Annotated in this window: 177 protein-coding genes and 2 pseudogenes (2 of these 179 cut by a window edge); 110 read left to right on the top strand and 69 right to left on the bottom strand. The window is 49.0% G+C overall.

Features of this window, described 5'->3' with window-relative positions:
- The 8 genes from prsT to KJY73_RS13105 form a co-directional block, all read left to right on the top strand.
- Nucleotides 1–1,039 carry the final stretch of an XrtA/PEP-CTERM system TPR-repeat protein PrsT gene (gene prsT, locus KJY73_RS13070; RefSeq protein WP_214344163.1) on the top strand. 1,700 nt of this gene lie to the left of the window's left edge, so the window shows 1,039 of its 2,739 coding nt (coding positions 1,701–2,739); its start codon lies off the left edge, out of view; the stop codon is at nucleotides 1,037–1,039.
- 98 nt (nucleotides 1,040–1,137) lie between these two features.
- Complete coding sequence (locus KJY73_RS13075) at nucleotides 1,138–2,220, top strand: collagen-binding domain-containing protein (RefSeq protein ID WP_214344164.1); 1,083 nt, start codon at nucleotides 1,138–1,140, stop codon at nucleotides 2,218–2,220.
- 174 nt (nucleotides 2,221–2,394) lie between these two features.
- The gene (locus tag KJY73_RS13080) at nucleotides 2,395–2,682 is read left to right on the top strand and encodes a hypothetical protein (protein WP_214344165.1); all 288 of its coding nucleotides are present in this window, start codon (nucleotides 2,395–2,397) and stop codon (nucleotides 2,680–2,682) included.
- Nucleotides 2,679–4,262 carry a PepSY-associated TM helix domain-containing protein gene (locus KJY73_RS13085; protein ID WP_214344166.1) on the top strand — a complete coding sequence of 528 codons (1,584 nt, stop codon included), beginning with the start codon at nucleotides 2,679–2,681 and terminating at the stop codon, nucleotides 4,260–4,262. Before KJY73_RS13080 ends, KJY73_RS13085 begins: the two co-directional genes overlap by 4 nt.
- Complete coding sequence (locus tag KJY73_RS13090; RefSeq protein ID WP_214344167.1) at nucleotides 4,262–4,594, top strand: DUF3325 domain-containing protein; 333 nt, start codon at nucleotides 4,262–4,264, stop codon at nucleotides 4,592–4,594. The genes KJY73_RS13085 and KJY73_RS13090 overlap by 1 nt, the downstream gene beginning before the upstream one ends.
- Nucleotides 4,595–4,657: 63 nt before the next feature.
- On the top strand, nucleotides 4,658–5,695 hold the full coding sequence (selD, locus tag KJY73_RS13095; RefSeq protein WP_214344168.1) for a selenide, water dikinase SelD: 1,038 nt from the start codon (nucleotides 4,658–4,660) through the stop codon (nucleotides 5,693–5,695).
- Nucleotide 5,696: 1 nt separating this feature from the next.
- Nucleotides 5,697–6,788, top strand: coding sequence for a tRNA 2-selenouridine(34) synthase MnmH (mnmH, locus tag KJY73_RS13100; protein ID WP_214344169.1), 1,092 nt, complete (start codon nucleotides 5,697–5,699; stop codon nucleotides 6,786–6,788).
- Nucleotides 6,789–6,916: 128 nt separating this feature from the next.
- On the top strand, nucleotides 6,917–9,625 hold the full coding sequence (locus KJY73_RS13105; RefSeq protein WP_214344170.1) for an insulinase family protein: 2,709 nt from the start codon (nucleotides 6,917–6,919) through the stop codon (nucleotides 9,623–9,625).
- Between the two features lie 7 nt (nucleotides 9,626–9,632).
- Here KJY73_RS13105 and KJY73_RS13110 read toward each other — a convergent pair whose 3' ends face one another.
- Nucleotides 9,633–11,756 (bottom strand): winged helix-turn-helix domain-containing protein, encoded by a 2,124-nt coding sequence (locus KJY73_RS13110; RefSeq protein ID WP_214344171.1) that lies wholly within the window; start codon nucleotides 11,754–11,756, stop codon nucleotides 9,633–9,635.
- A gap of 310 nt (nucleotides 11,757–12,066) precedes the next feature.
- Between KJY73_RS13110 and KJY73_RS13115 the strand changes: the two genes are divergently transcribed.
- Nucleotides 12,067–15,078, top strand: a complete 3,012-nt coding sequence (locus KJY73_RS13115) for a TonB-dependent receptor domain-containing protein (RefSeq protein ID WP_214344172.1) — start codon at nucleotides 12,067–12,069, stop codon at nucleotides 15,076–15,078.
- A 122-nt stretch (nucleotides 15,079–15,200) separates the two neighbouring features.
- The gene (locus tag KJY73_RS13120; RefSeq protein WP_214344173.1) at nucleotides 15,201–16,247 is read left to right on the top strand and encodes a metallophosphoesterase; all 1,047 of its coding nucleotides are present in this window, start codon (nucleotides 15,201–15,203) and stop codon (nucleotides 16,245–16,247) included.
- A gap of 26 nt (nucleotides 16,248–16,273) precedes the next feature.
- Here KJY73_RS13120 and KJY73_RS13125 read toward each other — a convergent pair whose 3' ends face one another.
- Entirely contained in the window at nucleotides 16,274–17,476 is a 1,203-nt protein-coding gene (locus KJY73_RS13125; protein ID WP_214344174.1) for an anhydro-N-acetylmuramic acid kinase, read from the bottom strand.
- Between the two features lie 229 nt (nucleotides 17,477–17,705).
- Between KJY73_RS13125 and KJY73_RS13130 the strand changes: the two genes are divergently transcribed.
- The 4 genes from KJY73_RS13130 (at nucleotide 17,706) to KJY73_RS13145 (ending at nucleotide 22,483) form a co-directional block, all read left to right on the top strand.
- Nucleotides 17,706–20,429, top strand: coding sequence for a TonB-dependent receptor domain-containing protein (locus KJY73_RS13130; RefSeq protein WP_214344175.1), 2,724 nt, complete (start codon nucleotides 17,706–17,708; stop codon nucleotides 20,427–20,429).
- 170 nt (nucleotides 20,430–20,599) lie between these two features.
- Nucleotides 20,600–21,343: a GntR family transcriptional regulator gene (locus tag KJY73_RS13135; RefSeq protein ID WP_214344176.1), complete on the top strand. Its 744-nt coding sequence runs from the start codon at nucleotides 20,600–20,602 to the stop codon at nucleotides 21,341–21,343.
- A 161-nt stretch (nucleotides 21,344–21,504) separates the two neighbouring features.
- Nucleotides 21,505–22,062, top strand: coding sequence for a DUF7010 family protein (locus KJY73_RS13140; protein WP_214344177.1), 558 nt, complete (start codon nucleotides 21,505–21,507; stop codon nucleotides 22,060–22,062).
- Nucleotides 22,063–22,135: 73 nt separating this feature from the next.
- Nucleotides 22,136–22,483, top strand: coding sequence for a DUF1801 domain-containing protein (locus tag KJY73_RS13145; protein ID WP_408611390.1), 348 nt, complete (start codon nucleotides 22,136–22,138; stop codon nucleotides 22,481–22,483).
- A 392-nt stretch (nucleotides 22,484–22,875) separates the two neighbouring features.
- Here KJY73_RS13145 and KJY73_RS13150 read toward each other — a convergent pair whose 3' ends face one another.
- From KJY73_RS13150 to KJY73_RS13170, 5 genes are all read right to left on the bottom strand, one after another.
- Nucleotides 22,876–23,283 (bottom strand): hypothetical protein, encoded by a 408-nt coding sequence (locus tag KJY73_RS13150; protein WP_214344179.1) that lies wholly within the window; start codon nucleotides 23,281–23,283, stop codon nucleotides 22,876–22,878.
- 420 nt (nucleotides 23,284–23,703) lie between these two features.
- Nucleotides 23,704–24,144, bottom strand: coding sequence for an outer membrane protein assembly factor BamE (locus KJY73_RS13155; RefSeq protein ID WP_214344180.1), 441 nt, complete (start codon nucleotides 24,142–24,144; stop codon nucleotides 23,704–23,706).
- An 84-nt stretch (nucleotides 24,145–24,228) separates the two neighbouring features.
- Nucleotides 24,229–25,077, bottom strand: a complete 849-nt coding sequence (locus KJY73_RS13160; RefSeq protein ID WP_214344181.1) for a hypothetical protein — start codon at nucleotides 25,075–25,077, stop codon at nucleotides 24,229–24,231.
- 118 nt (nucleotides 25,078–25,195) lie between these two features.
- Nucleotides 25,196–25,807, bottom strand: a complete 612-nt coding sequence (locus KJY73_RS13165) for a hypothetical protein (RefSeq protein ID WP_214344182.1) — start codon at nucleotides 25,805–25,807, stop codon at nucleotides 25,196–25,198.
- Between the two features lie 228 nt (nucleotides 25,808–26,035).
- A protein-coding gene (locus KJY73_RS13170) for an IS3 family transposase (RefSeq protein WP_214344183.1) occupies nucleotides 26,036–27,198 on the bottom strand; the annotation gives its coding sequence in 2 pieces (ribosomal slippage) (nucleotides 26,036–26,943 and nucleotides 26,943–27,198; 1,164 coding nt in all).
- A gap of 799 nt (nucleotides 27,199–27,997) precedes the next feature.
- Here KJY73_RS13170 and KJY73_RS13175 point away from each other — a divergent pair.
- Nucleotides 27,998–29,278: a carbohydrate-binding protein gene (locus tag KJY73_RS13175; RefSeq protein ID WP_214344184.1), complete on the top strand. Its 1,281-nt coding sequence runs from the start codon at nucleotides 27,998–28,000 to the stop codon at nucleotides 29,276–29,278.
- Nucleotides 29,279–29,322: 44 nt separating this feature from the next.
- Here KJY73_RS13175 and KJY73_RS13180 read toward each other — a convergent pair whose 3' ends face one another.
- From KJY73_RS13180 to KJY73_RS13210, 7 genes are all read right to left on the bottom strand, one after another.
- A complete protein-coding gene (locus tag KJY73_RS13180) occupies nucleotides 29,323–30,141 on the bottom strand; it encodes an endonuclease/exonuclease/phosphatase family protein (protein ID WP_214344185.1) in 819 nt (272 codons plus the stop codon).
- Between the two features lie 100 nt (nucleotides 30,142–30,241).
- Entirely contained in the window at nucleotides 30,242–32,464 is a 2,223-nt protein-coding gene (locus tag KJY73_RS13185; protein ID WP_214344186.1) for a GH92 family glycosyl hydrolase, read from the bottom strand.
- On the bottom strand, nucleotides 32,461–34,674 hold the full coding sequence (locus KJY73_RS13190; RefSeq protein WP_214344187.1) for a GH92 family glycosyl hydrolase: 2,214 nt from the start codon (nucleotides 34,672–34,674) through the stop codon (nucleotides 32,461–32,463). Before KJY73_RS13190 ends, KJY73_RS13185 begins: the two co-directional genes overlap by 4 nt.
- 62 nt (nucleotides 34,675–34,736) lie before the next feature.
- Nucleotides 34,737–35,924, bottom strand: coding sequence for an AGE family epimerase/isomerase (locus tag KJY73_RS13195; protein WP_214344188.1), 1,188 nt, complete (start codon nucleotides 35,922–35,924; stop codon nucleotides 34,737–34,739).
- A complete protein-coding gene (locus KJY73_RS13200; RefSeq protein WP_214344189.1) occupies nucleotides 35,921–36,934 on the bottom strand; it encodes a carbohydrate kinase family protein in 1,014 nt (337 codons plus the stop codon). The genes KJY73_RS13195 and KJY73_RS13200 overlap by 4 nt, the downstream gene beginning before the upstream one ends.
- The gene (locus tag KJY73_RS13205; RefSeq protein WP_232848598.1) at nucleotides 36,931–38,181 is read right to left on the bottom strand and encodes a sugar MFS transporter; all 1,251 of its coding nucleotides are present in this window, start codon (nucleotides 38,179–38,181) and stop codon (nucleotides 36,931–36,933) included. Before KJY73_RS13205 ends, KJY73_RS13200 begins: the two co-directional genes overlap by 4 nt.
- A 42-nt stretch (nucleotides 38,182–38,223) precedes the next feature.
- On the bottom strand, nucleotides 38,224–40,551 hold the full coding sequence (locus tag KJY73_RS13210) for a GH92 family glycosyl hydrolase (RefSeq protein ID WP_214344190.1): 2,328 nt from the start codon (nucleotides 40,549–40,551) through the stop codon (nucleotides 38,224–38,226).
- 309 nt (nucleotides 40,552–40,860) lie between these two features.
- Here KJY73_RS13210 and KJY73_RS13215 point away from each other — a divergent pair, with 309 nt between their 5' ends.
- From KJY73_RS13215 to KJY73_RS13260, 10 genes are all read left to right on the top strand, one after another.
- The gene (locus KJY73_RS13215; protein WP_214344191.1) at nucleotides 40,861–41,868 is read left to right on the top strand and encodes a LacI family DNA-binding transcriptional regulator; all 1,008 of its coding nucleotides are present in this window, start codon (nucleotides 40,861–40,863) and stop codon (nucleotides 41,866–41,868) included.
- Nucleotides 41,869–42,393: 525 nt separating this feature from the next.
- Nucleotides 42,394–45,294 carry a TonB-dependent receptor gene (locus tag KJY73_RS13220; RefSeq protein ID WP_214344192.1) on the top strand — a complete coding sequence of 967 codons (2,901 nt, stop codon included), beginning with the start codon at nucleotides 42,394–42,396 and terminating at the stop codon, nucleotides 45,292–45,294.
- A 50-nt stretch (nucleotides 45,295–45,344) separates the two neighbouring features.
- Nucleotides 45,345–48,233, top strand: coding sequence for a discoidin domain-containing protein (locus tag KJY73_RS13225; protein WP_214344193.1), 2,889 nt, complete (start codon nucleotides 45,345–45,347; stop codon nucleotides 48,231–48,233).
- Nucleotides 48,234–48,428: 195 nt separating this feature from the next.
- Nucleotides 48,429–49,340, top strand: coding sequence for a BadF/BadG/BcrA/BcrD ATPase family protein (locus tag KJY73_RS13230; protein WP_332874203.1), 912 nt, complete (start codon nucleotides 48,429–48,431; stop codon nucleotides 49,338–49,340).
- The gene (locus KJY73_RS13235) at nucleotides 49,337–50,305 is read left to right on the top strand and encodes a N(4)-(beta-N-acetylglucosaminyl)-L-asparaginase (protein WP_214344194.1); all 969 of its coding nucleotides are present in this window, start codon (nucleotides 49,337–49,339) and stop codon (nucleotides 50,303–50,305) included. The genes KJY73_RS13230 and KJY73_RS13235 overlap by 4 nt, the downstream gene beginning before the upstream one ends.
- Nucleotides 50,305–52,023, top strand: coding sequence for an endo-beta-N-acetylglucosaminidase (locus KJY73_RS13240; RefSeq protein WP_232848665.1), 1,719 nt, complete (start codon nucleotides 50,305–50,307; stop codon nucleotides 52,021–52,023). Before KJY73_RS13235 ends, KJY73_RS13240 begins: the two co-directional genes overlap by 1 nt.
- Nucleotides 52,020–52,757 carry a copper homeostasis protein CutC gene (locus KJY73_RS13245; RefSeq protein ID WP_214344195.1) on the top strand — a complete coding sequence of 246 codons (738 nt, stop codon included), beginning with the start codon at nucleotides 52,020–52,022 and terminating at the stop codon, nucleotides 52,755–52,757. The genes KJY73_RS13240 and KJY73_RS13245 overlap by 4 nt, the downstream gene beginning before the upstream one ends.
- Nucleotides 52,758–52,794: 37 nt before the next feature.
- A complete protein-coding gene (locus KJY73_RS13250; RefSeq protein ID WP_214344196.1) occupies nucleotides 52,795–55,320 on the top strand; it encodes a beta-mannosidase in 2,526 nt (841 codons plus the stop codon).
- Nucleotides 55,317–57,107, top strand: coding sequence for a sodium:solute symporter family protein (locus tag KJY73_RS13255; protein ID WP_214344197.1), 1,791 nt, complete (start codon nucleotides 55,317–55,319; stop codon nucleotides 57,105–57,107). The genes KJY73_RS13250 and KJY73_RS13255 overlap by 4 nt, the downstream gene beginning before the upstream one ends.
- Nucleotides 57,107–59,320: a GH92 family glycosyl hydrolase gene (locus KJY73_RS13260; RefSeq protein WP_214344198.1), complete on the top strand. Its 2,214-nt coding sequence runs from the start codon at nucleotides 57,107–57,109 to the stop codon at nucleotides 59,318–59,320. The genes KJY73_RS13255 and KJY73_RS13260 overlap by 1 nt, the downstream gene beginning before the upstream one ends.
- Nucleotide 59,321: 1 nt before the next feature.
- Here the strand turns inward: KJY73_RS13260 and KJY73_RS13265 are convergent, their stop codons facing one another.
- Nucleotides 59,322–59,768 (bottom strand): DUF6491 family protein, encoded by a 447-nt coding sequence (locus tag KJY73_RS13265; protein WP_214344199.1) that lies wholly within the window; start codon nucleotides 59,766–59,768, stop codon nucleotides 59,322–59,324.
- Between the two features lie 155 nt (nucleotides 59,769–59,923).
- Between KJY73_RS13265 and KJY73_RS13270 the strand changes: the two genes are divergently transcribed.
- Nucleotides 59,924–62,275 carry a DNA polymerase II gene (locus tag KJY73_RS13270; protein ID WP_214344200.1) on the top strand — a complete coding sequence of 784 codons (2,352 nt, stop codon included), beginning with the start codon at nucleotides 59,924–59,926 and terminating at the stop codon, nucleotides 62,273–62,275.
- A gap of 146 nt (nucleotides 62,276–62,421) precedes the next feature.
- Here KJY73_RS13270 and KJY73_RS13275 read toward each other — a convergent pair whose 3' ends face one another.
- The 3 genes from KJY73_RS13275 to KJY73_RS13285 are packed head-to-tail and all read right to left on the bottom strand — an operon-like array spanning nucleotide 62,422 to nucleotide 65,076.
- The gene (locus tag KJY73_RS13275) at nucleotides 62,422–62,727 is read right to left on the bottom strand and encodes a DUF6482 family protein (RefSeq protein WP_214344201.1); all 306 of its coding nucleotides are present in this window, start codon (nucleotides 62,725–62,727) and stop codon (nucleotides 62,422–62,424) included.
- A 57-nt stretch (nucleotides 62,728–62,784) separates the two neighbouring features.
- A complete protein-coding gene (locus KJY73_RS13280; protein WP_214344202.1) occupies nucleotides 62,785–63,528 on the bottom strand; it encodes a ParA family protein in 744 nt (247 codons plus the stop codon).
- 27 nt (nucleotides 63,529–63,555) lie between these two features.
- A complete protein-coding gene (locus KJY73_RS13285) occupies nucleotides 63,556–65,076 on the bottom strand; it encodes a CHAD domain-containing protein (protein WP_214344203.1) in 1,521 nt (506 codons plus the stop codon).
- A 262-nt stretch (nucleotides 65,077–65,338) separates the two neighbouring features.
- Between KJY73_RS13285 and KJY73_RS13290 the strand changes: the two genes are divergently transcribed.
- Genes KJY73_RS13290 through KJY73_RS13310 form a run of 5 tightly spaced genes read left to right on the top strand, consistent with a single transcriptional unit; the run spans nucleotide 65,339 to nucleotide 70,506 of the window.
- A complete protein-coding gene (locus tag KJY73_RS13290) occupies nucleotides 65,339–66,592 on the top strand; it encodes a hypothetical protein (RefSeq protein WP_214344204.1) in 1,254 nt (417 codons plus the stop codon).
- A complete protein-coding gene (locus tag KJY73_RS13295) occupies nucleotides 66,586–67,488 on the top strand; it encodes a glycosyltransferase family 2 protein (protein ID WP_214344205.1) in 903 nt (300 codons plus the stop codon). The genes KJY73_RS13290 and KJY73_RS13295 overlap by 7 nt, the downstream gene beginning before the upstream one ends.
- On the top strand, nucleotides 67,485–68,579 hold the full coding sequence (locus tag KJY73_RS13300) for a glycosyltransferase family 4 protein (RefSeq protein ID WP_214344206.1): 1,095 nt from the start codon (nucleotides 67,485–67,487) through the stop codon (nucleotides 68,577–68,579). The genes KJY73_RS13295 and KJY73_RS13300 overlap by 4 nt, the downstream gene beginning before the upstream one ends.
- Complete coding sequence (locus KJY73_RS13305) at nucleotides 68,576–69,733, top strand: glycosyltransferase family 4 protein (protein WP_214344207.1); 1,158 nt, start codon at nucleotides 68,576–68,578, stop codon at nucleotides 69,731–69,733. Before KJY73_RS13300 ends, KJY73_RS13305 begins: the two co-directional genes overlap by 4 nt.
- Nucleotides 69,730–70,506, top strand: coding sequence for a WecB/TagA/CpsF family glycosyltransferase (locus tag KJY73_RS13310; protein WP_214344208.1), 777 nt, complete (start codon nucleotides 69,730–69,732; stop codon nucleotides 70,504–70,506). The genes KJY73_RS13305 and KJY73_RS13310 overlap by 4 nt, the downstream gene beginning before the upstream one ends.
- 109 nt (nucleotides 70,507–70,615) lie before the next feature.
- Here the strand turns inward: KJY73_RS13310 and KJY73_RS21780 are convergent, their stop codons facing one another.
- Nucleotides 70,616–71,491, bottom strand: coding sequence for a PEP-CTERM sorting domain-containing protein (locus KJY73_RS21780; protein ID WP_232848599.1), 876 nt, complete (start codon nucleotides 71,489–71,491; stop codon nucleotides 70,616–70,618).
- A gap of 247 nt (nucleotides 71,492–71,738) precedes the next feature.
- Between KJY73_RS21780 and KJY73_RS13320 the strand changes: the two genes are divergently transcribed.
- From KJY73_RS13320 to KJY73_RS13350, 7 genes are all read left to right on the top strand, one after another.
- Nucleotides 71,739–72,152 carry a VanZ family protein gene (locus KJY73_RS13320; protein ID WP_214344209.1) on the top strand — a complete coding sequence of 138 codons (414 nt, stop codon included), beginning with the start codon at nucleotides 71,739–71,741 and terminating at the stop codon, nucleotides 72,150–72,152.
- 148 nt (nucleotides 72,153–72,300) lie between these two features.
- A complete protein-coding gene (locus KJY73_RS13325) occupies nucleotides 72,301–73,698 on the top strand; it encodes an undecaprenyl-phosphate glucose phosphotransferase (RefSeq protein ID WP_214344210.1) in 1,398 nt (465 codons plus the stop codon).
- A 13-nt stretch (nucleotides 73,699–73,711) separates the two neighbouring features.
- Nucleotides 73,712–74,905 (top strand): outer membrane beta-barrel protein, encoded by a 1,194-nt coding sequence (locus KJY73_RS13330; RefSeq protein WP_214344211.1) that lies wholly within the window; start codon nucleotides 73,712–73,714, stop codon nucleotides 74,903–74,905.
- Between the two features lie 8 nt (nucleotides 74,906–74,913).
- The gene (locus KJY73_RS13335; protein ID WP_214344212.1) at nucleotides 74,914–75,432 is read left to right on the top strand and encodes a polysaccharide biosynthesis/export family protein; all 519 of its coding nucleotides are present in this window, start codon (nucleotides 74,914–74,916) and stop codon (nucleotides 75,430–75,432) included.
- Nucleotides 75,433–75,434: 2 nt separating this feature from the next.
- On the top strand, nucleotides 75,435–77,642 hold the full coding sequence (locus tag KJY73_RS13340) for a GumC family protein (protein WP_214344213.1): 2,208 nt from the start codon (nucleotides 75,435–75,437) through the stop codon (nucleotides 77,640–77,642).
- The gene (locus KJY73_RS13345; RefSeq protein ID WP_214344214.1) at nucleotides 77,639–78,364 is read left to right on the top strand and encodes a tyrosine-protein phosphatase; all 726 of its coding nucleotides are present in this window, start codon (nucleotides 77,639–77,641) and stop codon (nucleotides 78,362–78,364) included. The genes KJY73_RS13340 and KJY73_RS13345 overlap by 4 nt, the downstream gene beginning before the upstream one ends.
- On the top strand, nucleotides 78,343–79,065 hold the full coding sequence (locus KJY73_RS13350) for a hypothetical protein (protein WP_214344215.1): 723 nt from the start codon (nucleotides 78,343–78,345) through the stop codon (nucleotides 79,063–79,065). Before KJY73_RS13345 ends, KJY73_RS13350 begins: the two co-directional genes overlap by 22 nt.
- On the opposite strand, the gene KJY73_RS13355 is transcribed toward KJY73_RS13350, so the two are convergent.
- The 5 genes and pseudogenes from KJY73_RS13355 to KJY73_RS13375 form a co-directional block, all read right to left on the bottom strand.
- Nucleotides 79,022–80,368: an O-antigen ligase family protein gene (locus tag KJY73_RS13355; RefSeq protein ID WP_214344216.1), complete on the bottom strand. Its 1,347-nt coding sequence runs from the start codon at nucleotides 80,366–80,368 to the stop codon at nucleotides 79,022–79,024. The two genes, KJY73_RS13350 and KJY73_RS13355, sit on opposite strands and share 44 nt — an antisense overlap.
- A 67-nt stretch (nucleotides 80,369–80,435) precedes the next feature.
- Entirely contained in the window at nucleotides 80,436–80,903 is a 468-nt protein-coding gene (locus tag KJY73_RS13360) for a hypothetical protein (RefSeq protein ID WP_214344217.1), read from the bottom strand.
- A 16-nt stretch (nucleotides 80,904–80,919) separates the two neighbouring features.
- The gene (locus KJY73_RS13365) at nucleotides 80,920–82,479 is read right to left on the bottom strand and encodes an EAL domain-containing protein (RefSeq protein ID WP_332874214.1); all 1,560 of its coding nucleotides are present in this window, start codon (nucleotides 82,477–82,479) and stop codon (nucleotides 80,920–80,922) included.
- 63 nt (nucleotides 82,480–82,542) lie between these two features.
- Nucleotides 82,543–83,004: pseudogene (locus KJY73_RS13370) on the bottom strand (LapD/MoxY N-terminal periplasmic domain-containing protein); the annotation flags it as partial.
- A 45-nt stretch (nucleotides 83,005–83,049) separates the two neighbouring features.
- Entirely contained in the window at nucleotides 83,050–83,676 is a 627-nt protein-coding gene (locus KJY73_RS13375) for a transglutaminase-like cysteine peptidase (protein ID WP_232848600.1), read from the bottom strand.
- A gap of 580 nt (nucleotides 83,677–84,256) precedes the next feature.
- Between KJY73_RS13375 and galU the strand changes: the two genes are divergently transcribed.
- The 12 genes from galU to KJY73_RS13435 all read left to right on the top strand — a co-directional run bounded on the left by galU (nucleotide 84,257) and on the right by KJY73_RS13435 (nucleotide 97,046).
- A complete protein-coding gene (gene galU, locus KJY73_RS13380) occupies nucleotides 84,257–85,222 on the top strand; it encodes a UTP--glucose-1-phosphate uridylyltransferase GalU (protein ID WP_214344221.1) in 966 nt (321 codons plus the stop codon).
- Between the two features lie 39 nt (nucleotides 85,223–85,261).
- Nucleotides 85,262–86,602: a UDP-glucose dehydrogenase family protein gene (locus KJY73_RS13385; protein ID WP_214344222.1), complete on the top strand. Its 1,341-nt coding sequence runs from the start codon at nucleotides 85,262–85,264 to the stop codon at nucleotides 86,600–86,602.
- 72 nt (nucleotides 86,603–86,674) lie between these two features.
- Nucleotides 86,675–87,667, top strand: coding sequence for an NAD-dependent epimerase (locus tag KJY73_RS13390; RefSeq protein WP_214344223.1), 993 nt, complete (start codon nucleotides 86,675–86,677; stop codon nucleotides 87,665–87,667).
- 50 nt (nucleotides 87,668–87,717) lie between these two features.
- Entirely contained in the window at nucleotides 87,718–88,842 is a 1,125-nt protein-coding gene (gene wecB / locus KJY73_RS13395) for a non-hydrolyzing UDP-N-acetylglucosamine 2-epimerase (protein WP_214344224.1), read from the top strand.
- Nucleotides 88,843–88,869: 27 nt separating this feature from the next.
- Nucleotides 88,870–90,111 (top strand): UDP-N-acetyl-D-mannosamine dehydrogenase, encoded by a 1,242-nt coding sequence (gene wecC, locus KJY73_RS13400; RefSeq protein WP_214344225.1) that lies wholly within the window; start codon nucleotides 88,870–88,872, stop codon nucleotides 90,109–90,111.
- A complete protein-coding gene (locus KJY73_RS13405; protein ID WP_214344226.1) occupies nucleotides 90,112–91,257 on the top strand; it encodes a glycosyltransferase family 4 protein in 1,146 nt (381 codons plus the stop codon).
- Nucleotides 91,254–92,408: a hypothetical protein gene (locus tag KJY73_RS13410; RefSeq protein ID WP_214344227.1), complete on the top strand. Its 1,155-nt coding sequence runs from the start codon at nucleotides 91,254–91,256 to the stop codon at nucleotides 92,406–92,408. The genes KJY73_RS13405 and KJY73_RS13410 overlap by 4 nt, the downstream gene beginning before the upstream one ends.
- Nucleotides 92,374–93,687, top strand: a complete 1,314-nt coding sequence (locus tag KJY73_RS13415; RefSeq protein WP_214344228.1) for an O-antigen ligase family protein — start codon at nucleotides 92,374–92,376, stop codon at nucleotides 93,685–93,687. Before KJY73_RS13410 ends, KJY73_RS13415 begins: the two co-directional genes overlap by 35 nt.
- A 1-nt stretch (nucleotide 93,688) precedes the next feature.
- The gene (locus KJY73_RS13420) at nucleotides 93,689–94,228 is read left to right on the top strand and encodes an acyltransferase (protein WP_232848601.1); all 540 of its coding nucleotides are present in this window, start codon (nucleotides 93,689–93,691) and stop codon (nucleotides 94,226–94,228) included.
- A 3-nt stretch (nucleotides 94,229–94,231) separates the two neighbouring features.
- A complete protein-coding gene (locus KJY73_RS13425) occupies nucleotides 94,232–94,999 on the top strand; it encodes a WecB/TagA/CpsF family glycosyltransferase (protein WP_232848602.1) in 768 nt (255 codons plus the stop codon).
- A gap of 3 nt (nucleotides 95,000–95,002) precedes the next feature.
- Nucleotides 95,003–96,262: a Vi polysaccharide biosynthesis UDP-N-acetylglucosamine C-6 dehydrogenase TviB gene (tviB, locus tag KJY73_RS13430; RefSeq protein ID WP_214344229.1), complete on the top strand. Its 1,260-nt coding sequence runs from the start codon at nucleotides 95,003–95,005 to the stop codon at nucleotides 96,260–96,262.
- A gap of 13 nt (nucleotides 96,263–96,275) precedes the next feature.
- Nucleotides 96,276–97,046: a heparin lyase I family protein gene (locus KJY73_RS13435; RefSeq protein WP_214344230.1), complete on the top strand. Its 771-nt coding sequence runs from the start codon at nucleotides 96,276–96,278 to the stop codon at nucleotides 97,044–97,046.
- A 462-nt stretch (nucleotides 97,047–97,508) separates the two neighbouring features.
- On the opposite strand, the gene KJY73_RS13440 is transcribed toward KJY73_RS13435, so the two are convergent.
- From KJY73_RS13440 to KJY73_RS13450, 3 genes are all read right to left on the bottom strand, one after another.
- The gene (locus tag KJY73_RS13440; RefSeq protein WP_214344652.1) at nucleotides 97,509–97,697 is read right to left on the bottom strand and encodes a delta-class carbonic anhydrase; all 189 of its coding nucleotides are present in this window, start codon (nucleotides 97,695–97,697) and stop codon (nucleotides 97,509–97,511) included.
- 231 nt (nucleotides 97,698–97,928) lie between these two features.
- Complete coding sequence (locus KJY73_RS13445; protein ID WP_214344231.1) at nucleotides 97,929–98,597, bottom strand: type 2 periplasmic-binding domain-containing protein; 669 nt, start codon at nucleotides 98,595–98,597, stop codon at nucleotides 97,929–97,931.
- A gap of 128 nt (nucleotides 98,598–98,725) precedes the next feature.
- Nucleotides 98,726–99,772, bottom strand: coding sequence for an acyltransferase (locus tag KJY73_RS13450; RefSeq protein WP_214344232.1), 1,047 nt, complete (start codon nucleotides 99,770–99,772; stop codon nucleotides 98,726–98,728).
- A 245-nt stretch (nucleotides 99,773–100,017) separates the two neighbouring features.
- Between KJY73_RS13450 and KJY73_RS13455 the strand changes: the two genes are divergently transcribed.
- The 5 genes from KJY73_RS13455 to KJY73_RS13475 all read left to right on the top strand — a co-directional run bounded on the left by KJY73_RS13455 (nucleotide 100,018) and on the right by KJY73_RS13475 (nucleotide 109,421).
- Nucleotides 100,018–102,543, top strand: a complete 2,526-nt coding sequence (locus KJY73_RS13455) for a TonB-dependent receptor (RefSeq protein WP_214344233.1) — start codon at nucleotides 100,018–100,020, stop codon at nucleotides 102,541–102,543.
- Nucleotides 102,544–102,594: 51 nt separating this feature from the next.
- Complete coding sequence (locus KJY73_RS13460) at nucleotides 102,595–104,877, top strand: beta-N-acetylhexosaminidase (RefSeq protein WP_332874205.1); 2,283 nt, start codon at nucleotides 102,595–102,597, stop codon at nucleotides 104,875–104,877.
- A 199-nt stretch (nucleotides 104,878–105,076) separates the two neighbouring features.
- Nucleotides 105,077–105,616: an RNA polymerase sigma factor gene (locus KJY73_RS13465; protein ID WP_214344234.1), complete on the top strand. Its 540-nt coding sequence runs from the start codon at nucleotides 105,077–105,079 to the stop codon at nucleotides 105,614–105,616.
- 19 nt (nucleotides 105,617–105,635) lie between these two features.
- The gene (locus tag KJY73_RS13470) at nucleotides 105,636–106,646 is read left to right on the top strand and encodes a FecR family protein (RefSeq protein WP_214344235.1); all 1,011 of its coding nucleotides are present in this window, start codon (nucleotides 105,636–105,638) and stop codon (nucleotides 106,644–106,646) included.
- A gap of 129 nt (nucleotides 106,647–106,775) precedes the next feature.
- A complete protein-coding gene (locus KJY73_RS13475) occupies nucleotides 106,776–109,421 on the top strand; it encodes a TonB-dependent receptor domain-containing protein (protein ID WP_214344236.1) in 2,646 nt (881 codons plus the stop codon).
- A gap of 51 nt (nucleotides 109,422–109,472) precedes the next feature.
- Here KJY73_RS13475 and KJY73_RS13480 read toward each other — a convergent pair whose 3' ends face one another.
- The 7 genes from KJY73_RS13480 to KJY73_RS13510 form a co-directional block, all read right to left on the bottom strand.
- Nucleotides 109,473–110,378 carry a LysR family transcriptional regulator gene (locus KJY73_RS13480; RefSeq protein ID WP_214344237.1) on the bottom strand — a complete coding sequence of 302 codons (906 nt, stop codon included), beginning with the start codon at nucleotides 110,376–110,378 and terminating at the stop codon, nucleotides 109,473–109,475.
- 161 nt (nucleotides 110,379–110,539) lie between these two features.
- On the bottom strand, nucleotides 110,540–111,385 hold the full coding sequence (locus KJY73_RS13485) for a DUF4392 domain-containing protein (protein ID WP_214344238.1): 846 nt from the start codon (nucleotides 111,383–111,385) through the stop codon (nucleotides 110,540–110,542).
- Entirely contained in the window at nucleotides 111,378–112,322 is a 945-nt protein-coding gene (locus KJY73_RS13490; RefSeq protein WP_214344239.1) for a 5-oxoprolinase subunit C family protein, read from the bottom strand. Before KJY73_RS13490 ends, KJY73_RS13485 begins: the two co-directional genes overlap by 8 nt.
- Nucleotides 112,322–113,035 carry a 5-oxoprolinase subunit PxpB gene (pxpB, locus tag KJY73_RS13495; protein ID WP_214344240.1) on the bottom strand — a complete coding sequence of 238 codons (714 nt, stop codon included), beginning with the start codon at nucleotides 113,033–113,035 and terminating at the stop codon, nucleotides 112,322–112,324. Before pxpB ends, KJY73_RS13490 begins: the two co-directional genes overlap by 1 nt.
- Nucleotides 113,032–113,754, bottom strand: coding sequence for a 5-oxoprolinase subunit PxpA (locus KJY73_RS13500; RefSeq protein WP_214344241.1), 723 nt, complete (start codon nucleotides 113,752–113,754; stop codon nucleotides 113,032–113,034). Before KJY73_RS13500 ends, pxpB begins: the two co-directional genes overlap by 4 nt.
- Nucleotides 113,755–113,761: 7 nt before the next feature.
- A complete protein-coding gene (locus tag KJY73_RS13505; RefSeq protein ID WP_214344242.1) occupies nucleotides 113,762–114,562 on the bottom strand; it encodes a putative hydro-lyase in 801 nt (266 codons plus the stop codon).
- 435 nt (nucleotides 114,563–114,997) lie between these two features.
- Nucleotides 114,998–115,930 (bottom strand): helix-turn-helix domain-containing protein, encoded by a 933-nt coding sequence (locus KJY73_RS13510; protein ID WP_214344243.1) that lies wholly within the window; start codon nucleotides 115,928–115,930, stop codon nucleotides 114,998–115,000.
- 162 nt (nucleotides 115,931–116,092) lie between these two features.
- Here KJY73_RS13510 and exaC point away from each other — a divergent pair, with 162 nt between their 5' ends.
- Nucleotides 116,093–117,613 carry an acetaldehyde dehydrogenase ExaC gene (gene exaC, locus KJY73_RS13515; protein WP_214344244.1) on the top strand — a complete coding sequence of 507 codons (1,521 nt, stop codon included), beginning with the start codon at nucleotides 116,093–116,095 and terminating at the stop codon, nucleotides 117,611–117,613.
- A gap of 63 nt (nucleotides 117,614–117,676) precedes the next feature.
- Here the strand turns inward: exaC and KJY73_RS13520 are convergent, their stop codons facing one another.
- The 3 genes from KJY73_RS13520 to KJY73_RS13530 all read right to left on the bottom strand — a co-directional run bounded on the left by KJY73_RS13520 (nucleotide 117,677) and on the right by KJY73_RS13530 (nucleotide 121,300).
- Complete coding sequence (locus KJY73_RS13520) at nucleotides 117,677–118,063, bottom strand: hypothetical protein (RefSeq protein WP_214344245.1); 387 nt, start codon at nucleotides 118,061–118,063, stop codon at nucleotides 117,677–117,679.
- Nucleotides 118,064–118,078: 15 nt separating this feature from the next.
- Nucleotides 118,079–119,272, bottom strand: coding sequence for an acyltransferase family protein (locus tag KJY73_RS13525; RefSeq protein WP_214344246.1), 1,194 nt, complete (start codon nucleotides 119,270–119,272; stop codon nucleotides 118,079–118,081).
- 141 nt (nucleotides 119,273–119,413) lie between these two features.
- Nucleotides 119,414–121,300, bottom strand: a complete 1,887-nt coding sequence (locus KJY73_RS13530; RefSeq protein ID WP_232848603.1) for a glycoside hydrolase family 3 protein — start codon at nucleotides 121,298–121,300, stop codon at nucleotides 119,414–119,416.
- 195 nt (nucleotides 121,301–121,495) lie between these two features.
- Here KJY73_RS13530 and KJY73_RS13535 point away from each other — a divergent pair, with 195 nt between their 5' ends.
- The 4 genes from KJY73_RS13535 to KJY73_RS13550 are packed head-to-tail and all read left to right on the top strand — an operon-like array spanning nucleotide 121,496 to nucleotide 126,100.
- Nucleotides 121,496–123,067, top strand: coding sequence for a sodium:solute symporter (locus KJY73_RS13535; protein WP_214344247.1), 1,572 nt, complete (start codon nucleotides 121,496–121,498; stop codon nucleotides 123,065–123,067).
- 1 nt (nucleotide 123,068) lies between these two features.
- On the top strand, nucleotides 123,069–123,968 hold the full coding sequence (locus KJY73_RS13540; protein ID WP_214344248.1) for a BadF/BadG/BcrA/BcrD ATPase family protein: 900 nt from the start codon (nucleotides 123,069–123,071) through the stop codon (nucleotides 123,966–123,968).
- The gene (gene murQ / locus KJY73_RS13545) at nucleotides 123,969–124,922 is read left to right on the top strand and encodes an N-acetylmuramic acid 6-phosphate etherase (protein WP_214344249.1); all 954 of its coding nucleotides are present in this window, start codon (nucleotides 123,969–123,971) and stop codon (nucleotides 124,920–124,922) included.
- A complete protein-coding gene (locus KJY73_RS13550; protein WP_214344250.1) occupies nucleotides 124,922–126,100 on the top strand; it encodes an exo-beta-N-acetylmuramidase NamZ family protein in 1,179 nt (392 codons plus the stop codon). The genes murQ and KJY73_RS13550 overlap by 1 nt, the downstream gene beginning before the upstream one ends.
- Before the next feature lie 51 nt (nucleotides 126,101–126,151).
- On the opposite strand, the gene KJY73_RS13555 is transcribed toward KJY73_RS13550, so the two are convergent.
- On the bottom strand, nucleotides 126,152–127,009 hold the full coding sequence (locus tag KJY73_RS13555; protein WP_214344251.1) for a MurR/RpiR family transcriptional regulator: 858 nt from the start codon (nucleotides 127,007–127,009) through the stop codon (nucleotides 126,152–126,154).
- Nucleotides 127,010–127,057: 48 nt separating this feature from the next.
- On the opposite strand from KJY73_RS13555, the gene KJY73_RS13560 reads away from it, so the two are divergent.
- The 7 genes from KJY73_RS13560 to KJY73_RS13590 all read left to right on the top strand — a co-directional run bounded on the left by KJY73_RS13560 (nucleotide 127,058) and on the right by KJY73_RS13590 (nucleotide 137,086).
- A complete protein-coding gene (locus tag KJY73_RS13560) occupies nucleotides 127,058–129,940 on the top strand; it encodes an FAD-binding and (Fe-S)-binding domain-containing protein (protein ID WP_232848604.1) in 2,883 nt (960 codons plus the stop codon).
- A 141-nt stretch (nucleotides 129,941–130,081) separates the two neighbouring features.
- The gene (msrB, locus tag KJY73_RS13565; protein WP_206594042.1) at nucleotides 130,082–130,522 is read left to right on the top strand and encodes a peptide-methionine (R)-S-oxide reductase MsrB; all 441 of its coding nucleotides are present in this window, start codon (nucleotides 130,082–130,084) and stop codon (nucleotides 130,520–130,522) included.
- A 146-nt stretch (nucleotides 130,523–130,668) separates the two neighbouring features.
- Complete coding sequence (locus KJY73_RS13570) at nucleotides 130,669–131,391, top strand: ABC transporter ATP-binding protein (protein WP_214344252.1); 723 nt, start codon at nucleotides 130,669–130,671, stop codon at nucleotides 131,389–131,391.
- A gap of 8 nt (nucleotides 131,392–131,399) precedes the next feature.
- Nucleotides 131,400–133,391, top strand: coding sequence for a TonB-dependent receptor (locus tag KJY73_RS13575; RefSeq protein WP_214344253.1), 1,992 nt, complete (start codon nucleotides 131,400–131,402; stop codon nucleotides 133,389–133,391).
- A 9-nt stretch (nucleotides 133,392–133,400) separates the two neighbouring features.
- Complete coding sequence (locus KJY73_RS13580; RefSeq protein ID WP_214344254.1) at nucleotides 133,401–134,837, top strand: DUF3526 domain-containing protein; 1,437 nt, start codon at nucleotides 133,401–133,403, stop codon at nucleotides 134,835–134,837.
- On the top strand, nucleotides 134,824–136,176 hold the full coding sequence (locus KJY73_RS13585) for a DUF3526 domain-containing protein (protein WP_214344255.1): 1,353 nt from the start codon (nucleotides 134,824–134,826) through the stop codon (nucleotides 136,174–136,176). The genes KJY73_RS13580 and KJY73_RS13585 overlap by 14 nt, the downstream gene beginning before the upstream one ends.
- Before the next feature lie 133 nt (nucleotides 136,177–136,309).
- Nucleotides 136,310–137,086, top strand: coding sequence for a peptidylprolyl isomerase (locus KJY73_RS13590; protein ID WP_214344256.1), 777 nt, complete (start codon nucleotides 136,310–136,312; stop codon nucleotides 137,084–137,086).
- Here KJY73_RS13590 and KJY73_RS13595 read toward each other — a convergent pair.
- The gene (locus KJY73_RS13595; RefSeq protein ID WP_214344257.1) at nucleotides 137,070–137,954 is read right to left on the bottom strand and encodes a hypothetical protein; all 885 of its coding nucleotides are present in this window, start codon (nucleotides 137,952–137,954) and stop codon (nucleotides 137,070–137,072) included. The two genes, KJY73_RS13590 and KJY73_RS13595, sit on opposite strands and share 17 nt — an antisense overlap.
- Nucleotides 137,955–138,185: 231 nt before the next feature.
- Between KJY73_RS13595 and KJY73_RS13600 the strand changes: the two genes are divergently transcribed.
- The 9 genes from KJY73_RS13600 (at nucleotide 138,186) to KJY73_RS13640 (ending at nucleotide 150,336) form a co-directional block, all read left to right on the top strand.
- Nucleotides 138,186–140,636: a M1 family metallopeptidase gene (locus tag KJY73_RS13600; RefSeq protein WP_206594037.1), complete on the top strand. Its 2,451-nt coding sequence runs from the start codon at nucleotides 138,186–138,188 to the stop codon at nucleotides 140,634–140,636.
- A complete protein-coding gene (locus KJY73_RS13605) occupies nucleotides 140,636–141,148 on the top strand; it encodes a DUF6702 family protein (protein WP_214344258.1) in 513 nt (170 codons plus the stop codon). Before KJY73_RS13600 ends, KJY73_RS13605 begins: the two co-directional genes overlap by 1 nt.
- A gap of 119 nt (nucleotides 141,149–141,267) precedes the next feature.
- The gene (locus KJY73_RS13610; protein ID WP_214344259.1) at nucleotides 141,268–141,750 is read left to right on the top strand and encodes a GNAT family N-acetyltransferase; all 483 of its coding nucleotides are present in this window, start codon (nucleotides 141,268–141,270) and stop codon (nucleotides 141,748–141,750) included.
- Nucleotides 141,751–141,859: 109 nt separating this feature from the next.
- Nucleotides 141,860–142,585, top strand: a complete 726-nt coding sequence (locus tag KJY73_RS13615; protein ID WP_214344260.1) for a hypothetical protein — start codon at nucleotides 141,860–141,862, stop codon at nucleotides 142,583–142,585.
- Nucleotides 142,586–142,933: 348 nt separating this feature from the next.
- A complete protein-coding gene (gene lysC / locus KJY73_RS13620; RefSeq protein WP_214344656.1) occupies nucleotides 142,934–144,280 on the top strand; it encodes a lysine-sensitive aspartokinase 3 in 1,347 nt (448 codons plus the stop codon).
- Nucleotides 144,281–144,548: 268 nt separating this feature from the next.
- On the top strand, nucleotides 144,549–147,515 hold the full coding sequence (locus tag KJY73_RS13625) for an outer membrane beta-barrel protein (RefSeq protein ID WP_214344261.1): 2,967 nt from the start codon (nucleotides 144,549–144,551) through the stop codon (nucleotides 147,513–147,515).
- Nucleotides 147,516–147,747: 232 nt separating this feature from the next.
- Nucleotides 147,748–148,461 (top strand): LytR/AlgR family response regulator transcription factor, encoded by a 714-nt coding sequence (locus KJY73_RS13630; protein ID WP_214344262.1) that lies wholly within the window; start codon nucleotides 147,748–147,750, stop codon nucleotides 148,459–148,461.
- 13 nt (nucleotides 148,462–148,474) lie between these two features.
- The gene (locus tag KJY73_RS13635; RefSeq protein WP_214344263.1) at nucleotides 148,475–149,569 is read left to right on the top strand and encodes a sensor histidine kinase; all 1,095 of its coding nucleotides are present in this window, start codon (nucleotides 148,475–148,477) and stop codon (nucleotides 149,567–149,569) included.
- Entirely contained in the window at nucleotides 149,569–150,336 is a 768-nt protein-coding gene (locus tag KJY73_RS13640; protein WP_214344264.1) for a LytR/AlgR family response regulator transcription factor, read from the top strand. The genes KJY73_RS13635 and KJY73_RS13640 overlap by 1 nt, the downstream gene beginning before the upstream one ends.
- A gap of 23 nt (nucleotides 150,337–150,359) precedes the next feature.
- Here KJY73_RS13640 and KJY73_RS13645 read toward each other — a convergent pair whose 3' ends face one another.
- Nucleotides 150,360–150,974 carry a carbonic anhydrase gene (locus KJY73_RS13645; protein WP_214344265.1) on the bottom strand — a complete coding sequence of 205 codons (615 nt, stop codon included), beginning with the start codon at nucleotides 150,972–150,974 and terminating at the stop codon, nucleotides 150,360–150,362.
- A gap of 179 nt (nucleotides 150,975–151,153) precedes the next feature.
- On the opposite strand from KJY73_RS13645, the gene KJY73_RS13650 reads away from it, so the two are divergent.
- The 13 genes from KJY73_RS13650 to KJY73_RS13710 all read left to right on the top strand — a co-directional run bounded on the left by KJY73_RS13650 (nucleotide 151,154) and on the right by KJY73_RS13710 (nucleotide 169,341).
- Nucleotides 151,154–151,786 (top strand): OmpA family protein, encoded by a 633-nt coding sequence (locus KJY73_RS13650; RefSeq protein ID WP_214344266.1) that lies wholly within the window; start codon nucleotides 151,154–151,156, stop codon nucleotides 151,784–151,786.
- Nucleotides 151,787–152,140: 354 nt separating this feature from the next.
- Nucleotides 152,141–155,065: a TonB-dependent receptor gene (locus KJY73_RS13655; protein WP_214344267.1), complete on the top strand. Its 2,925-nt coding sequence runs from the start codon at nucleotides 152,141–152,143 to the stop codon at nucleotides 155,063–155,065.
- 133 nt (nucleotides 155,066–155,198) lie between these two features.
- Nucleotides 155,199–156,092 (top strand): MBL fold metallo-hydrolase, encoded by an 894-nt coding sequence (locus tag KJY73_RS13660; RefSeq protein ID WP_214344268.1) that lies wholly within the window; start codon nucleotides 155,199–155,201, stop codon nucleotides 156,090–156,092.
- Nucleotides 156,093–156,197: 105 nt separating this feature from the next.
- Entirely contained in the window at nucleotides 156,198–156,911 is a 714-nt protein-coding gene (locus tag KJY73_RS13665; RefSeq protein ID WP_214344269.1) for a LytR/AlgR family response regulator transcription factor, read from the top strand.
- A gap of 22 nt (nucleotides 156,912–156,933) precedes the next feature.
- The gene (locus KJY73_RS13670; protein WP_214344270.1) at nucleotides 156,934–158,019 is read left to right on the top strand and encodes a sensor histidine kinase; all 1,086 of its coding nucleotides are present in this window, start codon (nucleotides 156,934–156,936) and stop codon (nucleotides 158,017–158,019) included.
- Nucleotides 157,995–158,819, top strand: coding sequence for a LytR/AlgR family response regulator transcription factor (locus KJY73_RS13675; RefSeq protein ID WP_214344271.1), 825 nt, complete (start codon nucleotides 157,995–157,997; stop codon nucleotides 158,817–158,819). The genes KJY73_RS13670 and KJY73_RS13675 overlap by 25 nt, the downstream gene beginning before the upstream one ends.
- A gap of 323 nt (nucleotides 158,820–159,142) precedes the next feature.
- Nucleotides 159,143–160,219 carry a WD40/YVTN/BNR-like repeat-containing protein gene (locus KJY73_RS13680; protein WP_214344272.1) on the top strand — a complete coding sequence of 359 codons (1,077 nt, stop codon included), beginning with the start codon at nucleotides 159,143–159,145 and terminating at the stop codon, nucleotides 160,217–160,219.
- Nucleotides 160,220–160,322: 103 nt separating this feature from the next.
- Entirely contained in the window at nucleotides 160,323–162,383 is a 2,061-nt protein-coding gene (locus tag KJY73_RS13685; RefSeq protein ID WP_214344273.1) for a TonB-dependent receptor, read from the top strand.
- A gap of 64 nt (nucleotides 162,384–162,447) precedes the next feature.
- The gene (locus KJY73_RS13690; protein WP_214344274.1) at nucleotides 162,448–163,500 is read left to right on the top strand and encodes a PepSY-associated TM helix domain-containing protein; all 1,053 of its coding nucleotides are present in this window, start codon (nucleotides 162,448–162,450) and stop codon (nucleotides 163,498–163,500) included.
- Between the two features lie 472 nt (nucleotides 163,501–163,972).
- Complete coding sequence (locus tag KJY73_RS13695) at nucleotides 163,973–166,411, top strand: S9 family peptidase (RefSeq protein ID WP_214344275.1); 2,439 nt, start codon at nucleotides 163,973–163,975, stop codon at nucleotides 166,409–166,411.
- 644 nt (nucleotides 166,412–167,055) lie between these two features.
- Nucleotides 167,056–168,153: a putative phage abortive infection protein gene (locus KJY73_RS13700; RefSeq protein ID WP_214344276.1), complete on the top strand. Its 1,098-nt coding sequence runs from the start codon at nucleotides 167,056–167,058 to the stop codon at nucleotides 168,151–168,153.
- Between the two features lie 15 nt (nucleotides 168,154–168,168).
- Nucleotides 168,169–168,777 carry a hypothetical protein gene (locus tag KJY73_RS13705; protein WP_214344277.1) on the top strand — a complete coding sequence of 203 codons (609 nt, stop codon included), beginning with the start codon at nucleotides 168,169–168,171 and terminating at the stop codon, nucleotides 168,775–168,777.
- Nucleotides 168,778–168,792: 15 nt separating this feature from the next.
- Nucleotides 168,793–169,341: a hypothetical protein gene (locus tag KJY73_RS13710; protein WP_214344278.1), complete on the top strand. Its 549-nt coding sequence runs from the start codon at nucleotides 168,793–168,795 to the stop codon at nucleotides 169,339–169,341.
- Here KJY73_RS13710 and KJY73_RS21785 read toward each other — a convergent pair.
- Nucleotides 169,325–169,516: pseudogene (locus KJY73_RS21785) on the bottom strand (hypothetical protein); the annotation flags it as partial. The gene KJY73_RS13710 and the pseudogene KJY73_RS21785 overlap by 17 nt on opposite strands.
- Before the next feature lie 414 nt (nucleotides 169,517–169,930).
- The gene (locus tag KJY73_RS13715; RefSeq protein ID WP_214344279.1) at nucleotides 169,931–170,512 is read right to left on the bottom strand and encodes a TetR/AcrR family transcriptional regulator; all 582 of its coding nucleotides are present in this window, start codon (nucleotides 170,510–170,512) and stop codon (nucleotides 169,931–169,933) included.
- A 118-nt stretch (nucleotides 170,513–170,630) separates the two neighbouring features.
- On the opposite strand from KJY73_RS13715, the gene KJY73_RS13720 reads away from it, so the two are divergent.
- Both KJY73_RS13720 and KJY73_RS13725 read left to right on the top strand, forming a co-directional pair.
- Entirely contained in the window at nucleotides 170,631–171,674 is a 1,044-nt protein-coding gene (locus KJY73_RS13720) for an alkene reductase (protein ID WP_214344280.1), read from the top strand.
- 118 nt (nucleotides 171,675–171,792) lie between these two features.
- Nucleotides 171,793–172,284, top strand: a complete 492-nt coding sequence (locus tag KJY73_RS13725; protein WP_214344281.1) for a TlpA family protein disulfide reductase — start codon at nucleotides 171,793–171,795, stop codon at nucleotides 172,282–172,284.
- An 80-nt stretch (nucleotides 172,285–172,364) separates the two neighbouring features.
- Here KJY73_RS13725 and KJY73_RS13730 read toward each other — a convergent pair whose 3' ends face one another.
- Both KJY73_RS13730 and KJY73_RS13735 read right to left on the bottom strand, forming a co-directional pair.
- Nucleotides 172,365–173,120 carry a DUF4097 family beta strand repeat-containing protein gene (locus tag KJY73_RS13730; protein WP_214344282.1) on the bottom strand — a complete coding sequence of 252 codons (756 nt, stop codon included), beginning with the start codon at nucleotides 173,118–173,120 and terminating at the stop codon, nucleotides 172,365–172,367.
- 108 nt (nucleotides 173,121–173,228) lie between these two features.
- Complete coding sequence (locus KJY73_RS13735) at nucleotides 173,229–173,726, bottom strand: DUF1203 domain-containing protein (protein WP_214344283.1); 498 nt, start codon at nucleotides 173,724–173,726, stop codon at nucleotides 173,229–173,231.
- 200 nt (nucleotides 173,727–173,926) lie between these two features.
- Between KJY73_RS13735 and KJY73_RS13740 the strand changes: the two genes are divergently transcribed.
- Both KJY73_RS13740 and KJY73_RS13745 read left to right on the top strand, forming a co-directional pair.
- Nucleotides 173,927–174,778, top strand: a complete 852-nt coding sequence (locus KJY73_RS13740) for a bifunctional transcriptional activator/DNA repair enzyme AdaA (protein WP_214344284.1) — start codon at nucleotides 173,927–173,929, stop codon at nucleotides 174,776–174,778.
- A complete protein-coding gene (locus KJY73_RS13745) occupies nucleotides 174,768–175,484 on the top strand; it encodes a 2OG-Fe(II) oxygenase (RefSeq protein WP_214344285.1) in 717 nt (238 codons plus the stop codon). The genes KJY73_RS13740 and KJY73_RS13745 overlap by 11 nt, the downstream gene beginning before the upstream one ends.
- Before the next feature lie 74 nt (nucleotides 175,485–175,558).
- Here the strand turns inward: KJY73_RS13745 and nspC are convergent, their stop codons facing one another.
- The 3 genes from nspC to KJY73_RS13760 all read right to left on the bottom strand — a co-directional run bounded on the left by nspC (nucleotide 175,559) and on the right by KJY73_RS13760 (nucleotide 178,790).
- Nucleotides 175,559–176,695, bottom strand: coding sequence for a carboxynorspermidine decarboxylase (gene nspC / locus KJY73_RS13750; protein WP_214344286.1), 1,137 nt, complete (start codon nucleotides 176,693–176,695; stop codon nucleotides 175,559–175,561).
- A 101-nt stretch (nucleotides 176,696–176,796) separates the two neighbouring features.
- Entirely contained in the window at nucleotides 176,797–177,996 is a 1,200-nt protein-coding gene (locus tag KJY73_RS13755; RefSeq protein ID WP_102797935.1) for a saccharopine dehydrogenase family protein, read from the bottom strand.
- A gap of 410 nt (nucleotides 177,997–178,406) precedes the next feature.
- Nucleotides 178,407–178,790 (bottom strand): YciI family protein, encoded by a 384-nt coding sequence (locus tag KJY73_RS13760; protein ID WP_214344287.1) that lies wholly within the window; start codon nucleotides 178,788–178,790, stop codon nucleotides 178,407–178,409.
- Nucleotides 178,791–179,023: 233 nt separating this feature from the next.
- On the opposite strand from KJY73_RS13760, the gene KJY73_RS13765 reads away from it, so the two are divergent.
- Nucleotides 179,024–179,677 (top strand): LiaF domain-containing protein, encoded by a 654-nt coding sequence (locus KJY73_RS13765; RefSeq protein WP_214344288.1) that lies wholly within the window; start codon nucleotides 179,024–179,026, stop codon nucleotides 179,675–179,677.
- A gap of 173 nt (nucleotides 179,678–179,850) precedes the next feature.
- Here KJY73_RS13765 and KJY73_RS13770 read toward each other — a convergent pair whose 3' ends face one another.
- The 3 genes from KJY73_RS13770 to KJY73_RS13780 all read right to left on the bottom strand — a co-directional run bounded on the left by KJY73_RS13770 (nucleotide 179,851) and on the right by KJY73_RS13780 (nucleotide 182,056).
- Complete coding sequence (locus tag KJY73_RS13770; RefSeq protein ID WP_214344289.1) at nucleotides 179,851–180,084, bottom strand: helix-turn-helix transcriptional regulator; 234 nt, start codon at nucleotides 180,082–180,084, stop codon at nucleotides 179,851–179,853.
- Nucleotides 180,084–180,557, bottom strand: coding sequence for a hypothetical protein (locus KJY73_RS13775; protein ID WP_214344290.1), 474 nt, complete (start codon nucleotides 180,555–180,557; stop codon nucleotides 180,084–180,086). The genes KJY73_RS13770 and KJY73_RS13775 overlap by 1 nt, the downstream gene beginning before the upstream one ends.
- Nucleotides 180,558–180,703: 146 nt before the next feature.
- The gene (locus tag KJY73_RS13780) at nucleotides 180,704–182,056 is read right to left on the bottom strand and encodes an MATE family efflux transporter (protein ID WP_214344291.1); all 1,353 of its coding nucleotides are present in this window, start codon (nucleotides 182,054–182,056) and stop codon (nucleotides 180,704–180,706) included.
- Nucleotides 182,057–182,134: 78 nt separating this feature from the next.
- Here KJY73_RS13780 and KJY73_RS13785 point away from each other — a divergent pair, with 78 nt between their 5' ends.
- The 5 genes from KJY73_RS13785 (at nucleotide 182,135) to KJY73_RS13805 (ending at nucleotide 187,564) form a co-directional block, all read left to right on the top strand.
- Nucleotides 182,135–183,289 (top strand): AGE family epimerase/isomerase, encoded by a 1,155-nt coding sequence (locus tag KJY73_RS13785; protein ID WP_214344292.1) that lies wholly within the window; start codon nucleotides 182,135–182,137, stop codon nucleotides 183,287–183,289.
- Between the two features lie 248 nt (nucleotides 183,290–183,537).
- Nucleotides 183,538–185,139, top strand: coding sequence for an AbgT family transporter (locus KJY73_RS13790; protein WP_408611383.1), 1,602 nt, complete (start codon nucleotides 183,538–183,540; stop codon nucleotides 185,137–185,139).
- Between the two features lie 21 nt (nucleotides 185,140–185,160).
- Nucleotides 185,161–186,234, top strand: coding sequence for a ferrochelatase (gene hemH / locus KJY73_RS13795; RefSeq protein WP_214344294.1), 1,074 nt, complete (start codon nucleotides 185,161–185,163; stop codon nucleotides 186,232–186,234).
- A 74-nt stretch (nucleotides 186,235–186,308) separates the two neighbouring features.
- Nucleotides 186,309–187,049 (top strand): substrate-binding periplasmic protein, encoded by a 741-nt coding sequence (locus KJY73_RS13800; protein WP_214344295.1) that lies wholly within the window; start codon nucleotides 186,309–186,311, stop codon nucleotides 187,047–187,049.
- A gap of 41 nt (nucleotides 187,050–187,090) precedes the next feature.
- Nucleotides 187,091–187,564, top strand: a complete 474-nt coding sequence (locus KJY73_RS13805; RefSeq protein ID WP_214344296.1) for a flagellar biosynthesis anti-sigma factor FlgM — start codon at nucleotides 187,091–187,093, stop codon at nucleotides 187,562–187,564.
- A gap of 26 nt (nucleotides 187,565–187,590) precedes the next feature.
- Here the strand turns inward: KJY73_RS13805 and KJY73_RS22020 are convergent, their stop codons facing one another.
- From KJY73_RS22020 to KJY73_RS13845, 8 genes are all read right to left on the bottom strand, one after another.
- Complete coding sequence (locus tag KJY73_RS22020; protein ID WP_214344297.1) at nucleotides 187,591–189,456, bottom strand: diguanylate cyclase; 1,866 nt, start codon at nucleotides 189,454–189,456, stop codon at nucleotides 187,591–187,593.
- A 61-nt stretch (nucleotides 189,457–189,517) separates the two neighbouring features.
- Complete coding sequence (locus KJY73_RS13815) at nucleotides 189,518–189,898, bottom strand: response regulator (RefSeq protein ID WP_214344298.1); 381 nt, start codon at nucleotides 189,896–189,898, stop codon at nucleotides 189,518–189,520.
- A gap of 15 nt (nucleotides 189,899–189,913) precedes the next feature.
- On the bottom strand, nucleotides 189,914–191,734 hold the full coding sequence (locus KJY73_RS13820) for a response regulator (RefSeq protein WP_214344299.1): 1,821 nt from the start codon (nucleotides 191,732–191,734) through the stop codon (nucleotides 189,914–189,916).
- On the bottom strand, nucleotides 191,700–192,656 hold the full coding sequence (locus tag KJY73_RS13825) for a GGDEF domain-containing response regulator (RefSeq protein ID WP_214344300.1): 957 nt from the start codon (nucleotides 192,654–192,656) through the stop codon (nucleotides 191,700–191,702). The genes KJY73_RS13820 and KJY73_RS13825 overlap by 35 nt, the downstream gene beginning before the upstream one ends.
- Nucleotides 192,657–192,672: 16 nt before the next feature.
- A complete protein-coding gene (locus tag KJY73_RS13830; protein WP_214344301.1) occupies nucleotides 192,673–195,786 on the bottom strand; it encodes a tetratricopeptide repeat-containing hybrid sensor histidine kinase/response regulator in 3,114 nt (1,037 codons plus the stop codon).
- 19 nt (nucleotides 195,787–195,805) lie between these two features.
- Nucleotides 195,806–196,096, bottom strand: coding sequence for a hypothetical protein (locus tag KJY73_RS13835; protein ID WP_214344302.1), 291 nt, complete (start codon nucleotides 196,094–196,096; stop codon nucleotides 195,806–195,808).
- A gap of 25 nt (nucleotides 196,097–196,121) precedes the next feature.
- The gene (locus KJY73_RS13840; RefSeq protein ID WP_214344303.1) at nucleotides 196,122–196,943 is read right to left on the bottom strand and encodes an SAM-dependent methyltransferase; all 822 of its coding nucleotides are present in this window, start codon (nucleotides 196,941–196,943) and stop codon (nucleotides 196,122–196,124) included.
- Between the two features lie 142 nt (nucleotides 196,944–197,085).
- The gene (locus KJY73_RS13845; RefSeq protein ID WP_214344304.1) at nucleotides 197,086–203,676 is read right to left on the bottom strand and encodes an ATP-binding hybrid sensor histidine kinase/response regulator; all 6,591 of its coding nucleotides are present in this window, start codon (nucleotides 203,674–203,676) and stop codon (nucleotides 197,086–197,088) included.
- Nucleotides 203,677–203,965: 289 nt separating this feature from the next.
- Between KJY73_RS13845 and KJY73_RS13850 the strand changes: the two genes are divergently transcribed.
- On the top strand, nucleotides 203,966–206,188 hold the full coding sequence (locus KJY73_RS13850; RefSeq protein WP_214344305.1) for a TonB-dependent receptor: 2,223 nt from the start codon (nucleotides 203,966–203,968) through the stop codon (nucleotides 206,186–206,188).
- A 14-nt stretch (nucleotides 206,189–206,202) separates the two neighbouring features.
- Here KJY73_RS13850 and KJY73_RS13855 read toward each other — a convergent pair whose 3' ends face one another.
- Nucleotides 206,203–207,096: an HAD family hydrolase gene (locus KJY73_RS13855; RefSeq protein WP_214344306.1), complete on the bottom strand. Its 894-nt coding sequence runs from the start codon at nucleotides 207,094–207,096 to the stop codon at nucleotides 206,203–206,205.
- Nucleotides 207,097–207,187: 91 nt separating this feature from the next.
- On the opposite strand from KJY73_RS13855, the gene KJY73_RS13860 reads away from it, so the two are divergent.
- Both KJY73_RS13860 and KJY73_RS13865 read left to right on the top strand, forming a co-directional pair.
- Nucleotides 207,188–208,360: a hypothetical protein gene (locus tag KJY73_RS13860; protein ID WP_214344307.1), complete on the top strand. Its 1,173-nt coding sequence runs from the start codon at nucleotides 207,188–207,190 to the stop codon at nucleotides 208,358–208,360.
- A 65-nt stretch (nucleotides 208,361–208,425) separates the two neighbouring features.
- On the top strand, nucleotides 208,426–209,427 hold the full coding sequence (locus KJY73_RS13865) for a GGDEF domain-containing protein (protein WP_214344308.1): 1,002 nt from the start codon (nucleotides 208,426–208,428) through the stop codon (nucleotides 209,425–209,427).
- Here the strand turns inward: KJY73_RS13865 and KJY73_RS13870 are convergent.
- On the bottom strand, nucleotides 209,394–211,439 hold the full coding sequence (locus KJY73_RS13870; protein WP_332874206.1) for a TonB-dependent receptor: 2,046 nt from the start codon (nucleotides 211,437–211,439) through the stop codon (nucleotides 209,394–209,396). The two genes, KJY73_RS13865 and KJY73_RS13870, sit on opposite strands and share 34 nt — an antisense overlap.
- A gap of 74 nt (nucleotides 211,440–211,513) precedes the next feature.
- Here KJY73_RS13870 and KJY73_RS13875 point away from each other — a divergent pair, with 74 nt between their 5' ends.
- Nucleotides 211,514–212,353 (top strand): peptidylprolyl isomerase, encoded by an 840-nt coding sequence (locus KJY73_RS13875; RefSeq protein ID WP_214344309.1) that lies wholly within the window; start codon nucleotides 211,514–211,516, stop codon nucleotides 212,351–212,353.
- On the opposite strand, the gene KJY73_RS13880 is transcribed toward KJY73_RS13875, so the two are convergent.
- The 6 genes from KJY73_RS13880 to KJY73_RS13905 form a co-directional block, all read right to left on the bottom strand.
- The gene (locus KJY73_RS13880) at nucleotides 212,354–213,649 is read right to left on the bottom strand and encodes a sensor histidine kinase (protein WP_214344310.1); all 1,296 of its coding nucleotides are present in this window, start codon (nucleotides 213,647–213,649) and stop codon (nucleotides 212,354–212,356) included.
- A gap of 109 nt (nucleotides 213,650–213,758) precedes the next feature.
- Nucleotides 213,759–214,472 (bottom strand): response regulator transcription factor, encoded by a 714-nt coding sequence (locus KJY73_RS13885; RefSeq protein WP_214344311.1) that lies wholly within the window; start codon nucleotides 214,470–214,472, stop codon nucleotides 213,759–213,761.
- Nucleotides 214,473–214,483: 11 nt separating this feature from the next.
- A complete protein-coding gene (locus KJY73_RS13890; protein WP_214344312.1) occupies nucleotides 214,484–214,783 on the bottom strand; it encodes a DUF3019 domain-containing protein in 300 nt (99 codons plus the stop codon).
- 70 nt (nucleotides 214,784–214,853) lie between these two features.
- Entirely contained in the window at nucleotides 214,854–215,684 is an 831-nt protein-coding gene (locus KJY73_RS13895; protein WP_214344313.1) for a MipA/OmpV family protein, read from the bottom strand.
- 529 nt (nucleotides 215,685–216,213) lie between these two features.
- Nucleotides 216,214–217,230, bottom strand: coding sequence for a branched-chain amino acid aminotransferase (locus KJY73_RS13900; RefSeq protein WP_214344314.1), 1,017 nt, complete (start codon nucleotides 217,228–217,230; stop codon nucleotides 216,214–216,216).
- 445 nt (nucleotides 217,231–217,675) lie between these two features.
- On the bottom strand, nucleotides 217,676–218,041 hold the full coding sequence (locus tag KJY73_RS13905; RefSeq protein ID WP_214344315.1) for a DUF3718 domain-containing protein: 366 nt from the start codon (nucleotides 218,039–218,041) through the stop codon (nucleotides 217,676–217,678).
- A 358-nt stretch (nucleotides 218,042–218,399) separates the two neighbouring features.
- Here KJY73_RS13905 and KJY73_RS13910 point away from each other — a divergent pair, with 358 nt between their 5' ends.
- The 6 genes from KJY73_RS13910 to KJY73_RS13935 all read left to right on the top strand — a co-directional run bounded on the left by KJY73_RS13910 (nucleotide 218,400) and on the right by KJY73_RS13935 (nucleotide 225,640).
- A complete protein-coding gene (locus KJY73_RS13910; protein ID WP_214344316.1) occupies nucleotides 218,400–219,653 on the top strand; it encodes an efflux RND transporter periplasmic adaptor subunit in 1,254 nt (417 codons plus the stop codon).
- A 43-nt stretch (nucleotides 219,654–219,696) separates the two neighbouring features.
- A complete protein-coding gene (locus tag KJY73_RS13915; protein ID WP_214344317.1) occupies nucleotides 219,697–220,410 on the top strand; it encodes an ABC transporter ATP-binding protein in 714 nt (237 codons plus the stop codon).
- Nucleotide 220,411: 1 nt separating this feature from the next.
- Entirely contained in the window at nucleotides 220,412–221,725 is a 1,314-nt protein-coding gene (locus KJY73_RS13920) for an ABC transporter permease (protein WP_214344318.1), read from the top strand.
- A gap of 10 nt (nucleotides 221,726–221,735) precedes the next feature.
- On the top strand, nucleotides 221,736–222,941 hold the full coding sequence (locus KJY73_RS13925) for an ABC transporter permease (protein WP_214344319.1): 1,206 nt from the start codon (nucleotides 221,736–221,738) through the stop codon (nucleotides 222,939–222,941).
- Nucleotides 222,942–223,019: 78 nt separating this feature from the next.
- Nucleotides 223,020–224,342, top strand: coding sequence for a sigma-54-dependent transcriptional regulator (locus KJY73_RS13930; protein WP_214344320.1), 1,323 nt, complete (start codon nucleotides 223,020–223,022; stop codon nucleotides 224,340–224,342).
- The gene (locus KJY73_RS13935) at nucleotides 224,339–225,640 is read left to right on the top strand and encodes a sensor histidine kinase (protein WP_214344321.1); all 1,302 of its coding nucleotides are present in this window, start codon (nucleotides 224,339–224,341) and stop codon (nucleotides 225,638–225,640) included. Before KJY73_RS13930 ends, KJY73_RS13935 begins: the two co-directional genes overlap by 4 nt.
- A gap of 88 nt (nucleotides 225,641–225,728) precedes the next feature.
- Here KJY73_RS13935 and KJY73_RS13940 read toward each other — a convergent pair whose 3' ends face one another.
- Nucleotides 225,729–226,904: a DUF5009 domain-containing protein gene (locus tag KJY73_RS13940; protein ID WP_214344322.1), complete on the bottom strand. Its 1,176-nt coding sequence runs from the start codon at nucleotides 226,902–226,904 to the stop codon at nucleotides 225,729–225,731.
- A 209-nt stretch (nucleotides 226,905–227,113) separates the two neighbouring features.
- Here KJY73_RS13940 and KJY73_RS13945 point away from each other — a divergent pair, with 209 nt between their 5' ends.
- Nucleotides 227,114–228,979 (top strand): FTR1 family protein, encoded by a 1,866-nt coding sequence (locus KJY73_RS13945; protein WP_214344323.1) that lies wholly within the window; start codon nucleotides 227,114–227,116, stop codon nucleotides 228,977–228,979.
- A 91-nt stretch (nucleotides 228,980–229,070) separates the two neighbouring features.
- Here KJY73_RS13945 and KJY73_RS13950 read toward each other — a convergent pair whose 3' ends face one another.
- Together KJY73_RS13950 and KJY73_RS13955 are read right to left on the bottom strand one after the other, a co-directional pair.
- Nucleotides 229,071–229,958 carry a hypothetical protein gene (locus KJY73_RS13950; RefSeq protein WP_214344324.1) on the bottom strand — a complete coding sequence of 296 codons (888 nt, stop codon included), beginning with the start codon at nucleotides 229,956–229,958 and terminating at the stop codon, nucleotides 229,071–229,073.
- Nucleotides 229,959–230,074: 116 nt separating this feature from the next.
- Nucleotides 230,075–230,686, bottom strand: the 3' portion of a protein-coding gene (locus KJY73_RS13955; RefSeq protein ID WP_214344658.1) for a sulfite exporter TauE/SafE family protein. The gene runs 153 nt beyond the window's last position; 612 of the gene's 765 nt are visible here — the last part of the coding sequence; its start codon lies off the right edge, out of view; it ends in the stop codon at nucleotides 230,075–230,077.

Here is a 230,686-nt window from a genome sequence, read left to right on the forward strand (position 1 = left end):
GGCTAACCGGGCGCTGTTGGAACTCTACTTGCAGACAGAGCGCTGGGCAGATGCTCAAGGGGTACTTGAGCAGATCCTAAAGCGTCGTAACTTGGATGAGGCTTTATTGTTCACCCGCGCCAAGCTGGAAGAGGCGCAAGGCTTTAAAGACAAAGCGGTTAGTACCTTGAAGGCCTTGTATGGTCTGGCGTATGACGACCTAGTTAAACTGCATTCGGTAGCGCACAAGCAGCTGGATCTAGGGGATCTGCCTGGGGCAGAAAAATCGCTGGCCAGATTGCGTAGCTTAGATGCTGCCCGGATAGACATATATTTATTGGCCCGCGTGGCTCTGGCCCAGGGCAATAGCCAATCTGCGCTGGCAATCCTGGATAATGGCTTAAAAAGCATGCCTGACAACCCCCGCTGGCAAGAACTCAGGGTTCATGCCCTGATTGCAGATGGTCAGGTGGAAGTGGCACTCAATCAAGCTGAACGTCTTTATCTAGCAGAACCACAACGTGCCAATATGCAGATGCTGGCGTCGCTCTATAGCCAGTATGAGCAGGTTGATAACGCCTTAGAGTTACTACAGACATGGTTAAAGAGTAACCCTCTGGACAGTTGGGCTGTGGCACAACTGTCTAACTTGGCAGCTCAGCAAAATGCATCGGAATTGGCGATCGCCACCTTAAAGGGCTATCCCAAGCTTTCAGAAAACCCGATATTTCTCAATAACCTGGCCTACTACCTGATGGATAGTGACTTAGTGGCCGCGCAGCAGTATGCCGAGCAAGCCAATCAATTGGCACCACAAGTTGCGCAATTTAACGATACCTTAGGGTGGATATATGCCAGACAGGGGCAGACTGGCAAAGCGCTGACCTTGCTGAGGGAAGCGCAGATGCGCGACAGCAGCAATCCGATGATTCTGTATCATTTAGCTTACACCTTGCATTTGCTGGGTGAAAATGAGCAGGCCAGTAGAATGCTGCAACGGGCCGTGATTCATGGCCTACAACAAAATTTAGCCGATGAGTTACGCGGCAAGATAAAGTGAGTCATATCAGATTCTGTGTGGCAACTGGTCTCAACTGACAGCGTTGTCAACTTGCCAAGTTGCTGTATAATTGAGCGAATTTTAACAGGGGATGGCTTATGAAGTTCCTAACAGCCGCGGTTACTTTGTTATGCAGTATGTCTGTTTTTGCAGGTCCTGTAGACTTTGGCCAGGCCGCTGATTACAACCTGTTTCTCAAGCAAAACTTTAACGTTTCCGGTTCTGACACTCAGGGACGCATTGCTGTAGGTGGCAATGTGGTGGTTAATGGTGGCCACGACGTAGGTTTTAAGATCGATGCATTTGGCATGGGCAGCGGTCCTAGCCTGGTTGTCGGCGGTAGTGTGCTTAAATCGGGCTCAGGTCATCTTAACGTCTATGAAGACGGCGCCCATTTGGCACCGCATTCTGGTGACCTTGTGTATGCCGGCACGGTCTCTGGCAGCAATATTGAAGCTAATCTGATTAAGGTCAACGCTAACCAGCTTCCTGTTGATTTCGATAGTGCTTTTGCTCATCTCAATCAGCTTTCACAGGACTTGGCGGGACGTACTGTGTCGGCTGTAACCGAGCATCAATGGAGCCAACTGAACTTTAATCCGACCAGCACTCCTGAAGACAACGTTTATGTATTTAATGTGACCCAAGAGCAAATCAATGCCAGTACTGATTGGTTTGTGAATGGCGTAGCAGACAACGCCACTATTATTTTTAATGTCACTAACCCTAACGGTATCGCAGCCGGTCAGGGAAACTGGACAGGCTATGACTGTGATGCTGGTCAAACTGGCTGCGTGCATTTAAAGCAGCACAGCGTGATTATTAACGGTAAACGGACCGGCGAGCATTACGAAGAGCATAATTTGGAGGGGCGCCTAGCCAGCCAGGTACTGTACAACTTTGCTGGCGCGACTCAGGTGAATCTGGCCTCTGATGTATTTGGCTCAGTATTGGCGCCCAATGCAGCTATTTACGCTAACCCATCGGTGATATGGGGGCAAGTTATGGCGAATTCCTGGGAAGGGAATATGCAGATCAACTACGATCCCTTCACGCCTGTCGGCTCCAATCCGCCAAGTCAGGTGAGCGAACCTTCTTTATTTGGATTTTTCGCGTTGTTGGCCGGGCTGTTAATGTGGCAGCGAGGCAGACCGATGACCAGACGAGTCGCGTTGGCGTAAATTTGTGAATAGATAAAAAGCCGCTCTCTCCGAGCGGTTTTTTTTGCTTAGTGCTGATGCACAGTGGCAGGGATCGCTATATCCACGGCTGGTTTAGCTCAATGAGGGGCTTAGCTCTTGAGTTTTCAGTTCTTTTTGATAATAATTCTCGTTTTTAAAATTCAGGGAATGAAATTGTCTGCTGTATCCCTCTATTCTTTTGGGGTGTTATTGCGTGTTATCAGTGCGGCTGTGGTTGGCTATCTGGCAACCTCGGAGTTGGCGGTACTGTGTGGCCGAATTCTGCCATTAGCGCCACTGGAATCTGTGCTCAGTGTCATGCTGTTTTCATTTCTGCTCTACGCTGGCCTGGTTATGTGGGCATTTTATGTTCGACATCATTGGCGGGCACTTACTGATCTCGGTGGTTTATGGCTGTTGGCCTGGGTCTTTAACTACGGATTAGCTGGGGTGGTAGCATGAGGGGCTCGTTTTTCCGCTCTATGACCTGGCTACACACCTGGGCAGGACTGTTGACCTGTTGGTTGCTTTTCCTGGTGTTTTTCGCCGGAACCCTGAGTTATTTTCGTCACGAAATTACCTGGTGGATGCAGCCACAAAGCCATGGGCTGAAGCCGGTTGACTATACCCAGCATGCAGCGGGGCTTAGCCGTGCACTCAACTTGCTAAATGAGCGTGCGCCGGATGCAACAAGTTGGGTAATTGACTTACCTACCGAACGTCAGCCCTTGCTGCATTGGCGCTACAGAGAGGCAGCGCCGCCAGGTGAACGACGAGCTAGTGTCGTGAAAGGTTATCTTAGTGTGGACGGCGATACACAATGGGCGGCTCTGCTGGATACTAAAGGGGGAGAGTTCTTTTACCGATTGCACTTCGATTTGCACTACATATCGCCCATGACGGCTCGTTGGGTAGTGGGTGCCGCCGCGATGGTGATGTTGGTTGGATTAATTACAGGCCTGGTGATTCATCGGCGTATCTTTGCGGATTTTTTTACTTTTAGAGCCGGAAAAGGGGCCAAAACCTGGCTGGATCTGCATAACCTCAGTGCAGTGTTTGCCTTGCCTTTTCATTTAATGATCACCTATACCGGTTTGCTCACTTTAATGTTTATGTATATGCCCGCGCCAGTGGAAAAGGTCTATCCCGGCGGTATGGCCGGCTTTTTTAGCGACCAGAATCCAACCTTCAAACCTGTCGCCAGGGCAGGGCAGCCACTTTCCCAGCCAGTTGACTGGCAACAACTTATTGGACATTTCAAAGATAACAAAGAGTTAGCAGCGATAAGCCGTATCAGCATAGATAACCCGGCAGATATCAATGCCCGCATTACCTTGTACGGTAAAGCCGATGGTGTGATTGCGCATTACGCCAGAGCCAGCTTGTATGACGCCTCCGGAGAGGTATTGGGCACAACCCGAGAAGCGCAGTTTTATGCGGCAGAAAGGACAGCCAATACCATGATTGCCCTGCATACGGCGCAATTCTCGCCCTGGTCTTTGCGCTGGTTGTTTGTGGTTGGTGGCATATTGGGCTGTGTGATGGTCGCCTCAGGCGGGATATTATGGGCCAGACGTTTGGTTGAGAAAAACCTCCGGCTAGGACGCCCTCCAGGTTGGAATCTGCGCTTGGTACAAGGCATGAATCTGGCGACTGTCGTTGGTCTGCCGTTGTCCGCTATGGTGTTTCTGTATCTTAACCGCCTATTGCCTGCGGGGCTCGACGCCCGTGCTGAATGGGAAATAAATGGGTTCTTTATCAGTTTCGCCCTGACCTTGGTATTGGCACTGATTCGCGCCGACCATAAAAGCTGGGCTTTGGGCTGGTTGCTGGTGGCGGCCATGGCGCTGGCGTTGCCTATGGTGAATGCCATGACCACGAATTATCACCTTATTGCTTATCTGCAATCCAGACAGTGGCCCCTAGCTGCACTGGAGTTGTGCGTGATGCTGGGCGGTATAGTCGCACTGTGGGGAGCCGCATGCTGTGCCAAGTCGGCTTCGTCAGCACCAGGCCAGTCGCGTAGTGAGGCGTACTGCTGATGAGCTATTTATTGGTGATGGCGCTAAATGTACTGGCCATGAGTTTTTTTGCCACTAGCCGGCATGTTCAGTTTCGACGTCTTTATGGCAAAGACCCCGGAGTGGGCCAGAGGCGCTGGATGCTTATCGGCGCTTGGTGCCTGCTGGCAGTGGCGCTATTAAGTGCCTGGGTCTGGCAAGGGGCAGCATACGCGGTGTTAATCTGGTTAGGTACGATGACAGCGGCCGCATTGATTGTACTTGTCACTTTGCAGGCAAGTTCAGGGAAGTTTCGGTATCTGCAATTTGGTGCTTTAGTGGTTTGTATTGTCAGTGGTCTGTATCTGAACTGACACTTCACAGTGTGGAATAAAAGCCTTATGTTGGGGAATTGAAAATCCCTTAATCGACAGGCTATGCAGAACAAGATCAAACTAACCCAATTCAGTCATGGCGCAGGATGTGGCTGTAAGATTGCGCCTGGGGTGCTCGATGAGATCCTGAGCAGCCAGCTCGTTATTCCCGACAATCCTTTGCTGTTGGTTGGTAACAGCAGTAAAGACGATGCCGCTGCCTATGATTTGGGTAACGGTATGGCTGTGCTGTCCACCACCGACTTCTTTATGCCCATAGTTGATGATCCCTTTGACTTTGGCCGTATCGCTGCCACCAATGCCATCAGTGATATCTATGCCATGGGCGGAACCCCCCTGATGGCCATCGCTATTCTCGGCTGGCCGGTCAATCTGCTGGGAGCCGATGTCGCCCGGCAGGTGGTAGACGGTGGTCGTCAGGCTTGCCTTGATGCCGGCATTTTATTGGCCGGCGGACACAGCATTGATGCGCCTGAACCTATTTTTGGTCTGGCGGTGACAGGCCAGGTACCAATTTCTCAGCTAAAGCAAAACAATACCGCTAAAGCCGGGCATGAACTCTATCTGACCAAGCCACTTGGCGTGGGCGTGCTCAGCACCGCACAAAAGCAGGGAAAACTGCTGGCTGAACACCAGTTTTTGGCCCGGGATCAGATGTGTAAATTGAACAAAGTGGGGGCAAAACTGGCCACGTTACCAGACGTCAGTGCCATTACCGATGTTACCGGATTTGGATTGCTCGGCCATTTGTTGGAAGTTTGCGAAGGCAGTAACCTAGCGGCTAGGCTCTGGTTTGATGCCATCCCCAGGCTTGACCCAATTGAGTATTATCTGCAACAAGGTTGTATTCCCGGCGGCACCCGGCGCAATTTTGACAGCTACGGGCACAAGGTAGTGCTACAAAACCTCCTGCAGCAGCACTTATTGTGCGACCCTCAAACCAGCGGTGGCCTGCTGATTGCCGCAGCGAAGGCTAGCCGCGAGATCGTGCAGAGTCTGTTGGCCGAGGAGGGCTTATATGCACAGCCCATAGGCGAGCTGATTGAGCCGCACTCGCCGATGTGGATTGAGGTGTGCTGAAATGGCTATTGAGTTTGATGATTACCGGCAGGTGTTTATCAGCGATGCTGCGCTGATGGATCTCAGGGCGCCGGCTGAATTTGCTAAAGGGGCTTTTCCCACCGCCATAAGTTTACCGCTGATGACAGATGCTGAGCGGGCCAAAGTTGGAACTTGTTACAAACAACAAGGTCAGCAAGCTGCTATCAACCTGGGGCATAAGCTAGTTAGTGGTGAGATAAAAGCAGAGCGACTCGGGCGTTGGTGTGAGTTCGCGCAAAAACACCCTCAAGGTTACCTGTATTGTTGGCGGGGAGGGCTGCGCTCGCAAATTACCCAGAGCTGGATGCAGGAAGCCGGAGTAAGTTATCCGCGCATCAAGGGCGGTTACAAGGCGCTGCGTCAGTTTTTGCTAAATGAATTGGAACTGCAAGTGGCCAAGCAGCATATCATTTTGCTGGCAGGGCGCACCGGTTCGGGTAAAACGTTGTTATTACAGGAACTTGGCAATGCCGTTGATCTGGAATCCCTGGCTAGGCACCGGGGCTCAAGCTTTGGCGCAGGCTTAATACCGCAGCCGACCCAGATCAGCTTTGAAAACCAGTTGGCGATCAGTCTGTTGAAGCTCGGTGAAAAGGCGACGCAGACCACTATTATGGAGGATGAGTGTGGCCACATAGGATCGCTTATGCTGCCGCTATCCCTGCGCGAGAAAATGGCTCTGGCACCCGTCATCATTCTTGACTCTTCATTGGATGAGCGGGTGGAGTGCATCTTTGATGAATATATACAACAGCGCTTCGCCGCCAGTTTAGCGCATTATGCGGATGATGCATTTGCGCAATTTTCTGCCTATTTGCAGGGAAGCTTGTTCCGTATCCGCCGTCGTCTTGGCGGTGAAGCCTACCAGCAACTGAATACTCTGATGCAGCAGGCCTTGGTTCAACAAGCAAATACCGGCGATGCCGATTTGCATCGCGTTTGGATTACCCGCTTGCTGCGCGACTATTATGATCCTATGTATGATTACCAGCTGAGTAAGCGACCTAGGCAGATATTGTTCCGCGGCAATGCATTACAACTTAAGGCCTGGTTAGCCGCGCAAACGCACTAAATTGGCGGTAATACAGGCGGATAGAGAAAGAATAGAGGTAAAAAGGAGATCCCCCGCATTGAGCCTGTTTGGGGCTGGCGTTTAGGGTTTGCACTGTTACACCAATATGCAGACCGGGAGAAAATGCCATGCCAAAGTGGCTTGTGTCGCTTACCTTATTGATACCCCTCAGCGCTTGTCAGTTATCCCCTCAGGGAGCCAGAAATACTGAGATAGTTAAAGGCCAACAGGATCCAGCCAGTTACCACTATCTGCAATTGGATAACGGTTTGAAAGTGCTGCTTCTAAGCGATACCGCACTGGCAAAAGCTTATGCCTCCCTGACCGTTAAAGCTGGCTATTATCAGGATCCTGAGCAAATGCCGGGTCTTGCGCACTTATACGAGCATATGCTGTCAAAGGGCTCACAGAAATACCCGGATGCCGCTGAATACAAACAGTTTCTCGCTGATCAGGGCGGCCGCTCCAACGCCTCCACCTCCGCGCAGGCAACCAATTACTATTTTGAAACTGCGGGTGATGGCTTTGAGCCTGCGCTGGACAGGTTCGCCTGGCAATTTATCGGACCTTTGTTGCCCGCCGAGTTGGTCTACAAAGAGCGTCATGCGGTCAATGCAGAGTTCAGCATGAAATTTCAGGATGCCTTCAGGCGTAAGCGCGAAGTGATGCGCACGCTGTTTAACCCTGAACACGGCTATAGGAAGTTTTCCACCGGTAATCTGGATACCCTGCAAGACAGTGAAAACCTGACCCTGCACAAGGCAATGACCGACTTCGGCCAGGATTATTATTGCAGTTCCCGCATGAGTTTGGTGTTGGCTGGGCCTCAGTCCTTGGCTGCACTTGAACAACAGGCCAAAGACAAGTTCAGCGCCATAGCCGATAACTGCAGAAAAGCGCTGGTATCCCAACCCGCTCCTTTGCTCGCCGATGAGCCTCGTCAGGTGGATATCAAAACCCTGCGTAAGCGTCAGCGGCTAACCTTGTCCTTCCCAATGCCTTCCAGCCAGGTTGGTCGGGACTCGATGGTGGATGAGTACACCGAATGGTTGCTGGAAAGTTTTAACCCCAATGGTCTGGAAAATTACTTGCGCGAGCAAGGCTGGGTCCAAAGTCTCTCGGCTTCTATTTCTTATCTGGACGATAAGCACGAACTGCTAAGCATAGAGTTTGTGTTAACTAATTCAGGTAAAGACCAACAGAGCACTATCACCGCAGCGACCCACGCCTATTTTCAAATGCTACGTGAACAGGCATTAAACCCTTCGGTTTTTAAGCTGTTTGCCAGGCTATCGGCCACTCGTTTTGATAATTCACCTGAGCATGTGGGGGCCGATGAGGTTCGTCAGCTATCCAGACGCTTACTGGAATACCCGGCCAGTCAGGTGCTGAGCCAGGGATATCTGTCGTCAGGCTTTAATCCAAGTGCTTTAGCTGCTTATTGGGCTGCCATTAAGCCCGAAAATATGTTGGTGGTCAGGGAAGGGCGTAATCTCAATACCCAAAGCCGGGAACCGATTTATCAGACCGAATATCAGCGCGCCTTGATACCTGATTGGACCTTAGCTGAGTTGGTTTTTACGCCGCCTTCGGTCTCCCCATATTTTGCTGAAGCAGAAACTCACACTGTTGCCAACGCCTTGCAGCATCAGTCGCTGGCGGGTCTGGATATCTGGTATCTACCACCGCGCCGGTCCGCTGACAGCTATACCGCCATCACCTTGTATATTGACAGCCATTCTAAAGGCGCTGACTTTGATGCCCTCAATGCCCTGCGGGAAAAGCGCCTTGAACAGCAATTGGAACCCATCCTGGAACAGGCGTCGGCGGCTGACATACAAGCTGGAATTACTGCAACAAGTACTGGGATGCGCCTGCAGATAAAAGGCCAAAGCGGTAATTGGTCTGCGCTGTTTTCGGATTTGCTTGGTGGCCTGGAAAAGCAAACGCTGTCAGATGAGGCAAAAAAGCAGACCCTGGTACGCCGAATAAATGCACTTGAGGGATTTGAGCGTGAACGACTGACGGTGCAAAGCAGCCGACTGCTTGACCACCAGTTAGGTTTGGCAAGTCTGCCAAGCGAGGATTTGTTGACGCTGCGCGATTTACAGGAAAGTGACTACAACCAGTTTGTTGAGAATTACCTGAACAATGCCAGGATGACCTTAGTGGTTTACGGGCCTGTGCCATCCGCCACGGTCGATGCGCTTGGCCAACGTGTGTTGGCACTGCAAAGGAATATTCAGGAGCAAGCAAATGCCACGACCATGTGGGATGGAGAGTGGCCCACTCCGCTGCAGACTCGCATGATCGAGGGATCGGACAGCGCGGTGCGATTGGTTTTGCAACCAAAGGCTCAAACGCTGGATGACATCGCCTTGGTCGAGCTGTTGGGGAGCATGCTAAAAGCGCCGTTTTTCCATCAACTACGCACTCAGGAACAGCTAGGCTATACCGTCAGAGCCGGAGCCGAACAGCGCAGGGGCATTCATTATCTGGGTTATTTCGTCCAATCTCCGGTAGCCAGTGCCGCACAATTGCATGGGCGGATTGCCCGCTTTAATCTGGACTTTTTACCTAGCCTGCAGGCACTTACCCAGATGGAGTTCGATGCATTGAAAGCAAACCTGTTGGATGCCCTGCGTCAGGGGCGTTTAAACAGTGCCGATATGGAAACTGAGCTGCGCACCCATATTCGCTATGGGCGGACGCTGGACTGGCAGGAGCAACTTGAGTTGGCCATTCAAGACTTGCCTCTAGAGACTTTCCAGCGCGGCGCAACGTCTTTATTGACTTTACCTTTGAATGGATTGCTATTGGAAGCGGCGAAGGGTTGAGCTAAAGCTAGTTCAGCTCAAGATGCTTAAGACGTTTTATATCTGACTGATACTTGATGGTATTGCTGAACAGCAGGCGTTGCCGCTTGCTGTCCAGGCTAAATGAACTCTCTGTGACTACCTCGGGCACCGGTAGGCGCAGAATCGGCTTAATTTCGCCGCTTCGGGCGTCATAGTGTTTTATGTCCTTGTAACGAGTACCAGGGTCGGTGAAATAGATAATACCGTCGTCGGCTAAGGTCCAGGAGTAGCGCGTTCCAAATTGTTCTGCGCTGATCAGCAACTCACTTTGTTCTGAGCCCGGTGACAGTCTGTACAGGCCCGGCTCGGAGCGAGTGTATAGCAAGCTGCCGTCTTCAAGCAGTACACCATGTCTTCCGCCGTCATACGTTAACTGGGTAACAGGGCTGCCATCCAAGGGCAGCAGAAAGAGTTCGCGCTCACGCTCTTCGGTGTCTTCATTCATGTAAATAGACCCGACTAAAGCGCTGTCATCGGCTGTCCAGGTTACCCGGTAATGGCCATTGTAAGGGCTGGGCACTCGGGATATGCGCTTGGTTGCTACCTCTACCACCATCAAAGAGTCACCACTGCCATCGGCGTTTGCTGCCAGAAAGGCAATACGTTTGCCGTCATGGGACCATTTAGGAAAAAGCACAGGGCGCTTTAACTCAGTCAACTGCTGGCGCTGATTGCCATCGGCGTCGGCTATCCATATCTCATAGTTGCCTGACTCGTTGGACAGATAGGCAATGCTGTCACTGGCATTTGAGTAGTCTGGATACTTATGGTTGTAGTCTGACTGCAAAAACGGAAATGGGCTGGATGGCAGGTCGTTTGCCAGCGGCAGGTAAGCAATCTGATAAAACTCGCTGCGCGTTTGGAAATACAACCAGGGCGTCTGCTTGGCAAACGACGGGTAGCTGAATCCTTCAATATTCAAAGGCGTTAAGCGCCCGGTAACGACATTCAACAAATAACCAGAACGTGAATCTGCTCTTTGCACACCGTAAACCAGATGCTTGCCATCCGGGTGCCAGGTAATGCCAACAATATCGGACTCGCCTTCAATCATCAGTCTTTCCTGACCAGTAGCCAGGTCATGCAGATAGATGTTTTCCGAGAAACGACTAAGACGGCGACTAATGGCCAGATACTGCCCATTGGGTGAAAAAGCCATATCCCGGTCGCGCATGTCGCATTCGGTCAGACATACCGGTGTTTCGTTCGATTCACTGTTTATTCGGCGGCGATAAACCGCAGGTTTGTCGGCAACCCCTTCCAGGCCCCAGTAAGCCAGCGTACTGTTATCCGGGGTGATATCCAGATAATGCAAGTCGCCCCCCAGCGGACATTTTCCAATAATTTGTTCCTGCAGGCTTTGTACATCTAGTTTGATCATGTTACAGGTTTCAAGATCATCATTTTTACGCCTGAAATACAGCACCTTACCCGTCATATCCCAGACAGCACGCCCTTCGTTTTCCTCGTCAAAGGTTAACTGCTTGGGAGACAGATTGGGCTGCTGGGTGTCCTGCATATATAAGTCCATGCTGCCGTCCGGCCGACGCCATTTATACACCACATGCCTGCCGTCAGGAGTTGGCGCAGGGAAGAGTTCCATCCCCGGTTGGGTGGTGATAACTTCGATACCGCTAATAGGGCTCAGCTCCTCTGTCTGCAGCCACCAAAACACTAAGAGCAGTAATGGCATAGGGAGTACCCATAACCACAAAGGAGGGTATCGTCGGCGCTGGTTTGTCGAAGAAGTTTCTGACGCCGCTGGTGCAAGCGTCTTGGGGGGGGACAGATACTCAGGTTCGCGCAGCAACTGGTAACCACTTTTACGAATGGTCTGGATGCTTTCACTTCCATCCGGGTGTTTAAGCGCCTGCCGCAGATGCCAGATGGCATTGGTTAAGGCCTTCTCGCCTACGTAGCCGTTGCCTTGCCATATATGTTCAATCAGTTCCTGACGTGGAACTACCCGAGGGTAATGAGAAGCCAGGTAACACAACACCTCGATAAACTTGGGTTGCAAGCTCTGCTTTTCTGAATCCGACAGATAGATGGCGCATTCAAGCGGCTCAACTCTGAACTGACCTAATCTGAAGGGGGTTTGCTGAAGCATGGCGTTGTTTTTATGCTGTTTTTAACAGTGGTCGAACAGTGTAAAGGCAGAGTATCGGATTGCCGATATGGTCGCAATCATAATAGCGTGAGCAAATGTTACCCTTGATTACAGTGGAATTCAACTCATTGTTATAAAAAGAAAAAAGAGAGAATAGAGATTAAATAGAGATATAACTGGGGAAGAATAGAGTCCAACTGTATTGTGCTTGTTAACCAGGTTAAATAAAAGGAATCATCCGCCAGTAGGTAGTCGCTGGCGCTGAGCAATAAACCCGTAAAAGTAAAATTATTTTAGGGATACACAACCAATGAAAAAGAAACTCTTAACCCTTGCTATTCAGGCAGCGGTATTTAGCAGCGCCTCAGCAATGGCGCAGCAAGTTGAGGTGTCAGCCACTCAAAGCAGCAATGCCGCGCAGGTTGAGCAGCAGCAAGTTAAGGAAGTCGAAAAGATCAGTGTTACCGGCTCTCGTATCAAGCGCGACAGCTTCTCCATGTCTACCCCCATGATGTTAATGGGCAAAGAAGACTTGGTTGACAGTGGTCTGGGTGAACTGGCCGACATTCTGGTTGATGAGATTCCTTCTATCAGCGCCGGTTCAAGCAATACCAACTCTCAAAGCAGCGTGCAAAACACCGGCTTGTCGACCATCGACCTGCGTGATTTAGGTACAGACCGTACCCTGACGTTAATTGACGGACGTCGTGCGGTATCCAACAGCTACAGTGGTAACTACATTAGTTTGGCCACTATTCCAGCTGCCATGGTTGACCGTGTAGAAGTTATTACTGGTGGTGCTTCAGCGGTATACGGTTCTGACGCTATTGCCGGTGTTGTGAACATCATCACTGAAAATAATAAAACCGGTTTTGAAATCGACGTGCGTGGCGGTGAGAGTACTGAAGGCGGTGCTCGCGAATTCACTATCGACACAGGCTATGGTGCCAGTTTTGATGATGACCGCGGTTATATGCTTGCTGCAGTGACCTGGGATCGTCAGTTTGGTTTGTTGGCCTGGGATCGTGACCGTTCTCAGTACGAGTCGAGCTTTGACTACGATGCAGAGAAAATGTGTAACGCCAACAACACCATTGATGGCGACCAGTGTATGCGTGACATCACTATGGACGACTGGCGTGAGCGCAGCAACGATATCTCTGGTGGCCGTTTTGAAGGCAATAAATGGTGGTATGACGCGGACAATAATTTAAAAGAAGGCTTTAAAGAAGAACGCGACGGTTATGATACCTTTGAGTGGGATATCCTGAAGATACCCGTCGATAAACTAGCCAGCGCCTTTAAAGTGAACTACGACCTGACTGACGATCTGCGCGGTACTTTCCAAATTCACTACGCGAAGAACAAATCTGGCCGTACTAATCCGCCAGAAGGTCAGGATTATAATGATGACGAGTTGTATATTGATCCTATAACCGGTCTCTCTGACTTGAAAATACCAGGAACGATTTCCATAAATAATCCGTTTGCACCCGCAATCATTGCGGATACCGCAGGAAAAGATATCACCTGGGATCGTCGCTTCGACGAAGTGGGCAATGTTATTACCGAGAACACCCGTACTACTATCCGTTCCGCTGCTGGCCTGCAAGGTACCTTGTTTGATGGACAGTGGGATTGGGAAGCGTCTGTGGGCTACGGCAAGTTCAAACAAGAACAGCGCCGTTTTAATGAAATCAGTATCACTAAGCTGGCCTTAGGTCTGGATGCTGAATACGCAGCTGACGGTACGACTATTCAGTGTGCCGACGAGCAAGCTCGCGCTGAAGGCTGTGTGCCGGTCAATATTTTTGGTATTAATAGCATCAGCCCAGAAGCGGCAGACTATATTCGCGCCAATCCCTATATCAACACCGATATTACCCAGTTAAACCTGCAAGCCTTTATGACAGGCGACCTGTTTGAAATGCCTGCGGGTATGGTCGCTTCGGCCTTTGGTATTGAATACCGTCGCGATAAGCAGGAAGTAGACACCGATGTTGCCCTGCGTGGTCAGGCTATTACCTTTAACGACGTGCCACCGTTCTCTGGTGAAGTGAAGGTATGGGAAGCCTTTGGTGAGGCAACCTTGCCGTTGTTGAAAGATGCACCGGCCGCTAAACGTCTGGACCTGGACTTGTCATTGCGTTTGGCTGATTACAGCCAGAAGAATATCGACCTGATGGCCTCTTATCGTGCGGGTTTGATGTGGGAACCAGCAGAAGGTTATGCTATCCGTGCTAACTACTCTCGTGCACAGCGGGCTCCCAGTATCACTGAGTTAGTATCACCTCCTCGTGGTGACTATGACAGCTTCTCTGATATCTGTGACGGTGTAACTGCTACCTCTACCGGCCCAGGTCATGATGCCTGCCGTCAGGAGCCGGGGATCGCCAACGCCATCGCATTGAATGGTGTGTTTGAGGATGAAAATACCGGTTATTCTCCGAATGCCGGTAATTTGGATCTGAAAGAAGAAACGGCAGACACCTATACCTTAGGTATTACCGCAGCGCCCAGCTTCCTGGAAAACTTCAATATCGCATTGGACTACTATGACATCACTATTGAAGATGCCATTACTTCCATCGGTAATGAGCAGATCCTGAGAGAGTGTTATGACTCATCGGTTCCATTTGGTGAAGGCAATGCGTTCTGTGGTGATATTACCCGTGACTCTGAAGGTAATATTACCCAGCTGATTCAGCGTGAATTTAACCTGGCTGAAGAAAAGGCTCGTGGTTACGATGTGTCTATGAAGTACAAGTACGAGACAGCTGAATACGGCGACTTGTCATTCAATTTGAACTTCACACACGTTATCGAGCGTTCAGTGACGTATGAAGGAAACGATGGTCTGGAGACCCTGGATTACAACGGCGAATTAAGCTCTGGTATCTTTACTGACCGAGCGACAGCCTCTGTTACCTGGCGCTACGATGATCTGCGTATTCGTTGGAAAACCAAGTACAAGAGTTCTGTGGTCGATGACCACGAGCGAGTTGCTGATTGGGAAGAGCTGAAGGCTGAAAATCAGGCGAAGCTGGATGCCGGTACTGGTGGTGTAGCTAACCCTGAAACACCTTTGTACTTGTTCTACGGCTCGTACGTTACTCACGACGTATCTGCCTCCTACAACCTGGATTTAGATGGTGGTATGGAGCTGAAGCTATACGGCGGCTTACGTAACGTCTTCGATAAAGAGAGCCCATTCGTGCCAAACACCGGAGATAGTGTTGTAACCGGTAATGGTAACTATGAAGGTGAGTTTGACGGTGGTGTAGGCCGCTTCGCTTATCTGGGTGCAGAACTGAAGTTCTAATTCCACTCTTGTTATAACGGGCGCTGCGGCGCCCGTTTTATTTTTTACCAGGTTGTTTGTCCGCGCAGAGGAAGCCAAGTCTTTAACTAAGCAGGGATGGGGATAAGTTGTTGGGTATAAATATGCGTCATTTGTTGATTTCAGCCGTTCTGGTATGTGCGTCAGGTATTACAAGTGCTGACACCTTGGATGATGGCCCTTATGTGTTTACCAGTCAGCCAAACTGGCAGGCATTATGGGTCTGTGCCGGTGAAGCGAAAGCCGCAACACTTCCTGAAGTGAAAAGTACCGTCACCATTGAAGAATGTGGCTTACAGGCACAGTTGCAACCGCAAGCGGCGAAACGGCCGGTATTGGAATACCCCAAGCCTTCGAAACTGGCAGCCATCAGTGATATTCATGGCCAGTTTGAGCTACTTAAAACCTTGCTGACCGTGCATGGCATTATGGATAAACAAGGTAACTGGCAGTTTGGCCAGGGCCATTTAGTGATTACCGGTGATATTTTTGATCGTGGGCCTCGTCAAACGGAAGCCCTGTGGTTGATATACCAGTTACAGCATCAGGCGCAGGAAGCGGGCGGCAAGCTGCATTTTCTGCTGGGTAACCATGAAGTGATGGTACTCAATGGCGACCTTCGTTATCTGAATGAAAAGTATGAGAAGGTTGCCTCGTTGCTGAATCGGCCTTTCCCTGCCTTATATGGTGAAGACACGGTGCTGGGGCAATGGCTACGCGGTCGCAATGTACTGGTCAAAGTGGGTGAGTTACTGTTTTTGCACGGTGGTTTACACCCGGATCTTGCCAAAGAAGGCAGGTCTCTTGCAGAGATTAATCAGGTGTTCTCCGGCCAGTTGATCGAAGATAAAGACCATCCCAGGGAAGGTTTTAGCCGTTACCTGCATAAGACCAATGGTCCTATCTGGTATCGTGGCTATTTTCGTTTTCCACAGGCCAGCAACGAAGACATTGATGCGTTGCGCAGTCACTTTGGGGTTAACAGCATAGTTGTCGGGCATACCACTCAGGAACATGTTTCAAGCTTCTATGACGGCAAAATCATTGCCATCGACAGCGGCATAAAAAATGGCGAAAACGGTGAAGTGCTGTTGATTGAAAATGGCAAGCGCTACCGCGGCTTGCTGGATGGCAGCCGCGTTAGCCTGTAGTGATTCACATCAGCGTGTCAGGCTGATTAGTCTGGAAAACTGATTTTACCCATAGTGACGCTGGGGATCCCTTCTCTGGCGTTACCAAACTGGGCTTTACCTCCGGCTACGCATTCGTTGGCCAGCAGAGCAAACAGCACGGCTTCTTTGGCATCGGGGTTGATACCCAGCTCACTGGTTGAATGTACTTTAGCCTGAGGGATCTGACTGCGGATATTGTCCATCAGCAGCGGGTTATGCACACCACCGCCGCTGCCATACAAATGGTATTCACCCAGCGCTCCGGCACAGCGATTCAGGGCGTCCACAATCATATCGGCAGAAAAACGATTCAGGGTGGCCATGACATCTTCATGACTGAGCTGTTGGGTATGGCTGGCGACTTGTGCGCGGGCCAGATAGTCCAGATTAAACAGCTCCGGCCCTGTGGTTTTGGGGAAGCCCTGGGTAAAAAAGTCATGGGCTTTTAATGCACCGAGGAGTGCGGGGTTAATCTTGCCCGCACGCGCAATAGCAGCATCGGCATCGTAGGTTTTTGGGGCAAAATGCTTTTGTACATACGCATCCATTAAGGTGTTACCCGTACCCACATCGGTGCTAAATACGGCCTGTGCATCCAAACTGGCAGGCAGGAAAGTAAAGTTGGCGATACCGCCCATATTCAGCATCACACGATTTTCCTGGTTGTCGGCAAAGATCAGAAAATCGCCGTACACCGCCAGTGGCGCGCCTTCGCCCCCGGCAGCAATGTGCTTCTGGCGGAAATCACTGATAGTAATAATACCTGTCTTCACCGCCACATGGTCGCCGTCACCTATCTGTAAGGTGGCATTTGGCATTGCTGTCACGCCATGCAGGGATTTAGGCGCATGGAAGATAGTTTGGCCGTGACTGGCGATGAGATCGATTTCCTGAGGCTGACGTTGCCAGGTCTTCAGGCAGTCGAGGATCATTTCTCCATGCAGAGTGCCTATCCAGGGGTTGAGCAGGCAAACCTGTTGTAAGTCCACATCACGCCTGGAAAAGATATCGCGAATCAACCGACGGTAAGTATCGTCATACTCAACTGTGGTGAATTCCAGCAATTCCACTTTGCTTTGCAAGCCGTCACCATGGATTTTGCACAGCGCAACATCCAAACCATCCAGGGATGTGCCGCTCATCAAACCGATAATTAAGCGTTCTGGCTTGCTGGAAAGTTGCTGAAGTGTCTCGATATGGCGATGCATTGCGGTCTCCTGCCTGGAAATTGGTATTAACTTTGTACTCTACACTTTCCTGCTTGCTTGTACACAGCGGCAATCCGCGTTGTAAACCCGGTTTGTTCAGGTTTGCAAGAGATTTACTTACAAAGCAAGAGAAAGTAAAAAGCGCCTTCGGTTTGACTAATGGTATCTGATGTATCAAAATTTTTTAATACCAATTTAATACCATTGTCATAATCGCAGAGGACGTTAAATGAAGAAGAACAAAATTACCAGGCTGTTGGCCTGTACCGCTACAACTGCTTTTGTCTCACAGTTTGGCTTGCTGGCCAGTGCCCAGGCTCAGGAAAGTGCAGAAACAAGTGCAGAAATTATTCAGGTAACCGGCTCGCGTATTGCCCGCAGTGAGCTGACGGCAACCAGTCCGGTTGCTTCCATTGAGAAAACCCAGCTACAGCTGGACCGTGCGGTAACGGTTGAAGATATCACCGTGAAGCTGCCCCAGGCGGCAGGTGGTGCCAACAGCACTGGTGCTACGGTAGGTGACTCTTTGGGTTCTTCTACCTTGGATTTACGTGGTCTTGGACAAAACCGTACGCTGGTCTTAATCAACGGTACCCGTGCCACACCTTTTAGCTTCCGTAACTCGGTTGACTTGAACAGCATTCCCGCCGGTCTGATCAAACGTGTTGACGTACTAACCGGTGGTGCGGCCGCTATTTACGGTGCTGATGCGGTAGCCGGTGTGGTTAACTTTATTCTGGATGACCAGTATGAAGGACTGGAGCTATCCAGCAGCTACGAGATGCCAAGCGGTGGTGGTGAGCAATTTAATATGGATGCGATTTTTGGTGGTGACATCAATGACGGTCGTGGCCATGTTACGGGTTATCTGGGCTACTCCGAGCGCCAGGAGCTGTTGGCCGGTGAGCGTGATTTCACTTCTGCCACTAAAACATTGGTAGCCAGCCAGGGTGGCAACTTTACCGATGTAGCCAGTGGTAATTTCTTTGCCTTTGATGATGCAGGCAATTTTTCTACCACACGCCAAACTACGGATGTGACTGATGAACGTTTCCTGATCCAACCATTGAAGCGTTTAAGTGCCGGTGTTTTCTTCAGTTATGACCTGGCGGACAGCGTTGAGGCTTATGGTCGAGCTATGTTCACTCAGGTGCGTGTAACAGGTGCAGGCTCTACCGGCCAGACACCCGTATCTGTGAATGAGAAAGTCACTATCAGTGCCGATAATGCCTTTATCACTGACCAGTTCCGCGACCTGCTGACCTTTGATGCCAATGGCGAAGCCCTGGTTAATGTTGAGCGAAACCTGGGTTTTGGTATGCAGCACACCAAAACCACCCGCAATACCTTGCAATTCCAACTGGGCTTGCGCGGTGATATTACAGATAACATCGCCTGGGATCTGTATGGTCAATATGGCCGTACCGACGGTAAAGCAACAGTGTATAACAATGGTGTGCGCTTTGACGCAGCCGGTAACAGCCGCTTCGGCGCTATTGCCAATTCCGTTGACATCTTCGGTCCGGACGCTGATTTGAGCAGCTTGAGCAACCCAGTACTGCATTCTGATCGCCAGCGTGAGCAAAGCATTGTGGCATTGACCTTCTCCGGCGATACCTTAGGCCTGTTGGAATTGCCCGCCGGTCCGCTGAGCTACGCCGTAGGTTATGAATATCGTAAAGAGCATGGCATCCAAACCGCCGGCAGTGCGCTACGCAGCGGCACGGCCTATGGTCTGGGCGGTATCTTTGATATGGACGCTGAGTTTGACTCCAAAGAGTTCTACGCCGAAGTGCTAGTGCCTTTGCTGGTTGACCTGCCTTTCGTTCAGGAGCTGAACCTGGAAGGTGCGTACCGTATGTCTGATTACTCCAACACAGATTCCGCTAATACCAACAAGTTGGGGCTGAGCTGGACTATCAATGACGACGTGCGTTTCCGTGCCACCCGTCAAACCGCGATTCGCGCACCAAACCTGGGTGAGTTTGCCGGTCCGGAGACTGCTTTGTCTCTGGCATTGTTCGACCCTAACAGTTCGCAGTTCGTACCACGTTTAGGCGGCCGTTTTGACGGTGATCCTTGTTTAGATGGACGAGGTAATGCCGAGCAATGTGCCCGATTCGGTGCAGCTGCCCCTGGTACTGTGTTCGATACCTCCAAGGCTGTTTATACTTTCGGTGGTAACCCGAATATTCGTCCGGAAGAAGCGGAAACCTACACTGTGGGTCTGGTATACACCCCGGACTACATTGACGGCTTTGACCTGACTTTGGATTACTACGATATCGAAATTTCTGATGCAGTAAGCCAGATCCAGCCAATCGCTGCGTTGACCAACTGTTATATCGACAACCCGGTTGCAGATAACCCTCTGTGTGGTGCGGTACTGCGTGATCCCACTACCGGTCTTATCAGCCAGACGCTGGTTAATGACCTGAACCTGGCGACCCTGAAGCAATCCGGTATTGATATTGGTGCCCGTTACCGTTTTGATTCACTGCTTGGTTTCGGTGAAACCCTGCAAATCAGCTATCAGGGTAACGTAGTAACCGAACAGAAACGTCAGGACAACGCCACGGTTGCAGCCCGTGACTGTAAAGGTACCTTCGGTACTGCCTGTACTGGCGACTTTGCCAGTATTTTGCAAGCCGATTATCGCCATCGTGCAGCCATTGACCTGTTCATTGATGAGGTTAATGTACAGTTGAGCTGGCGTCGCATCGGCGATGTCGTGAATGCACTTGATGCTACTGATACGATCTCAGCCCAGAACTACATTGATCTGGCAGCATCATGGGAAGTGTCAGACGAACTGCAATTGACCTTCGGTATCGACAACCTGTTCGACAAAGAGCCGCCTATGCCTAAAGCGGCCGGCAACTTGTTTGGCACAGTGAGTGACTACGATGTGATTGGTCGTTCATTTGGTTTGTCGGTTCGTTACCGTCCATAACCTCTGCTGAAAGGCGGCGGCGTTAGTCGCCGCCTTTTTTGTTTGTACAGTAGACTGCATTTTGAAAATAGATATTCTGTTACATAACGTTGCCAAGTTGTAAGTGGCATTAACCCTACTCAGAGCATTGTTGACGGAGCTCAACAGTCTTAAAAACAAGGTCCGCAGTGATGCACACTTTCCCAAAACAATTGACTCCAAACCTGCATGATGCAACGCCGCTTTATCGCCAACTGGCTACCCATATTCGCCAGTTGATTGATGACGGCGTGGTTAAAAGCGGCCAGGCCTTGCCCTCCGAACGTGAGTTGATGGAGATTACCGGCACCTCAAGGGTGACCATACGTAAGGCACTGGAGCAACTGATTGAGGAAGGCCTGTTGGTGCGTCGCCAGGGAGCCGGAACCTTTATCGCCCCAGGGCGGGAACAATCTGGTCAGCGCCTGACCGGGTTTAGTGCAGATGCCAAAAGTCGTGGTGAATCACCAAGTTCGGTATGGCTGGTAAAAAGTCTGGCCAAGGCGACTGAGGACGAAGCTAAGCATTTAGGCTTGAATGAAGGCGAACCCGTGATGCGATTCAGCCGTTTGCGCTTGTCTGACGGTGAACCATTAGCCATTGAACACGCGGTGATCCCTGCCGCCACATTGCCTTCTCCCGATGTAGTACAGGACTCCCTTTACCAGGCTCTGCGAGAATATGGCAAGCATCCAAAACAAGGCACCCAGAAGCTACGCGCCTCATTGGCATCACCTATAGAAGCAGGATTGCTAACAGTAAAAGACGGCAGCGAGGTGCTGCGTATTGAGCGTCAAACCTACTTAAACGACGGCTCGCCGGTGGAATATACCCGTTCGGTCTATCGTGGTGACAAGTATGTGTTTGTGTCAGAGCTGCAGGACGTTTCCGTTTAAGCGTAATACCTGCTTAATTTTCGACCTGAGCTTGGCACGGGAGCGATAAATGTTGTCAATCTTCAAAAACGACCAGAAGTCTCTAGTACTTTGATTTTTTTAGCTTTGTTTGGTTAGATAGGCGGGTAAATTTATTCTCTGAAGAAGCCGAGGCTAACTCCATGACGTTGGAACAATACCGCCAACAATTTGAGCAAAGTGTAAATCGTTCAGTGTCTATGCCTATAGCCGGTGCTCTTGTGTGGTTGATGGTCGCACTGGTGTCCACTCAGCTATCAGAATACATGGGAATTCTGGTCTTGCTATTCGCCTCGGGGGGCATTTTTCCGCTGGCACTGTTGATCGCAAAAGTGCGGGGCGAAGACCTGCTATCAGCTACTAACCCGTTGTCCAAGTTGATGGGATCCGCGGTACTGATGGTTAACTTATTGTGGGCCGTGCATATTCCTCTTTTTATCTATCATCCTCAATTTGTGCCTCTTAGTTTGGGCGTTGCATTGGGTATTCATTGGATTATCTACTCTTGGATAGTGCAGCATCCATTAGGGATAGTGCATGCAATATTGCGTACCCTGTTAGTCGTTGCTGCTTGGTTTATCTTCCCCTCTCAGAGTGTGTTGGCAATTGGTTTGGCCATTGTGCTGGTGTATTGCATCAGCATCACACAAATGCTGACGCGTTCAATTACTGTTAAAGCTATGCCTAAGACGGTCAACTAATAGCAGCATGCATATGGACGTGGCAGTAAAGGAAAAATTCTCTGTTTATTCTACGCAAGTAGCAAATGCCTTAATGCAAATCCGACAGTGGATTTTTACGCTTGTCGAGGAGCAAAACTTAGGCTGTATGGAGGAAAGTTTGAAATGGGGAGAACCCAGTTATTCGGTGCAAGGCGGCAGCCCGGTGAGAATGGACTGGAAAGCTGGTCGTCCAGAGATGATTCAATTGTATTTCCACTGCCAAACCCAACTGGTGGAAACATTTCGTGAATTGTACCCGCAAACCTTTGAATTTGAGGGAAACCGGGCATTACTGCTACCTGTAAGTGGTTCCCTTCCTGAGGCCGCTATCAAGCATTGTTTGCACCTTGCTCTGACTTATCACAAACGCAAGCATTTGCCTTTGCTTGGGGCTTGTTAAGCTTAGTTGGCCTGTGGGTTGTCATTTTTAGTGATACCGCTCTCCCAGACTCTCACTTTGATTGATATCGCTCTCTCGACATTCAGCAAACGGTTGACCTAAGGGAGGATTATCACTCTTCGTGTTCTTCTGATCTTCGTGGTGAGAAAATAAAATTCAAATTAACACGAAGGACACGAAATACACGAAGGGACAAATAGCTACCACCGCGCATCTAAGATGTTGATTGTATTAGTGTTGTTGGCGACTTGGTGGTGAGGAAGGCATTTTAGATAGGCTTTTGACCACAAAGATCAAAAGCCGCACTAAGCAGGCATGCTTTATCACAGAGAACATTGGCTAGCGCAATTTCAGCGAACCTAACCTCTTGAACACTTTAGTTAAAGCGTTAGCTATGCAGCAGCCTTAATGTGGGATGGTTGTTCTTTTAGGAACTTGTAAACAACTACTCCACCTGTCAATAATGCTGCGATTTCGCAAAGGTAGTTAGAGTTATATAGCAGCCCCTCAACAATAGTACCCGGTTCCCAAAAGCCATAACTAGATGTAAACACGTATATTAGTGAGAGGCAGTAGCTCCATACTTTTAACATTAAACCAGAATCGAAAGAGACAGCTTTAATCAGCGCAATTGAAAATATAACTGATGAAAAAGGGAAAACTAAATTTACGAAATCTAAAAGGGCAATGCCTAGTTCAGTGTTAACCAAACTAATGAATCGAGATAAAAGTCCCAAAAACTCAGCCAAAGCAGGACCAACTACCAGTCCCAAAATAAATATTCTTTTAGCTCGAGTCACAGATTCTCCTTTGCCAGCTTTACGCGACCTGATGTTCCCTCGATAAATCGGACACGCGTTGTTATAAACCTCAATCTTTGCCCATGGCCTCAAGGTTTGGCTTTTTGAAAAAATAAAATGTAAACCCCAAGATTAAAACGAGTTTGAGAACAATTATTAGCCAAAACATAATAGGATCATTAGTTAAATAGGCGCGACCTGACTTTGTTATTACGTAGCTTTCTGAATAAGCCCTATAAAGTCCATACCCAACGAAAAAATAACCTATGACAAGCCATATTCTGACTATGAAATGAACTATCTTTTTGTCTGTGTTAGTAACGATGTTCATTTTCTTCATGAGATACATAAACGCCTTAAGCAGCGGAAAACTCGAGCGAAGCGAGTGATTTTCCGATGATTTAACTTGTTAATTGTTGTTTACCGAGGCCAAATAACCTCAGTACCTTTTTTATTGTATTCTGGATAGATGGTTACCAAATATACAGTTCCATCTTTTACCCAGAAAGAAAGCTGCAACTCCGAGTGCCTATATTCATCTATATCAAACTCAAATTCATCATCAAGTTCAACAGATGGGAACCTAGATAGTAGCTCTTTAGCTGAAATGCCTATAATTGGCTTCTTATTAAGAAGCAATTCTGAAGAAGATGACTGTATGCTACTAAGTAAAAATTGGTCTTCAGAGTCAAAGCTATATTCGGTATCTCCATAAAACCAATTGAACGATCGATCTTCAGGCTGATTTTCTATAGGTATAAAAATTTCTATATTATCGGGATCGCCCAATAGGGTTCTCACCTGATCCATACTCATACCAAGCTTTATTTTATCAATTCCAATTTTCGGCTCGATTTCCATAAAAACAATTAACGCCGCCAGCTCGCACGGCTTTGTAGTGGAGGCGAAGCCGCAACAGAAAAGCCGTCGCCGTGCCTGGCATTGTTAGCTTGATAGCGTGAATACAAAGCCAGTCTCCTTGATTTTATACGCAATGGCATTGCTATCATGCAAAAACTCCATCCCAACAGTAATAGTTTCACTCTGTCTTTTCTTTGGATCGGAATTTAGTATTTGTTCAATGTTCTCTTTTATGAGATCGAATGCTCTATTGAACATAAAGATTACTTTATCGGTGTTAAGAACTGCATAAATTGGAGCCCCGTTAGCTGTCACTCCCATTCCAGGGCATATATACTCCGTGCCATCATTAACGGTTACATTCGCATTGGCATGCTTTTTTCTTAATGTTTTGTACTGTTCTTCTGTTAGCGGTACAGCATTGCTGTTTGACTTATAAATCGCCAATTGCTCAGGCCAGTTGTTGTGCATAATCTGAATAAGGTCTAGATCACACCATGCTCCGTGATCAAATATCCCCAACACATGAGCCTCACTATCGGAGAAGTGTATAAACAGGAGATCCCCGGTTCTCGTTACGAATCCATCTTGCTCTACGCTCTGATTGATATGAAGATGCTGTATTCCCCAATGGGATAACATGTCATCATCGCAATGCAGGTTTTTAAGCTTTCTGCTTTGATATTTTTTGAGGCATTTTCCTGTTTTAATAGAGTCGACAATATTTTCGTATGCGGCTCTGTATGACTCAGGAACAACCAATCCATTTGCTTCAGATACGGCACGTGCTCTTGTTTCAATAATTCTACACTTATAGCGCTGGTACAAATATATTGGGTCATATGATCCTTGGGAGTATGCTCCAAACTCCGCTTGGAGTTTTTGGTGGCAATAATCGCTGTAGTCAGCCAATATTTCGTTAAGTAGTTCCATTCTTACCTTGTGAAGCTAACGCCCCGCTAAGGGGCAAATTGAGTGGGCTACACTTGCGCGAAGCGCCAGCCCGCGAAAATTTGTCCCGCCAGCGAAGCTGGCCGCTTTGAGCGGCTTGTTAGATTTTTTCACAATTAGCCCTATGCATGTGAATCCCCTTAATAATTACGTCGATATAATCAACAAACCTATTGCCTTTTATTTCGTTAGGGGTTGTTCGAAAAGTTGTGTAAGAAGCATTTGATTCAAGAGAAAAATATAAAAGCTTATCTTTTGAACTTTCGGTAATTTGATATTTAGACTTTTCTAATTCACAAGACTGAGTTACATGCGATCCTAGTGCATCGTAAGTGCCTACATGACTAACCACAATCTTGTCTTCTACTAACTCCCAGTAACCGAATTGAATGTTCCATTTGCTTACTTTATCCCCATCCAAAAATTGTTGAAGTGATATGTATTCTCCTTCATTGCTTCGATATACGAGAAAATGCCGGCCTTCCTTGTGTTCATCTGGTGTTCCATACCAATAACCTGTTATTGAAGACTCAGGAAAACTTAAAAGTGTTGCGAGAAAAATTGAAGTTAGCATGTTACTCCATAAATCTAACAGCTTATTACTGTGAATTCGCGTTATGCCGCAAACTGAAAAACGCCAATAAGTCACAGTTTTTTTTAATTTTTCCCATACTAACAACACCTTAGTAAAATCTGCCAGCGCTTTTAGCACCAGCCCCATGCGTGAAAGCGAGAAATGGGATTTATATAGGTCTCTGTATGTCCAAACCTTTGGATATAAATGTCATAAGATTCAATAGCATGTAGCAAGTCAAAATGGACAAAGCGAGACACTGGCTGCGCGAAGCGAGAATAAAAAGTGGCAGCTGCAAATTAGTTCACTCATTTTTAGTGATATCGTTCTCTCGACATTAAGCAAACGGCTAAGCTAATGTAGTGGTCAATAAAACCCGGACACCTTTTTAGCTAATTCTTCTGCTTTAGCCGGTGGTAGCCCGTTATTAAATTGATGCGGTCGTTCCCAGTTGTAGTAATTCATCAGGTAATAACCCACATCCCGTTTTGCTTCGTTAATTGAGCCGTAGCCAATTGTTGGCATCCATTCAGATTTCAGGCTCCTGAACACTCTTTCCATCGGACTGTTGTCCCAGCAGTTTCCCCGGCGACTCATACTCTGCGTCATTTGATAACGCCATAGTCGTTGCCTGAATCTGCGAGCGCCGTATTGCGAGCCCTGGTCACTGTGGAACAGGACGCCTTGGGGTTTACCTCGTAATTCATAGGCCATATCCAGTGCTCTCGCCGCGAGCTCGGCATCTGGCCGCTGAGATAGGCTCCAACCGATAACTCGACGTCGATGCAGGTCAATGACTACTGCGGCGTAGTGCCAGGCAGAGCCAGCCCAGATATAAGTGATGTCACCACACCAGACCTGATTGGGTTTCCCAACAGTAAATTGCCTGTCCAACACGTTAGGAATATCCGGCCTTTCCACCTGCAGGTTTTTGTAGGCGTGCTTGCCGGGTTGCTTGCTCATTAAACCCTGCTCTTGCATCAGGCGGCCAGCTTTGAATCGCCCCATCACAATGCCGTCATCACGCAGCATGGAGACCATGGTTCGTGCGCCAGCAGACTGGCGGCTCTTATCGAACAGGCGCTTTACTTTTGCTCGCAGAATGCGGCGTTTGGCGTGGACTCCCCTTTGACGCGCCTGACGCTCGTAATAACTGCTGACGCCAACACCCATCGCTGAACAGACCAATGCCGTTGATTCATGCTCCCTTAACCGGTCTATCAGCGCGTGGATTTCAGCTCGTCGGACATTAAGAGAGCAGTAGCCTTTTTTAGAATTTCTTTCTCACGTTCCAGCCGGTTCACGCGGGCTTCCAACTCCTGGATCCTTTGCTGCTCTGGTGTTAGCGCCTTTGACTTGGGGGTGGTACCCCGAAGCTCAGTATCTAACTGTCTTACCCACGTGCGGACTGTGTTCTCGTGCACATCCAGCGCACGCCCTGCCTCTAGACAGCTGTAGCCTTGGTCAAGTACTAGGCTGGCTGCTTCGTGTTTAAATTCCGGACTAAATGACCGTCTCTGTCTTTTCATTGAACACCTCGCTACTCAGTGTGATGCTACCACTTAAAACGATGTTCGGGTTTAGTCTGCCACTACATACACGAAGGGGTAAATAGCTATCATCAAAGATATAAGATATTGATTCTATTGGTGTTATCTTTTGGCTTGGTGGTGGGGCTGTTAGAATATTAGTTTTAGATAAAAGGGTTAGATCCAAATTAGTTCACTTGTTCTTAGTGGTATCGCTCTCTCGATATTAAGCAAACTGTTGACCTAAGGGAAGGTTATCCTCTCTTCGTGTTCTTCTGATCTTCGTGGTGAGAAAAAAATTCAATCCAACACGAAGGACACGAAATACACGAAGGGGGTCATAGCTACCGCCGCGCATCTAAGATGTTGATTGTATTAGTGTTGTTGGCGACTTGGTGGTGAGGAAGGCATTTTAGATAGGCTTTTGACCACAAAGATCAAAAGCGGCACGAAGCAGGTATGCTTCATCACAGATTGCATTGGCTAGCGCAATTTCAACGAACCTGACTCCTTGATCGCAAACGCAAGCATTTACCTTTGGGGGCCTGACACCGTCTCTATATCCGCCTGGCACATCTTATAGATAAATCATATATAGCTTGAAAAACCATCGAAATAGCTCTTTCAGGTGATTTTAGACTTAGATATGACAGCGTTGTCATTATTGTTGGTTGACAAAAAATTAACAACTCTCTAGCGTAAAAAGCCCGCGGGATCTTTTATATACTGCCGAATGAGAAAGAGGATGTCTCTGGATGGAGTCTTCGGCTAACTTATTAATTTCAAAAGGAGTTTTGATATGTTTAAGCGAACCCTGCTACCAGTTGGCTGCATAGGCCTGTGCCTGTCTATGAGCGTAGCTGCCACCCCCACAGGAACGATTTATCTGACCTTTGATGATGGTCCTATGAATGCAACGCCTGCACTTATTCAAATTCTTAACGATGCCAATGTTAAGGCCACTTTCTACTTCAATAGTTGGCATTTGGATGGCATTGGCGACGAGAATGAAGATCAGGCTCTCGCTGCGCTTAAGTTTGCGCTGGAGTCAGGTCATGTCATTGCTAACCACAGCTATGATCACATGGTACACAATTGCGTTGGCAAGACTAGCGTCGATGAATTCAGTGCGGCAGAGTGCAATGCTACGGCGATGCATAATGTACGCTCCTACCAGAATGTAGCGTTGGATGCGTCAAAGTTTGATAAAAATTTGACAAGTCTACGCCAATATCTACCAGGTATTGATAGTTATCCAAACTTCAAAGGTGAGAATCTAGCGCGTCTGCCGTATACCAATGGATGGCGGGTAACAAAGGATTTCAGAGGTGATGGATTATGTGCGACTACCGATGAGTTCCAGCCTTGGGATCCGCGTAATGTCTGTGACCCTGAGCAACCATTTCAAAGTTCCCTAAACGGTATGGCAGTATCTGACTTGCTGGCAGATCAGCGCTATGTAATTCATGGTTGGGATGTGGACTGGGCGCCGGAAAACTGGGGAATTCCATTTCCGGCTGAAAGCCTGACAGAGCCAGCTGCACTGTTGGCCAAAGTCGATGCCGCCAAGAATACTTGTGCGGCCAGTACCCTGACACCGGACAACTCAACGACCCACACTTTCCCCTGCGGTCATCCTCTGCATCAGGACAAGGTGATTATTCTGACCCACGATTTCCTGTTTGAAGACGGTAAACGTGGACAAGGAGCAACCTTGAACCTGCCTAAATTGGCGTCTTTCCTGGCGCTAGCGCAAGCGGCTGGTTATGTGTTTGATACCTTGGATAATTACGCGACGCCATGGCAGGACGGTCAGTCTTACCAGGTAGGAGACTATGTGTCCTTTGAAGACGTGATCTACCGCGCTTTGGTGGCACACACTTCTCAGGCAAGCTGGGCTCCGGGCTCCCAATCCAATCTATGGGTAGTGGATATGGCCAGCCGCATCTGGGCTGAAAATGTTGAGTATCAGGTAGGAGACCAGGTTTTTTATATGGGAAATACCTATACGGTCCTCTCTGCGCATACCTCCAATGCGCAGTGGACGCCGAACAGCTCACCCACATTATTTAGTCTGTAAAGACCGCATGCCCCGCCATGGCGGGGCACTTTCTGCCAGCGTATTTAAAACTGCAGCGACACAGAGATAGGGTAGTGGTCGGAGATATACACCCCATCCCTTATGATTTGATGGGTTTGATACTGTGAACTGCCGATAGTCTTATCGATAAAAATGTAGTCAATTCGCGCAGCCGATTTTGCCTTGCCAAAGCCGTTGAAAGTGGCCGGAGCCAACTTATCGGCGGTATCGCTCAGCCTTTCAGTAAGTAGTTGGTAAGTTGCATCAGACGGGCTGACATTAAAATCTCCGCTAATAACTACCGGTAAGCCCTCGCAGCGGTTGGCGATTTGCGCCAGCAGCAGTTTTGCCGCATATTGCCGGGCCTTATCGCTCACATGGCTAAAATGGGTATTAAAAAAGCAAAAGCTGTTTTGGCTTTGCTTATCGTAAAACAATGCCCAACTGGTGACGCGTGGTAAGTGAGCCCCAGGGCCTATAGAACCGACTTTATCCGGCGTTTCCGATAACCAAAAATATCCATTCTTTTTTAATTCCAGCCTGTCGAGACGATAGAGTACAGGGACAAACTCACCGGCTTGTTTACCGTCATCCCGTCCCACGCCCAACTGCCCGTACTCTGGTAGCTGCTGTCCCAGCCATTGCCACTGGTGGGCTAACACTTCCTGAAGGCCGACCAAATCGGGGCGAAGATTTTGCAGATGCTCTTTTACCATTGCCCGTCTATGAGGCCAGGCGTTAACGCCATCGGCGGGATTGTCGTAACGCAGGTTAACGCTTTCCACCACAAGTGCTTGTGCCTTTACGCTGCTAACATAGCAGATGCTTAATACCACCAACAAAACGCTTGTGACTTTAGGCATTTCTAAGCTCCTTTGTGGTAACAAATCCATAGACTGACAGTGGATGCCGGGCAAAAGCCCGGCAAAGGTACTTCACTCATTCTGGTTGCCAATAGCGCGGCTATTGGAAAACCAACCGACCACCATTCACCAGCGCTTGATGGCTTAAGAATGGCCGTTCTAAATCCTTCTGTTGGAATTTAATTTGAGTGTTAGTATTAGAACTGTTGTTCTTTTTTCTGCTTTCTATCACCAGGCTGCCGCCAGGGTAGTAATCTGAATTCAGATGCACAGTGATCTTGTCAAAGCTGGGTTCAAACAAGGCATAGTCCATCACCCCTGGACTGACCGGGTAAATCCCCATCATGGCAAAGGCTAACCAGGCCGACATGGTGCCGGTATCGTCATTACCCGGCAGGCCAGCTGGGTGATTCCCATAGTGCTCAGCAATGAGCTGTTTAACCCTTAGCGACGTTCGCCAACCCTGATTGTCCAGATAGTTGTATAGAAAGGGGTAGGTAATGTCCGGTTCATTGGCCATATCGAAATTGCCGGTATCGAAGGTGGCGTCTAGTGCGTTTAGGAAATCGTTTTGGCCCCCCAGTAGTTCTATCAGGCCAGGTGTGTCGTGAGGCACATAAAAGCGATAATTCCAGGCGTTACCTTCAATATAGCCCGGCGCCGGCTCGAAGTTTCTGCCAAGCTCTGGGTCGTAGGGAGTTAGCCATTGTCCACTGCGATTTTTGGGGCGCAACATACCTGTGCTGGCATCAAACAACTTACGGTAGTTCATCGCACGGCTGAGGTATTTCTGCTGGTCTTCGGTTTTTCCTAGCGCGCCAGCCAGCTGGGCCAGATTAAAATCAGCCAGGTAGTATTCCAGACTGGTGGACACACTGCCGTCATAGGCACCTTCGTCATCGACAGGCACATAGCCTAAGTCCAGGTAGTCGGCATTTTCCGGCCTGAGCAGATTGTCTTTTCGTTGTTCGGCCGCTCTGACCATGGCCTGATAGGCACTGCGTATATCAAAATCGCGGATACCGCGCAGGTAGCTATCAGCCAGCATAGGCGTGGCAGGGTCGCCGACCATAACCTGAGTTTCCATGCCGTATAGCTCCCACTTTGGCAGCCAGCCACTCTCAGCGGCCATGGCCACGGCTGAGTTGAGCATATCGCTCTGTAACTCAGGGTAAAGCAAGCTTAATAACGGGTGCAGGTTACGATTGGTATCCCATAGCGAATACACTGTATAGCGATTCCGCTTGCTGTTACCTACGCCTTGCTGGCCCATCAAAGGGTAATCACCGTTTACGTCCTGCAGGATATTGGGGTGAATCAAGCTATGGTAAAGCGCCGTATAAAAGAGGGTTTTGTTGGTATCCGCGCCCTCAACTTCAACCCTATCCAGCAGCTTGTCCCAGGCGTCAACCGCGGCCTGACGGGTCTTGGCAAAATCAAAGCCGGGTTGTTCTGCATCCAGGTTAGCACGGGCATTTTCGATGCTAACAAATGAGATACCCAGCTTAACCTCAATGGCTTCATTGGCAGAGGTATCAAAACTAAACCAGGCACCTATGTCATCACCGGATAAGGTCTGACGAAAGCCCGGATAAGGTTTAATGCTGTCGTTATAGTGGATCCAGTCGGCTTCTACATTCTGGTACTTGGGCATTTTCTTCCAGGCACCAAATTCCGCCGCCGCTTTACTGAAGCGGGCCACAAAATAAACCGGTCGCACGTCTTCAGGGTTATAACAAAAGGTGCCGAGCATACGGCTGCCTTCCACTTCCTGCTCTGACACCACCTTTAACGAGCCGCCGCTTTCATTGGTAAGGCCCAGCCCCAAGTTCAGCAGAATATGCGACTGTCCGGCCGGGAATGTAAAACGGCTAAGCCCGCTGCGTAGGGTGCTGGTTAGTTCGGCTTTTACCTGGTACTTGTCCAGCATACTGCTGTAGTAACCTGGGCTCGCTTGCTCATGCGAATAGGTGCTGCCGTATTCCCTGGCATCCAGATTTAGCTTTCCGGTGGTAGGCATCAACAACATCACGCCGGCTTCGGGGCAACCCACGCCGCTTAAATTCAAGTGGCTGAACCCGGTGAGATAACGATTCTCATGGATATACACTCTGGAGTTCCAGGCCGCGTCTTTCTCAAATTTGTTCAGTGTGTCACCAAACGCCACATTAAACGGGGACAAGGAAGCCAGTGCGTTAGGAAATTGCGCGCCAGGATGGGTGGCACCAAAATTTGAGGTGCCGATAAAAGGATTCACATATTGGCTGTTGCCTGCCAGTGCACTAGTGCTGGCCAATAGCAGGCCAAAGAACAACGTCTTCATGGTTTTTCACTCATGCTAAATACCAGTTCACCGCCTGCCATAATGTCGCTATGACGCAGACGAAAGCCTGTTAATGCTTTACCGTTTAAGGTCACGGATTTCACATAGACCTGCTGCGGCCCCTGATTTTCTGTGCGGATCTTAAATACCTTGCCGTTTTCCAGATGAATGTCAGCACTTTGTACTTCAGGGCTGCCAAGTACATATTCGCCGGATACCGGATCGACCGGGTAGAAGCCCAGGGCGCTGAATAAATACCAGGCCGACATTTGCCCTGCGTCTTCATTACCTGCCAGGCCATCCGGGGCGGTGCTGTAAAGCTCATCCATAATTTGTCTGACCAGCTTCTGGGTTTTCTGCCCTTCGCCAAGATACTGATAGAGGTAAGGCACATGGTGGCTGGGTTCGTTGCCATGCACATATTGGCCGATATAACCCGAAATCCACTCCGGGAAGGTTTCGAGATCCTGCACTGTGTTGAACATCTGATCCAGTTTGGCGCTGACCTTTTGCGGGCCGCCCATCATTTCCACCATACCCTCAACATCATGGGGTACGAAGAAGCTGTATTGCCAGGCATTGGCTTCACAGTAATCTTCTGGATGATAGGCATTGGGATCAAAAGGTTCGCGGAATTGCTTTTGCTCGTCCAAAGCGCGCATAAAACCGCTTTGCGGGTCAAAATGGTGCCGGTAGTTCTGCGCACGCTTGGCAAAGCGTTGGTAGATGTCCTCTTTACCCAGGGCTTTGGCCAAACGGGCGATAGCCCAGTCATCGAAGGCGTACTCTAAGGTCAGGGCCACATTCCATTTACGTTCGGGGTAGGGCACATAGCCAAGCTTCTGGTAGCTTTGTAAACCAAACTCATCTTGTTCAGCGCTTTGCAATACGGCGCTAAGCAAGGTTTCACCATCAATGTCAGTTAACCCCTTTAAGTAGGCGTCGACCAAAACGGGAACTGAGTGATACCCCATCATCATGTCGGTTTCGTTGCCCTGAAATATCCACACAGGCAACCGCCCAGCCACTTGATAGTGAGCCATCATGCTGTCCATCATCTCGCGGGTGCGGCGCTGGTCGATGATGGTTTTCCAGGGATGCAGAGCACGGAAGGTATCCCACAAGGAGAAAAATTCGTAGCGAGGGTACTTGCCGGTTTGCTGAATACGGCCATCCGGGCCCTTATAACTGCCATCCAGGTCGGAGAAGAGCCGTGGCGCCAGTGATGCGTGGTACATAGCGGTATAAAACTGCTTGAGGTTATCCGGCGTGGCGTCAACCACGACCTTACTCAGTTCGTCCCGCCAGGCTTGCTCAGCAGCCAGCTTGGTGCGCTCAAAGTCCAATAAATGCACTTCTGCTTCCAGATTGGCTTTGGCGTTTTCTATGCTGACCGAGCTGATGGCGGTATGCACCAAGATGCTGTTGTCACCACTTAACTCAAAGTCCATTTCCAGGCTGAGATCTTCACCAAAGCCCTTAGGCTGTCTGAGGGTGCGGCCATTGGCTTGAATCAGATGTTGAGCGATAGGTCGGGAAAAGCGCGTGTAAAAATACACTCTCTGATCTTTGGCCCAGCCGGTAGAGCGACGATAACCACCAATACTATAGTGGTCGAAGATCTCCACATGGGTAGCCAGGGTTTTGTCCCAATTGCGGCTGTAGGCAAGGTCGAGGCGAATGACACCCTGTTTAGTATTTTCAGGGTATTGATAACGCTGTATACCGCTGCGAACACCGGCACTTAGTTCAACGTTAATATCGTAATCTTGCAAAAGTACCTGATAGTAGCCGGGGCTGGCTTGTTCTTGTTCATGACTGAAATGCGAGATAATGGTGCCATCTGCAGGGCCGCCCTCAGTTTTCAGTTTTTTAAAGGGACGGGTTAACGGCATAAAAGAGATGTCGTACAAGTCACCTGCGCCAGTGCCGGATAAATGCGTATGGCTGAAACCGGCGATAATGTTGTCAGGATAAAAGTAGCCGGCTATCCAGTCCCAGCCGGTACGGCCATTATCGGGGCTTAGCTGCACCATGCCATGGGGTACGGTGGCGCCAGGATAGGTTTTACCTTTGCCATCGGTACCAATAAATGGGTCAACAAAGTCCAGCGGATCGAGCTTGTCTGAAGCCGCCTGGTTGGTCGAAGGAGAAGGGGTATTGCATGCTGACAGTAGAGTGACCAGCAGCAAGGTGGCAATTCTTTTCATGACATCCTCATCGTTGTCTGGCAGACAGCCTGCCTATACACAGGCTATCTCTGCCCGGCCTGTTACTTCAGAGCCGTAACACCTAAGTCGCGCAGTACCTCAAAGCAGGCGCCCAGCGTGTGGTAGTCACACTTGGCACCAGCGGCACTCTTCTGGTTGGAATACTTGCTGTTATTTCTTTTAAGCACTCTGAACCAGGCACCGTATTGGTGATCTACCATGTGCTTCCAGCTGTATTCCCACAATGCCTGATACTGCTCCAGATAGTTGTTATCACCGGTGACTTTGTAGAGCATAGCTGCCGCAGCAAAGCTTTCTGCCTGTACCCAGAAGTATTTGTCGTCGTCACACCAATTACCTTGTGGGTCAAAACCATACACCAGACCACCTTCTTGTGCATCCCAGGCTTGCTGATAGGCGCGATCAAACAACGATTTAGCGCGTTCTACCTGCCAATCCTGCGGTGCATGACGATGAAGGATCAGTAGAAGCTTGGTCCACTCGGTTTGGTGGCCTGGCTGAAAACCCCAAGGTCGATAAAGGTTCTTCGGATCGTCTTTATTGTATTCCCAATCTGGCTGGAAGCTTGGTGTGTAATGCTCCCATACCAGCCCATCGGTGAGATCGGCCTGACGCACAGCGATATTCTGTGCAAGCAATTTAGCACGTTCCAAAAACTGGCTGAGACCTGTTGCTTCGTAAGCGGCCAGCATGGCTTCACACAGATGCATATTGGCATTCTGACCACGATAGCTGCTCAGCACTCCAGCCGGACTGATTTCATCGGCATATAAGCCGTATTCGGTTTGCCAGAAGCGCTTTTCCAGCAGATCGTAAACCATCAATAATTTACTGTTATCGCTGACTAAGCCGGTTTTACGGGCGGCGGCATAAGCCAACAACACGAAGGCATAACCATAGGCCTGCTGGGTCATATCCAGCGGCTGATGGTCTTTAAGGGTCCAGGCATAAGTCTGGTTGGCCGGTTGCCAGTGCACCTTTTCCAGGTAGTTCAAGCCGTGGCGGGCAATACTCAGATAATCCTGACGATTAAACAGCATCCCAGCCAAGGCGTAGTTGACGATAATCCGCGTACTACTGACTAGTTGCTTAAAATCTGTGTCGAATAGTCTGCCGTCATCCAGGTAGTTCTGATGATATCCGCCACTGGTGTCTACTACTTTGTCGGTATAGAAATCCAGAATGCTCTGGCAATGTTCAATGAGAAAGTCTTGGGATAGGAAATTCATACCTGGCTCCGGAATAAAGCGGGATTGAATGCTGAAAGTTCATGTCCATGGGCGCGCAATTGCCCTTGTATATTGTTCAGGTCCGGTAAGGCCGGAAACGCACCGGGTTGTGTTACGGCATAGGCGCCACAATGACTGGCAAATAACAGCAGGGATTCAAGTTCTGTCGGTTGGACGAAAATCTCATGGCTGTTAGGAAGGCAGCTCAAGCCGTAAAGGAAGCCTCCGATAAAGGCATCGCCACCGGCGGTGGTGTCCACGGCTTTGACACTGGGAGGCTGAATGCTGCCCTGGTGAGAGGCGGTATAGTAGTCAATCCGATTGGCACCATCGGTGACCAACAGCAATTGGCATCGGGCATTCAGGCAGTGAGCCAGGTAGGCCTCAGTCTCACCTTCGGCCAGGTAGTCCAGTTCATCGCGGGAAAACTTGACCAGGTCTGCCTGCTCAACCAGCTTATTGACTAACAAACGATCAGCCTGATTCTCGGCCCACAAATTATGCCGCAGGTTAACGTCAAAACTAATGAGATTGCCGGCCTGACGTGCAGACTCCACAACATGTTGCGTTGATTCGGCTATTTGGGCCGTGGTCAGGGTGTTACTGCAAATATGCACAATAGTTTCGCCACTGAACCATTCGGGGTTTACCTGCTGCTTATCCAGTATCACATCAGCGGTTTGATGGCGGTGAAAGGAAAAGCTGCGATCGCCACTGTTATCCAGCATCACAAACGCCAGGGCGGTTTTGGCGTGCGGATGTTGCAAAAGAAAACGTGTATTTACACCATATTGGCTGAGGGCATCAGCCAGAAAATCACCAAAAGGGTCTTGCCCTACCTGGCCGGCAAATAAAGCCTGGCCGCCGAGCTGGGCTACGGCAACGGCGGCATTGGCAGGTGCGCCGCCTGGATACTGGCGAAACTCGGGTAATGTCAGCGGGCCCTGATGAGCGGCGCCTACGTTAAGAAAATCAATTAAGGCTTCGCCAAAGCACAACACTTTCTTCATGGTTGCACCTCGGCGGCTTGAATTTTTTGGGTGGCCTTGACGCCATACAGGGCATACCAGCCGATATACAGGTAAGCACACATAGGCACGATAAAGCTGATTTGGACTGAACTTTGATCTGCCACTATGCCTTGCAGTAAAGGCAGTATGGCGCCACCGACTATAGCCATACACAATAGACCTGAGCCGCGAGAAGTCAGCCGCCCCAGACCACCAATGGCCAGCGAGAAAATGGTGGGGAACATGATGGAGTTGAAGAAACCAACGGCCAGAATAGACCACATGGCCAACTCGCCGACGCTGTTGATGGACAGCATGATCAGACAAATAGCTAAGGTGGCATTGCCCGCCAGCACGTAAATCGGCGCAATAACGCGGGTCAGGGCGGCGCCGATAAAGCGACCAATCATGGCTGCACCCCAGTAGTAGGAAACCATGGCACCGGCTTGCTTGGCGCTAAGGTTACCAATATGTCCTTCGGCAAAGTAATTCACCAGAAAGCTGCCGATAGCGACTTCAGCACCCACATACAAGAAAATGGCCAATACACCGAACATCAACTGACGATGTTCCAGTACCTCTGACCAGCTAGGTTTGGCTTGCTGTTGCAGGTCGGCGTGTATATCTGGCAGCTTAATGGCTTTAAACAACAATGCGACCAGTACCGTAGCGCCAGCGAGAATCAGATAGGGCAGTTTTACTGCATCGGCGCTAATGGCCGCGCCGGCTGCACCGAAAATTAGCACAGTGCCAAACAGGGGGCCCAATGTATGGCCCAGAGAGTTCACTGCCTGAGCCAGATTTAAACGGCTGGCGCTGGTTTTTTCCGGCCCCAGAATAGCCACATAAGGATTGGCTGAGACTTGCAAAACCGTAATGCCAGCGGCCAGAACAAAGAGGGCCAGTAAAAACACGCCATAGACTTTGACTTCCGCCGCCGGGTAAAACAGCGCACAGCCCGCCGCAATAGTACAAAGACCGGTAATAATGCCGCGGCGGTAGCCGATCTTTTCAATCAGCATGCCGGCAAAGGGCGACACAATAAAATACGCGCCAAAGAAACAAAACTGCACCAGCATGGCCTGGGTGTAGTTTAGGGAAAACACTTCCTTAAGATGTGGGATCAAAATATCGTTCAGGGCAGTAATAAAGCCCCAAATGAAAAACAATGTGGTCATGGCGGCAAACGCAAAGTGTCCACCTTTCACTTGCCCACCTGTTACCTGACCTGTTTGAAAACCTGCCATAATCTCGTCTCGCTATATGAAGGGCGCGACTGCGCCCATACGTTAGGGGCGTGAAGCCTCAAGTGACATAGAATAAGGTTGGGCTGAACTGCTGCTTGCCCAGGCTTTATTCGGGGTTTGCCCCATGTCGAAATGCAGTTTGCCGCCGGCCTGAATCACGTGATGATCCAGCCAGCTTTTATTCAGCGCTTTGCCATTTAACCAGGCTTGCTGGATATAAGGGCTGTCAGCCTGATTGTTGCTGGACTCAACCACAAAGGTCTTGCCGTCTTCCAGAGTGAGTGTGACTTTGTCAAACAACGGGCTGCCAATCACATACTCGGGCGTGCCGGGCGTTACCGGATAGAAACCCAGCGCACTGAACACATACCAGGCTGATGTCTGACCGTTGTCTTCGTCACCACAATAGCCATCAGGGGTAGCGGAATACAGTTTGTCCATCACATCACGCACTTTGTACTGGGCTTTCCAGGGTTGGCCGGCGTGGTTGTACAGATAAATCATATGCTGGATAGGCTGATTGCCATGGGCGTAGTTACCCATGTTGACAATCTGCATCTCGCGGATTTCGTGAATAGTGAAACCATAGTAAGAGTCGTCAAACAGTGGTGGCATATCGAAAACCTGGTCCAGCTTATCGATAAAGGCCTGCTGTCCGCCCATTAGCTGTTTTAAGCCTTCGATATCGTGGAATACCGACCAGGTGTAGTGCAGTGCATTACCTTCGGTGAAGGCGTCACCCCATTTAAGCGGGTTGAAGGGAGACTGGAAACTGCCGTCTGCATTCTTGCCGCGCATCCAACCTGTGTCAGGATCAAATAAATTACGGTAATTCAGAGAGCGCTGACGGAAGAGCTCGGCATCCTGCTCTTTGCCCAGTGCCTTCGCCAGCTTGTACAAATTAAAATCGGCAAAGGCGTATTCCAGAGTACGGGCTGCATTTTCATGAATACCCACATCGTAAGGCACATAGCCAAGCTTGTTGTAGTAATCCACACCTTCACGGCCCACTGACGTCATTGGGCGGCCTTCATTGACCTCAGCATTTTTCTTCACCGCCTCGTAGAGGGTTTCCATATCAAAACCGCGGATCCCTTTTAAGTAAGCATCGGCAATATTGATGGCGGAATTTGACCCAACCATGACGTTGCGGTGGCCCGGGCTTGCCCATTCAGGTAGCCAGCCGGATTCCTTATAGGTGTTGGCCAGCCCCTCCATAACCTGAGCATCCAGTTCAGGATACATCAAGGTGAAGAAGGGAAAGACGGCACGGAAGGTATCCCAGAAACCGTTGTCGGTGAACATATAACCGGGTAACACTTTGCCGTTATACGGGCTATAGTGCACCAGCTGGTTGTTCTTGTCGTATTCATAGAACTTACGAGGGAACAGCAACACCCGGTACAAGGCAGAATAGAAAGTACGTACCTGGTCCAGGTCCTGATCTTCTACCCGGATTCTGGATAACTCTTGCTGCCAGGTTGCTCTGGCCTTGGCTTGCGTCTGGGCAAAGCTGTCCTGGCCGATTTCTCGTTGCAGGTTTAGCTCGGCCTGTTCCAGGCTGATAAAGGAAGAGGCAACCTTGGCATGCACCTGCTCACCTCTTTTGGTCTTAAAGCCGATGATAGCGCCGACATGCTCCCCTTTGCTGCTCAAGCTGTTTTCTTGCAGCGTCCATTCATCGTGCCAGGTGTGGGTCAGTTCGAAATCTTTATCAAACTGCACCACGAAGTAGTTATGGAAGTTCTCCGGCACACCGCCGTGATTGTTACGCGCATAGCCGACAATCTTGCGTTGCTCAGGTAGAATTTTCACCATTGAGCCTTTATTAAAGGCATCTAGCAGAATATAAGCCTGTTCGGTATCCGGGAAGGTGAAGCGAAATTGTGCGGCCCGCTCTGTGGGCGTCACTTCCATGCTGGTGTCATAATCGGCCAGGTAAACCGAGTAGTGGTCAGGACTCGCTTGTTCGGCTTTATGAGAAAACCATGAGGCACGTTCGTCTTCTTTAAACTTCAATGACCCTGTTACCGCCATCAGTGAAAACGCGCCGTAGTCATTTAACCAGGGACTGGGCTGATGAGTTTGTTTGATGCCACGCAGGGTGTCGTCATCATATTTATAAGTCCAGCCGTCGCCCATAGGCGCTGTCATCGGTGTCCAGAAATGCATGGCCCAAGGCGTAGCGATGGCTGGGTAAGTATTGCCATTGGACAAGCTGAACTTGGAATCCGTACCCATTAGGGGATTAACATATTGAACCAAATCTTCGGCCACCAGGTTGACCTTGGTTTGGTGCGATTGCTGGGGTGTCTGGTTGGCGCAGGCCAGTAATGACAGGCTGACCGCGACAAGGCAGGCATTACGCATTTTCATGTTCCACTTAATTGTGACCCAAATGTAGAGTCTGTAACTGGGTCAGGTTAACAATTCGTAAAACTGTAATCGATTACATTCGGGGCGTCTAGACTAAATTGTCATTTCACCTGATGACTCAAGTTAAAACGGCTATATCGGCTGTTATTTGGCGTCATTATCTTACGATGTGTTATTTTTGTTATCGATTACATCTCTGCTTGCTATTGCCTTTATGGGGTGAAATCATATAAACAGAAGGACCGCTGTGCATTGCCCCAGCCGATGGAAGGGCTCAGTAAACAACAGGAATCGTTAGCGTTCATGACTAATATAAAAAAGGTAAGTGAATTAGCCGGTGTTTCAACGGCAACAGTATCCAGGACTCTCAAAAATCCTGAGCTGGTGACAGAGAATACCCGTGAAAAAGTGATGAAAGCGGTTCAGTTGGCTGGGTATCGGCCAAATTGGTTGGCGACTAGTGTTAAAACCGGTAAGTCTAATTCCATCGTGGTGCTGGTGCCTAACCTGGTGAACCCGTTCTTTATGCGCATTATCGAGGGTATTGAGCAGGCCGCACAGGAAAAAGGCTACTCAGTACTGCTCGGGGATACGCAAGGCAAAGCCAACCGTGAAAATGAATACGCCAGTATGGTACTGACCAACCGTGCTGACGGGCTGATTCAGCTTGACCACTCTTTTCCCTTCTCTGCCAATGACGCAACTTTGGCTGAAAAGGTGCCTATGGTCAGTGTCTGTGAGCGCATAGAAGGCGAGCGCCGTTATCCTTTTATCGAGCTTGATAACTATGCCGCTGGCAGAGCGTTGACTCATCATTTGATTAGCTACGGACATAGCCGCTTCGGCATTATTGCCGGTCAACGTACCAGTCAGATCCACCATGACCGATTGGCAGGGATTAAAAGTGTGCTGAATGAAGAGGGCATAGAGTTTTCAGAAGATATGCTGGTTGGCGGCAGTTACCGCATTGAAACCGGCATTGAAGGTGTGCAGGAATTACTGAAACGGGACACCCCACCCACCGCTATTTTTTGCTTCAACGATGATATCGCCATAGGTGCCCTGTACGAACTAAAACGCCAAGGCTTGCGCGTGCCTGCGGACGTATCTGTAACAGGCTTTGATAATGTCAAAGTCTCGGCTTATATGGATCCGCCCCTGACAACGGTTGATCAACCCGCCTATGAAATGGGCCGCCGAGCGGTGGACGTGCTTATCCAACTTATAAATCGTCAGCCCTTGCCGCGCACTAGAGAAATACTACCCTTCCAGCTATTGGAGCGCGGAAGCACGGGGCCGGCAAAGGCCTGAAGATCAGCGTTGCAGCTTATTTAGTGGTTGCTTGGCTCCACACAAAAGGTCGGCGCTGGATAACGCCAATCTAAGCCTGGCCAGCTATTTTTCTTCCGCATCACCGCCTGCTATGTTGAACCAAGGACTATTCAGGGGCAAAGATTCGGCCTGCTAGTCTTGGCTATTAGTAGGCTGAGTTTTCTTTATCTAGCCTGAAGTAACATTTTTAAACATCTTAATTTTCTTTCTTACTAATTTTTTACAATAAAAAATCCAATTTAAATCAATGGTTTGAGTCTATCTTGATTGCCGTATTACGTGGCGGTAGTTAAGGAATTGTTATTTCTCACCTTTTGGAACGTTGACAGGTTTTGGTCCTGGGGCTAGTATTTTAGCCAATTTGTAATCGATTACATTTTGGATTTGTGATTGATTGCAATGCGTAAAATCTAAGTAAAAGTGTAACTCACTGAAATTAAAGGCCTATTGAGTCTTGTTGTTGATTCTGTGTTTACGATTACATTAATGCAAGTGGAGAAGCCAATGGCTACCTGGAACACAACAAAAAATACCTCGCCCTCAAGAGGTTTTGCCAAATCCCTGCTGTGCTTATCGGTACTGACTGCTATTGGGGCAACAGCCCAGGCGCAGGAATCCAGCGAGCAACAACAAGCGCAAGAGACTGAGGTCATTGAGATTAGGGGGATCCGCGCCTCTGCCTCAGAAAACCTGGCGGTTAAGCGTCTTTCTAATGCGGTGGTAGATGCCATTACCGCAGAAGATATTGGTAAGTTTCCGGACAAAAACGTTGCCGACTCGTTGCAGCGTGTTCCCGGTGTGGTGATTCAGCGCGATGGCGGGGAAGGGGCAACGGTAAGTATTCGTGGTTTGTCTTCTGACCTGACCTTTACCCAGCTTAACGGCAACTTTATTGCCTCTTCTCCTGGAGAGCCATCCCGCTCCTTCTCCTATGCATTGCTGCCTTCCACCATGATTGAGCGAGTGGAGGTATTTAAATCATCTGAAGCCCGTCTGGATGAGGGCGGTATAGGTGGTACCGTATTGATGCACAGCCGCAAACCGCTGAGCATGGACAAGAATTCCGGTGTATTGAATGTCGAATACACCAACTCTGATATCACTGATAAGTATGAGCCGCAGTTTAGCGGTATCTATTCGTGGAAGAACGACGACGAAAACTTCGGTATGTTGTTCGGTTATACCCGCCAGGATCGTACTAATGGTTCGCAAAGCGCACGGGTAAATATCATCAATAAAAACTTCCTGTATCAGGAGCGTCAGGATAACCAACTGGTTGAAGGTGGGGCTAAAGGTTACGCGCCACAAAGTATGGTGCAGGAAATCTGGGAAGAGAATCGCGAGCGCGAAGGTTATCAGTTTACTGCCCAGTGGCGGGTAACTGACAGCCTCGAATTTGGTATGAACTACTTTAAGTTCACCCTTGGTCAAAATGCGATTCTGAACCAGTTGGAATACCCCGAGTGGAACAACAATGACAATTTCTGGACCGATATTCGCGTTGATGCCGAAGCAGAGTATGTCACCGGCATTGATTATTCAGTTGGGACGTCCGGTGGGCAACGATTGTCGGCCATTCCGAGAATTAACGGTGAGTACATAGTTGAAGAATCAACCTCAGATACCTTCGACTTCTTCGCCAGCTACGAGGGCGATAATTACAAGGCCAGGCTGACCTTCGGTAAGACGGAAGCCGAGGGTGGCCCGTCTGAAAAATACCGTGCGGCTTACTATGCCAACGAAGCGTCTTTGTTCTATGGCTACGACCTGTCCGGCCACCGTATGACCACCTATATGGATCCTAATATGATCAATAATCTGGTGGCAGGTATTGGCGGGGAAGCAGACGTAGGTGCAACCGATTCAAGCTTTGTCACTGGCACGCAGGAAGAGAAGTATGCAAGCCTGGATGTGGATTACTTTGTTGATTGGGGCATAGTTGACACCCTGCGTTTCGGTGCTAAATACCGTAACGGCAAGATTCACCGCGATACCCGTAATACCTTCTATCTGGCGCCAGACTTTGATATTGCTGCCGCAGAAGCAGATGGTGGGATTAATCTGGATGATGACTACTCGCGTAATGGCGGTATTCCGGATATCACCAAAGTGGTGAAGTCTGAGTCCCTTGGCAATCTGTCGGATGTGATCAACACCAACCTGTTCCCGGCCGTTGACTGGCACAAGTATCAGCAACATCTGGTGGACAACTTCGTCAAGTACACCCGTATCGAGCCTAACTATGTATACGGGGTAGAAGAAGAAATCACCGCGGCCTATATGCAGGCGGATTACCGCTACAAGAGTTTACGCGGCAACTTAGGCCTGCGTTTTGTGCGCACTACCACCACCTCCGGCTCGTCAGACAAGATTCGCTATCGTTTGGATTGGAAAGATGCCAACGGTGATATGTTGCCTGAGGATGATCAACGTGTAGAAGAGTTCGTCTACATTGAAAAAGAGAATACCCAGAACAAGATTCTGCCTAGCTTTAACTTAGTCTGGGATATTGATGACAACTGGGTTTGGCGTGTTGCAGCGGCCAAAGTGATGGCCAGACCTGGCTATGATGAAATCGGCCAGTTCCAGACGCTGACCTACACCTCTAACGAATACTCTGCAGACCGCTCGGCTGCTGATGACTTCGATACAATTCGTGATTCCGAGGGTTGGACAGGATCAGGTGGTAACTCCAATCTGAAGCCGCTGGAGTCAACCCAGTTTGATACGTCACTGGAATATTACTACGGCGAAGGTTCGGGCTTTGGTATTGCGTTCTTCAAAAAGGACGTAGACAACTTCGTCGTACCTTTGATTATCGACACTACCCGCAGCCTGCCTGAAGTGCAGTTCACCCTGCCACATGCCGGTGACAAGGTGGTTAACGCGGGTGGCGACAATCTGCTGATTCGCGACTTTAGCACAGTGGCAAATGGTACTAACGCCAGCTCTAAAGGTACCGAAGTATTCTGGCAGCACTTCTTCGACAATGGCTTTGGTCTTTACGCAAACTACACGCGCAACAACACCAATCAGGCCAACGTAGAACTGGATGGCCAGAAGGTGGGTGAGTCGCCTTTAATCGGCAGCTCCAAGTATCAATGGAACTTCTCCGCCTTCTATGAAGATGATTTATTCAGTGTACGTGCTTCATATAACAAACGGGGCCCGAGTGTAGGCGGCTATTCCGCTTCTTGGGAAACCAACTTCTACACGGCAGCTTACGACCAGGTGGATGTGAACGCCAGCTACAACCTGACCGACAATCTGGTGCTGTCAGCCTCAGTGATCAACCTGACCAAATCGGACACCTACCGACACCTTGGCAACGATACGGATAACCGCTTTATCCAGAATGCCTACAGCGGTCGTCGTTTCTACATGGGTGCTACCTACAGGTTCTAAGGGCCTGCCTGCGCAAGTGGGCAGCCAAAAAAAGATTCAGAGGAATTACAATGAAACATTTTAAAAACAACAAGTTGTATGCAGTAATTGCGCTCGCCATGAGCGGTTTATATGGATGTGGTGGCGCAGGCGAAGCCGATCCTGCCAATATCCCCGTGGTCATTGATACCACTTCTGCCGATATTAGTGGTTCTGCGGTTAAAGGCACCCTGAGTAATGCATTGGTGACCGTCACGCAAATGAACGGTTCTGATATCAGCATGGGCTCTGGGGACAGAACCGATGCCGACGGTAAGATCAGTTTCAGCGTTGAAGGAAAGCAGGGCTTTGGTATCAACGGCATGTTGAAAGTCGAAGTGAAAGCCGATGCCAGTACCAGTATGGTCTGCGATGCAATCAGCTGTGCCGGTGTGGATATGGGTGACATGCTTTCTGGTGCGCCTTTAGATGGCACCACCTTTACTACCCTGACTTACGTACAAGTACCTTATGCCAGCAATTCTGACGGTGTTGCTGATGCCAGCTTTCAAGCTAATGCCCTGACCACAGTGGCCTCAACCCTGGTGGCCGAGCAGGTCGCTGGTGGTCGCAATGTGTCAGTACGCCCACTTTACGAACTGGCCTTGTCTGATAACTCGCAAACTTTGCTCAAAGCTCTGGGCATTAGTGCCAAAGCTAACGTATTCAGCACAGAGCTGGTCAGTGCAGAGTCATATGAAAACTTTGTCACAGGCGAAAGCTGTGATGATGTGCCAAAAACTGATGCCGAGGGTAATCCTGTCACTGATGCTGAAGGTAACCCGGTTACCGAAGAAGTTTGTGTGGATACCTTGGTCAGCGGTGACATTATCAAACTGTCACTGGCTAACGCGGCCTTTGCCAACATCACTGAAGGAGAAAGCTTCAGCAGTTTAATGAGTGATGTGGCAGGTGCTATCACCATAGCGCAAGAAGGGGATGTCAGTGTACTTACACCATTGCGTGAGCGCATACTGGCCAGTATCAGCGCAGTGCCTTATCTGCCAGAGTTGGGTATCACGGCAGAGCAGGTAATCGACTTGTCCCTGGCTTTCCTGGAAAGTGATACCAGCTCAGGGCCTGTGCATGAAATCACCACTGAAGCGAATTTAGCCTCCGCGGTGATTACTGGTCGTAACCGTATCAGTGATGCAGAAGCCGAAGCTATGGTGTTTGACGGAAACGTTGAAACCAAGTGGCTGGATCATAATGAATGGAAAGGTGCGCCAAGTGTTGAAGACCCATCCTGGTTGCAAGTGCAGTTTGCCGAGCCACAGGCAGTAAGCAGTCTGTTTATTACCAGCGCTAACGATGCCCCGGCTCGTGATCCTGAGAACTTCCAGGTACTGGCTTCTAATGATGGTGAAAACTGGATTACCTTGGCCGAGTTTATTGGTGAGACCTTCGACGAGCGTTTTGAGCGTAAAGAATTCCGCTTTGTAAACGGACTGGAATTTACCCACTATCGTCTGAACATCACTAAGAACAAAGGTGATGACACCCTGATGCAAATTGCCGAGGTGGAGTTTGTTGGTCCCATTTATACCAGTGCTGACCACACCGACCCGGTAGGCAGCGCCAATATCACTGCCCGCAACCGCATTGGTGATGCAGAAGCCGAGACCATGGCGTTTGACAATGATGTGGAAACTAAATGGCTGGATCACAACGACTGGAAAGGTGCGCCTACGGTAGAAGACCCATCCTGGGTACAGATCGATTTACCCGAGCCTAAGGCGGTAGATACCCTGGTGATTACCAGTGCCAATGATGCCGATGCTCGCGACCCGGAAAACTTCAACCTGCAAGGCTCTAATGATGGTGAGAACTGGGTCACCTTATCTGAATGGATAGGTGAGAGCTTTGATGAGCGTTATCAGCGTCGTCAGTTCAGTGTGGCCAACAGCCTGGCATTTAGCTCTTACAAGCTGAACATCACTAAGAACAAAGGTGATGACACCCTGATGCAGATTGCCGAAATAGGTTTGGTCGGGCCCAAGTTGCCGGATCTTAACCATGCCCTGATGGACGGCAAAGTGGTGACCTTCCGTAACGCCATCAGCGACACCGAAGCGGGCGACATGGCTTTTGACGGCGATGCACAAACCAAGTGGCTGGATCACAACGAGTGGAAAGGTGCGCCTTCAGTTGAAGATCCGTCCTGGATTGAAGTGCAGTTCCCTGCGCCTGTTGCAGTGAATAAGCTGGGCATGATCAGTGCCAATGATGCTGACTCTCGCGACCCGGAAAACTTCAATATCCAAGCCTCAAACGACGGTGAGAACTGGGTAACCTTGGCTAGCTGGATTGGCGAAGGCTTTGATGAGCGCTTTGAGCGTCGGGTTTTCCCCTTTAGTAACGATCTGGGCTTTAGCCACTACCGGGTAGAAATCACCAAAAACAAAGGTGACGATACGCTGATGCAAGTGGCTGAGATTGAGCTGATTGGTCCGCAGTATCAGTCGGTAGATCATTCCGCAGCGCCTGGTGCCGTATTTAGCGCCAGAAACCGTATCGGTGATGCTGAAGCGGAAGCCATGGCCTTTGACGACAATATTGAAACCAAGTGGCTGGATCATAACGAATGGAAAGGCGCACCGAGTGAAGAGGATCCGTCCTGGGTGCAGGTAGATTTGCCACAGGCCAAGATTGTCAGCAGCATAGCTATTACCAGTGCCAATGACGCGGATGGCCGTGACCCCGAGAACTTCAACATCGAAGGCTCCAATGACGGTGGCCTGACCTGGACTCGTCTGGGAAGCTGGATTGGTGAGTCTTGGGACAATCGTTATGAACGTAAGCTGTTCGAAATGGGCAACGGCATAGCCTTTAACACGTATCGCATCAACATTACCAAAAACAAAGGCGATGATACTCTGATGCAAATCGCAGAAATTGAGCTTATTGGTCCTGACCTTTAAGCCCATCAGCCGGCGGCTATGCCGCTGGCTTTTCTGTTGTATGGATAGTCGCCGCACAGGGAATTAACCTGCTGCGGCCTTGTGTTTGATAGACGACCTGGAACAAATCGCAGGATCAGAAGCAGCGTTAAGCTGTCAGTTTTTTGCCTGTGAAATGGCGGTTCGGCGAATGAACCAAACAGCAATGAGGTTTGTGTGAAGACCAAAAACCAGCAAGAGCAAGATCTCCTCTTCATGGGCATTGATGGCGGTGGTAGCCACTGTCGGGTCATGATCCAGAATGGTCAGGGCATGGTATTGGGCCAGGGCCAGGGCGGTCCGGCCAATCCGGTGTACGGTGTACAGCAGTGCAAGGATTCCATTATCAAGGCCACCCGAGACGCGCTAAGTGAGGCCGAGCTGGATGATAAGGCGATGGCACACTTGGTGGTTGGTGGTGGTCTTGCTGGTTTGCACTTGCCGCAGATGCAAGCACAGATGCAGGCCTGGCAGCACCCCTTTGCAGCTTTGTATCTCACCACCGATTTGCATGCCGCTGCCCTTGGAGCCCATCAGGGTATGGATGGTGGCGTGATTATTCTGGGCACCGGATTTAGTTCTTTGGCGGCCTGTAAAGGCAAGCTGACTCAGGTTGGTGGTTACGGCTTTCCCATCAACGCAACCTGCAGCGGCGCCTGGTTTGGCCTTGAAGCCGTTAAAGCGGTATTGCTGGATGCTGACGGGGTAGGTTTGTCTACCAGCTTAACCCAGGCACTGCTGGAAACACGCAGTGCTACCGAACTGGCCGAGGCTTTTATGCATGCCACGGCTACCGACTACGCCAAGCTTGCACCGCTGGTGTTTGAACAGGCGGATGTGGGGGATAAGGTCAGTCTGGGGCTAATTCAACAAGGTGCGGCCTTTATCAATCAGGTGATCCGGCGTTTGCTGGCTTGCGGCGTGACTCGTTTGGCCATGATCGGCGGTATTACCGAACGCATCAAACCCTGGCTTGACCCGCAACTGGTGATGACGGTTGGTCCGGCACTGGCAAGCCCACAGCAGGGCGCCATTTTGTTTGCCCAGCAGTCCCATAAGCAGAAAAACAAGACTAAGGATCCCCTATGAGCTCAAGACGCGACTTTCTAAAACTATCTGCCATTACCGGTGCCGTTGGCATGCTGATGCCTAAGCTCGCCGGCGCATCCACCAAGGTCAACAAGCCCATTGTGGTGTCGACCTGGGAGCATGGTACCCCGGCTAATGAAGCGGCCTGGCAGATACTAGAAAAAGGTGGTCGCGCACTGGATGCTGTAGAAGCCGGTGTTCGGGTGCCTGAAGCCGATCCCAAAGTGCGTACCGTAGGTTACGGTGGCTATCCGGATCGCAACGGCAAAGTGACCCTGGATGCCTGCATTATGGATGAAAACATGAATTGCGGCTCGGTAGCGTTTTTGCAGGATATTAAACACCCGATATCGGTGGCGCGTTTGGTGATGGAAAAGACTCCCCATGTGATGCTGGTGGGCGATGGTGCCAAGCAATTTGCCCTGGAGCAGGGCTTCAAAGAAGAGAATCTACTGACATCTGAGTCTGAAGCCGATTGGCAACAATGGCTAAAAGACCAGAAAGTACAGATGATCAATATCGAGAACCACGACACCATAGGTATGCTGGCTCTGGATGAAGCCGGTAATCTTAGCGGTGCCTGCACTACCAGTGGCGCGGCTTACAAAATGCACGGACGGGTAGGCGACTCGCCGCTAATTGGTGCCGGTTTGTATGTAGATAACGAAGTCGGCGCCGCCACTGCCACCGGCATGGGCGAGCTAATGATTAAGACTGTCGGTTGCCATCTGGTGGTGGAATTGATGCGCCAGGGCGCAAGCCCGGAGCAGGCTTGCCGTCAGGCGGTGGAGCGTATCGCAAGAAAGCTTGGCGACTATGCCCAGTTCCAGGTGGGCTTTTTAGCCCTGAATAAACGCGGCGAGTACGGGGCTTACTGTATTCAAAGTGGCTTTAACTATGCGGTTCGCCAGCAAAGCGGTGCCCAGCTAATTGACGGTAAGAGCTTGCTGGGAGGCCAGGCTTGATGCGTGCAGGCTTGTTACTTCGACCTCTGATGTTAAGTGCCGCGCTGTTTGCCACTTCATCACAGGCTGACGGCAGCGGTATTACGCCTGACCAGCCACCTTTTGCGTTAACCATTTCGCAAACCAAGGCCTGGACGCCGGCAGAGGCCAGTGTTCAAAATGTTTCTACTGTGCCACTGGCCCGGCGTTTCCCCGCCTTACTGGACGGGCAACAAGCTTCGCCTGCTAAGGTGCTGTATGCTCCGGATGGCATGAACAACTTTGCCAATTACCTGCAAACTCAGCCGCAGTTTAACTTGTATAACTTTACGCACTGGTCACAGATTGATGTGCTCAACTGGTTTGCCGGTACTGCCGATTTAGGTATTCAGATCCCGGCCCGCCCTTGGGTGGAAACCGCCCATAGAAATGGCGTAAAGGTCATAGGTTCAGTATTTCTGGGGGTTGCCCAGTGGGGCGGCAGTGCCGATACCGTCGAAGCTTTGTTAGAGCAGGATGCACAAGGGCGTTTTGTGGTGGCAGACCGCCTGATAGAAATGGCCAACTTTTATGGTTTTGACGGCTGGCTGATTAACCAGGAAACAGACCTTACCGCGGTTAAAGATAACAACAACCAGTTGCTTAAAGGGCAAAAGAACGCTGCAAGAGGCGAGGCGCTGGCCGCGCGTATGCTGGCTTTCGTGCAATACCTGACCGCCAATGCCCCGCAAGGTATGGAAATTCATTGGTATGACGCCATGGTTGCCAGTGGCGAAGTGCGCTGGCAGAACCAGCTTAATGATCAAAACCAAGCATATCTGCAAGACAAGGTACGCTCATCCGACGCCATCTTTCTCAACTATTGGTGGGATCAGAAGATGGTCCATGCCTCGGTAGCCAAGGCCAAAAAATTAGGGCGCAGCCCGTTTGATGTATATGTGGGTGCCGACCTTTGGCCCAGTCGCAACGCCCAGCGTGCCTTTAGCCGCTATCAGTGGCTGGACTGGCTGTTTGAAGACGGCCAGGCGCTCGCCTCTATCGCCTTGTTTGCTCCCAATGTGAATTACAACTTTGCCGGCGAGTCGCATACCCCGGCCTTTAGCCAGTTCCAAAAAAATGCCGATGACGAGCAGGCCTTCTATACCACCGAGGTGCGGCTGTTTGCCGGTGACGATTTAAATCTGGCCAAAGTCGACAGCGAGGGTTGGAAAGGGCTGGGAGGTTATCTGCCAGCTAAATCCACCCTCAGCAGCCTGCCCTTGGTGACCTTTTTTAATACCGGGCAGGGCAAGCATTGGTGGCAGCAAGGCCAAAAGCAAGGCGGCCCCTGGACCAATATGGCCTATCAGGAGCCACTGCCGACCTGGCAATTTGCTAATGAGGGCGCCATAAAGCTGCACTTTGCCTTTGATGATGTCTTTAACGGTGGCAGTAGTCTGGCCGTGACTCAGTCCCAAGGCGACAAAGCATACGCACCTTTGTATGCCACCGAGTTGTTACTCAGTGGCACAAGTCGCTTGTTAGTTACCAGCCGTGGCCAAAGCAATGGCTTGTCGCTGTTGCTGGAAACCGCAGATGGACAAACCCTGTACTTGCCGCTTGATGCCGCCGAGGACTGGTCAACACAGACAGTTTCGTTGCAGTCATTGGCAGGTAAGAAGCTGGTTCGTATCGCTTTGCAGGGCGATGGAAAACAGGCCATTGAGGCGCGTTTGGGTGGTTTGGAGATCTTGCCATGAGAGGACTGGAAGTCTGTATTAATGCCGACGACCTGATGCACCTGGGTGAAGATGTGCGCGCGGCCCGCCTGGGCGGCGCGGTTCGTATTGAGCTATGCGGGCAGATGCAGCATGACGGCCTGACTCCCAGCAGTGAAGCCATGCAGATTGCCCGGGACGCCTTTGCGAATGTGCCCGGTATGCTCGTGATGATTCGCCCTCGCGGTGGTGATTTTTGTTACTCCCCTGATGAGCTTGAGCGAATGCGGGAAAGCATTTATCTGGCCGCTGAGCAGGGCGCTGACGGTGTGGTGCTGGGCATCTTGAACCAGCAGGTTGAAGTGGATGTGGCAAGCCTTAAACCCTTGGTTGAGTTAGCCAAAAAGTTATCGTTGCAAGTGACCTTCCACCGCGCCTTTGACGCCATTGCTAATCCTAAGCTCGCCCTTGAGCAGTTGATTGAACTGGGTATCAGCCGCGTGCTTAGCGCCGGTACTCCATGGGGTAGTGGTCAGGGCGCGTTGCAAGGACTGTCAGTGTTAAGCGCACTGCTTGAACAAGCCGCCGGACGCATTGAGCTGGTGGTGGGCGGCGGTATTCATACCACGGTACTGGAAAGCCTGCTTCCGGTATTGCAAAACAAAGCACAAGCCTGGTCGGTGCATAGTTATTCAGCCCTGCTGGATAAGGGCAGAGTAAATCAAAGCTGGGTGGCCGATATGGTAGCCCGGTGTCAGGCGGAAAGCCGGATGTGATCCGGTCACCGCAGCATTTTTATTTTCTAAGAGTATTATGATTACGAATTCATCTACGCATTATGGCCAGCGTCTGGATCTTTGTGGTGACTGGCAGTTTCGTCAGGCCAACACCGCAACCTGGCTTCCTGCCCAGGTACCGGGCTGCAACTTTACCGATCTTCTGGCCAATGGTCTGATAGATGAGCCTTTCTACCGCGATAATGAAACCAAGCTGCAATGGATTGAGCAAGAAGACTGGCACTACCAGAAACGCTTTAACCTAAGCGCCGATTGGTGGCAGTACCAGGATATTCAACTGGTTGTCGAAGGCCTGGATACCTTTTGCGACTTGTATCTAAACGGCCAGAAGCTGGCCGAAAGTCAGAATATGTTTATTGGACAGCACATTTTGTGCAAATCCTTGCTCAAAGAAGGTGAGAACCTGCTGGAGATACGTTTTCGCTCTCCCATCAAGGAAGTGCTACCGCAGTATCAACAAGCTGGCTTTGCTTATCCCGCTGAGAACGACAAGTCTGAAGATAAACTCAGTGTTTATTGTCGCAAAGCCCCTTGCCACTTCGGCTGGGACTGGGGACCAAGGTTTGTCACCAGCGGTATCTGGCGGCCTATTTATCTGCAGGGCATAACGGCCTGTCAGATCACCGATACGCATTTTGTTCAGCATCAGTTGGATGCCGCACAAGCCCGTTTCAGTTTTTCTATCAGTATGCAATCGGCACTGGCGGAGCAGGCCATCTTGCAGGTGGAATGTGCGCAGGCACCGCAGCTGAATAAACAAATCCCTGTACAACTGAGTGTGGGCGAAAACGTCCAGCGGCTGGATTTTGACTTAGCTTCACCAAAGCTTTGGTGGCCCCATGGGTTAGGGGAAGCTTATCTTTATGATTTCAGTTTTAGCCTGCTGATTGGCAATCAAGCGCTGCATAGTAAACAGCAGCGCATTGGTTTTCGTACCCTGGAAGTGGTGAACGAAGATGACGCCATGGGCCAGTCGTTCTTTATCCGCGTAAATGGCCAGCCTGTGTTTATGAAAGGCGCCAACTACATTCCCGGTGACAGCTTTGTGCACCGCATGACACCAGAGCGTCACGCGCAGGATTTCAAAGCGGTGGTGGATGCCAATATGAATATGCTGCGGGTATGGGGCGGCGGTATTTATCAGGATGAGGTGTTCTACCAATTAGCTGATGAGAACGGCATTCTGATATGGCAGGACTTTATGTTTGCCTGCACTTTGTATCCGGCCGACGAGGCCTTCCTCGCCAATGTAAAACGAGAGGCCGAATACAATATTAAGCGTCTGCGCAATCATCCCTGCCTGGCCTTATGGTGCGGAAATAATGAAGTGGATATGGGGATTAAACATTGGCAGTGGCCGGAAAAATTTGGCTATAGCGATGCCTTGTATGCCCGTTTAAAAGACGATTACATTCGTTTGTTTGACCAGTGCCTGCCAGAGGCGGTGGCACAGTTTGATGCCGGACGTTTTTATCTGCGCTCCTCCCCCATAGGCTTCTGGGAAGAAGATATGGATCATGTGGGTAATCACCATTATTGGGGGGTTTGGCATGGTGAAGAGCCGTTTAGCGAGTACCAGAAACGCATACCGCGTTTTATGAGTGAATTTGGCTTCCAGTCTTTTCCACTGGCCTCGTCCATGGCGAAGTTTACCGAACAGCAAGACTGGCATCTGGACTCGCAGGTTCTCAAGGTGCACCAGAAGCACCCGCGTGGCAACAGCCTTATCCGTAGCTATATGGAAACAGAATATAGCGCGCCGGAAAATTTTGCCCGTTTGCTATTTTTAAGTCAGGTGCAGCAAGCCGAAGGACTGAAATTGGCTTTTGAAGCGCACCGGGCGGCGCAGCCATTTTGTATGGGCAGCCTTTACTGGCAGCTCAATGACACCTGGCCAGCCGCATCCTGGTCCGGTATTGATTATTATGGTCGCTGGAAGGCCCTGCACTATCAGGCCAAGCGCAGTTTCCGCACCGACTTGCTGGTAATCGATGAGGTACAGGAAAGCATCCGTATCAGACTGGTTAGTGATCGCTTGCATTCAATTAATGCCAAAGTAGGTTTGACCTTGCTGGACTTCAGTGGCAATCAGCTGTGGCAACAGGAGCAGCCCATCAGTACACCAGCCAATGGCAGTGCTGAGGTGGCTGTGCTGCCTAGAACTGAGCTACTGGCTGCACATAACCCCAGTCAAGTGGTGCTGCAGGCTGTGCTGATTGATAGCCAGGGGCAGGAACTTACCGACAGCTTGTTTTACTTTGTGCCTAGCAAGCAACAAGCTCTCAGTGCGCCTAACCTTGAGGTGACTAGCCAGGTGGGCGAGCAAAGCCTGACCCTGACCTTGCAAAGCTCTACTTTGGTGCGCCAATGCCATGTGGAAATAGACGGCGCGGCAGGCAATTTTTCCGATAACTTCTTTGACTTGTTGCCCGGCCAAAGTAAGCGCATTCACCTGGCCTTACCGGGGGCTAGCCAAGCGGAGATTGAAAAGCTGGTTGTGAATACTCGCTATCAGTCTTTATTCAAGGAGCAAGGCCAATGACCCTGGCTTGGTTAGACCTACTGATCATCGCCGCGTACCTGCTCGGTACGCTGGGGCTTGGGATGTATATCTCCAAGCTGGCCAGCCGCGATATGAATGCCTACTTCCTGGCTGGCAAGCAGATCCCCTGGTGGGCACTGGGGGTGTCGAATGCCTCGGGGATGTTCGATATCGCTGGCACTATGTGGCTGGTGTCCATGTGTTTTGTTTACGGTCTGAAGAGTGCCTGGTTGCCCTGGATCTGGCCCATCTTTAATCAGGTGTTTTTGATGGTCTACCTGTCGGTCTGGCTGCGACGTTCCAATGTCATGACTGGTGCCCAGTGGCTGCAAACCCGCTTTGGCAGTGGACGCGGTGCCGAGCTATGCCAACTGGTGGTGGTTATTTTCGCCATTGTCAGCGCCATCGGCTTTATTGCTTATGCCTTTAAGGGTATTGGCAAGTTTGCGGCGATATTCTTCCCCTGGCAGTTGTCCCCCGATACCTACGCCTTGATTATCTTCGCCTTTACCACCTTGTATGTCATCAAGGGCGGCATGTACTCGGTGGTGTTCACCGAAGTCCTGCAGTTTGTGATTATGACCATCGCTGCAGTGGCGGTAGGGGTTATTGCGATTAATCTGGTCAGCCCGGAGCAAATTGAAGCCGCGACCCCGGCGGGTTGGGACAATATCTGGTTTGGCTGGCAGCTCGACTTGAACTGGCAGGGGTTGATAGACAGTGTTAACGACAAGATTCAGTCCGACAGTCTGGAACTTATCGGCCTGATGGTAATGATGATGCTGTTTAAGGGCGTGCTGTTTTCCATGGCAGGGCCTGTGCCTAACTACGATATGCAGCGGATTCTGGCTACTCGCTCCCCCAAAGAAGCAGCCAAGATGAGCGGCCTGGTGTCCCTGGTGATGTTCTTCCCCCGCTATATGATGGTGGCTGGTTTGACGGTACTGGCCTTGGTGTATATGGGCCCGGATATTCAGGCCCAGGGTGGTGCTTTCGATTTTGAGCAAATTCTGCCTTATGCCATCAGTAACTTTGTGCCGGTGGGACTGACCGGGCTGCTGATAGCCGGGCTGCTGGCGGCCTTTATGTCGACCTTGGCGGCTTCGCTGAATGCGGCCCCCGTGTACTTTGTTAACGATATCTACAAACGTTATTTTCGCCCCGACGCTGACAAGCAAACCTATGTCAGAGTGAGTTATTTGGTGTCTTTTGTACTGGTATTGGTGGGTGTCGGGCTTGGCCTGATGTTGTCCAGTATTAACGACATTATGCAGTGGATCTTTGGTGCGTTATTTGGCGGCTACGCCGCAGCCAATCTGCTTAAATGGCACTGGTGGCGCTTCAATGCTTACGGTTACTTCTGGGGTATGATGGCCGGTTTGCTGGCGTCACTGTGTTTGCCGCTGCTCATGCCGCACACCCACCCGCTGTTCGCCTTCCCTGTGCTGCTGCTAATAAGCCTGGCCGGTTCGGTGATAGGGACGCTTATGACCCCCGCAGAAGATGACAAGGTGCTCTGTGACTTCTACCGTCAGGTCAGACCCTGGGGGTGCTGGGGACCCATTCGGGCTAAGGTGCTTGCCCAGGACCCGAGTTTTGATCCCGATACCCACCCAGGCCGCGACATGGTCAATATTCTGGTCGGCATGGCCTGGCAAATCTGCCTGGTGGCCCTGCCTATTTACCTGGTTATCCAACAATGGACAGAAATGCTGGTGGCGTTGACGCTGGCCTTGCTGACCACCTGGTTCCTGAAGAAAAACTGGTTAGATAAGTTGAAAGATTAATGAAAACGAAAAGCTTGATTTTGGGCCTTGCGGCCTTACCGCTGATGTCTATGCTGGGGTGCGCCTCCTCTACTTCACAAATATCTGAAACTAAGGCATTGCCTGTGCAGCAGGTGCTGGACTTTGTGGACCCTTTTATCGGTACCGGCGGTCATGGTCATACCTTCCCCGGTGCCTTAGTGCCTTTTGGCATGGTGCAACTGAGCCCGGACAACCCTTCTAAGGGCTGGGACTGGACATCGGGATACCATTACTCAGATAACATTTTGCTGGGTTTTTCTCATACCCACCTTTCCGGTACTGGTGTGGGAGACATGCTGGATGTGCTGGTGATGCCCTTTCGGGGAGACTATCAAGCCCGCGCCAAAGATGACAAAGGGCGCATATTCACCACTTACGGCCATGATAAGGAAAGCGCCAGTCCGGGTTACTACAGCTTGTATCTGCCCGAAGAACAAGTGCAGGCCGAGCTGACCGCCAGCACCCGCACAGGCGTGCATCGCTACCGCTTTGATGGTGAACAGGATGCCAAACTGTTGTTTGATCTGGGCTATGCGCAGAACTACGACAAGCCTGTTGTGACCTTTTTACGGGTTGAAGATAAGTACACACTTACCGGCTATCGCCTGTCTACCGGCTGGGCCAAGAATCAGCCTATCTATTTTGTGGCCAAGTTTGATGCGCCCTTCAGTCATCAGTTACTGAACGACTTGCAAGCGGTGAAAGGCGACCAGCTGCAGGCCGAGAAAGGTAAGATTGTGCTGAACTTTGGTAAACCGGCTAAGGCCATCGAAGCTAAGGTAGCGTTGTCCTACACCAGCATTGCAGGTGCCAAGGCCAACCTGGAGGCAGAAACCGCGCAACTGGGCTTTGAGCAGGTAAAACAGCAGGCTGCCCAGGCCTGGGCAAATCAGCTGGGTAAATTCCAGGTTGAGGATGCTGATAAGACCAATAAAACCAAGTTTTACACTGCCCTTTACCATGCTTTTGTGGCCCCGCAGGTCTTCCATGATGTGGACGGCGCCTTCTTTGGCGCAGATGGCGCGGTGCATAAAGACAAGCATTATGGGCGCTATTCGTTGTTTTCTTTGTGGGATACCTTCCGCGCTTTACATCCGCTGCTGACCCTCAGCAATCCGGAGAAAGTGGACGATATGGTGAAATCCATGCTGGGTTTTTATGACGAGACAGGTTTGCTTCCCACCTGGGATCTGATGTCCAACGAAACCGACGTGATGATTGGCTACCACGCGGTACCCGTGATTGTGGATGCCTATTTAAAGGGCCTGACCAGTGCCGACCCTGAACACATCATGGCGGCCATTAAGGCCTCGGCTATGCAGGACAGATTCGGTATCGATCTGTATCGTCAGTACGGCTACATCCCATCCGAGCTGGAAGTGGAAGCGGTGTCTAAAACCTTAGAATATGCCTTTGATGACTGGGCCATTGCGCAAATGGCCAAGGCATTGGATAAGCACGACGACTATCAACTGTTCAGCCAGCGTGCACAAAGTTATCGTACCCTGTTTGATGCCAGCACCGGCTTTATGCGTGGCAAGAATAAGCAAGGTCAATGGGTAAGCCCCTTTAACCCTACTTATGTTGAGCACCGTAATACCGATTACACCGAGGCCAACGCTTGGCAGTACAGCTTCTTTGTCCCCCATGATGTACCCGGTATGATTGAACTCTTTGGTGGTGAAAGCCCTTTTGTCGCCAAGCTGGATGAGCTGTTCTCCACCAGCTCCAAGATGCAGGGTGATGTATCTCCGGATATTTCCGGACTGATCGGTCAGTATGCCCATGGTAACGAGCCGGTTCACCATGTGGCCTATCTGTATGCCTTTACCGCAGATAAGCACAAGGGCGAAGCACGTATTAAAGAGATCCGTGACACTATGTATCTGGCGCAGCCCGATGGCCTGGCCGGTAATGACGACCTAGGACAAATGTCGGCTTGGTATGTATTCAGCGCTATGGGCTTCTATCCGCTAAATCCGGTCGGTGGTGAATACGTGCTAGGCACGCCACAGTTTGAGCAAGCTACCCTGAGCTTAGCCAATGGCCATCAGCTAAGCGTCAAGAAAGAAGGTGAGGGAAGCGTGCAATCGGTCTGGTTAAACGGCGAAAAGCTGGTAAGCCCTATCCTGACTCACCAGCAGATCTTACAAGGCGGCGAACTGCGCTTTGTGATGGCACCCCGTTCTTAATTTAGTTTGCGGCAGGCTTGGCCTCTTCCTGCTTGCCGCTTTTCCATGACGTCAACGCTTTGTATTGCTCCTTGCTGATGGGGTAAATGCTGTCTATTGGGCAGCGTACATGGAATTTACCTGGCACATACACCGCATCAAATTTAGCATCCAATTGTGAACTGATAGTTTGGTCGGTGGCTAATGCCTGGGCAAAATCCAAATCCGGACAGCGCCCTCGTAGTGTCAGCAAGTAAGATCTAGACGGGCTAGTGCGTAGTATTAGATTCTGTTCACCCAAGGGATACCAGCTATCCAGTTTAAAGGTGGTAATTCGCTTAATGTCTTCAAGCTGCTGACTTTTTACAAAGTCATTCACCATAGTTTGCCATTCTTCTTCACTTGGATGGTAAGTGGCGCAGCCTGCCAATAAGGCTAAAGCCAGTACGCTTGCAATCAGCTTAGACATCTTTGCTCCTTTGCCGGACGATTGTGATGCTTTTAAAGCCTACTGCCTGACAGAGGCTTTTTCCAGCTGTTCTAAAAACCTTTAGGCTATGCTGTCCATCATTGGTATCGTTAGCGCCTCAGCAGCCCATTCGTCTTTCGCCAAGAGAAACTTTCTTGTCCAGTTATCACACCGGTTTTGTGCTTACTCGTAGCAACCTGGATTCCGCCAATGGAACCTTGCTTGAACTCTGGTTGGCTACCGAACAAGGGCCTGTGCGGCTGTTAACCGAGCCGCAAAAATCAGTGTTTTTCATTGCTCAGGATGATGCAGGTAACGCTGAAAACTTGCTTCATAGGGCAGGAGTTCGTTTTGGGTTGAAAGCATTGCCACTGAAGACTTTTGCCCAGCAAGCTGTCTGTGCCCTGTATTTTTCCTCGCAGTCGGCGGCTTTTCAGGCCAAAGATATATTGAAAGGCGCCGGGCTGACTTGCTATGAAGATGATATCCGCCTGGCCGACCGCTATCTAATGGAGCGGTTTTCCTACGGTAGTCTGGCTTTTACCGGCACCACTCATCAGCGCCAAGGCTATCTGGAAGTGTTGGATGCCAAAGTGCGGGCTGCTGAACAGCCTGTGCAATTTCGTTTGCTGTCTTTGGACATAGAATGCAGTGAAAAAGGGGAGCTGTATTCCATAGGGCTGGCCGCCGATGACTATCAAAAAGTCATTATGATAGGTGCGGTGCAAGAAGGCCCTGACTGGATTGAATGGGTGGCGGATGAAACCGCTTTGCTTAAAGCATTGGAGGCCGCCGTTGCTGATTACGACCCGGATCTCTTTATTGGTTGGGCGGTGGTGAATTTTGATTTCAAACTGCTGCTGCAGCGCGCTGAACTGAAAGGCATTAAGCTCAAGCTGGGCCGCGGTGGGGGTTTTGCCACCTGGCGTGATGGCCGTGAAGCCAATCAGGGCTTTATCAGCATGGCCGGGCGGGTGGCGCTCGATGGTATTGATGCGCTGAAAACCGCTACCTACCAGTTTGACAGTTTCAGCCTTGAATTTGTGGCGCAACAACTCCTGGGTAAAGGTAAAGATACCGAGGATGTGGCTAATCGTCTGGCCACCATCAAACATGATTTTCTACATAACAAGGTCAAGCTTGCTAAGTACAACCTGCAAGACTGCAAGTTGGTGCTGGAGATATTCGCTCATACGCGACTGATAGACTTCTTAAGATTACGCAGCCAGTTAACCGGCTTGGAACTGGATCGCAGCGGTGGCTCGGTGGCGGCTTTTACCAATGTGTATTTACCCAAGTTGCATCGGGCGGGCTATATTGCCCCCAACCTACCCTTGGGCGGCGGTTTGGCCAGCCCCGGCGGTTATGTTATGGACTCAAGGCCTGGCTTGTACCGTCAGGTATTGGTGTTGGATTTTAAGAGCCTGTATCCCTCTATTATCCGCACTTTTAAGATAGATCCTCTCGGCTTAATTGAAGGTTTACTTGCTCCGGACAAAGCCATCCCTGGCTTTCGCGGTGCGCAGTTTTCTCGAAATACGCACTTTTTACCTGACATTATCGCCGGGCTGTGGCAGCAGCGTGACGAAGCCAAAAAGCAAAAGGACGCCGCTCGTTCTCAGGCTATCAAGATACTGATGAACTCCTTTTATGGTGTGCTTGGCTCGGGGGGCTGCCGTTTTTACGATACCCGGCTGGCCAGCTCCATCACCTTACGTGGCCACGAAATTATGCAAACCACTGCTAAGTGGATAGAAGCCGAAGGCTATCAGGTGATTTACGGTGATACCGACTCTACTTTTGTCTGGCTGGGGGATGAGGTGGCAGATGAGGCGGCCACCAAGATTGGTCAACATCTGGAGAGCATGATTAATCAGCGCTGGCAGAAAAAGTTGCAGGATGAGTTGCAACTGGACTGCTATCTGGAAATTGAATTTGAGACCCACTACAAACGCTTTTTGATGCCCACCATTCGCGGTTCTGAACTGGGAAGTAAGAAACGTTATGCCGGACTTAAAGCCAGCGCTGAAGGTGAAACCCTTGTATTCAAAGGTCTGGAGTCGGTGCGCTCGGACTGGACGCCGCTGGCCAGGCAGTTTCAGAACGAGCTCTACCGCAGAGTATTCGCCGGGGAAGATGTGGCCGGTTACATTCGCGGTATCATCGACGATACCCGTAGCGGCAAGCTGGATAGCCAACTGACTTATCGTAAACGCCTGAGAAGGCCGCTGGCTCGCTATGTTAAGAATGTCCCTCCTCATGCCAGAGCAGCCAGGTTAGCGGATGAGCAAAATTATGCGCAAGGTAAGCCGTTGCAATACCAACACAAGGGCTGGGTTACCTATGTGATTACCCTGGATGGCCCACAACCAATGGAATACCAACATAGCGCTATTGATTACGACCATTATGTGGAAAAGCAGCTTAGACCGGTAGCAGAAGGGATCCTGCCGTTTGTCGACCTAAGCTTTGATGAGCTGGCCAGTAACCAAATGGGATTATTTTGAGCCCGTATTGGTTCGGCTAGGTCGTCTTCCCTTCGTGTTTTCTGTGTTCTTCGCGGTAAGAAAAAGAATTCAGATAAACAAGAGAACACTAAGAGGGGAAACTTAACATTCCCAAGGCATTGCCATAAACCATAGCACCATGAGTGTTAATACAACCTGTTGTTTCCCAGCGGTACTTCCAAGCGATTCCCTCCAGGTTTCGCCGGTTGACCGATCATTTCATCATAGGCGCTTTCATGGCGAAGGCGCATCTGGCCAACCTTGATACCGTCAAATAACTTCTGCAGGCTAAGTATATTGGTGGCCCGAATGGCCCGACCGGATTCATCGACCACCAAGTGCTCCTGGTGGTTAATGGTCACATAAAGCTGAAACACTGATAAATCCAGGGATTGAATGATCACCTTTTCAATATGCGTGGTTTTAGTAAGCTCAGTCAGTTTAATGGTCATGTGCGCTGGTCCGAATCATTAACACTCACTAGTTATACGGACAAATCGGCATCGGGTTCATATTCGTGTTACCAGTTCCCGCCATAGATCAAGATAATGCTGGGCAGCCGGTGTGGCTTTGGCAAAATCTGTGGCTGGCGCACGGTTTACTCCCATACGTTCAATATGTGAAGAGAATGGAATGTAGGTGCTCAGCAGCATGTCAGCATGCTGCTCCCCCAGACGTTGCATAGTATCAAGGTGCAACTTTTTACTTACCTGGACCATGGAGAAGAAGGCCAGAATCTTGCTTTTTTCCAGCTTATGCTGAGTGAAAAAGTCCAACAGCTGTTCTAAGGTGCGCTCCGATAAGGTACTGGGGATTACGGGTACTATTACTTTGTCGGCACAGCTAAATACCGATTCGGATAACATGGAAATGGTCGGTGGGCAGTCAAGCAGCACAATGTCATAGTCTTTCTTTACGCTTTTCAGAGTCTTCTTTAATGCCCCATGGCCTTTGGCCAACCGTGACAGGAAAATATCGAAATCACGAAAATCCATATTGGCGGGCAGTACATCGAGGTTTTCATAATCACTCCCCTTTATGGCTTTCAGCAGTTTGTCTTGATCGGTGAAAAAACTATCCTCGGTGAGCTTTTTGGCCGGTTTGAGGCGAAAGTAAAATGCCGAGGCACCTTGCGGGTCCAAATCACAAAGCAGTACTTTTTGCCCGGATTGCGCCATTAAATGCGCCAGATTAACGGCGCTGGCTGTTTTTCCCACCCCGCCTTTGTTGCTATAACAGGCAATGATTTTCATAGGTTGCTCCCTTAGGCGTGAGTTGGCTTACATAGTGGCCAGTAACTTAGATTGATGGATGGGGTCACGTAGCTTAGTTACATGCTGGTGTATCTTTAGTTTGTACTGCTGTTTTTGTGCCTGGTAGTTCAGCAGCAGTAAGTTCAGTGCGTGGTGGTAGTCAACGGATGTGCGTTTGTCTGCCTTGGCCTCCTCCAACCAAGCTTGCAAAGCTAGTTGCTGCACACAGGCATCATTGAACTGACCGAAGTCCTGAGTTAACCGCTTTAACCAAGATGTCAGCTTTAACAATGGCTTAGTGGTTTTCGTTGGCTGAAAAAACTCAGCAAGATAACGGGCCTTTTTCAGCGCAATACGCAACTGATGTAAATCATTATCAGGTGATTGCTCATCTAGCCGGTTTGCCAAGGTGAATATTTTGCCTAACTGCTTGAATAGCCGCTTACGGCCGTACTGGTAAGCATGCTTATGCCCTTTCGGGCCTAAGGTTAGTCGTGAAGTTTCCTCTAGCAGAGCTTGCCTCTCCCGTTGATAGCGGGAGGAATCAAGTAATCTCTTCACACTGCGCAGGGCGCTTTTGCGCTTATCGTGTAACCGGCGCTGCAATTCATCCGCTTGGCTTTGCAGGTGAGCGGGCAGTATCAATTTGTAGTTGCTTAAGTCTTGCAGGTGCACGTCTAGATCACGTAATGCATTGGTTTGTTGCATCCATTCTGTCAATTTTTGTGCAAAGCTCCGCTGCTGAGTTTCAACAAATATCCCCTTACATAGCGACAGCAGTGAACGTGCTTTGCGCATATTCACCCGGTATTGATGTAAATACTCGTTATCGACGTCCAAAATAATGCCGTGTTCATTACTACAGGCACCACTCAGCAAAGCTTTTAACCAACTCCTGGCCTGTACGGCAATTTCTGGATTGCCAGGGATTTGGCTAAGTTCTGGATTCTCTGCAACTAATGGGTTTGCTGCGAACAAGGCAGTAAAATCAAGGGCTTGACTGGGACATTCTCGTTCCAGCAGTTGTTGCCAGGCTTTCAACAACTTCTCACTTTTTCGAAATCCACGATAAGACCGGCAGAAACAAAAGCTAAGCGCGGCCTGGTTGTCTAATTTGATACTCAGCCAGTGAATTATCCCGCAAGTTTTTTGCATTTTGTTTAACAGCCGCCACTGCTGGTAATGGCCTTCGCCATAAGCTAATACCTGCAAAGGCCGCAGGCTGGGTAGGCTGGATAACCAGGCCGGCACGTCCACAAGGTTTCTACAAAGCATTTCAGAAGCCAGAGGGAAAACCAAGTGCTTCGCATGCGTGCGCTTAAGCTGGTGAAAGTCGGTCTGGCTGAGGCTTATCAATTCCTGTTCAATTTGCAGCAATAGCTTGTCTTGTCTGGCGATATGACAATCCGCGTTATCTATCAACCTTATTGGGCCTGAAAGCGATTCGGTCTGACAAAGAGTTAAGTCTCTGCTGGCCGCTTGGGTTGTCAGCCATGACCAATACTGAGGGATGTTTGACTCCCCAGACCATTGCCACGAACCGGCCATACTGCAGGTCCCCTTTCTGATGGTTTTTTACGCTATGTCTACCACTCTATCGTGGGAACAAGTCTTGGTCAAAGCAACTATCTAAGGGAATTTGCGTGTCTTTTCTTTAGCCGCATATGTTAGGTAACTGCTGATTAGTTATGCAAAATATGCTAACTTGTCAGCCACTTAACAGGGCAGGATGCGTGGTGTCCAAACACAAATAGGGTATGTCAGCCAGCTCCTGTTTACTTGTGTTGTTTATTATGTCGGATAGGTATTAATGAAAAGCCTGTGGCCAGGATGGCGCCGTATCCTGAATGTTTCTTCCAGTGCGTCCCTTGCCGGTGCGAATCTGACTCTATCCTTGTTGTTGTTGTGGTTTGCCGATGCTGCCGAGTTTGGCAGTTTTGCTATGCTGCAGGTCAGCACCGGGCTTGCTTATGGCATAAGTAATGCCTTGTTGGGCTCCCCCTTATTATTGTTTCTCAAAGAAAAACAGCCTGATGAAGGCCAACTGCGAGGCTTTTTTTCTGCCAGCTTGCTTTTAGCAGCCTTGCTGTCGGCCGGGCAAGTGTTGATCACATTGGGGCTGGCTGCCGCTGCACCTGTCATGTTGTGGGCATCCATGTTGGTGTTTTGCGGCACACTACGCTGGTTTGGTCGCAACTATGCGCTGAGTGTGAAACCTGCCCTGGCGGTATCCAGTGATTTGACTACCTCGGTGCTGATGCTGATTGGTGCGCTGCTGCTGTGGGCTATTGAGTGGATAACCTTGCAAGGTATGTTGCTGGTGTGTGCCATTGCCCAATGTGGTGGGCTCATAGCGCTAGGCCGAACGCATGCGTCATTATTAATGACGGCGCTGTTTAGGCGCGAATGGAACGCCGTTAAGCATGGCGTAAATCAGCAAGGAAAGGCGGCCCTGACTGGAGCGTTAAGCGTGGAGGCCACCACCAACGGACACAGTTATCTGATTAGTTTGCTGGCGGGGCCGGCGGCTTTTGCGCCTATTGCTGCGGCTGCGCTGTTGTTTCGCCCTTGCTTTGTGGTGCAGGGGGCCTTGGCTTCGTTTGAGCGTCCTCGCTTGGTGCAGTTACTGGCAGCGCAAGATAGCAGTGCTGTGCGTCTGGCTGCACGGCAAATGATGGCCTGGTCTGCCTTGCTGTGGGCGGGCAATGCCTTACTCGTTATTGCCTTGTTGATCTGGCCTTCGCACGGTTTGTGGGAAGCTAAAGATAACAGCATGATGCTTTATCTTTGTTTGTTGTGGGGGGCCATTGTATTGCTGCGTAGTGTTCGACTGACTCCCTCATTGTTTGCCCAGGCAAATGATCAATTCGGTCTGTTAGCGAAAGCCTGTGTTACCTCCGCACTGGTGACCTTGCCACTGCTGTTAGTGATGATTTTGACGGTCGATGTAAACGCCAGTTTATATGGCCTCATAGTTGGGGAAGTGATCATCTTAGCTTGGCTATATCCCACATATCGTCGTCTGCTTAACTCCCAGGCTACTGAGGTGCAATCTCTATGTTGAGATATGCAGTCATGCTCTGTTGTTACAATCGCAAGGAAAAAACCCTGGCTTGTCTGGCTTCGCTGTCAGCGCAGCAGTTACCAACTGATGTCAGTCTGGATATTTTCCTGCTCGATGATGGCAGTAGTGACGGCACATCAACGGCTGTAAAGGAGCAATTCCCCCAGGTTAAATGCTATCAGGGCCGGGGTGATATGTACTGGAATGGGGCGATGGCCTGTTTGTGGCAGCACGCCTTGCCGCAATCCTATGATGCGTATATCTGGCTAAACGATGATGTGCAGTTACAGCCTGATGCCCTGGCCAGGTTGCATTTTTGGCAATCATCCGTATCTGGCAAATTAGGTGCGCTGGTGGGCAGCATGCATGAACCAGACAGCACGGTCATTAGCTATGGTGGCAGACGCAGCAGGCATGCATGGCACCCGTTAGGGTTTGGCAAGCTGCTCTCTCCAGATGAATATCCCATTGAATGTGACTTTATCAATGGCAACTTGTGCTTTGTCACGAAAGAAGCTGTGGATGCAGTCGGCATACTGGATAAAACCTATACCCATGCCCTCGGCGATTTTGATTATGGTTTAAGGCTGAAACAAGCAGGGTTCGGGCTATACGTAGCACCGGGCTTTTACGGGCAATGTGCTTCAAATACTAAGCTGAACTCGGTATTTGACGCTTCGTTACCCATGTCGACCAGGCTGGCGCTATTGAATAACCCAGCCAGATTCGTGCCTGTTGGCGAGTGGATGCATTTTGTTCGGCGACACGGAGGTTTGGTTTGGCCTTTGCTCTGGGGCAAGGCGCTGATGCGCAAGTTGGCACCGTGCTTATGGTTGTGGTTGCGGGGGCGAAAGCCCGCTGACTTGGATGCTGACAGTGGGGCAAACGCCAAATGAAGCGGGTACTGATCATTCAGGATGTACTCAAGCAGTATCGTCTGGCTTTGTTTGATTCATTGCACGACGCGTTGCGATTACAGAACATTGAACTGACGGTTGCGTTTTCACTGCCGGACAACAAAGAACGCAGTAAGCAGGACAATATACTCACTTCACCTAACGCTTTTTATCAAAGGGTGCCGGTATTGAGAATGGGTAAGCTAACCTGGCAAAGAGTTGGCGGTCTTAGCAATTACGATCTGGTCATTGTAGAGCAGGCTAACCGACATTTGCTTACCTATGCGCTTATGATAAGCAGGCGCCTGATCGGACAGCCGAAGCTTGCATGGTGGGGGCATGGGCATAATCATCAGAGCCGTTACACTGGCTGGCGGGAGAAATTTAAAGCCGCCATGTTGACTCAGGCCGACTGGTTTTTTGCTTACACCGACAAGGTGGCAAGTTCGGTAGAAGCCTCGGGCATGCCGGCTTCACGCATAAGCTCAGTAAACAACAGTGTTGATACGCAGAAATTTGCCGAGCAAGTAAAAAATTATCGGCTGGCAGGGTTGCAACAAGCTGACACCGTGCTTTTCTGTGGCGCTTTGTATCAGGATAAACGTCTGGACCTGTTATTTGATGCCGCGGAGCATCTTTACAAACGTGGCGTAATATCGCGTCTGATTGTGCTTGGCGCTGGCCCGCTCGAAACCCTTTTAAAACCAAGCCCTTGGCTGGATTATCGGGGGGCCCGTTTTGGAGAGGATAAAGCCAAGGCATATGCTGAGGCCTCACTAGTGCTAAACCCAGGGTTAACCGGGCTGGCGATTCTTGATGCCTTCGCCGCAGGTTTGCCTTATGTTACCTGTGAATTACCTTACCATAGCCCTGAAATCGCTTACCTTTCTCCTGATGAGAACGGCCTGATAGTCTCACCATCAGCAACGCTGCTGGCTGATGCCGTAACCAACTTGCTGGAAAACCCTGAGACTTATCAGCATTGTGCAAAAGGTGCATTGGAAAGTGCCGAGCGCTTTGGAATGCCAGCTATGGTTGAGCGCTTTAGCCGCGGTATAGGTGATTGCTTGCTGGAAGGAGTCTTGAAGTGAAGGTGATCCAGGCTCATTGCTTCTATAGCAAACGTGGCGGTGAAGACGTGGTGGTCGAACGCGAGGCGTCGCTATTGCAAAAATCGGGCGTTTCTCTGCTTCCCTGGTATCTCAACAATCCTTTGCATCCCAGTACCAGGCAAAAGCTGAGGTTGGTGTTGGGTACAATTTGGCAGTCTGATGTCCGGCAACAGTTGGCTGCATTTCCGGTATCTGTCGGCGATATATTACATGTGCACAATTTTTTCCCGCTGTTGTCTCCTTCTATCTTCTATTACGCCAAATGTCAGGGACTGAAAACAGTATTCACACTGCATAATTTCCGGAGTCTTACCCCATCGGCCATGTTGACTGAAGGTTTGGTGGAATATTCGGTTCGCCACACTTTGCAGCAATGCTGGCAAGGTGCATATCAGGGCAGCAAACTTGCCAGTCTGGCCATCGGGGGCATGATTGAGCTGCACCGCTGGCGCAAGACTTGGTTAAAACAGGTGGATGCCTTTATCTGCCCCTCTGAATTTGTTCGACAGCAATATATAGAAGCGGGATTTGCCGCCGATAAATTGCGGGTTATCCCGCACTTTTGTCCAGACCCTGTGTTGGATAATCAGCCAACCAATCAAGTTGAACGCACATTTGCTCTTTTTGTCGGGCGAAATGCACCAGAAAAAGGACTAGATAGGCTGCTTGAAGCCTGGCACCAGGTCAATTTTCCGCTGGTCATTGCTGGTGCCGATAAGCCGCCGACGGCAGACGTTCCGCAAAACGTCCGTTTTGTTGGAGAAGTGGATGCATCCACACTCAGCAAGCTATATGCCCAGGCAAAATTGTTAATTGTTCCTTCGCAAGTGGCCGAAACTTTTGGCAATGTGGTTGTGGAAGCCTTTTCCCATGCCACGCCGGTATTGGTCAGTGCCAGAGGTGCATTGAAAGAGCTGGTGCAGCCAGGAGTGAATGGCGAATGGATAGAATTGGAAAGTGTTTCGGCTTTTGCAAACCAAATTAAACAGTTGTTGGCTGAACCTGAACGTCTGCGTCATCTTGGCCATATGGGCAGGAGACACTATGAACAACACTATACCCCAGAGGCGCATGCTGAACAGCTTATTGGCCTCTATAAGGAATTACATCAAGGTCAGGGAAGCACAGATTGAAGTCTTATATCGTTTCAACTGACGTGGCAGTGACGAGTTGCCAACAAGCACTAGATAGCATTCTGTTGATGTGTCAGACCGGCCAAAAAGGCTATGTTTGCCTGGCCAACGTACATATGTGCATGGAGGCCCATGATGATCCGGAATTTGCGTTGCTTTTAAGGCAGGCGAGGTTGGTTCTCCCTGATGGCAGGCCTTTGCTATGGATGCAGCGATTGCTAGGTTATTCAAAGGCCAAGCAAGTGCGCGGTCAGGACCTTTTCCTGGCAGTTTGTGAATTAGCGCAGGCTAACGGGATTCGCGTCGGAATTTATGGTGGTCAAAATAGTGTTGTTCTGCAAAGCCTGACTGACACCTTACTGAACCGTTATCCTCGTTTAAGGTTAGTTTATCGATATGCACCACCATTCAGGCCGTTAACTGCCGAGGAGGAGCAAAAAGTAGCGGCAGATATTCAACGTTTAGATGTGCAATTGTTGCTGGTTGGACTGGGTTGCCCTAAACAAGAAAAATGGATGGCAAGTCATCAGTACCTAGGCCCATTAATGATAGGCATTGGTGCGGCGTTGGATTTTGTTACTGGAAGTAAGCTGTCTGCCCCCCGTTGGATGCAAAAATTTGGATTAGAGTGGCTTTATCGCTTTAGTCAGGAGCCAAGACGACTTTTTTGGCGGTATATAAAGCACAATCCGCGTTTTTTACTATTGGGGATTGGGCAGATAGTGAGTTTTTGGTGGCAAAACTTACGCAAGAAGCCTGAACAGGGTGAATAAGGTGCAGCAAATATTGACGCTTTTATAACGAGCTTTAATTCTATATCGTGTGAGCATAAAAAAACGCCAGACTATGTCTGGCGTTTTTTGTAAAAAAGTCTGACAGTATTTATTTGGCTCTACGGCGCATTGCACCCAAACCAACTAAACCTAGTGCCAATGCAGCTAGCGTACCTGGCTCTGGAACTGCAGTAACGTTAACCGCATCCAGGAAACCACCGTATTTGTTACTGTCTGCATTGTAATAGTCCTGACCACCAACATTTACATCCCAGGCTTTATTGCCCAGTGCTTGGAAGCCCAGGAACATTTCAGCGGCAGAGGCAGTAAAACGGTAAGTATAAGTTGTCCAGTTCAGCCAGTTAGACCCATCGTAATCCACACTTACTTGGAACAAACTGCCGAACAAATCTTCAGTCTCGCCCCAGTAAACACCGATACCATTATCATCAGTATCCTGAGTACGGGCGGCATAAGCAAAAGAAAGCTCATAAGTCTGACCAATGTTTAATCCGGTCAGTTGCTGACGGATCCACGAGTTACTATTGGTTGGATTCTCGTAATCAAAGTGAGTATCCAGTTCAACGTAATAGTTACCGTCAAAAGCATTAAACTGTGTGCCGTTGGCAGCATCAACAATGTTACCGTTGAACTGAGCTTCGACACCTGAACCAGCGCGAGCTTGCCAGTTGTCTAGATTCTCATAGACACCCCAACGCTGCCCTGGTGCAGCTGTACCCAAATTATCGAAGGTTACATTGGGGTCATGTTTCCAAGATGGTCCGGTATTATTGAAAATAATCAAATCACCAGCACCGTCTTCAAAACTTCCGTTCGTGACGATTGAGGCGTGGGCGCCTGCTGCGCCAAAACTTAAAGCTAATACTAAAGATTTCAACAAGTTAGCTTTCAGCATCGAGAATCTCCTTATCTGAAAAAAAATTACAACATCTCCTGCAATTTGATAAAGCAAGAAATGGGCCACAAACTCATGCTATTGATATGTATGGTTTATTTCATTTTTCATTCTGACAGTCTGTAAAAAACCCTGACAAACACATGCTGTAAGGTAAAAAAAATCAGTAACCCCTAAAAAATAATATTATGTTTTAGATGCGCGGCAATTTTCTACTTGTTATCCTAGAAAAAGGACATCAAGAAGTGAGCAAATACGTGTGTTAACGCGATGTTAATGCGGTTTTTGGCAAGCCAACACGGAAAGTATCGGGTTCATGAAACTGAAACAAAAATGGACTTTTGGCGACAGGCTTGCACTTGTTGTTTTTTTGACGTGTTTGGTAGTGATAGCCGCTAAATACATACCAGGATGGGATACTTTACCTAAAGCTATTGAGCGATGGTTAGGGTCAGACCATTACTTGCATATGTTGGTTGGTTGCGGTTTGTCTCTGGCGTTAGCGCAGTTGCTCGCTATACGAAGGTATGTAATGACGCGCCAGTTGGGCTTCTTTGCCATCTTGCTGGTGATGTACGGCATTGATGAATTAATTCAGATCTGGGTTCCCTACAGGAAGTTTAGCAGTGCAGACTTTGGAGCATCGGCATTAGGCTGGGGGATGGCATTATTTTGTTGGTTTATGCTGCCCAGGTTTGTCAGAGCTAGCAGTATAATACTCAATCGGTAGTAAATTTTATTTATATAATTATGCGCTTAGCATAGCGGGATGCAGGTTCTTCTGTTTAAAAGTTGAACTGTGTAGTTTTTTTACTATAGGATCGGCCACCGCTAAAGCGCTTAACGGAATTTAGGCACTTCGTTTCAAGGATTTGAAAATGGATACCTCCTCATTGTTTAAGATTGATTCGTCGACACATTTTCTCTATCGCATCATAGATGTGTTTATCTTGGCGACGACATTGTTTTTAGCCAGCCACCTATATGGTGTGACCTTCTCCCGTGACTACCTGTTGGTATTGCTATCCTTGGTGCTTTTGTACGCATACATTGGAGAATCTGTAGCACTTTATCGTTCATGGCGGGTTGGGCGTTTTTCCCGCATGTTGATGTTACTCATCTTAGTGCATAGTGCTTGTTTTCTATTGATTTTCTCGTTGTTGTTTGTGTTGAAGGAAGGTGCCACCTTTTCACGTGTGGTGTTGCTAGGTTGGTATTCATCCAGTCTGTTGGCCTTGGTGAGTTGGCGAATCTCTGCCAAGCATATAAAAGCTTGGCGTCGACGCCGTGGTTTGAGCATGCAGACCGTCGCTATTGTTGGTATGACCAAGTCCGGTATGCAGTTGCATCAGCAAATGCAGGACCATATCGAGCTTGGGTTTGAATGTATTGGCTTCTTCGATGATCGAACAGCAGAAAGGCTAGGACAAGGTTATAAACATCTGCTGAAAGGTTCTATTGAGCAGGCTGTAGAAATGGCGCAGCAAGGCAAGGTATCTAAATTGTATATCTGCTTGCCGATGCTGGCGGAAAGGCGTATCGCAGACATTATTCAACGCCTTGGAGACACCACGGTCGACGTACTGCTGGTTCCTGACTTCTTGCTGAAAAACCTGATGCATGCGCGTATTGGCAGCGTGGGTGAGATGGACACGTTAAGTGTGTTTGAATCCCCGGTTTATGGCATCAAGGATTTTTACAAACGTACCTTTGATCTGTTATTTAGTGCATCGGTGCTGCTGTTGATTTCGCCCTTGTTGGCACTCATTGCGGTGGCCATTAAAGTCGATTCAACCGGTCCGGTGTTTTTCCGCCAGAACCGTTATGGTTTGGATGGCAAGGCTATCAAGGTGCTTAAGTTCCGCTCTATGCGTGTGCAGGAAAATGGTGCCAAGGTGGTACAGGCAACCAAGAATGACCCCCGCATTACTCGCCTGGGCGCTTTTTTGCGCCGTACTTCGCTGGATGAATTACCACAGTTTATCAATGTGCTTTTGGGTGATATGTCAGTTGTTGGTCCAAGGCCTCATGCCGTTGCGCACAATGAAGAGTATCGCAAGCAAGTAGCTTATTACATGCTCAGACATAAGGTTCGGCCGGGTATTACCGGTTGGGCGCAAGTGAATGGCTGGCGTGGAGAAACAGACACTTTGGAAAAGATGGAAATGCGAGTCAAGTACGACCTGGAGTACATTCGTCATTGGTCACTTTGGTTCGATATCCGCATTGTGTTTATGACGTTATTTAAGGGATTTACCGGAAAAAATGCTTACTAGGGGACAACTCATAATGAACAAACCTACTTATTTGAGCCTGCTGGTGGCTGCTACGTTGAGCAGTGCCGCTATAGCACAGGAACAAGCCGGCTACGTTATTCAGACGGAAAGCGGCTTTGACATAATGCCAGGTTTTGACGTCAAGCTTAAACACGACGACAACATCGCCAACACTAACGCTGACGAAGAGAGCAGCACTATTGCGGTGTATTCACCTACCATTGCTGCCCGTTTGTTGGATGGTGTGAATGAATACAATCTGCAAGCCGGGGTTAGTAAGGGGCAGTATTTTTCCAGCAGCATTGACAACTACCTAGATGTTTACGCTGGTGCTGATGCGAAATGGGAGTTTACTGATTCTCACCGTGTGTTTGTTGAAGCATCTTTCGCTGAAGGTCACGATGAACGCGGTACTGGCGTTTTTGATGCTAACGGTGCAACCCAGTTAGAGCCTACCGAACATCGTACGCTGGGCATCAATGGCTACTTCGAATTTGGTGCTCGTACAACGCCAGCGCGTATTCGCCTTGGTGGTGGTTACACGCAAAAAGATTATCAAAATCTGGAGGCTGTGACCCAATTCCGTGAGTTTAATAAAGCCAACGCGTCAGCGGCTTTCTATTACGACACCGGCGCGTTCACCAGTTTGGTTGCTCAGGTTACCCGCGATGATATTCGCTACGACAAAATTGATCCCGTCGGCGGTAATCGTGACAACATCGATACCCGTTATCTGGTGGGTATGGATTGGCAGGCTACCGCACTGACCAGCGGTGAGTTCCGTATCGGTTATCAGAAAAAGAGCTTTGACTCTGCGGGGCGTGAGGATTTCAGTGGTATCTCCTGGCAGGCAGCCGTGAACTGGCAACCTTTGTCTTACTCAACCGTAACCTTTGAAACGGGTCGTAAAGCCCGTGATCCGGACTTACGTGGTGATGTAATAAAAGAGAGCGCTCATGGTTTAGGGTGGGAGCATAATTGGAGTGAAGATCTGGAAACCAATCTGGTCGCCGGCTACGTTCGTTCCGACTACCAGGGTTACGATCAACAAGATAAATACTGGCGTTATGAAGCAAAAGCCAGTTATCGTATCAGCTACCTTTGGAAGTTAGAGGGTGGCGTTGAGATCTCTGATCGTACGTCTACCGATGATCGTTTTGAGTTTGATAAAACCGTCTTTTATGTCGGTGTAGGTATCAATCTGTAAGGGATAGCATGCGAATTCTGTATATTCTCGGAGCGCTGTTGTTCTCAAGCATAGTTCTCGCCCAAAGTGGCGAGAACTATCGTTTGGGACCGGGCGATAGCATAGAAATCAAAGTGTATGGTGAGGAAGAGTTAGATCTCAATACCCAACTTACCGACAGTGGAATTATCAACTATCCGTTTCTGGGCGCGCTGCGCTTAAGTGGCTTGACCTTAAAGGAAGTTGAGGTGCTGATTCATGATGGACTCAAAGGAGACTATCTGATTAATCCCAATGTCTACGTGGGCATAGTGGCTTATCGTCCTTTTTACATTCATGGTGAAGTTAAAAAGCCTGGTGCATACCCTTATCAACCGGGTATGACAGTTAATCAGGCTGTGGCCTTGGCTGGCGGTTTGACTGAGCGTGCGTCTAAGGAAGGCGTGAATCTTTCCCGCGAAGGTAATAAGTCGCAGCAGGAAACGGGAACCTTGAATAGTCGGGTGTTTGCCGGCGATACCATCACTATACAACAGAGATTTTTCTAGTCATGACGCCTATGGACTCAGTGAATATGCAGGAACAGGGAAGTAAGGAACAGGTGATCGACCTGCGTAAGACTTTTCTGGTTATTTTGAATGCCAAATGGCGCATTTTATTAATGGCATTGATGGTGACTCTGGTGGCTGGCCTCGTTGTGTTCGGTATGCCAAAAGTCTATCGAGCAACCTCAACATTGCTTATTGAAGCCCAGCAAGCACAAGCTATCAAAATCGAAGAAGTATATGGGTTTAATTCCACGCAGCAGGAATATTACCTGACGCAGTTTGAGATTATTAAATCCCGAGCAGTTGCCGAGCGAGTTTTTCATCAGTTCAATATTCTGGAGCATCCTGAATTCCAGGGTAAGTCTTCATTAACGGATGATTTAGTTAAGCTGATTAAGTCAGCGCTGCCGTTCTTACCTGCCGAACAGTCATTGGATCCTGAAGCTGCTGAGTTACGAAAAACGACTAAAACCCTAAATCGTTTTATAGATCGAATCAGTGTCAATCCAATACGCCGTACTCAATTGGTTGAAATCAGCTTTGAGTCCGAAGACCCTAAACTGGCGCGGGATGTCGCTAATGCTTTGGGGCAGGCTTATATCGAAAGCCAATTAGACGCAAGAATGGGGATTACGCAAAAGGCCAATACCTGGTTAGGTGGGCGTCTTGAGGAACTTCGCCAGCGTTTGGAGGATTCAGAAAAGCGTTTAGAAAGCTTTAGAGAGGCGAACAATCTGGTGGATGTGGCCGGTATTACCAGCCTGGACGCGCGTGAGCTGGAACAACTTACCGACGATATAACTACGGCTCGCTCTCGTAAGGCGCAAGCCGAAGGGCTATGGCAGTTGCTGGAACGCTATAAAAACAACTACCAGCGTCTGCAAAGCTTGCCTGAAGTTACTTCACATCCGTCAATTCAAAACGTGCGCAGGGAGCTTATTTCTGTCGAGCGTAAAGTGTCTGAACTCACGCAGGTGTATGGTCCTAAACATCCGAAAATGATTGCTGCGCAGGCGGAATTAAAGACAGTTCACGATAACTTGCGTCGTCAAATTCAGGAACTGGTTAACGGCATTGAGAAGGAGCTGGAGTCAGCGGATCAAAATCTGGTGGCGCTTGAATCTCAACTACAACAAGCACGTTCAGTATTTTCCGGATTAAGCTCAGTTGAAACCGAATATCGCCGTTTGCAGCGCGAAGTAGAAACTAACCGAACGTTATTCGATAGTTTCCTTGGGCGTCAGAAGGAGACCGAGGTTGTCGGTGATTTCAACTCCCCTGTGGCGCGTTTTACCGATTTTGCCACTATGCCTACCGAAGCGGTTAAGCCCAAGCGTAAACTGATTGTATTACTGGCTTTTGTTGCCAGTATTGGTTTGGGTATGGTTGTGGCTTTGGTATTTGATGCCTTGAACGATACTGTGAAGTCGCCCAAGGATGTTGAAACCTTGTTGCGTCATCGGGCCTTGGGGTATATCCCTAGATTGAAGAAAAAACTGGAGCAGAAAGACAAAACCTTTGCCTTCTTTGACGATCAGCAAAAGCTCTATAGCGAAGCAATACGTAGCATTCGTACTAGCTTGTCATTGATGGCGCTGGACAAACCCTTGAAGGTTATCGAAGTGACCTCCTCGTTGCCGGAAGAAGGTAAATCCACCGCGTCATTGAATCTGGCCTTCGCATTTTCAAGCCTCGAACGTGTCTTGTTGATTGATGCGGATATGCGTAAGCCAACGGTTGCAAACCGTCTGGAGTTGCCTCCTTATCAGCCAGGATTGGCCGATTGTCTCGGTGGCACTGAAGTGCTCGAAGATTGCATTATCAAAGATGTCAGAGGCATTGATGTTATGCCTGCCGGTGCTGTGCCGCTTAATCCTCTGGAATTGCTATCAGGCGATAAGTTAAGCGCTCTACTGGAGCAGCTATCTAAGCACTACGATAAAATTATCGTGGATACGCCACCTGTTCAGGCCGTCAGTGATGCGCTGGTGATCGCACCTAAGGCCGATGCTGTGGTGCTGGTTGTCAAAGCCGACAGTACCCGCAGCCCGGTGGTTCAGCACGTGTTGGCTAAACTGCATCAAGCCCATGCCAGGGTGTATGGTGTAGTAGTAAACCAGTTAGCCACAGATAAGCAGACCAGCTACTATGGCGGCAGCGCCGAATACGGATACTATCAGACCTATGAACAACCTGCAGGGAAGGCATGATTGATCTTCATGCCCATTTGATACCAGGTATTGATGATGGTGCCAGTGATTCGCAAGAATCACTGGCATTGTTGCGTATGGCGGCTGAGCAAGGTGTCAGCCGCATAGTTTGTACACCCCATTGGTATCCGGGCCGCTTTGACAACGACAGAATAAAAATTCTCGCAGGGCTCGGTCATTTACAGTCACTGTGCAGTGCGGAAGATATACCAATAGAGTTACGCAGTGCCTGTGAAGCACGAGTTTGCGCAGAATTGCTACCAGCGGTTGAGAAAGGCGAATTGTTGTTTCTAGGTGAGCTGAATGGCCATAAAGTGCTGTTATTAGAGTTCCCGCATAGTCACATCCCACCCGGTGCAGACCGGCTGATTAAGTGGCTGTGTCGACAGTCTATTTTGCCTATGATTGCCCATCCCGAACGGAATCGTGACTTGCAGTCAAACCCCGAACTTATCAGACCCTTTAAGCAAGCTGGTTGTTTATTTCAACTAACAGCTTCGGCACTGATTGGGGAAATGGGCGAAACAGCCCAGACTCTGGGGGAAAAGTGGCTCAGCGAAGGCTTGTTTGACATTATCGCCTCAGACACCCATTCGGTTAAACGTCGTCCACCAAGAATGCGGCAGTCTTTTGACAGGGCCTGCGAACTGGTAGGAGAAAACAAGGCCGAGCAATTGTTGATAACTACCCCGGGCAATATATGTCAAAGCTTGTTCTGCTAAAGAGCCACACTAGCCGACTATTTGCGGCGTTAATTCTGGTATTGCTGATTTGGCAAGTACCGGCTTTGTATCAGTCTGCTCAGGGTAATATTCAGTACTATGTCGTCGATGAAGCTTTGCAAAAGTGGCAAAAAGGTGAGGTTCCAACCGAAGAGGCTTATCAGCAAATCCTAAATGCTGCTAATCGTGCTTTGGAAAGTCAGCCGGAATCCGCTCATTACATACTCACCCTGGCGAAGGTACTCGAGTGGGGTATGCATTTTCATTTCGAGACTTCAGGTGCCGAGATATTAATACCGCTGTATAAAAAGGCTATCTCGCTAAGACCTGAGTGGCCGGTTGCTTATGCAGACTATGGATTTGTGTTGGCTTTTTGGGGAAATGATCTTCCAGGCGCAGTGAACCAACTGCAGCAGGCCGAATACTATGGTCCATTTTTGCCCGAAGTTTTACGTCAACAACTGGGGGTGGGATTGGCAAAGTGGGATGCTTTGTCACCAACAGATAAGGCGTGGCTGCTAAAAATATCTGGACGGGCGGCTGAAGGTCATTGGAGTTCTCTGGCAACACTAAGAGATCTCGTAGCAAAGTATCAGCGCGAGATTGTTGTATGCGCTTATCTATTTAATCGAACTCCACCTTTGGCCGACGAAAAAGTCAATTACCTTGGGCGACTTTGCGCTCACCAGGCAGCATCCTGACCAAATAAGCTAATGTCAGTATGGTCATAAACAGCAGACTGTTAGCCGGCGCCTGCAAACTAAAGTCTACGCTACTGTGCATTAGCATATGTACCCAAGCCATACAGCAGCCAAAGGCAACACCCTGATAGAGCTTGGTTTTACGCTTATTCATGACATACAAAGATTGCCATAGTGCAATGGCAAGCCAAGCACAAAGTAATACAGTTACCGGCCAACCCAGCTCAATGGCAAACTGTAAATAGTCATTGTGTGCGTGGTCGTAAAAGCCGCTATAGGATTGCTGTTGATAGCGAGGAAAGACAGTATAGAAAGTGCCCCCGCCAGTGCCAGTGAGCCCTTGCTCTTCCAATAATGGCAGACTGTGCATAACCACTTCATCACGGGCCTCACTGACAAAGCTGGTATCTTGCATGCGCTGTTTTACCTTTTCGACCCCAAACATTGAGCCAATCAACAGCATATCCAACACAAAAATACTGAGTACCAACCATTTAAGCAGTGGTGGTGGGCGACGATAAATAAACAAAGCCAGTACAGCAACTATACCTAAGGCGGTAAAGAATCCTGCGTTACCCATTCTGGAGCGGCTTAGCACTAAACCCACAACCATCAGAATGATAGCTAGACGCAGCAAAAGCTTGCGGCTGAGCATTAATTCCGCCAAAGCCCTTAGCCATTTAGCAAGGGGGACTTTCTGTTTGCTGGTGCTTAGCTCACTGAGCATCCACCCGATTGCAATGCTCAGACAAAGCGCAAGATAGTTTGCATAGTGATTCTGGTAAACAAAGCTGCCTCTGGCTTTTTCTCCTTCGGGAATGCCAAATACAGGGGACAACTCCAGCCCGCTTAGATTTAACAGGCTGCCATAGATCGCCTGTAAGCCACCGGAGATTAGGATGCAAATCAGAATGATCTTTAGTTGATGGTGATTGCGGCAGTTTTGGCTGAGTAAATAAGTAAATAGCAAAAGATAAAGCGACTTTTCCAACATAATATTGGTTTGATATGGGTCGACACTGCATATCTCCGGCAAAGCGCAAGCGAGCTGGGCGGCTAGATACATAGCTATAAGGACTGGGCCGAAGAGCAGCAGGAGTTGCCATTGTTTAGGGAAAAGTGGGGCTTTATTGCGGGCTACCTGAAACAAGTGCCAAATACCGCCCAAGGCTATCAGGCCATGTAATAACGCCCAGGCCCAGGGACGATTGCTACCAAGAGGGATGGGAGCCCAAACCAGAATAAACCCCAGCCACCATATCAGGGGAGTGCTGCCATAAAATCCTGACGTCGCTTTGTTCATAGATTGAAGCCGAATTACAGACTAACAAAAAAGGGCCTGTCGGCCCTCTTTACTGAATCTCACCAACTTAGTTGTTGGATGCGGTAGCGCCACCACCACCAGTGCCTGCACCAAGACCTAGTACACCAGGAGCCGGAGCTGGACCTGTAGCAGCACCTGGCGCTGCTGTTGCTGTATCGGCAATCAGGGTGCTAACCAGAGTAGGGTCAATACCGGCACCCACTGCGCTGGTCAGAAGCTGGTCTGAGGAAAAACCACTGGCAGATACAGAGTCCAGCAGTTCAGCCACTTGCTCTTGGTTGTCACGAAGCAAGGCTAACAGCGATGTCAGGGTTTGTTCTGCGTTGGCGGAGTTAGCAGCAATCATCTCGTCGGTCAGTACTTGCTGACGCAGATACTGTACGAAACTGATACCTTGATTAGCAGCCTGTGCATAGCCCTGTTGTAGTTCAGCCATATTCAGCGTTTGCTGAGCTTGAACGGCAGAAACAGACAGTGCAGCGGCCAAGAAAACTGACAAATGCTTGATTTTCATAATGGTCCCTCATTGATTACGACAAAAATCTGTTGCGCAATTCTAAACCAGCCGGGGTGTCACTGTATATGAAATTTTTAAAACAGTCGCTGATCGACGCTGTATCTGCAAAGCCTCTGCCTTGTATGCCATCTATATGTAACTGCAGACATTGTCTGGCTGTCGTAGCGTTTTCCACATGACATGCCAGCACCTTGACACCGACGGCGTGGCAAATTTGGGTGAGACTCTGCACAAAGAACACGTTGTTATGCTGATTCAGGCTGCGAATAAAGCTGCCGTCAATTTTCACAAAATCGATATTCATATTACCTATAGACTGGAAGCTGCTCAGATGCGCACCGAAATGTTCAATAGTGACCTGAGCCCCCAGCTCATGCAGACTTTGTATCAGGTCCTTCAAACGATGTCCCTGGCTAATTAAGGCGCTTTCCTTAATTTCAAATACTAATGGTGGTAACTGACCTTTTAGTGTTTTCAACAGCGTTAGGAGCCACTGCTGATGCATGCGGTCATGCACAAATACATTGCTCAGATTAATACCGACACGGTGATCCGGGTGATGGCGTAACTGCGATAACACATAACACAAAACGGCTCTTTCTAATGCTGGTCCAAGGTTTAACCTTTCTGCCATGGCGAAAGTTGCTGCCGTGGATAAACTGGCTTGTTGCCAATTGAATCTGACCAAGGATTCTGAGTAGATGATATTGCCATCTTTACCCAGTATGGGTTGCAGCATAAGTTCAAAATGTTTCGCCAGACTGGTGCTTAAATGCTCAAATTGGCTTTCAGTTTCAATAGGTAAGCCGGTTTGGGTAATGGCCGTATATTGCTTTATTACACCGCGCCAATATTGGCGGCTATGCCCTTCTGTTGTGTCTTCCAGGACGGCTGTGGGTTTCGCTTCATTATCAGTGAGGTGCAATGTATCCAGACGGCTGATGGCTTCTGAAAAGGATTCTTTCTCTTCTACTTTCGTGAAGTAAACCTGAGCAAAGCCCAGAGGATACAACTCTGCAGACTGCGTAACGAACTCGTTACTCAGGTGTTGCTGTAGTTGAATCAGGTCACCGGTATCCAGTCTGCACAGTATTGCCAGCTCTGAACCAGATAGGCGATAAAGGCGGGTATCCGCTCTTTTCGCCAGATGTTTCTGGACGATGGTGATGCACTTCATTAGGTACTGATCGCCACCCGTATAGCCTTCATTTTGGTTAATGTCGGCTAAAGAAGGCAAACGGATAAGGCCAAGTTGTAAGCTGTCGTTGTGTAATCTGGCATCTTCCCGTTGCGGTTCGAATTGCATTATCAGTGCCTGGCGATTGGGTAAGCCGGTCAAGCCATCCACATAAAGCTGCTCGGATAGCTGTTTGGCGTAGTTAGCTTGCTCTGAGAAACTGCGTTCTGTATTGCTGACCATTTGGTTAAAAGCGCTGACCAGAGCACGTAGTTCCAGGGTAAAGGGGCGCCGCTTAACCTGATGAAATTCTTTTCTCATCACAGCCAGAGCCTGACCTTTTAAGGCTGACAGCGGACTTAGCACCGCTTTTAAAATTAAGTAACCAATCAGCATGGCAGCAACCAGCAACCACAGCGTATTGAGCGAAAGCCCTACTGCACTTTGCCATAGTGCTTCGTAAGCTTGGCCAACGTGAGATTGCACGGTAAGTGTACCTCCAGGCACCCAGCCGTTGGCGACTTCACTTTGCATCTTAGGGGCGTGCAGCGGAAATCAATCTTGAAACCATTGGGGGACGTCTAGCTCACTGTTTTCATGCACTCGGGAGAAGCGCGTTTCGCCTTTATTGTCGACAAACTGAATTTGCTCATAGTAACCGGAATCAAATATGGCACTCGCCATGGTTTCCGCGAGAATTAAGCCGGGCTCGTCCAAATGCGGTGAGATAGCCAGACCCAGGTTATGCGCCGCGTCCTGAGCATGCGAGGCAAGTTGCTTAGCTTGATAGGCTCTTACCCCTTCAATGCTGGTATACAAAGCACTGGCAAAGGCCAGGGCTAACAGGGTAACCAGCAAACCATACAGCTGAGCCTTTAACGACAGGCCACCGCTGACATTGACTCCATCTTGTTCTGTCACTTTTTATTCTCCAAACATACCGCCCCAGCGATTAACATCAATCGCTCATTCCCCTTTCTCGATACGCTCTAGCAGCTTGGTCCAGCTGGACACGCCGCTGCTGTTTTTTACCGGTTTACCCAATCCTTGTGCTCTGGCCAACCAAAGGCCTTGACCATTAAAGGAGTAAACCGGGCGCAGATCCTTGCGTTGGTCTGCGGGTAAAATCTTATCGGTTAAATTATCCAGCACCAAAGGTAATGACTGTGGTGTCTCAAAATAGATCAACACCATATGCGGCTCATTTACGGTAGAAGCGCGCACGTACATCAGGCGCAGTTTATCTTCCGGAACACCCAAAGCACGTAAGGTGGCATATTTTAAAATGGCGTAGTCTTCACAATCACCGCGCTGAGATACCAAGCTCTCTATCGGCGTGGCCCAATAGTCATTTTGTCGCCAGTGTTCCATGTCGGTGGCATAGCGGATACGACGATTGGCAAAATAATTGGTGGCATTTAGCTGAGCGATGATGCCATTTTGTTGTTGCTCTTCGATCAAATTTTGCCAGGCTTTTACTGGGCGTTCTGCCCGCTCGCCATATCGTTGGCGGAGTTTAAGGTAGAATTCTTCATCGAACGGGAAATGTTCCTGTACTGCTGTTGCCAGGCCGCTGAGTAAAAGACAGATCAAAAGGCCACCAAGCAAAAGGTGTTTATTTTGATTGTGCTGCAACGTTTGAAACCCGTACATCTATTCCCGTAAGCCATCCAGGCTAATGTGGCGGCAAGCATAACCTAATCTCCATGAAGGGTTAACAGTTACTAGTCTACTTGGTTGATAACAAGTGAAATGTCCGCCAATAAAGGAATGTGAATAAAGCCTAACCAATGGGCTTTGAGAGTGATATTCTGGTTATTCACAAGCTGGTATTCGTTTAGCAATGCCCTTTCGAGGCTGTGATTATATTTTTGCCAAAATATAGTTTTCGAATGGTTTTCGCTTTGGGTACCGGGAGAATTTTTTGGAAAGCTTTGAAAAATAGTAGGTTTACCGGATTTGATCTGAAATTCTGTAATTTTCATTCAAAAAGTTGGCGTCATAATGCCGTCATCTGTGGCAGATATCGTATGAAAAGTGTTATTATCCGCCGCGCAAAAATTTGGATGTAACCCTTGTGGTTGTTATAAAAAAGTTAAAACGGACTTAACTTGATCCTGGTATTTCCTACCTTTTTCAGGCTGTCCGCGTTTAATTGATGAGGATGGCTTAAATGTTGAAAACTTCTATCACGGAAACTTCCCCGTCGTTGGTTACCAAAGCGGTAATTCCTGTGGCTGGGTTGGGTACGCGCATGCTACCTGCTACCAAAGCCATTCCCAAGGAAATGCTGACCGTCGTTGATAAGCCCATGATCCAATACGTAGTGCAGGAAGCCGTCGCTGCTGGCATTACCGAAATTGTATTAGTCACCCATTCATCAAAAAACAGTATTGAAAACCACTTTGATACCAGCTTTGAATTAGAAGCGACCTTAGAGAAGCGGGTTAAAAGACAGTTGTTGGATGAAGTGCGCAATATTGTGCCGAAGAATGTCACCATTATCTCTGTTCGTCAGCCTCAGGCCTTGGGTTTGGGTCATGCCATTTTATGTGCTCGCTCTGTTATTGGTGAACAACCTTTTGCGGTGATTCTGCCGGACGTAATGGTGGATAAACATCGCAGTAATCTGAAAAAAGATAACTTGGCTGCTATGGTCAAACGTTTTGGCGAGACTGGCCATAGTCAGATTATGGTGGAGCCTGTAGCCCCGGACTTGGTTAACCAATATGGTGTGGTAGATATAAACGGTGCAGAGATTCAAGCCGGTGAGAATGCTCTGATTAAAGACATGGTAGAGAAACCTGATTTAGATGAAGCCCCAAGCAATCTGGCGATTACCGGGCGCTATGTGCTTTCATCTGCTGTGTGGGATTTGCTTGAATTTACTCCCCCTGGCGCCGGCGATGAAATCCAGTTAACCGATGCGCTGCACCAACTATTGTTGCTGGAAAAAATCGAAGCCTACCAGATTAAGGGCAAGAGCCACGACTGTGGTAACAAAATGGGCCTTCTTCAGGCTAATCTGGAATACGCCCTGCACAGCGAGCGGTTCGGTCCGCAGATTCGCACTGTTATGGAAGGATTGCTTCAGGAGCTTGAAACAGGCGCGTTTCCCCACTTATTGCCCAAGCAATAACTATCAGAATTAAGAAATAGAAAAGAGTAAGGTTCAAGAATGCGCGTAACAGTATTTGGTATCGGTTATGTTGGTTTGGTGCAAGCAGCGGTATTGGCTGAAGTTGGTCACGATGTGGTGTGTGTCGACGTTGATGAGAAGAAAGTTGAGAACCTGAAAAAAGGTATCATACCAATCTACGAGCCGGGCCTTAAGCCTTTGGTTGAAACTCATTTTAAAGCAGGGCGATTGAATTTTACCACCGATGCGGCGCTGGGTGTGGAGCATGGTGAGGTACAGTTTATTGCTGTTGGCACGCCGCCTGATGAAGATGGCTCTGCAGATCTAAAATATGTGCTGGCTGTGGCATCGACAATCGCCAAGTATATGGAAAGCCACAAGGTCATCATAGATAAGTCCACAGTACCTGTTGGTACAGCCGACAAAGTAAAGCAAAAAATTGCAGATATTTTGACCGAGCGTGGCGCCGCTATTGAGTTCGACGTAGTGTCCAACCCGGAGTTTTTGAAAGAAGGTGCGGCAGTTAATGATTGTATGCGGCCAGATCGCATCATTATCGGTACCTACGATGAACGCCCCCAAGATCTGATGCGTGAATTGTATGCGCCGTTCAACCGCAATCACGACAAAGTCATCTTTATGGATGTTCGTTCGGCAGAACTGACCAAGTACGCAGCTAACTGTATGCTGGCCACCAAGATCAGCTTTATGAATGAAATGGCCAACCTGGCTGAAATCCTCGGTGCTGATATTGAAGCTGTGCGTCGCGGTATCGGTTCCGACCCGCGTATTGGCTATCACTTTATTTATCCTGGCTGTGGTTACGGCGGTTCCTGTTTTCCCAAAGACGTGCAGGCATTGATTCGTACATCCGAGCAGCACAGCTATCAGCCTGCCATTTTACAAGCCGTTGAAGCGGTGAATGATCGCCAGAAGACGAAACTGCCGACCCTGGTTGAGAAGCATTTTAATGGCCAGTTGGCAGGCAAAACCTTCGCCTTGTGGGGCCTGAGCTTTAAGCCAAACACCGACGATATGCGTGAGGCACCGAGTCGTGTTTTGCTCGAAGCCTTATGGGAAAAAGGTGCTAAGGTTCAGGCTTTTGACCCCGAAGCGATGGAAGAAACCCAGCGTATTTATGGTGTACGTGATGACCTTAGCCTGGTTGGCACTAAAGAAGCTGCACTTAAAGGGGCTGACGCGCTGATTATCTGTACTGAGTGGCAGCAATTTAGAGCACCAGACTTCGATCTTATAAAACAACAGTTAGGTGAAGCGGTTATTTTTGATGGGCGTAACCTGTTTGAGCCAAGTCGTATGACGCGTAAGGGCTTCACCTACTACGCCATAGGGCGCGGAGCTAGTGTAACTGGCTACTAAGTGTTTAAGGGCCATATAAGTGGCCCTTCTTTCCGATTGTTGTTTGAACTTCAACGAAATAAGGCAGATAAAATGAAATTTCTGGTGACAGGGGCGGCTGGCTTTATTGGCATGTTCACTGCTAAAGCGTTGCTGGAACAAGGCCATGAGGTTGTAGGAATAGATAACCTCAATGATTACTACGATCCGGCGTTAAAAGATGCGCGGCTTCAGCAGTTGGCTAACTACCCGACATTTCGTTTTATTAAGTTAGATTTGGCTGACCGTGCAGGTATCGCCGAGTTGTTTGCTAAAGAGCAATTTCAGCGGGTTATACACCTGGCGGCACAGGCTGGGGTGCGGTACTCACTCGATAATCCCATGGCTTATGCCGACAGTAATTTAACTGGCACACTGAACATACTGGAAGGTTGTCGGCATCATAAGGTTGAGCATCTGGTTTATGCCTCAAGCAGTTCAGTATATGGCAACCAACAGAAAGTACCCTTTAGTGAAAATGACAGGGTAGATACGCCTATTTCTTTGTATGCGGCGACTAAAAAAGCCAATGAGCTTATGGCGCATACCTACAGCCACCTATATCAACTGCCCACCACAGGGTTGCGCTTCTTTACCGTATATGGCCCCTGGGGTAGACCTGATATGGCACCTTTTAAATTTACCAAGGCAATACTCGAAGGCAAAACCATCGATGTTTATAACCACGGTAAGCTGAAGCGTGATTTTACTTATGTGGATGACATTGTGGAAGGTATAGTGCGGGTTCAGGAGCAGATTCCGGGCAGCGCGGATTATCCTGTGCAGGTGGCTGAAAATCCGTTTTATGCATTGTACAACATAGGTAACAACCAGCCGGTTGAACTTGAAACCTTTATCAGCGCAATAGAAAAAGCCTGTGGTAAAACTGCCAACAAAAACTATCTGCCCATGCAGCCCGGCGATGTTTATCAAACCTACGCAGATGTGTCAGCCCTAAATAAGACAACCGGATTTGCACCTAAAACCCCATTGGTTGAAGGAATACAGCTGTTTGTCGATTGGTATCGGACTTTCTACCAACACTAAGAATTTTGCTAACAAGAAGGGCTTTTTGACAAAGCCCAGGGAGACTTGTAATGAAAAAAGTACTGATCGTATTCGGTACGCGTCCTGAAGCGATAAAAATGGCGCCTCTGGTGCGCAGCTTTGCCTCGGACCCACGTTTTGATACTCGCACTTGTGTTACTGGTCAGCACCGGGAAATGCTTGACCAGGTGTTGGCGTTGTTTGAAATATCACCAGAGTACGACCTGAATATAATGCTGCCAGGACAAACCTTAGGGCAGGTCACATCCAGAATACTAAACGGTTTAGATTCGGTGCTAGCCGAGTTCGCACCCGATGTTGTGCTTGTACATGGTGACACTGCCACCACCTTCGCTGCATCTCTGGCTGCATATTATCGTCAGATACCAGTTGGGCACGTAGAAGCTGGCCTACGTACGGGGAATATTTATTCTCCCTGGCCGGAAGAGGCGAACCGCAAGTTGACCGGTTGCCTGACACGCTTTCATTTTGCGCCAACGGAAACTTCTCGGCAGAATTTGTTAAATGAAGGCTACGCTGATGACAACATTCACATTACGGGTAACACCGTAATTGATGCCTTGTTTTTGATTCGTGAAAAAGTCAGATATGACCAACAACTGCAAGAAGCGCTTGCCGCTCAGTTTCCGATGTTGGACACCAGTAAGCGCCTCATTCTGGTTACCGGACATAGACGAGAAAGCTTTGGTGGCGGTTTTGAACGTATCTGTCAGGCGCTGCTGGATACGGCCAATGCGCATCCTGATTGTCAGATAATCTATCCCGTGCATCTTAACCCTAATGTTCAAGAGCCAGTAAACAGGCTGTTGAAAGGGGTAAACAATATCCACTTGATAGAGCCTCTTGAATATTTACCTTTCGTATATTTAATGGATAAGGCCTATCTGATTCTGACGGATTCCGGAGGGATCCAAGAGGAGGCACCGTCTCTAGGTAAGCCGGTACTGGTGATGCGCGACACTACGGAACGCCCTGAAGCTGTTCAAGCTGGAACCGTAAAGTTGGTGGGTACTGACGCTTTGGTGATAACTGCCGCCCTCAATGAACTGCTGCAAGATGAACAGGCTTACCAACAAATGAGCCGCGCGCATAACCCTTACGGTGATGGCCAAGCTTGCCAACGAATACTCAGTGTTTTGGCTGATTCTCTTTAATTACTTTTGATGGAACAGGTTTTTTCTATGGAATTTGAGCGTATTTCTGTAATCGGCTTAGGCTACATCGGGTTGCCTACCGCCGCTGTTATTGCTTCTCGTGGTATCGAAGTCATTGGTGTCGATGTTAATCAGAAGGCGGTGGATACAATTAATGCCGGAAACATCCACATAGTCGAGCCAGATTTGGATATGGTGGTCCGCAGCACCGTAATGACAGGCAAGCTTCGCGCTACCACGCAGCCAGAACCGGCACAAGCCTTTGTAGTGGCGGTGCCTACGCCATTCAAAGGTGAAGACCATGAGCCAGATTTACGCTATATCGAAGCGGCCAGTAAAGCCATTGCGCCCGTATTGGAAAAAGGTAACTTAGTTATTTTGGAAAGTACTTCTCCTGTGGGGGCGACTGAAAAGATGGCTGCCTGGCTGGCGGAAGCGCGTCCAGACTTGAGTTTCCCGCAACAGAAAGGTGAAGAAGCTGACATCAATGTCGCTCACTGCCCTGAAAGGGTACTGCCAGGTTATGTGCTGCAGGAGTTGGTCAGCAATGATCGTGTGGTCGGTGGCATGACTCCGGCATGCAGCGCCAAAGCCATTGCCTTATACAAAACCTTTGTCAGGGGGGAGTGCATTGTCACTAATGCGCGAACTGCGGAATTAGCGAAATTAACCGAAAACAGTTTCCGAGATGTGAATATTGCCTTCGCTAACGAGCTTTCTCTGATTTGCGACAAACTAAAAATCAACGTTTGGGAATTGATCAAGCTGGCTAACCGCCACCCGCGTGTAAATATTCTCAATCCTGGCCCCGGTGTTGGAGGCCACTGTATCGCAGTCGACCCTTGGTTCATTGTTAATAGCTGCCCTGAAGAAGCCCGTATTATTCGCACAGCTCGGGAAGTTAATGATCACAAGCCTCACTACGTATTAGAACAGGTTATTAAAGCTGCTGATCAATTCAAGCACCCGGTAATAGCTTGTTTAGGTTTGGCATTTAAAGCTGATATCGATGACCTACGTGAGAGCCCTGCGCTGGATATAGTCAAAGACCTTACCAGTCGAAATGTTGGAACTGTGTTGGCTGTTGAACCCAACATCCATGAACTTCCAGAGTCGTTGCAAGGCGGCAATATTGAGTTGGTTTCACTGAATACCGCATTAGAGAAAGCTAATGTAGTGGTTGTATTGGTCGACCATAAGCAGTTTAAAGCTGCAGATAAAAGCGAACTTGCGCGCAAAGTGGTGATCGATACGCGCGGGATAGTCTAAATGAGTGAAGAGAGACCGACACTGCTGCATGTAGTGACTGACTACCCTGATGGGGTCAACCCGGTTTCTACCACTGCTGTGAAGAACCTGATCGATGCATGCCCAGAGCTTGATCACAGGGTAATCTCGGTTGTGAGAGAAAGTAGGCTCTCGTTCAATTTGGAAACCCGTGGTGACTTGTTGATATATCGGATTCCGAAGCTTCCTCTTGGACTTTTCTCAAGCGAAATTTGTCTACTGGCTGGCTCGTTGCTTTATCGAAAGCTTAAAGGAATAACAGGACGGGCAACGGCAATCCACGCTCACAAGCTCTGCATCGATGGCATTCTTGCGTACGTCCTGGCACAAAAGTCAGGACGTACTCTGATAACGAGTGTAAGAGGTACCACAGATGAAAAGTGGGTTAGACGTAAGCTTCTCTATCGCTGGCTGTATCGGAAAGTACTAGAAAGATCTGAAACGATTTTCTGGGTTAGTTTATGGCCGAAGGAATCGATCCTAAGCATGTTATCTCTCCCCCTCACATACAAGGGACAGGTGCTTCCGAACATCTGTACCATGGATGTGTCTGTCACTGACCCAATTAATTCAAAAGGAAAGTTCCTATTCGTAGGTAGATTAGATGATGCCAGAAATAAGGGATTGCTAGATGTTTTTCGGGCTCTGCAAAGTCATAAAGAATGTACTCTGAATGTTGTTGGTGGGGGGACCGATGAAACATTGGCATTTCTCCAGAAAAACGTCAATGAACTTGGAATTGGTGATAGGGTTTCTTTTTCTGGAAAGCTTAACCGCGAACAACTGCAGAAGTGCTATGGCGACCATTGTGCGATGCTGATGCCGAGCTTTCCCGAGACCTTTGGTATGGTTTATATAGAGGCTTTAGCGAGTGGTTTGCCAGTGCTGTGCTGTAAATATAGTGGAATTTATGGCTACTTTACTGATTCTCCATATGTACAGTATGTGGATTTTGGCAAAATTGACCAAATAAACAATGCAATATCTTTCTTCAGTACGAATGAAATTAAAGTAAAAGATAGATTATTGCAGGATATTAAACGGGGGGAACTAAATAAGTTCTTTGCAAAAGATATAAGCAACACTTACCAAGATGAGGTTCTGAAGATACAGGGATCCTACTTATGACAAGGGAAAAACTTGATAAGTATGTCGTACTAGTTGAGCAAGGTCTTTCCTCTCTTTTTAACTTTGCTATGGTGATTTTCCTGTCAAGAGTAGAGCCAAGCGCGGTTTCTTTGTATGGAGTCTCTTACGCAATTTTTCTCCTAGTGTCTGGTTTTATCAGAAACTCTGTGTTTAACCCTATACTTGTTAATGGTGTATACGGCAGTAAAGCTTTTTTCTTCCTCCTGAAAGATACAGTTAAAGAGATGCTATTTATTACGTCTTGTATCGTTGCAGTTATTTATATGATAGCAACTGATATTTACTCAGGGCTGTTAGTGGTTTTATTTTTTCTTTTCAATGAGTTTTCTAGAGTTCTGGCTATCGCAAATAGAAGGACTATATATTTTCTTGCTGCTTCATCATTTGCATATACCTTAGTACTTTTTACTTCTTACATGTTAAATGTGGAACTAGGGTTTGCTACCGGACTTATATTTTCCGTGGTGTATTTATTAGTTTCATCTAAGTACTACACTTCCAACTCCGACGAAGATGTAAGCCGAACTTCAGCTCGAAGCTCCTTTGTACTCACTGCATCTTACTTTACGGTGACAAATGTTCCGTTGCTCTTTCTGCAAGCAATCTGGCCAATAGGCGCTGTTGTTTTTATTCAGGTTAGGTCTCTTTTTCAGCCGCTAATGCTGTTAAGTAGAGTTTTTGATTTACTCGACAAGCGAAGTGCGGCAAGTCAAGAGAAGCTCGATTTTTCTAGCTTGAAGAAGCGTTTCATGATGTTCTTATCATTCTCTCTAATTGCTTCATTTCTTATGTTCATTATTTCTATCTACTTCTTTGATTATATATTTGGCGAGGTGGGTGTGAATCATGTGTATGTCTCGCTGGCATTCATGTTTGTTATCGTTTTGATGTTTGTAGTCAAACCGATTGAGACGTTCTTTTTCAAAAATGCAATGGTGTCTTCTTTGAGTCTAAGCCGGATAATAGGAGCTCTGATATGTTTTGCATTATGTATGGTTGCCTTTTTTATTCCTAAGGAGCTGGTCTTAGAGTATTTAACAGTTTCTATGTTGATAACTTGGGCTTCGATATTTTTGATTAATTTGGTGCAAATTAATGATGCTAAGAGATGTGGGGGAAGCAGTGACTAGAGTAGTTTTAAGTGATAGTTATTCCATCTCTCTGTCGTCTGGATGGATAAAATACCTTTTCCTGATCCTAAGCGTTGTTCTATTTCTTGGTGCTTTTACCGATCACTTCGTTTTTGGCGTCGGGTATGGTGCAGATCTAAGTAATACCCCTAAGATAATTAATAGTTTGCTGAAGTTCCCTCTCTACTTCATTTCTTTGTATATGATATTTAGGAATTATAAGTTTTTCAGTGAATTTGTTTATGAGATGAAGTATTACTTGGCTTTTGTCTTTTTATGTATGATTTCAACTTATTGGACTGCAGACAAATTCGACGCAATAGTTACTATTTTTTCTTTGGCTATGTGTTTGTTGGTAGCCTTTGGGCTAGCCCAATACTATACATTGGAACAAATTAACACCGGTCTCTATTGGACTTTCTTATTTCTTTGCTTGTCATCAATATTTTACGTGTTTTTTATTCCATCTTTAGGTCTGATGTCTGCCGGAGAAGGGTTTGAATATACTGGCTTGGTTGGCGAAAACCAAGGGGTGTTTAAACATAAAAATATCTTCGGAGGATTTGCCGCCATTTCATTAGCTTTTTCTGTTGTTTTTTATGAAGGGAGTAAATTAAGTAGAGCGATAATTTTTACTTCTTCGCTAGTTTGTTTGTTTTTGGCAAGCTCATCTACAAAGATATTTGCCTTGGCTTTTGCCTTTGTTTTTTACTATGGATTCATTTTTTCCGCAAAGGTAATGAAAAGTAAGAGAAACGGCGTAGCATTATTCTTTACATCATCCAGCGTTCTTATTGTTATTTTTTTAGTATCAAACTTGATTGTTTACTTGATCGAGTTGGCTGGAAAAGATCTTACATTTACAGGTAGAACAGTCATTTGGGAGCACGCGCTTTTACTTATAAAAGAAAAGTATCTTATAGGTTATGGTGTTAGCTCTATCTGGTCAACTGACTTGGGATATATTCCTGAGATACATTTTTTTATTCCAAGCCATTCGCATAATAGTTTTATTGAAATTCTTTTGATGGTGGGAATTTTAGGCTTATCTCTAATGATGCTTTTTATATTAAAGGGATTTTGGGACGGATTTGTTCGATTCTTTAGTTTCGGACGAATGTCCAGTTTTTTTGTGGTGGTATTTGTATTCGCTTTATTAGATTCTTGTTTTGAGTATACATTCTTTAGGGGTAATAATTTCCTTTTTATGTTCGTATTGTTCTTATATTCATCCGTAATAATTCAAAACCTTAGATTAAGTAATCCAGGGAGGGTTTAGTTTGGCCAAGGTCTATGCTTTTATATATTATTTTATTATTCGGAAATTGCCAGATTCAAAATATCTATCTTTTTCTAACAAGGTCAGATGTTGGTATTTACACAAAGTCTTAAATATTTTATCTGGAACAAAGAGTACAAAGGTAGAAAGTAACGTCTACTTAGGAAACTTAAAAAATGTAAAAATTGGCGAAGGCAGCAGAATTAATGAAAATGTTTTCATTCAAGGTGCCTATATTGGTAAAAACGTCCTTGTTGCGCCGAATGTGGCCATTTTGTCTAAAAATCATGAGCACGGTCGTGTCGATATACCAATTGTTGACCAAGGTGAAACAGAAGCAGCTCCGCCAATCATTGGCGATGGAGCATGGATTGGTAGAAATGCAGTTGTGTTACCAGGAGTAAAAATTGGCGAGGGAGCGATAGTGGGGGCTTGCTCATTTGTTAATAGAGATGTTGAGCCATTTGCGGTTGTCGGAGGAGTTCCTGCTCGATTTATCAAGTCACGAATCCCCGACAATGCTGAAGTGGAAAGGAAATAGCGCATGGATCTAGGAATGAAGAAAATCAGGTTTCTAGGTGTAGAAATGCATAACGCTTCTATGCAAGAAACCACTAAAAGAATAAAAGAATGTATTAATGAAAAAGCATTTACCCAGCATGTTGTGGTTAATGTTGCAAAGCTAGTAACCATGCAACGGGACCAGGAGCTGGCTGAGTCGGTGAAAGCATGTGACATCATTAATATTGATGGAATGGGGGTTGTTTGGGGTGCACGTTTTTGCGGGCACAAGGTGCCCGAACGAGTTGCCGGAGTGGACCTGTTTCACAATTTGTTGGGCATGAGTGCTGCAAATCAATTTCCTGTTTTTTTGCTGGGTGCAACACCAGAAGTGGTTAAAGCGACCGTCGATAAGGTAGAAGCATTGTATCCTGGCCTGCAGGTAGCCGGCTATCACCATGGTTATTTCTGGGACAGCGAAGAAGAGGTTGTAGATAAGATTGCTAAGTCCGGCGCTCGATTACTGTTTGTGGCCATTACATCGCCCAAAAAAGAGAACTTTATTAACAAGTGGAAAGATCGCCTTGGCGTTGACTTTGTCATGGGCGTTGGAGGCACTTTCGATGTTGTTGCTGGTAAAGTTAAGCGAGCACCAGAATGGATGCAAAATGCGGGTCTGGAATGGCTATATAGGGTGATTCAAGAGCCGGGGCGGATGTGGAAGCGCTATTTGGTCACTAACAGTAAATTTGCCTACTTGTTGGTACGAGAAAAGTTTAAAGCAAAACGAAATATTCAAGGAACTTTATAGAATATGAAATTAGCAGTTATTGGCTTGGGTTATGTTGGGTTACCTTTAGCCGTTGAGTTTGGTAAAACACGTGCAGTTATTGGCTTTGATATTAACAGCAGCAGAATTCAGCAGCTAAGAGATGGTGTTGACCATACATTGGAAGTTAGCGCTGAAGAACTCAAGGAGGCCACTCAGCTTACCTTCGAACATGAGCTGGAGAGACTAAAAGAAGCAACAATATTCATTGTGACTGTTCCTACACCCATCGATGAACATCGTCAGCCGGATTTAACCCCTCTTATTAAAGCCAGTGAAACTATCGGCAAGGTGCTGAAGAAAGGCGATATTGTTATCTATGAATCTACTGTTTACCCTGGGGCAACGGAAGAAGATTGTGTTCCAGTACTAGAGCGTGTGTCTGGTCTGAAATTCAATCAGGACTTTTTTGCAGGATACAGTCCTGAACGCATTAACCCTGGTGATAAAGAGCACAGGGTAACTACTATCAAGAAGGTGACTTCTGGTTCTACACCTGAAGTAGCTGAAAGAGTAGACGCTTTGTACCGCAGTATCATTACCGCGGGGACTCACAAGGCGAGCAGTATTAAAGTTGCCGAAGCCGCTAAGGTTATCGAAAATACTCAACGAGATTTAAATATCGCATTGATCAATGAATTAGCGGTAATTTTCAACAAACTAGGCATTGATACCGAAGAAGTACTATTGGCGGCAGGTACCAAGTGGAACTTTCTACCTTTTCGTCCGGGACTAGTGGGCGGGCATTGTATTGGTGTTGACCCTTATTACCTCACTCACAAAGCGCAAGCCATTGGCTATCACCCCGAAGTCATTTTGGCAGGTCGTCGTATCAACGATGGTATGGGGCGTTATGTGGTGAGTGAACTGATCAAGGCCATGTTAAAGAAACGTATTCAGGTCAGTGATGCAAAAGTTTTGGTTATGGGCTTAACCTTTAAGGAAAATTGTCCAGATCTCAGAAACACCAAAGTAATTGACATTGTTGACGAGTTGCAGGAATACGATGTGCAAGCTGATGTTTATGATCCTTGGGTGGACCCTAAGGAAGCGATGCATGAATATGGTATACAGCCTGTTACTCAGCTTGTGCCTGGAAAATACGATGCAGTTATTCTGGCTGTGGCACATCAAGAGTTTAAAGCCATGACTCCAGAAGCCTTTAGAAAGCTATTGAAAGCTGAAGGTGTTATTTACGATCTTAAATACGCTATTTCTAAGGAGAGCGTGGATCTAAGACTCTAATAAAAGGATTTTTATGAGAATTTTTTTACTGATCTTTGGACTTGTTGGGGCTGTAAATGCTTCTGAATTGTGTAGTAACAGTACTAAGAAAGAAATATACAAATTTGACTTCGAGGATATGTTTCAGGGCTTGAGAGGCGTTGAGGCATATGATGACGAGTCAATCAGTATTGTCCCTGACCCTGCAAACCAAGATGCCAAGGCTTTGCGATTCACCGTAAAATCAGGAAATCTGGTGAATAACGGAAATCGCTCTGAGTTGAAAGTTTCTGAGTACCTTAAGGGCGATTATATATTTCACTATTCGGTTAGCTTTTTATTGCCTTCTGACTACGTGTCAGAAGGTGAATGGCAACTTTTCACACAGTGGTTGGTACAGCCTAACTGGGCTGAGGGACAAACTTGGAAAACTTTTCCGGGAAGTCCTCCTCCGGTGGGGATGTTTTTCGAGGATGATTCAATCTTCCTGACTCATCGCCCGGAAAAGAAAACCCCTATATATAGTGAAAAGGTCAAGATCGAGCGGGATGTTTGGCACACGGCTAATTTTGCTATGCGGTGGTCTTTAGATGAAGATGGTTGGATATCGGGTTCAGTTAACGGCATCCCTCTGAAAAGGAAGTCAGATGGTAGTGAGATATTCACTGGCCCCAATATGTATAATCCTGAAGGAAACTACTTCAAATTTGGCATATACCGAGGCAGAGACGCTGACTCTACAAGTAGCATTTATTTTAAGGACGTTAGCATCCATGTAGAGTGTATGGAGCCTAAAAAGAGCTAAGCAAGGTGCCTGACAGTGGTCTTCATCTGTCAGGCACAATCTATTTATTTATAAATAGATGATATGGAATGCAAACTTGTCTGAGTAGACTTATCTCTGCGTAAACTAGTTTTCTAGGCATACAAAGAAGCCTTATGAAAAGTCCGACTGGTCCTAGGGCTATGCCTTTTGAGTCCGGCAATGCTCCTTTTCGCTTTATTACCTATTCCATGATTCAAGTGGTTCCAACGTCGCTGTAATTTAAAGCTGCAACGAGCAAGCGGTTGCCTTGCTCGTTGCGTTTTCATACTAATCCGGTGATCAGTGTAGCGGCGACATAAGCTTAGGATGCACCACCAACTTGCGCACACCTTGGGCGTGATCTTCCTCAAACTCGTTGTTTTCGCTCCACTGGCTGAGGCTGTTGATGTCTAACTTGGTGCATTGTGGTCTGGCGCTCCAGGTTATCTGTAGTGCAGAGCATTAGTGCTGTTCATATTTGGGGCCAGTGGCAGAACCTAAATATTCAACCGGTGTGCCGGTATCTATTGGTAGTGTCTTGGGCTGATGGTAGCCCGTGGCTTGATAAGCCTCATAGCCAAACTCATTAAAGTTGGCCGCTCCAGTGTCGTTCACCAGAGTGAATACCTGAGTTTCTACTCGCAGATTCAGGTTAGTATTGTTCGGTCAAACAATAGCCCAGGCCCGTCCTGGTGTAGCGTTGCAGGAAGTATGAACCCAATACACTTCAACGGTGTCACCTGGCTTAGAATCTTTGAAGTGGGGTACAAGTTCTGTGGGGGCAGGTTAGCTTCATTTTATTGCCGTTATACACGGGTCATACATCTTAGCTACTCTAAAATGCGTGCCGGTAGCCTCAAAACAATGCTCTCTTCTGATTTTTCACTTATTACTAGTGGTTATTTTAGGCAAATCATCTAAGCAGGCTTTATTAACGAACAGTGTAATTGGGGTTTCCAGCAAAGTATTTTCTGACATCTGCAGTTTGGCTTTGTTATCGCGTTCCAACCCGGCAAAGCTGATGTCGTCCAGCATCGCCATATACACTCTGTTTAGCAGAACCATCTGTAAGCCGGCTTGTACGGATTCAACATACACGATTGGTATTTCTGCATCTTCGAATTGCTGAACAAACTCTGAGCTCTCTCCTGTGCGTAGCAAAGCTAAGCTTTTTCCCGCTAATTCGCTTAGTTGCGTCCAGCCGAATGAGGATGTTTGTGACAGCCTGACTAATCTGATTTTAATCGGCTGCTGGGACAACTCTACAGTGAAATAGTCCGAAGTCTTATTGGCCGGATAAAAGCTAGCGCACCAATGGCCGCTGTCGATACTTGCATAGGCCCGTTTGGGAGGCACAAAGAGCGGTTTCCATTGTCGCTGTGGGATGGCCGATTCCAATAATTCAAACGCCAGGCCGCCCTGAGGATGGGTAATGGTCGTAAAGGGGGGATATTCTACTGCCAGTACTTCAATGGACTGATATTGTGCCCGGAGCTGCCAGGAAGTGGTTAGCAACAAGAGTAAAAACAGGTGCTGTACGGCATATTTCATGATGACAGGCTAATCCACGGCATAATATCGATGAGAGTCTTGTATAGCATAGCCAAGGATTAAGCGGCGATTCGACTTTAAAGGTAATCAATACATGTTGTTTATGGAAGGTCTGTCTGAGCTGGAAATTAGCGGGGTGTCTGGGTAATCAGAGAGGCTTTCAGGTATTTTGAGCTAGCATGGCGATAAGTCACACAAGCAAGCAGTGATAAACCGAATACCAGAGGGATTTGCACTAACATCTTCGTGATGTCACCCAACATGAATTTTGCCATCAGCATCTGACTGATATCGAGGAAGATGGGATGCACCAGATAAATCCCAAAGCAATAAGGGGCTAAAAAGCGAGTGTATGCGGCGAGCTTTTGATGAGGTCGTTTAAATAGATACCAGGCGCATACACTGGCTGCCAACACAGGCAAACTCAAGTACTGGTAGCTATAGATGGCGCCCAATGCGGGGTATTCGCTAAGTTGAATATGTGCCAGACGGGCAATAATAACTACCATCAGAACAAAAGCGGCCAGCAACGCCAAGCGCCCCTGATTGCTGGGGCGTCCCCACATGGCGGCACCCAGCATGAAAAGTGGGATATAACCAATAAACCACATGGGCCATGGCCAGTTGTCACCAAACCACTGGTAGCCAAGGGTATAGAGGGTAGAGGCAGTTACCGCTGTGGCCAGATAAAAGCTTGAAGAAGGCGCATGGCTGGCTTTTAGCAACATCATCAACCAGCGAATCAGCGGCGTGGCGGCGTATAAGCCAACCAGCATAAATAAATACCAGAGGTGAAAGTAGGGCATACCGCCCAGCAGATTATCCAACAGCTGTGAAGGCGGCACAGGTTGGTGTTTTACCTCGCCTTTAAGCAGTGTCCAGCCACTGTAGAACAAAGACCACAAGAGCAATGGCACAGCAATACGGGCAACCCGCTTACGATAGAAATTGGCGACTGAATCAAGGGGAGGATGCAGTAGCAGGGCTCCCGAAAGCATCACAAACAGTGGAATGGACACTCGACTGAATGAATCGAGCAAGTTCGCCAGCCACCAGGCTCCGCTATCCAAAGGTAAACGACTGACGCCACTGGCACTGACATGCAAGACAATTACCGCAATGGTAGCAACTACCCGGATTTGGTCAGCAGAAAGGGAGTACTGGTTGTCTTGCATGGTCTGTTTAGTGATTCAGTCCGTTGAGTCTGTGGGGTAATCCTCGGTTATTCTGCCAGAAGCCTTTCATTATCTCTATGGTGCCTCACACATAAGGGGCGAATTGGACATCATCAGCACGCGCTAGTCAGCATATTTTTAACGTAATTTTTTCATTCTATTCCCAAATTGCTTGTTTGGTTCGTTTTAACAAGGTCGGCGAATAACAGCGTTCGCCAATAATCCATAAACCTTGAGAGAAGAACATGCATCAACGGAATCATAAAGCACACCCACTCAACCCCATTGCCAGCGTTCTGGCTCTGTCTTTATTGGCGACGCCGGTTGCCTTGGCTCAGCAAGAGGAAGTGGCGGAAACTAAGAAGCCACCCAGCCTGTTGGATCTAGAGCGTATTATCGTGACCGGTGCCACCGGCCGTGGCCAAACCAAGCTGGAGTCATCGGTTTCTATTACTACCTTAAATGCAGAGCAGCTTGAGCGTGAGCAGCCACTGGGGACGGCGGATTTACTGGAAGTGATCCCGGGTTTTTGGGTTGAAGATTCCGGCGGTGAGACCAACAACAACGTGGCTCCCCGTGGTCTGCGGGGCGGCGAAGGTTTTCGCTACATCGGCGTGCAGGAAGATGGCTTACCTGTCATCTATGACGGCATCTGGGTAGACTTTTTCCAGCGCCAGGATATCACTATTGAGCATATGGAAGCGGTTCGCGGCGGTACCAGCGGCTTGTTAACCACTAACGGTCCAGCGGCCTTGGTTAACTTCATCACTCGTAAGCCAGGCGAACAAGCTGAAACGTTGTTAAAGCTGTCCACGGCTGACTATGGAATGTACCGCGCTGATTGGTATTACGGTACTCCTATCAATGACGACTGGAAGATGTCGGTGGGGGGCTTTTATCGCCAGTCAGACGGCGTGCGCGACACCGAGTTTACTGCGGACAAAGGTGGTCAGGTGCGGGTCAATCTGATCAGAGAATTTGAGCGTGGTCAGCTGACGTTATCCGCCAAGCATTTGGACGACCACACCACCTTCTATGTACCTATTCCATTGCAAGACCAAAGCAACCCTAAAGGTATTCCTGGGGTAGATCCTCGTCATGGCACCTTGCTGGGTAAAGATCAGCAGAAACTGCGTTTCTTAAAATCCGACGGCAGTTATCTGGAAAGAGACTTGGAAGACGGTCAGCACACCAAGTTCACCACCGCAGGCTTCAATCTGGATTGGGATCTGTCTGACAACTGGTACATGACGGCCGCCGGACGTTACTCCAAGTTTGAGAATGACATGTACATTCTGCTGAACTTTGATAACTCCACCTTAGTGGATGCCAATGCCCGTTTGGGGCAGGCCGATGTGACTGGCATGTTGTCACAGTTTGCCAGCCAAGGTGCCGTGCGGGCTGCTTATCGTTATGTTGGCTCAAATGAACTGGTGGATGATCCGTCCAGCATGAACGGCAATGGTTTGGTGACGACGACTTATCCTTTGTTCTCTCGCTTTGAAGGCGATCAGTGGGTTAACAAGCTGAACTTCACCTATGAAAATGAGCGTCATAGCCTGACCATGGGCTGGCTGTACGCCCATGTTGATGCAGACGATCTGCCGGTGGATAAGTGGGAGTCATTTTTCCTGACTGAGGTCAGGGATAACGCCAGACGTTTGGATATTGTGGCCCTGGATGCCGCTAACAATGTTGTAGGCCAACTGACCGACAAGGGTTCCACGGGTTATGCCCCAAGTTGGGGACAAGCCACTGCATTCGGTACGTCCAAGTCTCACTCTTTCTATATCAACGAGGAGTTCCAAGCCACTGACAACCTGCGTCTTGATGCGGGTGTCCGGGTGGAGCGGCTGACCCTTGACAGCACCGGCTCTGGTACTTTGTTTGCTCAGCCGGTTGCCGGTGCCTTTGATGCCAATGGCAACGATGTAGACAACAACCTGGCGAACAATTATACCGACATGCCGTCGACGACGTTCTACAGCAAGAGTATGTCCGAAACTGAAACAGCCTGGACGGTCGGTTTTAACTACACCTTTAACGATGGTGTCGCCATGTTCGGCCGTTACGCCGATGCGTTTGAGATGCCACGTTTGTTGAGTCACGGGCAAACCATTCACGCCGGTAACGACGCCAGCTTTAATGACACCATCAAGCTGACGTTTGGTGAGTTAGGTTTGCGTTATGCAGGTGAAACCATTGGGGCCTCTGCCACCTTGTTCAGAACCAAGTTTAACGATCTGACCGAGCGTAACTTTACCGGCAGTAATGGCCAGGTAGCGAATCAGACTATTGATACCGTCACCGACGGTGTTGAGTTTGAGGCGGTCTGGGAAGTGCATGAAGACTTCCGGGTTGATATTACCGGGGTGTATCAAAAGCCAGAGATGGAAGGCTTTGAAGGCGAGTATAGCCACTGGGAAGGCAACCAGGTGAAACGCACACCCAAGCTGCAACTGCGTGTCACACCCACCTACTATTTTGATAAAGGTGATGTGTACCTGACCATGCATCATTTGGGCGACCGTTACTCCGATGGTGAGAACCGTTTTGAGTTACCGGCTTACACCACATGGGATGCGGGAGTGAATTACCGTTTGGCTGACAACATTCGACTGCATGTGAAAGCCACCAACCTGACCGATGAGATTGGTCTGACTGAGGGTAATCCACGCGCCATTAACGATCAGCAGGCCGGGTACGAGTTCTACTATGCCAGGCCGATTCTGGGTCGTACTTTTAGTGCGTCGGTTACGTTCGATTTCTAAACAACGGATAGCGGCGCAGCAGCGCCGCTTTTTTCAAGGAGATAAGAGACAGTGCGCTCTATAACTAAAATCCTACAGGTTGGATTTTGCTGGTTGATGTTAGGCACACCGGCACTGGCTGATTCATCCATAGACTTAATGCCTTTGCCTCAATCTCTGACCTGGCAATCCGGTCAGTTTGAGGTAAACGCGCAAACTCGTCTGGTCTACAACAGCCCGCAAGCCCAGGAAGTGGCCTCGCTGTTTTCAACCTGGCTGCAACCTACCACGGGTTACCTTTTGCCACTGACCAAGACGCAAGATGCCAACACTATTGCCTTTGTACAAACTGAGGGGGATGGCAAAGATGAGTCGTATCGTCTTAGTGTGACGCCCAAGCAGATTACTCTGACTGCCAACAGCCGGGCGGGGCTGTTTTATGCCATGCAGACGTTAAGGCAACTAATGCCAGCTGAACTGGAAGGCATGCAACCTATCAATCGTGCTGCCTGGCAGGTGCCCGCCGTGCAAATTGACGATGCCCCGCGTTTTGCTTATCGCGGCATGCATCTGGACGTCAGTCGGCATTTCTTTGATATCGCCTTTGTTAAACGTTATATCGACTGGCTGGCGCTACATAAATTCAATCGTTTTCAGTGGCATCTGACTGATGATCAGGGCTGGCGAATTGAAATCAAAGCCTATCCTAAACTTACTTCGGTGGGCGCATCGCGCAAACACACGGTGGTTGGGCATACCTACGATTTTCAGCCGCTGTTTGACGACAAGCCGGTAAGCGGCTTCTACACCCAAGAGCAAATTCGTGACCTGGTGGCATATGCTGCCGCCCGTCATGTGGAAGTGATCCCTGAAATTGATATTCCAGGCCACAGCACCGCAATAGTCGCGGCTTACCCAGAGCTGTCCTGTCATGGGCAGCCGGTTGATGTAACCGGGCAATTTGGTATTTTTGAACAGGTACTTTGCCCTACCGAACAAAGCTTCAACTTCCTGCGTCAGGTCTATCAGGAAGTGGCTGAGCTATTTCCGGCGACCCGCATCCATATTGGTGGTGACGAGGTATTTAAGAAGCAATGGATGGCCAGTGAAGAGGTGGCCAAGCTGATGCAAGAGCAAGGACTGGAAAGCCCTGAGCAGGTGCAAAGCTACTTTATCCAACGGGTAGCCGATATTGTCACCGACCTTGGCAAGATTCCGGTCGGCTGGGATGAGATCCTCGAAGGTGGCGCAGCCAAACAGGCCAACATTATGTCCTGGCAAGGGGAGGAAGGGGGCATTGAGGCGGCCAGACTGGGGCATGACGTGATTATGAGCCCGTATCAGTGGTTGTATTTTGATGCCTACCAATCACGCTCGCTGGATGAACCTAAAGCCATCCACGGTTTAACCCGACTCAAACAGGTTTACGATTACGACCCTCTGCCGCAGAGTTTAACCGCAAAGGAACAGGCCCGTATTCTTGGCGCACAGGGAGCACTTTGGACCGAATACGTAAAAACGCCAAGGCATGCTGAGTATATGGTGCTACCGCGCCTGGCAGCGCTGGCCGAGGTGTTATGGTCTCCAGTTGGGCAGCGTAGTTGGTCATCTTTTAGTGCTCGCTTGCCGGCTTTACTTAAGCGCTATCGCAGCATGGGATTAAACCCTTCGGTGAGTGCTTACTATCCGATAGCCACTGCACAGATTAATGCCCAGGCCAAGTTGCTGGTGGACTTGCATACCGAGATAGCTGGATTACCTATTCATTACACTTTGGATGGGCAAGCTGTTGCCATCGGCTCACAGCGCTACACCGCGCCTTTGCAAATTGATAAGCCCACGACATTGCGCGCCAGTGCCTGGGTTGACGCCGAGCGCAGCCTGTTAGGTGAGGTACAACTTAGTTTGTCGCCTCATAAAGGATTGGGCAAAACGGCCCGTTTTGTTCATGCCCCGGCCGAGGGCAGTGAACAGCGCTTGCTGGACGGCGTGCTGGCCAGCGACCAGTTTTATGCGGTGAACGATTTTACCCTGCTGTACGGGGTGGATTTAGATGTCAGTGTCGATCTAGAAGAATCTACCGCCCTTAGCAAAGTCATACTGGGCGTAGATGCGGGCATGCATCGGCAATTGCATCCACCCAGGCAGGTGAAGGTCTATTTGTCTGATGATGGACAGCAATGGCAACAGGTTGCGCAGTTGAGTGAGGCACAAATTCAGGGGCCGGTTCTCAGCCTGACTTTCCCCACCCAACAGGGACGCTTTGTTAGGGTGTTTGCCGAGAACCGCCAGGACTCCCATGATCCGCAAATCCCTTTACTGCCACTTTATATAGATGAATTACAAATCTGGTAACGGCTTGAGATACCAGATGGGTTAAAAGTTGCCCTCTAGTCAGCCGGTTAGCCTTTATTGCTAGGCGGCTGACATTTTTCTGAAAAAATCTTACTCTGCCATTCCCAAATTGCTGTGTTGCTTCGTTATAGTCCTTACCGGTATTAGAAAAAAGAGAGCCGTATGTGTTGGAGTGGAAGGATGTTGTCGGGGGGAACGTATGGCGTTAATTGATTCCTCGTCATCAGCCAGTATCGACCACAACGAAGAAGTCAGCCGCCTGTATAAGCGTCACCATCAGCAACTGGTGCGTCATATTGTGGCTAAAGGCTTACCGCTGCGTGAAGCCGAAGAGGTGGTGCAAGAAGCCTTTGTAAAGCTGTTGGGGCTGGATGATCAGAAGGTGCAAAGTTACATCCGCGCCTATTTGTATAAAATTGCCACTAACCTGGCTATCGACAAGTTACGTAGGGCTGCACGCAGCCCCGAGTGTCAGGAACCGGGCCTGGAGTTGGCGGATGCCGCCGACCCGACTGATTCCCCGGAACAATCCAGCCATAACCAGCAGCTTCTTAGAAAGCTGTCAGTTCTATTAGAAGACTTGCAGCCCAAATGTCGCCAGGCGTTTTTGCTGTATAAGGTCAATGGCTTGGATTACGACGTCATTGCAGGCCAGTTGGGCGTATCGCCCAGCATGGTCAGAAAGTATGTATTACAGGCTGTGCGTTATTGTTACGACAAGCTTCAGGACCAGTTATGACAAGCAGGAAATCGCACCCATGAATGATGTGCAGTTTGATAAAGAGAAAGTGGCTGATGAAGCCGCTGAGTGGTTATTGCGCTTGGAAGAACAGGATTCAGTTCAAATGCAGGAGGCATTTGAAAAATGGTATCAAGCATCACCTGCGCACCAACAAGCCTTTGATAAGATGCAAAGTCTCTGGCAGTTAGCAGACCAACTGCCGTCTGTGGAGCTGCAAGCTCAACAGCAAACCTCTGTCGTGCCCCTGAATACGAAAGCGGCGCGCAAGCCTCGCAACTGGCAGTTAGGATTTGGACTGGCTGCAGGGCTGGCCTTGGTAATAGGTTTTACGCTGTTTTCTACTCAGCAGCCAATACAATCTGTGCCTTTGGTCGCCAATAGTCAGCCGCAAACGCTGCGTTTCTCAACCGATGTCGGCCAGTTAGACAAAGTGCAACTGAGCGACGGCAGTTGGCTGCAGTTGGGTGCCCACAGCGAGCTATTGGTGAACATCAGTGCGCAGCAGCGTCATATCGAGCTCCTCAGCGGTGAAGCCCGATTCGAGGTGGCAAAGGACACCAGCAGGCCTTTTATCGTCAGCCATCAGGGGCATCAGGCCATCGCCCTTGGGACTATCTTCGATGTGAAGGCAGCAAGAATGGCAACTCATGTCAGCGTATTGGAGGGCAAAGTATCTGTTGAAGGCGGCATAAAACAGGCTCCGGTGACATTACTGACCGCAGGCCAGCAGGTGTCGATTGAGCAGGATGGCAGGCTGTCTGAAGTGATTAAGAACAGTCAGTCTTCTGACTGGGTGGTAGGGCGCCTTCGCTACACTAATGCACCTTTGGCAGATGTGCTTTTTGATGTGCAACGTTACAGTCATCTCTCACTGCATATCAACAGCGCTAAGGTGGCTGCCTATTCTTATACCGGCAGTATAAAAAGCGATGGCATTGAATCCTGGCTTCAAAGTTTACCCAGGCTGTATGAACTGAGTTTGCAGCAAAGCGCCGATACAGTGGTATTAACCGATCGGATACCGTGAATCTGGTATGCCGATATGGTAAAAATACTGTTTATCAGTGGTTAAGCGGGATGATGCCGCGTTGTCCGGATTATGAGTGGCTTGTGCAAGCCAACGCCTAGATGGCGGGCTTTATTGCTCGGCAGCGCAGTGCTGCTTGGATGGCCCAGCCTTTCCCTCGCCGAGCCACAATACTTTGAGCTGCCGGCAGATCAACTGCCGCAAACCTTGATTCGCCTTGCCGAGCAAGCGGATCTGCAAATCAGCATTCGTGATGCTGCCATGCAGGGCACAACCCCCGCGCTTGCAGGACATTTCCGCCTAGCTGAATTACTGGATAGGCTGCTGGCCGGTAGCAACCTGACGTTTGATATTGAGCAGGGCCATATTCTGGTATTTGCCAGACTCGCCGAGCCCCCTAAGGATACGCAGGAAAGCTGGAGTCATTTGCTGGTGACCGGGCAGAGCTCGCAGCGACGCTCTGTACTGGACTCTTCGCTTTCTGTTACTTACCTGTCCAGCGATACCCTGCATTTATTGGCCCCGGTCAGTACCGCCGAATTACTGCAGCAGACCACAGGCTTTTGGGTCGAGGATTCGGGGGGCGAAGCCAACAACAATGTCGCGCCGCGGGGGCTTAGAGGTGGCGAAGGTTTTCGTTTTATTAGCCTGATGGAAGATGGCTTGCCGGTGGTTTACGACGGTGTTTGGTCAGATTTCTTCGTCCGTCAGGATCTGATGACTCAAGGGGTTGAAACCATCCGTGGCGGCAGTAGCGGTATTTTTACCCTGAACGGTCCTGCTGCCATGGTGAATTTACTGGGCTATCGGGGGGGCTCTCAGCATGCCGGGAATCTGCTTTACCGACAGGGAGTGGATTATGGCTACTCCCGACTTGATCTCAGATTCGACGGTCCGCTTGGCGGAGACTGGCACTACGCTGTAGGTGGGTTTTACCGTATCGCCGATGGTGTTCGCGACCCGGGCTTTAACACCGACCGGGGAGGACAAGTCAGCGCCAGAATCAGTCTGCTGCAAGACGCACAAAGTCTGGAATTGGTTTTCAAACATCTAAACGACAATACCAGCTTTTTTGCGCCGTTACCGATGAAGAACTTTGATTCTCCAACAGGGGTTGAAGGCGTTAACGCCACGCACGCCACTATGCTAAGTGATGATCTTCGAACCCTGCGATTTGAAACACCAAAAGGCGAGGTTTTTCGCGATTTGACCGATGGCCAACATACAAGAATGAATAGTATCAGTCTGTATTATGAGCGGGATCTGGCTGAGGGCTTAGTGCTAAACAACAGATTGCGTGCGTCGGATCTCTATAACAGCCTGTATACCGTTATGAATCTCGGTAACGATACCTTGCTTGATGCTAATGCGCTGCTTGATGCCCCGGTACTCCAAGACTTTCTGACATCCATACCCCAAGCCACCGCCTTGAAATATCGCTATACAGGTAGCGGCGAGTGGGTGGACAACCCAGGGCTGCTCAATAGCAATGGCTTAGTTACATTCTCTTATCCCTTGTATTCTGAATATGCTGCGCACCAATGGTTGAATCACCTCAGTGTGGATTATCAGTGGCAGGAACACAGCCTGACGATGGGGCATATATATGCGCATAGTCACTTTGATGCATTGCCACTTGATCAGTGGCAGGGCAAAGTGCTTACCGATGTGCGTCATCGTCCCCGGCGTTTGGATATTGTGGCGGTTGACGCAAGTGGCTCGGTACTGACCAGTTTCACTGATCGGGGGATGTGGGACTATGCCGGGCCAGCTTATTTGCAAGGCAACGGGAAGCTAACCTCTCAATCAATATATGCCAACCTCGAATATCAATGGAATGATGCGTGGATTTGGGACATTGGCGCCCGGCATGAGCGCTTGTCTTTATCATCCGAAGCCTACACAGATAAACTTTTCACCCTGCCTTCAGGGCAAGTCTCTCGTTATTTAAGCGGCTCGTCATTTAGCCGCTCGGCCGAGTTCCGGCAAACGGCCTGGAGTTTTGGGGTGAATCATAAATTGTCTGACTGGTCGGCAACTTTTATCCGCATGGCCAGTGCCTTTGAGATGCCGAGGTTACTCAATTTTGGTAATCAGTTGGGGTGGGGAGACTACGAACAGACTATTCCTGATGACCTGGGCTTTGGCAGGCCGATTAAACTACAGTTTGTCGAATGGGGCGTGCGTATGGCCGATGCTCAATGGAGTCTCGCTACTACCTTGTTTCAGACCCGCTTTAATCCACTCAACTTTACCGTTTACCGAGGCGTTGAACGTGAGCAGCAGAGCGTCATGATTGATACCCGCACCATAGGTCTGGAATTTGAGCTTGGTTACCGAGCGAGTGAGTCCTGGCAGGTGGACGTGCTGGGCGTATGGCAACAGGCCCGTTTTGACGGTATTCCCGACTCCTTGCCCGAGCATGTTTATAACGGTAATCAGGTAACCCGGACCCCGGCTTTGCAACTACGTGTGATGCCACGCTATCGGTGGAATGACAAAGAAGCCTATCTGGTGTGGTCTTATGTGGGAGAGCGCTTTTCCGATGTGGCGAATGACTTTGCCTTGTCGGCCTATCAGAAGCTTGATGTGGGGGTAAGTTGGCAGTTTCTGCCTGAACTTAAGTTGTCATTGTCAGCGAAAAATCTCACTAATACCCTGGGACTAACCGAGGGAAATCCCCGGGATGACTTGAACCAGCGAGACAGTGCGTACTTTTATGCCAGACCCATATTCGGTCGGCATATCAGTCTGGCGTTGGATTGGCGTTATTAGGTCAACAACCCCTGGTTGTTGACCTCTGAATCAGCAGGCAATGCCGCTGGGCTAGCAGTGCTGTGGCTGATAACTTTGCGTTAGCTGCAGCTCAAGTCGGTTTCGCAACCATTGCTGACATTTGCCAGCTTCGCCTTCTCGTCGCCACATAATGTCCAGTGAGTGCGGAAAGGATGTAGCCTGATGGTGGCTGTGCAGGTGAACTACTTGCCCACTTTGCAGCTCTTTTTCCACCCATGGCAAGGGGAGATCTGCCCAGCCAAGCCCCATCCTCAGCATAGAAAGCAGGGTCTCTGGTGCGTTGCAGTACCACGCATTGCTTCCACCTGGACGGTTACTCTCTCCGTGCGCTTGTGTGTCAACAAACTTTAACTGCCGATGTTGCTGCAAATCCTGATCACTTAATTCCTTTAGTTCTACAAGTGGGTGGTCGGCACTGGCCACTTTGGCAAACTGCACCTGTCCAACGCTTGCCACGCCGAAACGCGCTGCACTGTCGGGATGTCTGAGGCCAATGGCGAGATCCACCTTGTGCTCGTCAAGCAACCTGTAGGCGCCGTGTTGGGCAGCATGCAGTAACCGCAACGAGGTGCTGGGGAATTGTTGTTCAAAGTCATTTAGCAGGTGCTTAATCTGCTGGTCGTTTATCAATTGGTTGTCATAGGCCAGGCCAATTTCCAGCTCAACTTTGTCAGTGAGGTTGCTGACCCGGTAACGAAGATGATTGTGGCTCTTTAGTACAGACTTGATGTCTTCCATCAGAGCTTGGCCTTGGCGGGTTAAGCGGGGTTCACGGGTGCTGCGATCAAACAAAGGTAATCCGGTGTCAGACTCCAGATTGCTGATTAAGCCACTGACAGATGACTGCGCTTTACCCAACTTGCGGGCGGCGGCAGAAAAACTGCCGGTTTCAACGGCAGCCATAAATGCTTCCAACTGCTCCAACGAAAGTGCCATAAGTCCCTACTCCTTAGCTGACTTTACCCCTGGCAGGTAAAAATAATCGATTATTATTCGTTGTCGAATAAGTAATACTTTATTGTTTGTTGGCGGTAAGCGAAAGATATTCTCGATGGTCTGAACAAAAAAGGCCGCGAATTACGTGGCCTGCAGGGGAGTTAGGGGGCTGACCGCCAGACGTCGCGGATTTGTTCAATTAATTCAACACCAGCACTGAAGCACAAACTATCTTCGGTTAGGGTGTTTTCTCTGGTAACTCCATCGACACTGCCACGCTTCGACAGATAACTGAGAATTTGCTCAGGCTGTATGCCTTCCAGCAAATCCATGCCGCGAAGTTTACCCAACAAGGCAAGAATACCGTAGGCGGCCCAGTTCGATACATCGGCCACCACCAGTTCATCGCAACTGGTCACCGCTGGCACTATGTTGAGTGATTTCACTGCGTCCAGCACTTTACCCATACCTATCTCGTTACCACCGTCACCAATAGCGATAGTTGGGCATTGGGAATCAATCAGGAAATAGTCATAGCATGCACAGCGGTCACTGATATCTTCGCTGCGCATGTTGTAATAACGTCCGTCTGCACTAAGACCCGGACGTTCAATGGATATCACCAGACTAGGGGCATATTGTTCCAATAGCTGACGAGTCTCACGGCGAGCTTCTGGGAGCTCATTGTCTCGAATCCGAATGCACTGATAGTCGCTGGATAAAGCGCTGAACAGCGGCTCGCCGCATACCAATACCGGGCTGTAGCCGAGGGTTAACAGGGCGTTGTAAAGTGCAACAGCGCCAACCGGGCCGTCGGTTTCAAAGGTATCAGTAACCGGAAAACCTGTGCCTATTAATACGGTGCCAGGATTTTCGTTTAGTAAGGTTGCGGCACGCAACAAATAGCCTGGCAACAACGCTGCCTGGAGGCTCTGCATACCACGGATATTGCGCGCAACCAGCAGATCTTCTATCTGACGGCTAAGGTGAAGTAGAGCGTCACTCATCAAGTTCTTCCAGATGTGTCAGCAAGCGTTGTTGGCGGGCGTGGTGAAGCATAAGTTGATTATGCGCCTGCTCCAGGCTGATTAGTTCAAATTGAATAGTTGCCCCTGGGCGACACTGGCCCAGCCTGGCGCAATCTAGGGACAGTACAGAGCCCAGTTTTGGATAGCCGCCGATGGTTTGGCGGTCATTGAGTAATACTATGGGCTGCCCGTCAGCAGGTACCTGTACAGCGCCCAAAGCTATGCCTTCTGACAGCATGCTATGGGTATTACTAGCGACACTAGGCCCTTGCAGACGATAACCCATGCGGTCGGCTTGGTTGCTGACCTGGTAGGTACTACTAAAAAACACGGCCCGGCTGGTGGCAGAAAACGCCGCATATTGGTAAGCGGGAATCAAACCTACTGTGATGTTTTGCTGGTATTGGGGAATAGCAGATGCTGGCAGTTTTTTGCATACAGCCTGTTCGACCGCTTCGCCAATAGGCAATTCATCACCTGCATTCAGTTTGCCACCGTTCAATCCACCAATGCCTTCACGCACAACGGTGCTGCTACTGCCAAAGGCGGGTGTGATGTCAAAGCCGCCGTGAACCGCCAGATAAGTGCGCAGTCCGGCTGTTTGCATACCAAGTTCTATGCGGCTACCGGCTTTGACCCTGATGCTCTGCCATAGCGGTTGCGGCTGTTCATTGACTGTTAGTTCAAGCGGTGCGCCCGTGACGCAGATAAGTGCATCCTGACGCGCTTCAAGCTGTAAGCCACCGATGGTGACCTCCAATGCCGTGCATGGCGCAGTATTACCCGCCAGAAAATTTGCCATACCAAAAGCAAAAGGATCCACCGGCCCACCCTGGGTCAGACCCAGGCCAGCCTGGCCAAAGCGACCAGCGTCGGTGAGCAGGCTCATCATGCCCGGCTTCAGTACCCTAAACATCAGCTAATGCCTCCTGCCAGCTGTGAAAGATCGCCACCCAGTCGCACAAACTCATCCTGACTGATTGCCACAAAGCGCACTCTGTCGCCCACTTGCACTGGCATATGGGGCTCGCCAAGCGGATTGAACATGGGCGTAGGGCATAAGCCCACCAGATTCCAACCTCCAGGCGACATGGCCGGATACACCGCGGTCTGACGGTCAGCGATGGCTACCGCGCCTTTAGGAACTCTCTTGCGGGGGGTGGCTAAACGTGGGGCAGCGATGCGTGCATCCACTTCACCCAGATAAGCAAAACCCGGCGCAAAGCCTATGGCATAGACACGATATTCCTGCCCCTGATGAATGTCGATCACGTCCTGAACGGACAGCCCTGCCCGCTGTGCAAGGGCTGATAAATCAGGACCGCTTTGCTCGCTGTAGTAAACCGGCAGTTCAACCAGTTTACCGGCCAAACTGCTGCTTTGCTGTGGCTGGCCCAGCACTTGATGAAGCAGGGCCCTGGCCTGAAAATGATCAATCTGCAGGCAGTCATATTGGATCAATATGGAGTTGTAAGAGGGCGTAACGTCCACCAGGTAACGACCAAACATCGTTCTCAAGCCAGGCAGTAAGGCGGCAATCTGGTTCGCCACGTCGGGGCCGGACTGCTCTGCCACATAGAGTATCAGGCAGTTCTCGCCCGCTGTCTGGATCATTGGATACTGGCTCATCGTGGCAACAGATCCCGGATCTGTCTGACCATGGCCAGGGCATGAGGATTATCACCATGCACACATAAGGTATCAGGATTTAATGCCAGCTTACGGCCGCTTTGGGTGATCACTGTGCCTTCCGCTGCCAGCAACTTTACTTGCTGCAGGGTCTGCTCGGTATCCAATACAGCATCCGGCTGACTGCGAGGGGTGAGATGGCCGTTGTCCTGATAACGTCGGTCAGCAAATGCCTCAAATAACAGCGCTACTTGTCCAGCCGCTTTTTGATATTGTTCGGACTCTGCAGTAGCAAGAATCATCAACTTCAGTTTGTGCGGGAAGCTGTCAATTGCTTCAACCACTGCGTCAAACACCGCAGGCTTGGCCATCATGTCGTTGTACAAGGCGCCGTGGGGTTTTACATAACTCAGTTGCATACCATGTACTGTGGCCATGGCACTGAGTGCGCCAATTTGGTAATGCAACAGGTTGATGATTTCCTGACGGGTGAGTTGCATAGAACGGCGCCCAAAACCCTGTAGATCCAGATAAGCGGGATGTGCACCTATGCTGACTTGATTTTGTTTCGCTAACAGCAGTGTGCGATGCATCACATCCGGGTCACCAGCATGGAAACCACAGGCTATATTGGCCTGATCGATGAAGGGCATCACCTGGTCATCCAGACCCATTTTCCAGTTGCCGAAACTTTCACCAAGATCGCAATTCAGCAGCATAAGTCACCTACAGGATAGATAGCCGGCTGTTAAGCAGGTCTGTAACCAGCATGCAGCCAGGGCTATGAGTAATACAAAAAGGCGGTTTGGCATGACGAATGGCCATTTGTGGTGTTACGCCGCATGCCCAGAAGACCGGCATTTCACCCTCTTTAATAGTGACCGCATCGCCAAAATCCGGCTTGTTGATATCCGCAATGCCGATTTGGGCCGGGTCACCCAAATGAACAGGCGCACCATGTACAGCAGGAAAGCGACTACAGATTTGGATAGCACGGATGGCATCGGCTGCTTTCATCGGCCTCATACTGACCACCATGTTGCCACCGAAGCGCCCAGCAGGTTGGCAGGCAATATTGGTGCGGTACATGGGCACGTTTACTTTTTCAGTAATGTTGCGAATTTCCAGGCCATCAGCCAGCAAGGGCTCTTCAAAGGAAAAAGAGCAGCCGAGCATAAATGTCACCAGGTCATCGCGCCAAAAGTCGAGAAGATCGTGAACCCGCGCTTTGTGCTCCCCGTGCTCAAAAATTTCATAGGCAGGTACATCGGTACGGATATCCACATCCTGGCCAACCTGCGGCAGCATAAAATCCCCAGGCTTATCTGCCATGCCTATCAGCGGGCATGGCTTGGGGTTCAACTGACAAAAGCGCAGAAACTCATTGGCATAATCGGCCGGTAAAATCGCCAGGTTGCATTGTACATACCCGGCAGCCAGCCCAGATGTGTTGCCCTGATGCATGCCCTGACGAATTTCCTGGCGCAGCTGATAGGGACTTAGCGTGGCTTTGAGTTGAGCAGACAATACATACTCCTGGTTGAAAATGGACGACCAAATTATGGGCCTGACCGCGACTGGCGGCAATATACCTCAATTCTGACGCTTTCCTGCCTTGTGACCATTGCTTGTTTTTGCTCGTCGCATAACCACCATGCATGGGGGAAGAAGGATAGGGGCCGCCAGGTTATGTTGTGGCAGCTTGCGTGCATTGCTCCAGACCGCCAATTGACTCGAGTTTGATGAGTTTTCAGACGATCCGGTAAAAATACCGGTCAGGAATAAAATATTTCATAAACTTGCAATATTTCTATGTTTAATTATTCTTGTCATGTTGTTGTTTTGATAAGCGGTTCAACCGGGCTGGATGCTCAGTTGATTCCGCCCCCTTGCCCTCTCGGGGCGGCTTGTTCGAATTTTCGCGCTGCCGCCCTTTTTTTATGCCTTCGATCATCTAAGCGATCAGGATACATCCTGGCGTTTAAGCAGGGTGCCGGGAGGGTGGCCGTAAAATTGACTGAAGCGGCGACAAAAGTGGCTGGGGCTAACATAGCCAACCTCAAAGCATACCTGTGTGACAGACTTACCGCTCTGTAATAGCAAGCGGGCCTTTTCCAGGCGGCGTTGCTGAATATACTCCCTCGGACCGCAGCCTAATGCCTGTTTGAATGCCTGGTATAGTTTGGAGCGGCTCATGCAGGCTTGCTTACAAAGGTCGTCAATTTCGAGGTTATCCCCTAGATGTGAGTCGATAAAGGCCACTGCGGCGTGCAGCCCGCTATTTGTTGGGTTTTGTTGTGCACAACGTTGCAAAAACTGCCGGCCATTTTGTCTGAGCATACGGGTGAGCAGTTCTGTTATACCCAGATTCAAGACTAAATCGCGGTCATCATCTCGAATCAGGAAACTATTGACGATGCGTTCCAGCAGCAATTGAGTAGACTGGGTGTGATAGATGTGAAAAACATGATCGCTATAACCCATATTGGGCTGCCATTCACAATTCTTCATTGGCAGCGGGGTATGTCGGTTCAAAAAGTCACAGACTTCCTGCAGCTTGTGACGGCCAATACCCAGGGTCAGGCAGGTGGTTGGTTGATTGGGATTGGCTTCTGGAAAGTCGATACTGATTTTCTCGCCCGGTGCCATAACAAAGGATTCGTGCGGTAAAAATTCGCCGTCATAGTGGTTGCCATGCAGTACCTTGCGGCCTGTCAGCATACCGCAATACAGCACTTCCTCGGCTTCCAGCCCTACCCGCTGTGCCTGTTCATAGGTGTCATACACCGACAGTTCGGCCTCGTGGCTTTCAAATACTGTGCGGTTCTCAATCAGTTGACGTACCGGTCTGGCTGCATGGGCCAGCGCTGTACGACGGATCAGACTGCTAGTCATATTCGGCTCACTATCAATAACCCGCCTATAGTGGCAGCGCAACCCCGTGTTATCAAGATGTAAAAATGGACAAATGGAACATCAATTGAGACAGCCAGACAAGCAAAGCGGCCTTTTAGTGACTATGGTTTCTCTGCAACAAATTATTAACAGGAGAATGTCATGCGTTATGAAAATCCCGGTATGCCCGGCGCGGTGGTGAGCTTCAAAAAACAATATCAGAACTACATCGGTGGTGAGTGGGTTGCACCGGTCAACGGTTTGTATATGGACAATGTCAGCCCGGTAAACGGTGAAGTGTTTTGCCAGGTGCCTCGTTCTGACTACAAAGATATCGATCTGGCGTTGGATGCAGCGCATAAAGCTAAGAATGCCTGGGGTAGCACACCTGCGGCAGAGCGCTCTAACGTATTGCTGCGAATTGCTGATCGTATTGAGCAGAACATTGAAATGCTGGCGGTCGCTGAGACTTGGGATAACGGCAAAGCCGTGAGAGAAACCCTGGCCGCGGATATTCCACTTACGGTAGACCATTTCCGCTATTTCGCCGGCTGTCTGCGCGCTCAGGAAGGCAGTATGGCAGAGATAGATGCTACGACCGTGTCTTATCATGTGCACGAACCTCTGGGTGTGGTTGGACAGATCATTCCCTGGAACTTCCCCATTTTGATGGCGGCCTGGAAATTAGGGCCGGCTCTGGCCGCGGGTAACTGCGTGGTGCTTAAACCCGCTGAGCAAACCCCGGCGTCAATTCTGGTTTTAATGGAACTGATAGGCGATTTACTGCCCCCCGGTGTGATCAATATCGTCAATGGTCTGGGTGAAGAAGCAGGACAAGCGCTGGCACAAAGTAAGCGGATAGCCAAATTGGCTTTTACCGGTTCCACCGCAGTTGGCCAGCATATTCTTAAATGTGCCGCCGAGCTCTTGATCCCAAGCACGGTTGAACTGGGTGGAAAATCACCGAATATCTATTTTGAAGACGTAATGCGTCACGAAGACGAATACCTGAGCAAATGCGTTGAAGGTATGGTGCTGGCCTTCTTTAACCAAGGTGAGGTCTGTACTTGCCCTTCTCGCGCCCTGATTCAGGAGAGTATTTATCCTGACTTTATCGCTATGGTGCTCAAACGTGCAGAAACTATAGTACGGGGTCACCCTCTGGATACCGACACCCAAGTTGGTGCGCAGGCTTCAATGGAACAGTTCGAACGGATCATGAACTATATCGAGGTGGGGCGCAGTGAGGGGGCTAAGGTACTGCTTGGTGGCGATGTGGCCAGAGTTGGCAGCGGCCTGGAAAAGGGTTTTTACATCCAACCAACCGTGTTGTTGGGGGACAACAGCATGCGGGTGTTCCAGGAAGAAATCTTCGGCCCTGTTATTGGTGTGACAACCTTTAAAGATGAGGCCGATGCGCTGCGGATTGCCAATGATACGGAATATGGACTGGGCGCCGGGGTATGGACCCGTGATTTGAATCGTGCGTTCAGGGCGGGTCGTGCCATTCAAGCCGGACGAGTTTGGACTAACTGTTATCACGCTTACCCAGCCCACGCCGCCTTTGGTGGTTATAAGAAGTCGGGGATTGGCCGGGAAACTCATAAGCAAGCGCTAGAGCACTATCAGCAGACCAAGAATCTGCTGGTGAGTTACAGCACCAGTCCTTTGGGATTTTTCTAAGGATGTTGGGGCAGGTATATCCTGCCCCGTGCTCTCAGTCTTGGCTGGAGCTTGTTAGCTTGGCTACTTTATTTCAAGCCGGGCAACCATGCCCGATGACGCCGCCTCAACACTGAAACCATTTTTCCAGTAGTAATTGGAGGAGATAATGCTCAGATTGTCGTTGAGGAATGCTCCATCATCCAACTGCGGTGGCAGGCTATCCTTGTTTTTTATTGCAGATGATTGTTGTGGTGGCTCAATAAGTTCGTCACAACGTCCTTGATACAAAGCAGTATTAAAATGTCCATCAGAGGCAATAAACTGATTATCTGAGAAGCGGCTGTCGCGATCCTGACCGAACAGCCACATGCATGCCATCATTAGTGACAGAGACGCACTTGAGATTGCCAGCACGGTGAACAGGAAACGTTTAAGTGCCTGGGCAATTTCTTGATGGTCTTGCTGCATAACACATCCTCTGTATCAGACTTTCCAGAACCAGCCTCGCTTGTACATCCAATGCATTACTGTATAAGACAGCGCCAGGAAACACAGCGCAAAGGCTAACGAACCGTTGTAGTTACCAAACAGGGGCTGAAATACTTGTGTGTATAGCCACCCCTTAAGACTGGTGTCACCCACGCTTAACATCAGCAACACTCTGGCAACAATGGCAGCAAACATATAGAACGCAATGGCATTTGCGCCGAATACGACAAAAGGTGCGGTCCATGCCTTTATTCCTTTGTGATCGATAAGCCACAAACACAAGCCCAGGGTTAAACAGGCAAAACCTGAAGACAGCAAGACAAAACTAGGTGTCCATAAGGCTTTGTTGATGGGCAGCAGACTATTCCAGACTTCGGCAATCAGCACTGAAGCTAAACCTACAACCAGTAATCCGCCAATGCGTTTTAGTAAGGCTATTTTGTCGTTCATCAGAAACTGCCCGGCTAACACGCCTGTCAGGCAGCCTGCAATAGCGGGCAAGGTACTGAGTATACCTTCCGGATCCATAACAAAAGGTGCGGCTTTCTTGTCGTACACATGAGCAGCACCCAGTAGCAACTGATCCAGCCATGACGCCAGGTTGTTGCCATAGTCATACAAGCCCTGATATTGGTTTCCGGCTGTGTCACTGTATGGCACAAACGCCAGCATCGCCCAGTAACCAAAGGTCAGCAGCAGGGCCCAGATCGCGCGTCCTGCGGTGCGCCAATACAGCACTATCAGGACGGTGAAGAAATACACCAGACCAAGCCGCTGCAATACGCCGGGTATGCGCATGGAGAGCAAGCGATCATTTATCCAGCTAAAGGACGGATCGCGGAAATTGTAGAAAAACAAGGCGAGGAACCAACCAAGTAAAACCAGCTTGGTCATGCGGATAAAGGCATGCTTGATAATAGGAGCGCGGGCATGGCCGGCGGCCAGTTGGCGGTCAATGGCAATTTTGATAGATAAGCCGACGATAAATACAAAAAACGGGAAGATCAGATCTGTGGGTGTCCAGCCATGCCACTGCGCATGTAGCAGGGGCGCATATACGTAACTCCAACTGCCGGGATTGTTGACCAGAATCATGGCAACTATGGTTAAACCTCGAAAGGCATCAATAGCCAGTAAACGATTAGGCGGCAGGCCCTGCAGAATTCCGTTAGCGTAGCGACTTAGCATGGAGGATCCTCATTATTATTTTGTAATCCGATGGCCTGAAGTTCGGCTCAGAACAGGCATTATTAACCTGAATGTAAAACCGGGCCAAGAGGATAGGAGGTATCCCATTTAGCCCGGTCAATGTACACATTAGATGGAGGCTTAGTCTTGCTTCACCGACACTGGTAAGTGGCCGGTGGCGGATATCTTTCCGGCCAGGAAGCGAGCCAGAGTCTCAAATGCCGGACCATAAATTTGTGGCTCAGCCTCTGTGCCGGGGATGACATAGCTGTTGTAGGCATAAGTGGCCAATACCAAATCGGCTTCCTTAGCCAGGTGAGCCGTTTCATATGGTGTACGCAGGCTCACAAAGGCAACGGCTTTGTTCTGGCTTTTGGCCTGTTTTATCAGGGCCGGAATCAATGCCTGCTGGGCCTGGTGATCCAAAGCATCGGCTTTTACCAAGCTCATGTCTTCCATACCGCCACGCTCCACTGCACTTTGTGCCGGTGTGATACTGGCAATCAACAGCATGTCGGCATTTGCCATTTGCGACTGATTTAGCTCGGCGTCGAAGCCTTGCAGGCTGGCACAGCTGGAAGATAACGAAGGCAAGTTGCGGCTCAGAGCCTGTTGCATGGCCAAGCATTTGCTTCTGTCAGGCATAACCAGATGTAGCGATTGGATGTTGTTAACCACGGAATCCTGGGTACCACGAACCAGTGTTAGCGCATCATCACTCAGTGCTTGTTCAAGAGCCTTGTGCTCATCTGCACCCACTACAGCTTCGGCTTTGGCAATAGCGTCTGCTTCGCTTGCTTGGTCCAGTTTCACATAACGGGCTTTGCTGGCCCTGATTCGCTCAGCAGAGGCATGTACCTCCTCGGCCGATAATTCGCCAGACTGGATGGCGGCCATCAATGCGTCGATCAATTCTGGTAACTGCTTCAGTTCTTCTTTGCTGTGCAAACGTACCGGCATCAGGACCATATCGGTACCGGCTTTAAAGGTTTCTATCACTGCCTGGGTGGGTTCGAAGAAATGCGAAATGCCGGCCATGTCCATGGCGTCCGTTACAATTAGCCCTTTAAAACCCAATTCACCACGCAGCAGGTCTGTCAGAATGGCCCGAGACAAGGTAGCTGGGCGTAAAATTAGTTCACCGGTTTTGCTGACCAGCTTGGAATCATCCAGGGCAGGGTACTGGATATGCGCTGTCATGATGGTTTCCACCAGACCTTGCTCTATGGCGCGACGGAACGGCAACAGATCAACTTTGTCTATGGTGGCGCGGTCATGCTCCACCAGGGGCAGACCGGTATGGCTATCCACAGCGGTATCACCATGTCCGGGGAAGTGTTTCAGTGTGCCAATTACCCCTTGTTCCTGCATGGCTTGCATCTGAGCAATACCCAGCTTAGCAACCAGCTCAGCATCTTCACCAAAAGAGCGTACATTGATGACCGGGTTGTCTGGATTGACGTTGACGTCCACTGTAGGTGCATGGTTTACATTAAAACCCAGGGATTTTAGCTCTTTACCTAACACTGTGCCGGTCGCTTTGGCATACTCCAGACCGTGTTTCTGATAAGTGGCGCCGATGGCCATGTTTCCGGCAAAGGCAGTGCCTAAATGACGCGGCACCCGGGCAACCCGCCCGCCTTCCTGATCCAGGCTGATAAACAAAGGTTGCTGGCTTTTTGACTGGCTGGCGGCCAATTGCATGGCGCGATTCAGTCTGACCATTTGTGGCACGTCGGTAAGATTCTCGGCAAACAGAATAACGCCACCTACACCGGTATCGCGAATCAGACCGGCCAAGTCGTCAGGCAGTTCGGTCATGGGGGTGCGGCATAAGCCTTTTTCTGGCGTTTGCTCACAATAGTAACGCAGATCGATCATTATCTTCTGCGCCAAGTCATCGCGAAGTTGCGCATCGCTGAGTTTAGCGGCAGGCTGAGAAGCTGGAGAACAAGATGTCATGGTTAAGATAGTCGCCACAATACAAATGAGTTTGCCGCGCTTAAGGCGACGTCCGATTGGATACATAGATACTCCCGTTGGAACTTTATCACTCCCGGTGCCGACAGCAAACTTTACGGCAAGACCAGTGAAAAGAATAATTTTTTACTGGCTTTCGGAATTAATTATTCATTAGAATGAAATCATATCAGTATAAAAAATTACATCAATGGGAAATCCTTATAAGGTATTTCCAGATTAAGTGCGATAAGCGAGGTTCGAATGCATAGCCAATTTGCCTGGCAGGACTGGCTGGTATTTGCCGCCTATTTTGTTGTGATGGCCACTACCGGCTGGTACTACAGCAGACAGAAGGCGGCTACTACCGCCGACTATTTTCTTGGCGGAAATAAGATGCCCATATGGATGGTTGCCATCTCTGTGCTGGCTACATCCCAATCGGCCGCCACTTTTCTGGGGGGGCCGGATCAGGGATATCGCAACGATTTTAGTTATCTTGCCACCAATATCGGCGCATTTATTGCCGCTTTTGGTGTGGCCATATTCTTAATCCCACGTTTTTATCAATTGCGCGTCACCACAGTATACGAACTGCTTGAACAGCGCTTTGGCGCATCGGCCAAGCGTCAGGCCGGTATTATGTACCTGTTCGGTCGCGTGTTTGCCAGTGGCGCCAGATTGTACATGGCCGCCATAGCCGTCGCCATGATTCTGTTCGGTGATATCCAGGCTGGCAGCGTTATCAGCGCTATTGTCATTTTGACGCTGGTGGGGCTGGCCTATTCCTTCGTGGGTGGCCTGAAATCCGTTATCGTCAGTGATGTGATTCAGTGCGCCGTGTATGTGGGGGCCGCACTATTTGTTATTTATTTTCTGGCGGTCAGCATCCCGGCCGATTGGTCAACCATCATGGATGCGCTGGCGAATCCAGCAGACCGTGAAATGTCAAAGCTGACCTTGTTTGACTGGCGTTTGGACTTTGGCCCTACCGGAGTCTTTACCGTTTGGTCGGCCATTACCGGCTTTGTGCTGCTTAACATTGCCGCCTTTGGCTTGGATCAGGACATGACGCAGCGCATGCTAAGTTGTAAAGATGCCAAGCAGGGGGCCTCTGCCCTGATTTGGTCGGTGGTGATGGTTATCCCGGTGATGGCGCTGTTTATTATTATTGGTTTGCTGCTGTATGTGTTCTATCAGCGTCCTGACTTGATGATGACAGATGCCGGACAGCCCATAGTGCAAAGCTTCGAAGGTGAGCAGATCACTATCTTTATGTATTACGTGTTGAATGAAATTCCGGTGGGGGTCAGAGGATTAGTAACTGTCGGTGTGATTGCCGCTGCATTATCCACCTTAAACTCCGGCCTGAATGCCATGTCTTCCGTATTGGTTCAGGATTTGTATCGCCCGATGAAAGAAAAGCGCGGCGAGCATAGCGAAGCGCACTTTGTCTGGGCTGGCCAAATGGGCATGGTGGTCGCGGCGGTGGCGCTGTCGGGTATGGCTATTTTGTGTTTCTACTGGCAACAATATTCGGATATGCCGCTGCTCGCCTTTGCTCTCTCTGTGATGGTCTTCTCATACAGTGGTTTGCTGGGCGTGTACTTCACCACCCTGTTTACCAAAGGCGGCAGCCCGCGTTCGGTGCTGGCAGCTTTGATAACAGGTTTTATGGTTACGCTGGCGATGCAGCCTTATATTCAAGGTCTGCTGTTACCTGAAAGCTGGCAGTTTAACCTCGGTTTCACCTGGCAGTTGTGTATCGGTACCGCTATTGCCTTTACGGTTTGTTGGGCGGGCCGCAGTCAGCAATCGCCAGCGCAGGTAAGCTGACATGCAGACTCAGTATATTTTAGGTATAGACGGCGGTGGTAGTAAGACTCTGGCACGATTGGAGCATCTTGCCAGCGGAAAGCGATGGGAAGCGAGAGGTGAAGCCTCATCGCTGAGCCTGGGTGTACCGCAATCGGTCGCACGAATTCTCTCCCTGGCCGAAGAGCTGGCCGAGCAGGCTGGTTGCCGAACTCAGGATATAGTTGCTCTGGCCGGTTTGGCTGGAGCCGGGAACCCACGTTTTTGCGCCGATGCCATGGCGGGGTTTTGTGGGCATTTTAAGCATATAACGCTCTGTTCTGATGCCCGAACTTCGGCCTACGGTGCCAACCTTGGTGAGCCTGTGGTCGTGGTGGCGTTGGGTACAGGCTCAGTGGCCATGGTGCTGGATAACCATGGGGGAGAGCGCCAAATCGGCGGTTGGGGACTGCTGGTCGGCGATCAGGGTAGTGGCGCTCGCTTGGGCGTGAATGCGGTAACTACCTTGTTATGGGAACTTGATTTACACGGTGGTCATGCTGAATCCAAGCTGGGCAAAATGCTGAAGTCTCAACTGGGGCAGGATAAGCCGACTATTTTGCAATGGCTGGCTGCCGCTACCCCAACCCATTACGCGGCTTTGGTACCCATGGTACTTAGCCTGAAAGACCAATGTGCGGTAGCAGGACAGCTTTTTGCCGCGCATTTACAGGAAGTGCAGCGATTGATTGCGGCCAGTCGACAGCATGACCAGGATTTGCCGCTGGTACTGACCGGCGGGCTTGCCGAGCCAACCATCACTGCCTTAGCTGCAGATAAAAACATGAATTTAATTCGTGCGCGTGGGACTGCCCTGGATGGCGCCTGCTTGCTGGCACGGAAATCTGAAGACGTTACTTTGAACAATGAGGAAGCCAAATAGATGGCATCAACCCAAGATAAGCTGAAAAACGAATCCGTTTTGCTACAACAATTGGATCAAATGGTTTCTGAAGGACGCAACCCTGAAACCTATGACATAGATTTGCTAAGCACCGAAGAGATCCTCGACAAGATCAATCAAGAAGATCAGAAAGTGGCGCTGGCGGTTCGACAAACCATTCCTTTGGTGGCCCAGGCAGTAGATAAGATTGTCGAGTCCTTCGCTAAGGGCGGGCGACTGATTTACATCGGTGCCGGCACCAGTGGTCGTCTTGGGGTGTTAGATGCGGTGGAATGTCCGCCAACCTTTAGTGTCTCGGATCAGCAGGTCATTGGCATTATTGCTGGTGGTGAAGGTGCTATGTACAAAGCGGTGGAAGGGGCGGAAGACGACCCTGAACTGGCCATCAGGGATTTACAGAAAGTTGGCCTGAGCGGCGACGATGTGTTGGTGGGAATTGCAGCCAGTGGTCGTACACCTTATGTGATTTCTGCTTTGCAATACGCCAAGCAACTCGGCGCACCGGCGATCAGTGTCACCTGTAACCCTAATTCGGCCGTGACCCTGGAAGCCGATATTGGTATTTGTGCCACTGTAGGCCCCGAGGCGTTAACTGGCTCAACTCGGATGAAATCGGGCTCGGCGCAGAAAATGGTGCTGAATATGCTGACCACCACAGCCATGATCCGTAGCGGCAAGAGCTATGAAAATCTGATGGTGGATGTGAATGCCAGTAATCAGAAGCTTTATGCCCGTGCTATTCGTATCGTGATGCAAGCCACTGACTGTGACCATGAAACTGCGCGTGACGCCCTGGCGAAAACGGGCTTTAAGGCGAAGTTAGCCATTTTACACGTTCTGACCGGTTTGGAGCGCGAAGAAGGCCAGGCGCTTTTGGATAAGCAGCAGGGCTTTTTGCGTAAAGCCGTTGAGTCTGCAAGAGGTCAGAACTGATGTTTAAGTGGCTGGTTACCTTGTTGATGGCAACGAGTTTGGTGGCTTGTTCCAGCCATGTCAGTGCACCTGCAGATAACCTCAAGGTGGGCGCTGAGCGTGATGGACTGTTTTTACCCAAACTGGCCGGTAAGCGGGTCGGCTTGATTGTTAACCAAACCTCTGTTGTTGGTGAGCAGCACCTGGTGGATCTGTTGCTGGAAAAAGGGGTAACGGTTCAACGTATCTTTGCCCCTGAGCACGGTTTTCGAGGTGACCATGATGCCGGCGCCAAAGTGGACTCATCCATTGATGCAAAAACCGGTATTCCACTTTACTCCATTTATGGCAAAACCCGTAAACCTGAAGCCGAAGCCTTAGCCGATTTGGATGTCATTCTATTTGATATCCAAGACGTTGGGGTGCGCTACTACACTTACATCAGTTCCATGCACTATATGATGGAAGCCGCTGCTGAAGCGGGCCTGCCCTTTATGGTGTTAGACAGACCCAACCCCAACGGTGATTACGTTGACGGCCCAATGCTTGAGCCCGAATTTCGTTCTTTTGTGGGAATGCATGAGATCCCGTTGGTGCATGGCCTGACCGTGGGTGAACTGGCCCATATGATTGTCGGAGAAGGTTGGCTTGAAACAGATAAATCCCTGGCATTAACCGTTATCCCTATGCAGGGTTACCGTCATGATATGCGCTATGAGCTGCCTGTCAGACCCAGTCCGAATCTGCCCAACTATGTGTCAATCCGTCACTATCCGTCGCTGGGCTTTTTTGAACCCACGCCGGTGAGCATAGGGAGAGGGACAGATTTCCCCTTCCAGGTGATTGGCCATGACAGCTTGTTTGTGAGTGCCGCCGAGCCATTCAGTTTTGCGCCTCGTTCTATTCCGGGGGCGTCTACTCATCCCAAGTTTGAAAATGTCACAGTGCAGGGCATGGATTTACGTGGTATTGAAGCCAAAGGCTTAAACCTTAATTATCTGGTTGAATGGCATCATAAATTTGCAGAGGCCGGTGAGACCTTTTTCACCAGTCCGAGCTTCATGGACAAACTGGCCGGTACTGACAAACTGCGTCTGGCCCTAGCTGAAGGCTTAAGCGAAGCACAGATCCGCGCTCAGTGGCAGACTGATTTGCAGCAGTATATGAAAATGCGTCAGGGCTATTTGCTCTACCCTTGAGGTTGTTTGAATAGGCAAACAGGTATCCAGGCTGGATACCTGTTGAACCGCTTAGCGGCCGCTGGTGCGAAACTCGCGTATGGCCTGGTTGGAAACTTCGAGTAGCTTTCGGCCCTTTGCGGAAGACTGGGTAAGCAGGATAAACAAGGTGTCTATAACAAACTCTTGCGCCGTTCGCGCGAGAATAGAAGATAAACGCGCCGAGTTTTCATCAGACACTGTGTAGAGTTTGACGTCGGCCAGTTTGGATATGCTGTTGTTGCCATAACCGGTGAGACTGACAATTGTCACCCCATGTTTTTTGGCCAGTTCAGTGACGGCTACTTCTTCACGGGTTTCCCCCGATTCACTGATAACAAACAGCAGATCCTTACTGGTATAGTTGGCCACGTTGGCCATTTGCACATGGTTATCGCTTTCCGCGAAGGCTGACATACCGAGTTTTTGCAGTTTAAACGACAAATCCCGGCCGACCAACGCTGAGCCACCCACGCCGCATATGAGTATGCGATTGGCTTTTTGCAGCATGGCTTGGGCTTGCTCGTAGGTGGATTGCTCATTGACGCTTTTGGTATTGGTCAGCACGGCAACTTTGCTGGAGAGTAATTTTTCTGCGACAGCAGAAAAAGTGTCATCCAGGGATATTTGCCCATGTAGTCTGGGCGTGTCATTTTGCTGGGCTGAACGCAAGCTGTCGTTGATGGCAAATTTAAAGTCCGGATAGCCGCGATAGCCGAGTTTTTGGGTAAATTTCACCACACTGGATTGACTGACGCCGGCCTGCTGAGCCAGCTTCTGCGAGGATAAGTCGCGGATGCTCTCTGGATGGGACAATATATAGTCCGCCAAGGCCAATTCACTGGTGGAGAGGTTGTCGCGCATGGCTTTGATTTTTATGAATGTTGACATGAAGCGCCACTCTGAAAGGTCAATAATAAGCTATTCGATACATATTAAATGAATACGAATAATTTTCACAACTCGCAAACCAAAATGGGGCAGATGATGCAGCAAAACTCGGAAAATAAGGCTGACTTTCAACGTTTTGTGGATGAAATACAGACCTTCTTGGCCGCGACCAATATGTATTCCGATTTGCCCCGGCGACTGGCTTATGCCGGTGATGCCAGCTTTTATCGGCTTATTCCCAAACTGGTGGTGAACATCGATACGCTCGAGCAACTGACCCGTTTGGTTGCCTGTGCCAATACCCACAAAGTTGCTCTGACGTTTCGTGCCGCCGGTACCAGCTTGTCAGGCCAGGCCGTAACCGACTCGGTATTGGTTTTGCTGTCTGAGCATTGGCGCGGTGCCAAGGTGTTGGACGAGGGTAAAAAAATCTGGCTGCAGCCTGGGGTGATTGGGGCGCATGCTAACCAGTTGCTGAAGCCACTGGGACGTAAGATCGGGCCGGATCCAGCCTCAATCGACAGTTGTAAAATTGGCGGAATTGCCGCCAATAATGCCTCGGGTATGTGTTGTGGGGTCAAGCAAAACAGTTACCACACGGTGGCTGATATTCATGTGGTGCTGGCCGATGGTAGCCGCCTGGATACTGCCGATTCCACCAGCGTTCAGGCCTTTGTGGCTAAGCGCCCACAGCTGCTTGATGGTTTGTCTGAACTGGCGCAAAAAGTAAAAAGCAATCCCGTGCTCAGTGAAAAGATCCGGCACAAGTACCGGCTTAAAAATACCACGGGCTACGGCATTAATGCGTTGCTGGACTTTGACCAACCTCTAGAGATTCTCAAACACTTGATGATTGGCTCTGAGGGGACGCTGGGATTTATTGCTGACATTACCTATCACACAGTGGTTGATGAGGCGTTTCGAGCCACAGGGCTGTTTGTTTTCGCCGATATCCGCGCCTGCTGTGAAGCCGTGCAATTACTGGCATCGGCACCGGTTAGCGCAGTGGAGCTGATGGATGCCAGAGCGCTACGCAGTGTAGCTGAAAAACCCGCCATGCCAGCTGGCATGGCAGCGCTTAAAGACAATGCCGCGGCGTTGTTGATTGAAGTTGCTGGTGAAGATGAAGCTATGCTCGCCGCTCACTTGCACGCGGTGTCAGGCATTTTGGCAGGATTTGAATCGTCCATGCTCGCGCAAGTGTCATTCAGCCAGGAGCCTGCCCGCAACCAGGCGCTTTGGGCTATTCGTAAAGGTACTTTCCCAGCTGTGGGCGCGGTGCGCCCGGCTGGCACAACAGTAATTATCGAGGATGTGGCCTTTCCGGTCGCGCAGTTAGCCGAAGGGGTTGAGAAGCTTCAAGCGTTGTTGGTGCGTTTTGACTATCCGGAAGCCATTATTTTCGGTCATGCGCTGGAAGGGAATCTGCATTTTGTCTTCACCCAATCCTTCAACCAGCCCTCAGAAGTACAGCGTTATGGTGAGTTCATGCAAGCGGTAGGTGAGCTGGTTGCGGTGGAGTTTGGCGGCTCACTTAAAGCTGAACATGGCACCGGACGTAATATGGCCCCCTTTGTAAAGTTGGAGTGGGGCGAAGATGCTTACCAATTGATGGAAGATATTAAGGCCTTGTTCGACCCATCTGGCGTATTGAATCCGGGGGTTATCATCAATCATGATGCTAACGCCCACTTAAAGGATCTGAAGCCAATTCCGTCGGTGCATACTGAGCTGGATAAATGTATCGAGTGCGGTTTTTGTGAGGCGGTATGTCCATCTCGTGAATTGAGCCTGACGCCACGCCAGCGAATTGCCTTGCATCGGCAGATCCAGGATGGTGACAGCGCATTAACAGGTGCCGAGAAAGCCCAACTAAAAGAGGCTTATCAGTATCTGGCCGTTGATACCTGCGCAGCGACCGGTTTGTGCGCCATGCGCTGCCCGGTTGGCATCAACACCGGCGACTTTATTAAGTCGTTACGTGCCGAGCAGCCAACAGGAAAATGGCTGGCAGGGATGGCGGCCGAGCATTTTGCGGCGGCGGGCGTGGTGGCGCGTTTTGCACTTAACGCCAGCAAGGTTACCCACAATGTGCTGGGCGATTCGGCCACCGGGGCTTTATTCCGCGGTCTGAACAAGGTGACTGCAGGCGCAGTACCAATCTGGTATCCAGCTTGGCCGGGGGGAGCAAAAGGTAGCGATATTCCGGAACACCCTGACGCCCAGGCGGTAGTGTATTTTCCTACCTGCGCCAATCGCATGTTTGATGCTGACAGTCATGCGGAGGATCGCCGCCCTTTACCTGAGGTAATGGCCAGTGTGCTGGCCAAAGCTGGCTACAGGGTGCTGATCCCGGATAATCTGCAACAGCTTTGCTGCGGTATGCCTTGGGACAGCAAAGGGCACCAAGCACTCGCTAAGCAAAAGCGTCAGCAAAGTGCAGAGGCACTGTTACAACTGGCAAAAGAGCGGGAATTACCCATAGTGGTCGATGCTTCGCCTTGTGCATTGCAGTTTAGTCAGGAAGGTTTGAATGTGCAGGAGACCGCCCAGTTCCTGCATCAGTATGTGCTGCCAAACTTACACATCCGCAAACAGCAGCAACCTGTGATGCTGCATGTCACCTGTTCCAGCAAGCGCTTGCATGCTGAGCAGCAATTGGTGGAGCTGGCCAGAGCCTGCGCCGAAGACGTGGTGATCCCCAAAGATATTCAATGTTGTGGTTTTGCCGGGGATAAAGGCTTTTTTACCCCAGAGCTCAATGCCAGTGCACTTAAAGGCTTGAAACAGCAAATTCCGAGCGGTTGTCATCAGGGCGTATCTAATAGCCGCACTTGTGAAATCGGTTTGAGTCAGCATAGCGGCATTCCCTATCAATCCATTTTGTACCTGCTGGATAAAGTCAGCGAGCGGCAGGTGGAAACAGCTTAATTTGCTAATTAAAAGTGGGTAGTCATGGATGACACCTGCAGAGATTTGAAAGTTTTGTGTTTGTGCCGCTGTCTTGATGCATACTGAGGTTATTCAGGCATGTAAGCGGCGGCGAACAGGCTGCCAAGAAGGAAAGTCATCATGTTGAACTGGGCAGATGTGATTAATTTCGCTATTCAGGGCAACCCTAAACCCTCGCACAAGATTCAAAAATCTGAGCAGGAGTGGCAGGAATTGCTGGATGAAGAGGTGTTCAGGGTAACTCGCCAGCATGGTACGGAGAGACCGTTCAGCTCTGCCATGTGTGCCAGATTTGAACCCGGCTGCTATACCTGTGCATGCTGCAATACCTTGCTGTTCGATGCGGATCATAAGTTTGATAGTCACAGTGGCTGGCCGTCATTCACTCAACCCGCCAACATTGATTCCGTTGCCTATGTCATGGATGAGTCTCATGGTATGCGGCGCATTGAAACCTTATGCAATGTCTGTGATGCCCATCTGGGACATGTCTTCCCCGATGGACCTCCCCCCAGTGGCCTGCGCTACTGTATCAATGCCGTGGCCTTGAAGAAGCTCTAGTTTATTTAATCCAGTAAATTTACTAGCGATAACAAACTCAGCCTATTGATACGTTATCACATTTCTTCTGGAGTCTGTTATTGTAATGTTATAACATCTTTGTTTTGCGGTCGAAGTGACATACAAAACAAAGGGTAACAATAACCATGATAGAACTCAGGCACGTCAGTAAAGCCTTTGGCGGGCATCTGGCGTTGGATGATCTTAGCTTTAAAGTTCAGACCGGGGAGGTGATGTGCCTGCTTGGAGCAAATGGGGCGGGTAAAAGCACAACGCTAAATATCCTACTGGACTTTGTTGCGCCAGATAGTGGCGAAGCATGGGTTGAAGGCATCAATGTTCAGCTTGAGCCACATAAAAGTAAACAGCGTCTGGTGTATCTGCCGGAAAACGTCAATTTGTATCAAGAGTTCAACGCCATTGACAACCTGAGCTATCTGGCCAGGTTGTGCGGCAATTTTGCCGATCTGAATGAAATCAAAGATGCGCTGCAGAAAACCGGTTTGCAGGAGGACGCCTGGCTGCAACCGCTGGCCAGCTATTCCAAAGGTATGCGACAGAAAGTGGGAATTGCCTTTGCGATTTTGCGCCGCGCTAAAGTACTGCTGCTGGATGAGCCGACGTCTGGCCTGGATCCCAGTGCTACGCGTGAATTCATCAAAATCATCGAGCAGCTAGCTAAACAGGGGGCGGCCATACTAATGGTGACCCATGATTTGTATTGCGCCCACACTCTGGCCAGCCATATCGGCATCATGAAACGCGGCCGACTGCTGGACGTGCTGGCCAATCGACAGCTTTCACTGGACAGTCTTGAGCACCTTTATCATCAACATATCAGTGGTATTTCCCTGGAAAAAACGGCCTGAATTCTCATATGACACACAAATTCAAACTATTGGCCAGCACCATGCTGGCTTCTTTTTATGCTGGTGCTTCGTTGGCCGATGAAGCACCCGATGGCAGTTCTCTAATTGTGATTGGCGAGCGCATTGAAGTGATAGGTCGTCAAAATGGCGTGCAACAATCCAGTCTCGCAGGCTCGGTGGATCTTATTAATCGTGATCAACTGCAAAACGAACATGTCAATGTCACGGTGGATTTACTGAAGAAAATACCGGGTATTTATTTTGCGCGTTTTAATCAGGGCATAGTGTCTACCGACTTTGCCATTCGCGGTTTTAATGGTGAAGGGTCAATGCCTCATGTGAAACTGCTGATTGATGGGGTGCCGAGTAACTTGCATCTTGGGCTGGCTGAAATGGATGCGCTGTTTCCCATGGAAGTGGAGCGCATGGAAGTTGTAAAAGGTAATCAGGACGTTCGATACGGTCTGCACAACCTGGCTGGATCCGTGAATATGCATAGTCGTCGTGACGAGGCTAGTGAAGCCGAGGTGTTGTACGGCAGTTTTAATACCCGCGAAGCGCAGTTTTATCATGGTCACAACGGCGAGCGCTTGTCCCAACACTACTTTGTTGGTCACAGGCAAACCGATGGCTATCGGGATCACGCTGAACTGGAGAAGCAAACCTTCTCAGGTAAATGGTTTTATCAGTTGTCCCCCCAAACTGAATTTGGCCTGATTGCCCGCTATTTTAATTATGAGGCTCAGGCGCCGGGTTATCTTACCGAGGCGCAAAGTCGTCAGGACCCTAGCCAGTCTGCCAGCTATGCGCAAGACGACAGTGGTGACAAACAAACCCGCCATATCAGTTTGCACTGGCAGCATGACACGGGAGCCTACTGGCATTTCAATGGCAAGCTGTATTGGCAGCAGTTCGACCGTCACCGATATCTGCAATATACCGCGACGTCTCCACAGCAAGAGCGCTTAGAAAAAGATCAACAGCAGGGTGCCATTCTGCAGCTAAGCCGTAACTTGGGAGACAACTGGTTATTCCTGGCGGGATTGGATTATCAGGCGCAGGACAATCAAAACAGTCGTCATGTGACGGAAAAACGTGTGCGCCAGCGCACCTTCCGAAATTGGGATTTTAGTTACAACAATTGGGGGGGCTATAGCCAGCTTCAATACCGTGAGGGGCCCTGGACGATTAGCGGTGGTGTGCGGGTCGACAGATTCAGCGGCGAGTTGCTGAATCTGCTTAGTCAGCAAACACGTCATCTGAATGACAATGGCACCACCGTATTGCCTAAATTCAATCTGTTGTATCAGGTCAATGATGACTTGAATCTGTTCGCCAACTACGGGGTCAGCTTTCAGGCTCCTACGGGGGCAGATGCATACGTTAAGGCTGGCACTGAGCATGAGCTTTCTAAAAACTATGGCTATGAGAGCGGTGTGCATTGGCAACCCACTGCATGGCTGAACAGCCGTTTATCTTGGTGGCAACAAGACGCCAAAGACGAGTTAACCCCGAAAACCGACGGCTCAGGCGACTTCGAAAACCTGGGAGAAACCCGTCGCCGTGGCTGGGATTTGGCCCTTAGCGCAGACCTCAATGCGGATTGGTCAGGCTTTGCCTCTTATACCAGACAAAAAGCCACATTAACCGAACCTGGGCCTGGAAAGGTCGACAGCAAAGGCAACTGGCTGCTAGGGGTTCCTGCCTATACCGCCACACTGGGGCTGATATACAGCGGCCTGGATAAGTTAAATGTGGCGTTATACGGCCATTGGCAGGGAGATTATTATGTCTCCAACTTTGTGCAAGCGCAGCGCTATGGCGACTACAGGCTGATTGATCTGGCATTTAACTATGATTTCGGTTGGGGAAATGCCGGTCTTCGTATTAACAATCTGTTTGATACTTATCACGAATATGTCTACCTGGTCGGTGCTGAAACTATCCATTCACCCGCTGATGGCCGGGGGGTAAACCTCAGCCTGTCCTATCACTTTTAGGAGCTGGGGATGAGTATCAATTGGACAGTTTGTTGCCACGAGCTAAAGCGAAAGTGGCATAACCAGACACTTAAGTTGTTGTTTGTGTTAGCGCAATTTTTGCTCGCGCTGGTACTATGGAACAGTTGGCAGCAGTATCAACAGAGTCTGGTTGTGCAGCAAAATGCGCAGACCATGGTGGAAGAACAATGGCTAGCCCAGCCAGACCGCCACCCACATAGGGTGGCGCACTTTGGTCATTTTGCATTTAGGCCGCCGGGCATGTTGAGTTTCTTTGATCAAGGCGTGAACAGCTGGGTAGGGCACAGTATCTTCCTGGAGGCGCACAAGCAAAACAGTGCCAACTTCTCAAAAGATGACAATGCCGAGCTGCTACTCAGGTTTTCCGAGTTGTCGGTGGCCAATACCTTGTTACTGATATGGCCATTACTGTTAATTGCCATGGGCTTTGCCAGCTTAAGTGGTGAGAAAGACAGTGGTACCTTACGGCAACTGGTTTCGCTGGGCGTGAGTTTCCGACAATTGCTGGTGGGCAAAGCGCTGGCATACCTGCTGCTTTCGCTGGCTTTTATACTGCCGGTATTCTGCGCGACCTTGCTGCTGGCGGCTTTTTCTGAGGTGGGTACTGACATCCAGCAGTGGTGGCGTTGCTTGTTGCTGTTGGCCGTTTATCTGCTGTACTGCCTGATTTGGGTGGCCTTAATTCTGCTGTGCTCTGTACTGTCATCCACATCACGTCAGTCATTGAGTGTATTAGTGACCTTGTGGTTTGTGTTAACGGTTCTGATGCCGCGCGTACTTGCCGATAGTGCTGAGACCTTGTATCCGCATTTGAAACGAAACGATTTCACCCAAACAGTAAAATCCGAAGTGCGTAAAACTGGTAATAGTCACAATCCTCACGATCCGCATTTTAACGCGTTTAAGGAGCGCATACTGGCTCAGTATGGGGTGACGCGCGTTGAGGACCTGCCGGTTAACTACCGAGGTTTGGTGATGCAGGAAGGGGAGCGGATCACCGCGGAGATTTATGACCGCCACTACCAGGCACAGTTGCAGCGATTTGCCCAGCAACAAGCCTTTATAGGCCACTTTTACTGGTTGAATCCCTATCTGGCGGCGCGAGATTTGAGCATGGCGTTAAGCGGCACCGATAGTCGTCACTTCTTCGACTTCGAGCAACAAGCTGAGTCGCATCGCTATGCCCGCATTCAACAGCTGAATAAGCTGCATGTGGAAGAAGTGGATTATCACGATGACCGTGGGCAGCGTCTGTCCGCCAGTTACTGGCAAGCTTTTCCCGCCTTTCACTATGCCTTTCCTGCCTTGAGCTGGTCTCTGTCTGGAATGGGCAAAGCAACCTTATCTGCGTTGCTGCTATTTGGGATGTTGCTGATATTGCTGTGGTTGCCGACTGTACAAAGGAGGTCATATGTCCGTGTTTGAATTTGAGCTCAGACGCATGTTCAGCGGCAAGGCCAATAACCTCAGCCTGCTGGTGTTTTTATTAAGTGGCCTGCTGGCGATTTATTTGGGGGCGCTAAACTATGACAGGCAAATGCAGGATCAACAGAACACCGCGTTGATTTTTGATAAGGAGAAAGAGCAGATCAGTGGTGCCGCGCACATCCCGGAAGTGGGATCACTGGCCTATTATGCGTCGGTACCCACTCAATGGCAGTTGTCACCCTGGGCGGCACTGTTCTCAGGTCAAAGTCAGTATCGACTCACGGCCATGCGTTTACAGGCTTTAGCCTTACAGGGACAGATCTACGGCCGCGAACTGATCAATCCAGCCAGAAGCCGGGCGGGTGGCTTTGACCTGGGCTTTGTGCTGGCCTATCTGTTACCCATTCTGATCGGCATTGTTACGGTTAGTTTGCTGTCGGAAGAACGGCAAAGTGGCCGCTGGCGAATGCTTAATGCCTTGTCAGCGCATACCGGAGCACGGCTTATCATTAGGGCGCTGCTGCTTCGTTTTGCTCTGATTGCCTTGCTGGTTTGTCTGCTGTTCGCTGTGGCTGCTGTGGTGGTAGGGCTACCGCTGGACGGCCTGTTTGTTGCCTTTATCGGTATCAGCTTGCTCTATTGTTTGCTGTGGTTTTTGATCGCAGGGCTGATTATCAGCCTGAATCGTGATTCTCTTTACAACAACCTGGCATTTCTATCTGTGTGGTTGGTTTTAGCTGTATTACTACCGGGATTGGTGCACTTGCAGCAAAGCCGCTCGTTTGATGCGCAGCTACCGTTGAAAGCGGCGGTCGAACAGCGCCTGGTGATGAATAACGGTTGGGATCAGGATATGCATCAGGCATTGGTTGACTTTGCTGAGCATTATCCGCAGTTCACAGAGCAGCTTGATTTCAGCGGACGCTTTCACTGGAAGTGGTACTTTGCCATGCAGCATTTAAGTGACCAGGCGGTTGAGGATAAATGGCAGGCTTATCTGATGGAGCATCAGGCCAGAGATAGACAACTGGATAAGATAAGTTTGCTATCTCCCAGTCTGTTGTTGCAGCGCTACCTGTATGCAATGGCTGGAACAGATAGTCAGGCGTATTTTGCGTACCTGCAACAGATCAGCGACTTTCATCGCCAATTACGCGAGTTTGTTTACCCTTATCTGTTCGCTGATCGGCAAATGGGCGCTGATGATTTCAACACCTTTCCTGCGTTTGTGGCGAAACCAACGGCACAATACCCTTTACCTCTGATGTTGGTCTTAATAGTTATAGGGTTAACGGGGTTGTTGAGCTGGCGTTTTCGTCGTCTGGCAAAAGTCTAAAAATATGGGGCGAACGTGTTCGCCCCTGAGCTACAGGCAAACACAAAAGAACACAAACTGATAAGGTTTTTCCCTTGCCTTCCACTTAAGCTTCTCTCCCAAGTTAATTCTTATATTTAGTGGAAAAGCGCAAATGAAGTTATCGCGTCATATTAATTTTGTTCTGGGAGCTGGGTTGCTCACGTTATCAACCTGGTCAGCACAGGCAACAGTGGTTGAAGTACAAACTGTGATGGGCAACTTCCAGGTCAACCTATATGACAGCAAAACCCCAAAAACGGTGGAAAACTTCCTAGGCTACGTTAAATCCGGCGCTTATTTTAATAACGTTGTACATCGTTCAATGGACGACTTCATCATTCAGGCGGGTGGCTATCAATTCGATGGCGAGTTGCCCCTCAATGAGCTAAGCAAAGCGGCATCTGTGGTCAATGAGCCTAAGTTGTCAAATGTGCGAGGCACTATTGCTATGGCTAAACTTGCGAATGACCCCAACAGTGCCACCTCTGAGTGGTTTATTAATCTAAAGGACAACAGTGCTAATCTGGATCTGCAGAACCATGGTTTTACCGTATTTGGCCAGGTTCTAGGGAATGGCATGCAAGTGGTGGATGCCATTGCTGCACTACAGACGTTCGACAAAGGGCCAGCGTTTCGCAATATTCCCCTGCGTAACTACAGCGATGCCAGTCAGGACGTAAAAGGTGAGAACTTGGTACTGATTACCGACATCGTGATAGTGGATGCGGCAGTCAATACTCACCCCGAGTTGAATCCCGTGCCTAATACCCTGATTAATAAATTACCAGAATCAGAAGGTTCAAGCTCAGGCGGTAGTTTAGGTTTTGGCGTGCTGTTGGCCGGTATGCTGGCTGCCTTTAGCAGACGCCGTTTCAACGCGAAATACTAATCTGTTGCGTAGGCGATTGGTTTAAAACCTGACTACGATACTGGTGCCAGAACGCAGGGCTGGCATCAGCAAACCAAAATTCCAGATTACGCATATAGGCTGCTGAGCGGAGTACACTCGGCAGAGCTTGGTTTATTAACGAAATAGTCTGATCACCCCATGGACTATTGCTGCATCCCACTGCACCTATGATGGCCGTTTGCTGGTTTTCGGCTATGGGTAAGTAAGCAAGTTTATGTTCGCTAGTGAGTTCGAAGTATCGACCAATAACCGGGTAGTCCAAGCTGTAGTCCAGTTTCTTGGCGGTAATCAAGCGAAGCATTGTGAGGGTTGGTGCTTCACCAGCCAACTGAATGTGGTTTTTATTCTTGTCTGCATACTTATCCATTAAAGGCTGCAAGTGTTCTCCGTATTGGCGGCCTAGCGGTCTGACAAAAGAGTATTCAGAGTCTTGCAGTAAGCTGGCCAATAGTATGGGCTGGCCATGTTTAGCCTGTAATTCTGATGCTAAGTCCGGGCTGGTAAATAGCTGGTGGGCTTGATAGTAGAGAGTCGCACGCGAATACGTAGTATCTTGTGTGTCAGCCTGTTTGATCATACAAGGGAAGCACAAAGGGGCGCCTTGCTTACGTAGTTTGGCAATTCTGCCGGGGGGCAGATAAATCACTTCGTGCTTGCCCTTCAGTGAATGCTTTAATTGCTCAGTGAGTACATCGCAGAATCCCTGGCCTTCATACTTGCCTCGCATAATATGAAAGGGCGGCGCGTCATTTATTGCCCAAATGAAATGATGTTCGGCAGGTAGTTCCTGACCAAAGACATGCAGACTGATAAGTCCTGATATCAGGGAGATAAAAGCGGCACGCATCCCAATCTCTCCAGCTTCCCTGTTTATCAGGGTAGTAAATAAAATCGGGATTGCAGCAAATTCCGCCCACTTCATCCTTTTTACTCGACCATTGGCCGATTTATTTTGTTCTGACTGGTTATTTTTTTGAGTTTAGTGCGGTAGGCTGCGTCTTTGGACCGGGACAAAGGCGCCGAAGAGCAACCCAATCCTGGATACCGTCATAATGCCAACAAGTTTTTTGGACATCCCATGTTAAGACCATTGTTAATCTCAGCAGCCTTGCTTTGCAGCTTGCAGGCCAGTGCTGACGCGATCCGTCAGACTAAAGGCGATTTCGAGGACAAATTTCGTCAACTAGATGAAGTGTTGCCCACTCCCAACGTGTATCGAAATGCTGCAGGAGAGCCAGGTCATCAATACTGGCAGCAGCAGGTAGATTACAAAATTCAGGCGAAGTTGTTGGAAGACAAGCGCCGACTGGAAGCAAGCCAACAGGTGACTTACCAGAATAATTCACCGGATACCCTTCGTTATCTTTGGCTGCAGCTGGATCAGAATATTTTCAAATCCGATTCTATGGCCGAGCTGACGACAGCTTTTGCTGGCATTGGTCGTCGTGGTCCGGCGACGTCTGCGGGAGATGGTAAAAAGCCGGCACGTCTTAGCCTGGATGAACTGCGCCGCCAACACTTTATGGCCGACAATGAATTAGGTTATGTGATTAAAGACGTTAAGGACGGTAATGGTAAGCCGCTGAAAGTGACCTTGGTGGGTACCAATATGCGTATTGATCTGAACCAGCCGCTAAAGCCCGGTCAGTCCACTCAGTTCTCGCTAACTTACGCTTACAACATAGTGGAAGAGAATGCAGTTTCGGCTCGCGGTGGTTACGAGCATTTCCCTAAGGATGCGCGTGAGGGTGGCAATGATATTTTCCAACTGGCCCAATGGTTCCCGCGTCTGCATGCTTACACTGACTATGAAGCCTGGACCAACAAAGAATTCCTGGGGCGCGGCGAGTTCACCCTGGAGTTTGGTAATTACGACGTAGAAATTACTGTACCTGCTGACCATATCGTAGCCGCCACAGGTAGTTTGCAAAACGCGGATAAGGTATTGACCCGCGAGCAGAGAAAGCGTTTGAAAGACGCCGAGAAGGCTAAGCGCCCTGTGTTTGTGGTGACCGAAGAAGAGGCGCTGGAAAACGAGAAAGAAGGCACCGACAAAACCAAAACCTGGCGTTTTAAAGCAGACAAGGTAAGAGATTTCGCTTGGGCGTCGTCGCGTAAGTTTATGTGGGATGCGAAAGGTTATCAGCAGGGCGGCGACACACAGCCTCTGGTCATGGCGATGTCTTTCTATCCGAAAGAAGGTGGCGATCTGTGGAAGAAATATTCCACCGAAGCTGTGGTGCATACCATGGAAGTATACTCACGCTTCTCCTTTGACTATCCCTATCCCGTTGCTCAGTCGGTGAATGGCCCTGTAGGTGGCATGGAATATCCCATGATTACTTTCAACGGCCCGCGTACCACCTTGCAAGATGACGGCAGCCGCACTTATACCCAGGCGGAAAAACGTTTCCTGATCGGTGTGGTTATCCATGAAGTAGGGCATATTTATTTCCCTATGCTGGTTAACTCGGATGAGCGCCAATGGACTTGGATGGATGAAGGCCTGAACAGCTTCCTGGACGGCGTGGCTGGCCGCGAATGGGATTCAGATATGCCCTGGGGTATCGAACCTTCTGAAATTGTTGATTACATGGTGTCCAGCACCCAAGTGCCAATTATGACTCAGTCTGACTCCGTGTTGCGCCTTGGCCCCAATGCCTACACTAAGCCAGCTGCGGCACTGACCATTTTGCGTGAGACTATCCTGGGCCGTGAACTGTTTGATTTTGCCTTCAAAGAGTACGCGCGTCGCTGGCAATATAAGCGTCCGACGCCGGCTGATTTTTTCCGTACGATGGAAGAGGCCAGCGGTGTTGACTTGGATTGGTTCTGGCGTGGTTGGTTCTACAGCACTGACCACGTAGATATCTCATTAGATAAAGTCTACAAGCTGCGTTTGGATACAGAAAATCCAGACATCGATTTTGCTCGTGATAAAGAGCAGGATCTGGATAAGCCATTGTCCATGAGCTTGGAAAACAACCGTAAAGAAGGCATCCGTGAGTGGCGTGAACTGAATGAAGACCTGAAGGACTTCTATGACGAGCATGACCGCTGGACTGTGACCAACAAAGAACGCAACAAGTACAACAAGTTCATGAAGGATTTGGAAGACTGGGAGCGTGAAGCTCTGGAGCGTGCGGTAAAAGAAGACAAGAACTACTATGTTCTTGAATTCTCAAACCTTGGCGGTCTGGTGATGCCGATTATCCTTAAACTGGATTATGCGGACGGCAGCAGCGAAACCATGCGTATTCCCGCCGAGATCTGGCGTCGTAGCCCGAAAGAGGTGAAGAAACTGATTGTCACCGATAAGGGTAAAGAGTTGACGCAGGTTGAAGTGGATCCGCGCTGGGAAACTGCCGATGCGGATATAGAGAACAACCTCTATCCACGCCGTATAGTGCCTTCTCGTGTTGAAGCTTATAAGTCTGAGAAGTCTAAGGCTAAGATCAGCCGCGATATCATGCAGGACATCAAGACCAAGCTGAAGACAGATGAAGACAAGGACGATAAAGCTAACTAATGATCAAACAGCACTTTAAACTGCTGGTTGCCGTCAGCCTCGTGCTGGCGGCATTTGCCAGTCTTGCCCATCAGCAAAAAGCCTCTGTGACCAAGGTTTTGTTTAATCCACGCACGCAGCATATTGAAGTGATGCATCGCTTTTATCTGCACGATGCCGAGCATGCGGTAAAGGAAATTTTTGGCAAAGATGCCGATATTATCGGCTCAGAGCAAACCCAACGTCAGTTTGCCGAGTACGTGGCTGAGCGTTTTGCTTTATTGCGTGACGGGCAGCCGTTGCCGTTGGGTGCGGTAGGATTTGAAACAGAAGGTAAGTTTTTCTGGGTTTATCAGGAAACCCCTGTTCCCGTTACCCTCGAGGCGCTGTCGGTGAAGCATAACGCCTTGCGGGACATCTGGCCGGAACAGGAAAACCTCGTTAATGTTGAAAAAGATGACGAGGTAAAAAGCCTGAACTTCAATGGCAATACGGAGTTGTTAGAAGTGCATTTAGGTGGTCATCACCATTGATTCAAAGCGGGGCCAATCGGCCCCGTTTATTTTTCTGCTTCTTTGCTTAGCAAGCAATTTTTCGCACAGCCGGCAATTCAGTTAATATCACCCGCTTAGACCTATAACAGAGAGTAAGTATGACAAACATCAGTATCAGGGCTGCCCAACGTGACGATGCCGCCACCATATTGCACTTTATTCGTGAACTGGCCATTTATGAAAAGGCCGAGCATGAAGTCAAAGCGACGCTGGAAACAATTCAAACGAGTATGTTCGGCGAGCAAAGCGGTGTGCATGGCCTGATTGCTGAGGTAGAGGGGCAAGCGGTTGGCTTTGCGGTGTACTTCTACAACTACTCTACTTGGCTGGCTAAACCTGGTCTGTATCTGGAAGACTTGTATGTGTCTCAGGCGCAAAGGGGTAAGGGCTATGGTGTTGCCTTACTCAAGCATTTGGCGGGTATAGCGGTTGAAAAGCAATGTGGACGCTTTGAGTGGAGTTGCCTTGACTGGAACACACCATCCAGGGAATTTTACGAATCATTGGGTGCTGAACCGCTATCTGAATGGATCGGTTATCGAATGTCTGGTGAAACGTTGCAACGTTTTGCTACCCAGTAGTTCAGCCATCTTGCACCAGGCTGGAAATACCTATAAGTAGTGGGCGGCAGTGAACTTTCCTGTTAGCTGTGCATCTACATTGGCATGTTTTTTTGTCACTTGAATTGTTTTGCAGCAGGAAGTTAAAAATAGCGCCAAGCCACCATCATTGTTGCCATGGATAGGTATATCCGTGGTCGCGCATATGTTGGTGGTTCTTGCTTTGTTGCAAAAAAATACCCTTCCTAAGCAAAAGGTGGCTGAAACCACTATTAAGGCGAAGCTTTGGACAATGCCGCCAAAGCCAGCGCCTTTGTCATCTGAGCCTGTTGAACAGCCTGTCGTGACTGAATTGCAAACCGAACCAGGCACCGTTTCTGAAACTGTGGAGCCGGTGCCGGCGCCAGATATTGACGAACAGATCCCCCCCCTTCCTTCGGAGCAGAAAGATACCGAGGTGGCTACAGTTGATGCAACAACGCCAACAGTGACAGAGCCGCCCCTGAGTGCTGAAAGTGGAAAAGTGCTGGGGGGGAATAGTGAACATATGTCCATGGCACAGCGGCACTTACGCAACTGGCATTCCCAGCAACAACAGCAAGTGGCTGAGCGGGCTGCCAGGCAGTTTCGGCAACAACAGAATAATCCTGTCGGGGAAATTCCTGACTATAGCGAGCGGCTCAGTGAAGATGAACAGCGGATGCAAGATTTAATGGTTGAAGCCAATTGTGACTCAACTAGCAATAAGGTGGCTGCCGTGCTGATGGGCATTGCCGGAGGAATGGTTAAATGCAGTAAGCCACCGCCCATTCAGAAATTTATAGATGAACGTTTGAAACGTAATAAAAATCAATGAGATAAAGCGCTCTTTGGGTTGTGTTTCAATGCCATGTCTTAGCAGTTCACGCCTTTTCGAACTTAAACAGTTTCAAGCGACTTTATTTTCCGGCTCCGCATCCACTTACATTCATATTACTTAGATAAAATTTGGCATGCCTTATAGCGAATATTTTCATTGTAACAGGGGGAATAGACGCTATTATGCTTGGCCCAGACCCTAGTGCGAGTAGAAAGAGTATCTTTTTTACGTTGCATAAAATTTCATTTTTAGTGAATGAAAATTCTTCTGGGTGGTGGCTCAGTAACGTTGCCGGGCTACCACAGTGCGCCGAACATCGGGATGAATTTGTTTGTGGGGGGAGCTATGTCACTCAATATTGCCAAATTTGGCGGAACCAGCGTCGCTAATATTGACGCGATGCGCAACTGCGCGCGTATCGTTATCAACAATCCTGCAACCCGGGTTGTTGTGGTCAGTGCGGCCGCTGGTGTTACGAATTACCTGGTGCAGTTGGCTAATGAAGAACTGACCTCTGAGCAAATCAATGAATTGATTGCCAAGGTAGAAGAGATCGAATTTTCCATTCTTAGAGGCTTGGACTCGCCGGCACCCGTTGCAGCGAAGCTGAATGAATTGTTGGTGCAGTTACGCGAGCTGGCAAGTCACGAAGAGATTTTACATCGCCCAGATTTGAAAGATGCCATCCTGTCGCTGGGCGAGCGGATGTCATCACTGATGTTTGCTGAGCTTTTGTGTCAGATGGGACACGCCGCTGCAAACTTTGATGCCCGTAAAGTGATAAAAACTGATAATGAATATGGTCAGGCTGAGCCTGTTATCGGTCTGATTGCACAACAGGCTGAAAAACTCATGAAGCCGGAGCTGGCGAGTACTGTGCTGGTTACCCAAGGCTTTATCGGCTCCGATGAACAAGATAATACCACCACACTTGGCCGCGGCGGCTCAGATTACACTGCTGCGTTGTTAGCCGAATCGCTGGATGCAGACACCTGCGAGATCTGGACCGATGTTATCGGGGTATACACCACTGATCCGCGCATTACCGACAAAGCCCGGCCTTTGCCCGAATTGAGCTTTGAAGAGGCGGCGGAAATGGCCACATTTGGTGCCAAGGTTCTGCACCCTGCCACTATGGTTCCCGCGGTCAGAAAGAACATCCGTGTGTTTGTTGGTTCCAGTCGGGAGCCGGAGAAGGGCGGTACCTGGATTGCAAAGAACTGTGACCACGAACCCTATTATCGGGCTTTGACTCGCAGAAAAGACCAGGTGCTGGTAACAGTTAAAACACCCAGCATGCTGTATGCCTCTGGTTTTTTACAGCAGGTTTTTGAGATCCTGGCTAATCATAATCTGAGTGTCGATCTGGTGACCACCTCAGAAATTGCCGTGTCACTGACCATTGATAATCCACCCAATTCGGTTAGGGCCAGGCTGAATAAAGCCACTATCGAAGACTTAAAAGAAATTAGTGAAGTCACGGTGGAAGAAGGCTATGACCTGGTGACGGTGGTGGGCAACAACATGCACAGTGCTGCTGGTGTCTCCAGCCGGATCTTCAATGCAGTGAGCGAGTTTAATCTGCGCCTGATTTGTTATGGTGCCAACCCTCACAATATATCCTTCCTGGTGAAGGACGAAGACAGTACCGACGTTATAAAAGTCTTGCATCAGGACTTATTCGAGTCTTGATGCGAAGGGCAATGGTGTCTTATACACCATTGCCTGTTCCCCCTATTTTTTTCCTTCTGTTTACACCCTGCAGCGCAGCTTTTGTCCCTCGATACTGCCTATTCCTCACACAGGACGATTTTTTAACATCTGAAATGGGCTATTCAAACTCAATACTGTCTGGTTTGTCACTGATTCAGCTTCTGCGTTTGGCGCACTGTTAGCGTTGCCATAATCGGCGTAGTTGTGCGTCGATGGAAACGAATAATAACTCCACAGGAGATGTGACATGAGAGCAAAATTCAATAGGCGCATGACTGCATTGGCAGTTGCCGCTGCATTGAGCTTTTCAACCAGCGTATTGGCTGATACGGGTGGTTTGCGTATCACTATCGTTGATAACAACGGTAACCCAGTAGCTGGTGCAACGGTTAAAGTTAGAACCCCCGACAGTTTGACAGAGAAGGAAGCGGTTTCAGACGCTGAAGGTAATGTGCGTTTGGTTGGTTTGGATGCGTCGACCAAATACCAGGTAAATATTACCGGCCAGGGATATCAACCACTGGTTGCTAATAACGTGCGGGTTGTTACTGGCAAGAGCCTGAGCTTGAGCTATCAGGTATCCAGTGAAAACTTTGAGAAAATCGAAGTGACAGGCAAGCAAGTTGCGGCAATGGACACAACGTCTGCTGTTGTAGCAACAGATATTACCCTGGATCTGACAGAATCACTGCCTACTGCGCGTAACTATCAGAGCTACCTGCAGTTGGCTCCAGGTGTTAAGCCGAGTAATGGTGGTAACCCATCTTCCAAATCAGGTGTAAACTACTCGGACATTCCTGATTCACGATATGGTAGTGCAGGTTCATCGTCTGACAACGTTTACTATATCGATGGTGTAAACGTGACAGATAACTCTGCTGGTACCTTTGGTGCCAACTTTAACTCTGAGATTATTCAGGAACAGCAGATTATTACTGGTGGTATTCCTGCTAAATATTCAGGTGGTGCAGGTCTGGTCTCTCGCGTAGTTACCAAATCAGGTAGTAACGAGTTCCATGGCTCCATTAACTACTATATGCAGAATGACAGTCTGGTGTCTGATTACAAAAACGACTCTACCAGAGAGAAGAGCTTCAGCAACTTTGATACAGCTGTCACATTAGGTGGCCCGATTATCAAAGACAAATTGTGGTTCTTTGCGTCTTATCAGTTAAAGAAAGAAGACACCGATGTACCAGATCCAGACAACAATGGTGCAGTAGCGCGTTCAGTTGAACGTGAAGAAAAATTGGGCTTTGCCAAAATTACCTGGCAAGCAACTGATGATGATCGTTTGACCTTTACTTACTTCAATGACCCAACCGAAATTTCCGGTACAGACATTGCTAGTACGCCAAATAATCGTGACCGCGTTCGCAAGCAAGGTGGTGATAACTATAAAGTTGATTACACTCACTCTTGGGACGATCTAATACTGTCTGCTGGCTTTATGTCGCACGAAGGTGAGTTAAGTGATATCGCGGTAGATCAAACTACCCGTAACGATGTTGCCTATATCGGTGGTAATCCGACTAAGGCAGACTTGAGCCGCGGTGGTTTGGGTTCTAACACTACGCGTTTCCGCAACAAAGACAATGCGTATATCAATCTGGAATACTATCTGTATACAGATTTTGGTGAGCATAAGTTTGAGTTCGGCTACGAAAGAGAGAAAAACGAAAACTACAGCAACCAGATATATACCGGTGAAGGTGCACAGTATACCTCTATTGCTGCCGCTCAAGCAGGTATCACGCTGGATGAGTATATTGCTGCTAGCTGGACAGGTGAGAAAGAGTTCAGTTCCGGCGACAGAGCGCGTTTTATCAATGCAATCAATAAAAGTGCTGATAAAGACTATTTCTTAGGTTTGCTGGATACCGACAATGACGGTGCTGTTAGCCAGGCTGAAATCGGTGCAATGACCTTCGGTACCACTTCAGGCAACCCTGATAGCCAAGTTAATGCCTATCGCGCATTGTTGTCTTTCCAAGCCCCGTCAGAGTTTGTAACAAAAGGTCAGGTTTTCTATCTGCAAGATACCTGGACTTTGGACAACCTAACGGTTGCTGGTGGTATCCGTGCCGAGAAATGGAACCACTATGCTAACGATGGTAGCAAGATCTTCACCTTTGATTGGGAATATGCTCCGCGTTTGAGCGTGGTTTATGACATCAATGGCGATGGTGAAAGTAAGGTTTGGGCATTCAGTGGCCGTTATTACGACCCTATTCGTACCAACATGACCTCATTCGCGGGTAATGTGAAGGGTAACGTTCTGGATGAACAGGTCTTTATTGGTGATAAGTGGCTGACTTACCGTACACGTGGTCCAGCTGATGCGATGTTTGCACCTTCAACCAAGACTCCGTATACCGATGAGTTTATGATCGGTTATCAGCAAAGCATCTTGGATGATATGAGCGTGTCATTTACCTATACTGATCGTAAAACCAAGGACATTCTGGAAGATTATGACTTGGGTTTGTACTCAGAGACGGGTGAATACGCTGGTACCTTCCTTGAGTTGCCGTTGTCTTACTTTGGCTTCTCTGAAGTGCCCCGCACCAACTATGTGATTGCCACATTAGAAGGCGGTATCCGTAAGTATAAAGGCTATGAAGTAGCCTTCCGTAAGCATAAAACTGACAACTGGCAAATGCTGGCGTCTTATACGCACAACGATGCAGAAGGTAACACCAACTCAGACAGTAACGCTGACTACCAAGGGGACTGGAGTGTTCTGGATCCTCGTGCGCCTAACCAGTATGGTAAGCAGCCAGGTAACATTGATGACCAATTCAAGGTCGCTGCGTCTTACTTCTTTGACAATGGCATAGAAGTTGGTGCGGTATACAACTGGAACTCTGGTGTACGTTACAGTGAAACTATGGCGATTGGTGGACGACACTTGCCTGTATTGGTTGATGTACCTTATGAGTTCGGTGGTTGGACTGATACCTGGATCAAAGAAGGTGCGGTGGGTTCACACACTACGCCGTCTTTTGGCACCTTAGACCTGCGTGTGAAATACAGCATGGATATCGATATCTACAAGGCTGAGTTCTTCTTGGATATCTTTAACGCGCTGGATGACCAGGCCGTAACACGTGAGCAGGACTTGCTGTCTGGTGACGGTACTTACCAATTTGGTGAAGCGATGAACTGGGTTGAACCTCGTCGTTTCTACCTGGGTATGAAGCTGTCATTCTAATCTGTCACTAACTGTAACAACAAAGCCAAGGCCAGCGCCTTGGCTTTTTTTTTACCCTGTTGCAGAATCAGGGGGATGTAAAAAGTGCTAAATCGACGCGTATCGGCAGGTCAGACGGGCAATGTGGGTAAATTTTGCGCGCTCGCAACTGGCTGCAAAAATCTACAAGATCGTTTCCGCATGTTGAAGAAACGCATGGAAATTCGCAGTAACTGAAATTGAGAGGGGAATCATGTTCACTTGCATGGTGGTTGATGATGAGGAATTGGCCAGAGAACGTCTTACCAGGCTGATTGCTCAGCGCGGCAACTGGAAACTTGTAGCTGAAGCTGATAGTTACCAGGAGGCTCGCACACTATTGCTTGAGAAGCGACCTCAGGTTTGTTTTATGGATGTGGAAATTATCGGTGGCAGCGGCATCAATTTGGCCACAGAACTAAGTTCGGAGCTAAATACGCGCTGGGTGTTTACCACGGCTTACTCTCAGCATGCTCATAAGGCCTTTGAGATTGAAGCGGATGATTATTTGCTTAAACCCTTCGATGATGAACGCTTTGAGCGAATTCTGGAGAAGCTCCAGCGTAAACTGATATTAAGTACGCCAAACCGGGACATCCTGGCGGTGCGTACTAATGGCCATGTACAATTTATTAAAACACGGGACATCATCTGGATTAAAGGTGCGGGTAATTATCTGGAGCTACATTGTCAGAACCGAACCTATTTGCACAGAGAGTCGATGACCGGTATTGAGCAGCACTTGGATCCCTCAAGTTTTATTCGTATTCATCGCTCTGCCATCGTCAACATTAACTATCTGGATGCCATTAATAGCGAATTGGGTCGTTACAGTACCCTGGAAATGTCTAATAAGGACGAAGTGCGTATCGGTAATACCTACCGAAAGCCATTATTCCAAATGCTAGGGTTAGATGCTGGTGAATGAGTCTGTAACAAGCTTGAGTTCGCCAGATATTAACGAGTCGTTGTTTAAAAAGCCTAACTTTTGGTTGCTGCATATCAGCGGCTGGCTTTTTTATTATTTGGTGTTGGTATTCGACAACTTGTTTTTATTTGGTAGTTATAACTACTTTGGCAACAGCATTGTTTATTTGCTTATTCCTATTACCCTGATGGGGATGCTACTAACGATACCGCTGCGCTATCTGTTTCGACACTGTATGCATATGCGGCCTTTATGGCTTGGCGTTATGATTCTGGGTGTTAGCGCCTTACTTTCCGTGCTTTGGACTGTGCCGAAAAATCTGCTCCTGCATTACGCCAGAGGGGAGGATGTGTTCGCTTTGAGCAGTATTCCCGGTTTTGAATGGGTGCATTTATTTATGATGGTCAGCACTTCATTTTTTATCATCATGGTCTGGTGTAGTCTGTATTTTGGTATCAACTACCACTTTCGCCTGGTGGATGCTCAGGGGCAGCGCTATGAGGCTGCGCGGCTGAGTCATTTGGCTCAGATTCGTATGCTGCGCTATCAGATTAACCCTCATTTTTTGTTTAACAGTTTAAATGCGGTATCTACGCTGGTGATGCGTGATGATAAACAGCGTTGTAACCGAATGCTAAGTCAGCTTTCTACCTTTTTGCGTTTTTCCCTGGATACCGATCCTGAGAAAAAGATCCGACTGCATGAGGAGATTCGCGCCCTTATGTTGTATCTGGATATTGAAAAAACCCGTTTCGGTGAGCGATTGGAAGTTAAGTTACATGTGCATCCAGATGCTGAATTTGCTCTGGTTCCTAGCTTGTTAATACAACCCCTAATTGAGAATGCAATAAAACATGCTATTGCGAAAATGTCCCGGGGCGGAAAGATCACTGTTAGAGCATGGTTAGAAGAGACGGATTTAATTTTGCAAGTGGAAGACAATGGGCCACTCACAGATTTGGCTGGGATCAACAAGGATGGGGTTGGGTTACAAAATATTACGGACAGGTTAAGAGTGCTGTATCAGGATAAACAATCACTGAAACTCTATGTGGTTAATCCGAATGGTTTTGGCGTACGGATCAGCCTTCCATACGAAGAGAACTGATGAACAAGGTATCTGTCATTATTGCCGATGATGAATTATTGGCCAGAGAAGGATTGACAAGTCTCCTATCGATGTTGCCTGGAGTGTGCATTGTTGGAGCTTACGCCGACGGTAAGCAAGCCTTGGAAGGGATTCGTGCCTTGCGCCCGGATGTGGTAATCCTTGATGTTGAGATGCCTGAGTTACGTGGTGATGAAGTGCTCCAGATAATGCGGGCTGAAGGCTTATCGACCTCAAAAGCAGTGTTGGTTAGTGCCACAGACTTGCGCCACCGCTATTTAAATTGCTGCGATGATTACTTACTTAAACCCCTGAGCCCCCAAGTTATAAGCGATCTTATTGGAACAGTGGCTGCCGGTAGGGGAATCGCTGAGGGGCGTTTGCGATGCGTTGGGGACGAAGGCGGCACGCTGATGCTTGGTGAATCATCTGAAGATACGGCGAGTGAATTTGTGCGACTAAAAACCGGCGATCACTGGCGCAAGGTGCCTCATCACCGGATTAACTGGGTGGAAGAAGCTGGAGATTATGTGTGTTTGCATACTCCTTATGAGTCTGTGGTAGGTCGGCACAGTATATTAGGCGTGGAAAGGCAGCTTAACCCGAAGACGTTTTGTCGAATTAATGCATCAGTGATTATCAATCTGACACAGTTGCAGAAAACCTCAGCGGAAGGAGCGGGGGAGCTATTGGTGTTTATGAAATCCGGCGACAGATTTAGAGTCGATAATGCCTACCGTCGTCGTTTTCAGCTATCGGCGACCTGAATGACAGGCCGCCTGTCAGGCGGTTAATTATCAAAGAAGTGGACTTGTCCGGTTTCCAGTGAGTATTCGGCACCCACTACCATCAGTCCGTCATTTTTTATCAGGTTTTCTAAGACTGCAGAGCCCGCGCTAAGTGTATTCACTGACATTCTCACATTGGCGCGAATGGCTTGCTCAGCCAGGGCTTTCTGATCGTTACGTAAATCGGTGTAGACCAATGCTTCAACGGCAGGACGAATGCGTTTGACGATGGAGCCGAGGTTTTTCGAAGGGGCATCTGTTGGACGTTGTAGCTGTTCCAAGGTGGCATGCACTGCGCCGCATTTGCTATGGCCCATCACCACAACTAAGCGAGTGCCAAATTGCTCTGCGGCAAATTCCACGCTGCCAATCTGTGATGGCGCAACAATATTTCCTGCCACCCGAATAACAAATAAATCTCCCAGACCCTGATCAAAAACGATCTCAACCGGCACTCTGGAGTCGGAGCAGCCTATGATAACTGCGAAGGGAGCCTGACTACTGATCAACTTGTCACGGCGGTTTTCATTAACCAGTTTTTCCAGTTGACTATCGCCTTCAACAAAACGTTTGTTGCCTTCTTTAAGTCTTTCTAACGCTTCAATTGCGGTAAGCATAAGCTCTCCCCTGTTATTGAAATAAATACTGATGCGAATCTTATAGACATAATCCTTACTTGGAAATCCGATATGATTGGCAACCGTAAAATTGTTCTATTGTTAAGGTGCTTGTTCAGGGCTGATTAAGCCTGATGAGATAACCTGAAGCCGTATTCGCCAATAGCTAGGAGTTTTTTATGCGCAAAGCACTCATTCTTTTCACTCTCTCTTCTCTGGCCTTAGCTGGTTGCCAGACTACTGCAAATAACACGCAAAAAGGTGCTGCGATTGGCGCGGTTGCCGGTGCGTTGTTAGGTAAAGCGACTGGCGATAATGCGAAAAGCCGTTATGTTTGGGGCGCAGCGGTTGGTGCGCTGGCTGGTGCTGCCATCGGCAACTATATGGATCAGCAAGAACAGGAATTTCGAGATGAGTTGGCCGGTAGTGGTGTGCAGGTGTATCGCGAGGGTGACAATTTAAGGCTGCAACTGCCTGGCAATATCACCTTTGCAACTGGCAGCGCTGGTATTTCTCAGGGCTTTAACCCTGTTCTGGAAGATGTCGCCAAAGTACTGAACAAATATCCGAAAACAACCTTAATGGTTGAAGGTCATACTGATGATGTGGGCAGTGCCGAAAGCAATCAGAAACTCTCTGAGGCGCGGGCCAATTCGGTGAAAAACTTTCTGTTAGGTCAGCAGGTTGATTATCGCCGTATCACCACCGTTGGCCTGGGTGAGTATCAGCCGGTGGTTGATAACTCAAGCGATGCTAATCGCCAGCGCAACCGTCGGGTTGAATTGAAAATATTACCCCTGCAAGCTGGATAAAAGAGCAAAGGAAAGTTAAGCGGCGCCGATGGCGCCGTTTTTTTCACAATGAACGGTATGCCACCATCACAGGGATGCAAAAGAGCGGAAATACGTAAGGTTAACATACAGATAACTGCTCACCTGAGTTCGTCCCTAGTCCCTCTGATGGAATTGTACATTTTCGCTGCTTCTTTATTTCCTTAGTGACCATATAGGTTCGGATGCATTACGACATGCCTTTTATCATGAACTGTCGTGAATATCCCCTGGGCTGAATGGTTAGTCACATCTCGCCTACGGAGGATTTTATCCACTGCTAGTGTCTCGCTAATCGGCCTTATCTGGCCGGGATAACAATAATGGAGACGCGAGATGAAAAAGACATTCAACAGGCACTTGGCTGCACTTGCTATTGCAACTGCGTTTGGCGTATCAACATCGGCACTAGCTGCGGGGAGTTCCACCGGCAGTATTACAGGCTCTGTATCCGGTTTACACTCTGGCAAGGTTTCGGTCCTGGTCAGAAATCCAGCAACGGGGTTTGAACGCAATATTGAACTGGATAGTGATGGTTCTTTCCGCTTTCCACAACTGGCCATTGGTGATTATGAAATATCTGTGTTGCAGGCGGGAGCTGTGTTGGATACCCGCGCTATTCGTGTGACGGTCGGGAGTACTGCTGATGCACGTTTTGAGCTGGCTAGAAATGATATGGAAGTCATATCCGTGGTTGCTGCACGTGTGTCGGCCGTGGATATGAATACATCGGATTCCGGTTTGACTATTGGTGAAGCCGAGTTTGACCGCCTGCCGGTTGGCCGAACCGTTACAGCCATTACCTTACTTGCTCCCGGCACCGTGCAGGGTGAAGATCGTTTTGGCAATTTGGCATCATTCTCAGGTTCTTCGGTTGCTGAGAACGTTTGTTACATCAATGGAATGAATGTAACTGACCCTGAAAAAGGGTTGGGCTGTGGCACAGTGCCATTTGAATTCTACAAAGAATTTCAGGTAAAAACCGGTGGCTACTCTGCCCAGTATGGACGTTCAACCGGTGGGGTTATAAATGCTGTGACCAAGTCTGGCACTAATGAATTTGAGTTTGGTGCTACCGCTTATTACACCCCTGATTACCTTGGTGACGGCCGGGTGGTGAAGAACATCAACGGTACGGTTTATAAGGACACTACTTCAAATGAATTTACAGAGTTGAATGTGACTGTGTCCGCTGGTGGCCCTATTATAGAAGACCATCTGTTTTTTTATGCCATATACAACCCCCGTAAATCTGAGCGCAACTACGCCTATCCGTCACGAGTGGGCGGTCTCAGAACCCAAGCTGATACTTTCTTCCATGACGATGAGCGTTCTGATGCGTTCTGGGGATTGAAACTGGATTGGGAAATCAATGACAGAAACCGCTTATCTTATTTCGGTTTTTCTGACGACAGTACCAATGAACGAACTCGCACTGCGTATGACACCCAAACGCACGCAAAGGATCCTTCTGCCTCTCCAAGTCTGGTTGAACGTAAAGAAGGGGGCGACACTCACACTTTGACATTTAACAGCGACATTACCGATGATTTCTCTCTGTCGGTATTGGCTGGGCGGTTTAAAACTGACCTAAGTATTATTCCCTCGGACGCTGATTGTCCGTCCGTGGCAGACAACCGACCAGTCCCCAGCGTTGTGGGGTGTGGCTCTGGCTCCCCTGTTGACAATAATGAATTACAAAGAGATGCCTTGCGTATCGATTTTGAGTGGGCATTGGACAATCACCTGATTCGTTTTGGTTATGATAAGGAAACCATTGAGGCTGAGCATACAACAGTGCCGGCAGGTGGGGCATCTTATACTTATGGTCAGGTTGGAGTGGGTGCCATTATTCAAGGTACTGACTACACAAACAATACAGGTGCCCCCCTTGATTATGTATCCAAGCGAGTATTTACCGGAGGTGGCAAATTTAAAACTGAGAATTATGCCTATTACATAGAAGACGTATGGAGTGTTACCGACCAGCTAAACCTGACGCTGGGGATTCGTAGTGATGTGGCCACCAACTACGGTAAGACGGGGGTTGCGTTTGTGAAACTGGACAACCAAATTGCCCCGCGTCTTGGTCTGACTTATGACCCTACAGGGGATGGTTCGTCAAAAATCTTCGCTAATTATGGCGAGTACTTCTTCCCAGTGCCAATTAATACCAATTATCGTACGGCTTCAGGTATTGCTGATATGACGGAATACCTTACCTTTACTGGAATTAACGGAGCTGACGGCACGCCATCCGGCACGACCCTGTTGGATACTAATATTAATGGCACAGGTTCAATACCTGATCCTGGTTTGTCCGCTGCACCCGAGTATTCAGCCCAATCCTTGCAAGAGTACATCATTGGCTATCAGACCGAATTTAACGATGAGTATTCAGGAACGGTTAGGGCTACTTACCGCACAACCAACAATATGGGTGATGACTACTGTGGTGAGGAAATAGATCCAACCAACCAAGGCTCTATTTGTACTTTATTCAACCCAGGCAAAGGGCACACCTTTGCACAGGATGTTGATGGTGATGGCAAGATTGATCCTGGTAGCCAGAAGTACTACAGCGCTGAGGAACTTGGTATTCCAGAAGGCAAGCGGGATTACAGTTCAGTGCAGTTTGAGCTGGTGCATCGCTCTGAAAACCTGATGTGGACGGCCCAATATGTTTGGTCTCACAGTTATGGCAACAATGAGGGCGGAGTGAACTCTGACAACCTGCAAACTGATACCGGCGTCAGTTCGTTCCTGGACTTTAAAGCTAGTGCCATTGGTGCAAATGGTAACTTGCCTAATGATCGTCGCCATGCCTTTAAGTTTTATGGTTCCTACAGTATTAATGACGACCTATCAGTAGGTTGGAATGCTTCATTGATTGATGGGCGTCCACTGAGTATTCGTGGTCGCAGCTTCCCGACCGATCTGGGTTATCTGCAACCGCCATACGGTGATACCTATTATGTGTTTAACTCCGCTACACAGCAGTATGTGTTTAACTCGCGGGGCAGCAACGGCAGAAGTCCTTGGGTGTTCAGTTTGGACGCTTCAATGACCTACAAGTTCAGCATTGGGGAAACCGATGGCAGGATCTCTTTGGATGTGTTTAACCTGCTCGATACCTCTCAGACTTTGGCGATCAATGAATTGGCTGAAACACAATCAGGCACACCTAACCCTTACTATGGACTGCCTATGACGATGCAGACCCCAAGGCAACTGCGATTGGGGCTTAACTTGGCTTTCTAAGCTCGGCAGACAGCGGTGAACGTAAGTTTACCGCTGTATTTTATCCAAATTATCAAAATATCTAATGGCTTCGACTCGGTCTTTAAGTGACTAACTATCCGCTAAGGTGGCTGAGTGATTGCAGGGGGCTTTGATGCGAATGTTAATACTCTGTTGTTGCCTGCTTGTAGATTCTGCATTGGCTGATATTCAGGTTAAACGTTTTTCGACAATGGAAGCCGACTGGTCGGCAAATGCATACTGGCTTGCCAGTGAAGGGCAGATTTTATTAGTAGACAGCCTGCTAAGACGCTCGGATGCGTCAAATTTTGCTGCCGTTATTCAAGCTCAGCACAAAGAGGTTGTTGGGTTGTTGTTGACTCATCCGCACCCTGATCACTATATGGGCATAATGGCCATGAAGGCTGTGTTGGGCGCGTTTCCGGTTTATGCCTCCCAGGTAACCGCGGAAAATATAGATAGGGATTTCGAACAGTTTAAACGCCGGGGGGCCCGGCAGTTTGGTAAGGATGTTTGGCTGACAAAACCACCTCAGGTACAGGAGCTCTTACCCAGTAAGGGACAAGTACGAATAGGCGATTTCAACTTGGAGGTTGAAGACTTCAATGGCGGCGAGTCGGTTAACGCTAGCGTTTTCTATCATGCAGCTAGCCGCAGTTTATTCGTGGGCGACCTGCTGATGGCGCATCACCATTATTACGTAGGTGATGGCGATCTACCCCGAATACTTGTCCAGTTTGAGAGGTTGCAGGCGAACTATGCTGGCAAGGTGGATACCTTGTACGGTGGGCATGGTGATAGTGGGGGTTTTCAATTAATTGAAAGTCAACGGAATTACCTGTTGGATCTTAGTCAGTTGGTTGATGAACGCCTAATCAATGCAGATGTCAGCCAGCGTCAGGCAAACTCTCAACATATCATCCAGTTCATGCTAACGAAGTATGCGCATCTTGGCGACTATGGCTATCCGCCCGGTACTATTCTGAAGTGGAACCTACAGGCAATTCGCAAACATCATCTTAATTAAATTCTGGGTTTCACCTTTTGTCGCCGTATTCCAACGTGCTGAGGTCGTATGTACGGAAGCAGCGCTCTTATATTGAAGATCCAGCGAAAACTTCCTGGAGGTAACATGTACGATTGTGTGATTGTAGATGATGAAGTGTTGGCAAGAGAGCGGGTTGCGCACCTGCTTAATGAGCGTCCGGGATGGCATGTTGTTGCTGAGGCACGAGAGTTCACAGAGGCTAGAGAGGTACTCTTACAGACAAAGCCATCTGTATGCTTTATGGACATCGAAATTATTGGCGGCAGTGGTTTTCAGCTTGCCAATGAACTGTGTAGCTATCTTGATACCCGCTGGGTTTTTACTACTGCCTATGGCAAATATGCTGTGAAAGCTTTCGAAATTAATGCTTTTGATTATCTGCTAAAACCGTTTTCTGCTGAGCGAGTAGATAAGGTATTAGATAAACTGGAAGCGCAGCTTGATAACCGGGCCAAACCACTGGAAGTGTTGTCCATCCGCTCTCTTGGTAATGTACAGTTTGTGCGCACCACTGACATTCTATGGATTCGTGGTGCGGGTAATTACATGGAACTCCATTGCCACGATAAAACTTATTTGTACCGGGAATCGATGACGGGAATGGAGGCTTGTTTAGATCCTTGCCAGTTTATTCGGGTACACCGCTCAGCGATGATCAATCGTCACTTTCTAAAGGCAATTACCAGTTCCATGGGACGCTACAATAGTCTTGAGATGGTCAATGGTGATGAAGTACGTATTGGTCAGGGGTATCGACATGTGTTGTTTCAGCGGCTGGGGCTAAATTTACATGAGTGATCTGTCGCCCCCTAGCACTGTGATGAAACCATCTTTTTGGTTATTGCAGATAAGTGGTTGGCTGTTCTACTACCTGCTGATGCTCGCCGACAACATGCTGTTCATTGGAAACTATAACCCCCTTGGTAGTCAGATGTTCTATATTCTGATGCCAGTTACTTTCCTTGGTTTTGCCCTGACACTGCCTGTTCGTTACTTGTACCAGCGGTGTTGGAGTTTGCCTTTCTTTTCGCAGGCCGTAGTGATTTTTATTATAAGTGCGCTGCTTGCGTTGTTGTGGATTGTGCCAAAGAACTTGCTGTTTTATTGGGTTGACGGGGAAGACATCTTCCACCTTAGCGCCAATCCCAAGTTTCATTGGAAATATCTGTTTATGATGGTCAGCAACTCCTTCTTTATCATGATGGTATGGAGTAGCTTGTATTTCGGCATTAACTATCATTATCGTCTTGTGCAGGCGCAAGAGCAGCAACTGCGCTCAGCCCGACTTAGCCACCTGGCGCAGATTCGCATGCTCCGCTACCAGATTAACCCCCATTTTTTATTCAATACCCTCAATGCGTTATCAACTTTGGTGATGAAGGGGGATAAGCCGCGTAGTGGCAAAATGATTGAGCAACTAGCGACCTTCCTGCGTTTTTCCCTGGACAGCGAACCGGAAAAGAAAATACGTCTGTATGACGAAATTAAAGCGCTGATGATGTATCTGGAAATTGAGAAGGTCAGGTTTTCTGACCGCCTTGATGTCGAGGTCTCTGTCACCCCGGAGGCGCGAATGGCTATGGTGCCAAGCATGCTGCTGCAACCACTGGTAGAGAATTGTATTAAACATGCCATTGCCAAAATGTCGGAAGGTGGAGTGATCAAGGTACAGGCTTGGCTTGAAAACAAGATGTTACATTTGCAAGTTGCGGATAATGGCCCTTTGACGGATGTTAATCAGGTGAACCTCAGCGGTGTTGGCCTGCAAAACATCATTGAGCGACTAGAGGTGCTATATGGTCAGCACCAAAAGCTCAGAATGGATGTGCAAGGCTCTCACGGTCTGAGGGTGACTCTTGTTATTCCATTTGAAGAAGAACCATGGACAGAATTACCGTTGTCATAGCTGATGATGAGTTGTTGGCTCGGGAAGGTTTGGCGATGTGTTTGCAAGAGATTGATACGGTTGAACTGGTTGCCAGTTGTCGTAACGGTCTTGAGGCACTTGATGCCATCTCAGAACATAACCCGGATCTGGTACTGCTGGATATTGAGATGCCCTATGTGAGTGGGGTTGAATTAGTGAATGCGCTCAAAGCACGGCTGCAAACGCACACTGAGGTTATCTATGTGACCGCGCTGAACCAGTTTGCGGTGGATGCCTATCAGCAGGGAATAAAGGATTACATTCTCAAACCTATTAGCGTTGAGCGTGTGCGTAAAAGCATTGAGGGGTTTATTCACCGCCGTGCCATGAGAGAAGCAGGGCAGTCACTAGCGCAGTTTGATCAACTGGTCCGTCAGCGCACCGGTAAGACATTTGCGGGCATGCTCGAGCAGTTACAGCAAGATACAGATCGTAGTCTTGCCACGCTGAATCCCTACCTTTCCTTAAAGAACGGCAGTCAATGGCTGCGGGTTAAAGTTGATGAGATTAATTGGATAGAAGCGGCTGGCGATTACATTTGTGTGCATACCGATAATGCCGCACACATCGCCCGTCACACTCTTAGTGGTATTGAAGCTAACTTGGATCATCAGCGCTTTTGCCGGGTTAGCCGTTCGGCGATTATCAATCTTGAACAACTCACGCGTCTGACCCCCAATTCTAACGGGGAGTACCACGCTATGCTGCGCTGTGGAGAAGAGGTTAAAGTGAGCCGCAATTATAAAGGGCGACTTAAAGAGCTACGTGAGGAAAATTAAGTCGCCGAATGTACTAAATTCCGAGTCCCTGTAGCATGCTCATCGCCTCTAAAATGATGGGAATAGCAAACATCGTCGTTAATGGGTACATAGTGTCTCTCCTTAATTGAAACTTGTCGTTTCAGCCGTCTAGCCGCTGCGGCTGTCCTTCTACTCAAAACCATGTAACTTACGATTCACTATATTAGGTTAGATAACGCTTTTGACAAGCATAATGCTATCCGAAGTTGAAAGTGCAGGGTACATTACAATTATTCACAAATTGTGCCGTGATAACAAAAGGTTGCAGGGATTAAGCTAAACATAATAAAGGGAGAAATCGAATGAATTATGCCACTCTTCGCCGTTCTGGATTGTTTATTGTTTGTTGCGCACTGCTGTCGGCCTGTGGTTCGGGCGGCGGTACTCTTGAGGAACCCAAGCCAAACCCTCCGCCAACCGTTTCTCAGCCTGCTTTTGCGCAAGTCAGCTTACAAGGCAAAATTATCAACCAATTGATGGCCACCGAATCTAGTGTATATGCCGCAACTGATGCGGGTGTTTACTTACTTGAGGATGGCCAGTGGCAGCTTCGCAGCCAGGCCGATTGGCATGTCTTGAGCATGGTGCGCTACGGCGAGCGGCACTTGCTTATTAGCGCCATGCAGAAAGATAAAAGCCTGTTGGCTGAAAGTAAGGATGATGGTCTGAGTTGGGAGGTATTGACTCACAACTACAGTGATATGAGCGGGGAGCCTGCTTTTAAGCTTGCACTGCACCAAGGCAAGCTATATGGCGTCGGTTATGACGTGCTGGCGGTATCGGAAGACAGAGGCCGTAACTGGAGTCTGTTAGCCGGAGGCTGGAACGGTTTTGCCCGTGGCATGTCGGCGCTAACGGTGCATCCCAGCAAGCCTGATGTTTGGTATGGTGGCCAGGGCGCCATCGAGAATATCGTTCTGCGAAAATTGGATACCGAGACGCTGGCCGAAGAAAGTTATCCGGATATTGTCGACCTGCTGCCGGCCCCCAGTGTGGTGAAGTCAATTGTTATGCATCCCTCTAATCCTGAACGCGTGTTTGTAACAGGTGAAGGGGGCTTGATCCAAAGCAGCGACTATGGGCAGAGCTGGCAGGCCTTGCGTACCAATGACAACTATCGCTTTTACTTTGGCTTGCTGCTGGACAGTCAAAATCCGGATGTGATGTACACCGCCGGCTGGAGTAAAGATTACGACAATCCGCAAAGTCTTATTCTTGAGATAAGCCGGGATGCTGGCAAAACCTGGCAGAACTATCAGCATCCGGATAGCAGTTTGTTTGGCGGTGTTTACAGTATGGCCAGTCGTCGAGAGCAGGGTAAGGAAGTGTTGTATCTTGGTCTGTTTAAAGGTGGTGTGATGAAAGTGGTGTTGGAATAACATCAAATAAGGGCCGCTGGAACGGAAAAGAGGCGGCCCTGACCATTGACCCTGTCAGAACTGGTGATAAAATGCGAATCCTTCTCATTAATGGTTTCTTTCCATGTCTGGCAAATTTCTTGTTCCACTTCTCGCCGTCACCACAGTTGTACACGCAGCGGATGATATTGAACGTGTATCGGTAACGGCAACCCGTGGTGCTTACCCTGTTAGCACCGTGCCAGCGGCCATTAGTCTGATTAGTCAGGAAGAGATTCAGGCTCAGCTCGCGCATACCCAGGATTTATCGCAAATATTGGGTAACTTGTTACCCGGCTTTTCACCCAGCCGTCAGAAATTAACCGCCGCCGGTGAAACTCTGCGTGGCCGTGAACCTTTGTATATGATTGACGGTGTTCCTCAATCAAACCCTCTGCGCAATGGCTCCCGGGATGGTAAAACCATTGATCCGACCATGATTGAGCGTATCGAAGTGATTCGCGGGGCCAATGCTATTCAGGGCATGGGCGCCAGTGGCGGTATCATTAATATTGTGACTAAATCAGCGGGTGAAAAGCCCCATCAGCTCAGTGCCGGTTTCTCAACACCGAGTGGCAGTGACAGTCAAAGCTACAAGGCCAGCTATCTGTTTAGCCATGCCGGAGAGTCAACCGAGCTTGTGGCTGGTGTGTCTTTAACCAGCACAGGTATGTATCGTGATGGCGATGGTGAGCTTATTGGTGTGGATGGTACGCAGGGAGACACCCAAGATTCCAAAAGCCAGGATCTGTTCGTTAAAGTCCGCCAGCAGATGACCGAAGAGCAAAGCCTGCAGTTGATGGTGAACCATTTCGATATTCAGGGAAATGGCGATTATCTATCCGTGGCGGGTGATCCTGCTCTGGGGCTGCCGACCTCTGCGATTAAAGGGCAAATTGATGGCGATGCCCCGCAGAATAAAGTCACCACTGCCTCCCTCGACTACCAGCACCAGGCGGTTTTTGGCGGGCAGTTAACCTGGCAATTGTTTGTGCAGGACTTTGCGGCCTTGTACGGCGGTGGCCGTTTCGCCGCCTTCCAGGATCCTGCCTATGGTGACAATCTGTATGACCAGTCACAGAACAAGTCCGAAAAATACGGCAGTCGCCTGACTTGGTTTAAGCAGAATCTGGCCGGTACGGATCTGGATCTTGTCACCGGATTAGACTGGCTGTCGGATGAAACCTATCAGGAGCTGGCGCTGACCGGTCGTAAATGGGTGCCAGCGGCCAAATTTAATAACCTGGCACCTTTCGTTCAACTTCGTTATGACGGTATCGATGACTGGGTATTTAATATTGGTGCCCGCTACGAATACGGCAAGCTCAAAGTAGACGACTTCACCACCTTAGCCAGCTACAACAGCACCTTTGTGGAAGGCGGCGAGCCGAGTTTCAACGAGCTGCTGCAAAATCTGGGCGTGGTGTATCAGTTAACCCCTGAGCTGCGTTTGTTCGCCAGCTACAGTGAAGGCTTCAGCATGCCGGATGTGGGTAGGGTGCTGCGCGGTATCAATAAGCCGGGCATGTCGGTCACGTCCTTCCTGAGTTTACAGCCTGTGGTATCTGACAACCGAGAAATTGGCCTGGAATACAGCAACAACTGGCTGAATTTACAAAGCAGTTATTTTCAGTCCGACTCAGATTTAGGCTCACGTTTGCAGCCGGATGCCGATGGTATTTTCTCCGTTAAGCGGGAAAAAACTGAAATTTCCGGCTTTGAACTGCAGGCGCAGGTTTACCTGAATAGCCACAGCCTGATTGGCGCCAGTTATGCCCGCACTCAAGGTCAGTATGACAGCGATGGTGACGGTGTGGTGGAGTCGGATCTCGGAGGCGTGAATGTGGCACCCGAGCGCTTAAATCTGTACTGGCAACAAAGCTGGACGAGTGAGCTGAGTAGCCGCATTCAGATGAACCGTTTGTTTGATATGGACTTTAATGCCAGTAATGATTTTGACGGTTACCTGACGTTGGATGCCTCGCTGCGCTATCAACATGCGAAGTGGGGGAGTCTGACGCTGGGCCTGGATAACCTAACCGACAAGCAGTACATCACGTATCACTCACAGACCAATCCGGCCGCTAGCAGCCATTTTGCCGGTATGGGCAGAACACTTAGCCTGACCTGGCAGCACGCATTTTGATGGCTGTGATGGCGGCGGGATACCAAGTTAAGGGGCCGGTGTTTTCTTGGCAGGAAAACACCAGATGACCGCGCGGCAACTGCACCGTTGGTTAGGCTTAGGGCTGGGCATTTACTTGGTGCTGGTTAGCCTCAGCGGTGCTTTGCTGCTGTATAAAAATCCCTTGCTACGTTTTCAATACCCTGAGTTAAGGGAGATTGAATTGGTAGCGGATATTCGTATCTGGGGGCCGCTGGTCAATCAACTGCAAGCCGATCCCCGCTTTCGCTATATCAAATTGCCGGAGGCTGAGGCTCCCTGGCTGGAAGCGGTTACCCATAGTGATGATCGCCATTATTATGATCATCAGGCTAATCTCAGGCTGATACGACCGGCCCACAACGACCTTATCGGTTGGTTATACGATTTCCACTTACATTTGCTGGCCGGTAAGGATGGCAGGCTGGTTATGGGTTATCTGGGCCTAGGCGTATTGGTTATGTTTGTCGCAGGGCTCGTACAGTGGTGGCCGCGGCATTTTCGCCGTCAATTGTGGCGCCTGCCCAAGCCGAAAGCCGACTTACGTACAATGCGACAGTGGCATACCAGTGTCGCCAGCCTTTCTTTCCCCCTGCAATTACTGGCACTGTTGACGGCGTTGGCGCTGATTTTTTCCGCGCAAGTGCGTCCGGTTTTCAGCTGGTTAATGAATGATCCACCAGAGGGTGCTCAGTCTGTTACGGTTCAATCCCAGCCGCTGGCTGAAACAGATTGGCAAACCGCGTTAAATACGGCTGTCGAATATTGGCCAAAGATGGAGTTCCGTCTTCTGAGCTTACGTAGCGCTGCATCAGATGCAATTTCAATGCGAGCCAAGTCAATAAACGAGTGGCACCCTAACGGCCGCTCCAGGCTTATGCTGGATGCTGAGGGTAAGCAGATTGTAGCCAGCCAATTGGCCGATGACTTTGGTACCGGCCAGCGCTTTTACAATTTAATGTATCCGCTGCATATGGCAGCAGTAGGGGGAGAGGGCTATCGATTGCTGTTGCTTGCTGGCGGCCTGATACCGCTGCTGCTGTTTATCACGGGGTTGTGGTACTACTTGTTAAGAGGTCGTCGCCAGCAAGGTAATTAAATTACAAATAGTAAGGAGAGGTCAGAAAGCTACATCTCCAAACGTCTAGTCATGAAAGGGTTTAACTGATTGTATATTATGGTTTATCTATCATTTGTTGGCTTTTTGTTATCTGTGATCAAAAAGATAAAAAACAAATAACTGTAATAAAACAACAAAATGCTGAGTTTTAAGTAAACTATCAGGCTATCAATACTGAGGTTGATCTGAGAGGTTTTATGCAGCAGGTATTCGCATTTTATGCACGTATTTTCGCCCTGACACAATGTCGTCGTGTCGGGCAGCCTTTCGCCGACGCGTGTAAACCCAAGCCGGTTGAATCCCCTCAGGGCTGATTTATCGTCTTCTTCGTATAGTAAGCCTGCGGGAGTTCTTTCTTATGAATTACTCTGCTTGGCGCATTAGGTTAGCTCCGTACAATCCCCTTTGATATGCTCTTGGTCGCAATAGTGATTTGCTATCAAGGACAACAATGAAAAAAACTATCCTGGCACTGTTGGTGGCGTTCTCTGCTCCGCTGGTGGCTGCACCTCTACATAACGACAATATTCAGGCTCTGGGGCCGGTTGATGCAGGTTTGCTGCAGGATGGCCCGCATCAGGACGCCATTTATCATAATCTGCAAACCCGTTTGGCCAATGATAAGGCGAGCAAGGTTAAGCTGTTCGGTAAGGCCTACAACTGGCAGTCATTAAGCCAATTCACCCCCGACGAGAAAGCCCTGTCACTGTATAAAACGCAGTTAAGCGTTGATCGCTATACCCAGGGGGAACTGGTGGTAACGGGGCTTGAAAAGCCCAGCCTGTATCTTAACGGTGAAAAGCTGGCAAAAGGGGATAAGGGCTTTAAGCTGGCGATGACCACAGGAGAGCACAGTTTGTTTGTGCTGGCTTCTGGTTCCAAGACGGATGAAGCCTTGGCATTCGACTTTGTCGGCAAAACCGACAGCGATCAAGTCAGCCAAACCCAAGGGAATAAGCGTTTGTCGGCCAAGCAGCTTTTCGATGCGGAAGTAGTCTCTGGTTTGAGCCTGTCTGATAACGGTGACTATGCACTGGTCAGTTACAAAAGCTTTAATGATGACAAGGGTGACAGCCCCGATAGCCGCACCGAATTGGTAAAACTGGATGGTATGCAGGTTGTGCAGCGCTGGGACGGCAGCCCTTCCGGTGCGGTATTTAGTCCCGATAACCAGCACTTGTTATTTAGCAAAGACAATAAGCTGCAATTACTGAATCTGAAGAATCAGCAACAAACCACCCTAACCGCAGAACTAAAAGACGCCAGCGGCTTTACCTATGTAGGTAATGACAAGCTGGTGTTTAGCTGGAATAAAGAAGGTAAAGACGACGGTAAGCTGGTTAAGCACTTCCAGGCGCTGGAAGATCGCTGGAGCGGTTGGCGTGACAACAGTCAGTTGTACCTGTTGGATATTGCCAGCGGTATGATTCGACAGTTAACTAAAGACAGCGCCAGCAGCCATCTGTTGGATGTTGATGAAAAGCGTGGAGCCTTGCTGTTTTCCCGTTCTGTGGTGGATTACAGTCAGCCGCCGCACGGTAAAACCGCGTTGTTTGAATTGGAGCTGGCGAGTGGCACAGAGCGCAAGATTGGCGACTATCTGGCCTTTAACGATGCGAAGTATGCCAAAAATGGTCTGTATGTGATTGGTGGGCCGAACTTTGCCGGTGGTGTTGGGCTAAACGTCAGTGCTGGCTTGGTTGCCAATGATTACGACGGCCAGCTGTATCATATGGATTATCAGGGCGAGCAGATTAAAGCTTTATCCAAAGACTTTGATCCTGCCATCAGTAGCATGCAAGTACAGGATAATGATGACCTGCTGTTATCGGTATCCAAGGCTGACCGCTCACCACTGTTCTTGTTCGATGTGAGTAAAGGCAAGTATCAGGAACTGACTGAACAGCTGGATGTGGTGCGCTATTGGGCAGCAACGCCAGATGATAAAGCCGAACTCCTATATGCAGGCACAACAGCCTCTCGCCCGCAGGCCCTGTTTAAGCAGCGCGTTGGACGCAAAGCAGAAAAGCTGTGGGACTCAATGGGCAGCTACACCGATACCCGTATTCCCCAACTTGAGGAATTTAACTTTGTTAATGCCGAAGGTGTGACTATTGAGGGGCGGGTATACCTGCCGCATAACCTCGATAAGGCCGCTAAGTATCCAGCCTTGGTGTATTACTACGGTGGCACCGCGCCGGTCAGCCGCGCCTTTACCGGTCGCTACCCCTTTAACCACTGGGCAGCCAATGGATATGTGGTGTATGTGTTGCAGCCCACCGGCACATATGGCTTTGGTCAGGACTTTTCTGCCAAGCACGTTAACGCCTGGGGTGACTATACCGCTAAAGACATCATTGATGGCACTAAGGCCTTTTTGGCCGCGCATCCCTTTGTAGATGCCGATAAAGTCGGTCATCTGGGTGCATCCTACGGCGGCTTTATGACCATGTATCTGGCCACCCAGACGGATATTTTTGCCGCGTCTATATCCCACGCCGGCATCTCAAACCTGACCAGCTATTGGGGCCAGGGCTGGTGGGGCGCTATGTATTCGGGTGTGGCGTCGCGTGGCAGTTTCCCCTGGAATAATACCGATCTGTACAGCCAGCATAGCCCGGTATTCCATGCTGATAAGGTCAGCAATCCTATGTTACTTATCCACGGTGATGCGGATACCAATGTGCCGCCTGGCGAGAGTCAGAATATGTATACCGCGCTGAAGCTGTTGGGCAAGGATGTGGACCTGGTGGAATACAAAGGCGACAACCACCATATCCTGGCCCGCGAAAAGACCTTCCATTGGTGGGCAACTATGTTGGCGTATTTTGACAAACACCTCAAAGGCCAGCCGCAGTGGTGGGATAGCTTGTACCCAGCTGCAGAGTAATGGCGGTATATCCGCTTAATTTCTATTATTAAGCTGCTATTGAAAGTAAAAAATCCGGCTACCTTAGGGGGCCGGATTTTTGTTATCTAATCACATCAAACCGGCGCTGGTTGTGGTTTCACCGTTGTCACAGAGGTTAAGGTGTTTAGTCGTAAAAAGGCGCTACTAGATGGTAGATGTTTGCAAGACCTGATAACAAACGAGTTTGAGCGAAAAGCAAACCTCCAACCTAGCCTTCTGAGGTAATCATTTAGCGACAAGTACCTAACAACTCTTCACTAGGAATGGCGGTGCATTTGTACAGTGATAAGTTGCACTCGCTCGCTTTTCGAGATTAATTCTCGGTTTAGCGCAGCCAGTGTCTCGCTTTGTCCATTTTGACTGGCTATATGTCTTTGAATTGAATGATATTTATATCCAAAGGTTTGGACATACAGAGACCTATATAAATCCCAATTCTCGCTTTCACCCATGTGTGCTGGGGCTAAAAGCGCTGGCAGACTTCGCTAAGGTGTTGTTAGTATGGAAAAAATCAATGGGAACTGTGACTTCTTGGCGTTTTTCAGTTTGCGGTATAACGCGAATTCACAGTAATACACTGTTAGGGCTCATTGCAGTGAACTTGCATAATTTGGAAAATAATAATGAAGGAATGGTCCAAAGAAACATTTAATAGATTGAACCGCTATCTAGATCAAAAGTATCCCGCTTTTGAGTCTATGTTCTCCGAGGCCAACGAAGATAAAAGAAGTCTCAGCCTTAATAAGGTGTTGTTTAAAGTTCTCTCGTTTGCAGTATTGAGCGCCGGACTGTTATTGATAGTCAACTTACTTTTAATATCCTTTACTGATCGAGGAGGAGTTTTCGGCGATTTCTTAGGTGGAGTTCTAAATCCGATATTAACTTTCTTTACGTTGTTCGGACTAATAGCCACCATCGTAATTCAGCGGCAAGAGCTGCGTCTGGCCCGACACGAATACGAAAAGACTGCCGACGCTCTCAGTACGCAGGCAATCGAAACGACCTTTTTCAATATCCTTGATCTGCACCATAAAATTGTTGATAACCTGAAAGTTGACTTGGAGGAACTTAGTTATAGGAGTGAGGCAGAAAAGGCTCTTAAAGGTGTTGCCGCATCTTTTATTAACTCTCAGTTAGGTGTGAGCGCCTCTTACAATAAGCCTACAGGTAAGGTTGAAGGGAGGGCTGTATTTGAGGAAATCTTGGCTTTCTTGTCCATCGAGGCAAAAACCCCTGAGGATGCTCTTGAGCGCTATAAAAATATTCAGAAGAATCACAATCATATATTAGGCCACTATTTCAGAAATTTGTACCAAGCCCTGAAAGTTATTGATGGTTACGAAGAAAATAAATTGACGTCTGAAGAAAAGAGAAAGTATTCAAGCATACTGAGAGCGCAGCTTTCTACAAAAGAACTCGCATTGCTCTTTGTCAATTGCCTAGAAGGCGTTTCAGACTCTGGGCAGTTTAAGAATCTTCTTATTGAGTTCCAGATGTTAGAGCATTTACCAATACAGAAGCGTAAGAATGGCTATTCACTTGCAGGGTCAAAAATAGCGATAGCTAATGAAGATATGCTATTGCAGTATAAAGTGAAGAAAGATATAGGCGTTAATTTGAAGAAGTACTATGGCGGTGCCTTTGGCACCAATGGAGGCGTTCCCTATGATCTCGGCCCTAACAAATCAATGCAGCAGACCGCTAACGCGTCTGCAGATTGAGGCGTTAAGGCTCTTATGCGAAATTTTCGGAATCTTACAAAAATAGAAAATGAAGAACTTTCTAAGAAGTTTTCATTTCTTTTGAAATACAATGAAGATTGTACAGTTGAAGACTTTAGCTGGTCAGCGATAACTGTATTTGATCATTGGCTTTATGAATCCGACTCATTTAGCATCATTACTAACGCAACTGAAGATCAAAAACGTTCTTGGGATAACGCCATAAAAAGTTTTTTGGCTCAACTAGTAGAGTTAGAGAGACCATTTAAATACAAGTATATCGGTCGTAATTCAAAGCAAAAATTACAGTTTTCTCGCTTTGTAAGTGACGATGACTTCGGCCTATATGTTTCGAATCTATTTGATGAAGTATATTCACCAAATTTAGTTTTTAACTGTTTAGGTGTTGAGCTTTGGTTTGAAGATAATTGGACAATTCACTTCAAGTATAAAAAACAAGACGAGTGTCTAGGTATGCTGAAGTTAGCATCCAACTTAGGTCTATTTGTTTTACCAGCTTATTCAGCAGATCATTTAAATAATTATCAGGCACTCTCAAAATATTTGGGGGAACAGGGCCTTAACAAGTCACTGCATCGGAGCGCGAACGCGGCCGCTGAGTGAAGCGTTAGAAAGCCTATGAAGAATTTGAGTTACCTTTTAGCTTTGTTGTTTTTATTTGGGTGTGGAAAGAAAGAGCCTGATCCTGTTTGGGATTGGGGGTATTTACCTTCGTCAGAAATATCGAACACTAAACGTGAACAATGTGCTCATGAGTATTATCAGTCTTTTCCAATTTCGACAGATAATGGAGAAAGCCTTAGGATTGGACAAAGTTCTATTTCTGGCCGTTCTCATAAACACTATATTGGTTCAGGTTGTATGGTTGCTTCTGTAAGCACAAGAGTCTATTTGGATGCTGACAAACAAGCTAATAATTTTTATTCGGTTTCTGTCTTAATGCCAACTATAGATGACAGGTGCATGAGTAACTCTGACTTACCAGCATGTAAGGAAAGCTCAGTTAGCTACACCGTCTTATTTTCAAGAGATATTTCAGCTAATGAGATTGGTGACTATTTTAAAAGCAAGACTATGAATCAGATCGTAAATTATGATGAATCTACTCGTCTAGTGACATTCCTGCTCAGAGATAAAGCTCTAGAGTATGCTATTCCGACTTTCTAACAAGTAACAGTGGTCCCAAGTCAATAAATTGAGCGATATTTTCACGCCATTTCTCCTCGTTTTTTAGCATGGTATTTAATATGACAATCAGCTTCCTGAGACCGGCAATGAGAGCCACCTTGGGGAGCTTTCCTACTGCTTTTAGGCGTTGATAGTACCGCTTGGATATCGGATTGCATTAGGAGCAAGGGGGCAGGTTAGTTTAAATTTCGCTAGCTAGTGCTCGCTGGGATTAAGCATACCCGCTTCGGGCCGTTTACTAACTTTATGGTAAGCGTGACATGTTGAATGTCTCTTTCACCACAAAGGCCGTATAGACTGCAAAAAACACCTTAGATCTGTGGTGGTAGCTGTTCCGCCCTTCGTGTATTTCGTGTCCTTCGTGTTAATTTGAATTCTGTTTCCTCACCACGAAGATCCGAAGAATACGAAGAGTGGGTAGTCATCCATTAAATCAAGCACTTGCCTATAGCCTGGAAAGCGATATCACTTAACTTGAGAATTCCATCCCCGACAAATGTCTCACAAGTTGATACCGCCCTTGTTTGTCAGGAAAAGACCATATCTTTGAAAATGCGAGCCCATACTGCTACTGACAAATACTCAAATAAAGCTGGTCGGCTAGCTGCTGTAGCACCTCGCGCTGCGGATGGGTTTGCGCGTAGGTTCTAAGGCCATAGATACCCATAACCAGATAACGGGCAAGCACTTCTGGGTTTTTACTTGCGGCCAGTTCGCCCTGGTCTTTGGCGCGTTGAATTTGCGCCTCTAAGGCCGCCTGCCAAGACTCCAGACTGGTGCTCAGCTCGGCTTGTAATTCTGCATCCTGGTCGGCCATTTCATTAAGTGCCTTAACCAAAAAACAGGCGCGGCTGCTGTCACAGCTGTGGCATTCATTAACCAGTTCATCAAGATAGTGTTTAAGGCAAGGTAAAACCGGTGCATCGCTTGGAAACGTCGCCGCAAACTGAGCGTCTCTGTCCTCTTTGTACTGCTCCACCGCTGCTACCAGTAAGCCGCGCTTATTACCAAAGGCACAATAAATAGAGCCGGGGTGTAAGCCGGTTGCCTTGGTCAGATCCTGCATGCTGGTTTTGCCATAGCCTTTATTTAGAAAAGCTTTCAGGGCACTTCTTAATACCTGTTCACGATCAAATTCAGCCTGGCGCATCTTCATCTCCTCTATCGGGGCGATTATATATCTATATTTGAGCGTTTGTTCAAAAAAGTTCTTGAGTGATCGTTCAAGAATGTCTATCTTGAATGCTCATTCAAAATAGGAGCCCGTTATGTCGGACATTCTTTTTCATCCTTTTCGTCTCAATGCCCAGCTTGAGCTAAACAACCGCATTCTGATGGCGCCGTTAACCCGCTGTATGGCCGACGATGACCTGGTGCCTACTGCTGATATGGCCGCTTACTATGCACGCCGTGCCGATGCAGGCCTGATTATCAGTGAGGCGACCATTATTCGTCCCGACGGCCAGGGTTATCCCAATACGCCGGGGTTGTATAGCGCGGCACAGATTGAGGGCTGGAAGCAGGTCACCGGTGCCGTGCATCGTGCTGGCGGTAAGATATTTGCACAGCTTTGGCATACCGGCCGGGTGGCACATCCGCATTTCTTTGGTGGCGGTGATGTATTAGCGCCCTCGGCTGAAAAAGTTGAAGGCACAGTGCCCCGTCGTCGTGACCTGACTTATGTCACACCTAAGCCCGCCAGTGTGGAAGAAATACACCAGTTAGTCGAAGACTATACTCAAGCCGCCGCCAATGCCATTGAAGCCGGATTCGATGGGGTGGAAATTCATGGTGCTAACGGCTATCTGATTGACCAGTTTCTGCATTACGATAGCAACAAGCGCACGGATGAATACGGTGGCACGCCAGAAAATATGAGTCGCTTTGCACTGGAAGTCACTGACGCTATTGCTGCGCGTATCGGCTGGGAGAAAACCGCCCTTAGAATCTCGCCAGGGGCCTATTTTAATATGCAAGGTGATGCCCGTGACCGTCAGGTATTCGATTACCTGCTGAGCGAGCTGCAAAACCGGGCACTTGCCTATCTGCATATCGGCATTTTTGATGACAGCATGGAGTTTGACTATCTGGACGGTCGTGCCTCAGCCTATGTGCGTCAGCGTTACAACAAAACTCTGGTGGGGGTTGGCGGTTTTAGTGCACAGGGCGCCGCCCAAGCGATAGCCGATGATAAGTTTGACCTAATTGCTATCGGCCGTCCTTTTATAGCCAATCCTGATTATGTAGCTAAGGTGCGTAAGCAGGAGGACCTTGTCGAATACCGAGATGATATGCTGGCTACCCTGGTCTGAGGGCTAACAGCGGCGTTCGCTGAAAAATCACGCGTATAGGCCCTGTTGCAGCACAACAGGGCTTTTCCCCTTTGTCTAAATTGGGTATGGTGAGCGTCCTTTTTCGCAAGGACAGAAAATGAAAGTTCAGTTTATTGCCCCCCTGCTGTTAGTACTGAGTGGATGTGTGATAAGCGGTCAGGATACCGCTTCCCAACCCCTGAATACTTCAACACCGCCTGTTGAAAATCCGGCACCCACATCGCGCTCTGAGCTGCTGGCAGACCCGGATTTTCGTGCCGAGTATCAGGCTTATACCCCCAGCAGAGATGAACTGCGGAAGATGGCAGCATTGCGTGGTAAAGGCGTATTAGTGTTTTATGGGAGCTGGTGCCATGACAGTAAGCGCGAAGTACCCAGACTACTGAAACTATTGGATGAGTCTCAGGTTAACCCAGCGTGGTTACAACTGGTGCCGGTCGATAGGAACAAGCAAGAGCCCACGGGTTTGTATAAGCAATACAAGTTGCGATATACCCCAACCATTATCGTGCTGGACCAGGGGGTAGAAACTCATCGTATGGTCGAACGCCCCAAACGTAGTATGGCGTCGGATCTCACCGGTTTATAACGTATTTTGAGCACAGTGCTCTTGTGGCAAAAAACACAAAGCCAGCGCTATGCCAGCTTTGCGTGCCAGAGGTCTCTAAGTTAACGTTCTCTTATATTGCTCAGTTCTACGTCCCCTGAGCCATCACGTTTTAGAACAAAACGCTGAGCGTCGTTGACCTCGATATCACCACTGCCGTCTTCGACCTCCACCAGGCCAGTGACCTTGTCCACTTCTATATCCCCGGAGCTGTCAAACAGCCTGATATCGCCTTGAACATCCTGGATCCAGATACCGCCCGACGCATCTACCAAGTGGATGTCACCCTGAATTTCACTTATGCGCACTTCACCTGATGCATCCTTTGCTTCGATTGAACCTGCTACCTGAGTGATATGGATGTCACCTGAACCATCATTGATATGCATCTCACCGCCAATCCGACTGACTCGCATGTCGCCGGAACCATCTTGTATCTTTACCGCGGCTTTAATGTCACTTACCTGCATGTCACCAGAACCATCCGCAATATCCAGCATTAGGTTGGCTGGCATTCGCACAACCACATCAATATAGGCATTGCTGATGTGTGGATTGGTTTGGGCGATTAACCGGGCAGTACCTTTCTCGGCGGCCAGGGTGAGTTGGTAGTTCTCTGCCTCCAGAGGCTCACCGGAATGATATCTGGCCTTGGCTTCGACCTGAATTTGGCTCAGACCAGCCTCGCCCTTAACTTGCAAGTCGCCGCTGCCCGCTTCAATTTTAAATTGATGCAGACCTTGGGTATCGAGTTGCAGTGTTTGAGCAAAGCAAAACGGGCTAAGTAATGACAAGCCGAGCAACCATTGTTTGTTCATTGTTGTTCCTTTTTGTGCACTTTGATACTTAGTCGGTAACGAATAGACAAAGGTTTAAATTGCTTAAAAGATTCTACCCGCATTTTTATTAAACTATATCGTCAGCCGTTATCCACCAGACAACTCATTGGCAGCCGCTGCACGTGACACGGTTGCCAAAAAACAGCCGTGGGTTGGCGAGTGTAGATGCAGATAGGCAATATCGGGATTGTTAAGTAACCGCTCGATACACAACCTCAGTTCCTGTTCACCCTGCACCATTTCACCGGCCTTAATGTGGTGGTGTTTAGACAAACCCCGCACTGCAACTCGTTTAAGATTAAACATCTCAGGAATTTGCCCTACGTTAAATTGGCCCGTGCGTTGGCCTTCACGGATATAGATGGCGTGACTCGAACGATAGGGGCTATCGACATCCAGATGGGCGTAGTTTAGCAACAGCACTCGCTCTCCGGGTTCTGGCAAGGTGAGGCTAACGCGGCAGGGAAAACCGGCTGGGCGTTCCACAATGTCGGTGAAAATCCCATGTTTGGCTAGCTCCTGATCACTTAGGCCATAAAAAGGAACAAACTGTTGGTGGTCCAGCGCATGAAATTGAAAACTCATAAGTAAAATCCTTATTGGACAGAAAGAGCACTAAGCCTAATCAGGCAAAGCTACCTAGACGATCCGGTTCTTGTGCTTTCACGCTTTGGCATTTTCTTGCATCGAAGCCTGCTCAGGAGGACTAATACCGCAAGAACCGGACAGCGATTTTCCTGTTGGTGCGATAGCCTTTAGACTGTGGTTATTCACTGAGGTGGTATATGACAGAAGCAACCGACAACAGGGTTTTACAGGTGGCAGGCTATATTGAAGCGCATGCCGAACAGCCCTTATCTTTGGCTGAACTGGCGGAGCGTGCGGCCTTAAGTAGTTTTCACTTTCAGCGCAGTTTTAAAGCCTTGCTGGGCGTTACCCCAAAACAGTTTCAACACGCCGTACGTTTGCAAAAACTCAGGCAGTCTTTGCAACAAGGCGATGCCGTGTTGGATGCCATTTATGCGGCGGGCTTTGGTTCAAGCAGCCGGGTGTATGAGAAACTACCAGAGAATTTGGGGGTGACTCCCTCGGTATTGCGTCAGGGCGGTAAAGGACTGGAAATCTATTTTGCGCTAAGAGAAACCCGCTTTGGTCATTTGCTTATGGCTGCAACCGATCGCGGGGTGTGTTGTGTGCAGTTGGCTGACAGCTTCACGGAGTTACTTGAAGCCTTACATCAAAGCTTTCCCAATGCTGAGCTTATGACAACACCCGATAGCATGGACACTGAGCTGGATAAATGGATGGCTGCCCTGGAGGCTTTTTTACAGCACGGCGGGCCGCAGCCGCAGGTGCCGGTGCAACTCTTTGGTACCGCGTTTCAAACCCGGGTTTGGCAATTTTTAACCCGTATTGGTTGTGGTCAGCATCTTAGCTACAAGGAGGTGGCACAAGGAATCGGTGCGCCTAGCGCGCATCGTGCTGTGGCTAACGCTTGCGGTGCGAACAAACTGGCCGTACTCATACCTTGCCACCGGGTATTGCGCGGCGATGGCAGTTTGGGTGGTTATCGCTGGGGTGAGCAACGCAAACGTGCCTTGCTGGCCATGGAAGAAGGACTGGCCTGTGAACATTGATACATTGCAAGGTCTGTCTGCCGCCAAACCCTTAGCCTTGTTAGACGCGGACTTAGTGGCGCATAACTACAGCGTCATGCCGGTACAGCTGGATGCGGGAACGTGCCAGACGCTGTCTGCCTGGTTTGATGAACGGCAGAGGTTTCGCAATGAAGTACGGATGGAAAAGCATGGCTTTGGTCGCGGCCGTTATCGCTATTTTGCCTATCCGCTGCCCACTGCTATAAAGCAACTGCGGGAGGGGTTTTATGCGCAACTGGCACCGCTGGCTAACTTGTGGGCAGAGCGGTTAGGGTTAGATGTTGATTGGCCTCCGACACTGAATGAATTTCTGGCCAGCAACCACCGCGCGGGCCAAACCAAGGCAACGCCTTTGATGCTGGATTATGGGCCAGGCGATTATAACTGCCTGCATCAGGACAAATACGGCGAGCACTATTTTCCCTTTCAGGTACTGATTTTACTTAGCCAGCCGGGACAGGATTTTCATGGCGGGGAATTTATGTTGGTGGAGAATCAGCCGCGTAAACAAAGTAGCGGCATAGTAGTGCCACTGCAGCAGGGGCAGGCCGTGGTGTTTCCTAATAGTCTGAGCCTGGTGTCCGCTAATCTGGGCTTTAAGCGTGGTCAGCTGCGCCATGGTGTGAGTAAAGTTCTGCAAGGAAACAGACGTAGCCTGGGGCTGATATTTCACGATGCGTTGTAAGTTGAATTCTTCTTGCGTTGCGTCCCCGCTATAAAAAAGCCCTGCTTAGCAGGGCCTTTACTGAGGTTAATTACTCAGGACAACTTATCGCGAAAATCTTCATAGTCGAATTTCCGCACCAGCTTAAAGCTGCCGTCTTTTTGCAAAATACCAATGGAAGGATGCTCCACCCCGTTAAAAAAGGTGGTTTTGACCATAGTATAGTGAATCATATCTTCAAAAATAATGCGTTCACCGATTTGCAGCTCGTGATCGAAGCTATACAGATCAATCACATCGCCTGCCAGGCAGGAATTACCGCCAAGCTTATAGGTAAAGGCTTTTTCCTGGGGCAGACCGGCGCCGCGAATGGCCGGGCGGTAGGGCATTTCCAGCACATCTGGCATATGCGCAGTGGCGGAGATATCCAAAATAGCGATAGGGCCTTCGTTATGCACAATATCCACTACTTCGGCCACCAGAGGACCGGTTTGCCAGGCCACGGCTGAGCCTGGCTCCAGAATGATTTCCAGGTCGTATTTTTCACGGAAGGCTTTAAGTGTGGCAATCAAATGGTCCACATCATAGCCCTGGCGGGTCATCAAATGGCCGCCCCCTAAGTTCAGCCACTTAAGTTTGGGCAGGTATTTAGCAAAGCGCTGCTCTACGGCTTTCAATGTACGTTCGGCGGCAAAGGAGTCACATTCACATAAGTTGTGCACGTGGAAGCCTTCAATACCTGACAGGTCTACCCCTTCCAAATCCTTAGCCATAATCCCTAAGCGGGAACCAGGCGCGCTGGGATCATAGAGTTCAGTTTCTGCTTCACGATGCTCCGGGTTAATGCGTATACCCATAGAAATACCGGCAGCGGCCACCTGATCTTTATAGCGCTGATACTGACCCAGGCTATTAAAGGAAATATGGTTAACCAGCGTCACCAGCTCATCAATGTCAGCTTGCTTGTAGGCTGGGGAGTAAGCATGTACTTCCTTACCCATTTCATATTTAGCCAGCTTGGCTTCCCATACTGAACTGGCGGTACAACCTTGCAGATACTGCCCTACCAACGGGAAGGTGGACCACATGGAAAAACCTTTGAGAGCCAGGATGATATTCACCCCGGCTTCTTTCTGCACCCGCTCCATCAACTGCAGGTTGGCTTCTAGCCTGGCTTCCTCACACACATAGCATGGCGAGGGGATTTGTGGATTCATGATCGGATCGTTCAAGGCCGCATCCTCGGTTATGTTCTGTTCACTGACCAGTATTCGACTTTACATTAGGTTAGTCGACTAACTAAAAGGGCGAATAAATTCGCCCTTTTTAACCCTTACTTTTTAAATGGGCTGTCGCACTCAATCACATGCCAAGGCAGGCCGTGCTTGTTAAGCATGTCCATAAAGGGATCAGGATCGAACTGTTCCATGTTCCACACACCAGGTTTTTTCCAGGTGCCGTTTAGCATCAGGGCTGCGCCGATCATAGCTGGTACACCTGTGGTGTAGGACACTGCCTGTGCACCCACTTCTTCGTGGCAGGCATGGTGGTCACAGTTGTTGTAGATAAAGATAGTCTTCTCTTTACCATCTTTAATACCTGTGATGTAGGTACCGATACAGGTTTGACCTTCATAGCCTTCAGACAGTGAACCAGGGTTTGGCAGCACGGCTTTGAGGAATTCCAGTGGCACAATTTGCTGGCCCTGGAAGTCGATAGGCGCAATGCTGGTCATGCCGATCCCTTCCAGCACGCGCAGGTGGGTCAGATAGGCTTCACCGAAGGTCATCCAGAAACGCGCACGCTTCAGGGTAGGGAAGTGCTTAACCAAAGATTCCAGCTCTTCGTGGAACATCAGGTAAGAAGCACGAACACCGATATTCTGGTAATCCAGATCTTCACGTACTGACAACGGATCGGTTTCTTTCCACTCACCGTTTTCCCAGTAGCGGCCGCGCTGGGTGATTTCGCGGATATTGATTTCCGGGTTGAAGTTGGTGGCAAAGGCCTTACCGTGATCGCCGCCGTTACAGTCAACGATATCCAGATAGTGAATTTCGTCGAAATAGTGTTTGGCCGCGTAAGCGGTATAGACGTTGGTCACGCCTGGATCAAAACCGCTGCCCAGCAGTGCCATCAGGCCAGCTTTTTCAAAGCGCTCCTGATAAGCCCACTGCCAGGAATATTCAAACTTGGCTTCATCTTTGGGTTCGTAGTTAGCGGTATCCAGGTAATCCACGCCGGTTTCTAAACAGGCATCCATAATCGGCAGATCCTGATAAGGCAGGGCCAGGTTGACCACCAAATCGGGTTGTACCTTGCGAATAAGTTCGGCAACTTGTTTGGCATCGTCGGCGTCTACGGCGAATACGCCCTTGACCCGGTCAGCGCCACATTCCTGCTGCAGCGCTTCACATTTCGACACAGTGCGGCTGGCCAGATAAATTTCATCAAAATGCTCAGGTAAACGAGCACATTTTTTGACTGTTACGGTACTGACACCACCGGCGCCAATGATCAAAACGCGAGACATAGGGCATAATCCTCTAAAGTTGTGTTCCGGCGCCCTTGTTAGACGCCATCCTGCCAGTGGCAGAACCATTTTGAACAAGGTACGGGCCTGTTACCAGGCGAAAACCGCTGCATGCTATCAGCTATTTGCAAACTGGCAAGTATTACTGAGGCGATCCCTAGTCGGGGGCACACTGATTGCCTTTAGCACCTGCGTCTTGCCGTGAAATGCTAATAACCTGTGGCAGTCATTTCCCTGTCAGGCAGGGAGTAACCTTAGAATATCAGCACGCGGTCAGCAACAGATGACAAAAAGATGTCTGCCGTAAATGCCTGGGGAAACGAGCAACTAAGTTGTGCTGAGACGCCAGATACGCAGAGTACTGGCGGTCTTCTGCCTATCTGCACTTAGGCACCTGGCAACGTCCGGTTTTATTCAGGGGTTTCATTACTTCTGACCAGGGCACTGGCGGGTGTCGCATCCAAAGGGCGGATTTCATATTCCAGCCCACAAGCCATGCAGGGATTCTGAGCGGCCAATTTGGCGGCTTCATCTATGTTGTCTGCCAGAATAAACCAGTACCCGCCAATGATTTCTTTGGTTTCGGTGAATGGGCCGTCGGTTATGCCCTGACTGGATACTTTGCGGATCTGTGTGTCCAGCCGTGAGCCCGGACCAAAATGGCCCTTAGCCAGATTGTCTTCATACCAAAGATAAAATGCGTCGATAGCGCCTTGAATGTCTTCGGTTGATTGGTCCTTATGCCATTGCCCGCGGGACAGCAGTAGAAAGGTTTGCTTATTCTTAGCAGCCACAAGTCGTTCCCTAGTTGTGGATGTCTATCATCACTATGCCCTAATCGCCTTTGCTGTAAAAGCATAAAGGAATCACAGAAAGTGGTTTATTTGACCATTATTTGTGCCGAATAACCTTATGGCTCAGTTTGGGTTTTTGTAATCTTTTGATTAACAAGGAATTTACTTTTGGTGTGGGAATTGCTTGTTATCGCAGCGGTTTAAGTCATTTATTAGCCACAAGGATGCTAAATATGTCAGTCCCTTTGCAAGATCAACCCATAGAGCAAGTACGTGAACAGGTCATTGATAAGCTTATTTATAATTATGGGCAGGGGGTGTTGTCGCTTGAAGCCTTTGAGCGGCGCCTAGACATTGTGATGGAAAGCGCGGACGCGACTGAAATCGAAGCGCAGGCACAGGATTTACCACATCAGATTTCCAAGGAATATGAGCGCAGTCGTAGCAGTGCCTTTGATGTCACTTACGATGCAGGTCGGCGGACTGAAAAAGAAACCATTTTTAGTGTGCTGGGAGGCAGCACGCGAACCGGGGCGTGGGTTGTGCCCAGTGAGATCACCAGTGTCAGTATTATGGGAGGCTCTGAGCTGGATTTTAGTCAGGCAGTATTCACCAGTCAGCAAGTAACCATCAGAGTGTTTTGCCTGTTTGGTGGTGACAATATTTATGTGCCGGAAAACGTCAACGTGGTATCCCGAGCTTTCTGCATTCTCGGCGGTAACACCATAGATCTGCCCCCGGTCATACATAGGCGCCAAGTACCCACTATAGTGATTGAAGGGTTGGTCGTGTTTGGCGGTATTGACGTCAAAATAAAGCGCAGTATAAAGCAGCGCTTAGTTAACTTTGCGCGCAGTATGAAGCAAATGCTGAATGCCGAGAAGTAGTCGTATTGGTGGGCAGGAGAGCGATGCCGAGGCTGAAAATCTATTGGATGAAAGCCTGGCATCGAATCTCTTGTGTATTGCAACGAACACGGATTAGGGCTCGGCTTCTGCCAGGATAACCGCAGGTATCGCCATCTGCTTGGTTGTTCAGCCCCCACAGCTGTTTCTCTGGCTTACTCTTCGGCTCCCGCTGGCTGAAATTGAAATACGGCCTCGAGGGGCTGGTTAAAGACGCCCGCGATACGAAACGCCAGTTCCAGGGAGGGGGAATATTTGTTTGCTTCCAATGACATTATGGTTTGCCTGGTTACCCCCGCAGCTTTAGCCAGTTCGGCCTGAGTCATTTCGTTATGATCAAAACGTAAGCGGCGGATCTGGTTAGTGATATTGCCTTTATTCGCAGCCATCAAATACCCCTTCGATACATCACTAGTTGGCTTAGGTGTTTGGCGGTGGATGCAATTAACAGACAAAGCAAAAGAGCATGAGCGCAGACCAAGGGGGTAACCTGGCTGTAGGGCAACAGCTCGGATTCAAAACCCAGAGCGCTGAGCACCAAATGGCCGATGAGCAAGATTATTGCGCCGATCAGTACCCCGTAGCCTATGCCGTTCCCCCTAGCAGCAATAAATTTGTCTCTTTCATCAGCGGGCTCCTGATCACCCAGGCGCCAGTTTATCAGCCCGAATAACAATGCCGCCCCGATCACGGCAACAATAGTGATTTGTATAATAATGCCGGCCAGAGCTGCGCTAGGTGCTGCGAGACCATCGGGTACCGACGCCAGTTTGCTGAAATACAACACAGAAATAGCCAGATCCAGTGCCAGGGTCGCCAGTACATTCCACTCCCTGTTGGAAAAGTGACGTAGAAATTCCATCGCCTTACCTTGTTACGTTATTGGAGTGCAAAAAGTAGTCTAAAACTTTCGTAAGGTAAAGTATTTTTTACTTTTAGTAAAAAATACATTTTCTTTGGTTCGGTTTTTTATACATTCAAACTTGCCGCTGTACTATGTTCTTCGCGTTATAGACGGGCCTCCCGTGCATGGATATGCGAATGATGCCAACGCTGTTGTCGCCAGCGCCGGTAAAACAATAAGGCGCGCCCAGATTCATCTACCACCGCGGAAATCAGTAGCCCCAACAACCCCAACTTCAGCACAAAGGCCAACAGATAAGCCAAAGGCAGGGCAACCAGCCAGGTAAACAACAAACCCACAGCGGAGATATACCAGCCATCACCTGTGGCTCTAAGATTTAGGCCGGTCATAATATTCACTGTACGCCCAGGCTCAGACAAGCCAGCCAGCAAGAACCACCAGAATGCGCCAGCCAGTATCCATTCATCCTGAGTGTATAGCTGCATGATGGATTGGTTTAATGTAACCAATAAAGCCGCAGTCAGGCCGGTTCCCAGCAAGGCAATGCGAAGACTGCGGCGTAGTTGTTGATCCGCTTGTTGCAGCTTCCCAGCTCCGACTTTCTGAGTGACTAGAATTTGTGTCGCGGTTGTTAGCGCCACTGAGATAATTAAACCCAGCATAAAGGTGTTGAAGGTGTAGACCTTGGCCGCCAGCGCCAGTGCCCCCAGTTTTGCGGCCATGCTATTGAGCACCACCATATTGATGTCAAAAGACAAGGGTTCGATAGCGCTGGGGGCGGCAATCCGCAGCAGATTCTGAGTAACGTTAGAAAAATTCTGGGTGAATTGTGAGAGTGTTATCTTTAGGGGCACGTTAAAAGTGATAGCGGTGAGGCTGACCAACACCCCAAGGCTGGAGGCAATAACACTGGCCCAGGCTACCCCCGTGATGCCGTAATGGGGCAAGCCAAAGAGTTGATACACCACGATGGCATTGCCAGCCAGATTGGCCAGGAAGTACACCAAGTTGGCAAGCAAATTCCAGCCGGGTAAACCATGCATATTCAAGATAGAGTGGCAGACCCCTTTTACGGCCCAGACAATCACCAGCGTGGCGGCGATGTGCAGATAATCGTTGGCATTGGCGCCAATATCGCCATTTAGTCCCATAACGCTGGTGATCCAGGGCGTAGCGACATACAGCCCCAGCGCAATCAATATGCCAAGCAATATGGACCACAAGGCATAGATCCAAATGGTAGCCTTGGCTCTTTCGAGGTTACCGGCACCGAGGCGCTGATTGGCGATACTGGCCCCGGCAAATACAGTCACCCAGATAATATTTCCACACAGAAACAGCACAGGGGCCAGGGCACCGGCAGCGGAGGCTGCGGCGTCACTAAGTATGGCCAGAAACAGGGTATCCATTAACGGCACACTGAATTGTAAAGCCTGCTCGAGTAAAAGCGGCTTACTTAAGCCCCATAAACCTTGTTGTTGTGCTCTGGTATTCACATTGCCTCTTAAAAGCGGTTGCAACCCGGCTGGCGTTCAATATCATCTGCCCATTGCCAATGGCCGGATATCAATGCAATGACAAGCAGTGCAGCACTTATACAAGCTACCGAGAAATTTGCCTACTGGATGCAAACGTATGCATTGCCGCTTTGGCAACAACAGGGTATTGAAGCTTCCTCTGGTGCTAGCGCCGAATCCATGAATGAGGATGGCCTGGCTGCATTTTCGCTGGACAGACGCACCAGGGTACAGGCACGTCAGATGTTTACCTTCACAGCCGCTTATCAGCAAGGCTGGTGCTCCCAAGGCCGTGAGGTGGTTGAGGGTATTCAGCGGTATCTGGACACCTATGCCCAGCATCCAACATACCCAGGTGCTTATGTGTTTAAGTTGGATCCTGCCCATCAAGTGGTGGATGACAGCCTGGATACTTACGACTGTGCGTTCTTTTTACTGGCCTGGGCTTATCAGTTCAGTGTATTTGGCGATATGCAGGCGAAAGCGCGAGCCGACCAGCTGCTTTCATTGCTGGATAAGCAGTTTAAGGGAAAGCCTGCAGGTTGGTTGGAAGGCAGCCAGGGCGGTACACGCCGGCAAAACCCACATATGCATTTGTTCGAGGCTTTTCTTGCCTGGTTCGAAGCGAGCAAGGATGCCAAATGGTTGGCCAGAGCCGCCGAGATATTCAGTTTATTTGAGTTGTGCTTTTTTGATCATCGTCATGGCGTACTTTATGAATACTTCCAGCAGGATCTGTGCCCCTTGAGTTTTGCTGAAGGGCAGGTGGTAGAGCCTGGCCATCATATGGAATGGGTGTGGTTGTTGCGTCGTTATCAGTCTTTTACTGGCGCGCCAGTGGATGATTATTGCCATACCTTGTATGAGCGCGGATTGCAGTTTGGGCAGGATAGTAATGGCCTGCTGTTCGATGAGGTGGACAATCTCGGTGGTGTTAAAAAGGCCTCTAAGCGTTTGTGGACGGTGACCGAGTTGATAAAAGCCCATCTGGCCGAAGCACGCCATGGCAGGCCTGGGGCTGAGCTTGCGGCAGCCGAGGCTATTGAAGCCTTGTTCAATCAACATTTGAATACTGCGGTATGCGGTTTTTACATTGAGCGGCTGGATAATCACAATCAACCTTTGGCCCAGCAAGCCCCGGCCACCTCAATGTATCATCTGATGATGGCCTGCCTGGAAGCCTGTCAGTATCAACGCGATTTACTAGTGTAAATGTTTGGAAATAAGACTCTTGTTGCTATTTTTAGACAAGTCTGACCATTTGCAATGTATTGGCTCTGTAGCGCTTGCATGCTGGAGTTGGTGCTGACATATGAATGTTTTAAATGCTTGCTACAAAGGGCTTTTTTAGGATTGGAAGCCACTGGAAATGACGCTCAATCGTCAAATTCTGACTTTGTCTGGTTTTTTGCTAGAATATGCGGGATTCATCTAAAAGACAGAAACTGCGAGGACATCCTTTGCTAGCAGAAAATACCAATAGCTCCGTCAATAAGGAGCAGATCAGAGGTGGTTGGTTTAACCGCTTTCTCAGCACCGTGGAATGGCTGGGTAACCTGCTTCCGCACCCTATTACCCTATTTGCCTGTTTTTCTCTGTTTATCATACTGTTAAGCGGCATTCTCGGTTATTTTGAGGTCAGTGTGCCCGACCCCCGGCCACTTGATGCTGCCGGGCGAGATCCTGACGGTATGATAGAAGTCATCTCTTTACTCAGTGCCGAAGGTTTGCAGCGCATCGTTGGCGGCCTGGTCACCAACTTCACTGGTTTTGCGCCTTTGGGCACGGTATTGGTGGCTTTACTTGGTGTGGCAGTGGCTGAGCACTCAGGCTTGTTATCTGCTGCGATGCGTGGATTGGTGTTAAAGGCACCTGCACGTTTGGTAACTTTTACCGTGGTGTTCGCCGGTATCTTATCGAACACGGCAGCTGAACTCGGCTATGTGGTACTGATTCCTATGGCTGCGATGATTTTCCACTCACTAGGGCGCCATCCTTTGGCCGGTTTGGCCGCTGCCTTTGCCGGCGTATCCGGCGGTTATAGTGCTAACTTGTTCTTAGGCACTATCGACCCTCTGCTGGCGGGTTTGACCACTGAAGCGGCGAAAATGATTGATCCCGAGTATGTGGTGGGTCCCGAGGCGAACTACTTCTTTATGTTTGTCAGTGTGTTTCTGATTGCCATTTTAGGGGCTGTGATTACCGAAAAAATCGTTGAGCCGCGTTTGGGCAAATTCGACCCCACTCAAGCGGAGTCTAATTTGGAGAAAACCCAAATGCAGGCTCTGACTTCCACAGAGCGACGTGGCTTGCGCAATGCCGGTTTGGCGCTATTGGCGGTTGGTCTGGTGCTGTGTATCACTATTATTCCGCAGTTTGGTGGTGTATTGCTACACCCTGAAACCGGTCAATTAAAGGGATCGCCGTTTCTAAAAGGTATTGTGGCCTTTATTTTCGTCAGCTTTGCTATCCCGGGATTTGTTTACGGCAAAACTGTGGGCTGCATGAAAAACGACAAAGACGTGATCAATGCCATGTCGCAGGGCATGAGCACCCTGGGTATGTATATTGTTCTGGTGTTTTTCGCTTCCCAGTTTGTCGCCTTCTTTAACTGGACCAATTTGGGCACTGTACTGGCGGTTAAAGGCGCCGCACTGCTCACGGCATTAGGGTTGGATGGCCCAGAAGTCTTTGTGTTCTTTATTCTGATGTGCGCCATGGTTAACCTGTCTCTGGGCAGTTCGTCTGCTCAGTGGGCAGTAACGGCACCTATTTTTGTGCCTATGCTAATGCTGGTGGGCTTTGCGCCTGAGGTTATCCAGGCGGCTTACCGCATAGGTGATTCTGTGACAAACCTGATTACCCCCATGATGAGCTACTTTGGTCTGATCCTGGCGGTGGCCAGTCGTTATCAGAAAAATCTGGGTATTGGTACGCTGGTTGCTACTATGTTGCCGTACTCAATGATCTTTTTTGTAGGTTGGACACTACTGTTTTATTTGTGGGTATTTGTGCTGGGCATGCCGGTTGGACCAGGTGCTCCCACTTATTACACTCCCTAAACTATGTGACTGAGGATGTTTATGCGTTATCGCAACAGTGACAGCTTTCGCCATGAGCAATCTGACAAAATCGGTGTGCTGGTTACCAATTTAGGTACCCCGGATGCGCCGACCAAACCGGCCCTAAAACGCTATCTGCGAGAGTTTTTATCAGACCCTCGTGTGGTTGAAGCGCCCCGCTGGTTATGGTGGCTGGTACTGAATATGGTCATCCTCAATTTTCGCCCGGCGCGCAGCGCCCATGCTTATCAAACGGTGTGGACGGAACGGGGATCACCGCTGTTGTTCCACACTGAAGATCAGGCCAATGGTCTGCGCCAAGCGTTGGCTGCACAGTGGGGGGATGATCTGGTGGTGGATTTTGCCATGCGTTATGGTAATCCTTCCATCGACAGTGTTGTGAATCGCATGCTGGACCAAGGTGTGCGAAAGATATTGGTCCTGCCTTTGTATCCACAGTACTGCGCTTCAACCACCGCTTCGACTTTTGATGCATTGAGTCGCTGTTTGCAGCAACGCCGCTGGATGCCGGAAGTCCGTTTTGTCACTCAATATCATGATGATAAAGGCTACATTCAGGCGCTAGCCGATTCGGTTCAGGCACATTGGCAGGCTCATGGCCGTGCAGAGCGTTTACTATTTTCCTACCATGGTATCCCGCAGCGTTATCTGGATAATGGTGACCCTTATCATTGCCAGTGTCTGAAGACATCCAGGTTGGTGGCAGAAAGGTTGGGATTAGACAAAGGCCAGTATCTCACTACCTTTCAATCAAGGTTTGGGCGTGAAGAGTGGTTAAAACCCTATACCGATGAAACATTGAAGGCATTACCTGCCGAAGGGGTTAAGTCGGTTCAGGTTGTTTGCCCTGGATTTTCGGCCGACTGCCTGGAAACCATTGAGGAGATTGGTGTTGAGAACCGAGACTACTTTCTCGAAGCCGGTGGTGAGAGCTATCAATATATTTCTGCGTTGAATGCTGAACCAGAACATATCCAGGCGTTGGCTGCCCTGATAAGTAAGAACTTGCAAGGTTGGCAGATATCCAATGCCGAAGAGCGTAAACAACGGGCAGACGCACATTCTAAACAATAGGGCGTAACAGTGGCACAGTGTCAGATGACTGTGCTACTGTGTTTGTGAACTCATTCTTCAATCACAGTGGACGTATGAAGTGTTTATGGGGCCTGCTATTGATACTCTTGTGTGGTCAAGTACAGGCTACTCCCGAGCTGGTTATTTATACTCAGAATTTAGAGCCTTACCACTACATGGAAGACGGTAAGCCACGGGGTATTAACTATGAACTGGTGCGCCGAGCACTTGACGATGAGGGGATTCGCTACCGTATAGAGCGGATTAACTGGGCCCGGGCTGTCAAACTGGTGCAGGAAACTCCTAACACGGCTTTACTTACCTTACCGCGCAATATTCATCGTGAAACCCAGTTTAAGTGGGTGGGACCGCTACTATCCTCTCAGCCCTATTTTTATCGTCTTAAACAAAATGACGAGATCCAACTAACTACACTTAATGATGCCGTGAATCTGCGTATCGCTGTTGTCAGGAATGGTGAATGGCATCAGCGTTTGTTGGCATTGGGGATGAATGAAGGTGAGTTGTTGTTTCCTGTTACGCATATTTCTGACACTTACAATATGTTGTTTCTGGGACGGGTCGAGCTAATCCCCGGTTCAGACATTACTATGCCTTTTATGGCGCAGGAAGCGGGTTATGGGGCTGAATTACTAAGCCCGGCGTTAGCTTTGCCAAAACGTTCCACCGGTAACCACTTAGCCTTAAATCTCAGTATCAATGAGCAACTGGTGAAAAGGCTAAACCAGCGAATTGAGCAGCTAAAAGAGCAAGGGTTGCTGGATAAGTTGAAAAGCACTTACCAAATAAACTGAACAGTCTGGCACTGGATTTGCTCTTTGATGAGTAAGACAACATGCAGGACGCCGACATGCTCATCACCCCTTACGCCGCGGCGCTTCAATCCGATACTGCAGCGGCAACTTCCGGCCAGGTTGCCGCCAGCCAGCGGCAAGATGTTTCAACTAATACGCCAAACAATGAAGATCAGGTGTCATTGTCAGAGCAATCCAAGCAACAAGCATTTATGCAATCCATGCTGGAAAATATGCTGGCCAAAAGGTTGGGAATTGATAAAGAAAAAATTGATGAGCTTAAAGAGAAAATTCAGGATCTTGAGGACGCCATTGACGGAATGAAAGCAAAGGGGCCACTCAGTGCTAAACAACAGGATGATTTGAATGTCATGGAGCAAAAGCTCGACGATCTCAAGAAGATGCTCGAAGAGTTAATCCGTGAAGCCGCTGAGCGAGCTGCTCGTGAGGAAAGAAAGAACGACACAGTGGGCGATAAATTAGCGGCTTATAAAAGTATCTTTTCCCTGGGTTGAGTGGCGAAAAAGCAATGTTTGGTGCGTTAGGCAGCTCTATCAATGACCAGTCTGTTGCGCCCGGCGTCTTTGGCTGAGTAAAGGATTTTATCGGCTCTGGCCAGCAGCTCTATGGCACTACGAGGAGGAATATTACTCACCAATCCAATGGATATTGATACTTTAAGTTCATCAAGTTGCATGGTTTCAGCGATTCCTTCACAACGTTTTCTCAGCCTTTCTAACAGCAACGCAGCATCCTGTGCATTGGTATGAGGTAAAGCAATAAGAAACTCCTCCCCACCGATACGGCCCACAATGTCGGTATGTCTTAAGGTCTGAGAACATAGCCTGGCAAAGTGTTTGAGAACTTGGTCACCGCCCTGATGGCCCAGACTGTCATTGATTTTCTTGAAGTGGTCCAGATCCACCAATGCTACACAGAAATCAATCTGGTGGCGTTTGGCTAAATCTGCCTGTAGCTGGAGTAATTCCAGAGTTTTTCGCCTGTTTAATAATCCGGTCAGAGCATCGGTATCTGCCAGTTGTTGTAGTGCTTTTTTATGCAGCCGTTGGCGGTGAAACAAAATCAGCAACAGGCATAGGATTAAACTCAAACTGACAAACAGAACTTGTAATAGCCTGTTACTGCGTTGCTGATTTGCCAGTTGGGCAAGCTGTAACTGATTCTGAGCTTCTAATAATTCATTCTGTTGGGCTTGTGCCTCTAGTTCGTAACGACTACGCAACTGATGAAGTTGTTTAGTACTTTGCTTTGATAGAAGAGTTTGGTGCTCAGCATTGGTGATGTCTAAGGTTTCATAAGCCTGCTGGTATTGACCTGTGGCAGCCATAATCCGCGCAGCTTGCTCTTGTAGGGCTATCTTCTGCAGCGGCATACTATCTGGATTAAGACTCTCGCGGGCCTTTTTCAAATACTGGTTAGCTAACTCCGTTTGTTGCTGCGCCAGATAAATGCTGGAAAGCAACAAGGCGCTGTCAAGTATCATGTAGGCATTGTTGCCTTGCTCGAACAACGCCATCGCCTGTAACGCCGACTGTTTGGCCAGCTCATGCTTACCACTTTGCCAGTCTAACCCTGCTAACTCCTTGAGAGCATAGGCGACGCCCTGGCTGTCATTTATGTGTTGGGACAGGTCGGCAGACTCTTGCAGTTGTGCCTTGGCCAGCTCGAGGTTACCGGTATTTTTATTGGCGCGCCCCAAGCCGTATAGGTAGATGCTTAAACTTATCCAGCTTTGTTGTTCCCGATAGTATTCCACAGCTTCAGCAAAGTAAGGCAGGGCCAGCGCGTCCTCCCTGCGGTATTCGTACACTAAGGCGATAGCACCGGCTAAATCTGCTTTGACAACCCATGCATCGCGCTGTGGTGCCAGATTATACGCGCGCTGCAGGTCTGCCATCGCCGCGATATAGTCACTCAGGCTGGTGAGCAGAAGGCCTCTCGTCATCAGGGCTTCCAGGGTGAGATCAATGTGGTCATAAGATTCAGCCCATGCTATAGCATCATTGACTTCATCTAATCCTTTAGCTGGTGTTCCATGTAAGTCCTGGGCGAATGCCATACTCAAATGCAATTTGTGATAAAGCCAGGGTTGTTGATAGGGAGAGAGCAAAGCGAGCCCGCTTTGTGCTTCTGCGATGGACCGCTCCGCTAAGACTAATGCGGCGTATGCCTGGCTCTTCAGCAGGTGATATTGCACAAGTGCTAAGCCTGACATTGGCGATTGAGCGTCTAGAATCTCAAGCAATTGGTCAGGATCTGATTTAATCAAGCTTTGCCATTTATCAAATGGGGCATTTAACTGGGTTAATCCCGGGGTAGGGGTAGCTGAAGCCAGCCCTGCTATCAATAGTAATGCCACAATGCTGGCTTTTAATAAACTATGCACACTGCAACTCCGTCGTCTCTGGTCAATATCCCGTTGTCCTGCTGCAGCGTGTTAGTCTGGTTCAGGCCGTCGTGCCAAGAAGCTTATCAACAATGGCTTTAATTTTCTGCAAATGAAAGGGTTTGAGAATAAACCCGGAAGCGCCAAGTTTAATTGCTTCAGTGACGTAATCCATACTGCCATGTGCGCTGACCATTACGATCTTGGCATTGGCGTCTAATTGCTTAAGCTCAGCCAAAATGGCTAAGCCATCTTTACCAGGCATCTGAATATCTAAAAAGACAATATCGGTTGGATTTTTTCCGTAAATGCCTATGGCTGTATCGCCACAGGACGCCTCGAGCAGATTGCAATCAAACATGCTTCTTAGTGCTGTACGAAGAAATGCTCTGACATCAGCATCATCATCGACAATCAGGGCAGTCATATCCTGATATGACATAATACACTCCTTGCATCAATCTATGGATAAACTATCCGTGTTGGCGATCAGTTTCTCAACTTCAAAACTGAGATCCTGCAGGGCCAAGGGTAGTTTCTCTATGGGCATATGATGTTCCAGTTGCCTGGCCATCTCGCTTATTTGTTTAAACTGGAATAAAGCGGCGGTGCCCCTCAGCTTATGCGCCAGCTGTTCCAGTTGTGACAGATTGTTTTGCTGATAGGCTAATTTTATTGCTTGCAAGTGGGCTGGCAAACCGCTGACAAATTGTGACATCAACTGGCGCATTTCGTCGTTTGGCATGGCCAACTCATTTTGCTCTGAAATATCAGGTAAATGCTGTTGTAACAGCCTAGCAAACTTCAGACGGTCAATGGGTTTTGATAAGTGCTCGGAAAATCCCGCGTCCATGTACATCTGAATATCTTCGCTCATGACATTGGCGGTTAGTGCGACAACCGGTGTTTCTACACCCACAGCACGCAGCAACTTAAGTGCTTGCAGACCATCCATGACGGGCATATTAATATCGGTGAAGATCAGGTCAAATTCCTCAGCCATCGCCGCTTCCATCAACTGCTGGCCATTCTCAACCGCTCTGACGTCCAACCCCTGACTTTGCAGCATGCGAGTCAGTAATTGGCGACTCTCATTGGAGTCTTCGGCCAGTAATATTTTGCCCCTCAGCTTGCTTTGTTGGTCTGGTTTTTCCTCTTCCATACTTGGGATTTCGCATAGTTTTGCCTGTATGGTCAGGGTAAAGCAACTACCGATTCCAAGTTCACTCTCAAGGCTTATTTGGCCGGAAAGCTTGTTGGCCAATTGTGCGGAAATGCTCAAACCCAGACCAGTCCCACCAAATTCACGAGTGATTGTTGAATCGCCTTGGGTAAAGGGGGCGAAAAGTTCTGCCTGGCGTTTTTTGTCAATACCTAGGCCGGTGTCACTAATCTTAAAAAACAGTTGCTCAGATTCGATGCCAACATCCAGAGTAACCTTCCCTTGCTTGGTAAATTTAATGGCATTGGAAAGCAGATTTACCAAAATCTGTTTAAGACGGACAGGGTCAGTATAAATGTGTCGGGGCAACGTCTCGCTGATACTGACGGCAAAGACAAGCTGCTTTTTCCTGGCACTATCTTCGACCAGAGTTCGGACTTCTTCAATTAGCTCTAGCAGGTTAACCGGCAGCAATTCAATTTCCATCTTTCCGGCTTCAATTTTGGATAGATCCAGTACGTCATTGAGCAAGGTTAATAGATGTTTACCACTTATGCTGATGGCTTTGATGGCTTGTTTCTCTTCGCCTTTAAATTCATCAGCCAGCAGCGCCTCCGCATAGCCAATGATGCTGGTCAATGGGGTGCGAATTTCATGGCTCATATTGGCCAGAAATCGGCTTTTGGCTTCACTGGCTCGGCTTAAATCCCGGGATAATTGTTGCAAAGCCCGGCGTTGTCGCACTATTTCTAATTGGGTCGCAATTCGAGCCTTTACTACATCAATATTGAAGGGCTTGTGAATATAATCCTGAGCACCTAAACGGAGTCCTTCCTGTTCTTTTTCGGGATTATCCAGGCCGGTAATAAAGATAATGGGAATGTCGCTGGTGGAGGGGATGGACTTAAGGGTGCGTAAGGTATCGAAGCCATCCATGCCAGGCATCATAATATCAAGAAGAATTAAGTCAGGTTGCATGGCTACGGCTTTTTCGACAGCCTGATTACCGTTTTGCGCCAGGATAATCCCGGTGTCCTGGCGAAGAAAGTCACTCAATAATCTTAGATTGGCTTTTTCATCATCAACCAACAGTACCGTTGGGCGAGCTGTTGTCATGCTGGATCACTCCCTGTTCTTCACCAAACCACAAGACTCTGTTTTTCCCCTGGTGCTTGGCCAGGTAGAGCATATCGTCAGCCAGTTTTAAGGCATCCTCTGGTCTTGTGTTCATACTAGGCTGACAGGTTACGCCACCGATACTGACTGTAACCTTATGCCTGGATTCGCTGTATGGTTTTTCCAACTGCAGAGCCTCAATGGCTCGGCGACAACTTTCCATTACATCTATGCTGCCTTTTTTGTTGATTTCGGGCAGCAGAATCACGAATTCTTCGCCCCCGTATCGGGCGACGAGATCTCTGGGGCGCTTTAGCTGTGCCAAGAGTTGCATAGCGACTTCCTGCAGAATCTTGTCGCCGATGGCATGTCCGTGACGGTCGTTGAACTGTTTAAAATTATCGATATCTACCATCACTAGCGATAACTCTGACTTATTTCGCATAGCAACACGCCATTCACGATGCATGACTTCATCATAGCGACGGCGATTGGCCACTGAGGTCAATGGATCAATATTAGCCAGTTTTTCCAACATCACCCTCTGCCGAGCAAGTTGAAGATGCAGTTTAATCCTGGCTAACACTACCGCGGCGTGAAATGGCTTCTGGATATAGTCGCAGGCACCCAGCAAAAGTCCTTTTTCTTCGTGACTAACATCGCCTAGCGATGTAATAAATATAACCGGAATTGCACAAGTTGCAGCATCATGCTTTAGGTGGCTGATGACTTCAAAGCCGTCCATATCCTGCATAACAACGTCCAGTAAGATGAGATCAGGAGCAAACTCCCCTGCTTTACGTATTCCCTGTGGTCCATTTTTGGCCAGCACGATCTCAACTTCATCACGAAGTATATCGCTAAGTATTTTAAGATTGGTCTTTTCATCATCGATGATAAGTACCCGCTGTTTCGCCAACATGTGTTCGGGTCCAAATTTAAGAGTTAATGACACTGCCAGTGTTTATATTTTCTTGTTCCTGCAGCTCGCTTAGCAGAGTAATGGTCAAGCTGGCTGCGCGTTCATACTCCACTTCATCTACCTTCTTTGCAATACGAGTCAGAGTATCCTCAAAGGGGGTGTCTTTCATTATCTTTATAAGCGTGGCTAACTTATCTTCGACCGTAAAGTCTGATTGCTTAAGCAATTCTAAAATCTGTTGTAATGCATCTGCCAAGTTTGAATTGGATAGTGGTTTATGCTGCTCTATTTGCTGTTTTTTTAGCATTGGCGCCAGACTTGTCAACAGGCTTTCTAACTCATCTGCGATGACCAGTAAGGCTTTCCGATCGCATGGGCCGTGTTCAAGTATCGGCTCCAGTGTACTGCACTTAGCCGATATGCCAAGGGCACCAATATAAGCACTGGAAGATTTAAGAGAATGTACCAATCTGAACAGGACATCGAATTGCCCATCAGCTAGATGTTGTCGTATCTGTGTTGGCGTGTCTTGCTGGTCGCTGTAAAAAGAACACAGCAAAGCTTGATAAAGTTCAGGGTTGCCGCCCAATCTAGATATGGATTGTTGCACGTCCAAATCTGCCAGTTGCTCATTTTGCCAACCTTGCAAACTGTCAGTCGGTGCTTCTGATATTGCTATGGTTCGCTCTGTAGGTAGATGTTTCGCCAAGATGGAAAACAAACTGCTATTGTCGAACGGTTTTGCTAAATGCCCGTTCATACCGGCCTTCAGACTTTTCTGGCGATCAGTTTCCATAGCATGTGCGGTCATAGCAATAATAGGAATTTGCAGTTCCATATCCTGGCGAATAATAACGGCTGCTGTGAGTCCGTCCATGACCGGCATTTGAATATCCATCAAGACGGCATCAAAAAACTCGTCCTGCAATTTGCTAATCGCTTGCTGGCCATTTTCAGCTACTACCACTTCAATCTTAGTCTTTTGTAAAATGCCCAGCGCCACCCGCCGATTGACTTCATTGTCTTCTACCAACAACAATCGGTATTGCGACCAATCGGGAATAGATGTTTCTTTGGCCAAAACGGTAGCTTGCATACTAGCTTTATTGACTTGTGCCAGAGGCAGGGAAAATCTGAAGCAAGCGCCTTCACCAGGTGCACTCTCAATCCAAATCCGACCATCCATCAAATCACAGAGCTGTTTGCAAATTGCCAGTCCCAGACCCGTTCCTCCATACCTTCGGGTGATAGAGTCATCCGCCTGACTAAAGCTTTGGAATAGTGCATCTTGCTGATCCTGGCTCAGGCCAATCCCCGTGTCACGGACTGCACCCTCAAGTAACACAAGATTCTGATCGTCAGGTGACTGATGCGCAGTTAACTCTATAGTAACTTCACCACTGTCGGTAAATTTAACGGCATTACTCACTAGGTTGTTTAAGATCTGTTTTATGCGCCAAGGATCGCCTAACAGTTGCGTAGGCATGTCTGGGGAAATCTTTTCAATTAATTGCAGGTTTTTAGCTCGAGCCTGAAGCATCTGCATATTTAGTGCACACTTGACCACCTCGCGGGGGGCGAAAGGAACAATATCTATGGTTAGCTTTCCTGCTTCTATACGTGAGAAATCCAAAATATCATCCACCAAACGCAACAGGATTTCCCCAGCATCCAATACGTTCAACAGATGGCAACGTTGCTCGTTTGTTGAGCGAGTCTCCAATGCCAGTCGACTGAGGCCGGTAATAGCATTGATAGGGGTGCGGAGTTCATGGCTCATTCTGGCCAAAAATGCAGATTTGGCCTCAGTCGCAGCTTCAGCTTCATGTCGAGCAACAGCCAGTTGTTTGCTGAGCCTGGCTAAACGGGATTTCTCACGTTGCATGTACATGGCCCACAATGCCAGAAAGCCCAATAAACCAAGCAGTAGTGTTGCCGTTAACCAAGCATTTTCACTGCGCTTTTGGCTGATTTCCCGTTCTAAATTTAGCAAGCGATTCTGTTCTTCCAGGTCAGCAATCTGCGCTTCCTTTGCTTCGCTTTCGAATAAAGCCTGCATCACAGCGAGCTGGGTCGAAGTTTGCTTGCTTTGGAATTCTTCTTGAACTTCAATGGCGTCTTTCAGTGTTTTCAGGGATTTAGATATTTCACCATCTGCCTCATAAACCGCTGATAAAGTTCTTAAACTTGACGCGTACTCATCTTTCTCACCTGAACTTTCATCTAGCTCGGCTGCTAGTTTAATAAATTCCTCAGCTTGCTTGGTATCGCCAAGCACTAGCAATGCATTTGCTTTTCGTCTCGCCGCCGATGCTGTTACATAAGTCAAATTGAGCCTTTTTGAAAGCTGTAGCACTTCTTCATATAAGTCAATTGCTTGAATAACATCATTGTTCTTTAAAAATGCGTCTCCAATGCCATTTTTTGCTAAAGAAACACCAAGTGGGTCGTTAGCTTCTTCATATTGCTTTATTGCCTCATTATAAAGAATTATGGCATCGTCAATTTGATTTGTTGCCACCTGCACATCGGCTTTTCCCTTTAATGCACTCGCATAGGAATATCCGTTTAACTGGGCAATTTTTATGTACTCATTGTAATGGTATAAAGCAGGGGAATATTGTTTTGCGCGTTTGTAGGTATTGGCTATGTTGTTGTAGCAGTAGCCTAAGTATTCTGCATCACCTATAGCTTTATAGGCTTCTATTGATTCCTTATATTGCGATATCGCTCGAGAATATTCTCCGATTGTTTGAAGTACATTTGCTTGTAACATCCAAGATCTGGCGAGAACAGCAGTATTTTTTTCATTTTTGATAATATTTTCTGCTTCTCTTGCCTTAAGCATTGACTCTTCATACTTTCCTAAAAAATAAAGAGAGTACGAGCTAGCATTTAATAATCTGGCTTTTAGGTTTGGAAATGAATTTAATTCAGGATTATTTTGAATGCCGTTGGCAAGTTCAAGGGCATTGTTCGGGTTGGAACGGGCAAGGTCCTCAACTTCTTCAATAGCGTGCTTTATCTGATCGGAAGTAATAGGCTGTACCGGAAAGCTCTGCTCAGCAAAACAGCTATCATTGATAAACAAAGAGCTAAAGCAAAGTAAAACACAAGCAATCCGGCACATGGTCTATCAGTCTCTTTAATCAGTGGTTCTGCCGACCAATTCGACCGATATTGTTTTTGTTATCTTCATTTCCAGCAGTTTTTTCAAGCCCCTTCCAATCACCGGTGGCGGCAATTAATGTATTGGCTAAGTTCTTTCGTAGAGTCTCACTATCCATAGATAAGAACTGCTCAGCGCTTTGTACGCCAGCTTCAGTTAACAAACGTTTACGGTTAGTGGCCAGTTCGGCCGCATTATTACCGGTATTGAAGGCCTTCAGTTTGCTAGCGTCGGTGGCTAGTTCCAGGTAGAAACGACTTAGATTATCCATAATGTTTTCCTTTTGTTGTTATGGTTTAGCTTTCACTTTCTACTTCTTCATACTCATCCCAATGATGAATATCCTGTTCCGTCAGACCGAGCCAACTAAGGCGGTCTTCAGCAAACTCTGGTGTTTTACAAGCCGGCACATATAGGGTGGTTACTGTGTTCACTTCTGCTTTGGGCAGCTCAGCCAAAGCAACCCAATCCCTTTTTGGTTCGAAACCTGGAAATATCGGCGCCTCGTATAGACATACCTGGTGATCGGGCGGATAGCTTTGCAGCAATAACTTGGTCAGCGCGTCTAGCCCTTTCTCGCCAGGTTTGAAGTGGTCCATACTATGTTCACCGGTCAGGCCGATTTGCCACAATATTAGTGCAGCGCTGGTATCTACTTGGCGGCGGGTTAATAAAAAACGGGTAGATTCATAAGATTGGCAACCTGTATCGGCAGGATCCAGATCTAAATCAGCGTATAAACAGGCGTCGGCTGAAATTCCAGGTAGCATTTTAATTTCGTGGCCCAGAGGTTTAAGCACCCGGCTGGCCATGCGGGTAGAAGAAACAAAAACCCCGGGGTGACCATAAAATACGGTGCAGACGTCCTTACCATCGGTGACCAGCTCAATGATCCGTTTGGCCATCTGCTGATAAATCTCAGGCCTGGAGTAGCCCATAGTATAAAAACGACCCAAATGTTCGGTATTCGGATTAAGTTGCAGAATGTGCTGAATGGAGAGCGGATTGGGGGCAACTAAAAGAACCACTTCTGCCGTCTGGATTAGGCTTTGTGTTTCTAAGGTCATATGGCCAGGATGCAGGCCGCAACCTGCAATTGTAAGACGACCCTTTGTCATAGACGTTCCCTTTGTGTTTTTATTTATTGTTGTCCTTATCAAGCAAGCATAAAAAACAATCATGCCTTGCGCAATAGGCGAAAGTTCAAGTTAACACCATTCTCTGTTTGGTAATGAACTGTAGTGGCAAGTTAATCTGGTGTTAACTTTTGTTTAGCTGTTCGATTAACTGACCCGCCATGCTTGCAGCCTTCTCGTATTCAATATCTCCTACGCGCTGATTGATAGTGGCGAGCTGTTCGGCAAATGGCGTATCCTGAGCCAGACTTATCAGGTTGGCCAAATACTGTTCTGCAGCGAAGTCGGATTGCTGTAGTAAGGGTAGCAAGCGATTTAATTCATGTTTGAATTGTTCTGCATTGAATTTCTTTACTGTCTCATTGTCTCGCTGATCGGCATAAAACGGACTTAGCTCGTCTAACAACTGCTCCAACATCTTACAAATAGTGGTCAGTGCTTTTTCGTCGCAACTTTTTTTCAGCAACAGGCTTTCCACTTCTCCGCAGCGTTTGGATATATCGAAAGCGCCAATATAAGCCGAGGTCGACTTTAATGAATGTACCAAGTGCAGCAGCTCCTCTAACTTTCCGGCCAACATAAGTTGCTGCAGTTGCACCGCAGTTTCCTGCTGCTCGTGATAAAAGTCATGCAACAAGCTGAGGTAAAGCTGAGATTTACCACTCATATTGTCTACGGCTTTCTTGCAATTCAATTGCTTAATGCGTGAAATTTGCGTTAGCTCAGGCGTGTCAGCGATTAGCTTTGGTGCCACAGTCTCAAGGGTCTGCAAAGACGGCGAAGCTTGTAATTGATCGACTAATACTTGGAAGAGAATGTCCGGATCAAGAGGCTTGCAGATATGCTCATTCATTCCTACCTCCAGACTTTTCTGCCTGTCGGCTTCCATAACATGGGCTGTCATGGCGATAACTGGCAGCTTTGTGAGCTTTAACTGGTGGCGGATAAGATTGGTGGCTGTTAGGCCATCCATATGTGGCATTTGGATATCCATTAGTACCAGATCAAAGTCGTGCTTCTGCAATTTCTCAAGGGCAACTAAACCATTCTCCGCTGTATCTATCTTCACGCCGGTGTCTTTTAGCAGCCCCACGGCGACCTGCCGGTTAATGGCATTATCTTCAACCAATAAAATTCTGTAACGGCTTAGATCTGGTATTCCAACGTATTCCTTAGTGGATTCAGGGTTGGGCAATTGACGCTGCCCTGCAAGTACGTTGGTGAGAGCATCCACCAAGGTCGAGTGGTTAACCGGTTTCTCTAAAAACTGAATTATTTGGGTATCGCCGAGCTGTTTTCGTGCATCCTGCTTATCGTAAGCCGTAACCATCAGGATCCGGGGGGAATCTGTCAGCCCAAGTTGTTGTATACGCCTGGATGCTTCAATACCGTCCATATTTGGCATACGCCAGTCCATTAGAATGGTATGGTAGTGACGCTTCTCCATGGCCGCCTGGCGCACCATTTCGATGGCTTGGGTGCCACTGTCAGCCTGGTCTGCTTTGATGCCTAGTTCATCTAGCAGTTCTAACAGAAGTTTCCTGGCCAGAGACACATCGTCAACCACCAGTACCCGCATCTGTGCTATGTGCTTGGCACTGCAGCTTGGCTGGATTTCTGACTGATTTGCACGCTGAAGGGGAAGGCTGACGTGAAAGGTTGAGCCCATCCCCAGTTCGCTTTCTAGCCATATTTGCCCATTCATCAACTCACATAGTTGCTTGCTGATGGTTAATCCCAGGCCGCTTCCACCGTATTTACGGGTGACAGAATCGTCGGCCTGAGTAAATGACTGAAACAGCCGGCTTTGCTGCTCTTCTGTCATACCTATGCCAGTATCCCTTACGCTAATATGCAGTAGCAAATTAGCGTCATCTTCAATTTGCCCGGTGATGCGAAGATGGACTAACCCATGTTCAGTAAATTTGATGGCATTACTGAGCAAATTCACCAATATTTGCTGAATTCTTAGCGGATCACCCAAGAGCCCGTCCGGCAGCTCTCTATCTACATCACATAGCAGTTCCAGTCCTTTGCTATGAGCACGAAACGCATTGAGATTAATACTGCGCTGAAGCAACTTATTCAGCGAGAAACTGCAATGTTCAATGGTCATCTTGCCGGCTTCGATTTTCGAGAAGTCGAGAATGTCGTTCACCAAGCTCAGTAAGGTCTCACCGGATTCCTGAATATTATTAATGTAATCCAGTTGTTCTTTATCCAGCTCGGTCTTCATTGCTAAACGGCTCAAACCGATAACGGCATTGATGGGGGTGCGTATCTCATGGCTCATTTTGGCAAGGAAAGAGGACTTTGCCTGTGTAGCTTCTTCGGCCTTCAGTTTAGATGCCGCGAGTTCGGCGGTGCGCTGCTGGACCTTTCTTTCAAGATTACGATTGGCTTCAATAACTTTATGGTAAAGACGGGTGTTGTCGAACATCACTGCAGTTTGATTCGCCAGCAACTGCAATACATTGACCCGGTCAAAGGGAAATGCCCCTGTCATACTAAGATGTTCCAGATACAAAATTCCCCGGTAACTGCCTGCAACGATAACTGGTATACATAACAGTGACTGTGGACGTTTTCGTTGCAGGTAAGGATCTTTTGAAAGGCTGCCAGCCTGACTAAGATCATTAACTAACTTGGGCTTAAGTGTCCGGCTAACTAAAGTCAGCAAACTCTGTGGTAAATCATCCTGATGCCTAAGCTCGGGGTATCCAGCACGGTTCTTCAATAGGCCTTCGTCGTCAACGAACAGTAAGCTTCCTGACTGCGCCCCTGCATTCTCAACAATGATATGGATCATTCTGTCCAAATAGGCTCGCAGGTTGACTTTCCCACTCAGGGTTTCTGAGGCCTTAAGTATCGAAGCCAAGTCCACATCATCGCTATGCTGTAAGTTACTTATCTCCGTTGTAAGTACGTTACCTAAACGCACACGCATATGGCGGGCTTTACTGTTTGCTCCCCAAAGTTGATAACTCTGATAGGCTTTGGACTGTTGCTGTTTGGCAAAGTCGGGGTTGCCCATCTGTGTCCAAAAGTCCGCGTAGCGTTCTTCAGCGATAGCCTTATGCTGTAAAAAACCAGCTTGCTGGGCTGCAACAATAGCAGTTTCGTATTTTTGCCAACCATCAGCTTGTCTGCCCAATCTGGCTAACTCTGCGTCTAATAACATGACTTTGTGCAGATGATTATCTGGTGTGCTGTTCGCCCAATTGTTTATTAAGGCGCGCTTGCTAATGAGTATTTGGTGCCATTCATCCTCTTGGCTTTGGCTGAGTCTGGCTGCTAACAAGGCAGCAAATAAGTGAAACTCGGTTTGGTGATAAAGTGCAAATGCGACTGAAGCTAGAGGTTCAGCTGCGTGGTAGTGCTTAGCAGCCATTGCTAAATCGTCGTGCAAATAAGCCAGGATTAACTTAGCGCTGTGATAACAAAACAGTATGGTCAGATTTTGCGTTTGCTCCAGCACCTCAACCTGGGTGGTTTCGTCAAAAGCACTTCCGCATAAGAGCAAAGGTTGCCCTTCATCACTGCGTAAATTTATTACGCACTGACGCCACAAGTTTATGAACTCCAGATTGTAGGGAATGCGCTTGTCTGCGATGAAACGCGCATATTTATCCATTTGCGAAATCACCCTGTCCAAGGGGGTGCCGCTCAGGCACAGATAGAAGCTATAAAACAAGGCAGAATGCACGGCAAATTCGATGTTAGCATCGTCCATTGCTACATATATATTGCTCTCTAACCTCTCCAGACTATCACTTAATGGTGCAACCCAAGGTAGTACGGCTGCTGCTTTTTGGAACTGTACTTCAGGGGTGTAGCGGTGCTGATACTGTTGGTCAACCTCAATGGCCAAATTTGCAAATTGTAGTGCTTGCTGATATTGGCCGAATGCACCGCACAGAATGATGGCATGGGATCCAAAGGCCCGGCTGGCTGGTGCCGAGTTACCTTGTGTGACGCTCAATTCAACCATGGCATGGGTTACCATCAGATAGTGCTCGGGACCCAATATAAACGCGGCGGTAGATAAAACGTTCAAAGCCTCAATGGCTAGTTGCTGAACTTCGTCCGTCAATGCAGGTTTGCTCAGCAAGGCGTGAATGTTCTGCTTGTCGTAGTATTTCTCTAAATCCAGATAACGTGCACCAATACCGCTTGGGTCGCGAATGTCGAAACCGGCTTCAATTAATACCTGAGCACCCAACTGGTAAACTTCAGCTAACTGGTTTTGTCCGAATAGAATTAGCAGTTGTAATTTGGTGACCCGCAGTTTGTCTGTGAGTGTCTGTACTTTTTCAATCAGGAATTGGCACAGATGGTTAGCTTCTTCATAAGCTTGAGTTAGGTAAAAACTGCTGGCAAGCGCCAGATAGATCCTGAAACAAAGCGCATAATGCAGAGGCCAATCGCTATCTTCCAGAAAGCTGGCCGCTAGCTCTAAATAGGTTCGCGCGGCGGCATAAGCGTTAGCAGCCAATGCCTTTTCACCTGCCATAAAATTGAATTCGGCCAGGGTCAATTTGTCTCTATCAATCAGATAAAGATCGGCGGCGGCATTCAGATGACCAACAAAATCCAGCACCAGTTCGGCTTGTTGTGTTTCAGAATAATGTGCTAAGTAGTAATTTCCTATGGCGAGATGGATACGTCGCCTGGCATTGCCGTCATTGAGCTTGAAAGCTGTCTGTTGAAGCCTGTCATGGTTGAAGCGCAGGCTGACAATACGAGTTCCTTTGCTGTCGGTGAAGGCGGTCATAATGCCTTCATCAACAATTTCGGCTATATGGTTTTCTAATTCGATAGTGGATAAATTCAGCAGTGCGGCAAGTAAATCGCATTGACTGTTGCTGCCTAGTAGCGCGGCGACACCTAACAGTTCCTTACTGGTGGAAGACAACCTGGCAAAGCGCTGGGTGGTGAGTTCAACCAAATTGTCAGTGATTTTCTGCTGCTCAATATCCATGATATTCCAACACCACTGTCCGTAATCGTTACGCTTTAGCAATGACTGGTCGTGGAGCGCTAATAAAAACTGACGAACAAAAAACGGGTTGCCGTTGGTTTTTCGCATCAGCAAGGTCGCCAAGGGGCCAAGTGTTTCCGGCGACTGGTCGAGAGTATCTGCCAGCAATTCGGTAATGCTCTCAGGCGGCAATGGGCTGACTTGGATATCTTCTATATGACCACCTTGGTCGCTTATCTGTTGAATACTGTGGAGCAATGGGTGCGGGGCAACAACTTCATTATCTCGGTAGGCCAAAACGACAAGCAAGTTATTAATCTGTTTGTCTTTAAACAGCTCCTCCAGCAATTTTAAACTGGCGGAATCTGTCCATTGCATATCGTCAAGGAACATCACCAACGGCCGCTGTTGCTGTGCAAAAACTTTAAAAATGCGCACTAGCAGCTTGCTGAATCTTGCATCCTGATAATCATTACTCAGACTAGTGCTGCTGGAACCAGTAATGGGTTGCCATTGAGGCATAAAGGCACTGAGTAAATAAGCATCGTCACCTGCAGCAGCTCTAAGGCTTTGTTGCCAGTTAGCTAATTGTTGCCCATCTTCCAGTAGCAACTGTTCGGCCAAATCAGAGAGTGCTTCCATGACTGCGCCGAACAAACCATCACGTTGGTATTGCTCACATTTGCCTCTGATGAAATAGGCATTTTTAAGCAACTTGGGATGGTCGAGCTGGTCAATGATGGCTGATTTTCCGATTCCGGAATATCCCTTCATGCACAGCAGACGGCTGGTACTTTGAACCTGTACTTGCTGAAAAGCACTTAGTAACTGATTAACTTGCTCGTCCCGACCATAAAGTTTGCTGGAAAAGTGCAGACGTTGACTACCCAACGCAATTGACAGTGGAAAGGCTGGGATGCTTGCTACAGACTGCCACGATGTAAAGCATTTGGTTAGATCTTCAACTACCCCTCTGATATCTCCATAGCGGTCATTTGGATTTTTGTTCAGTAAGCGTGAAATGATCTTACATAGCTGCACGGGCAACGTGGGATTCAACTCGCGTAATGACGGTGGTGTGGAGGCAATATGGGCATGAATCAACTCCATGCCATCGTCTGTTTCAAAAGGAAAGTGGTCAGAAGCCAGGAAATAACAGAGGGTGCCAAGGGAATAGAGATCGGAGCGGTTGTCCATGGGACAGTTTACCCGACCAGTGGATTCCGGCGCCATGGCCCGCAATTGATTGATATCGAGTTGGGTCTTAGGGTTATGACGGCTGACCTGACTGACAACACTCGGGTAACCGAGATCAATCACACTAAGGTTTTCACCGTGTTCTGACCAATACATGGCGCGAGGATTAAGATGACCACAGATCAGTTTATGGTTATGAATTTCCTCCAGTACCTTAGCCATGCTGAGCATGGCTTGCAGTCGGATACCGACATCTTGTTTGGCTAAGCGAGCGCTGAACTGCCAGAGATCCAATTTGTTGTCAGGTGCGGATAAAACGTCAAAGTGATGCCCTGCTTCCGCAAAGCTGGCAATTAATTGGGGGCTGAAGCTAAATTGGGGAAGCTCGGTTTCTGGTACTTGAGAAGAGGAGGCCCCATTTATCCGTTGTTTAATAAAGACTTTTTCACCACTAGGTGCCACCGCTTTGAACAGCTTAAGGTGAAAGTTTAAAGCTGGCAGTTCGCTGAGGCTTGTATACTCGTTGAATTTTTCCATGCCTATACCAAAACGGACTGTTGCAATATGAAGAGCTTAATGGAGATTAGGTGTCTTGTTAAGATACTCACTTAACGCTTTTTTCGACAGGAAATTAACGTTTTTTTAAATTGTTTTATCCTGTTGCAACAAAGTGTCATGGAAATCTGCTAGGCTTCCATCAGTAGATTTCTAGGGATTTACCAGCCATTCGCATATGGTCTGTTCAAAGGGAAGCGTAATTCGGCGCTAGTGTCAGGTTGACTAGTTTAAAGCGCATTATTCTAAGTTTTCGTTTGCTGGATCCTGCATGTCATTAGTTAAACTCCTTTATGGCTCTGCCGCTATTTTTGTTTCCAGTCCTTTTGCAGGGCATGCGGCATCCGTGCCTGAAGAACAAAACATCGAAGTCATTCAAGTGAAGGCGCAAAAACGCCTGCAGGATATTCGTGATGTGTCGGTGGCCGTTACCCTAGTGGACGGCGAACAAATCGAGCGCCAACAGATTAAAGATACGACACAGTTGGCCGCGCTGGCTCCCAACGTTAAGTCCTCTAAGGTTGCCGGAGAAGGTACGACGCCCTCGTTTAATATTCGTGGTATCGGGATGTTCGATTACAACACCTCGACGATTTCGCCAATCGCTATTTATGCAGACGATGTGGTGAGCGGAGGTGCGAATTTTCTCGATAGCAACCTGTTTGATATTCAGCGAGTAGAGATACTTCGTGGGCCTCAAGGCACTTTGTTTGGCCGTAATACCACAGGCGGTGCCATTCTTATTTCCTCAAGGCTGCCTGAAATGGAGTTCGGCGGATACGCAGGTCTGTCGCTGGCGGAACATGACTATCAGCGAGCCCAGGCTGCCGTCAATCTGCCGTTGGGGGAGCAAACTGCGGCTCGTCTGGCAATCAACCATCTGGACTATGACTATTCTATGCAAAATCTTGCTCCGAATGGACAGGATGGTGGCATGCGCCAGGATAGTTTGCGCTTGCTCGTTAGCAGTGAATGGGACAATTTTTCCGTTTTATTCAAACTGTATTCCGAAGATTGGCGTGGTGCTCCTAAGCCAATATATAGCGCCGGTATTCTGAAGAACCCGGTAAGTGGAGAACGCTGCTTACCGGCTGATTTAGGTAGTCGGCAGTGTGTCGACAGCTTCGGTTTTGCACCTGCTACGGATGACTTCTGGCAAACTGAAGCGGATACGGCGGACAAACGTCACGATACAGACAGTTGGGGGACCAGCTTGCAATGGCAGTGGCAGCTAAATCAAATCTGGAGTCTGAAGTCCATCACTGCCTATAAAGACTTGCAACGCTTTCATTCCTTTGATTCAGATGGGCCAGGTAATTTTATTGAAGGGTCATTGGGATCAGACAGTGAGTTCTTTAGTCAGGAGTTAAGTTTAAGTCGAGAGGGGGAGTATAGCTTCTGGCAAATGGGGCTGTTTTACTTGCAAGAACAGCTCTCACAGGACAGCGATCTCGATTTGTTCCGCGATTTTAGGGCTATACCTAGTCTAGCTGCCAATGCCGCGCAGTTTTTCTATCACAACAAGCTGGATAATCACTCTCTATCAGCCTACAGCCAGGTGGACTACTACCTAAACCCGCAATGGATCCTGACAGCAGGTTTACGTTTTACCGATGAGAGTACCGAGTACCACGCGGTAAGTGATCTGGATGTAGAAGGGGCATTTATCCCCTCTTTGTGGGATATCAAAGGCGAGGTGGAAGATGGCGAATGGTCTGGGAAGCTAGCTCTGGTACAGAAAATGTCAGCGCAAACCAGCCTTTATTACAGTTACTCACGAGGATATAAGAGCGGCGGTTATAACGGTGGCTACTCCACCAGTGCTGAGCAGGCTGCAGATTCAGAGTATGCCCCAGAAAGGCTGAATGCCTGGGAAGTGGGCGCCAGATTATATCTGCCTGACTGGAATATGAATCTGGATATGGCAGCGTTTTGGTACCGCTATCAGGATCAGCAGGTGTTTGTTAACCAGACCACAGGCTTGAGTCCATATCACGTACTTAAGAATGCCGGTGATTCCAGGATTTATGGTGTTGAGCTAAGCCTGGCATATACTCCTTTCAGCCAACTCATGCTGGATTTTAATCTGGGCTACTTACCCAAAGCCGAGTTAGGCGAATACCGAGAGGGCGACATTTATGTTGCAGGCACCCAGTTACCTTTTACGTCTAAGTGGAATTTCAGCGGCCTGATGCAATATGAAATGAACTTGGCAGGCGGCCGGATGCTGGCGCAATTGGGCTTTGATTACCAATCGTCGTTTTTCTTTGATCAGAATGAAAACCCCTACCTTGAGCAGTCGGGTTACAGTATTTGGCACGGACGTTTGGCGTATCAGCCAAACGAAGCTTGGGAACTCGCGTTGTGGGGAAAAAACCTGTTCAATCGTGAATATAATGAACTGCGTTTTGATTCAATTGCGGCTTTGTCAGCAGTAACTGAACTGCGTGGCGAAGCTCGTCAGCTTGGGGTTGAAGTAAACTACCACTTTTAGCCTTAACCAGGTGTTCAATTGAACACCTGTTGCCAGTCTCGCAGCATGTCTACTCTAGTCCAGCCATGTGCAATGGCTGCTGCCAGGGTGTCATCTCCCGGGGAATAGCGATATTCGCGGATGTCATCCGTGTGTTCAATCAATACACACAAGGAGGTGGGGGATGTTCCGGCCCAGCGCAGCATTTGAATATCACCGCTGCTATTGCCAAAGGCCGCTACAGGTCGCTTGGCTATCTGACTTTCAATGGCTAGAACCTTGCCGGCACCATTGTCCAGAAACCAGGGAACTGGGGCCATTTCAACGGCCAGGCCATCGGGCTTATCGACTAACCGGGTTACCAAGCGGCTGCCAATAACCTGTTCTGGCGGGATACCATAGGTTTGCTGGCTCCATGGACGGATAAAGTAGCAGCTGCCGCCTGAAACTAAATAGTTTTTAAAACCAGCTTGCTGGAACAGATCTAACACTTCCCGCATGGGTTTATAGGTCAGTTCCGTATAAGGGCGCTTAAAGCGAGGGTGTACAGCTTTTTCCAGCCAGGCAGACACCCAACCATGGTACTCATCGGTGCTGATTCCATCACGAAATTCTTTAATTAACAGGCTGGTATCTTCAATCAATTCATCATGAATGTGGTGTAACCAGTGCTTGATTTTTTGCCTGAGCCCTGCGCCTATTGGCAGTGACCTAGGTTCATCAAAACGCATCAGATCCTTGAGAAATACCAGCTCGGTAATATTCGGCTTTTCCGGCCACAAGGTGCCATCGTTATCGAAGGTTGCTATACGTTGCTCTTGGGGCACAAAATCCAATGATTCTGGATGGGTAACCCGTTCGATAAATTCCAAAATGGCATCACGTGCCAACCCAGGTTGCCATGAAGGCAGAAGATTTTTGCTAGTCAATTGCTTAAAATTCCCTCAAGTCTTTGACGAAAAAAGAATACCTGTGGCAGACTGAAATTCAATGTTAAAAGGATGTTATTGGAGCAACTAGATGCGATTTCAATTGATCTGGCCGGTTTTGCTGACTTTGCTCGTACCACTTGCTGTAGCGTGGTTTGTTTACCCAGCTCACCTACCACCTGGATTTGGTGTATTTCCTCCGCAGTTTGTTGAGCAGGCTGCAGGTTTTAATCTATGGGTTTTTCTGGCTGTTGGGGCTGGCGCAGTCTATATCAGCGGCTTAATTCTATTTCCTAAACTATATGGCTTTAAAGGCGCCACGCCATTGCCACAACCCGCCAAGCAGCCATTACCTTGGTGGTTCTGGTTGGGGCTGGTACTTAATTTATTTTTCTGGTGGTTGATGTGGTCCCACTCTAAGGCGTTTGGTGATCTGGTTTATTGGTCATTCACGCCCTTATGGTGGGGATTTATCCTGGTATTGGACGGGCTGGTTTATCATCGCAATAACGGTAAGTCGTTATTCGCCAGCAGACCAACCACACTGTTTATTGCGGCGCTGGTGTCCATTGCCGGTTGGGCTTACTTTGAATATTACGACTATTTTGTACTGGGCAACTGGTATTACCCCGATGCTCATCAGGCTCCCTGGCCCTATCCTGTTCTTGCGTTGGAGTTTCTGGTGACATACAGCACGGTCACGCCGGTATTATTTCAGTGGTACAGTCTGTTCCAAACCTTTCCTGCCTTGCCAGCTCGCTATAAGAACGGCCCAAAAATGCCGCTTAACGGCAATACCATGATAGGTATTGGTACGGTTCTTATTGGACTGATGGTGATTTGGCCTTACCCGTTTTTCTGGGTTGTCTGGATAGGCCCTTTTGCCGTTATGACCGGCATCTTGATGCGCCTGAATATCTGGAACCCCTTTACCGATATTGCCAAAGGAGACTGGAGCGCTGGCGTACTGATTGGTGTTGCCTCTTTGTGTAACGGTTTATTTTGGGAGTTTTGGAACTTTGGCAGCCATGCGTTTCATGCCACACTGACCAACCCCAATTATTGGGTTTACAACATTCCCTATGTGAATGTTATCCATCTGTTCTCAGAGATGCCGCTGCTGGGCTATTTTGGTTATATTCCTTTCGGCGTATTGGTATGGCAGGTGTTTATCTGGAGCGGTAATCTGTTGGGATTCAATACCGATATCCGCTTGGATAATGTTGAGCATTTGGATGAACAGATTCAGGTGGTTACTAAGTAAAGGCGGTATCAGGCATTGTTGCATCTGCTGGTACTGTTTTTGAACAAGAGGTAAGTAAAAACTATATGCAAAAGATGCAGCGCAGCACCGAAGAGTGGATCTTAATCAGCATCAGCCTGCTGGGTGCGTTGATCATTCTGACTTTTGCCTTGCTGCGTTTGCTGCGTGGAGATTGGTTGTTGGCCGCACTCGACGGTTTTGCTGTTGCAGCCATGTTTGGCATTTTTATACGTGTCTACTTCAGCGGCAATACGGTTTTGATGAGCCATGTATTTGTCGGTCTTTGTCAGCTGGTGCTGGTCATGACAGTGATGCTCAAAGGCGCAGATCAGTTGTTCTGGTTCTATCCTGCCGCTCTTGTGGTGTTTTTCCTTTTACGTCCCTGGTTAGCATTGGCTATTGTAAGTCTGAGTATTTTGGTCTTGAGCACTTTGCTCTGGTCTCAGATAACCATGCTACATCTATTTGGCTTTGTGTTATCTGCTCTCGCGACTATGGGGTTTGCGTTTATTTTTGCCTGGCGAACCAAAGAGCAACAGCTCAGATTACTCAGGTTAGCAACTAAAGACCCTCTCACCGGTGCCGGTAACCGCCGCGCATTGGAGGAAAAATTACTACAGGCAGTGCACCATTTTCAGCGCGTGCATTTGCCCATGTCGCTAATTTTGTTGGATCTGGATAATTTCAAGCACTTTAACGACAGTTATGGTCATGATGAAGGCGATCGCATTCTGGTCGCGGTGACCGATATAATCCAACGCCGGATACGTCGTAGTGACCACTTGTATCGGTTTGGCGGCGAAGAGTTTGTCGTGATCACGGATAACACAGGGCTGCGGGAAGCCTGCCTGCTGGCCGAAGAATTACGCAGCGATATAGCTGGCGCCACCATCAGTGATTGTCAGGTGACGATTTCCCTTGGTGTTGCTCAGTATCAGGATGGTGAGACTGGCTATCAATGGCTAGGTCGGGCTGACCAAGCCATGTACAGGGCGAAGGGCAATGGCCGGAATCATCTGTGTATCAGCGAATTTCACGACGACCAGTTAGCACTTACTGACAGATAAAGCGAACGGGGCTGGCCAACAAAGTACCTATATTGTCCGAAACCTATATCTGCGCGTTCAGCGTAGTCACGGTTGGTGAGGTTGATAAGCCTCAAGCCGATTTGCCAGTTTTTACTTAGTGGATATTGGGCGCGCAGATGCAGTAAGCTATGGCCTGGATAGCTGGCGCTATTCTGTGGATCCAGGTAATAGCGGCCCATATGCAACCATTCCAGTTCCAGCACCGAATCATCAACACCGCGTCTGCCTACACGTGCTGAGAATTGTTGGCGAGGCGCAGTATCCATGTCGTTTCCTGCGATATTCTCGTTGGCCAGTTTTACCGCACTTTGGTAAGTATGCTTGGCTAGATTGCCAGTGGCATGCCAGTACCACTGGGTGCTTAATTGGCCCGCCAGTGCGATTTCAATGCCCTGATGGCGGGTGTGTCCATTACTGACATTTTGACGTTCAGTGTCCTGAAAGATCAGGTGCTGCTTATCCATCCAATATAGTGCCAGATCGTAATCCAGGGTTCCCCAGTTGCCGCGCAGGCCACTTTCAATGCTGGTTAATTGCTCGGCATTCAGATTGGCAGCTTCCTGGCCATCCTGTAAGCGGAACAGCTCAGTTGCTTGCGGAGCGCGGTAGCCACGGCTGACCCGCGCATAAACATGACTTGATGCACTCAATGCGTATTGTGTTGCCAATGACGGTGACCATTGCTGGTAAGTCAGAGTCTGGCTATCAGGACGGTAAAAGCGGCAAACGCTGACCGATTCGGCGCAGGCGCTGCCTTCACTCAAGTGATTGCGATAATCGTATTGTTGCAGGTCAAAACGCAGACTGGCGGTAAGCTGCCATTGCGTATCGGTTTGCCATGTCAGGCTGGCAAAAGGGGACAGATTACGAGCGATTACCCGATAATCGTAGTGCATTCCCTGAGGGATGTTTGGGCTGAAAGGCTTATCCTGGAATTCCTGCAATTCACCTTCACTGACTTCGGCATCCATACCAGCTTGCCAGTTAAGCTTTTCGCTTTCGAATAAATACCGGGTTTGCAAGCCAACACCTTGCTGGCTATTGTCTTCACGGGCCTGCCATGGCACATAGTGTTGCAGAAAGTCCATTTGCTGCCAGCGCACATAAGGGCGAATCTGCCAGCTTTGCTGCTCATCAACCTGATGGCTGAAGCTACTAACAAAGCGCAGGGAGGAGGCGTGTCGGTATGCATCAGGATTGTCATTAGTGCGACGTAACTGAGCATCCCGGTACGCATCATAGCCACTAATATAGCCAGCGGTTTGCTGATTCAGGTGGGTAGCGGCCAGGCGATGGACTATATGCCATTCGCCCAGCGTCTGTTGGTAAGCCAGGTTGATTTTTTGCTGTTCATACCCCGACGATGCTTGATAGCCACCATCATGGACGAGATTTCCGTACGCCAGAAAATCCGGATTGCCAAGTGCGAAACTGCCTCGCTGATATTGATGTGGGCCTGCCTCTATCTTCACTTCTGAGGTGGCATACTCAGGCAAAGGGCGGCTAGTCAGATTGATAATCCCATGTACGGCGTTGGAACCGTACCAACTGCTGCCTGGTCCACGGTATACATCAACAGCATAAGCCTGCTCGCTATTCAGCTCAAATAGCTGATTGGCGTTGCAAAAGCCACTGGCTCTGATGGGAATACCGTCTTCGCTTACCAGAAATGCTCCACAAGCGCCGGCGCCGGTTAAGACTGGTGAGCGAATGGCAGTGAGATGCTCCTGACCATTGCCACGGCTGATCCATACGCCTGGCTGGCTGGCCAGAGATTCGGCAATGTGTGTCGCCCCAAGCAGGGACAGCTGTTCTGCATCAATGCGGCTATGGCTAAGTGGCAGTGACTGTGCTGGCTTTGCAGTGACGCTGATGCGCTCCAGTTCGTTGGCAGACAGGCACAGGGGGAACACAGAAATAATCGCAAAATGACGCAGCATACAAGGGAAGAACGGATGAGAATTGCCGACAAGGTTAACACAACCACTCACGGCTTACTGTACTTGCAGCTTTTGCAGACAAAGAAGATGATAGCTCCATATCCCCTAATAATAAGGAAAATGGAATGAAGTACGCTTTAGCTAGTTTGTTTCTACTAGCCGCCACTGCCACTGCCGATGAATGGCGCACCCCACAGGCGGATAACCTGGTTTACTTAGAGTTAGACCAAGGGCCGGTTGTATTGGAGCTGGCACCCTTTATGGCTCCCCAGCATGTTAAACAATTTAAAGCGCTGGTAAAGGAAGGTTACTACGACGGACTGGATTTCTATCGGGTGGTGGAGGGTTTTGTGGCCCAGGCCGGCGATGTCAGTGAAACCAGAACGTCTGAGCATAAGCAAAACCTGCAAGCCGAATTTACCCGGCCTATAAGCCAAGACAGTGATTTCAGCCTGGTGCAGGCGCCGGACTTGTTTGCTGAGCAAACCGGCTACTTAAAGGGGTTTGCCGCCGCGCGAGACCACCAGGATAAACAGGAGTGGCTGGTACATTGTCCCGGCACACTGGCGATGGCCCGCAGTACCGACGCGGATAGCGGCAGTACCGATTTTTATATCGTTATTGGTCAGGCACCCCGTCATCTGGATCGTAACATGAGTGTGTTTGGCCGCGTGCTATGGGGCATGCCACTAATTCAGAGCTTGCCCAGAGGCAACCCGGAAGTCGACATGGGCGTTATTGCAAAGGATCAGCCAAAGGGCAAAATTGTACGAGCCAGAATCGCCAGCGATGTACCTGCTGAGCAGCGGCTGGCCTTGCAAGTGCAAGAACAGGACTCTCCCGCTATGCAAGCCCGGTTGAAAAGAGGCCGGGATATGGACAATGCGTTCTTTCATTTCAAAGGCAACGGCAACCTCGACATCTGTTATTACCCCACCAAGGTCAGATTAACGCCCGAGGGTTAACTATTTTGAATGGCGGGGCAGGCTAAGCACAAAGCGGGCGCCCCGCATTGTACTGCGATCCGCTCGGATGCTACCGCCATGCCAGGTCACGACTCGCTCCACAATAGCCAAACCCAGTCCATAATTGTCATTATTGCGCTGTCGATTTTGCTCAAGGCTGACAAAAGGCTTAAACACATCCTGTAGTTTCTCATCAGCGATGCCTGGGCCGTCATCTTCAATATGAATTTCTAACCTTTCTTTAAAGCTATGCAGGCTCATGGTGACGCAGCTATTTGCATAGCGAGTGGCGTTACTAATAATATTGCTGATGGCGCGATGCAGCCATATGGCATCACCCATCACCCAACGAGGCTCTTCACCAATGTCAGCATTGAGCGTCAGCTTGTTTTTAAGCGCTAGCGGGGTGTTTTGCTCCGTGGCATCGGTAAGCAGTGTTGTCAGGTTTAAAACCTTGGGCTGTATTTTGGCGGCCTGGCGCTCAAGGCTGGCGAAATCAAGAAAAGCCGCAACCAAGTTTTCCATCCGCTCCAGATCGTTTTCTAATCTGTGTAAATAGGCATTTTTTTCTTCATTCTCCTGGCTATCCAGTGCGGCTTCCAAACCAAAGCGGAAACAAGCCAGCGGGGTGCGCAAATCATGGGACAGACTGCTGGCCAACAGTCGGTTTTCAGCTATCAGTTGTTCGATGCGCTGAGCCATTTGGTTAAAGCTGAACTCCAGATCCTGAATATAGGACAGTGAGCTGGCCGGGACTCTGGCATGTAAATCTCCCTGACCAAACTGATGGGCGGTGCGGGTTAATAAGGATAAGCGTCTGGTTAAAGGTAGTAGCCAAATGCCCATCATCAGTGCCAGGCCCAAATATACCGCAAGGGTTAGCATAAGATCGCGGTCCATATCTCCTTGTTCGACCGGCGGTAGCGCCATTCGCAATAAATAGTCGGGGTGAGAGGGGAGTTCGGCTAACAAATAGGGGCCATTGGCAGAGTCCAGCAGCAAGCCGCCTGGCTGGCGCAGTGCTTCGCGCAAATCTTTTGGAAAGGCCAGGTTTGATGAAGACTCCAAGGTCAAAGGCACAGGAAGGAACTGGTTCAGTTGTTCCACCTGTTGCTTCAGATCTGTGTCGCTTTGCGCAATTTTTTCTGTTAGCGCGGCAAACATTTGACTGAGGTGAGGGTAGTCTTGCGGGTGTTGGCTTTCCCTGTGTTGTTCAACCCAGTTATCAATACCCCAGCCCAGTAAGAACAAGGTGAGCAGGGCAGTAAACAGCAAACTGATATAAATACGGCTCATTGACAGATCTGCCGATAGGCTAAATTAAACGGCGTAGATGAGCTGATCTTAGCGAGTTGTGATCCACTATGTTGTAAATAATTGCGAGGAACTTGCAGGGATATGTGGCTCAACCTGCCACATCCCAGGCATCAGCGACAAACAGATAACCCTTCCCCCAGGCTGTTTTTATGCGCTTGGGAGGATCGGTATCGTCCCCCAACTTCTTGCGTAGCACGGAAATCATGACATCAAACCAGCGATCTAAACCGTCATATTCGCGGCCCTTGAGCTCCCGGAACGCTTCTTCGCGATTGATAATTCGTCCCGCGTGGCTGGCCAAATACCAGAGCATGGCGAATTCGTTGCTGGACAACTCAATTTCTTGACCGTCGAGCAGGGTACGGTTTGCATCTCGGTTCAGGCTCAAGGTACCAAATTGCAGAATGTGATCCTGGCTGTCTTTGTCATTGCTTTCACTGCGCTGCAACTGGCCTTTAATACGGGCCAGCAAGGCCCTGGGTCTGACAGGCTTGACCAAGTAGTCATTGGCACCGACTTCCAGGCCAATCACTTCATCAAGCTCTTCCCCTTGGGCGGTCAGCATGATGATAGGCACCTGGCTAAGACGGCGGATTTCCCTACACACGGAAATGCCATCTAAACCCGGTAGCATAAGATCGAGCAAAATAAGATCTGGCTGACATTGACGATAAGCTGCGATTGCCTGATCGCCACGGGCTTCATGGTAGACCTCAAAGCCCTGATTTTGTAAGTACTCTAATACCCATTGCGCCAGTGATGCATCGTCTTCCACCAGCAAAATTTTTCCATAAAGCTGCATCGTTAGCCCTCTTAAAACAAACGCCAATTGCGCTTTCTGCGCTGCGATTCATACACCCAGTTAACTTGAATTTCCTGTCTTAGCAAAGTATCGCTACCCTGTTTGAGCAACAATGTCGTGCTGGTGGATGAAGAGAATTCAAATTGCCATTCCCCTTGTCGCCGGTTCTGCCAGCACGCCAAAGGGTCCGTTGAACCTTCCAAAAACAAGCAGTAGTCGCCCTGATGCGGTAACTGCCAGACGACACTGATATGGGTATAGCAAGTGCGTCCTTTGTTGATGGCAACACAGGTATCTGGCGAAACTTGCATCTGTTCCGGCAAAGGGGATTGCGACGTTTCAGCGTGTAGCCCGAAGGCCAGTACTAATAGTACTAATCCCTTAAAATACATAGCGCACATTGACCATGCCGAGGGTTTCCATATCACTCGCCACTATTGGGCTATCGGATACGCCCCGACTGTATTGGCTTACACCAAAGCCCAACTCAAGTAACCATTTCTCGTTTATGGGGTAAAGACTGGATATACCAAAATGCAGTCGATAAGCGGCTTTTCCTTGATAGACTGGCCTGGTCGGTGTGGCTTCAGAAGGGCGAATGCCAAAATAGTAGTCAACCAAGTCACGGCTATAAAGATTAAGCCCTAAAGTTAGTTGAATATCCCAGTTGCGCGCTTGAATAATATAGTTGTAGTAAGCCTGCAGTAAGAAGTCGTTATAGCTACCACTGAAATCCCGCGCGATTTCAATGGAGTAATGCCTATTTGCGTCAAAGCGCTGGATCCGAATGCCGAGACTGCCGTCGGAGTCTCTTTCTTCGATGCCTCTTAGTTCCTCTATCACCTCCAAACCGTGTTGCGAATAGCCTGTTTCGCTCAGAATTGGCATGTATGAACCATTGATGGCGTCGATTTGCCACTGTTCATCCTGATAGATATGGTAACCCAACAAGGCGTAATTGCTTAAGCTGGTTAATCGCCTGCTGGGTGTTTCGACAAAGAAATCCTTATAACTGACATCGATCTGTAAGGTAGGTAAAACAGGCAGTTCACTATTCCCTGGGGAGCCTTTGAGTAACGATTTTTCATCCCAGGCGGATAAGCCCAGGGATATCTGCCAGCTCCAGTCACTTTGCTCCTTGGGTTGTTCTTCGGCCAGCACTGGCAAGGCGAGACAAGCCAGCAAGCATGCTGCCGCAGTTATCCTTCTCAATGCTGTGATTCCTATCTATCTGTAATTGCGCCGGATTGTATCAAAGCTGTGTTTGCAGGGGAGCGTTAGGTTCCGTCTAAATTGTAGTGAAATTGTAAAACCTGATGACAAGTTTACTTTGTACCGAGGGCGAAATACGAGGGAGCAATCTTTAAGTGCTTTTATGAGTATATTCTGGCCACAACAATAACGAAGAGAAAAACCCGGGCGGGCCATGGAGAACCCGCCCGGTAAGAATCCCAAGAAAGACCAGTAGACTTGGGTGTGTAGTGCAGGGTTATATTGCAATAAATGAGAATGATTCGCAATAATAATTTTTAAGAAAATGTCAATCCTTTGATATTTATAGTTTTTAGGCGGCTGTTAGTAGTATTGCTAGCAGGCTGAGATACGCTTTGGGTCGGCTTCAGAATGATGCGGGCTAATAGACAGTCACTGTGGCTAAATGCTGGTGTCTGTGTCCAGGTGTTTAAACAAAAAGCCGGACAAGTGTCCGGCTTACTTTTGAGGTACTGAGTTTGAGAGTCGGTTAGCAGACTTTGGTTAGCCAGCCGTGCTTGTCTTCGGCCTGACCCCATTGAATTTCATTCAGCGCCTGACGCAGGGCATTAGTGGTGGGGCCGCCAAGGCCGTTACCCACAGTATGCTCTTTTCCATCATGAATTAAGGTGCCCACTGGGGTCAGTACTGCGGCAGTACCAGACAGGGCGGCTTCCGCACCGGGTTTGGCTGCACGTTCCAGTAATTCGTCCACTGTTAGTTGGCGCTCTGATACTGTCATGCCGCGATCGCGAGCCAAGGTCAGGATCGAATCACGGGTGACACCATGCAGGAAGCTGGCATCCAGTGCCTTGGTGATAATTTCGTTGCCATCGATAAGCAGGAAATTCGCCGCGCCCGTTTCCTGTACGTCACCGTTGGGGCAAAACAGAACCTGATCGGCTTGCACAGCCGCGCGGGCTCTCATGATAGGTTGTAATGCACTGGCATAGTTACCGCCGCTTTTCACCATCCCCATATGCGAGGCACAGCGGGCATTATCTTCCAGCAACAGTCGCAGTGGCTTGGCACCACCGGCAAAGTAATCGCCCACAGGAGAAAGCAGTACATACATTAATGACTGCATGCTGGGGGCAGCAGCCTTTCCTATGGAAGGTTCTGTGCCAATATGAGTCGGGCGAATATACATAGAGCCCGGAGGATTAGGCACATCAGCAGCATATCGACGAACTATGTCAGTGATCATATCGCTCAGCATAGCCTGATCAATTTTTGGCAAAGATAACAATTCACTGCTCTGCGCCATGCGAGCGACGTTTTTGTCCATACGGAAAACATAGATGCCGCCATCAGCATGACGAAAGGCTTTCAAGCCTTCAAAACAGGTGCTGGAGTAATGAAGCACGTGGGCTCCAGGGTGCAGAGTGATACTGTCTGATTTGACAGTCTGAGGTGTGCTCCAGCTGTTATTCTCAAAACGGGAGATAATCATCTCCGGGGTAAATACTGTGCCAAATGCTGACATATTTCTTAAGGCTCCTGACATTGTTCTACTTTCGAGATCGGTTTTAACACACAGAGTTAACCAGGTTAAGTTGTTGTGTTGCACCAGGGAATAGGCGGCAGCAGACCTGCCTGCCGGCTCGGCGCATATATGTATTTGCTTATTTGCAAACTTCAACCGCGTGCTGGCTTTTGATTGTTGCGGCTATCATAGCAGGACTACGGGCGCAGAACATGGAGAATTATGGCTTGGGTTCAACAAGTTTTTGATTAAACTATGGGGAAGCGGGGAACCGAGGGAAGCTGACTAGGTTGCCCTTATATACATTTTATTGCGCGTTTCAAACCCTGTGGCCATAGGAACTTTTGCAAGTACTAAACAAAGCTAAAATGCTGTGATAACAGACGCACACTAACTACTGCTGCTATTTAGCTGCGTCTGTCCTTCAGCTAGCCCGTCCCCTGAAACGGGCAGTGATAGCAGTATGTTAACTGCCACTGACGTGAATAATCTTATCTACCTTTGCTTCTCCTTGTTTGGCGATATCCTGGATTTCCGTATAGGTGGCGCTGGGGTTTAGACGGTTCAACCGCTTCGCGATTTTAGTATTGCCAGCTTGATAAGCAAATTCACCGATATTCTTACCATTACATTGGACATCGTTGGCAATGTGGCGGGCACTCAGGCCTGAGTGCTGTTGAAGAATGTGAAAGCGAATCGGTGTGTCCATTGCAGCGCTAACGCATAGCTTAGTGGTTACCATGTCATCTGCTGCGACATATACATTCTTAGCGGATGCGCACAAAGGCGAGAGTAATAATACAGTGCAAGTGAGTTTTTGCAGGGGCGACATATCTAATTCCTCAAATAAACGGGCACATTGCCCACATATAGTGTCGCTGTAATTGGTGAAATAGTTGTTAATGGTCCATGTGAGTTTGTAAGTGTCCGTACAAATGTGTCCGCGCCGGACAGTTTTTCTGTCCGCGGACAGCATTAATTAACTTGGAAAATTAGAAATATTCATATTTAACAATTGGTTATCTTTCTTTATAAAGTTGGCACAAGCTTGGCTTTAAGTATTTCAGAACGGAAATGAAATTGGAGAAAGCTATGCAACTGTTAGCCATTTATCTCACTGTCCCTTTGATGCTTTGCCTTATCGCCCCGGTTATCGATCTGTGTATTGAGTTAACCGGCAGGGGGCAACAATGATTCGCGATACCAGTGGCCAGGATACCCTGATCAGTAGCTCTATCACGCAACGCTGGCGCAAACCTTTTGCACTAGCAGCTGTGATGTTGGCTGCAGCCGGTACAGTGGTATGGCTGGGCGGCCGGGATGCCAGCCAGTCAGTTGATGCTTCACGTTTAGTTACGGCGAAAGTGGAACGTGGAACCTTGATAAGGGATGTCGCGGCGACCGGCCACATCGTGGCGGCTAATGCGCCGATACTCTATAGCCCACAGTCCGGTCATGTGCGCCTGTTAGCACAGCCAGGAGATCAGGTGGAAGTGAATCAGGTGGTCGCAGAGGTGAATAGCCCTGAACTGGCCAACAGTCTTCAGCAACAACAAGCCGTGTTGGCTTCCTTACAAGGCGAGTTGGAAGGTCGTCGTTTGGACGCCAGAGCGCAGGAACTTGCGCTGACCCGCACTTTGGAACTGGCCAAAGTGGACCTGGATGCTGCCCAACGCGAAGAGCGCCGCGCTCAGCAATCCATGCAAAAACAGCTGATTAGCCAGCGTGATTTTGACCAGGCTATTGATGAGCTTGCCAGGGCCAAACTCAACTACAGATTGGCCGGACAGGAAGTGCAAATAGCCAAAGACACTCTGGCGTTTGAATTAAGAAGTGCAGGTATTGCCATCGAACGTCAGCAGTTGGTCGTGCAAGAACTTGTGCGTCAGGTGGATAGCCTGGCAATTAGGGCGCCGGTGAGCGGCATTGTTGGTAATCATTTGGTTGAACAAATGGCAGCCGTGAGTCAAAGCCAGCCCCTGATCACCTTGGTGGACTTAAGTGCCTTTGAAGCGGAATTGCAGGTGCCAGAGAGCTATGCAGACGAACTTGGCTTGGGTATGGACGTTGAGCTTCAACTGGCTGGCTTGAATCTGATTGGGCAGTTAAAAGCCATTTCTCCTGAGGTTCGTGACCGCCAGGTGACCACCAGGGTCAAGTTACTGGATCAACCTCAGGGATTACGCCAGAACCAACGCCTGTCTGCGCGCATTCTGCTGGAGAATCGTCCCAATACGCTGATGGTTAAACGCGGTGCCTTTTTACAAAGTGGCGGTAGTTTGAGCTATCGGGTGGATGGCGAGACCGCCTATCGTACTGCCATTCGAACTGGCGTCAGCAGCATCAGCCACGTGGAATTACTAAGCGGTGCCAAAGAAGGTGACACCCTGATTATCTCCAGTCTGGATCCCTTTGAAAATCAAGATAAAGTCATGCTGCGTTAAGCGGCATGACAGCAACGAACAACAAAGTTAAGAAGGAAAACTCATGCTATCTATGACTAATATCAGCAAGGTATATCGCAGTGAAATGGTACAAACCAATGCCCTGCGGGATTTTAATTTACAAGTCAACGAAGGCGAGTTTATCGCCGTGACAGGTCCCTCCGGTTCAGGAAAAACCACTTTTCTGAATATCGCTGGCATGCTGGAAACCTACACCGGCGGCACCTATCAACTGGACGGCATTGATGTGGGGCGCCTGTCTGACAATGGCCGCGCTGAACTGAGAAATCAGAAAATCGGCTTCATTTTTCAGGGCTTCAATTTGATCCCGGATCTGAACCTGTATGAAAACGTTGAAGTACCGTTGCGCTACCGTGGTATCAAAGCGGCCGAACGCAAGCGTCGTATTGAGCGTTGTCTTGAGCAGGTTGGCCTGGGCGCCCGCGCTAAACATGTACCCGCGCAGCTTTCTGGTGGTCAGCAACAACGGGTGGCCATAGCCCGGGCGCTGGCTGGCGAGCCTCGTTTCCTGCTGGCGGATGAACCGACCGGTAACCTGGACAGCTTGATGGCCCGCCAGGTGATGGAACTGCTTGAGAACATCAACAAAGACGGCGCCACTATTATTATGGTCACCCACGATCCTGAGCTGGCCCGTCGTGCCCAGCGCAATATACAGGTAGTAGACGGTCAGATTTGTGACTTCAAACTTTATCAGGGTGGGCTGGAAAAGCAGCGCGCCGGTGCGGAGGTCTGAGATGTTCTTGCACTATATTGACTTAGGCTGGCGCAGTTTAAGACGTACCCCGGTGGTGAGTTTACTGATGCTGCTGGCTATTGCGATTGGTATTGGTATCACTATGACCAGCTTGTCGGTTTACCACATGATGTCGGTTAACCCCATGCCGCATAAAAACGACCAACTGTTTGCTGTACAACTGCGCACTATGGACCAGGGAGCCGACTGGTGGACTTCGGATAACCTGCCATACCAGCTAACTTATCAGGATGCGATGAATTTGCGTAAAGGCTCGGTGCCTCTTCGCCAGACTGCGATGCTGAAAACCGGCTTTGGTGTCAAACCGGCCAATCCGGATATTCCGCCTTTTATTGAAACGGCCAGAGCGGCTGACAGTGACTTTTTTGCCATGTACGAGGTCCCCTTTGCTTATGGTGCCGCCTGGGACAAAGCGGTGGACCTACAAGGTGAAGCTGTTGCGGTGATTGGTGATGAGCTTAACCAAAAGTTATTTGGTGGTGGCAACAATGTGGGCAAGGACATTGTGCTGGACTCAGTGTCGTATCGGATCGTGGGTATTCTCAAATCGTGGAAGCTGGAGCCGCAGATCTACGACCTGAACAATGGTGCTTGGGGGCAGAATGAACAGCTGTTTATTCCTTTCTCTCTGATACCTATTCATGAACTAAAAAGCTGGGGCAATAACAACGGCTGGAAATACGAAGAGGAGAATACCTATCAGGATAAGCTGAATTCGGAAGTAGTTTGGCTGCAATACAAAGTGGAATTAAAAGATAAGCAGGCGCAACAGGACTTTCGAGATTATATGGCCGGCTATATTAAGGAGCAGCAGAAACTGGGTCGTTTCAAGCGAGATGATGCGGAGGGGGATATTAAGAATATTAGCCAGTGGTTGGACTATCGCCAGATTGTCAGTGCTGATAACAAGATTCTGGTGGGCTTGAGCTTTATGTTCCTGTTCGTGTGTCTGGCCAACATTTTAAGCTTGCTGTTGGCCAAGTTTCTCAAACGCGCTCCTGAAATTGGTGTACGCCGTGCCCTGGGGGCCAGTAAAACCCAGGTGTTTGCTCAGCACCTGGTGGAAGTGGGTATGTTAGGTCTGGCAGGAGGGGCGCTGGGATTGCTGATAGCGCAGCTTGGTCTGTACCTGCTGCGCAGCGGTTTCAGTCGTTACGAAGCGGTAGCCCAGATGGATCTCACCATGTGGCTGGCTGCGCCGACTATTTCTATTCTGGCCTGCTTACTGGCTGGCTGCTACCCGGCATGGAAAGTCTGCCGCACTACCCCAGCCTTGTATCTGAAAACCCAATAGGAGCGCCGCTATGTCTGAACTTAAACCCATATTTAACGCCTTGTGGCGCAGTAAAACCGGCGCGCTGTTACTGATAGTACAGATTGCTGTAACCCTGGCCATCGTTAGTAATGCTGCTTTTATCATCCATGACAGGGTAAGCTTTCTGAATCAGGATACCGGTCTTGAGGCCGAAAACCTGTTCAGGTTTAATCTCTACACCTTTGGCAAGAATGTCGATATTGCCAAACAGCAAGAAATAGATGAAACCTTGCTGCGTGCCATTCCCGGTGTGGCAGACGCGGTGGTCATCAATCAGGTGCCTTTGTCAGGCAGCGGTGACTCAACCAACTTCCATCTTAAGCCAACGCCACAACAGAGCAGAGGTGCCCGTGCAGCCTTCTTTATGGCTGATGAGAACCTGCTCAATACGTTGGGCGTTAAACTGGAAGACGGGCGTAATTTTGAGGCTGCCGATGTGGTTTACTCCCAAGGTTTCGATAAAACCGCCAATGTTCTTTTGGCTACCCGTAGTTACGTGAATGAACTCTTCCCTGACGGTGATGGATTGGGGCAGACCATCTACCTTGGCGATAATCCTTTTAAAATCATCGGCATTATTGCGCCAATGAAGGGGCCTTGGCTGGACGATGAACAGGCCGATAATGTGGCTTTGATTCCACAAGTGATGGCGGCACCTTTTAAGCGGGTTTTGATTAGAACTGAATCAGGTCGTCGTGGTGAAGTAATGCAACAAGTGGAAAAGGTGCTGTTGGCCTCTGAGTCGGAACGTGTGGTTAGCCGTATCACTGGTGTTGATAAGCTGTTACTTGAACAGACCAGCCAGGACCGCCTGATGAAGAATATGCTGTTGGTATTAATCACTGTGCTACTGCTGGTTACGGCATTGGGTATTTGTGGTCTGGCGTTGTTTAACGTTGGCCGTCGCACCCGTCAGATTGGCACCCGTCGTGCGCTTGGCGCGAAAAAGTCGGACATTGTGCGCTACTTCCTGCTGGAAAACACCCTGGTGAGTTTGATTGGGATTGTGCTGGGGGTTGGACTGGCGCTGGCCATGAGTGATGTATTGATGCGTCATTACTCTCTGCCCCGTCTGGATAATTGGTTTATCCTGTACAGCCTGGCTGGCATCTACTTGATGGGAGTATTGGCAGTGTATTGGCCAGCGCAGCGTGCCACGTTGATTTCACCCAGTATTGCTACCCGTAGCGTATAACGGCAAAGTATTGAACAGTCATAAGAGTAGCCGGGTACGCCCGGCTACCTGCTAATGAATAGAGAAAGTTAAGAGATAATGGAAAAAATCCTCATAGTGGATGATAACCAGGCGGTGTTGCAGGCCCTGAGTTTGCTGCTGGAAATTCATGGCTATCAACCTGTGCTTGCCAGTAACCCTGCCGAGGCTGTGCAAGCGGTCATGTATCAACGCATTGCCCTGGTTATCCAGGACATGAATTTTACCGCCGATACCACCTCCGGTGAGGAGGGCAAAGCACTGTTTTACCAACTGAGGGAGCTAAATCCCAACCTGCCGATTATTCTGATTACCGCCTGGACCGAACTGGAAAGTGCAGTATCACTGGTAAAAGACGGTGCGGCAGATTATCTGGCTAAACCCTGGGATGACACCAAGCTGTTAACCAGTATCAGCAACTTGCTGGAACTGGGTAATGCCTTAAAGGAAAATCAGCATTTTCGCCAACGTCAGCGTCAGCAGCAGGCTGAGCTTAGTGAAAAAGACCTCTGTGGTTTGGTCTATGGCAGCCATACCATGCAACGTTTGGTAGATATGGCATTACAACTGGCTAAATCCGATGTGTCGGTGTTGATTACCGGCCCCAATGGTGCTGGTAAAGATAGGATTGCCGATATTATTCAGGCCAATTCCCCGTTAAAAGACAAGCCCTTTATCAAAGTTAACGCCGGGGCATTACCCCAAGAGCTGATTGAGGCAGAGTTATTTGGCGCTGAAGCAGGCGCATACACCGGCAACAATGCGCGTCGGGCCGGGCGCTTTGAAGCGGCCGATGGTGGCACTTTGTTTTTGGATGAAATCGGTAATTTGCCTTTATCCGGACAGATTAAACTACTGCGTGTGCTGCAAACTGGCGAATTTGAGCGTCTGGGCTCTACCACTACACAAAAGGTGAAGGTGCGTTTGATTTCGGCCACCAATGCCGATTTACAGGACGATATTCAAGCCGGTCGTTTCCGAGAGGATTTGTATTACCGGCTGAATGTCGTTGAGCTCAGTTTACCGCCTCTGGCTCAGCGTCCTGACGATATTTTACCCTTAGTTGAGCATTTTTTGCCGGGGCGGGAGTGCTCTTTGTCAGCAGAACGGGCATTGTTGGCTTATAGCTGGCCGGGTAATGTGCGTGAATTGGAAAATGCCTGCAAGCGGGCCAATGTGCTGCATCCTGTGGGCGTTCTGGAAGCCGAGCACTTTGCCATTCAAGGGAAAAATGTGCCGCTACAGCAAAGCCTTGAACCTGGACCTGTGGAAATTCAGCAGGCCATGGACAAACACAAAGGCGTAGTTGCAAAAGCCGCCCGTGAACTGGGACTAAGCCGCCAGGCTTTGTATCGCCGGCTTGAGAAATTTGAGCTGCTATGACGTTTAAGCTTAAGTACCAACTGATTATTTGCACCCTGATTGCGGTATGGGCCAGTGCTGCGCTGTATACCTTGGTGTTGGACGTTTCTTTTGCACAGTTATTGCTGGTGACGGGGTTTGCTTCGTTAGTTGCCATCGTGCTTTGCCATTATGTGTTTGATGGGGTTGCCAAGCGCTTTGTGGCGCTCGAAACGGGATTGCTGAATTTCCGCGACAATGAATTTGGTGTCAGCCTGGCGGTGGATGGTAAGGATGAAATCAGTCACCTGGCTGCCTTATACAATGAAACCTCGAATAAGCTACGCCAGGAGAAGCAATGGATCTATCAGCGCGAACTGATGCTGGATAAGGTGCTGCAAAGTTCGCCGCTGGCCGTCATGTTGTTGGACAACAGTGAACGGGTGATCTTCGCCAACGCCAGTGCCAGAGAGCTGTTGGCGCAAGGGAGTCGCATAGAAGGCGCGGCGTTGGAAAGCTTGCTCGAGACGTTGCCACAGACCATGGTTGAGGCCATACGCTCCGGGCGGGACGGTTTGTTCAGTGTACAGAAGGATGATGACGAGCAAGGTAGCGAGGCCTGGCATCTGTCCCATGGCAGCTTCCTGATGAACGGTAACCAGCATAAATTGTTGCTGTTTAAGCAACTGACCCGAGAGCTTAGTCGTCAGGAAGTGCAAACTTGGAAAAAGGTCATCCGAGTTATCAGCCATGAGTTGAATAACTCCCTGGCACCTATTTCATCCATGGTGCATTCCGGGCGCTTGCTGGCGGAGCAGCATGGGGATACCAGGCTGGTTAAAGTTTTTGAAACTATAGGTGAGCGGACAAGCCATCTTAACAGCTTCATTCTGGGTTACGCCAAGTTTGCCAAATTACCGCAGCCTAATCGCAGTAGGGTTGACTGGCAGGGCTTTGTCGACAGCCTGGTAGGCCAATGGGCATTTAAAGTAGAAGGCAGTTTGCCTGACACCCCAGGCTTCTTCGACCCGGCCCAAATGCAACAGGTACTGATCAATTTGCTCAAGAATGCCGCGGAGTCAGGCTCTATAGGGGACGATATCAGCTTACAGGTGAAGACGCTGGAGAATGGCGTACTGGTGGAGGTTTGCGATCGCGGCAGTGGTATGTCTGAGGCGGTATTAACCCAAGCTTTATTGCCATTCTATTCCACCAAGGGAGAAGGGACTGGCCTTGGATTGGCGCTTTGCCGGGAAATTGTTGAAGCCCATGACGGGCGGATCAGTTTATCAAATCGCGAGGGTGGGGGGCTTAAAGTCAGCTTTTTCCTGCCTGGCTGAGTTTTAGTATTTGTGTAGCTTTATTTGAAGGCTAAGCAAAAGGCGCGCTAATTTGCTCAGCGCGCCCAAGGTTCATCGCTTCTGGCAGTTATAACTTCAGCCTCACACCTACCCGGTTGAGCAGGGTGACCAATACCATCATCGCCAGGGCAAAAGCCACACTCCACAGCATGCCTGGGACCCCGGAAGACAGTGCTTCCGGGCGCAAAGTCAGGCCCAGACTCCCCAAGCCAGCGGCAAGAATGTAAGGCAGAATATAGATCAGCAACGGGTTATTGGCCGCAGGCTCAAATACTTTAACTATGCCGGTGTATTTTTGTACTTCCAACAGTTGATAGAAGAGCGCAAACAACACACTACAAAAGAAGATGCTCAGTAACGCCCAGCTTGGCGTGGCCCATATTTTAGAAATTGGCCACAGCTGGCAGCTGACATAAGCCAGAATACCGCTGACCAGAATATACAGTCCAAGATTCAGGTGGCGCTTGGGATAACGGTTATCAAAACACAGCAACGACATCAGGGTTCCAGCCAATACCATGGCAGTATGCGTATGGTTGCGATTTTCCTGGGCAAACCAGCCCAGTAAACCCGACTGGCCTTCGAATTGGGCAAAGAGTGGGAATAGACCAATAAAACCCAGGGCGACCAAGCCAATCAGCAAAGGGCGCTGACCAACCAGCAAATAAGCAATCAAGGCAAACAGATATGCCCAGCCGATAAGGCCTAATATGCCCCACCACTGGTAGGTCATCCAGGTATTGTCTGGCCCTTCAAATAACCACCACAATATGGCCAGACCTGCAATGCCAACAGCTCTGACACTGAGTTGTAATGCATTGCTCCAGTCTTTGGGCAGACTGCACCACACCAGCAGCACAGAGATGTACATGCAGAAGGTCCAAAGTGGAATGCTGATAGCCATAGCCGACGCGTCGTAGCCGCCGATACTGTTGACCATGTAAAAACCGATAATAATCAGACCCAAAGCCCTGACCAGGCCATGCTTGAATACTTCCCAGCTGTTATCCCCCTTGCTGACCCTGGCTTGCACTGCGAAGGGAATGGACATACCGACAATAAACAGAAAAGCCGGAAACACTAAGTCGACAAAGGTCATAGTGTCGGCATCTGCAGCAACGTGCTTCATCCAGGCGGGGATGTCGGCAATGCCTGCTAGTTCGTTAACAAACACCATGACCAGAATCGTCAGGCCACGGAACAGATCGATGGAAAGTATTCTTCCGGAAGTCAAAGTAGACATCACAAGTCCATGTTGGAAAGGGTGAACAGAACCTACTCAATTCCGCGTTGCTCTGCAACTAATTAACATTTTACTTTCAATAATTAGTGACAAATTAACTTGTAGAGAAAAACGGCCAGTGGTGAAAATTCATCTGCAAAGGAGAGTTGTTCTCGATGAGGCGGGATGAAATAATAAACGAGAATAGTTATTAATAGAGGATGCATTTAATGAAGAGAATAATCCAACCGCTGGTGTTGTTATTCTGCTTGATAAGCCAGGTTGCGTTTGCCTCCGGCCCAGGCCCTGAGCGTATTTTGCATCTGTTGTCCTATGTTGGTGTGGATTATCCCATGACGGTGGCTGACGGTCAGGTGGTCGATCAAGGTGAATATGTCGAGCAGGTAGAGTTTGCCGAGGCGGTTGAGGCCATATTGCAAAGCCTGCCGGCTACTGAAAAAACGCCACAATTGCTGGCGGATAGTCGCACCCTGCAGCAGCTTATTGAACAAAAGAGACCCGGTGCAGAGATCAAGGCCATGACGGCGGCGCTGAGTGAAGCTGTGACCCTGGCCTATGATATTAAACTGGCACCACGGGGTACCCCTGTACCTGCCAGCGTCAGTAATCTCTACCAGCAAATGTGTTCGGCTTGTCATGGTGCAACCGGTCTTGGAGATGGTGTCGCCGGAGCCGGAATGGAGCCTGCACCCGCCAACTTCCATGATAACGAGCGTATGAATGAGCTGACCTTATTCGGGTTGTACAACACTATTACTTTGGGGGTGGAAGGAACAGGAATGGCTAGCTATGCCAATCTGTCAGAAGCAGAGCGCTGGTCGCTGGCCGCTTTTGTGGCGGGGTATGTGACCGAAGCACCAGAACAGAAAGTAAAATCGCCCTTTAGTCTGGATGAGCTGGCTACCCTGACCCCCGCCCAGGTTGCAGCTCGTGGCCAGGACGTCGCTAAGTTTGTGCAGCTGCGTGCCCACCCGGACAGTATCGAATCGGATAAACCATCTCCTTTGGCATATGCCAAGCAAACGTTGGCTGATTCCTGGCTGGCGGTAGAGTCGGGTAACCTGGACAAAGCTTATCAATTGTCTATCGGCGCTTATCTGGAAGGTTTTGAGCTGGTGGAAGCCAGTCTCGACAATCTGGACAAAACCCTGCGTAAGGACATCGAGTTGGCCATGTTTGCCTATCGTGACGGACTGCGTGATGGACTACCAGAACCTCTGTTGGCGCAGCGTTATCAGCTTGCTCAGTCAGGTCTCGACAAAGCACAGATTCTGTTATCCGAAGGCGGCTTGTCACCTTTGCTGAGCTTTGTGGCGTCGTTGATTATCCTGTTGCGTGAAGGGCTGGAAGCCATTCTGGTACTGGCGGCTATCTATGCCTTTATGAGCCGCTCTGGTGCTTCTAGCAGCCTGAAATATGTGCATGGAGGCTGGATAGCCGCGCTGATCTGCGGTGTAGCAACCTGGGCGGTCGCCAATTACTTGTTTGATATTTCAGGTGCCAGCCGTGAGTTGACCGAAGGTATGACAGCCTTGCTGGCCACTGCCATTTTGCTGTGGGTCGGAATTTGGATGCATTCCAAGGCCCATGCCAGTAACTGGCAGCAATATATCAAAGAGAAGTTAAGTGCCAGCCTCAGTTCCGGACAAAACATCGGCTTTGCGGTACTGGCTTTTGTTGCCGTGTATCGTGAAATCTTTGAAATAATTCTGTTCTATCAAGCCTTGTGGTTACAGGCTGGTGTGGAAGGTCAACAGGCTGTGCTGTTTGGCATGTTGGCGGCTACCGTGCTGTTGGTGGTGCTGAGTATTGTGATCTTTAAGCTGGCCATGCGTGTGCCTGTGGCCATGTTCTTCAAAGTCAACGCCGCCATTATGTTTGCCCTGGCGGTGATCTTTGCCGGGCGTGGAATTGCGGCGTTGCAGGAAACCGGCAGTATTGTCAGTATTCCGTTGAACCTGCCTGAAGCTACCTGGTTGGGCATTTATGCCGATGGCGTCACCCTGGCTTCTCAGGCGGCGGTAATTGTATTGATTGTACTGATGACCTTAGTGCAGCGAAAAACACCGGCCTGATAGATAAGAAAAACGGCGCTGCGGCGCCGTTTTTTTATGTGCACGGCAATACGTCGGGCTGTCTGGCCTTATTGCCACAGGACATGCCCGGTTAGAATGAAAACTTAATTCCCACCTGCGCCCGGTTGGTGCTTTGCGCGGCGTAGTGCTCAAATTTGGCGAACCATCCCCAGGACTTTGTAGCTAATTTGCCATCCAGCTCCAGGGCAATAGCATGACCGTATTCCAGAAAGTCTTCGGTAAGTTCCGCGCGCTGGCCAAAGCTTTTGTCGGCGTAGCTGTAATGGCTGAACAGTTCGGTATTCGTGCCCAGCCAGGGCAGGGGCGCAGCGAAACTTAGCACCAGCTTTACTCTGTTGCTGTCCAGTCGGTCTATCAGTTCCAGCGCATAAGTTTGTCCTGACTTTGCGTGATAGCGCAGCTCGCCACGCAGGAAATTATCGCCCAGCATATGCTCCAGGCTAAGTTCATAGCTTATGGCCTGGCTGAGGCGACTGCTCAGCTCCAGTTCGGCATAGTTGAGGCTGTGCCACTTTTGCCAGGCATTGGCGTTATCGAGATGGGCCAGTTCACCTACTACCAGTTCCAGGCGTGAGTCAGCATTAAATTTATGCACCCGGCGCAGACCGCTAATCCAGCCGTCTTTTGCAAGCCCGGTCGAGGCTACGTCCCCCTTGTAGGTAGGGATAACGCCAATCTCGGTTTTACCCTCGCTGGTCTCGTGGCGCACATACAAACGGCGCAGATACAGGTGATCGGCTTCACTATCATCTAGCGTGTTGTGGCTGGAAGCAAACCCCTGACCTGTAGCGATAAAGGCCTGCAGGCTCCAGTCCTGGTTCATCTGATAGGCGGGATAAAACCGCAAGCGATACTGGTAGCGCAGGTCTTTACCCGAACGTTGATCCAAGCGCAGTTGACCGACCAACTTGGCTTGCCAGCCCTGTGGGTGAGCCTGGGCAATGTTTGGGAGCAGCATAGACAAGAATATGCAGGCAGTGAGGCAAGATAACTTCAAGGCACAAGACTCATTGAGGGGGAGGGCAGGCTATTCCAGCTCAAAACCATGACAGCTTAATGAAACCAGTAAAGAGGTTATGCCGAGGTGATGAAAAAGACGAATGCCATACCCAGGCCCACGGCGACGATAAAATAGCGCAAGTAGGTCTGAGGAATTCGGTAGGCAAATGCGGCCCCTGCGTAGCCGCCTGCGAGGGCAGCGATACTAGTAACCAGCAGATGCTGAAGAGAGATGGCGCCCCCTACTGCATAAACGGCGACGGCTATGCTAGTTAAGAGCGCGGAGATAAGGTTTTTAACCCCGTTCATTCCGTGCAAATTGGTTTGCCCCATCAGCCCTAGGGCAGCCAGCAGGATAATGCCCAGACCCCCGTTGAAATAGCCGCCATACACACAGACCGCAAATAATATGCTGATATTCAGTAACTGAGACTTTCTCGTGGTTACAGGAACTTGATTGGTCTTGGATTGCAGCCTTTGCAACAGCCGGGGGGCGAACACAAATGCTAAGGTGGCAAACAGGATAAGCCAGGGAATAAGCGTGGCAAACAACTGTTCACTGGACACCAGTAGTACCGCCGCGCCGAGGCTTCCGCCAGCTATAGCTAAGATGCTTAAGGTAAAAAGGCCCATATTGGCCGGCCACTGGATATCACGTCGAAATCGCCAGGCGCTGGCAATATAGCC

The organism is Bowmanella yangjiangensis (genome assembly GCF_018531185.1).
In the GTDB taxonomy this organism is placed as follows: domain Bacteria; phylum Pseudomonadota; class Gammaproteobacteria; order Enterobacterales; family Alteromonadaceae; genus Bowmanella; species Bowmanella yangjiangensis.

What these genes read in the sequence shown, in the direction of transcription:
- KJY73_RS13075 (WP_214344164.1), top strand. Translation starts at nt 1,138, where the DNA reads ATGAAGTTCCTAACAGCCGCGGTTACTTTGTTATGCAGTATGTCTGTT.
- KJY73_RS13085 (WP_214344166.1), top strand. Translation starts at nt 2,679, where the DNA reads ATGAGGGGCTCGTTTTTCCGCTCTATGACCTGGCTACACACCTGGGCA.
- KJY73_RS13090 (WP_214344167.1), top strand. Translation starts at nt 4,262, where the DNA reads ATGAGCTATTTATTGGTGATGGCGCTAAATGTACTGGCCATGAGTTTT.
- selD (WP_214344168.1), top strand. Translation starts at nt 4,658, where the DNA reads ATGCAGAACAAGATCAAACTAACCCAATTCAGTCATGGCGCAGGATGT.
- mnmH (WP_214344169.1), top strand. Translation starts at nt 5,697, where the DNA reads ATGGCTATTGAGTTTGATGATTACCGGCAGGTGTTTATCAGCGATGCT.
- KJY73_RS13105 (WP_214344170.1), top strand. Translation starts at nt 6,917, where the DNA reads ATGCCAAAGTGGCTTGTGTCGCTTACCTTATTGATACCCCTCAGCGCT.
- KJY73_RS13110 (WP_214344171.1), bottom strand. Translation starts at nt 11,756, where the DNA reads ATGCTTCAGCAAACCCCCTTCAGATTAGGTCAGTTCAGAGTTGAGCCG.
- KJY73_RS13115 (WP_214344172.1), top strand. Translation starts at nt 12,067, where the DNA reads ATGAAAAAGAAACTCTTAACCCTTGCTATTCAGGCAGCGGTATTTAGC.
- KJY73_RS13120 (WP_214344173.1), top strand. Translation starts at nt 15,201, where the DNA reads ATGCGTCATTTGTTGATTTCAGCCGTTCTGGTATGTGCGTCAGGTATT.
- KJY73_RS13125 (WP_214344174.1), bottom strand. Translation starts at nt 17,476, where the DNA reads ATGCATCGCCATATCGAGACACTTCAGCAACTTTCCAGCAAGCCAGAA.
- KJY73_RS13130 (WP_214344175.1), top strand. Translation starts at nt 17,706, where the DNA reads ATGAAGAAGAACAAAATTACCAGGCTGTTGGCCTGTACCGCTACAACT.
- KJY73_RS13135 (WP_214344176.1), top strand. Translation starts at nt 20,600, where the DNA reads ATGCACACTTTCCCAAAACAATTGACTCCAAACCTGCATGATGCAACG.
- KJY73_RS13140 (WP_214344177.1), top strand. Translation starts at nt 21,505, where the DNA reads ATGACGTTGGAACAATACCGCCAACAATTTGAGCAAAGTGTAAATCGT.
- KJY73_RS13145 (WP_408611390.1), top strand. Translation starts at nt 22,136, where the DNA reads ATGCAAATCCGACAGTGGATTTTTACGCTTGTCGAGGAGCAAAACTTA.
- KJY73_RS13155 (WP_214344180.1), bottom strand. Translation starts at nt 24,144, where the DNA reads ATGGAAATCGAGCCGAAAATTGGAATTGATAAAATAAAGCTTGGTATG.
- KJY73_RS13160 (WP_214344181.1), bottom strand. Translation starts at nt 25,077, where the DNA reads ATGGAACTACTTAACGAAATATTGGCTGACTACAGCGATTATTGCCAC.
- KJY73_RS13175 (WP_214344184.1), top strand. Translation starts at nt 27,998, where the DNA reads ATGTTTAAGCGAACCCTGCTACCAGTTGGCTGCATAGGCCTGTGCCTG.
- KJY73_RS13180 (WP_214344185.1), bottom strand. Translation starts at nt 30,141, where the DNA reads ATGCCTAAAGTCACAAGCGTTTTGTTGGTGGTATTAAGCATCTGCTAT.
- KJY73_RS13185 (WP_214344186.1), bottom strand. Translation starts at nt 32,464, where the DNA reads ATGAAGACGTTGTTCTTTGGCCTGCTATTGGCCAGCACTAGTGCACTG.
- KJY73_RS13190 (WP_214344187.1), bottom strand. Translation starts at nt 34,674, where the DNA reads ATGAAAAGAATTGCCACCTTGCTGCTGGTCACTCTACTGTCAGCATGC.
- KJY73_RS13195 (WP_214344188.1), bottom strand. Translation starts at nt 35,924, where the DNA reads ATGAATTTCCTATCCCAAGACTTTCTCATTGAACATTGCCAGAGCATT.
- KJY73_RS13200 (WP_214344189.1), bottom strand. Translation starts at nt 36,934, where the DNA reads ATGAAGAAAGTGTTGTGCTTTGGCGAAGCCTTAATTGATTTTCTTAAC.
- KJY73_RS13205 (WP_232848598.1), bottom strand. Translation starts at nt 38,181, where the DNA reads ATGGCAGGTTTTCAAACAGGTCAGGTAACAGGTGGGCAAGTGAAAGGT.
- KJY73_RS13210 (WP_214344190.1), bottom strand. Translation starts at nt 40,551, where the DNA reads ATGCGTAATGCCTGCCTTGTCGCGGTCAGCCTGTCATTACTGGCCTGC.
- KJY73_RS13215 (WP_214344191.1), top strand. Translation starts at nt 40,861, where the DNA reads ATGACTAATATAAAAAAGGTAAGTGAATTAGCCGGTGTTTCAACGGCA.
- KJY73_RS13220 (WP_214344192.1), top strand. Translation starts at nt 42,394, where the DNA reads ATGGCTACCTGGAACACAACAAAAAATACCTCGCCCTCAAGAGGTTTT.
- KJY73_RS13225 (WP_214344193.1), top strand. Translation starts at nt 45,345, where the DNA reads ATGAAACATTTTAAAAACAACAAGTTGTATGCAGTAATTGCGCTCGCC.
- KJY73_RS13235 (WP_214344194.1), top strand. Translation starts at nt 49,337, where the DNA reads ATGAGCTCAAGACGCGACTTTCTAAAACTATCTGCCATTACCGGTGCC.
- KJY73_RS13240 (WP_232848665.1), top strand. Translation starts at nt 50,305, where the DNA reads ATGCGTGCAGGCTTGTTACTTCGACCTCTGATGTTAAGTGCCGCGCTG.
- KJY73_RS13245 (WP_214344195.1), top strand. Translation starts at nt 52,020, where the DNA reads ATGAGAGGACTGGAAGTCTGTATTAATGCCGACGACCTGATGCACCTG.
- KJY73_RS13250 (WP_214344196.1), top strand. Translation starts at nt 52,795, where the DNA reads ATGATTACGAATTCATCTACGCATTATGGCCAGCGTCTGGATCTTTGT.
- KJY73_RS13255 (WP_214344197.1), top strand. Translation starts at nt 55,317, where the DNA reads ATGACCCTGGCTTGGTTAGACCTACTGATCATCGCCGCGTACCTGCTC.
- KJY73_RS13260 (WP_214344198.1), top strand. Translation starts at nt 57,107, where the DNA reads ATGAAAACGAAAAGCTTGATTTTGGGCCTTGCGGCCTTACCGCTGATG.
- KJY73_RS13265 (WP_214344199.1), bottom strand. Translation starts at nt 59,768, where the DNA reads ATGTCTAAGCTGATTGCAAGCGTACTGGCTTTAGCCTTATTGGCAGGC.
- KJY73_RS13275 (WP_214344201.1), bottom strand. Translation starts at nt 62,727, where the DNA reads ATGACCATTAAACTGACTGAGCTTACTAAAACCACGCATATTGAAAAG.
- KJY73_RS13280 (WP_214344202.1), bottom strand. Translation starts at nt 63,528, where the DNA reads ATGAAAATCATTGCCTGTTATAGCAACAAAGGCGGGGTGGGAAAAACA.
- KJY73_RS13285 (WP_214344203.1), bottom strand. Translation starts at nt 65,076, where the DNA reads ATGGCCGGTTCGTGGCAATGGTCTGGGGAGTCAAACATCCCTCAGTAT.
- KJY73_RS13290 (WP_214344204.1), top strand. Translation starts at nt 65,339, where the DNA reads ATGAAAAGCCTGTGGCCAGGATGGCGCCGTATCCTGAATGTTTCTTCC.
- KJY73_RS13295 (WP_214344205.1), top strand. Translation starts at nt 66,586, where the DNA reads ATGTTGAGATATGCAGTCATGCTCTGTTGTTACAATCGCAAGGAAAAA.
- KJY73_RS13300 (WP_214344206.1), top strand. Translation starts at nt 67,485, where the DNA reads ATGAAGCGGGTACTGATCATTCAGGATGTACTCAAGCAGTATCGTCTG.
- KJY73_RS13320 (WP_214344209.1), top strand. Translation starts at nt 71,739, where the DNA reads ATGAAACTGAAACAAAAATGGACTTTTGGCGACAGGCTTGCACTTGTT.
- KJY73_RS13325 (WP_214344210.1), top strand. Translation starts at nt 72,301, where the DNA reads ATGGATACCTCCTCATTGTTTAAGATTGATTCGTCGACACATTTTCTC.
- KJY73_RS13330 (WP_214344211.1), top strand. Translation starts at nt 73,712, where the DNA reads ATGAACAAACCTACTTATTTGAGCCTGCTGGTGGCTGCTACGTTGAGC.
- KJY73_RS13335 (WP_214344212.1), top strand. Translation starts at nt 74,914, where the DNA reads ATGCGAATTCTGTATATTCTCGGAGCGCTGTTGTTCTCAAGCATAGTT.
- KJY73_RS13340 (WP_214344213.1), top strand. Translation starts at nt 75,435, where the DNA reads ATGACGCCTATGGACTCAGTGAATATGCAGGAACAGGGAAGTAAGGAA.
- KJY73_RS13345 (WP_214344214.1), top strand. Translation starts at nt 77,639, where the DNA reads ATGATTGATCTTCATGCCCATTTGATACCAGGTATTGATGATGGTGCC.
- KJY73_RS13350 (WP_214344215.1), top strand. Translation starts at nt 78,343, where the DNA reads ATGTCAAAGCTTGTTCTGCTAAAGAGCCACACTAGCCGACTATTTGCG.
- KJY73_RS13355 (WP_214344216.1), bottom strand. Translation starts at nt 80,368, where the DNA reads ATGAACAAAGCGACGTCAGGATTTTATGGCAGCACTCCCCTGATATGG.
- KJY73_RS13360 (WP_214344217.1), bottom strand. Translation starts at nt 80,903, where the DNA reads ATGAAAATCAAGCATTTGTCAGTTTTCTTGGCCGCTGCACTGTCTGTT.
- KJY73_RS13365 (WP_332874214.1), bottom strand. Translation starts at nt 82,479, where the DNA reads ATGCTGATTGGTTACTTAATTTTAAAAGCGGTGCTAAGTCCGCTGTCA.
- galU (WP_214344221.1), top strand. Translation starts at nt 84,257, where the DNA reads ATGTTGAAAACTTCTATCACGGAAACTTCCCCGTCGTTGGTTACCAAA.
- KJY73_RS13385 (WP_214344222.1), top strand. Translation starts at nt 85,262, where the DNA reads ATGCGCGTAACAGTATTTGGTATCGGTTATGTTGGTTTGGTGCAAGCA.
- KJY73_RS13390 (WP_214344223.1), top strand. Translation starts at nt 86,675, where the DNA reads ATGAAATTTCTGGTGACAGGGGCGGCTGGCTTTATTGGCATGTTCACT.
- wecB (WP_214344224.1), top strand. Translation starts at nt 87,718, where the DNA reads ATGAAAAAAGTACTGATCGTATTCGGTACGCGTCCTGAAGCGATAAAA.
- wecC (WP_214344225.1), top strand. Translation starts at nt 88,870, where the DNA reads ATGGAATTTGAGCGTATTTCTGTAATCGGCTTAGGCTACATCGGGTTG.
- KJY73_RS13405 (WP_214344226.1), top strand. Translation starts at nt 90,112, where the DNA reads ATGAGTGAAGAGAGACCGACACTGCTGCATGTAGTGACTGACTACCCT.
- KJY73_RS13410 (WP_214344227.1), top strand. Translation starts at nt 91,254, where the DNA reads ATGACAAGGGAAAAACTTGATAAGTATGTCGTACTAGTTGAGCAAGGT.
- KJY73_RS13415 (WP_214344228.1), top strand. Translation starts at nt 92,374, where the DNA reads ATGATGCTAAGAGATGTGGGGGAAGCAGTGACTAGAGTAGTTTTAAGT.
- KJY73_RS13425 (WP_232848602.1), top strand. Translation starts at nt 94,232, where the DNA reads ATGGATCTAGGAATGAAGAAAATCAGGTTTCTAGGTGTAGAAATGCAT.
- tviB (WP_214344229.1), top strand. Translation starts at nt 95,003, where the DNA reads ATGAAATTAGCAGTTATTGGCTTGGGTTATGTTGGGTTACCTTTAGCC.
- KJY73_RS13435 (WP_214344230.1), top strand. Translation starts at nt 96,276, where the DNA reads ATGAGAATTTTTTTACTGATCTTTGGACTTGTTGGGGCTGTAAATGCT.
- KJY73_RS13445 (WP_214344231.1), bottom strand. Translation starts at nt 98,597, where the DNA reads ATGAAATATGCCGTACAGCACCTGTTTTTACTCTTGTTGCTAACCACT.
- KJY73_RS13450 (WP_214344232.1), bottom strand. Translation starts at nt 99,772, where the DNA reads ATGCAAGACAACCAGTACTCCCTTTCTGCTGACCAAATCCGGGTAGTT.
- KJY73_RS13455 (WP_214344233.1), top strand. Translation starts at nt 100,018, where the DNA reads ATGCATCAACGGAATCATAAAGCACACCCACTCAACCCCATTGCCAGC.
- KJY73_RS13465 (WP_214344234.1), top strand. Translation starts at nt 105,077, where the DNA reads ATGGCGTTAATTGATTCCTCGTCATCAGCCAGTATCGACCACAACGAA.
- KJY73_RS13470 (WP_214344235.1), top strand. Translation starts at nt 105,636, where the DNA reads ATGAATGATGTGCAGTTTGATAAAGAGAAAGTGGCTGATGAAGCCGCT.
- KJY73_RS13480 (WP_214344237.1), bottom strand. Translation starts at nt 110,378, where the DNA reads ATGGCACTTTCGTTGGAGCAGTTGGAAGCATTTATGGCTGCCGTTGAA.
- KJY73_RS13485 (WP_214344238.1), bottom strand. Translation starts at nt 111,385, where the DNA reads ATGAGTGACGCTCTACTTCACCTTAGCCGTCAGATAGAAGATCTGCTG.
- KJY73_RS13490 (WP_214344239.1), bottom strand. Translation starts at nt 112,322, where the DNA reads ATGTTTAGGGTACTGAAGCCGGGCATGATGAGCCTGCTCACCGACGCT.
- pxpB (WP_214344240.1), bottom strand. Translation starts at nt 113,035, where the DNA reads ATGAGCCAGTATCCAATGATCCAGACAGCGGGCGAGAACTGCCTGATA.
- KJY73_RS13500 (WP_214344241.1), bottom strand. Translation starts at nt 113,754, where the DNA reads ATGCTGCTGAATTGCGATCTTGGTGAAAGTTTCGGCAACTGGAAAATG.
- KJY73_RS13510 (WP_214344243.1), bottom strand. Translation starts at nt 115,930, where the DNA reads ATGACTAGCAGTCTGATCCGTCGTACAGCGCTGGCCCATGCAGCCAGA.
- exaC (WP_214344244.1), top strand. Translation starts at nt 116,093, where the DNA reads ATGCGTTATGAAAATCCCGGTATGCCCGGCGCGGTGGTGAGCTTCAAA.
- KJY73_RS13520 (WP_214344245.1), bottom strand. Translation starts at nt 118,063, where the DNA reads ATGCAGCAAGACCATCAAGAAATTGCCCAGGCACTTAAACGTTTCCTG.
- KJY73_RS13525 (WP_214344246.1), bottom strand. Translation starts at nt 119,272, where the DNA reads ATGCTAAGTCGCTACGCTAACGGAATTCTGCAGGGCCTGCCGCCTAAT.
- KJY73_RS13530 (WP_232848603.1), bottom strand. Translation starts at nt 121,300, where the DNA reads ATGTATCCAATCGGACGTCGCCTTAAGCGCGGCAAACTCATTTGTATT.
- KJY73_RS13535 (WP_214344247.1), top strand. Translation starts at nt 121,496, where the DNA reads ATGCATAGCCAATTTGCCTGGCAGGACTGGCTGGTATTTGCCGCCTAT.
- KJY73_RS13540 (WP_214344248.1), top strand. Translation starts at nt 123,069, where the DNA reads ATGCAGACTCAGTATATTTTAGGTATAGACGGCGGTGGTAGTAAGACT.
- murQ (WP_214344249.1), top strand. Translation starts at nt 123,969, where the DNA reads ATGGCATCAACCCAAGATAAGCTGAAAAACGAATCCGTTTTGCTACAA.
- KJY73_RS13550 (WP_214344250.1), top strand. Translation starts at nt 124,922, where the DNA reads ATGTTTAAGTGGCTGGTTACCTTGTTGATGGCAACGAGTTTGGTGGCT.
- KJY73_RS13555 (WP_214344251.1), bottom strand. Translation starts at nt 127,009, where the DNA reads ATGTCAACATTCATAAAAATCAAAGCCATGCGCGACAACCTCTCCACC.
- KJY73_RS13560 (WP_232848604.1), top strand. Translation starts at nt 127,058, where the DNA reads ATGAATACGAATAATTTTCACAACTCGCAAACCAAAATGGGGCAGATG.
- msrB (WP_206594042.1), top strand. Translation starts at nt 130,082, where the DNA reads ATGTTGAACTGGGCAGATGTGATTAATTTCGCTATTCAGGGCAACCCT.
- KJY73_RS13570 (WP_214344252.1), top strand. Translation starts at nt 130,669, where the DNA reads ATGATAGAACTCAGGCACGTCAGTAAAGCCTTTGGCGGGCATCTGGCG.
- KJY73_RS13575 (WP_214344253.1), top strand. Translation starts at nt 131,400, where the DNA reads ATGACACACAAATTCAAACTATTGGCCAGCACCATGCTGGCTTCTTTT.
- KJY73_RS13580 (WP_214344254.1), top strand. Translation starts at nt 133,401, where the DNA reads ATGAGTATCAATTGGACAGTTTGTTGCCACGAGCTAAAGCGAAAGTGG.
- KJY73_RS13585 (WP_214344255.1), top strand. Translation starts at nt 134,824, where the DNA reads ATGTCCGTGTTTGAATTTGAGCTCAGACGCATGTTCAGCGGCAAGGCC.
- KJY73_RS13590 (WP_214344256.1), top strand. Translation starts at nt 136,310, where the DNA reads ATGAAGTTATCGCGTCATATTAATTTTGTTCTGGGAGCTGGGTTGCTC.
- KJY73_RS13595 (WP_214344257.1), bottom strand. Translation starts at nt 137,954, where the DNA reads ATGCGTGCCGCTTTTATCTCCCTGATATCAGGACTTATCAGTCTGCAT.
- KJY73_RS13600 (WP_206594037.1), top strand. Translation starts at nt 138,186, where the DNA reads ATGTTAAGACCATTGTTAATCTCAGCAGCCTTGCTTTGCAGCTTGCAG.
- KJY73_RS13605 (WP_214344258.1), top strand. Translation starts at nt 140,636, where the DNA reads ATGATCAAACAGCACTTTAAACTGCTGGTTGCCGTCAGCCTCGTGCTG.
- KJY73_RS13610 (WP_214344259.1), top strand. Translation starts at nt 141,268, where the DNA reads ATGACAAACATCAGTATCAGGGCTGCCCAACGTGACGATGCCGCCACC.
- lysC (WP_214344656.1), top strand. Translation starts at nt 142,934, where the DNA reads ATGTCACTCAATATTGCCAAATTTGGCGGAACCAGCGTCGCTAATATT.
- KJY73_RS13625 (WP_214344261.1), top strand. Translation starts at nt 144,549, where the DNA reads ATGAGAGCAAAATTCAATAGGCGCATGACTGCATTGGCAGTTGCCGCT.
- KJY73_RS13630 (WP_214344262.1), top strand. Translation starts at nt 147,748, where the DNA reads ATGTTCACTTGCATGGTGGTTGATGATGAGGAATTGGCCAGAGAACGT.
- KJY73_RS13640 (WP_214344264.1), top strand. Translation starts at nt 149,569, where the DNA reads ATGAACAAGGTATCTGTCATTATTGCCGATGATGAATTATTGGCCAGA.
- KJY73_RS13645 (WP_214344265.1), bottom strand. Translation starts at nt 150,974, where the DNA reads ATGCTTACCGCAATTGAAGCGTTAGAAAGACTTAAAGAAGGCAACAAA.
- KJY73_RS13650 (WP_214344266.1), top strand. Translation starts at nt 151,154, where the DNA reads ATGCGCAAAGCACTCATTCTTTTCACTCTCTCTTCTCTGGCCTTAGCT.
- KJY73_RS13655 (WP_214344267.1), top strand. Translation starts at nt 152,141, where the DNA reads ATGAAAAAGACATTCAACAGGCACTTGGCTGCACTTGCTATTGCAACT.
- KJY73_RS13660 (WP_214344268.1), top strand. Translation starts at nt 155,199, where the DNA reads ATGCGAATGTTAATACTCTGTTGTTGCCTGCTTGTAGATTCTGCATTG.
- KJY73_RS13665 (WP_214344269.1), top strand. Translation starts at nt 156,198, where the DNA reads ATGTACGATTGTGTGATTGTAGATGATGAAGTGTTGGCAAGAGAGCGG.
- KJY73_RS13670 (WP_214344270.1), top strand. Translation starts at nt 156,934, where the DNA reads ATGAAACCATCTTTTTGGTTATTGCAGATAAGTGGTTGGCTGTTCTAC.
- KJY73_RS13675 (WP_214344271.1), top strand. Translation starts at nt 157,995, where the DNA reads ATGGACAGAATTACCGTTGTCATAGCTGATGATGAGTTGTTGGCTCGG.
- KJY73_RS13680 (WP_214344272.1), top strand. Translation starts at nt 159,143, where the DNA reads ATGAATTATGCCACTCTTCGCCGTTCTGGATTGTTTATTGTTTGTTGC.
- KJY73_RS13685 (WP_214344273.1), top strand. Translation starts at nt 160,323, where the DNA reads ATGTCTGGCAAATTTCTTGTTCCACTTCTCGCCGTCACCACAGTTGTA.
- KJY73_RS13690 (WP_214344274.1), top strand. Translation starts at nt 162,448, where the DNA reads ATGACCGCGCGGCAACTGCACCGTTGGTTAGGCTTAGGGCTGGGCATT.
- KJY73_RS13695 (WP_214344275.1), top strand. Translation starts at nt 163,973, where the DNA reads ATGAAAAAAACTATCCTGGCACTGTTGGTGGCGTTCTCTGCTCCGCTG.
- KJY73_RS13700 (WP_214344276.1), top strand. Translation starts at nt 167,056, where the DNA reads ATGAAGGAATGGTCCAAAGAAACATTTAATAGATTGAACCGCTATCTA.
- KJY73_RS13705 (WP_214344277.1), top strand. Translation starts at nt 168,169, where the DNA reads ATGCGAAATTTTCGGAATCTTACAAAAATAGAAAATGAAGAACTTTCT.
- KJY73_RS13710 (WP_214344278.1), top strand. Translation starts at nt 168,793, where the DNA reads ATGAAGAATTTGAGTTACCTTTTAGCTTTGTTGTTTTTATTTGGGTGT.
- KJY73_RS13715 (WP_214344279.1), bottom strand. Translation starts at nt 170,512, where the DNA reads ATGCGCCAGGCTGAATTTGATCGTGAACAGGTATTAAGAAGTGCCCTG.
- KJY73_RS13720 (WP_214344280.1), top strand. Translation starts at nt 170,631, where the DNA reads ATGTCGGACATTCTTTTTCATCCTTTTCGTCTCAATGCCCAGCTTGAG.
- KJY73_RS13725 (WP_214344281.1), top strand. Translation starts at nt 171,793, where the DNA reads ATGAAAGTTCAGTTTATTGCCCCCCTGCTGTTAGTACTGAGTGGATGT.
- KJY73_RS13730 (WP_214344282.1), bottom strand. Translation starts at nt 173,120, where the DNA reads ATGAACAAACAATGGTTGCTCGGCTTGTCATTACTTAGCCCGTTTTGC.
- KJY73_RS13735 (WP_214344283.1), bottom strand. Translation starts at nt 173,726, where the DNA reads ATGAGTTTTCAATTTCATGCGCTGGACCACCAACAGTTTGTTCCTTTT.
- KJY73_RS13740 (WP_214344284.1), top strand. Translation starts at nt 173,927, where the DNA reads ATGACAGAAGCAACCGACAACAGGGTTTTACAGGTGGCAGGCTATATT.
- KJY73_RS13755 (WP_102797935.1), bottom strand. Translation starts at nt 177,996, where the DNA reads ATGTCTCGCGTTTTGATCATTGGCGCCGGTGGTGTCAGTACCGTAACA.
- KJY73_RS13765 (WP_214344288.1), top strand. Translation starts at nt 179,024, where the DNA reads ATGTCAGTCCCTTTGCAAGATCAACCCATAGAGCAAGTACGTGAACAG.
- KJY73_RS13770 (WP_214344289.1), bottom strand. Translation starts at nt 180,084, where the DNA reads ATGGCTGCGAATAAAGGCAATATCACTAACCAGATCCGCCGCTTACGT.
- KJY73_RS13775 (WP_214344290.1), bottom strand. Translation starts at nt 180,557, where the DNA reads ATGGAATTTCTACGTCACTTTTCCAACAGGGAGTGGAATGTACTGGCG.
- KJY73_RS13785 (WP_214344292.1), top strand. Translation starts at nt 182,135, where the DNA reads ATGACAAGCAGTGCAGCACTTATACAAGCTACCGAGAAATTTGCCTAC.
- hemH (WP_214344294.1), top strand. Translation starts at nt 185,161, where the DNA reads ATGCGTTATCGCAACAGTGACAGCTTTCGCCATGAGCAATCTGACAAA.
- KJY73_RS13800 (WP_214344295.1), top strand. Translation starts at nt 186,309, where the DNA reads ATGAAGTGTTTATGGGGCCTGCTATTGATACTCTTGTGTGGTCAAGTA.
- KJY73_RS13805 (WP_214344296.1), top strand. Translation starts at nt 187,091, where the DNA reads ATGCAGGACGCCGACATGCTCATCACCCCTTACGCCGCGGCGCTTCAA.
- KJY73_RS13815 (WP_214344298.1), bottom strand. Translation starts at nt 189,898, where the DNA reads ATGTCATATCAGGATATGACTGCCCTGATTGTCGATGATGATGCTGAT.
- KJY73_RS13820 (WP_214344299.1), bottom strand. Translation starts at nt 191,734, where the DNA reads ATGACAACAGCTCGCCCAACGGTACTGTTGGTTGATGATGAAAAAGCC.
- KJY73_RS13825 (WP_214344300.1), bottom strand. Translation starts at nt 192,656, where the DNA reads ATGTTGGCGAAACAGCGGGTACTTATCATCGATGATGAAAAGACCAAT.
- KJY73_RS13830 (WP_214344301.1), bottom strand. Translation starts at nt 195,786, where the DNA reads ATGTGCCGGATTGCTTGTGTTTTACTTTGCTTTAGCTCTTTGTTTATC.
- KJY73_RS13835 (WP_214344302.1), bottom strand. Translation starts at nt 196,096, where the DNA reads ATGGATAATCTAAGTCGTTTCTACCTGGAACTAGCCACCGACGCTAGC.
- KJY73_RS13840 (WP_214344303.1), bottom strand. Translation starts at nt 196,943, where the DNA reads ATGACAAAGGGTCGTCTTACAATTGCAGGTTGCGGCCTGCATCCTGGC.
- KJY73_RS13845 (WP_214344304.1), bottom strand. Translation starts at nt 203,676, where the DNA reads ATGGAAAAATTCAACGAGTATACAAGCCTCAGCGAACTGCCAGCTTTA.
- KJY73_RS13850 (WP_214344305.1), top strand. Translation starts at nt 203,966, where the DNA reads ATGTCATTAGTTAAACTCCTTTATGGCTCTGCCGCTATTTTTGTTTCC.
- KJY73_RS13860 (WP_214344307.1), top strand. Translation starts at nt 207,188, where the DNA reads ATGCGATTTCAATTGATCTGGCCGGTTTTGCTGACTTTGCTCGTACCA.
- KJY73_RS13865 (WP_214344308.1), top strand. Translation starts at nt 208,426, where the DNA reads ATGCAAAAGATGCAGCGCAGCACCGAAGAGTGGATCTTAATCAGCATC.
- KJY73_RS13875 (WP_214344309.1), top strand. Translation starts at nt 211,514, where the DNA reads ATGAAGTACGCTTTAGCTAGTTTGTTTCTACTAGCCGCCACTGCCACT.
- KJY73_RS13880 (WP_214344310.1), bottom strand. Translation starts at nt 213,649, where the DNA reads ATGAGCCGTATTTATATCAGTTTGCTGTTTACTGCCCTGCTCACCTTG.
- KJY73_RS13885 (WP_214344311.1), bottom strand. Translation starts at nt 214,472, where the DNA reads ATGCAGCTTTATGGAAAAATTTTGCTGGTGGAAGACGATGCATCACTG.
- KJY73_RS13890 (WP_214344312.1), bottom strand. Translation starts at nt 214,783, where the DNA reads ATGCAAGTTTCGCCAGATACCTGTGTTGCCATCAACAAAGGACGCACT.
- KJY73_RS13900 (WP_214344314.1), bottom strand. Translation starts at nt 217,230, where the DNA reads ATGTCAGGAGCCTTAAGAAATATGTCAGCATTTGGCACAGTATTTACC.
- KJY73_RS13905 (WP_214344315.1), bottom strand. Translation starts at nt 218,041, where the DNA reads ATGTCGCCCCTGCAAAAACTCACTTGCACTGTATTATTACTCTCGCCT.
- KJY73_RS13910 (WP_214344316.1), top strand. Translation starts at nt 218,400, where the DNA reads ATGATTCGCGATACCAGTGGCCAGGATACCCTGATCAGTAGCTCTATC.
- KJY73_RS13915 (WP_214344317.1), top strand. Translation starts at nt 219,697, where the DNA reads ATGCTATCTATGACTAATATCAGCAAGGTATATCGCAGTGAAATGGTA.
- KJY73_RS13920 (WP_214344318.1), top strand. Translation starts at nt 220,412, where the DNA reads ATGTTCTTGCACTATATTGACTTAGGCTGGCGCAGTTTAAGACGTACC.
- KJY73_RS13925 (WP_214344319.1), top strand. Translation starts at nt 221,736, where the DNA reads ATGTCTGAACTTAAACCCATATTTAACGCCTTGTGGCGCAGTAAAACC.
- KJY73_RS13930 (WP_214344320.1), top strand. Translation starts at nt 223,020, where the DNA reads ATGGAAAAAATCCTCATAGTGGATGATAACCAGGCGGTGTTGCAGGCC.
- KJY73_RS13935 (WP_214344321.1), top strand. Translation starts at nt 224,339, where the DNA reads ATGACGTTTAAGCTTAAGTACCAACTGATTATTTGCACCCTGATTGCG.
- KJY73_RS13940 (WP_214344322.1), bottom strand. Translation starts at nt 226,904, where the DNA reads ATGTCTACTTTGACTTCCGGAAGAATACTTTCCATCGATCTGTTCCGT.
- KJY73_RS13945 (WP_214344323.1), top strand. Translation starts at nt 227,114, where the DNA reads ATGAAGAGAATAATCCAACCGCTGGTGTTGTTATTCTGCTTGATAAGC.
- KJY73_RS13950 (WP_214344324.1), bottom strand. Translation starts at nt 229,958, where the DNA reads ATGCTGCTCCCAAACATTGCCCAGGCTCACCCACAGGGCTGGCAAGCC.